The organism is Streptomyces sp. NPDC033966 (assembly GCF_055575955.1).
The window spans coordinates 1-224,763 of record NZ_JBVIRQ010000005.1; the positions used below are offsets into that span (position 1 = coordinate 1).

Annotated in this window: 213 protein-coding genes and 2 tRNA genes (1 of these 215 only partly in view); 93 read left to right on the top strand and 122 right to left on the bottom strand. The window is 72.7% G+C overall.

Going from position 1 to position 224,763, the window contains the following annotated elements; translation table 11 throughout:
* Both ACZ518_RS15115 and trpS read left to right on the top strand, forming a co-directional pair.
* On the top strand, window positions 1-185 hold a 185-nt coding region (locus ACZ518_RS15115), incomplete at its 5' end, for a hypothetical protein (RefSeq protein ID WP_469113492.1).
* 485 nt (window positions 186-670) lie between these two features.
* The gene (gene trpS / locus ACZ518_RS15120) at window positions 671-1,669 is read left to right on the top strand and encodes a tryptophan--tRNA ligase (protein ID WP_469113493.1); all 999 of its coding nucleotides are present in this window, start codon (window positions 671-673) and stop codon (window positions 1,667-1,669) included.
* Between the two features lie 48 nt (window positions 1,670-1,717).
* On the opposite strand, the gene proC is transcribed toward trpS, so the two are convergent.
* The 5 genes from proC to ACZ518_RS15145 all read right to left on the bottom strand — a co-directional run bounded on the left by proC (window position 1,718) and on the right by ACZ518_RS15145 (window position 5,186).
* Window positions 1,718-2,527: a pyrroline-5-carboxylate reductase gene (gene proC / locus ACZ518_RS15125; protein ID WP_125818675.1), complete on the bottom strand. Its 810-nt coding sequence runs from the start codon at window positions 2,525-2,527 to the stop codon at window positions 1,718-1,720.
* A 91-nt stretch (window positions 2,528-2,618) separates the two neighbouring features.
* The gene (locus ACZ518_RS15130; protein ID WP_469113494.1) at window positions 2,619-3,356 is read right to left on the bottom strand and encodes an ABC transporter permease; all 738 of its coding nucleotides are present in this window, start codon (window positions 3,354-3,356) and stop codon (window positions 2,619-2,621) included.
* Window positions 3,353-4,183, bottom strand: coding sequence for an ABC transporter ATP-binding protein (locus ACZ518_RS15135; RefSeq protein ID WP_469113495.1), 831 nt, complete (start codon window positions 4,181-4,183; stop codon window positions 3,353-3,355). The genes ACZ518_RS15130 and ACZ518_RS15135 overlap by 4 nt, the downstream gene beginning before the upstream one ends.
* A 97-nt stretch (window positions 4,184-4,280) precedes the next feature.
* Window positions 4,281-4,808 carry a hypothetical protein gene (locus ACZ518_RS15140; RefSeq protein ID WP_469113496.1) on the bottom strand — a complete coding sequence of 176 codons (528 nt, stop codon included), beginning with the start codon at window positions 4,806-4,808 and terminating at the stop codon, window positions 4,281-4,283.
* A gap of 78 nt (window positions 4,809-4,886) precedes the next feature.
* Window positions 4,887-5,186, bottom strand: a complete 300-nt coding sequence (locus tag ACZ518_RS15145) for a peptidase (RefSeq protein ID WP_469113497.1) — start codon at window positions 5,184-5,186, stop codon at window positions 4,887-4,889.
* 106 nt (window positions 5,187-5,292) lie between these two features.
* On the opposite strand from ACZ518_RS15145, the gene ACZ518_RS15150 reads away from it, so the two are divergent.
* Complete coding sequence (locus tag ACZ518_RS15150; RefSeq protein ID WP_469113498.1) at window positions 5,293-7,386, top strand: serine/threonine-protein kinase; 2,094 nt, start codon at window positions 5,293-5,295, stop codon at window positions 7,384-7,386.
* A 37-nt stretch (window positions 7,387-7,423) separates the two neighbouring features.
* On the opposite strand, the gene ilvD is transcribed toward ACZ518_RS15150, so the two are convergent.
* From ilvD to ACZ518_RS15170, 4 genes are all read right to left on the bottom strand, one after another.
* Window positions 7,424-9,274, bottom strand: a complete 1,851-nt coding sequence (gene ilvD, locus ACZ518_RS15155) for a dihydroxy-acid dehydratase (protein WP_469113499.1) — start codon at window positions 9,272-9,274, stop codon at window positions 7,424-7,426.
* A gap of 201 nt (window positions 9,275-9,475) precedes the next feature.
* Window positions 9,476-10,078: a TetR/AcrR family transcriptional regulator gene (locus tag ACZ518_RS15160; RefSeq protein ID WP_469113500.1), complete on the bottom strand. Its 603-nt coding sequence runs from the start codon at window positions 10,076-10,078 to the stop codon at window positions 9,476-9,478.
* Window positions 10,075-10,899: a sugar phosphate isomerase/epimerase family protein gene (locus ACZ518_RS15165; protein WP_405980140.1), complete on the bottom strand. Its 825-nt coding sequence runs from the start codon at window positions 10,897-10,899 to the stop codon at window positions 10,075-10,077. The genes ACZ518_RS15160 and ACZ518_RS15165 overlap by 4 nt, the downstream gene beginning before the upstream one ends.
* A 1,618-nt stretch (window positions 10,900-12,517) precedes the next feature.
* A complete protein-coding gene (locus ACZ518_RS15170; protein ID WP_469113501.1) occupies window positions 12,518-13,444 on the bottom strand; it encodes a Ppx/GppA family phosphatase in 927 nt (308 codons plus the stop codon).
* A gap of 61 nt (window positions 13,445-13,505) precedes the next feature.
* Between ACZ518_RS15170 and ACZ518_RS15175 the strand changes: the two genes are divergently transcribed.
* Window positions 13,506-14,339 carry a DUF3109 family protein gene (locus ACZ518_RS15175; RefSeq protein WP_469113502.1) on the top strand — a complete coding sequence of 278 codons (834 nt, stop codon included), beginning with the start codon at window positions 13,506-13,508 and terminating at the stop codon, window positions 14,337-14,339.
* A 10-nt stretch (window positions 14,340-14,349) separates the two neighbouring features.
* Here the strand turns inward: ACZ518_RS15175 and ACZ518_RS15180 are convergent, their stop codons facing one another.
* Window positions 14,350-16,197 (bottom strand): RNA polymerase sigma factor, encoded by a 1,848-nt coding sequence (locus tag ACZ518_RS15180; protein WP_469113503.1) that lies wholly within the window; start codon window positions 16,195-16,197, stop codon window positions 14,350-14,352.
* A 406-nt stretch (window positions 16,198-16,603) separates the two neighbouring features.
* On the opposite strand from ACZ518_RS15180, the gene radA reads away from it, so the two are divergent.
* On the top strand, window positions 16,604-18,019 hold the full coding sequence (radA, locus tag ACZ518_RS15185) for a DNA repair protein RadA (protein WP_469113504.1): 1,416 nt from the start codon (window positions 16,604-16,606) through the stop codon (window positions 18,017-18,019).
* Window positions 18,020-18,290: 271 nt separating this feature from the next.
* Window positions 18,291-19,415, top strand: a complete 1,125-nt coding sequence (gene disA, locus ACZ518_RS15190; protein WP_469113505.1) for a DNA integrity scanning diadenylate cyclase DisA — start codon at window positions 18,291-18,293, stop codon at window positions 19,413-19,415.
* 311 nt (window positions 19,416-19,726) lie between these two features.
* On the opposite strand, the gene ACZ518_RS15195 is transcribed toward disA, so the two are convergent.
* Window positions 19,727-20,524: a hypothetical protein gene (locus ACZ518_RS15195; RefSeq protein ID WP_469113506.1), complete on the bottom strand. Its 798-nt coding sequence runs from the start codon at window positions 20,522-20,524 to the stop codon at window positions 19,727-19,729.
* A gap of 160 nt (window positions 20,525-20,684) precedes the next feature.
* On the opposite strand from ACZ518_RS15195, the gene ACZ518_RS15200 reads away from it, so the two are divergent.
* The 7 genes from ACZ518_RS15200 to ACZ518_RS15230 all read left to right on the top strand — a co-directional run bounded on the left by ACZ518_RS15200 (window position 20,685) and on the right by ACZ518_RS15230 (window position 26,943).
* Window positions 20,685-21,305, top strand: a complete 621-nt coding sequence (locus ACZ518_RS15200; RefSeq protein ID WP_469113507.1) for a phosphatase PAP2 family protein — start codon at window positions 20,685-20,687, stop codon at window positions 21,303-21,305.
* A 23-nt stretch (window positions 21,306-21,328) separates the two neighbouring features.
* The gene (locus ACZ518_RS15205; protein ID WP_469113508.1) at window positions 21,329-22,243 is read left to right on the top strand and encodes an HhH-GPD family protein; all 915 of its coding nucleotides are present in this window, start codon (window positions 21,329-21,331) and stop codon (window positions 22,241-22,243) included.
* 225 nt (window positions 22,244-22,468) lie between these two features.
* Complete coding sequence (locus ACZ518_RS15210; RefSeq protein ID WP_007264805.1) at window positions 22,469-23,029, top strand: SigE family RNA polymerase sigma factor; 561 nt, start codon at window positions 22,469-22,471, stop codon at window positions 23,027-23,029.
* A gap of 38 nt (window positions 23,030-23,067) precedes the next feature.
* The gene (locus ACZ518_RS15215) at window positions 23,068-23,721 is read left to right on the top strand and encodes a hypothetical protein (protein WP_469113509.1); all 654 of its coding nucleotides are present in this window, start codon (window positions 23,068-23,070) and stop codon (window positions 23,719-23,721) included.
* A gap of 34 nt (window positions 23,722-23,755) precedes the next feature.
* Entirely contained in the window at window positions 23,756-24,469 is a 714-nt protein-coding gene (gene cseB, locus ACZ518_RS15220) for a two-component system response regulator CseB (RefSeq protein ID WP_469113510.1), read from the top strand.
* 10 nt (window positions 24,470-24,479) lie between these two features.
* Entirely contained in the window at window positions 24,480-25,793 is a 1,314-nt protein-coding gene (cseC, locus tag ACZ518_RS15225) for a two-component system sensor histidine kinase CseC (RefSeq protein WP_469113511.1), read from the top strand.
* Between the two features lie 34 nt (window positions 25,794-25,827).
* Window positions 25,828-26,943: a LamG domain-containing protein gene (locus ACZ518_RS15230; RefSeq protein WP_469113512.1), complete on the top strand. Its 1,116-nt coding sequence runs from the start codon at window positions 25,828-25,830 to the stop codon at window positions 26,941-26,943.
* Window positions 26,944-27,021: 78 nt separating this feature from the next.
* Here the strand turns inward: ACZ518_RS15230 and ACZ518_RS15235 are convergent, their stop codons facing one another.
* Window positions 27,022-27,645, bottom strand: a complete 624-nt coding sequence (locus ACZ518_RS15235; RefSeq protein WP_469113513.1) for a M23 family metallopeptidase — start codon at window positions 27,643-27,645, stop codon at window positions 27,022-27,024.
* A gap of 1,833 nt (window positions 27,646-29,478) precedes the next feature.
* A complete protein-coding gene (locus tag ACZ518_RS15240) occupies window positions 29,479-32,004 on the bottom strand; it encodes an ATP-dependent Clp protease ATP-binding subunit (protein ID WP_469113514.1) in 2,526 nt (841 codons plus the stop codon).
* Window positions 32,005-32,455: 451 nt separating this feature from the next.
* On the opposite strand from ACZ518_RS15240, the gene ACZ518_RS15245 reads away from it, so the two are divergent.
* Complete coding sequence (locus tag ACZ518_RS15245) at window positions 32,456-33,052, top strand: SCO3374 family protein (protein ID WP_469113515.1); 597 nt, start codon at window positions 32,456-32,458, stop codon at window positions 33,050-33,052.
* Here the strand turns inward: ACZ518_RS15245 and ACZ518_RS15250 are convergent.
* The 12 genes from ACZ518_RS15250 to ACZ518_RS15305 form a co-directional block, all read right to left on the bottom strand.
* Entirely contained in the window at window positions 33,031-33,369 is a 339-nt protein-coding gene (locus tag ACZ518_RS15250; RefSeq protein WP_469113516.1) for a histone-like nucleoid-structuring protein Lsr2, read from the bottom strand. The two genes, ACZ518_RS15245 and ACZ518_RS15250, sit on opposite strands and share 22 nt — an antisense overlap.
* A gap of 165 nt (window positions 33,370-33,534) precedes the next feature.
* Window positions 33,535-34,068 carry an amino-acid N-acetyltransferase gene (locus ACZ518_RS15255; protein WP_469113517.1) on the bottom strand — a complete coding sequence of 178 codons (534 nt, stop codon included), beginning with the start codon at window positions 34,066-34,068 and terminating at the stop codon, window positions 33,535-33,537.
* Between the two features lie 9 nt (window positions 34,069-34,077).
* On the bottom strand, window positions 34,078-34,533 hold the full coding sequence (locus ACZ518_RS15260) for a BlaI/MecI/CopY family transcriptional regulator (protein ID WP_469113997.1): 456 nt from the start codon (window positions 34,531-34,533) through the stop codon (window positions 34,078-34,080).
* Between the two features lie 116 nt (window positions 34,534-34,649).
* A complete protein-coding gene (locus ACZ518_RS15265) occupies window positions 34,650-34,817 on the bottom strand; it encodes a hypothetical protein (protein WP_469113518.1) in 168 nt (55 codons plus the stop codon).
* 14 nt (window positions 34,818-34,831) lie between these two features.
* Window positions 34,832-35,434, bottom strand: coding sequence for a hypothetical protein (locus ACZ518_RS15270; RefSeq protein ID WP_469113519.1), 603 nt, complete (start codon window positions 35,432-35,434; stop codon window positions 34,832-34,834).
* Between the two features lie 89 nt (window positions 35,435-35,523).
* Window positions 35,524-35,715, bottom strand: coding sequence for a DUF397 domain-containing protein (locus ACZ518_RS15275; RefSeq protein WP_469113520.1), 192 nt, complete (start codon window positions 35,713-35,715; stop codon window positions 35,524-35,526).
* Between the two features lie 136 nt (window positions 35,716-35,851).
* Window positions 35,852-36,604 carry a GntR family transcriptional regulator gene (locus ACZ518_RS15280; protein WP_469113521.1) on the bottom strand — a complete coding sequence of 251 codons (753 nt, stop codon included), beginning with the start codon at window positions 36,602-36,604 and terminating at the stop codon, window positions 35,852-35,854.
* Between the two features lie 157 nt (window positions 36,605-36,761).
* Complete coding sequence (locus ACZ518_RS15285; protein WP_469113522.1) at window positions 36,762-37,571, bottom strand: type III pantothenate kinase; 810 nt, start codon at window positions 37,569-37,571, stop codon at window positions 36,762-36,764.
* 3 nt (window positions 37,572-37,574) lie between these two features.
* A complete protein-coding gene (nadC, locus tag ACZ518_RS15290) occupies window positions 37,575-38,543 on the bottom strand; it encodes a carboxylating nicotinate-nucleotide diphosphorylase (protein ID WP_469113998.1) in 969 nt (322 codons plus the stop codon).
* Between the two features lie 2 nt (window positions 38,544-38,545).
* Window positions 38,546-40,285 carry an L-aspartate oxidase gene (locus tag ACZ518_RS15295; protein WP_469113523.1) on the bottom strand — a complete coding sequence of 580 codons (1,740 nt, stop codon included), beginning with the start codon at window positions 40,283-40,285 and terminating at the stop codon, window positions 38,546-38,548.
* Window positions 40,282-41,289 (bottom strand): pantoate--beta-alanine ligase, encoded by a 1,008-nt coding sequence (gene panC, locus ACZ518_RS15300; RefSeq protein ID WP_469113524.1) that lies wholly within the window; start codon window positions 41,287-41,289, stop codon window positions 40,282-40,284. Before panC ends, ACZ518_RS15295 begins: the two co-directional genes overlap by 4 nt.
* A complete protein-coding gene (locus tag ACZ518_RS15305) occupies window positions 41,286-42,200 on the bottom strand; it encodes a Rossmann-like and DUF2520 domain-containing protein (RefSeq protein ID WP_469113525.1) in 915 nt (304 codons plus the stop codon). The genes panC and ACZ518_RS15305 overlap by 4 nt, the downstream gene beginning before the upstream one ends.
* A 168-nt stretch (window positions 42,201-42,368) precedes the next feature.
* Between ACZ518_RS15305 and ACZ518_RS15310 the strand changes: the two genes are divergently transcribed.
* The 3 genes from ACZ518_RS15310 (at window position 42,369) to ACZ518_RS15320 (ending at window position 45,123) form a co-directional block, all read left to right on the top strand.
* Window positions 42,369-43,490 carry a threonine aldolase family protein gene (locus ACZ518_RS15310; RefSeq protein WP_469113526.1) on the top strand — a complete coding sequence of 374 codons (1,122 nt, stop codon included), beginning with the start codon at window positions 42,369-42,371 and terminating at the stop codon, window positions 43,488-43,490.
* 851 nt (window positions 43,491-44,341) lie between these two features.
* A complete protein-coding gene (locus ACZ518_RS15315) occupies window positions 44,342-44,743 on the top strand; it encodes a hypothetical protein (protein WP_469113527.1) in 402 nt (133 codons plus the stop codon).
* 128 nt (window positions 44,744-44,871) lie between these two features.
* The gene (locus ACZ518_RS15320) at window positions 44,872-45,123 is read left to right on the top strand and encodes a hypothetical protein (protein WP_469113528.1); all 252 of its coding nucleotides are present in this window, start codon (window positions 44,872-44,874) and stop codon (window positions 45,121-45,123) included.
* Between the two features lie 572 nt (window positions 45,124-45,695).
* On the opposite strand, the gene ACZ518_RS15325 is transcribed toward ACZ518_RS15320, so the two are convergent.
* Entirely contained in the window at window positions 45,696-45,905 is a 210-nt protein-coding gene (locus tag ACZ518_RS15325; protein WP_469113529.1) for a hypothetical protein, read from the bottom strand.
* Window positions 45,906-46,122: 217 nt separating this feature from the next.
* Here ACZ518_RS15325 and ACZ518_RS15330 point away from each other — a divergent pair, with 217 nt between their 5' ends.
* Both ACZ518_RS15330 and ACZ518_RS15335 read left to right on the top strand, forming a co-directional pair.
* Window positions 46,123-47,247, top strand: coding sequence for a DUF5937 family protein (locus ACZ518_RS15330; RefSeq protein ID WP_469113530.1), 1,125 nt, complete (start codon window positions 46,123-46,125; stop codon window positions 47,245-47,247).
* A 173-nt stretch (window positions 47,248-47,420) separates the two neighbouring features.
* Complete coding sequence (locus tag ACZ518_RS15335) at window positions 47,421-48,971, top strand: M28 family metallopeptidase (protein WP_469113531.1); 1,551 nt, start codon at window positions 47,421-47,423, stop codon at window positions 48,969-48,971.
* Between the two features lie 136 nt (window positions 48,972-49,107).
* On the opposite strand, the gene ACZ518_RS15340 is transcribed toward ACZ518_RS15335, so the two are convergent.
* Entirely contained in the window at window positions 49,108-50,094 is a 987-nt protein-coding gene (locus ACZ518_RS15340) for an SAM-dependent methyltransferase (protein WP_469113532.1), read from the bottom strand.
* A gap of 107 nt (window positions 50,095-50,201) precedes the next feature.
* Here ACZ518_RS15340 and ACZ518_RS15345 point away from each other — a divergent pair, with 107 nt between their 5' ends.
* Both ACZ518_RS15345 and ACZ518_RS15350 read left to right on the top strand, forming a co-directional pair.
* Window positions 50,202-51,404 carry a sensor histidine kinase gene (locus tag ACZ518_RS15345; RefSeq protein WP_469113533.1) on the top strand — a complete coding sequence of 401 codons (1,203 nt, stop codon included), beginning with the start codon at window positions 50,202-50,204 and terminating at the stop codon, window positions 51,402-51,404.
* A 42-nt stretch (window positions 51,405-51,446) separates the two neighbouring features.
* On the top strand, window positions 51,447-52,124 hold the full coding sequence (locus tag ACZ518_RS15350) for a response regulator (protein WP_469113534.1): 678 nt from the start codon (window positions 51,447-51,449) through the stop codon (window positions 52,122-52,124).
* Window positions 52,125-52,340: 216 nt separating this feature from the next.
* Here ACZ518_RS15350 and ACZ518_RS15355 read toward each other — a convergent pair whose 3' ends face one another.
* From ACZ518_RS15355 to ACZ518_RS15435, 17 genes are all read right to left on the bottom strand, one after another.
* Entirely contained in the window at window positions 52,341-52,955 is a 615-nt protein-coding gene (locus ACZ518_RS15355; protein WP_469113535.1) for a hypothetical protein, read from the bottom strand.
* A 148-nt stretch (window positions 52,956-53,103) separates the two neighbouring features.
* Window positions 53,104-54,516: a DUF6177 family protein gene (locus tag ACZ518_RS15360; RefSeq protein ID WP_469113536.1), complete on the bottom strand. Its 1,413-nt coding sequence runs from the start codon at window positions 54,514-54,516 to the stop codon at window positions 53,104-53,106.
* A 4-nt stretch (window positions 54,517-54,520) separates the two neighbouring features.
* Window positions 54,521-58,531, bottom strand: a complete 4,011-nt coding sequence (gene eccCa, locus ACZ518_RS15365; protein ID WP_469113537.1) for a type VII secretion protein EccCa — start codon at window positions 58,529-58,531, stop codon at window positions 54,521-54,523.
* Window positions 58,528-59,664, bottom strand: coding sequence for a hypothetical protein (locus ACZ518_RS15370; RefSeq protein ID WP_469113538.1), 1,137 nt, complete (start codon window positions 59,662-59,664; stop codon window positions 58,528-58,530). Before ACZ518_RS15370 ends, eccCa begins: the two co-directional genes overlap by 4 nt.
* Window positions 59,665-59,689: 25 nt before the next feature.
* Complete coding sequence (gene eccD, locus ACZ518_RS15375; protein ID WP_469113999.1) at window positions 59,690-61,030, bottom strand: type VII secretion integral membrane protein EccD; 1,341 nt, start codon at window positions 61,028-61,030, stop codon at window positions 59,690-59,692.
* Between the two features lie 22 nt (window positions 61,031-61,052).
* A complete protein-coding gene (locus tag ACZ518_RS15380) occupies window positions 61,053-61,235 on the bottom strand; it encodes a hypothetical protein (protein ID WP_267036736.1) in 183 nt (60 codons plus the stop codon).
* A gap of 105 nt (window positions 61,236-61,340) precedes the next feature.
* Entirely contained in the window at window positions 61,341-61,571 is a 231-nt protein-coding gene (locus ACZ518_RS15385; protein ID WP_469113539.1) for a hypothetical protein, read from the bottom strand.
* Complete coding sequence (locus ACZ518_RS15390) at window positions 61,571-62,308, bottom strand: hypothetical protein (protein ID WP_469113540.1); 738 nt, start codon at window positions 62,306-62,308, stop codon at window positions 61,571-61,573. The genes ACZ518_RS15385 and ACZ518_RS15390 overlap by 1 nt, the downstream gene beginning before the upstream one ends.
* Window positions 62,309-62,310: 2 nt before the next feature.
* Window positions 62,311-63,297: a hypothetical protein gene (locus ACZ518_RS15395; RefSeq protein ID WP_469113541.1), complete on the bottom strand. Its 987-nt coding sequence runs from the start codon at window positions 63,295-63,297 to the stop codon at window positions 62,311-62,313.
* 4 nt (window positions 63,298-63,301) lie between these two features.
* Window positions 63,302-63,922: a pentapeptide repeat-containing protein gene (locus tag ACZ518_RS15400; protein ID WP_469113542.1), complete on the bottom strand. Its 621-nt coding sequence runs from the start codon at window positions 63,920-63,922 to the stop codon at window positions 63,302-63,304.
* Between the two features lie 19 nt (window positions 63,923-63,941).
* Window positions 63,942-66,158 (bottom strand): hypothetical protein, encoded by a 2,217-nt coding sequence (locus tag ACZ518_RS15405; RefSeq protein WP_469113543.1) that lies wholly within the window; start codon window positions 66,156-66,158, stop codon window positions 63,942-63,944.
* Window positions 66,155-66,535 carry a DUF6507 family protein gene (locus ACZ518_RS15410; RefSeq protein ID WP_469113544.1) on the bottom strand — a complete coding sequence of 127 codons (381 nt, stop codon included), beginning with the start codon at window positions 66,533-66,535 and terminating at the stop codon, window positions 66,155-66,157. Before ACZ518_RS15410 ends, ACZ518_RS15405 begins: the two co-directional genes overlap by 4 nt.
* A gap of 48 nt (window positions 66,536-66,583) precedes the next feature.
* Window positions 66,584-66,892 (bottom strand): pore-forming ESAT-6 family protein, encoded by a 309-nt coding sequence (locus ACZ518_RS15415; protein ID WP_469113545.1) that lies wholly within the window; start codon window positions 66,890-66,892, stop codon window positions 66,584-66,586.
* A gap of 20 nt (window positions 66,893-66,912) precedes the next feature.
* Window positions 66,913-67,245, bottom strand: a complete 333-nt coding sequence (locus tag ACZ518_RS15420; RefSeq protein WP_469113546.1) for a hypothetical protein — start codon at window positions 67,243-67,245, stop codon at window positions 66,913-66,915.
* 80 nt (window positions 67,246-67,325) lie between these two features.
* Window positions 67,326-68,135 carry a hypothetical protein gene (locus ACZ518_RS15425; protein ID WP_469113547.1) on the bottom strand — a complete coding sequence of 270 codons (810 nt, stop codon included), beginning with the start codon at window positions 68,133-68,135 and terminating at the stop codon, window positions 67,326-67,328.
* Between the two features lies 1 nt (window position 68,136).
* Window positions 68,137-69,525: a PH domain-containing protein gene (locus ACZ518_RS15430; protein ID WP_469113548.1), complete on the bottom strand. Its 1,389-nt coding sequence runs from the start codon at window positions 69,523-69,525 to the stop codon at window positions 68,137-68,139.
* On the bottom strand, window positions 69,522-70,013 hold the full coding sequence (locus ACZ518_RS15435) for a PH domain-containing protein (protein WP_469113549.1): 492 nt from the start codon (window positions 70,011-70,013) through the stop codon (window positions 69,522-69,524). Before ACZ518_RS15435 ends, ACZ518_RS15430 begins: the two co-directional genes overlap by 4 nt.
* 31 nt (window positions 70,014-70,044) lie before the next feature.
* Between ACZ518_RS15435 and ACZ518_RS15440 the strand changes: the two genes are divergently transcribed.
* The 4 genes from ACZ518_RS15440 to ACZ518_RS15455 all read left to right on the top strand — a co-directional run bounded on the left by ACZ518_RS15440 (window position 70,045) and on the right by ACZ518_RS15455 (window position 72,833).
* On the top strand, window positions 70,045-71,187 hold the full coding sequence (locus ACZ518_RS15440) for an NADH-quinone oxidoreductase subunit D (RefSeq protein WP_469113550.1): 1,143 nt from the start codon (window positions 70,045-70,047) through the stop codon (window positions 71,185-71,187).
* 90 nt (window positions 71,188-71,277) lie between these two features.
* Window positions 71,278-72,153, top strand: coding sequence for an arylamine N-acetyltransferase family protein (locus ACZ518_RS15445; RefSeq protein WP_469113551.1), 876 nt, complete (start codon window positions 71,278-71,280; stop codon window positions 72,151-72,153).
* Between the two features lie 37 nt (window positions 72,154-72,190).
* Window positions 72,191-72,406 carry a hypothetical protein gene (locus ACZ518_RS15450; protein WP_469113552.1) on the top strand — a complete coding sequence of 72 codons (216 nt, stop codon included), beginning with the start codon at window positions 72,191-72,193 and terminating at the stop codon, window positions 72,404-72,406.
* A 94-nt stretch (window positions 72,407-72,500) separates the two neighbouring features.
* On the top strand, window positions 72,501-72,833 hold the full coding sequence (locus ACZ518_RS15455; protein WP_469113553.1) for a hypothetical protein: 333 nt from the start codon (window positions 72,501-72,503) through the stop codon (window positions 72,831-72,833).
* 171 nt (window positions 72,834-73,004) lie between these two features.
* Here ACZ518_RS15455 and ACZ518_RS15460 read toward each other — a convergent pair whose 3' ends face one another.
* The 5 genes from ACZ518_RS15460 to ACZ518_RS15480 form a co-directional block, all read right to left on the bottom strand.
* Window positions 73,005-73,319 carry a CPCC family cysteine-rich protein gene (locus ACZ518_RS15460; RefSeq protein ID WP_469113554.1) on the bottom strand — a complete coding sequence of 105 codons (315 nt, stop codon included), beginning with the start codon at window positions 73,317-73,319 and terminating at the stop codon, window positions 73,005-73,007.
* Window positions 73,320-73,329: 10 nt separating this feature from the next.
* Complete coding sequence (locus ACZ518_RS15465; RefSeq protein WP_469113555.1) at window positions 73,330-74,331, bottom strand: hypothetical protein; 1,002 nt, start codon at window positions 74,329-74,331, stop codon at window positions 73,330-73,332.
* A 95-nt stretch (window positions 74,332-74,426) separates the two neighbouring features.
* Window positions 74,427-75,410, bottom strand: a complete 984-nt coding sequence (locus ACZ518_RS15470) for an ABC transporter substrate-binding protein (RefSeq protein ID WP_469113556.1) — start codon at window positions 75,408-75,410, stop codon at window positions 74,427-74,429.
* Window positions 75,411-75,455: 45 nt separating this feature from the next.
* Window positions 75,456-76,121 (bottom strand): ABC transporter permease, encoded by a 666-nt coding sequence (locus ACZ518_RS15475; protein WP_469113557.1) that lies wholly within the window; start codon window positions 76,119-76,121, stop codon window positions 75,456-75,458.
* A gap of 4 nt (window positions 76,122-76,125) precedes the next feature.
* Window positions 76,126-76,821, bottom strand: a complete 696-nt coding sequence (locus tag ACZ518_RS15480) for an ABC transporter permease (protein WP_469114000.1) — start codon at window positions 76,819-76,821, stop codon at window positions 76,126-76,128.
* A 160-nt stretch (window positions 76,822-76,981) separates the two neighbouring features.
* On the opposite strand from ACZ518_RS15480, the gene ACZ518_RS15485 reads away from it, so the two are divergent.
* Window positions 76,982-77,947 carry an ABC transporter ATP-binding protein gene (locus tag ACZ518_RS15485; RefSeq protein ID WP_469113558.1) on the top strand — a complete coding sequence of 322 codons (966 nt, stop codon included), beginning with the start codon at window positions 76,982-76,984 and terminating at the stop codon, window positions 77,945-77,947.
* Between the two features lie 75 nt (window positions 77,948-78,022).
* On the opposite strand, the gene ACZ518_RS15490 is transcribed toward ACZ518_RS15485, so the two are convergent.
* Entirely contained in the window at window positions 78,023-79,132 is a 1,110-nt protein-coding gene (locus tag ACZ518_RS15490; protein ID WP_469113559.1) for an alpha/beta hydrolase, read from the bottom strand.
* Between the two features lie 152 nt (window positions 79,133-79,284).
* On the opposite strand from ACZ518_RS15490, the gene ACZ518_RS15495 reads away from it, so the two are divergent.
* From ACZ518_RS15495 to ACZ518_RS15520, 6 genes are all read left to right on the top strand, one after another.
* Window positions 79,285-81,138, top strand: a complete 1,854-nt coding sequence (locus tag ACZ518_RS15495; protein ID WP_469113560.1) for a phosphatidylglycerol lysyltransferase domain-containing protein — start codon at window positions 79,285-79,287, stop codon at window positions 81,136-81,138.
* A gap of 203 nt (window positions 81,139-81,341) precedes the next feature.
* Window positions 81,342-82,214 (top strand): dihydropteroate synthase, encoded by an 873-nt coding sequence (gene folP, locus ACZ518_RS15500; protein ID WP_469113561.1) that lies wholly within the window; start codon window positions 81,342-81,344, stop codon window positions 82,212-82,214.
* 43 nt (window positions 82,215-82,257) lie between these two features.
* A complete protein-coding gene (locus ACZ518_RS15505) occupies window positions 82,258-82,701 on the top strand; it encodes a nuclear transport factor 2 family protein (protein WP_469113562.1) in 444 nt (147 codons plus the stop codon).
* Window positions 82,702-82,832: 131 nt separating this feature from the next.
* Window positions 82,833-83,192, top strand: coding sequence for a dihydroneopterin aldolase (folB, locus tag ACZ518_RS15510; RefSeq protein WP_030010912.1), 360 nt, complete (start codon window positions 82,833-82,835; stop codon window positions 83,190-83,192).
* On the top strand, window positions 83,189-83,797 hold the full coding sequence (gene folK, locus ACZ518_RS15515; protein ID WP_469113563.1) for a 2-amino-4-hydroxy-6-hydroxymethyldihydropteridine diphosphokinase: 609 nt from the start codon (window positions 83,189-83,191) through the stop codon (window positions 83,795-83,797). Before folB ends, folK begins: the two co-directional genes overlap by 4 nt.
* Before the next feature lie 45 nt (window positions 83,798-83,842).
* Entirely contained in the window at window positions 83,843-84,328 is a 486-nt protein-coding gene (locus tag ACZ518_RS15520; protein WP_469113564.1) for a DUF3180 domain-containing protein, read from the top strand.
* A 14-nt stretch (window positions 84,329-84,342) separates the two neighbouring features.
* On the opposite strand, the gene ACZ518_RS15525 is transcribed toward ACZ518_RS15520, so the two are convergent.
* The 7 genes from ACZ518_RS15525 to dacB all read right to left on the bottom strand — a co-directional run bounded on the left by ACZ518_RS15525 (window position 84,343) and on the right by dacB (window position 92,130).
* The gene (locus ACZ518_RS15525; protein ID WP_469113565.1) at window positions 84,343-84,729 is read right to left on the bottom strand and encodes a hypothetical protein; all 387 of its coding nucleotides are present in this window, start codon (window positions 84,727-84,729) and stop codon (window positions 84,343-84,345) included.
* Between the two features lie 4 nt (window positions 84,730-84,733).
* Complete coding sequence (folE, locus tag ACZ518_RS15530; RefSeq protein WP_468163453.1) at window positions 84,734-85,342, bottom strand: GTP cyclohydrolase I FolE; 609 nt, start codon at window positions 85,340-85,342, stop codon at window positions 84,734-84,736.
* A 95-nt stretch (window positions 85,343-85,437) separates the two neighbouring features.
* The gene (ftsH, locus tag ACZ518_RS15535; protein ID WP_469113566.1) at window positions 85,438-87,471 is read right to left on the bottom strand and encodes an ATP-dependent zinc metalloprotease FtsH; all 2,034 of its coding nucleotides are present in this window, start codon (window positions 87,469-87,471) and stop codon (window positions 85,438-85,440) included.
* Between the two features lie 207 nt (window positions 87,472-87,678).
* Window positions 87,679-88,239, bottom strand: a complete 561-nt coding sequence (gene hpt, locus ACZ518_RS15540; RefSeq protein ID WP_007264874.1) for a hypoxanthine phosphoribosyltransferase — start codon at window positions 88,237-88,239, stop codon at window positions 87,679-87,681.
* 64 nt (window positions 88,240-88,303) lie between these two features.
* Complete coding sequence (tilS, locus tag ACZ518_RS15545) at window positions 88,304-89,332, bottom strand: tRNA lysidine(34) synthetase TilS (protein WP_362461939.1); 1,029 nt, start codon at window positions 89,330-89,332, stop codon at window positions 88,304-88,306.
* Window positions 89,333-89,528: 196 nt separating this feature from the next.
* Window positions 89,529-90,674 (bottom strand): zinc-dependent metalloprotease, encoded by a 1,146-nt coding sequence (locus ACZ518_RS15550; protein WP_469113567.1) that lies wholly within the window; start codon window positions 90,672-90,674, stop codon window positions 89,529-89,531.
* A 46-nt stretch (window positions 90,675-90,720) separates the two neighbouring features.
* Window positions 90,721-92,130: a D-alanyl-D-alanine carboxypeptidase/D-alanyl-D-alanine endopeptidase gene (gene dacB / locus ACZ518_RS15555; protein ID WP_469113568.1), complete on the bottom strand. Its 1,410-nt coding sequence runs from the start codon at window positions 92,128-92,130 to the stop codon at window positions 90,721-90,723.
* Window positions 92,131-92,312: 182 nt separating this feature from the next.
* On the opposite strand from dacB, the gene ACZ518_RS15560 reads away from it, so the two are divergent.
* Window positions 92,313-92,807: an inorganic diphosphatase gene (locus ACZ518_RS15560; RefSeq protein ID WP_361600844.1), complete on the top strand. Its 495-nt coding sequence runs from the start codon at window positions 92,313-92,315 to the stop codon at window positions 92,805-92,807.
* 169 nt (window positions 92,808-92,976) lie between these two features.
* The gene (locus ACZ518_RS15565) at window positions 92,977-94,611 is read left to right on the top strand and encodes a threonine/serine exporter family protein (RefSeq protein WP_469113569.1); all 1,635 of its coding nucleotides are present in this window, start codon (window positions 92,977-92,979) and stop codon (window positions 94,609-94,611) included.
* 116 nt (window positions 94,612-94,727) lie between these two features.
* On the opposite strand, the gene ACZ518_RS15570 is transcribed toward ACZ518_RS15565, so the two are convergent.
* The 5 genes from ACZ518_RS15570 to ACZ518_RS15590 form a co-directional block, all read right to left on the bottom strand.
* A complete protein-coding gene (locus tag ACZ518_RS15570; protein ID WP_469113570.1) occupies window positions 94,728-95,444 on the bottom strand; it encodes a DedA family protein in 717 nt (238 codons plus the stop codon).
* A 153-nt stretch (window positions 95,445-95,597) separates the two neighbouring features.
* Window positions 95,598-96,356: a MerR family transcriptional regulator gene (locus ACZ518_RS15575; RefSeq protein ID WP_469113571.1), complete on the bottom strand. Its 759-nt coding sequence runs from the start codon at window positions 96,354-96,356 to the stop codon at window positions 95,598-95,600.
* An 87-nt stretch (window positions 96,357-96,443) separates the two neighbouring features.
* Window positions 96,444-96,962, bottom strand: coding sequence for a DinB family protein (locus tag ACZ518_RS15580; protein ID WP_469113572.1), 519 nt, complete (start codon window positions 96,960-96,962; stop codon window positions 96,444-96,446).
* Between the two features lie 118 nt (window positions 96,963-97,080).
* A complete protein-coding gene (locus ACZ518_RS15585; RefSeq protein WP_469113573.1) occupies window positions 97,081-98,538 on the bottom strand; it encodes an aldehyde dehydrogenase family protein in 1,458 nt (485 codons plus the stop codon).
* A 92-nt stretch (window positions 98,539-98,630) separates the two neighbouring features.
* On the bottom strand, window positions 98,631-99,509 hold the full coding sequence (locus ACZ518_RS15590) for a helix-turn-helix domain-containing protein (RefSeq protein WP_469113574.1): 879 nt from the start codon (window positions 99,507-99,509) through the stop codon (window positions 98,631-98,633).
* Window positions 99,510-99,870: 361 nt separating this feature from the next.
* Between ACZ518_RS15590 and ACZ518_RS15595 the strand changes: the two genes are divergently transcribed.
* Window positions 99,871-100,356, top strand: coding sequence for an ATP-binding protein (locus tag ACZ518_RS15595; RefSeq protein WP_469113575.1), 486 nt, complete (start codon window positions 99,871-99,873; stop codon window positions 100,354-100,356).
* A gap of 114 nt (window positions 100,357-100,470) precedes the next feature.
* On the opposite strand, the gene ACZ518_RS15600 is transcribed toward ACZ518_RS15595, so the two are convergent.
* The 3 genes from ACZ518_RS15600 to ACZ518_RS15610 form a co-directional block, all read right to left on the bottom strand.
* Window positions 100,471-100,716, bottom strand: coding sequence for a DUF397 domain-containing protein (locus tag ACZ518_RS15600; protein ID WP_125818357.1), 246 nt, complete (start codon window positions 100,714-100,716; stop codon window positions 100,471-100,473).
* A gap of 170 nt (window positions 100,717-100,886) precedes the next feature.
* A complete protein-coding gene (locus ACZ518_RS15605; protein ID WP_469113576.1) occupies window positions 100,887-102,932 on the bottom strand; it encodes an FUSC family protein in 2,046 nt (681 codons plus the stop codon).
* A gap of 131 nt (window positions 102,933-103,063) precedes the next feature.
* Window positions 103,064-104,239, bottom strand: a complete 1,176-nt coding sequence (locus tag ACZ518_RS15610) for a DUF2786 domain-containing protein (RefSeq protein ID WP_469113577.1) — start codon at window positions 104,237-104,239, stop codon at window positions 103,064-103,066.
* A 464-nt stretch (window positions 104,240-104,703) separates the two neighbouring features.
* Between ACZ518_RS15610 and ACZ518_RS15615 the strand changes: the two genes are divergently transcribed.
* Window positions 104,704-106,410 carry a bifunctional 3'-5' exonuclease/DNA polymerase gene (locus ACZ518_RS15615; protein WP_469113578.1) on the top strand — a complete coding sequence of 569 codons (1,707 nt, stop codon included), beginning with the start codon at window positions 104,704-104,706 and terminating at the stop codon, window positions 106,408-106,410.
* 49 nt (window positions 106,411-106,459) lie between these two features.
* On the opposite strand, the gene ACZ518_RS15620 is transcribed toward ACZ518_RS15615, so the two are convergent.
* The 4 genes from ACZ518_RS15620 to ACZ518_RS15635 all read right to left on the bottom strand — a co-directional run bounded on the left by ACZ518_RS15620 (window position 106,460) and on the right by ACZ518_RS15635 (window position 109,967).
* On the bottom strand, window positions 106,460-107,704 hold the full coding sequence (locus tag ACZ518_RS15620) for a hypothetical protein (RefSeq protein WP_469113579.1): 1,245 nt from the start codon (window positions 107,702-107,704) through the stop codon (window positions 106,460-106,462).
* A gap of 87 nt (window positions 107,705-107,791) precedes the next feature.
* Window positions 107,792-108,313 (bottom strand): SigE family RNA polymerase sigma factor, encoded by a 522-nt coding sequence (locus ACZ518_RS15625; RefSeq protein ID WP_469113580.1) that lies wholly within the window; start codon window positions 108,311-108,313, stop codon window positions 107,792-107,794.
* A 56-nt stretch (window positions 108,314-108,369) separates the two neighbouring features.
* A complete protein-coding gene (locus ACZ518_RS15630) occupies window positions 108,370-108,894 on the bottom strand; it encodes a GNAT family N-acetyltransferase (protein ID WP_469113581.1) in 525 nt (174 codons plus the stop codon).
* 128 nt (window positions 108,895-109,022) lie between these two features.
* Entirely contained in the window at window positions 109,023-109,967 is a 945-nt protein-coding gene (locus ACZ518_RS15635) for a ScbA/BarX family gamma-butyrolactone biosynthesis protein (protein WP_469113582.1), read from the bottom strand.
* A gap of 117 nt (window positions 109,968-110,084) precedes the next feature.
* Here ACZ518_RS15635 and ACZ518_RS15640 point away from each other — a divergent pair, with 117 nt between their 5' ends.
* Together ACZ518_RS15640 and ACZ518_RS15645 are read left to right on the top strand one after the other, a co-directional pair.
* Window positions 110,085-110,693: a ScbR family autoregulator-binding transcription factor gene (locus ACZ518_RS15640; RefSeq protein WP_469113583.1), complete on the top strand. Its 609-nt coding sequence runs from the start codon at window positions 110,085-110,087 to the stop codon at window positions 110,691-110,693.
* A complete protein-coding gene (locus ACZ518_RS15645; protein ID WP_469113584.1) occupies window positions 110,690-111,649 on the top strand; it encodes an NAD-dependent epimerase/dehydratase family protein in 960 nt (319 codons plus the stop codon). Before ACZ518_RS15640 ends, ACZ518_RS15645 begins: the two co-directional genes overlap by 4 nt.
* A gap of 32 nt (window positions 111,650-111,681) precedes the next feature.
* Here ACZ518_RS15645 and ACZ518_RS15650 read toward each other — a convergent pair whose 3' ends face one another.
* Entirely contained in the window at window positions 111,682-112,272 is a 591-nt protein-coding gene (locus ACZ518_RS15650) for a TetR family transcriptional regulator (protein WP_469113585.1), read from the bottom strand.
* A gap of 286 nt (window positions 112,273-112,558) precedes the next feature.
* Here ACZ518_RS15650 and ACZ518_RS15655 point away from each other — a divergent pair, with 286 nt between their 5' ends.
* The 16 genes from ACZ518_RS15655 (at window position 112,559) to ACZ518_RS15730 (ending at window position 131,318) form a co-directional block, all read left to right on the top strand.
* On the top strand, window positions 112,559-113,572 hold the full coding sequence (locus ACZ518_RS15655; RefSeq protein ID WP_469113586.1) for an IS701 family transposase: 1,014 nt from the start codon (window positions 112,559-112,561) through the stop codon (window positions 113,570-113,572).
* Between the two features lie 36 nt (window positions 113,573-113,608).
* Window positions 113,609-114,352 (top strand): class I SAM-dependent methyltransferase, encoded by a 744-nt coding sequence (locus ACZ518_RS15660; protein WP_469113587.1) that lies wholly within the window; start codon window positions 113,609-113,611, stop codon window positions 114,350-114,352.
* 9 nt (window positions 114,353-114,361) lie between these two features.
* Complete coding sequence (locus ACZ518_RS15665) at window positions 114,362-115,090, top strand: ABC transporter ATP-binding protein (protein WP_469113588.1); 729 nt, start codon at window positions 114,362-114,364, stop codon at window positions 115,088-115,090.
* Window positions 115,090-116,871, top strand: coding sequence for a hypothetical protein (locus ACZ518_RS15670; protein WP_469113589.1), 1,782 nt, complete (start codon window positions 115,090-115,092; stop codon window positions 116,869-116,871). The genes ACZ518_RS15665 and ACZ518_RS15670 overlap by 1 nt, the downstream gene beginning before the upstream one ends.
* The gene (gene lxmK / locus ACZ518_RS15675; RefSeq protein ID WP_469113590.1) at window positions 116,868-117,983 is read left to right on the top strand and encodes a class V lanthionine synthetase subunit LxmK; all 1,116 of its coding nucleotides are present in this window, start codon (window positions 116,868-116,870) and stop codon (window positions 117,981-117,983) included. The genes ACZ518_RS15670 and lxmK overlap by 4 nt, the downstream gene beginning before the upstream one ends.
* Before the next feature lies 1 nt (window position 117,984).
* Window positions 117,985-118,887 (top strand): T3SS effector HopA1 family protein, encoded by a 903-nt coding sequence (locus ACZ518_RS15680; protein WP_469113591.1) that lies wholly within the window; start codon window positions 117,985-117,987, stop codon window positions 118,885-118,887.
* Between the two features lie 178 nt (window positions 118,888-119,065).
* Window positions 119,066-119,215 carry an LxmA leader domain family RiPP gene (locus tag ACZ518_RS15685; RefSeq protein ID WP_266839938.1) on the top strand — a complete coding sequence of 50 codons (150 nt, stop codon included), beginning with the start codon at window positions 119,066-119,068 and terminating at the stop codon, window positions 119,213-119,215.
* Between the two features lie 83 nt (window positions 119,216-119,298).
* Window positions 119,299-120,588, top strand: a complete 1,290-nt coding sequence (locus tag ACZ518_RS15690) for a M16 family metallopeptidase (RefSeq protein WP_469113592.1) — start codon at window positions 119,299-119,301, stop codon at window positions 120,586-120,588.
* Entirely contained in the window at window positions 120,585-121,907 is a 1,323-nt protein-coding gene (locus tag ACZ518_RS15695; RefSeq protein ID WP_469113593.1) for a M16 family metallopeptidase, read from the top strand. Before ACZ518_RS15690 ends, ACZ518_RS15695 begins: the two co-directional genes overlap by 4 nt.
* Window positions 121,904-122,509 (top strand): flavoprotein, encoded by a 606-nt coding sequence (locus ACZ518_RS15700; protein WP_469113594.1) that lies wholly within the window; start codon window positions 121,904-121,906, stop codon window positions 122,507-122,509. Before ACZ518_RS15695 ends, ACZ518_RS15700 begins: the two co-directional genes overlap by 4 nt.
* Window positions 122,499-123,443: a hypothetical protein gene (locus ACZ518_RS15705; protein WP_469113595.1), complete on the top strand. Its 945-nt coding sequence runs from the start codon at window positions 122,499-122,501 to the stop codon at window positions 123,441-123,443. The genes ACZ518_RS15700 and ACZ518_RS15705 overlap by 11 nt, the downstream gene beginning before the upstream one ends.
* Before the next feature lie 181 nt (window positions 123,444-123,624).
* A complete protein-coding gene (locus ACZ518_RS15710; protein ID WP_469113596.1) occupies window positions 123,625-125,352 on the top strand; it encodes a hypothetical protein in 1,728 nt (575 codons plus the stop codon).
* Between the two features lie 150 nt (window positions 125,353-125,502).
* Window positions 125,503-126,795, top strand: a complete 1,293-nt coding sequence (serS, locus tag ACZ518_RS15715) for a serine--tRNA ligase (protein ID WP_469113597.1) — start codon at window positions 125,503-125,505, stop codon at window positions 126,793-126,795.
* A gap of 489 nt (window positions 126,796-127,284) precedes the next feature.
* Window positions 127,285-128,928, top strand: a complete 1,644-nt coding sequence (locus tag ACZ518_RS15720; protein WP_469113598.1) for an MFS transporter — start codon at window positions 127,285-127,287, stop codon at window positions 128,926-128,928.
* A gap of 2 nt (window positions 128,929-128,930) precedes the next feature.
* Entirely contained in the window at window positions 128,931-130,703 is a 1,773-nt protein-coding gene (locus tag ACZ518_RS15725; RefSeq protein WP_469113599.1) for a DEAD/DEAH box helicase, read from the top strand.
* Window positions 130,704-130,706: 3 nt separating this feature from the next.
* Window positions 130,707-131,318, top strand: coding sequence for a hypothetical protein (locus tag ACZ518_RS15730; RefSeq protein ID WP_469113600.1), 612 nt, complete (start codon window positions 130,707-130,709; stop codon window positions 131,316-131,318).
* A gap of 18 nt (window positions 131,319-131,336) precedes the next feature.
* Here the strand turns inward: ACZ518_RS15730 and ACZ518_RS15735 are convergent.
* The 11 genes from ACZ518_RS15735 to bldG form a co-directional block, all read right to left on the bottom strand.
* Window positions 131,337-131,410: transfer RNA gene (locus tag ACZ518_RS15735), tRNA-Thr, on the bottom strand.
* Window positions 131,411-131,515: 105 nt separating this feature from the next.
* Window positions 131,516-133,048 carry an alpha/beta hydrolase gene (locus ACZ518_RS15740; protein ID WP_469113601.1) on the bottom strand — a complete coding sequence of 511 codons (1,533 nt, stop codon included), beginning with the start codon at window positions 133,046-133,048 and terminating at the stop codon, window positions 131,516-131,518.
* A gap of 211 nt (window positions 133,049-133,259) precedes the next feature.
* Window positions 133,260-134,471, bottom strand: coding sequence for a DNA polymerase III subunit delta' (locus ACZ518_RS15745; protein ID WP_469113602.1), 1,212 nt, complete (start codon window positions 134,469-134,471; stop codon window positions 133,260-133,262).
* A gap of 105 nt (window positions 134,472-134,576) precedes the next feature.
* A complete protein-coding gene (gene tmk / locus ACZ518_RS15750; protein WP_469113603.1) occupies window positions 134,577-137,738 on the bottom strand; it encodes a dTMP kinase in 3,162 nt (1,053 codons plus the stop codon).
* Between the two features lie 272 nt (window positions 137,739-138,010).
* Window positions 138,011-140,842, bottom strand: coding sequence for a type I DNA topoisomerase (gene topA / locus ACZ518_RS15755; RefSeq protein ID WP_469113604.1), 2,832 nt, complete (start codon window positions 140,840-140,842; stop codon window positions 138,011-138,013).
* Between the two features lie 276 nt (window positions 140,843-141,118).
* Entirely contained in the window at window positions 141,119-141,316 is a 198-nt protein-coding gene (locus ACZ518_RS15760) for a hypothetical protein (protein ID WP_469113605.1), read from the bottom strand.
* Window positions 141,317-141,442: 126 nt separating this feature from the next.
* Window positions 141,443-142,957 carry a DUF7059 domain-containing protein gene (locus tag ACZ518_RS15765; RefSeq protein WP_469113606.1) on the bottom strand — a complete coding sequence of 505 codons (1,515 nt, stop codon included), beginning with the start codon at window positions 142,955-142,957 and terminating at the stop codon, window positions 141,443-141,445.
* A 184-nt stretch (window positions 142,958-143,141) separates the two neighbouring features.
* On the bottom strand, window positions 143,142-143,705 hold the full coding sequence (locus ACZ518_RS15770; RefSeq protein WP_469113607.1) for a small secreted protein: 564 nt from the start codon (window positions 143,703-143,705) through the stop codon (window positions 143,142-143,144).
* Window positions 143,706-143,877: 172 nt separating this feature from the next.
* Window positions 143,878-146,280: a sodium-translocating pyrophosphatase gene (locus ACZ518_RS15775; RefSeq protein WP_469113608.1), complete on the bottom strand. Its 2,403-nt coding sequence runs from the start codon at window positions 146,278-146,280 to the stop codon at window positions 143,878-143,880.
* A 277-nt stretch (window positions 146,281-146,557) separates the two neighbouring features.
* Window positions 146,558-146,998 carry an ATP-binding protein gene (locus ACZ518_RS15780; protein ID WP_469113609.1) on the bottom strand — a complete coding sequence of 147 codons (441 nt, stop codon included), beginning with the start codon at window positions 146,996-146,998 and terminating at the stop codon, window positions 146,558-146,560.
* A gap of 103 nt (window positions 146,999-147,101) precedes the next feature.
* Window positions 147,102-147,443: an anti-sigma factor antagonist BldG gene (gene bldG, locus ACZ518_RS15785; protein WP_007264942.1), complete on the bottom strand. Its 342-nt coding sequence runs from the start codon at window positions 147,441-147,443 to the stop codon at window positions 147,102-147,104.
* Between the two features lie 82 nt (window positions 147,444-147,525).
* Here bldG and ACZ518_RS15790 point away from each other — a divergent pair, with 82 nt between their 5' ends.
* Window positions 147,526-149,973 carry a DEAD/DEAH box helicase gene (locus ACZ518_RS15790; RefSeq protein ID WP_469113610.1) on the top strand — a complete coding sequence of 816 codons (2,448 nt, stop codon included), beginning with the start codon at window positions 147,526-147,528 and terminating at the stop codon, window positions 149,971-149,973.
* Here the strand turns inward: ACZ518_RS15790 and ACZ518_RS15795 are convergent.
* From ACZ518_RS15795 to ssd, 7 genes are all read right to left on the bottom strand, one after another.
* Window positions 149,945-150,427, bottom strand: coding sequence for an Rv3654c family TadE-like protein (locus ACZ518_RS15795; protein ID WP_469113611.1), 483 nt, complete (start codon window positions 150,425-150,427; stop codon window positions 149,945-149,947). The two genes, ACZ518_RS15790 and ACZ518_RS15795, sit on opposite strands and share 29 nt — an antisense overlap.
* Window positions 150,424-150,801, bottom strand: a complete 378-nt coding sequence (locus ACZ518_RS15800; protein ID WP_469113612.1) for a TadE family type IV pilus minor pilin — start codon at window positions 150,799-150,801, stop codon at window positions 150,424-150,426. Before ACZ518_RS15800 ends, ACZ518_RS15795 begins: the two co-directional genes overlap by 4 nt.
* The gene (locus ACZ518_RS15805; RefSeq protein WP_469113613.1) at window positions 150,788-150,985 is read right to left on the bottom strand and encodes a DUF4244 domain-containing protein; all 198 of its coding nucleotides are present in this window, start codon (window positions 150,983-150,985) and stop codon (window positions 150,788-150,790) included. Before ACZ518_RS15805 ends, ACZ518_RS15800 begins: the two co-directional genes overlap by 14 nt.
* Before the next feature lie 71 nt (window positions 150,986-151,056).
* Window positions 151,057-151,833 carry a type II secretion system F family protein gene (locus ACZ518_RS15810; RefSeq protein WP_469113614.1) on the bottom strand — a complete coding sequence of 259 codons (777 nt, stop codon included), beginning with the start codon at window positions 151,831-151,833 and terminating at the stop codon, window positions 151,057-151,059.
* Entirely contained in the window at window positions 151,833-152,717 is an 885-nt protein-coding gene (locus ACZ518_RS15815) for a type II secretion system F family protein (RefSeq protein ID WP_469113615.1), read from the bottom strand. Before ACZ518_RS15815 ends, ACZ518_RS15810 begins: the two co-directional genes overlap by 1 nt.
* On the bottom strand, window positions 152,714-153,862 hold the full coding sequence (locus ACZ518_RS15820; protein ID WP_469113616.1) for a TadA family conjugal transfer-associated ATPase: 1,149 nt from the start codon (window positions 153,860-153,862) through the stop codon (window positions 152,714-152,716). Before ACZ518_RS15820 ends, ACZ518_RS15815 begins: the two co-directional genes overlap by 4 nt.
* Entirely contained in the window at window positions 153,859-154,983 is a 1,125-nt protein-coding gene (ssd, locus tag ACZ518_RS15825) for a septum site-determining protein Ssd (RefSeq protein WP_469114001.1), read from the bottom strand. Before ssd ends, ACZ518_RS15820 begins: the two co-directional genes overlap by 4 nt.
* A gap of 488 nt (window positions 154,984-155,471) precedes the next feature.
* Here ssd and ACZ518_RS15830 point away from each other — a divergent pair, with 488 nt between their 5' ends.
* Window positions 155,472-156,341 (top strand): HAD family hydrolase, encoded by an 870-nt coding sequence (locus tag ACZ518_RS15830; RefSeq protein ID WP_469113617.1) that lies wholly within the window; start codon window positions 155,472-155,474, stop codon window positions 156,339-156,341.
* A gap of 387 nt (window positions 156,342-156,728) precedes the next feature.
* On the opposite strand, the gene ACZ518_RS15835 is transcribed toward ACZ518_RS15830, so the two are convergent.
* Window positions 156,729-157,565 (bottom strand): Fic family protein, encoded by an 837-nt coding sequence (locus ACZ518_RS15835; RefSeq protein WP_469113618.1) that lies wholly within the window; start codon window positions 157,563-157,565, stop codon window positions 156,729-156,731.
* 109 nt (window positions 157,566-157,674) lie between these two features.
* On the opposite strand from ACZ518_RS15835, the gene ACZ518_RS15840 reads away from it, so the two are divergent.
* The gene (locus ACZ518_RS15840) at window positions 157,675-158,688 is read left to right on the top strand and encodes an ATP-binding protein (protein ID WP_469113619.1); all 1,014 of its coding nucleotides are present in this window, start codon (window positions 157,675-157,677) and stop codon (window positions 158,686-158,688) included.
* Here ACZ518_RS15840 and ACZ518_RS15845 read toward each other — a convergent pair.
* On the bottom strand, window positions 158,645-159,958 hold the full coding sequence (locus ACZ518_RS15845; RefSeq protein ID WP_469113620.1) for a polysaccharide deacetylase family protein: 1,314 nt from the start codon (window positions 159,956-159,958) through the stop codon (window positions 158,645-158,647). The genes ACZ518_RS15840 and ACZ518_RS15845 overlap by 44 nt on opposite strands.
* A 235-nt stretch (window positions 159,959-160,193) precedes the next feature.
* On the opposite strand from ACZ518_RS15845, the gene ACZ518_RS15850 reads away from it, so the two are divergent.
* From ACZ518_RS15850 to ACZ518_RS15875, 6 genes are all read left to right on the top strand, one after another.
* The gene (locus ACZ518_RS15850; RefSeq protein ID WP_469113621.1) at window positions 160,194-162,830 is read left to right on the top strand and encodes a SulP family inorganic anion transporter; all 2,637 of its coding nucleotides are present in this window, start codon (window positions 160,194-160,196) and stop codon (window positions 162,828-162,830) included.
* Window positions 162,831-163,131: 301 nt separating this feature from the next.
* Entirely contained in the window at window positions 163,132-165,087 is a 1,956-nt protein-coding gene (acs, locus tag ACZ518_RS15855; RefSeq protein ID WP_469113622.1) for an acetate--CoA ligase, read from the top strand.
* A gap of 236 nt (window positions 165,088-165,323) precedes the next feature.
* Window positions 165,324-166,769 (top strand): Na+/H+ antiporter NhaA, encoded by a 1,446-nt coding sequence (gene nhaA / locus ACZ518_RS15860; protein WP_469113623.1) that lies wholly within the window; start codon window positions 165,324-165,326, stop codon window positions 166,767-166,769.
* A 54-nt stretch (window positions 166,770-166,823) separates the two neighbouring features.
* Window positions 166,824-167,282 carry a phage holin family protein gene (locus tag ACZ518_RS15865; RefSeq protein ID WP_469113624.1) on the top strand — a complete coding sequence of 153 codons (459 nt, stop codon included), beginning with the start codon at window positions 166,824-166,826 and terminating at the stop codon, window positions 167,280-167,282.
* A complete protein-coding gene (locus ACZ518_RS15870; protein ID WP_469113625.1) occupies window positions 167,279-168,238 on the top strand; it encodes an alpha/beta fold hydrolase in 960 nt (319 codons plus the stop codon). The genes ACZ518_RS15865 and ACZ518_RS15870 overlap by 4 nt, the downstream gene beginning before the upstream one ends.
* Before the next feature lie 175 nt (window positions 168,239-168,413).
* A complete protein-coding gene (locus ACZ518_RS15875) occupies window positions 168,414-168,587 on the top strand; it encodes a hypothetical protein (RefSeq protein ID WP_007264956.1) in 174 nt (57 codons plus the stop codon).
* Between the two features lie 61 nt (window positions 168,588-168,648).
* Here ACZ518_RS15875 and ACZ518_RS15880 read toward each other — a convergent pair whose 3' ends face one another.
* The 3 genes from ACZ518_RS15880 to nth all read right to left on the bottom strand — a co-directional run bounded on the left by ACZ518_RS15880 (window position 168,649) and on the right by nth (window position 171,553).
* On the bottom strand, window positions 168,649-169,851 hold the full coding sequence (locus ACZ518_RS15880; RefSeq protein ID WP_469113626.1) for a MarP family serine protease: 1,203 nt from the start codon (window positions 169,849-169,851) through the stop codon (window positions 168,649-168,651).
* 13 nt (window positions 169,852-169,864) lie between these two features.
* Complete coding sequence (locus ACZ518_RS15885) at window positions 169,865-170,581, bottom strand: NUDIX hydrolase (RefSeq protein WP_469113627.1); 717 nt, start codon at window positions 170,579-170,581, stop codon at window positions 169,865-169,867.
* A gap of 144 nt (window positions 170,582-170,725) precedes the next feature.
* Window positions 170,726-171,553 carry an endonuclease III gene (gene nth / locus ACZ518_RS15890; RefSeq protein WP_469114002.1) on the bottom strand — a complete coding sequence of 276 codons (828 nt, stop codon included), beginning with the start codon at window positions 171,551-171,553 and terminating at the stop codon, window positions 170,726-170,728.
* A gap of 286 nt (window positions 171,554-171,839) precedes the next feature.
* Between nth and ACZ518_RS15895 the strand changes: the two genes are divergently transcribed.
* Both ACZ518_RS15895 and ACZ518_RS15900 read left to right on the top strand, forming a co-directional pair.
* The gene (locus ACZ518_RS15895; protein WP_007264960.1) at window positions 171,840-172,514 is read left to right on the top strand and encodes a Crp/Fnr family transcriptional regulator; all 675 of its coding nucleotides are present in this window, start codon (window positions 171,840-171,842) and stop codon (window positions 172,512-172,514) included.
* A gap of 164 nt (window positions 172,515-172,678) precedes the next feature.
* Window positions 172,679-173,500, top strand: coding sequence for a nucleotidyltransferase domain-containing protein (locus ACZ518_RS15900; RefSeq protein ID WP_469113628.1), 822 nt, complete (start codon window positions 172,679-172,681; stop codon window positions 173,498-173,500).
* On the opposite strand, the gene ACZ518_RS15905 is transcribed toward ACZ518_RS15900, so the two are convergent.
* The 5 genes from ACZ518_RS15905 to ACZ518_RS15925 form a co-directional block, all read right to left on the bottom strand.
* Window positions 173,497-173,802: a hypothetical protein gene (locus ACZ518_RS15905; RefSeq protein ID WP_469113629.1), complete on the bottom strand. Its 306-nt coding sequence runs from the start codon at window positions 173,800-173,802 to the stop codon at window positions 173,497-173,499. The two genes, ACZ518_RS15900 and ACZ518_RS15905, sit on opposite strands and share 4 nt — an antisense overlap.
* Window positions 173,799-174,644 (bottom strand): MBL fold metallo-hydrolase, encoded by an 846-nt coding sequence (locus ACZ518_RS15910; RefSeq protein ID WP_469113630.1) that lies wholly within the window; start codon window positions 174,642-174,644, stop codon window positions 173,799-173,801. Before ACZ518_RS15910 ends, ACZ518_RS15905 begins: the two co-directional genes overlap by 4 nt.
* The gene (locus tag ACZ518_RS15915) at window positions 174,641-175,549 is read right to left on the bottom strand and encodes an NUDIX hydrolase (RefSeq protein WP_469113631.1); all 909 of its coding nucleotides are present in this window, start codon (window positions 175,547-175,549) and stop codon (window positions 174,641-174,643) included. The genes ACZ518_RS15910 and ACZ518_RS15915 overlap by 4 nt, the downstream gene beginning before the upstream one ends.
* 493 nt (window positions 175,550-176,042) lie before the next feature.
* Complete coding sequence (locus tag ACZ518_RS15920) at window positions 176,043-176,513, bottom strand: RidA family protein (RefSeq protein ID WP_007264965.1); 471 nt, start codon at window positions 176,511-176,513, stop codon at window positions 176,043-176,045.
* Window positions 176,510-176,671, bottom strand: coding sequence for a DUF4177 domain-containing protein (locus ACZ518_RS15925; protein ID WP_007264966.1), 162 nt, complete (start codon window positions 176,669-176,671; stop codon window positions 176,510-176,512). The genes ACZ518_RS15920 and ACZ518_RS15925 overlap by 4 nt, the downstream gene beginning before the upstream one ends.
* Before the next feature lie 46 nt (window positions 176,672-176,717).
* On the opposite strand from ACZ518_RS15925, the gene bagA reads away from it, so the two are divergent.
* Window positions 176,718-177,704, top strand: a complete 987-nt coding sequence (bagA, locus tag ACZ518_RS15930; RefSeq protein ID WP_469113632.1) for an ATPase BagA — start codon at window positions 176,718-176,720, stop codon at window positions 177,702-177,704.
* A gap of 17 nt (window positions 177,705-177,721) precedes the next feature.
* The gene (gene bagB / locus ACZ518_RS15935; RefSeq protein WP_469113633.1) at window positions 177,722-179,071 is read left to right on the top strand and encodes an ATPase BagB; all 1,350 of its coding nucleotides are present in this window, start codon (window positions 177,722-177,724) and stop codon (window positions 179,069-179,071) included.
* A 38-nt stretch (window positions 179,072-179,109) separates the two neighbouring features.
* On the opposite strand, the gene ACZ518_RS15940 is transcribed toward bagB, so the two are convergent.
* Window positions 179,110-179,460 carry a WhiB family transcriptional regulator gene (locus ACZ518_RS15940; protein ID WP_030228569.1) on the bottom strand — a complete coding sequence of 117 codons (351 nt, stop codon included), beginning with the start codon at window positions 179,458-179,460 and terminating at the stop codon, window positions 179,110-179,112.
* 397 nt (window positions 179,461-179,857) lie between these two features.
* Here ACZ518_RS15940 and ACZ518_RS15945 point away from each other — a divergent pair, with 397 nt between their 5' ends.
* Entirely contained in the window at window positions 179,858-182,212 is a 2,355-nt protein-coding gene (locus ACZ518_RS15945; RefSeq protein ID WP_469113634.1) for a transglycosylase domain-containing protein, read from the top strand.
* Between the two features lie 78 nt (window positions 182,213-182,290).
* Here the strand turns inward: ACZ518_RS15945 and ACZ518_RS15950 are convergent, their stop codons facing one another.
* Window positions 182,291-182,752, bottom strand: a complete 462-nt coding sequence (locus ACZ518_RS15950; protein WP_125603877.1) for a GatB/YqeY domain-containing protein — start codon at window positions 182,750-182,752, stop codon at window positions 182,291-182,293.
* Between the two features lie 67 nt (window positions 182,753-182,819).
* On the opposite strand from ACZ518_RS15950, the gene ACZ518_RS15955 reads away from it, so the two are divergent.
* From ACZ518_RS15955 to ACZ518_RS15965, 3 genes are all read left to right on the top strand, one after another.
* Window positions 182,820-183,758 carry a metallophosphoesterase gene (locus ACZ518_RS15955; protein WP_469113635.1) on the top strand — a complete coding sequence of 313 codons (939 nt, stop codon included), beginning with the start codon at window positions 182,820-182,822 and terminating at the stop codon, window positions 183,756-183,758.
* Between the two features lie 101 nt (window positions 183,759-183,859).
* Window positions 183,860-183,933: transfer RNA gene (locus tag ACZ518_RS15960), tRNA-Pro, on the top strand.
* A 203-nt stretch (window positions 183,934-184,136) separates the two neighbouring features.
* On the top strand, window positions 184,137-184,580 hold the full coding sequence (locus tag ACZ518_RS15965) for a luciferase domain-containing protein (RefSeq protein WP_469113636.1): 444 nt from the start codon (window positions 184,137-184,139) through the stop codon (window positions 184,578-184,580).
* Between the two features lie 79 nt (window positions 184,581-184,659).
* On the opposite strand, the gene ACZ518_RS15970 is transcribed toward ACZ518_RS15965, so the two are convergent.
* Together ACZ518_RS15970 and ACZ518_RS15975 are read right to left on the bottom strand one after the other, a co-directional pair.
* Window positions 184,660-184,890: a hypothetical protein gene (locus ACZ518_RS15970; protein ID WP_469113637.1), complete on the bottom strand. Its 231-nt coding sequence runs from the start codon at window positions 184,888-184,890 to the stop codon at window positions 184,660-184,662.
* 7 nt (window positions 184,891-184,897) lie between these two features.
* Entirely contained in the window at window positions 184,898-185,254 is a 357-nt protein-coding gene (locus tag ACZ518_RS15975) for a hypothetical protein (RefSeq protein ID WP_469113638.1), read from the bottom strand.
* Between the two features lie 358 nt (window positions 185,255-185,612).
* Between ACZ518_RS15975 and ACZ518_RS15980 the strand changes: the two genes are divergently transcribed.
* Both ACZ518_RS15980 and ACZ518_RS15985 read left to right on the top strand, forming a co-directional pair.
* Window positions 185,613-186,137, top strand: coding sequence for a potassium channel family protein (locus tag ACZ518_RS15980; protein WP_469113639.1), 525 nt, complete (start codon window positions 185,613-185,615; stop codon window positions 186,135-186,137).
* A complete protein-coding gene (locus ACZ518_RS15985) occupies window positions 186,134-187,447 on the top strand; it encodes a chloride channel protein (RefSeq protein ID WP_469113640.1) in 1,314 nt (437 codons plus the stop codon). The genes ACZ518_RS15980 and ACZ518_RS15985 overlap by 4 nt, the downstream gene beginning before the upstream one ends.
* On the opposite strand, the gene ACZ518_RS15990 is transcribed toward ACZ518_RS15985, so the two are convergent.
* Both ACZ518_RS15990 and ACZ518_RS15995 read right to left on the bottom strand, forming a co-directional pair.
* Complete coding sequence (locus tag ACZ518_RS15990; RefSeq protein ID WP_469113641.1) at window positions 187,439-187,642, bottom strand: hypothetical protein; 204 nt, start codon at window positions 187,640-187,642, stop codon at window positions 187,439-187,441. The genes ACZ518_RS15985 and ACZ518_RS15990 overlap by 9 nt on opposite strands.
* Before the next feature lie 161 nt (window positions 187,643-187,803).
* Window positions 187,804-187,926, bottom strand: coding sequence for a hypothetical protein (locus tag ACZ518_RS15995; protein WP_469113642.1), 123 nt, complete (start codon window positions 187,924-187,926; stop codon window positions 187,804-187,806).
* A gap of 122 nt (window positions 187,927-188,048) precedes the next feature.
* Between ACZ518_RS15995 and ACZ518_RS16000 the strand changes: the two genes are divergently transcribed.
* Window positions 188,049-188,699, top strand: a complete 651-nt coding sequence (locus ACZ518_RS16000) for a TetR/AcrR family transcriptional regulator (protein WP_469113643.1) — start codon at window positions 188,049-188,051, stop codon at window positions 188,697-188,699.
* Here ACZ518_RS16000 and ACZ518_RS16005 read toward each other — a convergent pair.
* The 4 genes from ACZ518_RS16005 to ACZ518_RS16020 form a co-directional block, all read right to left on the bottom strand.
* Window positions 188,696-189,736, bottom strand: a complete 1,041-nt coding sequence (locus tag ACZ518_RS16005) for a hypothetical protein (RefSeq protein ID WP_469113644.1) — start codon at window positions 189,734-189,736, stop codon at window positions 188,696-188,698. The genes ACZ518_RS16000 and ACZ518_RS16005 overlap by 4 nt on opposite strands.
* 126 nt (window positions 189,737-189,862) lie before the next feature.
* Complete coding sequence (locus ACZ518_RS16010) at window positions 189,863-190,456, bottom strand: HD domain-containing protein (protein WP_469113645.1); 594 nt, start codon at window positions 190,454-190,456, stop codon at window positions 189,863-189,865.
* Between the two features lie 10 nt (window positions 190,457-190,466).
* The gene (gene codA, locus ACZ518_RS16015) at window positions 190,467-191,768 is read right to left on the bottom strand and encodes a cytosine deaminase (RefSeq protein ID WP_469113646.1); all 1,302 of its coding nucleotides are present in this window, start codon (window positions 191,766-191,768) and stop codon (window positions 190,467-190,469) included.
* Between the two features lie 96 nt (window positions 191,769-191,864).
* Window positions 191,865-192,032: a hypothetical protein gene (locus tag ACZ518_RS16020; RefSeq protein WP_164720908.1), complete on the bottom strand. Its 168-nt coding sequence runs from the start codon at window positions 192,030-192,032 to the stop codon at window positions 191,865-191,867.
* A gap of 109 nt (window positions 192,033-192,141) precedes the next feature.
* On the opposite strand from ACZ518_RS16020, the gene ACZ518_RS16025 reads away from it, so the two are divergent.
* Both ACZ518_RS16025 and ACZ518_RS16030 read left to right on the top strand, forming a co-directional pair.
* The gene (locus ACZ518_RS16025; RefSeq protein WP_469113647.1) at window positions 192,142-193,977 is read left to right on the top strand and encodes a S9 family peptidase; all 1,836 of its coding nucleotides are present in this window, start codon (window positions 192,142-192,144) and stop codon (window positions 193,975-193,977) included.
* A 43-nt stretch (window positions 193,978-194,020) separates the two neighbouring features.
* On the top strand, window positions 194,021-194,875 hold the full coding sequence (locus ACZ518_RS16030; protein WP_469113648.1) for an SURF1 family protein: 855 nt from the start codon (window positions 194,021-194,023) through the stop codon (window positions 194,873-194,875).
* On the opposite strand, the gene ACZ518_RS16035 is transcribed toward ACZ518_RS16030, so the two are convergent.
* The 7 genes from ACZ518_RS16035 to ACZ518_RS16065 form a co-directional block, all read right to left on the bottom strand.
* On the bottom strand, window positions 194,853-196,013 hold the full coding sequence (locus ACZ518_RS16035) for a hypothetical protein (protein WP_469113649.1): 1,161 nt from the start codon (window positions 196,011-196,013) through the stop codon (window positions 194,853-194,855). The two genes, ACZ518_RS16030 and ACZ518_RS16035, sit on opposite strands and share 23 nt — an antisense overlap.
* Window positions 196,010-196,567, bottom strand: coding sequence for a SigE family RNA polymerase sigma factor (locus ACZ518_RS16040; protein ID WP_469114003.1), 558 nt, complete (start codon window positions 196,565-196,567; stop codon window positions 196,010-196,012). Before ACZ518_RS16040 ends, ACZ518_RS16035 begins: the two co-directional genes overlap by 4 nt.
* A 484-nt stretch (window positions 196,568-197,051) precedes the next feature.
* Window positions 197,052-198,128, bottom strand: coding sequence for an aspartate-semialdehyde dehydrogenase (locus ACZ518_RS16045; protein WP_469113650.1), 1,077 nt, complete (start codon window positions 198,126-198,128; stop codon window positions 197,052-197,054).
* Entirely contained in the window at window positions 198,125-199,405 is a 1,281-nt protein-coding gene (locus tag ACZ518_RS16050; protein WP_007264986.1) for an aspartate kinase, read from the bottom strand. The genes ACZ518_RS16045 and ACZ518_RS16050 overlap by 4 nt, the downstream gene beginning before the upstream one ends.
* 175 nt (window positions 199,406-199,580) lie before the next feature.
* A complete protein-coding gene (locus tag ACZ518_RS16055) occupies window positions 199,581-200,228 on the bottom strand; it encodes a DUF5063 domain-containing protein (RefSeq protein WP_469113651.1) in 648 nt (215 codons plus the stop codon).
* Window positions 200,221-200,820: a recombination mediator RecR gene (recR, locus tag ACZ518_RS16060; RefSeq protein WP_469113652.1), complete on the bottom strand. Its 600-nt coding sequence runs from the start codon at window positions 200,818-200,820 to the stop codon at window positions 200,221-200,223. The genes ACZ518_RS16055 and recR overlap by 8 nt, the downstream gene beginning before the upstream one ends.
* A 55-nt stretch (window positions 200,821-200,875) precedes the next feature.
* Window positions 200,876-201,220, bottom strand: coding sequence for a YbaB/EbfC family nucleoid-associated protein (locus ACZ518_RS16065; protein WP_469113653.1), 345 nt, complete (start codon window positions 201,218-201,220; stop codon window positions 200,876-200,878).
* Window positions 201,221-201,494: 274 nt separating this feature from the next.
* Between ACZ518_RS16065 and ACZ518_RS16070 the strand changes: the two genes are divergently transcribed.
* Complete coding sequence (locus ACZ518_RS16070) at window positions 201,495-202,220, top strand: SLATT domain-containing protein (RefSeq protein ID WP_469113654.1); 726 nt, start codon at window positions 201,495-201,497, stop codon at window positions 202,218-202,220.
* Window positions 202,221-202,349: 129 nt separating this feature from the next.
* Here ACZ518_RS16070 and ACZ518_RS16075 read toward each other — a convergent pair whose 3' ends face one another.
* The 3 genes from ACZ518_RS16075 to ACZ518_RS16085 all read right to left on the bottom strand — a co-directional run bounded on the left by ACZ518_RS16075 (window position 202,350) and on the right by ACZ518_RS16085 (window position 205,233).
* Window positions 202,350-203,000: a hypothetical protein gene (locus ACZ518_RS16075; protein WP_469113655.1), complete on the bottom strand. Its 651-nt coding sequence runs from the start codon at window positions 202,998-203,000 to the stop codon at window positions 202,350-202,352.
* 100 nt (window positions 203,001-203,100) lie between these two features.
* Complete coding sequence (locus ACZ518_RS16080) at window positions 203,101-203,772, bottom strand: GntR family transcriptional regulator (RefSeq protein ID WP_469113656.1); 672 nt, start codon at window positions 203,770-203,772, stop codon at window positions 203,101-203,103.
* Between the two features lie 108 nt (window positions 203,773-203,880).
* Window positions 203,881-205,233 (bottom strand): aminotransferase class III-fold pyridoxal phosphate-dependent enzyme, encoded by a 1,353-nt coding sequence (locus ACZ518_RS16085; protein ID WP_469113657.1) that lies wholly within the window; start codon window positions 205,231-205,233, stop codon window positions 203,881-203,883.
* A 169-nt stretch (window positions 205,234-205,402) separates the two neighbouring features.
* Between ACZ518_RS16085 and ACZ518_RS16090 the strand changes: the two genes are divergently transcribed.
* The 5 genes from ACZ518_RS16090 (at window position 205,403) to ACZ518_RS16110 (ending at window position 209,435) form a co-directional block, all read left to right on the top strand.
* A complete protein-coding gene (locus ACZ518_RS16090; RefSeq protein WP_469113658.1) occupies window positions 205,403-206,032 on the top strand; it encodes a DJ-1/PfpI family protein in 630 nt (209 codons plus the stop codon).
* Entirely contained in the window at window positions 206,025-206,492 is a 468-nt protein-coding gene (locus tag ACZ518_RS16095; protein ID WP_469113659.1) for a MarR family winged helix-turn-helix transcriptional regulator, read from the top strand. Before ACZ518_RS16090 ends, ACZ518_RS16095 begins: the two co-directional genes overlap by 8 nt.
* A 145-nt stretch (window positions 206,493-206,637) precedes the next feature.
* Complete coding sequence (locus tag ACZ518_RS16100) at window positions 206,638-208,251, top strand: serine/threonine-protein kinase (protein WP_469113660.1); 1,614 nt, start codon at window positions 206,638-206,640, stop codon at window positions 208,249-208,251.
* 90 nt (window positions 208,252-208,341) lie between these two features.
* Window positions 208,342-208,761, top strand: a complete 420-nt coding sequence (locus ACZ518_RS16105; protein WP_469113661.1) for a nuclear transport factor 2 family protein — start codon at window positions 208,342-208,344, stop codon at window positions 208,759-208,761.
* A 5-nt stretch (window positions 208,762-208,766) separates the two neighbouring features.
* Window positions 208,767-209,435, top strand: coding sequence for a LysE family translocator (locus ACZ518_RS16110; RefSeq protein WP_469113662.1), 669 nt, complete (start codon window positions 208,767-208,769; stop codon window positions 209,433-209,435).
* Window positions 209,436-209,464: 29 nt separating this feature from the next.
* Here ACZ518_RS16110 and ACZ518_RS16115 read toward each other — a convergent pair whose 3' ends face one another.
* On the bottom strand, window positions 209,465-209,944 hold the full coding sequence (locus ACZ518_RS16115; protein ID WP_469113663.1) for an HIT family protein: 480 nt from the start codon (window positions 209,942-209,944) through the stop codon (window positions 209,465-209,467).
* A gap of 285 nt (window positions 209,945-210,229) precedes the next feature.
* On the opposite strand from ACZ518_RS16115, the gene ACZ518_RS16120 reads away from it, so the two are divergent.
* The 7 genes from ACZ518_RS16120 (at window position 210,230) to ACZ518_RS16150 (ending at window position 217,633) form a co-directional block, all read left to right on the top strand.
* Complete coding sequence (locus tag ACZ518_RS16120; RefSeq protein ID WP_469113664.1) at window positions 210,230-211,159, top strand: alpha/beta hydrolase; 930 nt, start codon at window positions 210,230-210,232, stop codon at window positions 211,157-211,159.
* Window positions 211,152-212,339, top strand: coding sequence for an acyltransferase family protein (locus ACZ518_RS16125; RefSeq protein ID WP_469113665.1), 1,188 nt, complete (start codon window positions 211,152-211,154; stop codon window positions 212,337-212,339). The genes ACZ518_RS16120 and ACZ518_RS16125 overlap by 8 nt, the downstream gene beginning before the upstream one ends.
* 10 nt (window positions 212,340-212,349) lie before the next feature.
* Complete coding sequence (locus tag ACZ518_RS16130) at window positions 212,350-213,666, top strand: sensor histidine kinase (RefSeq protein ID WP_469113666.1); 1,317 nt, start codon at window positions 212,350-212,352, stop codon at window positions 213,664-213,666.
* On the top strand, window positions 213,663-214,334 hold the full coding sequence (locus tag ACZ518_RS16135; protein ID WP_469113667.1) for a response regulator: 672 nt from the start codon (window positions 213,663-213,665) through the stop codon (window positions 214,332-214,334). The genes ACZ518_RS16130 and ACZ518_RS16135 overlap by 4 nt, the downstream gene beginning before the upstream one ends.
* An 87-nt stretch (window positions 214,335-214,421) precedes the next feature.
* Entirely contained in the window at window positions 214,422-215,750 is a 1,329-nt protein-coding gene (locus ACZ518_RS16140) for a sensor histidine kinase (protein WP_469113668.1), read from the top strand.
* Window positions 215,747-216,406, top strand: coding sequence for a response regulator (locus ACZ518_RS16145; RefSeq protein WP_469113669.1), 660 nt, complete (start codon window positions 215,747-215,749; stop codon window positions 216,404-216,406). The genes ACZ518_RS16140 and ACZ518_RS16145 overlap by 4 nt, the downstream gene beginning before the upstream one ends.
* A gap of 9 nt (window positions 216,407-216,415) precedes the next feature.
* Window positions 216,416-217,633, top strand: a complete 1,218-nt coding sequence (locus ACZ518_RS16150) for a cytochrome P450 (protein ID WP_469113670.1) — start codon at window positions 216,416-216,418, stop codon at window positions 217,631-217,633.
* Window positions 217,634-217,748: 115 nt separating this feature from the next.
* On the opposite strand, the gene ACZ518_RS16155 is transcribed toward ACZ518_RS16150, so the two are convergent.
* Complete coding sequence (locus ACZ518_RS16155; protein WP_469114004.1) at window positions 217,749-218,567, bottom strand: diacylglycerol kinase; 819 nt, start codon at window positions 218,565-218,567, stop codon at window positions 217,749-217,751.
* 184 nt (window positions 218,568-218,751) lie between these two features.
* Here ACZ518_RS16155 and ACZ518_RS16160 point away from each other — a divergent pair, with 184 nt between their 5' ends.
* The 3 genes from ACZ518_RS16160 (at window position 218,752) to ACZ518_RS16170 (ending at window position 221,391) form a co-directional block, all read left to right on the top strand.
* The gene (locus tag ACZ518_RS16160; RefSeq protein ID WP_469113671.1) at window positions 218,752-220,035 is read left to right on the top strand and encodes an adenylosuccinate synthase; all 1,284 of its coding nucleotides are present in this window, start codon (window positions 218,752-218,754) and stop codon (window positions 220,033-220,035) included.
* Between the two features lie 151 nt (window positions 220,036-220,186).
* Window positions 220,187-220,813, top strand: a complete 627-nt coding sequence (locus ACZ518_RS16165) for a DUF6879 family protein (protein WP_469113672.1) — start codon at window positions 220,187-220,189, stop codon at window positions 220,811-220,813.
* A gap of 83 nt (window positions 220,814-220,896) precedes the next feature.
* A complete protein-coding gene (locus ACZ518_RS16170) occupies window positions 220,897-221,391 on the top strand; it encodes a carboxymuconolactone decarboxylase family protein (RefSeq protein ID WP_469113673.1) in 495 nt (164 codons plus the stop codon).
* A 21-nt stretch (window positions 221,392-221,412) separates the two neighbouring features.
* Here ACZ518_RS16170 and ACZ518_RS16175 read toward each other — a convergent pair whose 3' ends face one another.
* A complete protein-coding gene (locus ACZ518_RS16175) occupies window positions 221,413-223,044 on the bottom strand; it encodes an ADP-ribosyltransferase domain-containing protein (RefSeq protein ID WP_469113674.1) in 1,632 nt (543 codons plus the stop codon).
* Window positions 223,045-223,213: 169 nt separating this feature from the next.
* On the opposite strand from ACZ518_RS16175, the gene ACZ518_RS16180 reads away from it, so the two are divergent.
* Window positions 223,214-223,891, top strand: coding sequence for a macro domain-containing protein (locus ACZ518_RS16180; protein WP_469113675.1), 678 nt, complete (start codon window positions 223,214-223,216; stop codon window positions 223,889-223,891).
* Window positions 223,892-223,918: 27 nt separating this feature from the next.
* On the opposite strand, the gene ACZ518_RS16185 is transcribed toward ACZ518_RS16180, so the two are convergent.
* Window positions 223,919-224,763 carry the 3' portion of an alpha/beta hydrolase gene (locus tag ACZ518_RS16185; RefSeq protein ID WP_469113676.1) on the bottom strand. 31 nt of this gene lie beyond the right edge of the window, so only the last 845 of its 876 coding nucleotides appear in the window; the start codon falls outside the window, past its right edge — the gene reads right to left on this strand; it ends in the stop codon at window positions 223,919-223,921.

Below are 224,763 nucleotides of genomic sequence, written 5' to 3' on the forward strand. Positions count from 1 at the left end.
CCTCCGGGCTTTCGTTCTTCGTTCTTGCGATTCAGACTCTATCAGAGTCTTTCTCGCTTGCTTTCCAGGTCCTGCGCTTTCGCGCTTTCCCTTTCCGGCGGTTCCGACTCTATCAGATCCTTTCGGGCCTGACCCCCAGTCAGCGGGGTTTGCCTTTCGGGCTGTTGGGCCCTTCCGGCGAGTGAGACAGTAGCGGATTCCCTGCCCCCGAAGCCAATCGGCGGCTGCGTCCTGGAACGCGGATTCCTCATTCGCAAATACGCATGAAAACGAGACGACGAAGTGCGTCGTTCGTTCGAATGTCGTAGTGCGGGATGGCTGTCCGGGGACCGACCGGGGTCGGCGCTCACGTCGGACAACTCGAAGAACCTTACGGACCGGGCACAGGTGTGTCAACCCCAGGCTGACCGGCAGCGACTGGCCGGAAATCCTCACCTGCTCCTCACGTCCCGGGGTCTACGCTGATCCCCATGACCACGCACGTGCTCAAGCTCAGCCTTCGCTGGTGGGCCGCCTGACGGCGGCCGACCCCCCACGCGAGCACGCACGCGTTCACGGCCGCCGCTACGGCGGCCGTTTCTGTTTCTCCCTCAGGGAGTGGCTCGGTCGCCCGACGCGGTGACCACGGCACCACACCACCACTCACGCACTCAGAGGGAGAGCAGCAGACATGACGAGGATCTTCAGCGGGATCACCCCGTCCGGGCACCTGACGCTGGGCAACTACCTGGGGGCCCTGCGGCAGTGGGTCGCGGCCGAGCACGCGCCCTCCGACGCGCTGTTCTGCGTAGTGGACCTGCACGCGCTCACCACGGAGCACGATCCCGCGCGGGTGCGGCGCCTCACCCGGCAGGCCGCGACGCTGTTCCTCGCCGCCGGCCTGGATCCGCAGCGGTGCACCCTCTTCGTGCAGAGCCACGTCGGCGAGCACACCCGGCTGTCCTACCTCCTGGAATGCACCGCTGCCGACGGGGAGCTGCGGCGGATGATCCAGTACCGGGAGAAGGCGGCGAAGGCGGAGGCCGCCGGCAACGGCGTACGGCTGTCGCTGCTGACGTATCCCGTGCTGATGGCCGCCGACATCCTGGCTTACGCGGCGGAGGAGGTGCCGGTCGGCGAGGACCAGCGGCAGCACGTGGAGCTGACCCGGGACCTGGCGGTGCGGTTCAACCAGCGGTACGGGCGGACGTTCACCGTGCCCAAGGTGACGCTGCCAGCCGTGGGCGCGCGGGTCATGGACCTCCAGGACCCGACGTCGAAGATGGGGAAGTCCAGTGAGAGCGGTGCCGGGATCGTCTACCTCCTCGACGAGCCGGCGGTGATCACCAAGAAGGTGATGCGGGCCGTGACCGACAGCGGGGACGGCGGGGTGGTCTACGACCGGGCCGCGCGGCCCGGGGTGGCGAACCTGCTGGACATCCTGGCCGCCTGTACGGGCGGGGACCCGGAGAAGCTGGCCGAGGGCTACGAGCAGTACGGGCCGCTGAAGCGGGACGTCGCCGAGGCCGTGGTGGAGCTGCTGCGTCCGCTGCGGGAGCGGCACGCCGGGCTGGCGGCCGATCCGGGCGAGGTGGAGCGGGTCCTGCGCGAGGGGGCCGGGCGGGCGCGGGACATCGCGCGGCCGGTGGTGGACCGGGCGTACGAGGCCATCGGGCTGCTGGCTCCGTGAAGGAGGGGGAGGGGCGGCCCGGGTACGGGGTCGCCCCTCCTCGCCGCGTCAGCTGTTGCCGGTGGCGAGTTCGCGGCTGCGGTCGCGGGCCGCTTCGAGGGCGGCGATCAGGGCCGCGCGTACCCCGTGCTTCTCCAGCTCGACGATGGCGTTGATCGTCGTACCGGCCGGGGAGGTGACGGCCTCGCGGAGCTTGACGGGGTGCTCGCCGCTGTCGCGGAGCATGACGGCGGCGCCGATGGCGGCCTGGACGATGAGGTCGTGGGCCTGGGCGCGGGGCAGGCCGAGGAGGATGCCGGCGTCGGTCATGGCCTCGACGAGGAAGTAGAAGTAGGCGGGGCCGGAGCCGGAGAGGGCGGTGGCCGCGTCCTGCTGGGACTCGGGGACGCGGAGCGTCTTGCCGACGCCGCCGAAGATCTCCTCGGCGTGCTGGAGGTGGGCGGCGGTGGCGTGGCTGCCGGCGGAGATGACGGACATGGCCTCGTCGACGAGGGCGGGGGTGTTCGTCATGACGCGGACGACGGGGGTGCCGGGGGCGAGCCGCTCCTCGAAGAAGGCGGTGGGGATGCCGGCGGCGCCGCTGATGACCAGGCGGTCGGCGGGGACGTGCGGGGCGAGCTCTTCGAGGAGCTTGCCCATGTCCTGCGGCTTGACGGTGAGGATGAGGGTGTCGGCGCGCTTGGCTGCTTCGGCGTTGCTCACGGCCTCGACGCCGTAGCGGGTGCGGAGCTCCTCGGCGCGCTCGGGGCGGCGGGCGGTGACGAGCAGTTTGGCGGCCGGCCAGCCGCCGCGGATCATGCCGCTGAGCAGGGCCTCGCCGATCTTGCCGGTACCGAGGACTGCGACTGTCTGGGTCATGCCCGATTCACCTCGCCGAACGAACCATCAGGACGTACGCCCTCATCCTTGCACCCGTGCGCGCCGTGGCGAGGGGATGTCCGCTCCGTGGTCAGGGCGTGCGGCGGCGGAGGGTGGCGGCGCCGAGGGCGAGGACGAGCAGCGCGCAGGCCGCGACGACGACGGCGTCGCGTACGAAGTCGGCCGTCATGTCGGTGTGGGTGAGGACCTGGGTCATGCCGTCGACGGCGTAGGACATGGGCAGGACGTCGGAGATGCCGTCGAGCACGGGCTGCATGGTGTCGCGGGGCGCGAACAGGCCGCACAGGAGCAGCTGCGGGAAGATCACGGCCGGCATGAACTGGACGGCCTGGAACTCGGAGGCGGCGAAGGCGGAGACGAACAGGCCGAGGGCGGTGCCGAGGAGGGCGTCGAGGAGGGCGACGAGCAGGAGCAGCCAGGGGGAGCCGATGACGTCGAGGCCGAGGAGCCAGAGGGCGAGGCCGGTGGCGAGGAGGGACTGGACCACGGCGACGGCGCCGAAGGCGAGGGCGTAGCCGGCGATGAGGTCGGCCTTGCCGAGGGGCATGGCGAGGAGGCGTTCGAGGGTGCCGGAGGTGCGTTCGCGGAGGGTGGCGATCGAGGTCACGAGGAACATCGTGATGAGGGGGAAGATCCCGAGGAGGGACGCGCCGATGCTGTCGAAGGTGCGGGGGCTGCCGTCGAAGACGTAGCGCAGCAGGGTGAGCATCAGTACGGGGACCAGCAGCATCAGCGCGATGGAGCGCGGGTCGTGGCGGAGCTGGCGCAGGACGCGGGCGGCGGTGGCGAGGGTGCGGGCGCCGTTCATCGGTGGTTCTCCCTTGCGAGTGCGTCGGCCTGGGCCTCGGCCTGTGCGCCGGCCTGTGCGTTGGCTTCGTCGACGAGGCGGAGGAAGCCTTCCTCGACGGTGGTGGAGCCGGTGCGGGTGCGGAGGGCTTCGGGGGTGTCCTGGGCGAGGATGCGGCCGTCGCGCATGAGGAGCAGGTCGTGGCAGCGCTCGGCCTCGTCCATGACGTGGGAGGAGACGAGGATCGTGACGCCCCGGGCGGCGGTGATCTCGTGGAAGAGGTTCCACAGGTCGCGGCGCAGGACGGGGTCGAGGCCGACGGTGGGTTCGTCGAGGACGAGGAGCTCGGGCGTGCCGAGGAGGGCGACGGCGAGGGAGACGCGGCTGCGCTGGCCGCCGGAGAGGTTGCCGGCGAGGGCGGTGGCGCGGGTGGTGAGGTCGACGTCGGTGATGGCCCGGTCGACGGCGGCGCGGCGGCGTCCGGCGGCGGTGCGGCCGGGGTCGAGGACGGCGGCGAAGTAGTCGAGGTTCTGCCGGACGGTGAGGTCGTCGTAGACGGAGGGCGCCTGGGTGACGTAGCCGATGCGGGAGCGGAGCCCGGGGTGGCCGGCGGGGCGGCCGAGGACGTCGAGGGTGCCGGTGACGTGGGCCTGGGTGCCGACGACCGCGCGCATGAGGGTGGACTTGCCGCAGCCGGAGGGGCCGAGGAGGCCGGTGATGCGGCCGCGGGGGACGTCGAAGCCGATGCCGTCGAGGACGGTGCGGGGGTGGCGGCCGGTGCCGCGGCGGACGGTGAGGCCGTGGGCGTGGACGGCGGGAGGGGGCTCCTCCGGCTGGTTATTCATCATGTGATGAATAATGCTCCCGGCTGTGCCGGGCGTCAATGAGCCGGGCGTTCGATCGCCGTGGGTACCGCCGGTACCGGAGCACCCGCGGTTCCGGGGGCTACTTCTTGCGCTTGGAGCGGCGCGCGGCCGGGTTGCCCGTACGGGCGCCGCGGCGGCGGTTGAATTCGGCCACGGCACGCTCGTACTCGGCGCGGCGGAGCTTCTCGCCGGGTGCCTCGGACAGGCTGCGCAGGAAGTACGCGACGAGGGAGCCGATGAAACCGATCGTCTTCAGGCCCTTGAGGGCGGCCTCGTCGGAGGACGGGCGCGGTCGGCGGCCGAAGGACTCCCAGGTCTTGGCGAACGCGATGGCACTGGCGATCGCGAAGAGCACGACGACGGAGATGCTGAGGAAGGGGCCGACGTCGCCGATCTCCAGGCCCTCGTAGGCGAAGCGCAGGAGGTACGCGCCGATGACGGCGGCGGCGAGCGAGCCGACGGCCACGCCGGCGCGGCGCAGGGCGTAGCCGTTGTCGTGGTCCACCCAGGAGGTGCCGAAGAACCGGATCGGCTCGGGCTGCGGGCCGGGGGCCTGCGCGGCCGACGCCGCGGGGGTGCTCTGGTCTCGCTGCTGGTCGTCGCTCACAGTGCCGATTATCCCCCGGCGGGCGGGACCCGCCGGGGGTGTCTCACCTGGCAGAACGGTGACCTTGCCCCGGTCGGGTCAGCCGCACTGCGGGGCGACGTAGCCGTCACTGCCCGTCTTCACGTAGGCGTCGGAAACGAAGCGGCCGTTACCGATGCAGTCCCACAGGTCCGTGGTGCCGTACGGGCCGGAGACGGTCGTGCCGGAGCACTGGCAGCGGATCGTCACGTACCCGCCGATCGGGACGGAGTCGATGATCGAGTAGTTGGTGCCCGGCCCGCTGCGGACGTTCACCTGGTAGCCGGGGGCGGTCGGGAAGGTGGGGCCCGCGTCGCCGGAAAGGCTCTGGACCTGGCTGGATTCGTTCTCAACGGACATGTGAAATCTCCCCCCATGGGTGCTGCACTGCGCAACGCGCGCAGGGTAGCAAGCCCTTGGATGTTCCCACGGGCCATCGACTAGGCTCCGGCGGGGGTGGTGAGCGGTGCAGTCGCGGCGCGCGGACTACGCCGGGTTTCCGGAATACGCCGGCCAGTACCGGCTCGAATCCGTGCTCGGCTCCGGCGGCATGGGCGTCGTCCACCTGGCCACCTCCAGTTCCGGGCTGAAGCTCGCCGTCAAGGTCGTACACGCCCAGCACGCGGCGGATCCGGAGTTCCGGGCGCGGTTCCGGCAGGAGGTCACGGCCGCCCGGAGGGTGAGCGGCGCGTTCACCGCACCCGTCGTCGACGCCGACCCGGACGCCGAGCGGCCCTGGATGGCCACCCTCTTCATCGACGCCCCGACACTGTCCGAGCGGGTACGCGAACGCGTCCTGGACCCCGTCGAGCTGACCCGGCTCGCCGCCGGGCTGGCGGAGGCCCTGCGGGACATCCACCGGGCCGGGGTGGTGCACCGGGACCTCAAACCGAGCAACGTGCTGATGGCCCCGGACGGGGTGCGCGTCATCGACTTCGGCATCTCGCGCCCGGCCGACAGCGACCTGCGCACGGAGACGGGCAAGCTCATCGGGACCCCGCCCTTCATGGCGCCCGAGCAGTTCCAGCGGCCGAGGGACGTGGGGACTGCCGCCGACGTGTTCGCGCTGGGCGCGGTGCTGGTGCACGCGGCGACCGGGCGCGGCCCCTTCGACTCCGACAGCCACTACCTCGTCGCGTACCAGGTCGTCCACGGCGAGCCCGACCTGACGGGGCTCCCGGCCAGGCTCGTGCCGATCGTGCAGCGCTGCCTGGCGAAGGATCCGGCGGAGCGGCCGACCGCCGAGGCGCTGATCGCGGAGATGCGCGCCGTCGCGTACCCGACCGCCGAGGACACCCAGGCGTTCATACCCCACCCGCGCAGACCCGTGGCGGAGGAGCAGGTCACCCACCAGCGGGAGCGGATCGCGGCGGACCTGCCGCCTGCCGGGCGCCGGCGTCGCCTCCGGCCGGGGCTGCTGGCCGCCGGGCTCGGGGTCCTGCTCGCAGCGGGGGCGGTCGGCGGCTACCTGTGGCCCACGGACACTCCGGAGCACCCCGTCGCGCCCACGTCGGCGAAGGGCTTCACACCGTGGTCGGCTTCACCGGGCTCGCCACCGATGTCGTGCTCGGCGGCCTCCGGCGCCCTGTACTGCTCGGGACGGGGCCTGGCGGCCGCGCGGATCGACCCGGCCGACGGGTCGACGACCTGGTCCGTGCGTACGAACGCGCCCACCCGGGGCGTCACGACCAGCACGCCCCCGCTGCACTCGGCCGGATCGGTCCTCGTGGTGGCACCCGGCAGCGAACTCCTCCAGGCCCTGGACGCGGGCACGGGCGCGGAACGCTGGCAGCGGAAGCTGCCGGGCGGCACGCGCGCGGTGGCCGCGGGCCCGTACGTGGTCACCGTGGCGGCGGACGGCACGGTCACCGCCGTCGACGGGGCGAGCGGCGCCCAGAAGTGGAGCCGGCACATCACCGGCACCGGGTCGGTGTGGTGGGGCGGAGCGGGAACGGGCGGAGCACCCGTGCTCTACACGACCGCGGCGGACCCCGGCGGCGGCTCGACGCAGCTGACGGAGGTGGATCCGGCCACCGGTGCCGCGCGCTGGCACGTCCGGACCGCCGGGAACCTGCGGCCCATCGGTGTGGCGCGCGGAGCGGTGCACCTGCTGGACAACGCCTCCGGGGACAAGGCGGCGGGGATCGTCCGGGTGGACACGGCCACCCGCGCCGTGCGCCGGGTCCAGCTGTCGGCCCCGCTGTACGAGGCCGAGGCCACGGTGGGTGCGGACGGTACGGCGTACGCGTTCGGCACCCGCGGCGGTCTCGTCGCGATCGGCGCGGAGAGGGAGCAGTGGCGGCTGGAGACGGGCGCGGCGTTCGCGTCCCGGCCGGTCTCCGCCGACGGACAGGTCTACCTGACGACGGGGGACGGCCGGCTGCTGGCCGTCGACGCGGCCGCCGGGCGGCTCGTCGGGCAGACCAAGCCGCGCATGGCCTCGCAGGGCACCTTCAGCGCCACCCTCCCCGCCCCCGTCGTCGCCGACGGCCGCGTCTACGCCTCCGCCCCCGACGGCACGGTCTTCGCCCTGGAAACGCGGAACCCCGCCGGGTGGTGAGCCACACCGGCGGGGTCCGGAAGACGGATCAGCGTCCTCAGCCCAGCTTCGACACGTCGCGGACCGCGCCCTTGTCGGCGCTGGTGGCCATCGCCGCGTAGGCGCGCAGGGCCGCCGAGACCGTGCGCTCGCGGGTCTTCGGGGCGTACACGCCGCCGAGCTCCGCGTGGCGGGCCGCCAGCTCCTCGTCCGGGACCAGCAGCTCGATCGACCGGTTCGGGATGTCGATGCGGATCCGGTCGCCGTCCCGGACGACCGCGATGTCGCCGCCCGAGGCCGCCTCCGGGGAGGCGTGGCCGATGGACAGGCCCGAGGTGCCGCCGGAGAAGCGGCCGTCCGTGACCAGGGCGCAGACCTTGCCGAGGCCCCGGCCCTTGAGGAAGGACGTCGGGTAGAGCATCTCCTGCATGCCCGGGCCGCCGCGCGGGCCCTCGTAGCGGATGACGACGACGTCGCCCGGCTGGACCTCCTTGCGGAGGATCTTGTCGACGGCCTCGTCCTGCGACTCGCAGACGACGGCCGGGCCCTCGAAGGTCCAGATCGACTCGTCGACGCCGGCGGTCTTCACCACGCAGCCGTCGACGGCGAGGTTGCCCTTCAGGACGGCGAGGCCGCCGTCCTTGGAGTACGCGTGCTGCACGGAGCGGATGCAGCCGCCCTCGGCGTCGAGGTCGAGGCTCTCCCAGCGTTCGGACTGGGAGAAGGCGGTCGCGGAGCGCTTGCAGCCGGGGGCCGCGTGCCACAGCTCCATGGCCTCCTCGGACGCCGTGCCGGAACGGGCGTCCCACTTCGCGATCCAGTCCTCCATGCCCTTGGAGTGGACGGTGTTGACGTCCTTGTTCAGGAGCCCGCCGCGGTACAGCTCGCCGAGGATGGCGGGGATGCCGCCGGCGCGGTGCACGTCCTCCATGTAGTACGTGCCGCCGGGGGCGACGTTCGGGGCGACCTTGGCCAGGCAGGGCACGCGGCGCGAGACGGCGTCGATGTCCTTGAGGTCGTAGTCCAGGCCCGCCTCCTGCGCGGCGGCCAGCAGGTGCAGGATCGTGTTGGTCGAGCCGCCCATGGCGATGTCCAGGGCCATGGCGTTCTCGAAGGCCTCGCGGGAGGCGATGTTGCGCGGGAGGACGGAGTCGTCGCCGTCCTCGTAGTAGCGCTTGGTGATCTCCACGACCGTGCGGCCGGCGTCCTCGTACAGGGCGCGGCGGGCGGTGTGCGTGGCGAGGACCGAGCCGTTGCCGGGGAGGGCCAGACCGATGGCCTCGGCGAGGCAGTTCATCGAGTTGGCGGTGAACATGCCCGAACACGAACCGCAGGTCGGGCAGGCGTTCTCCTCGATGCGCAGGACGTCCTCGTCCGAGACGTTCTCGTTGGAGGCGTCGACCATGGCGTCGATCAGGTCCAGCTTGCGGACGGTGCCGTCCACCAGGGTCGCCTGGCCGGCCTCCATCGGACCGCCGGAGACGAAGACCACCGGGATGTTGAGGCGCAGTGCCGCCATCAGCATGCCGGGGGTGATCTTGTCGCAGTTGGAGATGCAGATCAGGGCGTCGGCGCAGTGCGCCTCGACCATGTACTCCACGCTGTCCGCGATCAGGTCGCGCGACGGGAGCGAGTACAGCATGCCGGCGTGGCCCATGGCGATGCCGTCGTCGACCGCGATGGTGTTGAACTCGCGGGGGATCGCACCGGCGGCGCGGATGGCGTCCGCGACGATGCGGCCGACCGGCGCCAGGTGCGTGTGGCCGGGGACGAACTCGGTGAAGGAGTTGGCGACCGCGATGATCGGCTTCCCGATGTCCTCGCTCGCTACGCCCGACGCGCGCATCAGCGCACGAGCGCCTGCCATGTTGCGGCCGTGGGTGACGGTGCGGGACCTCAGCTCGGGCATGCGGTTTCACTCCCCATGAGTGCGGCTGTACGGTCAGCCGCGACTGCGGATATGGCTCGGTTACGAGGCTACGCCCACCGCCCGCGATCCGGACACCTGGTCCGGATGCCGGGACGGAGGGGTCATTCCTCGGTCATCCCCCGGGTCACCCCGGGGTCACCCCCCGGGTCACCCTCCGGTCCCCCCTCGGGCCCCCCCGGGTCACCCCTCGGTGAGGTAGCGCTGCAGCGTCGGAGCCACCAGGGCGACGATGTCCTCCTGATCCGCCGACGCGAGCGGCTCGACCTGCACCACGTACCGCAGGATCGCGATCCCGACCATGTGCGAGGCGGCCAGCTCCGCCCGGAACGTCGGATCCGGAACGTCCAGATCGGCGGCGATCCGCTCCAGCAGGCGGCGCAGCACCTTCGCGGCCGCCTCGTGCGTGAGCGCCGACCGGATCACGGCGAGCAGCGGCACCCGGGTGACCGGGTTCTCCCACACCCCGAGGAAGTACCGGACCAGCCGCTCCCCGATGCCGTCGGGGCCCTCCCCGAGAATGGCCGGAACGACCAGGGCGGGCTCCAGGCTCACCTCGACGGCGGCGGCGAACAGGTCGTCCTTGCTGCCGAAGTAGTGGTGCACCAGCGCCGGGTCCACCCCGGCGACCTTCGCGACACCGCGCACGGACGTCTTGTCGTACCCGCGCTCCGCGAACACCTCGCGGGCCGCCAGCCGGATCCGTTCCTGCGTGCCGGGACCGTCGTCGGCCTCGTCCTGGCGCGGCCGGCCGGGCCCCCGCCGCCGCTTCGCGGGCTCGCTCACCGGCGCCCGGCCGGCTTCGCGAGGTGCGCCCGCGTGAAGGCCAGCGCCTCGGCGAGATCGGCCTCACGCTCGGCGGAGGACATGGCGCGCCGCGTGTTGACCTCGATCACCACGTGCCCGTCGAAGGAACTCCGGGCCAGCCCCTCCAGCAGTTCGGCGCAGGGCTGCGTACCGCGCCCGGGGACGAGGTGCTCGTCCTTCGCCGATCCGTTGCCGTCGGCGAGGTGGACGTGCGCCAGCCGGTCGCCCATCCGGTCGATCATCGCGGTGGCATCGGTCCGGGCGGTGGCGGTGTGGGACAGGTCGACGGTGAAGTGCCGGTAGTCGTCCTTCGTCACGTCCCACTCGGGCGCGTACGCGAGCATCTCGCGGTCCCGGTAGCGCCACGGGTACATGTTCTCGACGGCGAAGCGCACATCCGTCTCGTCCGCCATCCGCCAGATCCCGGAGACGAAGTCCCGCGCGTACTGCCGCTGCCAGCGGAACGGCGGGTGCACCACGACGGTCGACGCCCCCAGCCGCTCGGCCGCGGCCTGCGCCCGCTGGAGCTTGGTCCACGGATCGGTGGACCACACCCGCTGTGTGATGAGCAGACAGGGCGCGTGCACGGCCAGGATCGGCACCTGGTGGTGGTCCGACAGGCGGCGCAGCGCCTCGACGTCCTGACTCACCGGGTCCGTCCAGACCATGACCTCCACCCCGTCGTAGCCGAGACGGGCGGCGATCTCGAAGGCGGTCGCCGTGGACTCCGGGTAGACGGAGGCGGTGGACAGGGCGACCTTCGGGGTCCGGCTGTTCGGGATACGGAGCGGATCTGCCACGGTGACAGATTACGGGGCCCCTCCCCGGCGGAACGCAAGCGGCGGCACTTTCGTCATACTTTTCGAATGGAAACCGGGCCCCTGCCCCCCCACCACCGAAGCCTGACCCGTACCACCGCCGCAGCCCGCCAGGGCCAAGCTCCACGGCGAACGGTTCCGGCGCGGGCGGGCTATCTCCCCCTCGACCCCCCGGGCCCAGGCGGTAGTTGCCCACCCGCCCCCGGGTGCGGGTGGGTGGGGTGGGGGCGGTGTTCTGGCGGGGCGGTCTCAGGGCCGGTTTGGGGGTTTCCCGTCAGTCCCATCGTCCTTCCGGTTCGGGCCGGTCCCTCAAGAGCGCTCCCTTCGGTCGCGTCGCTACGCGATGTCGCTTCGCTCCACTCTTGACCGACCGACCCGCCCCGGAAAGCCGAAAGACTGCCGGGAAACCCCCAAAAGAACGGTCACGGGGCAGGAGGAGAGGGACGGGCCTGTCAGCGATGAGGCGAGGGGCCGGGCGTCGGCCGGCCGGGCATCCGGGCCCTCAGAAGTCGCGATTCCGAGCCGGGGACGCGACTAGGCGCACGAGAGGCTGATCAGAGCGGCCTGCGGAGCACCCGGGCGCCCCAGATCGCTACGCGCTCCTGTCGTCTCGGCGTCCGGCGACCGTCCTGGGCTGATACCCGCACCAGAGGTTGATCAGAGCAGCCCGGGGAGCCTTTGGGCGCAGCAAATCGCTACGCGCTTCTCCCGTCTCGGCGTCGGACGGCCGTCTGGGGCCGAGATGGGCGGGAAAGGGGTCATCGGGTGCTTCGAGGGGCGAATGCTGCCTCTCGGAGGGCCTTTGACGGCTTGTCGGAGTCTGAGAGTGTCCTTTTCAACCGCAGACTCCGAGAGGGGACCTTCCACCCTCGCCACGGTCTCCCATATAGGTATAAAAGGGGCTAATTGACCTCCTGTGGCCTATGGCCAGCCCAGGACGGCTGCCGGCCGCCGAGACCAGAGAAGCGCGTAGCGATCTGGCGCGCCCATCCGCTCCCGCGCTGCTCTGGTCGCCCTCTGGTGCGGGTATCAGCCCAAGGCGGTCGCCGGACGCTGAGACGACAGGAGCGCGTAGCGATCTGGTGCGGCCTGGGTGCTCCGCAGGCCGCTCTGATCAACCTCTCGTGCGGGTAGCCGCGCCCCCGGCCCGGAATCTCGACTCTTGAGGGCCCGGATGCCCGGCCGGCCAAGGCCCGGCCCCTCGCCTCGTCACTGAGGGAGCCGCTCCTCTCCTCCTGCCCCGTGACCGTTCTTTTGGGGGCTTCCCGGCAGTCTTTCGGCTTTCCGGGGCGGGACGGTCGGTCAAGGGTCGCCGAAGGCGATCACGAAGTGACGCGACCGAAGGGAGCGCCCTTGAGGGACCGGCCCGAACCGGAAGGACGATGGGACTGACGGGAAACCCCCAAGCCAGCTGCGAGACCGCCCAAGGAGGTACGGCCCCCACCCCAGCGGCCCGCAGACGGGGAGGCGGGTGGGCAGCCACCGCCCCGCCCCACGGGGTCGAGGGGGAGATGGCGGGCCCGAACCGCGAGGCCCGGACCGCAGGCCGCGTACAGACCCACCCGCCCGGGCCGCAGGCCTCGTACCGCTCGGCCCGGGCCTACGGCAGGTGGTCCAGGCGGCGGAGGATGACGCCTTCGCGGAGGGCCCACGGGCAGATCTCCAGCTCGTCCACCCCGAAGAGGTCCATCGCCGCCTCCGCCACCAGCGCGCCCGCCAGGAGCTGGGCCGCGCGGCCCTCCGAGACGCCCGGGAGGCCGGCGCGTTCCGTCGTGGTCATCGCCGTCAGGCGCGGCACCCACTCCTCCAGGGACTTCCGCGTCAGCTCACGCTGCACGTACAGGCCGTCGGCCTCGCGGGCCGCGCCCGCGATGCGGGCCAGCTGCTTGAAGGTCTTCGACGTCGCCACCACGTGGTCCGGTGCCCCGAAGCGGCTGAACTCGCCGACCGTCCGCGCGATCTGCGCCCGGACGTGCCGCCGCAGCGCCCGCACGTCCGCCGGGTCCGCCGGGTCACCGGGGAGCCAGGCCGAGGTGAGGCGGCCCGCGCCCAACGGCAGGGACACGGCCGCGTCGGGGTCCTCGTCGATGCCGAACGCGATCTCCAGCGAGCCCCCGCCGATGTCGAGTACCAGCAGCTTCCCGGCCGACCAGCCGAACCACCGCCGGACCGCCAGGAAGGTCAGCCGGGCCTCGTCCTCGCCGCTGAGCACCGGCAGCTCGATGCCGGTCTCCTCCTTGACCCGGGCGAGGACCTCGTCGGCGTTCGGGGCTTCGCGCACCGCGCTGGTCGCGAACGGCAGCACGTCCTCGCAGCCCTTGTCCTCGGCCGCCTGCACCGCGTCGGCGATCACCGCGACGAGGCGCTCCACGCCCTCCGGGCTGACCGCGCCGCGCTCGTCGAGCAGCTCGGCGAGCCGCAGCTGCACCTTGTGCGAGTGCGCGGGCTGCGGGCGCGCGCCGGGGTGCGCGTCCACCACCAGCAGATGGATCGTGTTCGAACCCACGTCAAGGACACCGAGTCTCATACGGGAAACGCTACTGGGCCGAACGCGGAGCGGTGGAGGAAGGGGCGCTTAGGCTGGGCTTGTGCCAAATTCGAAGAAGGCCAGCAAGAGCAACAAGACCAACAGCGGCAAGGCCAGTAGCGGCAAGGCCAAGGGCGCCAAGGCCGCGGTGTCGGACGAGAAGGGCCTCGACTTCCCCCGGGCCTGGGTGGAGTTCCCCGATCCCGCCGACGACGAGCAGGTCTTCCGCTGCGACCTGACCTGGCTCACCTCCCGCTGGACGTGCATCTTCGGCAGCGGCTGCCAGGGCATCCAGGCGGGCCGCGCGTCCGACGGGTGCTGCACCCTCGGCGCGCACTTCTCCGACGAGGACGACGAGAAGCGGGTCGCCGAGCACGTCGCCCGTCTCACCCCCGAGCTGTGGCAGTTCCACGACGTCGGCAGCGAGTCGGGCTGGACCCAGCTGGACGACGACGGGGACAAGCAGACCCGCCGCTGGGACGGCGCCTGCATCTTCCTGAACCGGCCCGGCTTCCCCGCCGGCGCGGGCTGTTCCCTGCACATCCTGGCCCTGCGCAGCGGCCAGGAGCCGCTGGAGACCAAGCCGGACGTGTGCTGGCAGCTGCCCATCCGGCGGACGTACGACTGGATCGACCGGCCGGACGACACCCGCGTCCTCCAGGTGACGATCGGCGAGTACGACCGGCGCGGCTGGGGCCCGGGCGGCCACGACCTGCACTGGTGGTGCACGTCGGCGACGTCCGCGCACGGTGGCGGCGACCCGGTGTACGTGTCGTACCGGGCGGAGCTGACGGAGCTGATGGGCAAGGAGGCCTACGAGGAGCTGGTGAAGCTGTGCGAGGCGCGGCTGGCCTCGCTGCTGCCGATGGCCCCGCACCCCGCCGACCCGGCGTAGCCGGGGGCCCTCAGCTCGCCGGACCGCCCGCCCCCGGGCCGGGGGAAACCGTTCCTCCTGAGGTCGGCGCCGGGGTCGCCGGGTCCGTCGGCGTGGGCGTCGGTGTGGGATCCGGGGCCGGAGGCGTCGGGGTGGGCGTCGGGGTGGGCGTCGGGTCCGGGGCCGGGGGCGTCGGGGTGGGGTCCGGGGCGGGCGGGGTCGGCTCGGTGGTGGGGGCCGGGCGGCCGCGGCCCTGGAGGGAGATCACCGCACCGCCGGGGTCGACGCCGACCCGGGCCGTCCAGGCGCCGACGGGCTGGGCCGCGGTGTCGATGGTGATCCGGAGGGTGACCGATTCTCCGGGCGCGAGGGTGCCCGCCGTCTGGCTCGCGCGCAGCCAGGGCGCGTCCGACCAGAGACGCCAGTCGACGGGGCGGCCGCCGGAGGCGGTGAGGGTGAGCAGGGTGACGGCGCCGCGGGTGGCGGCGGCGACGGTGAGACGGCCGGGCGCGCCGGGGCCGTCGGCCTCGGGGGTGGCCGGGGCGCCGGCGCTGATGACCTCGACGGAGACGTCGGGGGCTTCGCTGCCGCGCGCGAAGCCGGGCTCGCCGGTGGTGTGGGCGGTGTTCCCGGTGTTCTCGTACCCGGTGAGGGGGCGGCCGGCGGCGTACGGCGGCGGGATCTGCGATTCGCTGGCCGAGATGCGGGTGCCGTCGCCCCCGACGGGTTCGCCGGTGGCGGGTGCGCCCCGGTACGCGGCCCACAGCGCGAGTACGGGCGCTGCGACGACGGTGGCCACGACGGTGGTGGTCACGGCCCGGGCCCGGAACCGGTCGCGGCGGGCGGCGCGGTCCTTGGGGTCCATGGGGAAGCCGGTGCGGTCGAAGCGCGGGCCGGGTCGGCCGCCGCGGCGCCGGCCGGAGCGCAGCATGGCGGCGTGGACGGCGGTGCGGGGGGCCGGGACGAGCGGGAGGGTGGCGTTGATGCCGCCGGAGCCGGGCCAGGGCGCGCCGGCGCCGACGCGTTCGGCGACGCGGCGGCAGCGCGGGCAGTCGTCGACGTGGCGGACGAGCTCGGCGCGCAGGGCGGCGGACAGCAGCACCTGGCCGGGGCCGTGGCCGGGGCCGTGGCCACCGTCGTCGCCGCCGGTGATGCGGGAGACGGCCGGGCAGTTGGCGGTCTCGACGACGGCGAGGGCGGCGCGGGTGCGTTCGACCTCGCAGGCGGCGCCGGACAGCAGGTCCTGGGCACTGGTGGGGGCGGTACCGAGGACGGCGGCGAGTTCGGTGACGCCGAGGCGGTGGCGGACGGCCAGTTCGAGGGCCTCGCGCTGCTCGGGGGTGGTGCCGGCGGCTTCGGGCCAGGCGAGCCGGGCGAGCTCGGTGCGGCGGTAGGCGCTCACGTCGAGCGGGCGGTGCGCCCGGGGCGCATGCTCGGGGTCGGCGTGCTCCGGTGTGCGCCGGGCGGAATGCGCCCCCTGGTGTACGCGCCTCCGCTCGGCCAGCCGGCGCAGGCAGGCCCAGCGGGCGAGTGCGTACAGCCAGGCCCGGCGGTCGCTCTCGTCGGGACATCGGCCGGGATGCCGCTCGGCCACGGCGAGGACGTCGCCGAGCACGTCGGAGGCGGCGTCGTGATCGCACAGGACCGACAGGCAGTACGTGAAGAGCCCGTCCAGGTAGGGCTCGTGCCGGAACGGCGGCGGCTCGGGGAGCTCCAGCCGGAGGGTGTCACCGGCACCGCCCGCACCGGCCGTACCGCCCGCACCGCCTGTACCGCGCGCACCGCCCGTACCGCCCGTACCGCCCGCACCGCCCGCACCGCCCGCACCGCCCGCACCGCCCGCACCGCCCGCAGCACGCGTACCGCTCGCACCAGTCATACCTGGCGCCACTACCGCATCGGACGCACCACCGGCAACAGGCGCACCCTCCGCACCACCAGTTTCGCCACCCGCGTCACTCGCCGGACCCGTCCAGTCCGCTCGGGGCGTGCACCTTTGCGCGGGGTGTGCGCCGGTGCGAGATACGGGGTCTCCCTGGTCGCTGCTGTTCACTCGGCGAACCGTAGGCGGCACGCCGGTAGCGCTCCGGAAGCCTTCCGGGGTTTTAGCCCTTAAGGGTGAACAGATTGCCACTCTGCTGACAGCGGCCCTGACGCCGACCCCGCCGCCGGCCCCCGCCGCCGACCCGCACCGACCCCCGCCGGCCCGCGCCGCCCGCCCTGCCGAGGTGCCCGTCCGCCGGACCGGTCGGGCGTTGTCGGTGGCGACGGCTACCGTGGGCGGCATGGCTGCCCGTACATCTCGCTCATCCGCCAAGGACCGGCCGTCCTACCGCTGCTCCGAGTGCGGCTGGACCACCGCGAAATGGCTCGGCCGGTGCCCCGAGTGCCAGGCGTGGGGGACCGTCGAGGAGATGGGCACGCCCGCCGTGCGGACCACCGCGGCCGGACGCGTCTCGGCCGCCGCGCTGCCGATCGCCCAGGTGGACGGCAAGACCGCGACGGCCCGCAGCACCGGCGTGGACGAGCTGGACCGCGTGCTCGGCGGCGGCCTCGTCCCCGGCGCGGTGGTGCTGCTGGCCGGCGAGCCGGGCGTCGGCAAGTCGACGCTGCTGCTGGACGTCGCCGCGAAGGCGGCCACCGGCGACCACCGCACCCTCTACGTCACCGGCGAGGAGTCGGCGAGCCAGGTGCGGCTGCGGGCCGACCGGATCAACGCCCTGAACGACCACCTCTACCTCGCCGCCGAGACCGACCTGTCCGCCGTACTGGGCCACCTCGACGCGGTGAACCCCTCGCTGCTGGTCCTGGACTCCGTACAGACCATCGCCTCCCCCGAGATCGACGGCGCACCCGGCGGCATGGCCCAGGTCCGCGAGGTCGCGGGCGCGCTGATCCGCGCCTCGAAGCAGCGGGGCATGGCCACCCTGCTCGTCGGCCACGTCACCAAGGACGGTGCCATCGCCGGCCCCCGCCTGCTGGAGCACCTGGTGGACGTGGTGCTCAGCTTCGAGGGCGACCGGCACGCGCGGCTCCGCCTGGTGCGCGGCGTGAAGAACCGCTACGGGGCCACGGACGAGGTCGGCTGCTTCGAGCTGCACGACGAGGGCATCACCGGGCTCGCCGACCCCAGCGGGCTGTTCCTGACCCGGCGCGCCGAGGCGGTGCCGGGCACCTGCCTGACCGTGACCCTGGAGGGCAAGCGCCCGCTGGTCGCCGAGGTGCAGGCGCTCACCGTCGACTCGCAGATCCCCTCCCCGCGCCGCACCACCTCGGGCCTGGAGACCTCGCGCGTCTCGATGATGCTGGCGGTGCTGGAGCAGCGCGGGCGGATCACCGCGCTGGGCAAGCGGGACATCTACAGCGCGACCGTGGGCGGGGTGAAGCTGACGGAGCCGGCCGCCGACCTGGCGATCGCGCTGGCGTTGGCCTCGGCGGCCAGTGACGTGCCGCTGCCGAAGAACCTGGTCGCGATCGGGGAGGTCGGCCTGGCCGGCGAGGTGCGGCGGGTGACCGGTGTGCAGCGGCGCCTGGCCGAGGCGCACCGGCTCGGCTTCACGCACGCGCTGGTCCCGGCGGATCCGGGGAAGGTCCCGGCGGGCATGAAGGTGACCGAGGTGGCGGACATGGGGGACGCGCTACGGGTCCTGCCGCGCGGGCGCTCGCGCACGCCGGCCAGGGAGCGGGCGGCGGCGGAGTAGGCCCGCCCGGCGCGACGGGCCGGGCCCGCGGGCGGAATCCTCCACTCCGCCGACGGGTCCAAACGGCAGGTCAGCGGGCTGGTGTGCGCCGGACGCGGACGCACCCGCCGCGCGGCGGGGGTCCCCCCGACGGGCGGGGCGCAGGGCCCGTACGGGCCCTCGTGGCGGCGGTACGGGCCAAGCCCCGGCGGGCGCACGGCGTGCGCCGGTAGACTTTGTGCTGGTCCGCCCGGCCGTACGCGGCGGCGCAACCCGCGACCGGAGGAGTGCAGTGGCAGCCAAGGACGGGGCAGCAGCACCCGGGAAGTCCGGCGCGAGCTCCAAGCACGAGGCGTTGATGCGTGCCTCGCTGAGCGCGGTCGCGCCTGGTCAGCCCCTGCGCGACGGGCTGGAGCGGATCGTCCGCGGCAACACGGGCGGCTTGATCGTCCTGGGCATGGACAAGAACGTCGAGGCGATGTGCACCGGCGGCTTCGTGCTGGACGTGGAGTTCACCGCGACCCGGCTGCGCGAGCTGTGCAAGCTCGACGGGGCGCTCATCCTGGACAAGGACATCACCAAGATCCTTCGGGCCGGCGTACAGCTGGTGCCCGACGCGTCGATCCCCACGGAGGAGACGGGCACCCGTCACCGCACGGCGGACCGCGTCTCCAAGCAGTGCGGCTTCCCGGTGGTGTCGGTGTCGCAGTCGATGCGGCTGATCGCGCTCTACGTCGACGGGGAACGGCGCGTCCTTGAGGAGTCCGGGGCGATCCTGTCGCGGGCGAACCAGGCGCTGGCCACGCTGGAGCGGTACAAGCTCCGCCTGGACGAGGTCGCGGGCACGCTGTCGGCGCTGGAGATCGAGGACCTGGTCACGGTCCGCGACGTGACCGCCGTCGCGCAGCGGCTGGAAATGGTCCGCCGGATCGCGACGGAAATCGCCGAGTACGTGGTCGAACTGGGCACGGACGGGCGACTGCTCTCGCTCCAGCTGGACGAGCTGACGGTCGGCATCGAGCAGGAACGGGAGCTGGTGATCCGGGACTACGTTCCGGAACCGACGGCGAAGCGTTCCCGCACGGTGGAGGAGGCGCTGCCGGCACTGGACGCGCTGACGCATCCGGAACTGCTGGAGCTGGCGATCGTGGCGAAGGCCCTCGGGTACACAGGCTCGCCGGAAACCCTGGACTCGGCGGTGTCGCCGCGCGGGTACCGGCTGCTGGCGAAGGTGCCGAGGCTGCCGGGGGCGATCATCGAGCGGCTGGTGGAGCACTTCGGCGGGCTGCAGAAGCTGCTGGCGGCGTCGGTGGACGACCTCCAGACGGTGGACGGCGTGGGCGAGGCCCGTGCCCGTAGCGTCCGCGAGGGGCTGTCCCGCCTGGCGGAGTCCTCGATCCTCGAACGCTACGTGTAGCCGGGGCGGGTGCCCTGCCGCTGCGCGGGGCCGGTTCCCCTACCCGCCCTTCGCCCGTTCCCCGGGGCTGCGCCCCGGACCCCTTCCTGGGGGCTCCGCCCCCAGACCCTCCCCCAGCTACCGCTGGGAGGTGCCCCCAGGCCTCAAACGCCGGCGGGGCTGATTTCAGCCCCGCCGGCGTTTGAGGCCTGGGGGTCCCCCCGGACGGAGTCTGGGGGAGGTTGAAGGGCGGGGAGGGGCAAGCCCCGCGCAGCGGCACACCACCCGCACCCGACCCACGGAGTCCGGCGCAGCGGCGCGAAGCCGGGGAGCTAATCCTGCTTCAGGACGAAGGACGTGCGGGCCACCGGGAGGCCCGGGGACTTGACCTCGACGACGTAGGTGTCGGGGGCCGGAGCGCCCTGCGGGGGGTTCTGGCACTGGTCCGCCGCGCTCGGCTTGCGGTCCCATTCCACCGACTGCTTCGTCTCGCCCTGCGCCGGCAGCCGGTAGAACGCGTTGCCCGCGCCCGTCGGGCAGTCGGCGGAGGACCAGACGGCCTTGGCGCCCGTCGTCTGGAAGATGGTCACGACCGCCTGCTTCGGGCCGAGTCCGAACTTGCAGGTGCTGCCGGAGGTGTTGCGGACGAGCAGTTCGAGGCGGGGCTTCTCGTTCGTCTCGTACTCGTTCTTCACGCTCTTGACCTCCCACTGCAGCGCGCTCGCCGGGCACGTCGGCAGCGGGGAGTCCGCCGGGACCTGCGCCGGGGAGGAGCCGGCGGAGCCGGAGGAGGACGAGGAGCCCGCACCCGCGCCGGAGTTGGCTCCGGTGCCGCCCGCGTCGCCGTTCTTGGCCGGGCCCGTCGCGCCGCCGCCGGTGCCCGACTCCGCGCGTCCGCCCGGTGCCTGACTGATCGCCGGGCCGGAACCGGAGGGGCCGGGGGTGATGGTGCGCACGGGTCCGGAGCCGTCGCCGCCGCCCTTGCCGTTCGTACTCGTCCTGCCGCCACCGGAACTGACGAACCATACGGCGAGCAGCGCGACGAGCGCGGCGACGGACGCCAGCACGGCCCTCCGCCGCCAGTAAATGGAGGAGGGGAGCGGCCCGACCGGATTGCGCAGAGATCCCACGCACCGAACCTTACGAGAACTCGTGCCGCGTTCCGCGCCCCACATGCCGCACATCCGGCAGGTTTTGCCGATGATCATCCTGCGGGAGCAGTCGGGAACGGCCATATCCGGCCAGGGGTCTGACGCGGCCGCGACAGGGCGCCGAGTACGGTCAGTGACCATGGACAGCTCCGACCTCTACCGCGACATCACCGACTTCGCCCACACCACGCCCCATTGGGTGCAGAAGGTGGTCGAGGTCTGGACCGAGTACGGCCTCCTCGTGTTCGGCCTGCTCTACATATCCGTCTGGTGGCGTGCGCGCGGGAAGCAGGGCGGGGACCCCCGGGCCCTCGCGCTCGCCGTGCTCGCACCGCTGGTCACCGCGCTCGTGTACGTCGCGTCGGAGCTGGTGAAGTCCACCATCGACGAGGAGCGGCCCTGCCGCGCGGTGGCCGGGGCGGCCGCCTCCCTGGTCCCGTGCCCGCCCTACGGCGACTGGTCCTTCCCCAGCAACCACTCCGCCATCGCCGGCGCCGCCGCCGTCGCGCTGGCGCTGGCCGTTCCCCGCCTCGCGTGGCTGACGCTGCCGATGGGGCTGCTGATGGCCTTCTCCCGCGTCTTCGTGGGGGTGCACTACCCCCACGACGTCGGCATGGGCCTGCTGCTGGGCGCCTCGCTGGCCGTCCTGGCCGTGGCGGCGCTGACCGGTCCGATGATCAGGCTCACCACCGCCGTACAGGGGAGCGGCAACCGCGTCGCCGTCTGGTTCACCGGTCCGGGCCCCGCGCGCCGGACCTGAAACGTGCCAGGATGCCGTCTGCCATGACTGCATCCCCATCACACACCTCGCCTTCCGCATCACACACCTCCGCGCTGCACACCCCCGTCATCGCGTGGTTCGACGAGCACGCCCGCGACCTCCCCTGGCGCCGCCCCGAGGCCGGCCCCTGGGGGGTGATGGTCAGCGAGTTCATGCTCCAGCAGACCCCCGTCAGCCGGGTGCTGCCGGTGTACGAGCAGTGGCTCGCCCGGTGGCCCCGGCCCGCGGACCTGGCCGCCGAGGCGCCGGGCGAGGCCGTACGGGCCTGGGGGCGGCTCGGCTACCCCCGGCGGGCGCTGCGGCTGCACGGCGCGGCCGCGGCGATAACGGAACGGCACGGTGGCGACGTGCCCCGGGACCACGCGCAGCTGCTCGCGCTGCCCGGGATCGGCGAGTACACGGCCGCCGCGGTGGCCTCCTTCGCTTACGGGCAGCGGCACGCGGTGCTGGACACCAACGTGCGCCGGGTCTTCGCGCGCGCCGCGACCGGGGTCGAGTACCCGCCGAACGCCACCACCGCCGCCGAGCGCCGTCTGGCGCGGGAGCTGCTGCCCGAGGACGAGCCGACGGCGGCCCGCTGGGCGGCGGCCTCCATGGAGCTCGGCGCGCTGGTGTGCACCGCCAAGAACCCGGACTGCGCCCGCTGCCCGGTGGCGGGGCTGTGCGCGTGGCGGCTGGCGGGGAAGCCCGCGCACGACGGGCCGCCGCGGCGCGGTCAGACGTACGCCGGCACGGACCGCCAGGTGCGCGGCAAGCTGCTGGCGGTGCTGCGGGAGGCGGTGGGCCCGGTTCCGCAGGCGGTTCTGGACACGGTGTGGGGCGAGCCGGTGCAGCGGGCCCGGGCGCTGGACGGGCTGGTGTCGGACGGGCTGGTGGAGCCCCTCGCGCACGGGATGTACCGGCTGCCGCAGAGCTGAGTTCCCGAGGGGGCCGCCCTTCGGCTCCGCGCCCCTCGGGATTCACTCGAAGTTGACTCGAAGATTCCGTTTCGGGCCGGAAAACCGCAGCTCACGGGCACTGTTACACAACCTACGGCTGTCCGTGCGCCCACCGCAGGCTGACCCGCACAGTGCCGTGACAACCCCTCCGTAACTTCGGATCCGTAAGACAGCGGAGACGGGGACGCAGTGGAGGCGGTCACAATGGCGCACGGAGAGGTACTCGAGTTCGAGGAGTACGTACGCACCCGGCAGGACGCCCTGCTGCGCAGCGCACGGCGCCTGGTCCCGGACCCCACGGACGCCCAGGACCTGCTCCAGACCGCCCTCGTACGCACCTACGGCCGCTGGGACGGCATCGCCGACAAGTCCCTCGCCGACGCCTACCTGCGCCGCGTCATGATCAACACGCGGACCGAGTGGTGGCGGGCCCGCAAGCTCGACGAGGTCCCCACCGAGCAGCTCCCCGACGCCTCCGTCGAGGACGGCTCGGACCAGCGCGCCGACCGCGCCCTGCTGATGGACATCCTCAAGGTGCTCGCGCCCAAGCAGCGCAGTGTCGTGGTGCTGCGACACTGGGAGCAGATGAGCACCGAGGAGACGGCCGCGGCGCTCGGTATGTCGGCGGGAACCGTGAAGAGCACACTGCACCGCGCCCTGGCCAGGCTCCGTCAGGAGCTGGAGAGCCGGGACCTGGACATGCGTGCCCTGGAACGCGGTGACCACACCACGCGCTACGAGGGGCGGGAGCGGTGCGCGGCCTGAACGGCCAAAGCCTGAGCGGAAGAAGCTCGCTGGTACTCATGTCGGCGGGGACCACGGTCCTCGTCGGCACAGTGCTGTTCGCGGCCGGGTGCTCCGCGGGGGGCACCGGACTGCGCGACGGCGGGCCCGCGCGCAGCGATCCGGTGGCGCGCAGCAACCAGCCCACCGGCGGCCCCTCCAAGCCGTCGGCCCCGGGGCACTCCGCCGCCGCGTCCACGGGCAGCCCGGTCAAGCGCATCGACGCCGTGGCCCTGCTGAAGGCCGACCCCAAGGTCAGCGCGGAGATCAAGCGGGACCTCAAGCCCTGCACGGGCAAGGAGTACCCGATCGACGTGAGCTACGGGAAGATCACCGGCAGCACCGTCGTCGACATCGTCGTCAACGTCCTGTCCTGCGCCGACGCCCTGGGGCGCGGTTCGTACGTGTACCGCTCGGACGGCTCCAAGTACGAGAATGTGTTCGCGGACGAGCAGAAGCCCGTCTACGCCGAGATCGACCGGGGCGACCTGGTCGTCAGCAAGCCCGTGTACGGGCAGGACGCGGCACCCTCCGAACCGTCCGGCGAAGACGTGATCACGTACCGCTGGAACGGCGAGCGGTTCGCCGAGCAGGACCGGGTGCACTCGGAGTACAGCAACGTCTACAACCCCGGGATGCAGCCGGCCCCGGCCGTCTCGCCGAAGAACGAATGACCGCACCGACGATGGAACCGGAGTGAGGCTGGGCATGGCCGAGACCCACGTGCTGTTCGTGGAGGACGACGACGTCATCCGCGAGGCCACGACCCTGGCGCTGGAACGCGACGGGTTCGTGGTCACCGCCATGCCCGACGGCCTGTCCGGCCTGGAGTCCTTCCGGGCGAACCGGCCCGACATCGCCCTGCTCGACGTGATGGTGCCCGGCATGGACGGCGTCAGCCTGTGCCGCCGCATCCGCGACGAGTCCACCGTCCCCGTCATCATGCTGTCGGCGCGCGCCGACAGCATCGACGTGGTCCTCGGCCTGGAGGCGGGCGCGGACGACTACGTCACCAAGCCCTTCGACGGCTCCGTCCTCGTCGCCCGCATCCGCGCCGTGCTGCGCCGCTTCGGCCACGCCGGCGGCTCGCAGAACGGCGCGAACGGCTCCTCCGACGCGGACGGCTCCGACGAGCGCGGAGTGCTGTCCTTCGGCGACCTGGAGGTCGACACCGAGGGCATGGAGGTCCGCAGGGCCGGCGCCCCCGTCGCCCTGACCCCCACGGAAATGCGCCTGCTGCTGGAGTTCTCCTCCGCGCCCGGCACCGTCCTGTCCCGCGACCGGCTCCTCGAACGGGTCTGGGACTACGACTGGGGCGGCGACACCCGCGTCGTGGACGTGCACGTACAGCGGCTGCGCACCAAGATCGGACAGGACCGGATCGAGACGGTCCGCGGCTTCGGATACAAGCTCAAGGCATGAGTAGAACCGCATGAGGCGCATCACCCTCCGTACGGGGATCCGCTGGAAGATCACGCTCGCCATCGCCGCCGTCGGCGCCCTCACCGCGCTCGCCCTGAGCCTGGTGGTGCACAGCGCTGCCCGCGTGTCGATGCTGGAGAGCGCCCGCGACCAGGAACTGGAGCGGGTCCAGTACATCGCCCGCACCCCCGACGCCGGCCGCAAGCCGATCTGGGGCGCCAAGGTCAACGACCCCGAGCTCCCCGCCGAGCTGCGCGAGAAGGCCCGCTCCGGGCGGCGCGGCACCTACATCCACGAGTCCCCGAAACGGGTCCCCGAGGTGTGGGCGGCCGTACCGCTCGGCAACGGGCAGGTGCTGTCCATGCACCACCCGTTCCGCGAGAGCGCCAACATGGTGCGCGACCTGGACCGGGCCCTGGTCGTCGGCTCCCTGGCCGTGGTGATCGGCGGATCCGCGCTGGGCGTGCTCATCGGCGGGCAGATCTCCCGCCGCCTCCGCGAGGCCGCGGCCGCCGCGCAGCGGGTGGCGCACGGGGACCCCGAGGTACGCGTACGGGATGCCGTGGGCGGTGTCGTACGGGACGAGACCGACGACCTGGCGCGGGCCGTGGACGCCATGGCCGACGCCCTCCAGCAGCGGCTGGAGGCCGAGCGGCGGGTGACGGCGGACATCGCGCACGAGCTGCGGACCCCGGTGACGGGCCTGCTCACGGCGGCGGAACTGCTTCCTCCGGGCCGGCCGACCGAGCTGGTGCGCGACCGCGCGCAGGCCATGCGGGCGCTCGTCGAGGACGTGCTGGAGGTGGCCCGGCTGGACGGCGCGTCCGAGCGGGCCGAGCTCCAGGAGGTGGCACTGGGCGAGTTCGTGTCCCGGCGGGTGGCCTCACTGATGCCGGCCGCCTCGGTACGGGTCGTCGCGGACGAGATCGTCAGCACGGACCCGCGCCGGCTGGAGCGGATCCTGGGGAACCTGCTGGCCAACGCCATGCGGTACGGGCGGGACCCGATCCAGGTCGACGTGGAGGGCCGGGTCGTACGCGTCCGGGACCACGGGCCGGGCTTCCCCGAGGCACTGCTCCGCGAGGGCCCGAGCCGCTTCCGGACCGGCTCCACGGACCGGGCGGGCGTCGGCCACGGGCTCGGCCTGACCATCGCGGAGGGGCAGGCCCGGGTACTGGGGGCCCGGCTGACGTTCCGCAACGTCGCGGCGCGGGGCGGCGCGGAGAACGAGGGCGCCGCCGCGGGCGCGGTCGCGGTGCTGTGGCTGCCGGAGCACGCCCCGACGGCGACGGGAAGCTTCCCGATCATCCAGCTCCCGGGCTGACAGCCTCTCCCGGCAATGTTCTAGCATCCGTGCCATGACTGACGGTACGGATCGCCCGAACAGCCCCCAGCCCGGCCCCGCCTCGGGGAGCGGCGGCTACGGATTCCCGCCGCAGACGCCGAATCCCTACCAGCCGGGACCCGCGCAGGGACAGCCGGCCGGCGGGGGCTTCGGCCCGCCCCCGGCCCAGCCCGAGGAACCGTTTCCCTCCCCCGCCGCCTCCGCCCCCGCTTCCGCCTCCGCCTCCACGCCGGACTGGCAGGCCATGGCCGACGCGACCGAGGCCCAGCAGCGCAAGCGGAAGCGGCTGACCATCGGGATCGGGGCGCTCGCGGTCGTCCTGGTGGCGGGCGGCGCGGGGTACTTCCTGCTGAACGGGTCCGACGACGACCCGAAGAACCCGCCGGCGATCGCCTCCTCGGGCTCGCCGAGCCCGTCCGGCGGCTCCTCCCCGTCCCCGGACGGCAAGACCCCCGAGGACGACTCCCCCACCGTGCCGGGCGAGCCGAACCTGCTGCGCGACCGCAGCGGGAAGATGGGCATAGCCCTGGGACCGGGCGCCTCACTGGGCGAACTGGCCAAGCGGACCGAGGTCCGCTTCAAGGGCACCGCGGACTCCTACGCGCAGGGCGCCGAGGCGGCCGTGGACGTCACGAAGAGCTTCACCGTCTCCACCCGCGCCTACAACGTGGCCGAGTCCGGCTCGCGCATGGCGGTGAGCCAGGGCGACGGAGACTCGTACTCCTTCGAGCTGGGCTTCGAGGTCGTGAACGGCAAGAAGGCCTGGGTGTTCCGGGTGCAGACCGGCGACAAGGGCCAGGCGGCCACGGCACAGCAGGTCGTCGTGGACAACGTGAACACCACGCGGCAGTGGACGCTGCTGACGGGGACCTACGACGCGGAGAAGAAGACCATCGCCCTGTGGGTGGACGACAAGCAGGCCGGGCAGGCGCAGGTATCCGGCATCTGGGCCGGCCCCGGCCCCCTCCAGCTGGGCCGGGCCCGCCACCACGGGATCTGGAGCGCCGCGTGGGACGGGCCGCTGGACCACATCCGGATCTTCGGCCAGGCGCTGGGTCAAGAACAGATCACGGGCCTGAAGAACAACAAGCTCGTGAAGGCCAAGCCCACCCACTCCTGGCTCATCTGACCGGGAGCGGGTGGATCAGGTTGATCAGCCTGGTCAGGTTGATCAGCCTGGTCAGGTTGATCAGCTTGGTCAGGTTGGTCAGACGGTGACGCCGGCGTTGCGCAGGAAGGCCACCGGGTTGACGGCCGAGCCGTAGTTCGGGGTGGTGCGGATCTCGAAGTGCAGGTGGGGGCCGCTGCTGTTGCCGGTGTTGCCGGACAGCGCGATCTGCTGGGCGGCGGAGACCTTCTGGCCGATCTTGACCTGGATCCTCGAAAGGTGCGCGTACTGGGAGTACGTGTTGTTCGCGTGCTTGATCACGACGGCGTTGCCGTACGCGGGACCGTCGCCGCCGCCGTTCGGGCCGGCCTTCACGACGGTGCCGGCGCCGGCGGCCTTGACCGGGGTGCCGGTCGGGACGGCGAAGTCCTGGCCGGAGTGCTTGTGCGCCCACATGCTGCCGCCCTTGCCGAAGGTCGCGGACAGCGTGTAGCTGTCGACGGGCTTCGACCACGCGGCGGGCTTCGCGGCCGCGGCCGCGGCCTTGGCCTGCGCCTCGGCCTGGGCCTGGACGGCGGCGACCTCGGCGGCGGCGGACAGGGTGCTCGGGGCCTCGTCGGCGAAGGCGGCGGTCGTCCCGGCCCCGAGAGCCAGCAGCGCACCGAGACCGGTGGCGGCGAGGGCGATACGGGTGCGGCGGGTGCTGACGCGCTTCGCGGACATGTGGAGACCTCCGGGGCCGGGGACAAGGGCGTGTTCGGGCAAGAAAGATCCCGGCGCTGCGGACCGAACCGCTACTGCCGGGCTTGCCCCACCTTGGTAACCCGTGCCCCCGGGCTTCCCCAAACGTCCCTTTTACTACCCCGGCTCGTAGCCGCGCGATGGATCTCCACACTCTTGACGGCACCCGTACTGCGCCTACGCAGGGACAAACCAGGACATCAAAACCTACGAGAGTTCCTAGTAGGTCCGTTTTGCCCTGTGCGGCTTGTCACCGCCCCCGGGACGTTTGCCCCACCCCAAACAGGACCAAGGCCTGCAACCGGGGGCGGCGCGCGGGCGTCGGGGGGCGGGGGACGTGGGGCGAGGGCTCGCTATCTCCCCCTCGAGGGGGTGGGGGCCGGGCGGTGGCTGCCCACCCGCCTCCGCCTCTGGGTGCGGGCCGGGGGGCGGGGGGCGGGATCCCCTTGGGCGGTCTCAGGGAGGCTTGGGGGCTTCCCGTCAGTCCCATCGTCGTTCCGGTTCGGGCCGGTCCCTCAAGGGCGCTCCCTTCGGTCGCGTCGCTACGCGATCGCCTTCGGCGACCCTTGACCGACCGTCCCGCCCCGGAAAGCCGAAAGACTGCCGGGAAGCCCCCAAAAGAACGGTCACGGGGCAGGAGGAGAGGAGCGGCTCCCTCAGTGACGAGGCGAGGGGCCGGGCCTTGGCCGGCCGGGCATCCGGGCCCTCAAGAGTCGAGATTCCGGGCCGGGGGCGCGGCTACCCGCACGAGAGGTTGATCAGAGCGGCCTGCGGAGCACCCAGGCGCGCCAGATCGCTACGCGCTCCTGTCGGCTCAGCGTCCGGCGACCGCCTTGGGCTGATACCCGCACCAGAGGGCGACCAGAGCAGCGCGGGGAGCGGATGGGCGCGCCAGATCGCTACGCGCTTCTCTGGTCTCGGCGGCCGGCAGCCGTCTTGGGCTGGCCATAGGCCACAGGAGGTCAATTAGCCCCTTTTATACCTATATGGGAGGCCGTGGCGAGGGCGGAAGGTCCCCTCTCGGAGTCTGCGGTCGAAAAGGACACTCTCAGACTCCGACAAGCCGCCAAAGGCCCTGCGAGAGGCACCATTCGCCCCTCGAAAGCGCTCCCCCGCCCCTTTTCCACCTATCCCAGCCCCAGACGGCCGTCCGACGCCGAACCGGGAGAAGCGCGTAGCGATCTCGCGCGCCCAACCGCTCCCTGGGCTGCCCTGATCAACCTCTGGTGCGGGTATCAGCCCCGGACGGTCGTCGGACGCCGAGACGACAGGAGCGCGTAGCGATCTGGCGCGCCTGGAGGCGCCGCAGGCTGCTCTGATCAGCCTCTCGTGCGCCTAGTCGCGCCCCCGGCCCCGAATCCGGCATCCACGGGCCCGGATGCCCGGCCGGGCAAGGCGCAGCCCCGTCGCCTCATCGCTGACACGGCTGCCCCTCCTCTCCTGCCCCGTGACCGTTCTTTTGGGGGCTTCCCGTCAGTCTTTCGGCTTTCCGGGGCGGGTCGGTCGGTCAAGGGTCGCCGAAGGCGATCACGAAGTGACGCGACCGAAGGGAGCGCCCTTGAGGGACCGGCACGACACGGAAGGACGATGGGACTGACGGGAAACCCCCAAACCAGCTGCGAGACCGCCCCGCCAGGACACCGCTCCCCACCCACCGCCCCGCAGACAGGGAGGCGGGTGGGCAGCCACCGCCCGGCCCCCACTCCTCGCGGGGGAGATAGCGGGCCCGCGCCGCAAGCGACGTACCCCCCAAGCCCAAAGGGGCGGCCCCGGGACCTTGTGGGTCCCGGGGCCGCCCCTCAGTGCTGCTTGCGCTTACGCGCCCTTCGACAGGTCCGGGCCGGAGCCCGTGGCCTCGATCGGGGGGAGGTCGGGCAGGGCCGACTTCTCCTCGCCGCGGAAGGTGAACTTGGCGGCCTCGCCCTCACCCTCCACGCCGACGACCACGATGTGACCGGGGCGCAGCTCGCCGAAGAGGATCTTCTCCGACAGCAGGTCCTCGATCTCGCGCTGGATGGTCCGGCGCAGCGGGCGGGCACCCATGATCGGGTCGTAGCCGCGCTTGGCCAGGAGCTGCTTCGCGTCACCGCTGAGCTCGATGCCCATGTCGCGGTCCTTGAGGCGCTCGTCCACCTTGGCGATCATCAGGTCGACGATCTGGATGATGTCTTCCTGGCTGAGCTGGTGGAAGACGACCGTGTCGTCGACGCGGTTCAGGAACTCGGGCCGGAAGTGCTGCTTGAGCTCTTCGTTGACCTTCGCCTTCATCCGGTCGTAACCGGTCTTGACGTCGCCCTGGGCGGCGAAGCCCAGGTTGAAGCCCTTGGAGATGTCCCGCGTACCCAGGTTGGTCGTCATGATGATGACCGTGTTCTTGAAGTCCACGACCCGGCCCTGGGAGTCGGTCAGGCGACCGTCCTCCAGGATCTGGAGAAGGGAATTGAAGATATCCGGGTGCGCCTTCTCGACCTCGTCGAAGAGGACGACGGAGAACGGCTTCCGGCGGACCTTCTCGGTCAGCTGGCCGCCCTCTTCGTAGCCCACGTAGCCGGGGGGCGAACCGAAGAGGCGGGAAACCGTGTGCTTCTCGCTGAACTCCGACATGTCGAGGGAGATCAGCGCGTCCTCGTCGCCGAAGAGGAATTCGGCGAGCGTCTTGGAGAGCTCGGTCTTACCGACACCGGACGGACCGGCGAAGATGAACGAGCCACCGGGTCGCTTCGGGTCCTTCAGGCCGGCCCGCGTACGGCGGATCGCCTGCGAAAGGGCCTTGATGGCGTCCTTCTGACCGATGACGCGCTTGTGGAGCTCGTCCTCCATGCGCAGCAGGCGCGAGGACTCCTCCTCGGTCAGCTTGAAGACGGGAATGCCGGTCGCGGTCGCGAGGACCTCGGCGATGAGCTCGCCGTCGACCTCGGCGACGACGTCCATGTCGCCGGCCTTCCATTCCTTCTCGCGCTTGGACTTCGCGGCGAGCAGCTGCTTCTCCGAATCACGGAGCGAAGCCGCCTTCTCGAAGTCCTGGGAGTCGATGGCCGACTCCTTGTCGCGGCGGACGGCCGCGATCTTCTCGTCGAACTCGCGGAGGTCCGGCGGCGCGGTCATCCGGCGGATGCGCATCCGGGAGCCGGCCTCGTCGATCAGGTCGATCGCCTTGTCCGGGAGGAAGCGGTCCGAGATGTACCGGTCGGCCAGGGTCGCGGCCTGGACGAGGGCCTCGTCCGTGATCGAGACGCGGTGGTGGGCCTCGTACCGGTCACGGAGACCCTTGAGGATCTCGATGGTGTGCGGCAGCGACGGCTCCGCGACCTGGATCGGCTGGAAGCGGCGCTCGAGGGCCGCGTCCTTCTCCAGGTGCTTGCGGTACTCGTCCAGCGTCGTGGCACCGATGGTCTGGAGCTCACCACGGGCCAGCATGGGCTTCAGGATGCTGGCGGCGTCGATCGCGCCCTCGGCGGCACCCGCACCCACGAGGGTGTGGAGCTCGTCGATGAACAGGATGATGTCGCCGCGGGTGCGGATCTCCTTGAGGACCTTCTTCAGGCGCTCCTCGAAGTCACCGCGGTAGCGGGAACCGGCGACCAGGGCACCCAGGTCGAGCGTGTAGAGGTGCTTGTCCTTGAGGGTCTCGGGGACCTCGCCCTTGACGATCGCCTGCGCCAGGCCCTCGACGACGGCGGTCTTGCCGACGCCGGGCTCGCCGATGAGGACCGGGTTGTTCTTGGTCCGGCGGGACAGGACCTGCATGACCCGCTCGATCTCCTTCTCGCGCCCGATGACCGGGTCGAGCTTGGATTCGCGGGCAGCCTGGGTGAGGTTGCGGCCGAACTGGTCGAGGACCAGCGAGGTCGAGGGGGTGCCCTCGGCCGGGCCGCCTGCGGTGGCCGACTCCTTGCCGCCCCCGGTGTAGCCGGAGAGCAGCTGGATGACCTGCTGCCGGACCCTGTTCAGATCGGCGCCCAGCTTCACGAGGACCTGGGCGGCGACGCCCTCGCCCTCGCGGATCAGGCCGAGCAGGATGTGCTCGGTGCCGATGTAGTTGTGGCCGAGCTGGAGGGCCTCGCGGAGCGACAGCTCCAGGACCTTCTTCGCCCGCGGGGTGAAGGGGATGTGGCCGGACGGGGCCTGCTGGCCCTGACCGATGATCTCCTCAACCTGCTGGCGGACAGCCTCGAGCGAAATCCCGAGGCTCTCCAGGGCCTTAGCGGCGACACCCTCACCCTCGTGGATCAAGCCCAGGAGGATGTGCTCGGTGCCGATGTAGTTGTGGTTGAGCATCCGGGCTTCTTCCTGAGCCAGGACGACAACCCGCCGCGCGCGGTCGGTGAACCTCTCGAACATCGTTTATCGCTCCTCAGAGCGGTCGGGCAGTTCGGGGTCGGTCCCCGCCCTGTCCTTCCGCATGCTAGTCCCGCGGGACGGGACAGCTCATTCCAACTGCCGACATCCGTCCACGGCTCACCCCCACGTCGGTGAGGAAAACCGGCTGCAAGAGCCGACTACTGCTCCAACTCGATGGTGCGAGACGATGTTCCCGCAGGCCAGGCAGATACCCGTCACAGGTGTACGCCGATGGCGAACGGAACACGCTCAAATCAGCGTGTCGCCCCGATCCACTAGGAATGTCTTACCCGTAAGGACTGACACTCCATGCCGGTACGCATGGTTCCCTCCGCTACGGGCGAACACGCTTGTGTCCCGAATGTGGGACTCCGCTCGACGGAGGTTTACGCTCCGCATTGGTACGGGCGCGTCGCGTAACCCGGCGGTCTCCGCCGGAGTTGCTCCGGTCATGTCCCTCAGCGCCGTGAGCGTCCCCTCGCCCCGCGTCCCGTCCGAGGAGGACACCCGTACCTGGTACGAGCGTGTGCTCGGCTGGAGCTGCGCCGGGGGGCCGCCCCCGCAGCTGGTCACGGGGATCCGGTTCGACGTGCTGGAGCTCCCCTCGGACGCCGGGGCCGCGCTGTTGCGCCGGCCCGGCTTCGCCGCCGGCGGTCCGGTGGCGGTGATGGGGCGCCGGATGCGCTTCCTGATCGCCCCGGGCGGCGCCGAGGAGCTGGAGGGGCTGCTCGACTGGCTGGAGTGGGGCGGGGTGGCGCTGGACCTGACCGCCGTGGGAGCGGGGGGCAGGATCACCGCCCCCGTGCCGCCTGGACGGGTACCGGGAGAAAGCCCTCGGGGGGCCGCCGTGTGGCTGCGGCCCCCCGAGCTGGGGTGCGAGGCATCGCTGCCCGCCCTGCCCGGTCCGGGGCAGGGCGGCGGTGCCGGACCCGGACTCTGTGCGGAGCCGGCCGGGCCCGATCTCGTACGCCTGGTGGCCGCGGCGGCGACGGAATGCCACCGCGCCCGCCTGGGGCGGCGTACGCCTCAGCCCTTGGCGTTCTCGTAGGCCTCGCGGATCTCGGCGGGCACCCGGCCGCGGTCGTTGACGCTGAGGCCCTGGGCCTTGGCCCACGCGCGGATCTCGGCGGTGTCCGGGCTGCCCGGGGAGGCGGCGGCGCGGCCCTTGGCGCGGCCGGTGGAAGCACGCCCGCCGGTGCGGCGGCCCGCCTTCACGAAGTCCTCCAGCGCACCGCGGAGCTTTTCAGCGTTGGCGGTGGTGAGGTCGATCTCGTAGGTCTTGCCATCCAGAGCGAACGTCACGGTCTCGTCCGCCGTGCCACCGTCGAGGTCGTCGACAAGAAGGACCTGAACCTTCTGTGCCACCGGATTTCCTTTCATCGAAAATGCAGTACGCGGAAAGGAAACCGCTTTTGCCTGGAAAACACAAACCCCCGTCGAGAGGTTCAGGGCCGCAACAAGGCGGGAAACGTGCGCGATTCGGACATAGGCCTCAGGCGGACGGGGGCCCGTAATAGCCGCCGCGCTCGATCAGAGGTGCAGCAGCATCCGGCTGTTGCCCAAGGTGTTCGGCTTCACTCGTTCGAGACCGAGGAACTCGGCGACTCCCTCGTCATAGGAACGCAGGAGCTCCATGTAGACATCGGTCTCCACCGGTGTCTCGCCGATCTCGACGAAGCCGTGCTTCGCGAAGAAGTCCACTTCGAAGGTCAGGCAGAATACCCGGCTCACCCCGACCCGGCGGGCCGTCTCCAACAACTTGGCGAGCACCAGGTGGCCGACACCGGCGCCCTTCAAGTCGCGGTCGACGGCGAGCGTGCGCACTTCGGCGAGGTCTTCCCACATGACGTGGAGGGCCCCGCAGCCCACCACCTGCCCGTCGGAGTCGCGTTCCGCGACCCAGAACTCCTGGATGTCCTCGTAAAGGACGACGGGGGCTTTGTCGAGGAGGATCCTCTGCTGCACGTACTGGTCGAGCAGGCGGCGCAGCGCCGGAACATCGCCGGTGCGCGCGCGGCGGATCGTCACTGTTTTGGCTTCGGCTGTGGTGGAAAGCTCTCCCATACCCGGACGCTATCGCCCCGGGTCGTCCCCGTGTGCGCCGGAGTCCCCTTGCGGCGCGGCTCCCGGGGGGCCCTCGCCGGCCGGGCCGCTGCCAGGTCCGTGTTCGGGTTCGGAGCCCGGTTCGGGGACCGGTTCGGGTTCGTCGTGCTGGACGATGCGTACGGCGTCGCGGAGGGCCTCGCGCTGTTCCGGGGACATCATGCCGAAGAAGGCGACGAGGGCGGCCGCCGGGCTGTCACTGGTCGACCAGGCCTCGTTCATCAGTGCGGCCGAGTAGGCGGCGCGGGTGGAGACCGCCGTATATCGATAGGCGCGGCCTTCGGCTTCCCGGCGGACCCAGCCCTTCTGATGGAGATTGTCCATAACGGTCATGACCGTGGTGTACGCGATGGACCGTTCCTGCTGGAGGTCTTCCAGGACTTCCCGAACGGTGACCGGGCGGTTCCACTGCCACACCCGCGTCATCACTGCGTCTTCGAGTTCTCCCAAGGGGCGAGGCACATCAGCACAATAGTGCCGATTGCGGCGAATTGCCCGACTATTCGCCGCAACGCGCGGTGGAAAACCCGGCGGGGGTTACTTCAGTTCTGCGACTGCTGGCCTGCCTCGGCGCGGGCCATCGCGGCGTCGACGACCGCGTCTTCCTTGGCCTTGTTGGCCCCGCCCTGGGTCTTCACGATCGTCACGACGAGTGCGATGAAGAACGCGGCCATCACGAAGGGGGGCACGAGCGCGGAGACGTAGTCCATGCCCCCCAGCGTAGCTACACCGCCGCGCGTCCGGCCGCCGGGGGCGGGGTGGGCTTGCGGCGCGGCGGGAAGACCTCGCCCGGGGTGGGAACCGGCCGGGCCGGCGGCTCCTTCGCCGGGACGGGCCTCGGCGGCGGGGGCGTCTGCTCCTTGCCGCCGGCCAGGGCCAGCAGCCGGGTGCGCGGCGCCGGGGCGGCCGCGGGCGCGGTCCCGGTGGCGAGCCTGCGGCGTACGGAGCGCTCGGCGACGGCCTGGGCCCGTTCCAGGACGGCGCCCGCGACCGGGTTGGCCCGCAGGGCGCGCAGGGCGGCCAGGTCGTCGGGCCGGGGCTCGTAGCCGGCGGCCAGGGCGTCCTGGAGGAGCTCCAGGTAGCCGGACAGGCTCCCGGGGAGGGCGCCTCTGTAGCGGGCGAGGTCGTCGAGCAGGAAGGCTCTGAGCCGGCCCGCCTCCAGGACGGCGTCGTCCACCGACGCCGCGAGGTGCAGGCAGTCCTGGACCTCGGAAGCGGTCAGGGGGGCCGTGGAGGACTGGAGGGCGTGGGCCAGGGAACGCCTGAGCACGTGCAGCTCGGCGGCGCTGAACGCCATGCCGCCGCGGGATCCGTAGGGCGTGGGCATGGGGCGAAGATACGCGCTAATCGGACAAAATCCCCTGAGGGTGCGGGCTTGCGGCGCGGCGGGAATCCACGCCGCCCCCTCCGGGCGCTTCAGCCGGTCTCTTTGACGGCCTTCACGAATTCCGCCCAGGCCGCGTGGGTGGTCGCCATCACCAGGTGCGCCGGGTCGGCCCGGTCGGCGACGCGCACCAGGGTGCCGGGCGCTGCGGCGACGTACACGCAGGCGTCGCCGTCGCCGCAGTAGGACGATTTGCGCCAGTCGGGTCGAGCGGTCGCGGTCATGGTGTCTCCTCCGCAAGTGGACGAGGTCGCGGTGCTTCTCGAGCGTGACGCTATCTCCACGAGAAGCACACTCCGGCCAGTTCCGTAAAAAACCCGGTCGTCGGAAAGTACGGCCGGTCACAATACGCGCCCTCGGTCACTCCACCGGGAAGGCGTACGCGATCTCGTAGCGCGAGTCGGGGATGACCAGGTCGGCGGTCTCCACCGGGCGGCCCTCCGAGTCGAGGTACGTGCGCTCGACCTCGGTGATCATGGCGCCGAGGCTGATCCCGAGGAGGTTGGCCTGGTTCTGGTTGGCCCGGGCCGGGCGCGGCACCTCCACCACGGAGGTGACGGTGATGCCGATGGAGCGCATGCGCGCCACCACCCCGGCGCCGCGCAGCTCGCCCACTTCCGGGAGCACGATCGGCGTGCCGGAGGTGATGGCCAGCGGCTCCCAGGACTCGGAGAGCTCGGCGGGGCTGCCGTCGGCCATGAACTCGTAGCGGGTCATCACGCAGGGGGAGCCGGGCTCGATGGCCAGCCGGGCGGCGATCCGCCCGGGCGCCGGGACCTGCGGGAGGGTCTTGGAGTCCCAGGACGCGGCGATGCCGTGCGCGGCGGCCTCGGAGCGGAAGGTGTTGCCGGAGCCGGGGACGCGGCGGCGGGTGCGGAGCATCCGCATGCGCCGGCGCGGGGTGCGCACGTAGGTGCCGGATCCGGCCCGGCCTTCGAGGAAGCCCTCGATGATCAGCTGCTCCATGGCCCGCTGGGTGACGCCCTGCCCGACGGAGTACTCCTCCGCGAACCGGGCGCGCGAGGGGAGTCTGTCGCCGATCGCCCATTCACCCGCCTCGATGCGGGTACGGAGTGATGCGACCACCTGCAAGTACGGTGATTTTCGGGGCATTTGGGCCGTCCTGTGCCGTCTCGGCTGTGCCGCTTCGCGAGGGTGTGCGTCCGACGCCGACAAGCTAACCGATCAGGTTCAAGCTGAGGATTCCGCATGACGGTCCGCTACCGCACGGTGGGGCCCCGCCGTACGCGGGACCCCACCGGCGGCCGTGTCACTCGAAGTTGGGCGCGTTGCGCTCGTACACGAGCCGCAGCCCGATCAGCGTCAGCCACGGCTCGTGCTCGTCGATCACCGTGGTCTCCCCGAGGATGACCGGGGCCAGCCCGCCCGTGGCGATGACGCGGACGTCGTCCGGGTCGCCCTCCGGGCCCACCAGGTCCCGGGCGATGCGGTGCACGATCCCGTCGACCTGGCCCGCGAACCCGTAGACCACGCCCGACTGCATCGCCTCGACCGTCGACTTGCCGATCACGTTGCGCGGCCGGGCCAGCTCGATCTTGCGCAGCAGGGCGCCGCGCATCCCCAGCGCCTCCATCGAGATCTCGATGCCCGGGGAGATCACCCCGCCCACGTACTCGCCCCGCGTGGAGACCGCGTCGAAGGTGGTCGCCGTACCGAGGTCGACGACGATCGCCGGGCCCCCGTACAGCTCGACGGCGGCTGCCGCGTTGACGATGCGGTCCGCGCCGACCTCCTTCGGGTTGTCCATCAGGATCGGCACGCCCGTCTTCACGCCCGGCTCCACCACGATCGCCGGAACGTCGCCGTAGTACCGGCGGGTGACCTCGCGCAGCTCGTGCAGCACCGACGGCACCGTCGAGCAGATCGCGATGCCGTGGATCCCGTCGCCCAGCTCGCTGCCGAGCATCGGGTGCATCCCCATCAGGCCCTGCATCAGGACCGCCAGCTCGTCCGCCGTGCGGCGCGGGTCGGTCGACACCCGCCAGTGCTCGACGATCTCCTCGCCGTCGAACAGGCCCAGGACCGTGTGGGTGTTGCCCACGTCGATGGTGAGGAGCATCGGTTACTCCGCCTCGCGCAGGTCGAGGCCGATGTCCAGGATCGGCGAGGAGTGCGTCAGCGCGCCGACTGCCAGGTAGTCCACGCCGGTCTCCGCGTAGGCGCGGGCCGTCTCCAGCGACAGCCGGCCCGAGGACTCCAGGACCGCGCGGCCCGCGACGAGGGTCACGGCCTCCTCCGTCTCCGGGACGGTGAAGTTGTCCAGCAGGATCAGGTCGGCGCCCGCGTCCACGGCCTCGCGGACCTGGTGCATCGTGTCGACCTCGACCTCCACCGGCACGTCCGGGAAGGCCTCGCGGACGGCCTTGAAGGCCTGCGCGACGCCGCCCGCCGCGATCACGTGGTTGTCCTTGACCAGCGCCGCGTCCGACAGCGACATGCGGTGGTTGACGCCGCCGCCGCAGCGGACCGCGTACTTCTCCAGCGAACGCAGGCCCGGGGTGGTCTTGCGGGTGTCGCGGACCCGGGCCTGGGTGCCCTCCAGGACCTCCGCCCAGCGGCGGGTGGCCGTCGCGATGCCGGACAGGCGGCACAGGATGTTCAGGGCGCTGCGCTCGGCCGTCAGCAGGTCGCGGGTGCGGGAACGCACCGACAGCAGCAGCTGCCCGGCCTCGACCTTGTCGCCGTCCTCGGCGTGCCGCTCGACCTCGAAGGCCTCCGTGCAGACCACGGAGAACACGGCCTCGGCGATCCGCAGACCCGCCACGACGCCGGCCTCACGGGCCACGAAGTCGGCGATGGCCTCGGCCTCTTCGGAGACGGTCGCGACGGTGGTGACGTCGACCCCGCCGTCCAGGTCCTCGGACAGCGCCATGTGCGCGACGTCCTCGACCTCGATCGGGTCGAGGCCCGCGTCTACCAGCAGCTGGGCGAGCGCCGGGTCGAGCCCGGTCTCCTCGCCGTCGCCACAGCCGCAGTCGTCGCCGCAGCCGCCTTCGTTCTGCTCGATCAGGGGGAGTTCGGGGGTGCTCACGGTCACTTCTCCAGGCTGAGGGGGTGGTGTACGGACGGGAAGTCCGCGGAGTCGGTGGGGGTGACGACCAGCGCCCGCCGCTCGGTGCGCGACAGCCGCACCACGAGGTGGCGGCGCCACGCGGCGTCGTCCCGGTCGGGGTGGTCCTCGCGCCAGTGGCAGCCGCGGGTCTCGGCGCGCCGCTGGGCGGCGGCCACCAGGACGCGGGCCACGCACAGCAGGTTGGTCGCCTCCCAGGTCTCGACGCCCGGCACGGCGGTCTTGCCCCGGCTCTCCAGCTCGCCCAGGGCCGTCGTGTACAGGGTCTCCAGCGCCTCGGCGGCCGCCGCGAGGGATCCGGCGGAGCGGAGCACGCCCGCGCCGTCCGTCATGATGCGCTGGACCTCGTAACGGGCCTCGGCCGGCTGGAGCGGACCGGTGGCGGGCACCGGTATGCCCGGGCCGCTGCCCACGGGCGGGTTCGCGGCGATGTCGTCGGCGATCCGCTCGGCGAAGACCAGCCCCTCCAGCAGGGAGTTGGAGGCCAGCCGGTTCGCGCCGTGCACGCCGGTGCAGGCCACCTCGCCGCACGCGTACAGACCCGGCACGGTGGTGCGGCCGTGCAGGTCGGTGCGTACGCCGCCCGAGGCGTAGTGCGCGGCCGGGGCGACCGGGATCGGCTCGGTCACCGGGTCGATGCCGTGGGCCCGGCAGGCCGCCAGGATCGTGGGGAAGCGGTTCTCCCACATCTCGGCGCCGAAGTGCCGCGCGTCCAGGTACATGTGCTGCGCGCCCTGCTCCTGCATGCGGCGCATGATGCCCTTGGCGACGATGTCCCGCGGCGCCAGCTCGGCGAGCTCGTGCTGCCCCACCATGAAGCGGACCCCGTCCGCGTCGACCAGGTACGCGCCCTCTCCGCGCACCGCCTCCGACACCAGCGGCTGCTGGCCCTCGGCGTCCGGGCCGAGGAAGAGGACCGTCGGGTGGAACTGGACGAACTCCAGGTCCGAGACCTCGGCGCCGGCGCGCAGCGCCAGGGCCACCCCGTCGCCCGTGGAGACGGCCGGGTTGGTCGTCGCGGAGAACACCTGGCCCATGCCGCCGGTCGCCAGGATCACGGCGGGCGCGTGGACGGCGCCGACGCCGTCGTGCTGGCCCTCGCCCATCACGTGCAGGGTCACGCCTGCCGTGCGGCCCTCCGCGTCCTGGAGCAGGTCCAGGACGAGCGCGTTCTCCACGGTGCGGATGCCCGCCGCGTGCACGGCCTCGACCAGGGCCCGGGAGATCTCCGCGCCGGTCGCGTCACCGCCCGCGTGCGCGATGCGGCGGCGGTGGTGGCCGCCCTCACGGGTCAGCTCTATCTCGCCGGTCTCGGCGGAGGTGTCGAAGACGGCGCCCGCGGCGATGAGCCGGCGCACCGCGTCGGGACCCTCGGTGACCAGCAGCCGCACCGCCGCCTCGTCGCACAGGCCCGCGCCCGCGACCAGCGTGTCGTCCAGGTGCTGCTCGGGGGTGTCGCCCTCGCCGAGGGCGGCCGCGATGCCGCCCTGCGCCCAGCGGGTGGAGCCGTCGTCGAGCCGCGCCTTGGTGACCACGACCGTACGGCGGCCCGCAGCGGCGCAGCGCAGCGCGGCCGTCAGGCCCGCGACGCCGGAACCGACGACCACGACGTCCGCGTCGACGGCCCAGCCGGGGGCGGGGGCGTGCAGCCGTATGCCCGTACCGGCGGCGCCGGGGGTGCCTGGGTTGCCTGTGGTGCTCACGCGTGTGCTCCGAACTCCAATGGGATGTTGTCGATCAGCCGGGTCGCGCCGACCTTCGCCGCGACGGCCAGCACGGCCCGTCCGGTGAAGTCGGGGCCGACGTCGGTGAAGTCCTCCGGGTCCACCAGGGCCAGGTAGTCCAGGACCAGCGGCGGCTCGTGCCGGCCCGCCTCCTCCAGCACGTGCCGCGCGGCGGCCCGTACGGCGTCCGGCAGGCCGGTGCCGCCGCCGGCCGCCGCCGACACGGCGTGCGCGTCGGCTGAGGCCCGGATCTCGCCGAGCCGGGCCAGGGCGGTGGCGCGCTCGTCGCTCGCCGGGGCCGCCTCCGCGCGGGCGCACAGCGCGGCCTGCGCGGCGAGCCGGTCACGGCCCGCGAACAGGGCGCGGGACAGGGCCAGGGCGGTACGGCGCTCGACCGCGCCGAGGTAGCGGTTGCGGGAGGACAGCGCGAGCCCGTCGTCCTCCCGGACCGTGGGTACGCCGACCACCTCGACGGGGAAGTTCAGGTCGGTCACCATGCGCCGGATCAGGGCCAGTTGCTGGGCGTCCTTCTGGCCGAAGAGGGCCAGGTCGGGGCGGGTGAGGTGGAGCAGCTTGGCGACGACGGTCAGCATGCCGTCGAAGTGGCCGGGGCGGGTGGCGCCTTCGAGCCGCTCGCCCATCGGCCCGGCGGTGATCCGCACCTGCGGGTCGCCGCCCGGGTAGACCTCGTCCACGGCGGGCGCGAACACGGCGTCGGCGCCCGCCGCTTCGGAGATCAGCAGGTCGGCGTCGAGGGTGCGGGGGTAGCGGTCGAGGTCCTCGTTCGCCCCGAACTGGAGGGGGTTGACGAACACGGTGACCACCACCTGGCCGTCCGGTCCCACCTCCTCGCGGGCGGTGCGGATGAGCGTGGCGTGGCCCTCGTGCAGGGCGCCCATCGTCATCACGACGGCCCGGCGGCCGGTGCGCGCAAGCTTGTGGAGCTCTTCGGCGGTGTTCAGCAGCTGGAGCGGGCCGGTCATCGCTCGGAATCCTTCGGGTCGGCGGGGTCCGCGAGCACGCCGAGGAGGTCCTCGGCCAGTTCGGGCTTGAGCAGGCCGTGCGCGAGGGCGCGGTCCGCGGTCGTACGGGCCATCGCCAGGTACCCGGCGACGGTGGCGGGAGCGTGCTTGCGCAGCTCCGAGACGTGCGCGGCGACGGTGCCCGCGTCACCGCGGGCGACGGGCCCGGTGAGGGCGGCGTCGCCGGAGCGCAGGGCGTTGTCCAGGGCGGCGCCGAGCAGCGGGCCGAGCATCCGGTCGGGGTGCTCGACGCCCGCGGTGCGCAGCAGCTCCATGGCCTGGGCGACCAGGGTGACCAGGTGGTTCGCGCCCAGCGCGAGGGCCGCGTGGTAGAGCGGACGGCTCTCCTCCGCGATCCATTCGGGCTCCCCGCCCATCTCGATGACCAGGGCCTCCGCCGCCAGCCGCAGCTCCTCGGGCGCGGTCACGCCGAAGGAGCACCCGGCCAGGCGCTGGACGTCCACCTCCGTACCGGTGAAGGTCATCGCCGGGTGCAGCGCCAGCGGGAGCGCGCCCGCGCGCCGCGCGGGGTCCAGCACGGCGGTCCCGTAACGCCCCGAGGTGTGCACGAGGAGCTGCCCGGGACGCACGGCGCCCGTCTCCGCGAGCCCCTCGACCAGGCCCGGCAGGGCGTCGTCGGGGACGGTCAGCAGCACCAGCTCGGCCCGCTCCAGCACCTGCGCCGGGGACAGCAGCGGCACGTCCGGCAGCATCCGCTCGGCCCGGCGCCGGGACGCGTCCGAGACCCCGGACACGGCGACGGGGTGGTGCCCGGCCTGCTGGAGCGCACGGGCCAGAGCGGGTCCGACGCGGCCCGCGCCGACGACTCCGATGGTGAGCCGGGCGGGACGCGGTTCCTGGGATGAGTTCACGCGGTGATGGCCTTCCGTTCCAGTCCGCGGGGGGTACCGGACGATACGTCGCCATGCTAGGCCCTTTCGGCGGCCCGGCGCCGGTCAGGCCCGCCGGGAGCGGGAGGGGGCCCCGGGAGGCCGGAATTCGGCGGCGGCGCCGCGGGTGCGTCGGCGATGATCAGGGGCATGAGCGATGACGCGGACCAGACGAAACGGCTCGTGGCGGCCTGGAAGGGGGCCCGCCGGGCCCTCACCCACCGCGGCCGGGAGGAGACGGTCCGGGAGCTGCTGGCCGGGCTCGCCGACGCCCCGTACGACCTGGACGCCCCGGCGGACATCTACGGCGACGGGGTCGTCGCCGACCTGGAACAGCGGGTCGCGGCGCTGCTCGGCACCGAGGACGCGGCGTTCTTCCCCTCGGGGACGATGGCCCAGCAGATCGCGCTGCGCTGCTGGGCGGGACGCACCGGCAACCCGGTCGTGGCCCTGCACCCCATGAGCCACCCGGAACGGTGGGAGGGCGGAGCCCTGACGGCGCTGGCCGGGCTGCGGACCACCCACCCCGTGACGGAGCCGCGCCAGCCGACCCCGCAGGAGGTCCGGGAGCACCCCGAGCCCTTCGGCACGCTGATGCTGGAGCTGCCGCTGCGCGACGCCGGCTTCCTGCTCCCCGCGTGGGAGGAGCTGGAGGGGCTGGTGGACGCCGCCCGGGAGCGGGACGCGGTCGTCCACATCGACGGGGCCCGGCTGTGGGAGTCCACCGTCCACTTCGGCAGGCCGCTGCCGGAGATCGCGGAGCTCGCGGACTCGGTGTACGTCTCCTTCTACAAGTCGCTGCGCGGGCTGAGCGGAGCCTGCCTGGCCGGACCCCGGGACTTCGTGGAGGAGACCCGGGTGTGGCGCCACCGGTACGGGGGCCAGGTCTTCCGCCAGTTCCCCCAGGCCCTGGCGGCCCTGGCCGGGCTGGAACGGGAGCTGCCGCGGCTGCCGGCGTACGTGGAGCAGGCCCGGGTCGTCGCCGCGGCCCTGCGGGAGGCCTTCGCGGAGGCGGACCTCCCGTGGTCCCGGATCCACCCGGAGGTACCGCACACGCACCAGTTCCAGGTGTGGCTCCCGTACGAGGCGGACCGCCTCACGGAGGCGGGCGCCCGCCTGGCGGAGGAAACGGGCACGGTGCTCTTCCGGCGGTGGACGGCGGAGGGCCCGCCCGGCCTGTCGGTGACGGAGCTGGAGGTCACGGAGCCGGGCCTGACGTGGACCCCGGAGGAGGTCCGGGAGGCGGCGGCGGGGTTCCTGGCGCGGGTGTAGGGGGTACGCCGCGCCGCCGGGCGGCGGGGGCTCGCGGTGCGGGCCGGCTATCTCCCCCTCGAGGTGGTGGGGGCGGGCCGGTGGCTGCCCACCCGCCTCCCCGGGTGCGGGTGGGTGGGTGGGTGGGGAGCGGTGTCCTGGCGGGGCGGTCTCGCAGCTGGTTTGGGGGTTTCCCGTCAGTCCCATCGTCCTTCCGGTTCGGGCCGGTCCCTCAAGGGCGCTCCCTTCGGTCGCGTCGCTTCGCGATGGCCTTCGGCCACCCTTGACCGACCGACCCGCCCCGGAAAGCCGAAAGACTGCCGGGAAACCCCCAAAAGAACGGTCACGGGGGAGGAGAGGAGGGGCGGGTCAGTCAGCGACGAGGCGACGTGACCGGCCTTGGCCGGCCGGGCATCCGGGCCCCTGGATGCCGGATTCCGGGCCAGGGGCGCGACCACCCGCACGAGACGCCGACCAGAGCGGCCCGGGAGGCCCCCCAGCGCACCAGATCGCTACGCGCTTCTCATTTATCGGCGTCCGGCGACCGTCCTGGGCTGATACCCGCACCAAATGACGACCAGAGCAGCGCGGGAAGCGCATGGGCGCGCCAGATCGCTACGCGCTTCTCCCGTCTCGGCGTCCGACGACCGCCTTGGGCCGATAGCCGCACCAGAGGTTGATCAGGGCAGCGCGGGAAGCGGATGGGCGCGACAGATCACTACGCGCTTCTCTGATCTCGGCGACCGGCGGCTGCCGACGGGCGCTCAGACTTGAACGCGTTCAAAGCATGTGTCAGGCTGCGGACCACGTCTTTCTACCGTTGGGGGTGGAGTGTGTCGCGTTCCTGCCGGTCCGTGCTTGTCCTCCTGGCCATGGCTCTCACGCTCACGGCCTGCGGAAGGATCTGGAACCGGCCGCCACCCGACGGTGAATCCGTCACGCTGACGCCGGCCGAACTCGCGGCCACGTGGTTCGACCCCTACGGCGGCAGCATGACGTTGAAGCCGGACGGAACCTTCGTCGCCAACCAGGTGTGCGGCGACTGGATGGGCGCATCGGACTGGAACTGGGAGGGTCCCCGTTCGGGATCTGGTACCTGGAGAAGCGAGACAGGGCGAGCCGTCCGGCGGAGTTTCGACGCCAAAGGCCCCAAGGGCGACGATGTGGGCGATGTCCTCAGCGTGTGGCGGCATGACAACACGGCGATGCTCTGGACCCGCGTGGGCGATGAAGACAACGACGATCCCCACTGCATTCTGACCAGACGCTTTTAGTCGCATCGCCTGAAGTCAGCTCCGGCACACTCACCCTCCGCAACAGCACCCTCAGCTTCAACGTCTCCGCTGCCAACAACGGCGGCGGGCTGTTCTCCCTCGGCACCACGACCCTCTCGAACACCACCGTGACCGAGAACACCGCCGACGACGACGGCGGGGGCCTCCACCTCTTCAGGGCGACGTCGACCATCGCGGACACCCTCGTGCGCGGCAACACCACGGCCAGCGACAACGGTCACGGCGGCGGCATCGCCATAGAGCTGGCGTACATCCGAGGCGCGTCGGGCCGCGAGTTCACCACCGCCGTCGCCAACGTCGAACCCGTCCATGACCAGCCCCAGACGGCCGACGGCCGCCGAGACATGCGGAGCGCGTAGCGATCTGGCGCGCCCACGCGCTTCCCAAGCTGCTCTGGTCGTCCTCTGGTGCGGGTATCAGCCCAAGACGGTCGTCGGACGCTGAGAAATGAGGAGCGCGTAGCGATTTGCTGCGCCTGGGGGTTCCGGAGGTCGCTCTGATCAACCTCTCGTGCGCACAGTCGCGCCCCCGGCCCGGGACCAGGGATCACGGGCCCGGATGCCCGGCCGGCCAAGGCCCGGCCCCGTCGCCTCATCGCTGACGAGGCCGCCCCTCTCCTCCTGCCCCGTGACCGTTCTTTTGGGGGCTTCCCGGCAGTCCTTTGTCTTTCCGGGGCGGGACGGTCGGTCAAGAGTGGAGCGAAGCGACATCGCGTAGCGACGCGACCGCAGGGAGCGCTCTTGAGGGACCGGCACGACACGGAAGGACGATGGGACTGACGGGAAACCCCCAAACCGGCTCTGATCCCGCCCAGGCACGACACCGCCCACCGGCCCCCGGAGCCGCAGACGGGGGCCGGTGGGCAACCACCGACCCGCCCCCGACCGTCGAGGGGGAGATAGGGGGCCCGCACCGCGAGGCGGCGTACGCCTCAGCACGGGCGGGCGCGGTGGAGGCGGCGGGTCAGGGCGTGGAGCCAGGGGTGGGTGGCCGGGCGGCCGTCCAGGACGGCGGCGAACTGGGCTTCGGTGCGCAGGGCGCGCAGCGTGGCGAGGTCGTCGCGGCCCGGGGGCGGGGGCATGGGGGTGCCCTGCTGGGCCGCGCGGTAGGTGTCTACGAGGTACTGCTCGATGGCTGTCATGCATCCACCCTCACCCCGTTGGGCGCGGCACGCTCGCCGATTGACGTTCCCCGTCAATCGACGCCCCTCACCTGCGGTGATGCCCTGCCGGACCCCTCACAACCCCTCGTATGGGCGCGCCCGGCCGCCCGTGCCCCGTCGGCCGTGCCGGGGGCCGTGACCGGCCCCGCCCCCGCCCCCGCCGGACGGAGTCCGTCGGGCGGGCCAGAATGGGGCGATGAGCGTCACCATCGACATCGCCGGGCTCCCTGCGGAGCAGATCGGTTTCGCGCCGTCACCTCTCGCCGAGCTCTGCATGACCCTGCACGCGCTCGCGCAGCCGGCCCATCACCCGGGGCTGCAGTCCTGGACGAGGGCCACCACAGCTTCGCTCGACCCCTGCCTCGCCGACCGGCTCCTCGAGGCCGAATTCATGTGGCGGAGTTCGTTCTCGGACATCTTCATGGCTTTCGCCGGCATCCCCGGCGGTACCGGCCTGCCGGGGACGACGCTGGCCGAGGAGCTGGACGTGCTCGACCGGATGGACGACGAGCGGTTCGTGATGGCGGCGCTGGAGCACTGCTGGCTGGCGCTCTACAACGAGGGCGGCGGGCCGCACCCGTTGAAGGACGCGGCGGCGCGGGCGAAGGCGCTGGAGACGGCGGCGGCGCGCGGGCCGCGGCAGTTGGAGTTCTCGATCCGGCTGCTGGACGACCCGGCCGGGGTGCGGGTGTGGATGCGGCGGCTGCTGGAGGACTGCGACGAGGCCTTCTTCGCGGAGACCTGGCGGCGCATAGAGCCCCGGCAGACGGCGGACGCCCGGCACAAGACGGAGGTGCTGCGCCGCAAGGGGCTGCCGGCTGTGCTGCGGGAGGTGTCCTCGGCGCTGAGCGTGGACGAGGGGCTGACGGTGATCACCGCCGACAAGATGGTCAACGGCCAGGCCACGGCCACCGATCCGCGGATCGGGCCGGGGCTGCTCTTCGTGCCGACGAACTTCGGCTGGCCGCACCTGCTGGTGCTGCACGCCCCGGGCTGGCGGCCGGTGGTGCACTACCCGCTGGACTCGCCCGAACTGGCCTCCGAGCCCGGCTCGGTGGAGCTGCTCCAGCGTCGGATGGAGGCGTTGGCGCACCCCATGCGGATGATGCTGTGCCGCAGTCTGGCGCGTGCCCCGTACACGACCAGTGAGCTGGCGCGCGTGTACGGGATATCCGCGCCGGAGGTGTCCCGGCACCTGGCCGTGCTGAAGAAGGCGGGCCTGATGCACACCCGGCGCCAGGGGCGTTATGTGCAGCACCAGTTGGATCTGTCCGTGGTCGCACGGATAGGTTCCGATTTCATCGAGGGAATCCTGCGCTGAGCAGATCTGCCCGACGACCGGACGGTGGCCGGATTTCGCCCTTCCCCAGAGGTACCGATATCCGGATTTCACAAACCGGAAGCAGTGAAAACTCTGGCGAGGGCCGCCTCTTGGTGTCTAACGTGCGTCCACCACGCCTCCCCACAGACGCTTCCTGCTGTGAAAGGACCTTCATGCCCTCTCGCCGTATAGCCACAGCCACCGCCGTCCTCGCGGCCGCGGCCCTCGTCTCTCCGCTGCTCCTCGCAGGTCCGGCCGGTGCGACGAGCCCGCAGAGCGACGCCGCCCGGGGTGACGCGCTGGCCAGGAAGCTGGTCAAGGACTCGACGGGCAAGGGCGCCAACAACCACCTGAAGGTCTTCCAGTCGATCGCCGACTACAACAACGGCAACCGTGTGGCCGGCTCCAAGGGTCACGCCCAGTCGGCGCAGTACGTCGAGGCCGTCCTGAAGGGCGCCGGGTACCAGGTCTCGCGCCACGAGTTCGACTTCGTGTACGTCGAGACGATCTCCGAGACGCTGAAGGTCAACGGCGCGGCCGGCCGCGCCGTGCCCCTGAAGCTGATGACGTACACGGCCAGCGGCCCGGAGGGCGGCATCACCGCGCCCGTCGCCGTCGCGCCCGTCGATGCCGACGGCACCAACGGCTGCGAGGCCACGGACTTCGCGCCCGGCGCATTCACCGGCAAGATCGCGCTGGTCAAGCGCGGCGGCTGCACCTTCGCCACGAAGCAGGCGAACGCGGCGGCGGCCGGCGCGGTCGGCGCGGTGATCTACAACAACACCGCGGGCGCCCTCAACGGCACCCTCGGCGACGCGAACGCCGGCAAGGTCCCCACCGGCGGCATCTCCCAGGAGGACGGCGAGAAGCTCGCCGCCGAGGCGGCCGCGGGGCCTGTCTCGCTCACCCTGGACATCCGCGAGCTGCGCGAGAACCGCAAGACGTTCAACGTGGTCGCGGAGACCAAGGGCGGCGACGCGGACAACACCGTCTTCCTCGGCGCGCACCTGGACTCGGTCGCGGCCGGTCCGGGCATCAACGACAACGGCTCCGGCTCGGCGGGCATCCTCCAGGTCGCGCAGCGCCTCGCGAGCAGCCAGTCGAAGGTCAAGAACAAGGTCAAGTTCGCCTGGTGGTCGGCGGAGGAGTTCGGCCTGCTCGGCTCGGAGGCGTACGTGGCCTCGCTGACGCCCGAGCAGAAGAAGCAGATCAAGCTCTACCTCAACTTCGACATGATCGCCTCGCCGAACGCCGCGTACTTCGTCTACGACGGCGACGACTCGGACAAGGTCGGCTCGGGCCCCGGCCCGGAGGGTTCGGCGCAGCTGGAGAAGGGGATCACCGACTTCCTCGACGCGCAGAACATCCCGCACGAGGGCAGTGACTTCACCGGCCGCTCGGACTACGGCCCGTTCATCGAGGCCGGCATTCCCTCGGGCGGTACGGACACGGGCGCCGAGGGCATCAAGACCGCCGCGCAGGCCGCGAAGTTCGGCGGTCAGGCGGGTGTCGCCTACGACGTGAACTACCACGGCAAGGGCGACACCATCGACAACATCGACCAGAAGGCGCTCGACATCAACGTCGACGTCATCGCGAACGCGGTCGGCCACTACGCCTTCGACCTGGCCCCGCTGTCGCAGCCGGTCACCTCGAAGCCGTCCACCGGCTCCGGCAACGGCGGCGGTCTGCGCCCGGGCCACGACCACGACGTCACGGAGTAGAAGGACCGGCAGGACCAGCAGAACTGGCAGGACTGGCAGGACTGGCAGGACTGGCAGGACTGGCAGAACAGACGAGGGGCCGGCATCCCGCACGGGACGCCGGCCCCTCGGCCGTGATCCGAAAGGCCCGGCCCGGCTACCCGGGCCAGGGCCCGATGCCGACCGGCTGGACCAGCCAGCCGAAGTCGCCCAGGCCCCCGCGCGCGGTGAGTTCCGCCGCCTCGCCGGCCGCCGACAGGGCTCGGACGTAGCCGACCGGGTCGGTGGAGGCCAGGGCCAGCGGCGGGCGGCCGCCGGAGACGCCGAGGGCGGTCAGGGCCGCGCGCTGGGTGAGCAGGCCGGCGCCCGGTCCCGCGCAGGCGTCGAGCGCGACGTGCGCGGTGACGTCGCAGCCGCCGTCCGGGACGGGGGCGGTCTCGCGGCCCTCGCGGAAGCCGGTGAGGGTGCCGTACGGGGGGCGGGCGTCGCGGGTGTGCGCGTAGTCCACGGCCACCGCGAGGCCCCGGTCCAGGGTGGCGACGGCCGCCGCCCAGGCCTCGTCGCGGGCCCGGCCGATCTCCGCCCGGCCGCCGTCCGGGGCGGCCGCGCCGGGCCACCACCGGTCCAGCCAGTCCCGGTCGGCGTCCTCCAGGGGCCCGCCGGGGGTCTCCGTACCGTCGGGGGCGACCAGTACGTACCGGCCGGCCTCGGCGATCTCCAGCGGTACGTTGTCCAGCCATTCGTTCGCGAACAGCAGTCCCGTCGTCCCCTCGGGCGGCTCGGCCACCCACCGGATGCGGGGGTCCAGCCCCGCGGGCTCCGCCGCGCGCTCCACCGCGTACGGGCGCACCCGCGCCGCCGTCTCCGCCGGCAGGGCGGCGAGGACGCCTGCGAGCAGTTCGCCCCGCCCGGCCCCCATGTCGACCAGGTCGAGCCGCCCGGGCCGGCCCAGGGCCCCGTCCACCCACTCCAGCAGCCGGGCCACGGCCCCCGCGTACAGGGCGGAGGCGTGCACGGAGGTCCGGAAGTGCCCCGCGGGACCCGGCCCGCCCGGGCGCACGTAGAAACCGCCGGGCCCGTACAGCGCGGCCTCCATCGCGGCCCGCCACCGGACCGGCCCCCTGAACTCACCCTCAGCGCTCATCACCCACAGGTTAAAGCGACCCTCCACCTTGGGGAGTACTCCCCTGTCGCAGGGATCGCACCTGTGGTTGACTCCAGCACCTATTTCCTTTCCCTACTCTGGGTTACGTGCAGCGCCTCTACGACTTCATCCGCAGACACCCGACGGGCGTCGACAGCTTCTGGGCTGTCCTCTTCTTCGGGATCTCGATGATGAACGTGGCCGGGGCCGAGGGGCAGAGCACGGCCCTGCGGCTCGCCACCGTGCCCGTCGTCGGCGCGCTGACCGCCGCCCTGGCCCTGCGCCGCAAGTGGACCGCGCCGATGTTCTGGCTGACGGCCGGCGCCGGCGTCGGCCAGCTGGCCATCGGGCAGGAGATGCAGTTCTGCGACGTCGCGATGCTGGTCATCCTGTTCACGGTGGCCGCCGCCGACGTACCGCGCTGGGTCTCGCGCGCCGCGCTGGCCTCCGGGCTGCTGGCCTCGCCGCTGTACTTCCTGCGCTTCGGCGTCGACAAGGGCGCGAGCACGGCACAGGAGATCCTCTTCGCGCTCTTCATGATGGTCCCCTTCGCCCTCGCCTGGGTGATGGGCGATTCGCTGCGCACCCGCCGCGCCTATTACGCCCAGCTCGTGGAGCGCAACCAGCGGCTGGAGAAGGAGCGCGAGGCGCAGGCGAAGGTGGCGGTGGCCGCCGAGCGCGCCCGGATCGCCCGGGAGCTGCACGACGTCGTCGCGCACAACGTCTCGGTGATGGTGGTCCAGGCCGACGGGGCCGCGTACGTCATGGACGTGGCGCCCGACCAGGCCAAGGAGGCCCTCCAGACCATCTCCGGCACCGGCCGCCAGGCGCTGGCCGAGATGCGCCGGCTGCTGGGCGTGCTGCGCACGGGAGAGCCGCAGGAGTCCGAGGACTACGTGCCGCAGCCCGACGTGGAGCAGATCGAGGTGCTGGTCGAGCAGGTGCGGGCGGCGGGGCTGACGGTCGACTTCGAGGTGGAGGGCGCACCGCGCAGGCTGCCCAGCGGGGTGGAGCTGACGGCGTACCGGATCGTGCAGGAGGCGCTGACGAACACGCGCAAGCACGGGGGCCCCGATGCCAGGGCGAGCGTGCGGCTGGTCTACTTCGACGACGGGCTCGGCCTGCTGGTCGAGGACGACGGGCGGGGCGCGGCGCACGAACTGTACGAGGACGGTGGCGCGGACGGCGCCGGACACGGTCTGATCGGCATGCGGGAGCGCATCGGTATGGTCGGGGGAACCCTGGACGCGGGCCCGCGCCCCGGCGGGGGTTTCCGGATCAGTGCCCTGCTCCCGCTCAAGAAGTCTTAGCCCGCCACGGGACCGCTCAAGAAGAGGTAGAGGTAGTCACGGATGTCCATCCGAGTGATGCTGGTCGACGACCAGGTGTTGCTGCGCACCGGCTTCCGCATGGTGCTGGCCGCCCAGCCGGACATGGAGGTCGTCGCCGAGGCGGGCAACGGCCTGGAGGCGTTGGAGGTGCTGCGGGCCACGGCGGTCGACGTCGTCCTGATGGACGTGCGCATGCCCAAGCTCGACGGGGTGGAGGCGACGCGGCGCATCTGTGAGCCGGAGGTGCACCCGAAGGTGATCATCCTGACCACCTTCGACCTGGACGAGTACGCGTTCTCGGGCCTGAAGGCGGGCGCGAGCGGCTTCATGCTGAAGGACGTCCCGCCGGCGGAGCTGCTGGCCGCGATCCGGTCGGTGCACAGCGGTGACGCGGTGGTGGCCCCCTCGACGACGCGGCGGCTGCTGGACCGGTTCGCGCCGATGCTGCCGACGACGGCGGCGGAGCCGGAGAACAGGGAGATCGAGCGGCTGACGGACCGCGAGCGCGAGGTCATGCTGCTGGTGGCGCAGGGGCTGTCGAACGGGGAGATCGCGGCCCGGCTGGTGCTGTCGGAGGCGACGGTCAAGACGCACGTGGGCCGCATCCTGACGAAGCTGGGCCTGCGCGACCGGGTGCAGGTGGTGGTGCTGGCGTACGAGACGGGGCTGGTGCGCGCCGGGGGCGGCGGGGCGGTCTGACCCGCCGCCGCCGCGGTCGGGCGTCCTAGGCCCTGTCCGGGCGATCTTCGCGGGCCCACGCCGCCCGGCACGGCACCTCGCCGCGTTGTCGGTCCGCGCACGTACGTCCAGTACGAGCCGCGGCCCTCCGCCTTGCGATGCACCGCGCCTGGGGGCCCCTCCCAGCGGTAGCTGGGGGAGACGTGTGCTGATCCACGAAGATCGCCCGGACAGGGCCTAGTAGCGCTGGACGTACTCGCAGGTGTTCGGGACCACGTTGTCCAGGCTGGCCGCGTCGGCCAGCAGGACGTCGAAGTCGTTGGAGTTCTCACCGCAGTCGATCTTGTCGAAGCCGCCGTTGCGGCTGATGATCGTGTCGTTGCCGGCCCGGCCCTCGAAGGTGTTGGAGCTCTGCGCGGAGCCCCAGCCGTCGGAGTCCAGGAGCCGGTCGGGGCCGGAGCCGCCGATGAGCCGGTCCTGGCCGTCGCCGCCGGTGATGTCGCTCGGGATGGACGTGTTGTTGGTGGCGACGTCGTCCCGGTCGCCGAGCGAGGCCTGGATCCGGGTCACGGTGCCAGTGGACCCGCAACGGACGATGTGCGGGTTGTTGTTGAAGCGGGTGCAGCCGGGGCCGGGGACCAGGGTGCTGGTCGAATCCTCGACCTGGAAGGTGCCACCGGCATCGCTGAAGGTGACGGTGTTCGTCTCGCCGGGCTGCGCGGTGTAGAGGATCGAGCCTCCGCTGCGCGTCACCAAGGCGGGGCTGGCGGAGGCCGGGCCTGCGACGGCCACCGTGAGGGCCAGGGCGGTCAGGGCCGGGGCGGCGGCGCGTACCGTGCGGGAGAGGTTCATGGTGCTGTCCTTCGGTTGCGTGAGGCGGACCGGATCGAGGGTCCGTCGCGACCTGCACTACCCAGAGCAACCGTCAGATTCATATTGTCAGCCCGGAGTTACCCCGGCTGCCGTACACAAGCCCACGTCCGGCCCGCCGCCACCCTGACTACGGCAGCGGCGGCACCGCCGTGCGCAGGTGGGTCAGCAGCGTCGACAGCGACTCCCACGCCGCCGGGTCGCTCCCGTCGCCCAGCGGGTAGTGCAGCCCGGGCCTGCGCTGCGGGCCCACCTGGACGGGCTTGACCTCCAGCGGGGGCCGCCGGGCCTGGGTCAGCGTCGCCTCCGCCACGCCGGCCCCGCCCAGGGTGAAGGACACCGGCACCGCCGGCGCGGACACCCGGGGGGTCAGGCTCAGGTCCCGCCGCCCGGGCCCGACGGAGGCCAGCATGCTGACCAGGCCGTGTCCGGCGACGAGTTCCTCCGCCAGCCCCGCGAGCGCGTCGAGCGGCACCTCCTCCGCGGGGCCGTACCCGAGGGACAGCGTGATGTCCTCCTCGACCCCGGCGGCCGTGCGGGTCACGCGTACGGTGGCCAGCGCGGGCCGCTCCGGCGACCCGACGGCGGTGACGAGGGTCGGCTCGGGCGCCCGCCCCCGGGCCAGGTCGGTGAGCTGGCGCGGGGACCACGGCAGGTTCACCGGCTCGGCGGTGCCCCAGCCCGCGGGCGGCTCCCCGGTCAGGGTGCGCCAGGCGGCCTCCAGCGAGCGGCCGACCAGCAGCCCTTCCTCGGCGGGGTGTTCCGTACGGAACTGAAGGGTCAGCCGGCGTTCCCCCGAGGCCTCGGCCCGCCGGAACGCGGCGGCGAGCCGCGGGCGGCCCGCCTCGTCGCGGGCGGGGGCGAAGGTGCCGTCCTGCCAGGACAGCACCGCGCCGGACAGGCCGTCGTAGTACCCGGACGCGGGGTCCTGGACCACCCACCGGTTCGGCGCCCCGGCCAGCGCGGTGCGCAGCGGCAGGCTGAGCCGGCAGTGGTCGGGGGTGACGATGTGCAGGGCCGCGCCGAAGCCGGCGGTGGTGCGCAGGACGTCCGACAGCCAGGCCGTCAGACCGATCACGGGCCGGTCCGCGAGGACCACGGCGGTGGATTCGGTGACCACGTCCACGGTCGGGAGCGCTCCGACGGGCGCGGGTGCCGCCGAGGCCTCGGAGGTCACCGGCACCACCCCGACGTGGCCCGCGCCCTCGGGCCAGACCGTGCCGCCGAGGACCTCGGCGAGGCGTCCGGCGACGGCCCCGGCGAGGGGGGCCGCCTCGAGTACGGCGGTGGAGGCGCGGGTCTCCGTCCACCAGACGGGGGTGGCGGCGGGCGTCCCGAGGAGCCGTTCCACCTCGCCGGGGACCTGTACGAGTACGGGTGCCTCGACCGAGACCAGCGGCCGGCCGCCGGAGCCCAGCAGCTGGATGACGGCGCCGTCCCCGACGGCCTGGGCGTCGAGGTCCGCGCCGCCCGCCGTGAGGGCCACCATCAGCGCGGTGGTGTCGGGCATCTTGGCGGTGAGGGCGATGACGTCCTTGGTCACGGTGTCAGGGCGCTTCCTGGGTCGGGGAGTCGGCGAGGGCGGTCTGCACGATCTGGTGCGGGCGGCCGCGCCGGACCAGCGTGCCGCGGCCGGGCGGCTGGGCGCTCGCGTACAGCTGCGGGAACAACTGGCCTTCGGAACGTTCGCCGTTCATCACGAGGGCCGTGGTGCCGGACTCGCGCAGCGTGGTCATCAGCGGCTCGTACAGGGCCCGGGAGGAGCCGGCGACGCGCCGCGCGATCACGAAGTGCAGGCCGATGTCCTGGGCGGAGGGCAGGTAGGGGACGAAAGCCTGGAGGGGCTGCTGCCCGGCGGTGGTGAGGATGTCGTAGTCGTCGACGAGGACCACGATGCGCGGTCCTGCGAAGCCGGGGCCCTCGCCCGGTTCGGCGTCCGGGTCGATGCCGTCCTCGGGGAGCCGCTTGTCGAGTTCCTTGGCGATGCCGACCGAGAGCGCGGTGGCGATCTTCGCGTTGTGCGCGTAGCCGCCCCGGTAGGGCTCGGGGACCACGCCGCGCAGGCCGCGCCGGGGGTCGTAGACGGCGAAGACCAGTTCCTCCTCGCCGTAGCGGGCGATGAGCTGGCGGGCGACGAGGGCGAGCAGGTTGGTCTTGCCGCACTCGTTGTCGCCGAGGATCAGCAGGTGCTGGTCCTGGCCGAAGAGGTCGAGGAGCACCGGCGCGAGGACGTCCTGGTCCACGCCGACGGGGATCCGGTACGGCTCCTCGTCGGCGGTGGGCAGCCGGTCGGACGGCAGCCGTGCGGGCAGGACCCGTACGGGGGAGGCGAGTTCGCCGTGCCAGGTGGCGCGGACGGTTCCGGCGGCCTCCTCCAGGGCGGCGGCCAGGTCGGTGTTCCCGGCCCGGGAGTCGATGCGCGGCAGGGCGGTCTGCGCGAACAGCTTGCCGTCGGTGAGGACGCGGCCCGGGGTCTCCGGGGAGATCGTCTCGGACAGCTTGCGGTCGATGGCCGAGTCGGAGGGGTCGCCGAGGCGCAGTTCGACGCGGCCGCCGAAGAGGGACTGGTTGGCGATCCGTACGTCGTTCCAGCGGAGCATGCCGGCGACGACGTGGATGCCGTAGCCGCCGCCCCGCTTGAGGAGGTCGGTGACGGCGTCGTCGAGCTCGGAGAACTCCTCGCGCAGTGCCCCGTACCCGTCGACGAGCAGCACGATGTCGGTGGACGCGAGCTCGGTGAGCCGGCCCTGGGAGCGCAGCCGGCGCAGCTGGTCGACGGAGTCGATGGAGTGCTCGCGGAAGAGCTCCTCGCGGGTGGCGAGCATGGCCCGCACCTCGGCGACCGTACGCGCGGCCCGTTCCCGGTCGGCACGTCCGGCGATCCCGCCGACGTGCGGGAGCCCGGCGAGCGCGGCGAGGCCGCCCCCGGCGAGGTCGAGGCCGTAGACGGCGACCTCCTGCGGGGTGTGGGTCAGGGCCAGTGAGAGGGCCAGGGTGCGCAGCAGGGTGGTCTTGCCGGACTGGGGGCCGCCGGTGACGGCGGTGTGCCCGCCGGCGACGGTCAGGTCCAGCTCCCAGGGGCCGCGCCACTGGCGGGCGGGGTCGTCGAGGACGCCGAGCGGCACCTTGAGCGGGCTGCGCCGGGCGGTGCCGAGCTGGAGTCCGCGTTCGGTGACGGACAGCGGCCCGGCGGCGGCGTCCAGGGGGGTCGCTTCGGGCAGCGGCGGCAGCCAGATGCGGCGGACGGGCGGGGCGGCGTCGGCGAGCTGGTCGACGATGACGGAGAGCACGCTGGGCCCGGTCTCGCGGGCGGTGGCGGTGGGCTTCTCCTCGGCGTCCTCGGCGGGGCCGGTGCTGTCCTGGAGGGTGTTGAAGGTGGGGTAGGGCAGGGCGAGCGGACCGCGCTCGGTGTCGTCGAGGGCGGCGGCCGCGCCCCGGTAGCGGCCGGAGACGTAACCGGCCTTGAAGCGGGTGTAGGTGGAGGTGTCCACCTTGAGGTAGCCGAAGCCGGGAAGCGGCGGCAGCTGGAAGGCGTCGGTGGTGTCGAGGACGGTCCGTGACTCGTCGGCGGAGAAGGTGCGCAGGCCCAGCCGGTACGACAGGTAGGTGTCCAGGCCCTTGAGCTTGCCGCCCTCGATGCGCTGGCTGGAGAGCAGCAGGTGCACGCCGATGGAGCGGCCGATGCGGCCGATGGACAGGAACAGGTCGATGAAGTCGGGCTTGGCGGTGAGGAGCTCGCCGAACTCGTCGATGACCACGAACAGGTGCGGCAGCGGCTCCAGTTCGGGCTTCTCGGCGCGCAGCACCGCGTAGTGGCCGATGTCGGCGACGTTCCCGGCGTCCTTGAGGACCTGCTGGCGGCGCTTGACCTCGCCGGCGAGGCTGGTGTGGACGCGTTCGACGAGCCCGGCCTGGTTCTCCAGGTTGGTGATGACGCCGGCGACGTGCGGGAGCTTCTCGAAGGGGGCGAAGGTCGCGCCGCCCTTGTAGTCGACGAGGACCATCGCGAGGTCCTCGGGCGAGTGGGTGGCGACGAGGGCGAGGACGAGCGTACGCAGCAGCTCGCTCTTGCCGGAGCCGGTCGCGCCGACGCACAGGCCGTGCGGGCCCATGCCGAGCTGCGAGGACTCCTTGAGGTCGAGCAGCACCGGGCCGTGCCGGTCGTCGATGCCGATCGGGACGCGCAGGAAGTCCCGCTCCCCGCGCGGCGCCCACATCCGCTTCACGTCGAGGGCGGCGGGGTCGCCGATCCCGAGCAGGCCCATGAAGTCGACCGGCCCGGAGACGGGGGTGCCCTCGGCGACGGACTCGGCGGACAGCCGCAGCGGGGCCAGCATGCGGGCCAGGCCCTCGGCGGTGGCCGGGCCGAGGGCGTCGCTGATGCCCTCGGCGTCGGGGGCCTGCGGGGTGCGCAGGTCCCGGACGGTGACGTGGCTGCCGTCCACGGTGATCCGTATGGTCACCTCGTCGGGCTCGTGGACCTGCTCGGCGAGCAGGTGCAGCACGGTGGTGTTCATGTCGGCGAGGCCCACGGCCGTGTCGGGGCGGGGCAGTTCGACGGCGTTCTCGCCGTACTCGTCGCTGACGACGAGGAGCCGGCCGGCCAGGCGCAGGGCGCGCTTGTCGGACAGGCCGCGGCGCACCTCGGCCGCGTACGAGGCCCTGCGGCGCAGGTCGGGCGCGAGGACCCCGGAGGCGAGCTGGGCCAGGCTGGGCGCGATCCGGCGGGCGGCGACGGGGCCGTCCTGTTCCTGCTGGTCGAGGACGTGGGGCAGCCACTTGGCCCACTCCCAGTCCTCCAGGCGGTCCCCGGGCACGCCGAGGGCGACGGCCACGTCGTCGGGGGCGTGCAGGACGGCGGTGTGCGCGAGCAGGGCGCGGGCGACGCGCAGCACGCCCTCGCGGTCGCCGACGATGCTGACGTTGCCGGCCCGGTCGAGGGGGACGGTCAGCGGGAAGTCGCTGGCCCGGCCGAAGCGGGCCATGAGGGCGCCCGCTTCGTTGAGCATGAACCGGTCGGGCGGGGTGAGGACGCCTCCGGCGCCCGCCGCGAGGGAGAGCTCCTGCACGGCGACGGCGCCGGTGCCCAGGCGCGGGCGCAGGAAGTCGGGGTCGGTGCGGCGCCGCTCCCACAGCCGCGCGGGGTCGCGTACGAGGTCGTACAGGGCCTCCGGCGGCGGGTTGAGGCGGCGGGCCTCGTCGCGCAGCGCCTTCTCGCGGGCGCCGAACTCCTCGCGCTGCTCCTCCAGGTACTCCAGGTAGCGCTCGCGCTGGGCGCGGCGGGTGCGCTGCGCCTTGCCGCGCTGGGACCAGAACAGGGCGACGGCGCCGATCAGGGCGAAGACGAGCACGATCGCGCCGACGGCGGCGAACTGGCTGTTGCGGATGACGGTCATCATCACGACCGAGCCCATCACGCCCGCCATCGGCAGCAGCGCGGTGGCCGGGCTGCCGATCTTGCCTTCGGGCAGGTTGGGCGGGGCCTCGACGGCGTGGGGCTGCGCGGGGGCGGGGGGCAGGGTGCCCCGGGCCGGGCGGTGGATCAGCTGCTGGGTCACCGGGCGGCACCGGACGCCGGGAGGGCCACGGCCCGCTGGAGCACCTCGGCGGCGAGCCGCACGGCCGCCTCCCGGGTCTGCGTGCCGAGGAGTTCGGACTTGACGGCCCCGCCGGAGGCGAGGTGGCGGTCGTAGGGCAGTACGACGACCCCGGCGCCGGTCGCGCGCAGCTTCTCGACGGCCTTGCCGAGGTCGACGGCGGGGTGCGGGGACTGGACCGTGAGCACGACGACGGTCCGCGGCAGCACGGGCACCGGCAGGGAGCCGAGCCAGTCGAGGACGGCGTGGGTGGAGACGAGCCCCTCGGTGGTGGCGGGCGCGGTGAGCACGCGGGCGTGCGCGGTGTCGAGGGCCGTACGGGCCACCTCGCCGGGGAGGGTCTCGCAGTCGACGACGGTGACGCCGAAGTAGCGGCGCAGCGCGACCATCACGGTCCGGTAGGTGGCGACGTCGACCTGTGCGCCGATGCGGCCCTGGCTGCCGGGCAGCAGCCAGCCGCCGTCGGCGAGCGGGACGAGGTAGCCGGTGATGTCGGTGAGCTGCATGGAGGGGCGGACGATCTGCGCGAGGTCCGCGCAGGTCCAGCGCAGGGACGGGACGCCGAGCCGGACCGGGAGGGTGCCGAGGGCGGCGTCGGCCTCCAGGGTGAGCACCGGGTCGTGGCGGAAGTGGTTGTAGGTGCGGCTGAGGAGGGCGGTGACGGTGGTCTTGCCGGAGCCGCCGCGGATGCTGGTGACGACGATCTGGCGGCCGGTGGTGACGGGCTGCTGGACCTGCGTGGCGAGTTCGGTCTCGGCGGCGACCGTCCTGGCGACGGAGGAGCCGAGCGCTCCGCGCAGGGTGCGCAGGGTGCGGCGCATCAGCGGGTCGCCGTGGCGGGGGCGGCCGGCGGAGGCGTCGGCGCCGGGGACCGGGACGGTCTCGGGCGCCCGGGCCTGCGGCGCCTGCGGGGTGTACTGCTGCCGGGCGTACGCCTGCTGCGGCGCGGGGGCCGCCTGCTGCGGGACGGGGGCGTGCGGCTGGACCGGCAGGGGGGCCTGGGCGGTTTGCGGGGCCTGGGGAGCCTGGGGGGCGCCGGTCAGATCGCCGAGGACCCCGGCCTGCCAGTCGTCACGCCGCTGGTTCATGCTCATGTCTGACATGTCTGAGTAGCAACCCTTACGCGAAGGTGCCGAGCAGCCGCCCGTACACGCCGAACACCCCGATGAGCAGCGGGAACAGCACGATGACGCCGATCGACTCGGCGGTGTCCCCGACCCGCCGCAGCCGGACCCGGACATGCTCGGGCGGCTGGACGGCGAGGACGCCGAGCGCCGCCAGTGCCAGCACCAGCAGCACCGCCAGCGGCCCGGCCGCACCGGCCCGGCCGGCCCACACCAGCAGCGCCGCCACGGTGACGGCGGCCCCGGCCAGCAGCAGCGCGATCACTTCCGCCACGAGCGGGAACGCCCGCGCGCGCAGCCACAGCACGACGGCGACGGCCGAGGCGAGGGACACCGTCCAGACATCCGGTTCCCGCAGCGCGACCACACCGGCCGCGCCCGCCGAGACGGCGGTGGCGAGGGTGGCCAGCGCCATGCCCCGGTGGGTGGCACCGAGGGCGGTGGCGACCTTGTACCGGCTGACCGAGGCCCCTCGGGCCCGCCGGTCGTCCAGGCCGGTCAGTCCGGCCGCCGCCAGCGCGAGACGCGGCAGCAGCCCGAGCAGGACCACCGAGAACACGGCCAGCACGGCCCCGGTACGGGCGCCCGCCTGGCCCTGCGCCAGCGCGGTCGCCTCCCACACCACCGTCAGGCCCACCACGGCGGCGGCGCCCACGAGCCCGCCCCGCCCGAGCGGCGTGAACCACCCCAGCAGCGCGAGCCCGACGGCCAGCGCACCCGCGACGGCGGCGAGCCGGCCCATGGCGCCCCAGTGCTGCGCGTCGCCCAGGGTCCACGCCCCGAGCACCCCGACCGCGGCGGCACAGGCCAGCAGCGCCGCCGCCAGCCCGGACCGCTTCAGCCGCCCGGCCAGCGCCCCGACGACCCCGGCGACGGCGGCCGCACCGAGCAGCACGCCCGCCACCGCGCCCGGAGCGAACTCCCGCCGGGCGAACCAGCCGGCGACCAGCGCCCACAGGACCATCCCCGCCCCGGCGGTAACCCGCCGCGCGAAGGGCCGCCAGCGCCAGGCGCGTACGTCCAGGTCCTCGGCGGCCTCGTCGGTGACGTCGTGCACCACGGGCGCGGACGGCACGTCCTGCACCCGTACGAGCCGCAGCACGGCCCCGTCGGCGACGCCCGCGTCCTCCAGCGAGAGCCCGTGCTCGATCACGGACCCGTCGGCCGTGACCAGATGACGCAGCATCGGCTGCGCGGCCACCCGGTCGTCCAGCATCCGTATGACGTCGGGCAAAAGCCGCCCGACGGGCTCCCCGGAGGGCAGTACGAGATCCATCCGCCGCCGCTCACCGACCAGGGTGACCCGGCTCAACGCCGTACCGCTCACTGCCCCCATGCTCACCACGCGCTCGAACCTATCACCGAGTACTGACCTGTCCGGGCGTCCCCGTCTTGCCGATGAGGCGGTGGGAGATGAACGACCAGCCGACGCAGCCGGCGCACAGCACCGCCGCGATCACCAACCCGGCGACGGCCTTCCCGATCCGCTCGTCGGCCACCCGCCGCCCGCGCTGCGCGCCGAACAGCACGGCGTCGCGCATCCTGCGCCGCCGCACCGCGACGGACTCCAGCAACTGGCTGTCGTAGTCCTCAGCCGCCACCCCGGCCTCCCTTCTCCCTGTCGCCCCGCACGCTAGTACGCCCCCTCACGACGCCGAAACCGGTGGGGTTGGTTCCGCCATGCTCCTGCCACGTCCCAAGCCGCACCCGGCACTCAAGGCCCCGGCCCGGTCCTCCTGGAGCTCCCGCACCCACAGCGCGGCACGCCACAGGTATTCCCGCAGCAGCCGGGCGCACTCGGGCCCGTGCCCGAAGTCGTGCTCCTTGGCCCGCCAGTCGATGGCGGTGACCCGCGCGACCAGTTCCTGTGCGCGCATCACCCGGCCGTGGCGGCGGACACGATCCGCCCGAGCCGCCGGGCGGCCTCCAGGCGGTCGATCGCGACCAGTCCCGCCCGCTCGGCCGGCAGGTCCGTCGGCTGCCACCGCAGGTCCCACCCGAACACCTCGTCCGTGGGTACGTCCACGTCCCTGACCTCCCGCCGCCGCTGGACCGTCTCCCGGCCGTCCTCCGCGCCGTAGTACGTGATGCGGCCCTCGCCCTCCAGCGCGTCGAGCACGGCGTCGTCGAGCACGGCGACGGGCCGGCTGCCGAGGTAGCCCGCGAGCTTGCCCGGCCGGCACATCACGCCGACGAGGTCGATGAACACCCCTGAGCAGTCACGGCTGAAGGACCCGCCGCGCTCGTAGAACAGCACCAGCGGCTCGTACGGGTCCGGCAGCCCGGCCACCGCGTCCGGCGTCCGCTCCCCGAGCCCCGCCAGCCGCACGGCCCCGGCACAGGTCTTGCGGAGCTCCTCCCAGAAGACCGTGCGCTGGAGCTCCTCCAGCTCGGCCGCCTGCGCGGGCGGCAGCTCGAACCCGGGGTCCACGTAAGCCGTGACGTCGTAGAACGGCCACGCCTCCTCGGCCCCGCAGGCCTTCGCCCACACGGCGGCGCGGCGCAGGTACTCCCACATCAGCACCTGCCGGGACCCGCAGTGCTCGAACGCGAGGTCCCACCGCATGTCCCAGTCCACGGCCCGCAGCCGCCCGAGCATCCGCGACGCCGTCACCCTCATCCCCTCCCCGAAAGCTCTTGGAGCGCGTCCAGCGACGACTCCCCGGATACGGCCGCTCCGACCGCCCAACCGTCCCCGGTCCGGCCGAGGCAGCCGTCCAGCGCCTCCAGCGCCGAGGCTCCGGCCCCTCGGGCCGCCCGGAACCGCAACAGCCAGGGCACGCCCGCCTCGAACGCCGCGTCCCCCGCCGCGCTGCGGGGCTCGTACCCGGCCGCGCCGTCGGCGGAGGCCCACAGGAACCCGAGGAGCCGCTCCCCGCGCCGCACTTCGGCGTACCGGACGGGCTCCTCGGTGCTGCTCTCGTAGTCCCCGTCCCCGTACCCGCCGGGGAGGAGCTTCACGAGCCGCAGCCAGCGCGCGGGCACCTCGAAGTTGCCCCAGGAGTCGTAGTACTCCGGGTACTCCGGCTCCCCCGCGAACCCGTCCGCCGTGGGGGCGGCGTGCCGGGTCGGGTCGCCGGGATCGACCTCCGAGCCGGTCAGCTCGGAGATCCGCGCGAGCGCGGCGGCGAGCCGGGGCGCGTTCTCGGCGGCCACCTCGGGCTGCGGCCGCTCCCGCAGGTCCTGGGCGAGCCAGGGATCGGCGTAGACGCCCATCCCGAGCATCACCGCCCCCTCGCCCCATACGTGGACCCGTACGACGAACAGCTTCTCGGCCCGCCGCCGGACCCCGGCCTCCACCCACTCACCGGGCAGCGCGCAGCTCAGCGTCAGGTGCCGGCCGGGCAGCAGCCGTACGGCAGCGGCCGCCTCGGCCAGGGCGGCGACGGGCACGCCGCGGCGCTCGAACAGCGGACGGGCCATGGCCGACAGGTCGCAGAGCACGACCGATCCCGTTCCGCCGTCGGCGACCAGCGCGAGGGAAGCCAGGACGTCCCTGACCTCCCCCACCAGCGCGAGGGCCCTCGAAACCCCGCTCCTGGGGGCATCGAGCACGGGGGAGGGCTCCCAGAACCACTCCCCCACCGGCTCGGTCGTGATCACGGGATCAGCCCGCTTGCTTGGGCCTCCGCCCCCGAGGCTCCAGGACACGTACGTCGCCGCCTCGTTCCCGGATCCACTCCTCCAGCTCGGCACCCGCGATGGTCCGGGAGCCGTCCGCGTCGACGAACTCCACCGGCCCGAAGATCGTGCCAGTCAGTCCGGTGAGCACGGTACCGGCGTCCAGCCGGACCTTGAAGGAATTCTCCTGCAGGACCGCGTTGCTGAGATCGGCCCCGCGGAAATCGACCTTCAGCAGGGACGCACCCAGGAACTGGGTTCCCCGGCACCGCGAGTACGAGGCGTCTACCTCGTAGAGCGACGCTTTGACGAGGTTCGCGCCATCGAGGACGGCATTGCGGAGGACCGCGTCATCGAGATTGGCCCGGACGAAGGAGGCGTTCGTGACATCGGCTCCCGTGAGATCGGCCCGCTCCAGATCGGAGCGGTAGAACTCCGCTCCGACAAGCCGCGTGTTCACGAGTTTGGCGTCGGTGAACCACGACTCGGAGAAGTCGGCCTCGGACAGGTCGGCACCACTCAGGTCGAGTCCGATGACGTCGATTCCGCCCGCGTCCCCGACGAGCCATTCCGTCAGCCGGCCTGCGGCCACCTCGTCGGCAGGCATTACGCCCGGGTTCCACCCCTTACGGGTACCAGATGACATCATTCTCCCAGCCATTCCTCTCGATGATCCCCCGGATGTCGTCAATGGCGACCTGGTCGGCATTGCGCATGTCGAGAATCACGATGCGTTCCCGGGTCACGATCTGCTCGGACAGCTTTTCTTCCCACCTGGCGCCGTGCCGTGAGGGATTGTAGGCGCCCTGGAACGGGCCGGTCTTGTTCTTGATGTTGTTGAACGGCGGATAGTCCGAGTGGACGCCCTTGATGTCGTAGTAGCGACCAGTGGTCTCCGAGTAGAACTCCCCGTGGTCGGCCGCGTGCGGGCGGGCGATGTCGTCCGGGAGACGCCCGGACTCCGCGAGGTCAAGGCCCACACGCGCCTCGTCCATCGAGCTGTCGTTGACCCCGCCGTTCTTGTCTGGATCCCGCTTGAGCTCGTCGAAGCTCTCCGGGTGGCGCGCCTCAACCTCGTCGAGGTGGGTCCAGTGAGCCGCCTTCTCCTCGGCAGTGAAGGCCGGTGCGGGCCCGGCAGGCCGCTCTGAAGGCGTACCCGCCCCCGGCTCGCCCGCCTTCGGGGCCTCCGGTTCGCCCGGGGTGCCGCCATGGTTGCCCTGGTGCGGGACCGTCGGGCCGTCGCCGTGGCCGCCGCCTGTGGACGGGGTGTCCGTGTGTGTTGCTCCGCCGCCGGTGGGGGTGGTGTCGGTGTTGCCGTGGCCGCCCGTGCCGCCGGGTTCGGTGTGGCTGTTGTGCGGCATGTTGTCCGCGGTGCCGCCCGGCGTGTGGGTCGCGCCGCCGCCCGGGGTGTGGGTGGCCGTGCCGCCCGGGGTGTGGGAGGTGACGTCCGCCGTGCGGGCCGGGCCGCCGACCGTGACTTCCTGGCGCTTGGGGACCTCGGCCAGGGGGTGGTCCGATCCCTTGGGGACGGAGGTGAGGTCCTGCTTCGGCAGGCCCTTGTGGTCCAGGAGCTGGTTGGTGACCTTGTCGAAGTACTGCGGACGGCCCAGGGCGTCGTCGGTGAGCTGGACGGTGTCGTCCGGGTGCGGGAACTTGACCCCGGGGGCGTCGGCCTTGGGGAGGTCCTTCCACACCACGTCGTCGATCTTGGGGAAGGCGCCGTCGACCTTGCCGAGGTTGGCGAACAGGTCGCCGATCTTCAGCTTGGCGAGGGAGCCGGCCTTGCCGATGTAGGTGATCGGGTCGATGAGGCGGCCGGTCTTGCCGGCCACCGAGAGGACCTTCGCGACGGCGCCGGTCTTCGCGGCGGTGCCGGCGCCGCCGGTGAAGACGGTGGTGAGGACGTTGAAGGTGACGGCGCCGGCGGCGCGGGCGGGGTTCTTGCCCCACTCGTCCCAGGCGACCAGGGCCTTGCCGGTCTCCTTCATCGCCGTGCGCGAGTCCTTCAGCCAGCCCGGGAGCTGCTTGTCGTCCGCCATCCAGAACGCCGTGCCGACACCCGGGATGGTGGTGATCGCCAGGCCGGTGGCGAGCTTGGCGAGGCCGGTCCAGGCCTGGCCGGCCGCGTCCCAGCCGTCCACGCCCACCAGCGTGCCGAGGCCCCGGATCGTGCCCCAGATCCCGTCGACGATGATGCCGTCCCACACGAACGACTTCACCCAGTAGCCGACCTCCCACGCCCGGTGGGTCTCCTCCAGCTGCGAACCCCACGGCAGGTCCTGGACCTTGTTGAGGTCATCGGCCTTGTAGCCGTACATGTTCGCGCCGTTGGAACCGTCGTTCACGGTCAAAGGGGGTGCGCAGTACAGGGCGCGGATCTTGTTTGCGCAGGTCCGCTCGGCGGCCCAGAACGCCTCGGCCGCCGCGTTGACGTCGTGGATCAGATCGTTGTTCTCATCGATCTTGTCCCCGTCGTCCTTCCAGTGCTCATCCCCGCTGATCTTGCTGGTGAAGGTCGTCGCCTTCGCCTGGAGCTCCTTCAGCCGGGCGACGATGGGGCGGGCCTCGGTGACGTACTCGCCCAGCGCCTTCGCCGCCGATTCGAGCTGGTCGGCGAAGAAGTCACTGTCCGTCTTCACCGGCTTGGTCGTCGCGAACAGCTGGGCCGCCTCGGGAGCCGCGTAGAACGCGGACAGGCCCTGGAACTCGGAGTCCACGTTCGACCCCGCGTCGCGGAACGTGCCCGCGGCCGTGGTGATCGCCGCGTGGTCCTGCTCCAGTGCGTCCAGGTCACCCGTGAACTGCGGGATCGTGCACGGATTGATCGGTACGTGGTCGGTCACTTCTGACCCGCCCCCGGAAGGTCGACCTTCGGCTCCTTCAGCGCCTCGTTCTGCGCGTTCTGGGCCTGCTCGATGTTGCCGTTCACGTACTCCGTCGTCGCCTTGATGGCGCCGTTGAGCGAGGCCTCCGTGCGGGCGCCGATGAACGCGAGGCGGTACTCGTGGGCCTTCATGAGCTCACCCAGCGCGCCGGCGATCGGGCCCATGCCGCCGCCCTCGCCGCCGGTGCCGCCGCCCGGCGTGATGGTGCCCGCGTGCTTCGCGGCCTCCGGCAGCTCCGTCTGGAGCGACTTGCCCGCCTTCTGGAAGCCCTCGGCGGCGGTGATCGTCTTGTTGACGACCCCCTGCACGCCGGACGGCTTGATGTCCCAGTCCATGCCCTACCCCCGTGTCCTCGCGTCCCTCGTCCGCCGTGCGTCCCGGCGTCAGCCGATGTTGTCGACCGCCGCCTTGGCCTTCTGCAGCGTGGCCTGCGCGGTCGCGTCGTTCTGCTCCAGCGTGGTGCGGACGAGGCGGATGATGTCGCGCACCTCGTTCGCCGCCTTGTTCCAGCGGATTTCCTTGCCGTGGTACTCGTCGGAGACGCCGTCGGCCTGGAACTCGGCCATCGCGGCCTTCACCGCGTTGTCACGGTCGCCGAGCACCCGCTCCAGCTGGCCGATGATCCCGCCGAGGCCGCCCTGGACCTCCACGGAGGCGGCGATGTCGTACGAAGTGCGGTCCTGGTTCGCCATGTCTGTCAGTCCCCCGGGTGTCAGCGCGCGCCGAAGCGAGCGGCGTCGAAGTTCGCGGAGCCCATGTTCTGGTGGGCGTTGTCGCCCTGCTCCTGGTCACCGGTCGTGAACGAGGTGTCCATCCCGGCCTGACCGCCGAGGATGGCGCGCAGCGAGGCGTTCAGCTCGGCGGTGATCGCGTCGGAGCGCCGCTTGAAGGAGTCGAAGGCCTGCCGGCCGACGCCGTTGAACTTGCCCTCCAGCGGGTCCGCGGCGGCGACCAGCAGCTTGATCAGCGTGCCGAGGTCGTCGCTGGAGCCGCCCGTGGCCTTGCCCAGTTCGGACAGCGTGGTGCTGCCCATGTCGAACTTCATTCACCCACCCCTGACGTGTTGTTCCGTCACTTGCGTGCGTACCTGTCTACCGAAGGGACGTTGCGAACACAAACACGGTTTCATCCGGCCTGAACGTCTGTCCGAAAATCGCCCCCCGTAGGTTGCCGCTCTCCCAGGACCTCCCGTACGTACTCGTCCCCGGCCTCCCACAGCCAGGCTGCCAGGGCCCTGCCGGCCGGGCCCTGGCAGCGGGAGACGGGGCCGGCGGCGTGCCGGAGGGCGCGGCCGGAGGGGGCGTTGTCGAACAGCAGCCGGAGCAGTTCCACGGCGAGTTCCTCGTCGACCAGGGTCACGGCGCCCGCCAGGCCGACCAGTTGGGTCTCGACGTCGAAGGAGAAGCGCTCGCCGGCCCGCATCCGGGCGAGCCCCCGCTCGACCGCCGCGCGGATCCCGGGCAGGCAGTCCCGTACGGAATCCGTGTCCAGGCAGTCGCCGAGCCGGTTGTCGAAGCCCTCCCGGTCGGCGAGGCCGACCAGGGCGCGCAGGGTCGCGGCGCGCAGCTCCGAGGTGCCCTTCTCCTCGGCCAGCCCCCGGCTGTCGACGGCGGCTTCGCAGAAGAGCCCGTAGCTGCGGTCCTGGGAGAACCAGCGGTCGATGGACCAGCCGTACCAGAAGGCGGCGCTGGGGTCGGTGGTGGCGGCCCGGAGGACGGCCTCGAAGCCTGCGGGCTCGGCCCAGTGGACCAGGGCGACCAGGGCCATGAGGCGTTCGCCGTCGCTCGCGGCAGGGTCGTCGAGGAGGGCGGTGAGGCCGGGTACGCGGTCGCGGTGGGCGGGATGGTCCTCGCCCTCCCAGATCACGTCGTACGGGTCGTCGGTGGGAGCGCCGTCGAAATCGGTACCGAGCAGCCGCTCGTAGGCCGTCGTCATCTCAGGTCATCCATCGGTCGGGGCGGGCCGCGGCGCGGGAGGTGCGGGAGCGGACCGCCTGGTCGTGCAGCAGGTCGCCGGCCTCGGCGGCGGCACGCAGCCGGGCGGTGACGGTGGTGTTCGCGCCGGTGTCCACATGGACGTCGGCCACCCCGCGTGCACGCTCCCAGGGGCCCTGTGAGAGGCGCACGCTCTGTACCTTCGCATGCGGAACGATCTCCGTACGCCGGCACAGGCGGCCCCTCCTGGCCGCGAAGACCTCGCCGGATACGGCCAGGCCGTATCCCTTCCACCACACCGGCACCACCCACCGCGAGCCGGTGCGCGGGGAGGGGCTGAATTCCAGGCCCGCCGGGTCCGCGCCGGGCAGTACGCGGGCGATCAGGGCGTGGGCGGCGTCCCGGGTGGCCACCGGGACCAGTACCCCGTTCTTGGAGCCGGCCACGGCCAGCTCCACCCGGACCCAGCCGCGCCGCCGCCACAGCAGGGGCTCCACGATCCGTACGGCCTGCACGCGGCCCGGCGGGACCGTCTCGTGGGCCCGGTCCAGCAGCCCGTGGTCCAGGCGCAGCCCGTCGGGGGACTCGGCGACGGTCCAGTCGTACCCGGCGAGGAACCGGCCCGCGGTGCCGCCCCACGCCGCTCCGAGCAGCGGCACCAGGATGACCACGGCCGCCCAGAGGCTGTCGCTGACCCGCCACACGACCAGCGGGGCGACGAGCCCGCCGGCCAGCGCCATCCACACGTCGAGGCCGAGCAGCAGGGAGACCACCAGGTCCCGTACGGATACGCGCAGCAGCTCCCGCGCGGGGGCCTGGCCGACGGCGACGGCCTCGGCGGGCGCGAAACCGGCCGCGCGGGCCAGCAGCTCGGCGCGCAGGGCGACGGCGTCGCGTTCGTCGAGGAAGGCCAGCTCGTCCTTCGCCTCGGTGCCGACGACGTCGAGCCGGAGTTTGGCGACCCCGGCGATCCGGGCCAGCATCGGGCGGGTGACGTCCACGGCCTGGATGCGGTCGAGGCGGATGTGGGCGGTGCGGCGGAAGAGCAGGCCGGTGCGGATGCGGAGCTCGGTGTCGGTGACGGCGTAGTGGGTGAACCACCAGCTGAGGAAGCCGTACGTGCCGAAGAAGAGGACCAGCCCGGCCACCATGAGCAGCCGCACGGCGGGGGTAAGGCCGCCCACCCACTCCTGGGCGCGCTCGCCCTGCTGGATCACGACACCGGCGGTGGCCCCGATGGGCACCCATGCGCGGCGCAGCGGGGTCAGCACGTGCAGCCGGCGCTCGCCGGTCCCCTGCGGGTCGGCGGGCGGCTGCGGGTCCGTGGGCGGCCGCGGGTCGGCGGGCGGCCGCGGCGGGGGGCCGGGTTCCCCCGCGGAGCGGGGCGTCACAGGCCCGCCGACCTTGCTTCGCCCAGGGCGGTCAGGCGGTCGCGGAGGCGTTCCGCCTCCGCCGGGGCCAGGCCCGGGATCTTGGCGTCCGTCGCGGCGGCCGCCGTGTGGAGCTGGACCGAGGCCAGGCCGAAGCGGCGCTCCAGCGGGCCCGAGGTCACCTCCACCAGCTGCATCCGCCCGTACGGGACCACCGTCTCCTCCCGCCACAGCACCCCCCGGCTGATCAGCAGGTCGTCCGCCCGTTCCGCGTACCGCCAGGACCGCCAGTTCCGCCCGATCAGCACCCACCCCCAGACCAGCACGGCCGGCCAGAACGCCGCGAAGACGGCCCACCACGGCCCGACGGCCAGCCCCAGCGACACGCCGGTCGCCACCGTGAGCGGCACCGTCCAGATCACCAGCAGCAGCCGCCGGACCCCGCGCAGCCCGCCCGGCAGGCCCACCCACTCCGGGCGGCCCGTCTCACCCTTCGTCCCCGTATCCATGCGCCCACCCTAGGACTGAGACAATGCGCCCATGACGGAGACCACGGTCGGCATCGGCGGTGCGGCGGAGAGCACCGACATGGTGCTCAACATCGGACCCCAGCACCCTTCCACCCACGGCGTGCTGCGCCTGCGGCTCGTCCTGGACGGCGAGCGCATCGCCAGCGCCGAGCCGGTGGTCGGCTACATGCACCGGGGCGCCGAGAAGCTCTTCGAGGCGCGCGACTACCGCCAGATCGTGATGCTCGCGAACCGCCACGACTGGCTGTCCGCGTTCTCCAACGAGCTCGGCGTGGTCATGGCCGTCGAGCGGATGCTCGGCATGGAGGTCCCCGAGCGCGCGGTGTGGATGCGTACGCTCCTCGCCGAGCTGAACCGGGTCCTGAACCACCTGATGTTCCTCGGGTCGTACCCCCTCGAACTGGGCGGTATCACCCCGATCTTCCACGCGTTCCGCGAGCGCGAGGAGCTGCAGGCCGTGATGGAGGAGATCTCCGGCGGCCGCATGCACTACATGTTCAACCGTGTCGGCGGCCTCAAGGAGGACCTCCCCGCCGGCTGGCTCGGCCGGACCCGCGCCGCCATCGCCGACGTCCGCACCCGCATGGACGTCTACGACAAGCTGGTCCGCGGCAACGAGATCTTCCGGGCCCGCACCCGCGGCGTCGGCGTCCTGTCCGCCGAGGCGGTGCACGCCTACGGGGTGTCCGGCCCGATCGCACGCGCCTCCGGCGTCGACTTCGACCTGCGCCGCGACGAGCCGTACCTGGCGTACGGCGAGCTGGCCGACGTGCTGAAGGTCGTCACCCGCACCGAGGGCGACTGCCTGGCCCGCTTCGAGGTGCTGCTCGACCAGACGCACAACGCCCTCGACCTGGCCGTGGCCTGCCTGGACCGGATGGCGGAGCTGCCGCCGGGGCCGGTCAACCAGCGGCTCCCGAAGGTCCTGAAGGCACCGGAGGGCAGTACGTACGCCTGGACGGAGAACCCGCTCGGCATCAACGGCTACTACCTGGTCTCGAAGGGCGAGAAGACCCCGTACCGGCTGAAGCTGCGCAGCGCCTCCTTCAACAACATCCAGGCGCTGGCGGTGCTGCTGCCCGGGCAGCTGGTCGCGGACATGGTGTCGATCCTCGGGTCGCTCTTCTTCGTGGTCGGCGACATCGACAAGTAGGGCGTCCGTCCGCCGGGACCGCGACCGCGACCTGACAGTCGGGCGGAATTCCGCCCGTGCCGTGTCGGTGCCGGCTCCTAGGGTGCCCCCATGACCACTGGCACGTACACGGACTACCTGCGCCGGCTCGGCCTGACCGAGCCCGGCGTCCCCTCCGCCGAGGGGCTGTTCGCGCTCCAGCGCGCCCATTTGGAGCGCATCGCCTACGACAACATCGACATCCAGCTCGGCCGGCCGCCCGGCATCGACCCCGGGCTGTCGGCGCGCCGGTTCGCCGACGGGCGCGGCGGCTACTGCTTCCACCTCAACGGCGCCTTCGCGGCGCTCCTGGAGGTCCTGGGCTACGACGTGACCCGCCACCTCGGCGGGGTCGAGGCCGACGCCGGGTCGCGCGTGGTCAACGGCCGGCACCTGACGCTGACCGTGCGCGTCGACGGGGCGGCGTACTGGGTGGACGCCGGGCTCGGGGACGGCCCGTACGAGCCGCTGCCGCTGCGCGAGGGCTCGTACGAGCAGGGCGGCTTCCGCTACGCGCTGCGGCGGCTGGACCCGCTGGAGGGCGAGGGCCCCGGCTGGAGCTACCTCACCCCCGACGGCCACATGCCCCGGGTGAACTTCCGCGACGCCCCCGCGACGACGGCCGACTTCGAGGAGGCGCACACCTGGCTGTCGACCTCCCCCGACTCCTCCTTCGTACGGACCTCCGCGCTGTTCCGGCGGGACGCGGACGGCGTGGACATCCTGCGCGGCCGGGTCCTGACCCGTCTGTCGGGGGGCGGGAAGGTGACGGCCGAGCGGGAACTGGCCGGGGAGCGGGAGTTCTTCGAGGTGCTGGAGGGCGTCTTCCTGCAGCGGCTCGACGACCTGACGGAGGCGGACCGGGAGGCCCTGTGGGCCCGGGTGGACGAGGCCCACGGGGCCTGGCTCGCCTCCAGGGCCGCAAAGGAACCTTCGAAGGCCTCCTGACGGCTTCGCTGTCGGTGCGGCAGGGCAGACTGGGGGCATGTCCCACTCCCCCCGACGGGCCTGCCCCTCCTGCGGCCGCGACTGCGCGGTGACGGCCGGCCGGATCGCCCGCCACGACCCTCCGTCCGGGCGCGGCCGGGCCGACTTGGTGTCCTGCCCCGGCTCCCGGGCCCGGGTGGTGCTGGGCGCCTCCGCCCCGACCTTGGACGGCTTCGTCCTCGGGCCGCATGCGGGCCAGCTGCCGCTGTTCTGAGCCGGCGCGGCCTTCGGCTTCCTGGGTACGGGGGCCGGTGAGACTGAGTACGCGTACGGATCCGCGGGCCGGCCCGCCGGGACAGGATGGCCGCATGACCTGGAACCCGCAGCCCCCGACCGTCGCCGCGCCCCCGTCCGCCGGGGCGCGGCGGATCCCCGTGCGCGCGCTGATCGCCGCCGCGCTGTTCGTGCCCGCGCTGGTGGCGGCGAAGATCCTGGTCCTGGCCACCGACAAGGGCTCCCGCTGCCTGATGTACGGCGGCTGCGCCCCCTTCCCCGGGGTCTTCTTCCTGGTGCTGTGCGGTGCGGCGGCGGTGGCGATGGTGCTGGCCCTGGCCGCGCCGGCGCGGCTGCGCGGCCGGGCGCTGGGCGCCCAACTGGTGCTGGAGCTGCTCGCGGTGGGGCTCGTACTCGTCTTCCCCTGAGCCCGCAGAACCGGCGGACCCGCTGTGCCAGGACCCGGCGGAGGTCTTCCCGTGCACCTTGTGCACAGGCTGTGGAAGACCTGTCCGACGGGAGCCACTCGAAGCCGGCCGCCCCGGTACGCCTGTACACGGGCTCCGCCGACACGGACGTCCCGATCGCCCGGACAGGGCCTAGGGGGTGTCCTTCGGCTCCTCCGCGAGGACGGCGCGGGCCGCCGTCCGCCACGCACCGGGCCCGCCCCGCGTCACCGAGGAGCCGTCGGTCTGCCCGGCTGCCCATTCCCGGTACTCGCGCCGGGCGTCGGTGAGGCTCTGGGCGCCGTTGGGGCCGCCCAGGACACGGTCGGCGTCCTCGTCGTCCTGGCCGTCGTCCTCCCAGCCGCACTCGCCGCAGATCTCGAAGCAGGCGCTCGACTCCAGGGTGGGCTGGAAGCAGCAGGGGCAGTCGAAGACCTCGCCGGGCTCTCCCTGGCGGCGCTCGCGCACTGCGCCGCGCCTACGAGATCGCCGTGCGGAGCCGGACGACGTCGATGGGCTCGGTCTCGTCGTGCGCCGTCAGGTCGATGACCTGGCCCACCGCCTCCTGTTCGGGGGTGGCCGCCTTGAACTCCGGCTCGGCGTCGCCGCCCGCCGTCTCCGCCTTGTGGACGGCGAGGGCCTCGGCTCCGACCACGTCGGCCAGGTCCTCGTTCTGCACGGACTCGATCACGGCGCGGGCCTGGGCGGCGTTCTTGGTGCCGAAGAAGTCGAAGCCGCCCTCGACGCGCGAGGCGGTGCGGCGCTGGGCCGCGTACGGGGACACCGGCGCCGCCGGCCGGCGGGCCGGGACCCCCGACGCCTGGGCGGGGGCGGGGGCGGGGGCGGCCGGGCGGGTGTGCGTGGCCGCGGCGGCGGGAGCGGCCGCGGCCCGCTCCTCCGCCTTGCGGGCCAGGGCCGACATCGCGGCGTGGGCCCGGGCGTAGCCGACCGGGGTGGGTGCTCCGGCGCCGGTGCGCTCCTCGGAGACGGCGGGGAGCTCCTTGGGGCCGCCCGCCGGGGCGGAGGCGGCCTCGATGGCCAGCAGCCGGCGCTTCTCCAGGGCGCTGGCGCGCTCGGTCTCGGCGGTCGCGTACCGGCGCAGCAGCGCGGCGTGCTCCCCGCGCAGGCCCGCCAGTTCGACCCGCTTGGCGCGCAGCTTGGCGTCGAGGCGGGCGCGCAGCAGGCGGGCTTCCTCGATGTCGGATTCGAGCTCGGCTATCCGCTCGTCCGTCTTCCACTCGTCCTTGACCCGCTCACGGGCCAGCTCCGCCACCCGGCGGCCGGCCGCCCGGTCCCAGGAGCGCATGAGGACGGCACCGCCCACGCCCGCGGCCGCCGTGAGGGCCACGAGCAGGCGCAGCGCGAGGGGTTCCGCGAGCAGCCAGGCCGCACCGGCGCTGGCCACGGACACCCCGGCGACGGCCGTCGGCGTGAGAAGTCGGTGCAGGGGCTCGGGATTGCGGTGGCGTCCACGGGGCATGGCCTGAAATTTACAGGGCGTGGACGGTGCGTGGGATACCCGCCCGGCAATCTGTTCCCGGGCAGTTACCCCACTATTGGCCGTCAAACACGTAACTACTGCTTCTTCAGGAGGCCCTTCGAGTCCAGATAGGCCTTCGCGACGTCGGCCGGCTTCGCGCGCTCCGCGTCCACCTTGCGGTTCAACTCGACGAGGTCGGCGGTCGTCAGCGCCTTGGTGAGCGCGTCGAGGGCGGCGGCGACCTCCGGGGCCCCGGCGTCCTTGGCGTTGACGACGGGCAGCACGTTGTCGGCGTTCTGGAGCTTCTTGTCGTCCTCCAGCAGGACCAGGCCGTAGCCGTCGAGGGTGGCGTCGGTGGTGGTGGTCAGCACCAGCTGGTCCACCCCGTCCTTGACGGCCTGCTTGGCCTGCGGGGTGCCGACTCCCTTGGGGTCAATGCCGGAAACGGAGATTCCGTACGTCTTCTCCAGTCCGGGTGCGCAGAAGGGGCGGACGGCACATTCGTCACCCGCCGCGACCTTCACCTTCAGCCCCGACTTTCCAAGATCGGAAAGGGACTTGAGGTTGTTCTTCTGCGCGAATTCCCGGCTCACCGCGAAGGCGTTCTGGTCGACGGCCGAGCCCGCCGGGAGGGCCTTCAGCCCGAGCGGCGCCGCGAGCTTCTCCAGCGCCGCGACGGTCGCCGCCGCGTCGCTGGAGGCGACCGGCTTCTCCTTGGGCGCGTTCGGACCGTTCACCTTGGCGTTCAGGAACTCCGCGAGCGTGGCCGCGTACTCCGGGACGACGTCGATCTCGCCCTTCTCCAGCGACGGCTCGTACAGCTCCCGGTTGTTGACGGTGGTGATCGAGGTGTCGTAGCCGGCGCCGCGCAGGACCTGCGCGTACAGCTCCGCCAGCACGTTGGACTCGGTGAAGCCCGCCGCGCCGACCACCAGCCTGCCCTTCCCGCCCCCGGCGGGGGCCGAGGCGGAACCGCCGTCCTTGGCCTTCTCCAGGCTCTCGCCGCCGCACGCGGCGAGCGAAACGGTCAGGGCCGCCGCGCCCAGGGTCGCGCCGAGGACGCGCGTGGACTTGCTCATCATGCTCCTTAGGGATCGGTAAGAAGGAGGACGGCCGGCCGCGCCTCAGCGCGACGGGGCCCCCGGCAGCAGCCGGTCCGCAGCCACCAGCGCGCCCTCCACCACCAGGGCCAGCAGCGCCACCAGCACGGCGCCCGCCACCACCTGCGGGGTGTTGTACGTGTTGAAGCCGGCGGTGATGATCCGGCCCAGGCCGCCCTGGCCGACCATCGCCGCGATCGTGGCGGTGGCGACGACCTGCACCGCGGCCGAGCGCAGCCCGGTCATCACCAGGGGGCGCGCCAGCGGCAGTTCCACGCGCAGGAACAGCTGGCGCCCGGACATGCCCATGCCCCGGGCCGCCTCGACCACCGAGCGGTCCACCTCGCGCATGCCGACGTACGCGTTGGTCAGCAGCGGCGGTACGGCGAACAGCACCAGCGCGGCGATGGTCGGCACGTAGCCCGCGCTGCGCAGCGGCGAGACCATGAACAGGGCCAGCACCGCGAACACCGGGACGGCCCGCCCGGCGTTGGAGACGTTCACCGCCAGGGTGCCGCCCTTGCCGAGGTGGCCGAGCCACAGCCCGGCCGGCAGGGCCACCGCGCAGGCGATGGCCAGGGCGATCCCGCTGACGTAGACGTGCTCGCCGAGCCGGTGCCACACCCCCGCCTCGCCGGACCAGTTGGCCCCGTCGGCCAGCCAGTCCCAGGCCCGTGCCATCACGCCCATGCCCTCACGCCCCCTTCGCCTTCGCGGAACGGCGGCCGGGCCGCGTCCACGGGGTCAGCAGCCGCTGCACTCCGAGCAGCAGCAGGTCGGCGACGAGCGCGAGCAGCACGCACAGCACCGAGGCGGTGAGCACCTGTGCCTTGAAGGAGCTGTTCACGGCGGGCGCGATCAGGTTGCCCAGCCCGCCCTTGCCGACGATGGAGCCGACGGTGGTCAGCGCCACCGTCGACACCGTGGCGATCCGCACCCCGGCGAGCAGCGCGGGCAGCGCCAGCGGGAGTTCGACCTGCCACAGCAGCCGGGCCGGGCCGTAGCCCATGCCGCGCGCGGCCTCGCGTACGTCCTCGGGGACGGCCTCCAGGCCGGCCAGCAGGTTGCGGACCAGGATGGTCAGCGAATACAGCACCAGACCGGTCACCACGAGCGCCGCCGACAGCCCGAAGAAGGGCAGCAGCAGGGAGAACATGGCGAGCGAGGGGATCGTGTAGAGCAGGGTGGTCAGACCCAGCACGGGGGCCGCCCAACGGCGGCCGCGGCGGGCCAGCAGGGCGAGGGGCACGGCCACGGCGACGCCGACGAACACCGACACGGCGGTGATCCAGACGTGTTCGACGGTGGCGTCGGCGAGTTCGCCGGAGCGGGACGTGACGTACTCCCAGCAGATCCAGTCGTTCGCCACCAGGCAGCCCTGCCCGGCCATGCCGCTCACCCCTTCCCCCCTCGCACGCGTGTGCCGCGGAGCGGCCTCCGAGCGACCATAACCCCCGGTGCCCGTGTTGGCCGGAATCATTCGCACAGCCGCAACACTCCCCTGACAAACCCTTCGTCCGTCCGGGGGCGTGTTGGTGGAGGATGGCGGGGTGATCCGATTCGAGCGAGTGACCAAGCGCTACCCCGACGGGACGACGGCCGTCGAGGAGCTGTCCTTCGAGGTCGCGGAGGGCGAGCTGGTCACGCTGGTGGGCCCGTCCGGCTGCGGCAAGACGACAACGATGAAGATGGTCAACCGGCTGATCGAGCCGACCTCCGGCCGGATCCTGCTGAACGGCGAGGACATCGCGGCCGCCGACCCGGTCGAGCTGCGCCGCCGCATCGGGTACGTCATCCAGCAGGTCGGGCTGTTCCCGCACAGGACGGTCCTGGAGAACACGGCGACCGTGCCCCAGCTGATCGGCACTCCGACGGCCAAGGCCCGCGCCCGCGCCGCCGAACTGCTCGAACTCGTGGGGCTGGATCCGGCCGTCTACGGTGGCCGCTACCCCCAGCAGCTGTCGGGCGGGCAGCGCCAGCGCGTCGGCGTGGCCCGCGCGCTCGCCGCCGACCCGCCGGTGCTGCTGATGGACGAGCCGTTCGGCGCGGTGGACCCGGTGGTGCGCGAGCGGCTCCAGAACGAGTTCCTGACCCTCCAGAGGACCGTCCGCAAGACGATCCTGCTGGTCACCCACGACCTGGACGAGGCCGTCCGGCTCGGCGACCGGATCGCCGTCTACGGGCACGGCACCATCGAGCAGTTCGCCCGCCCGGCCGCCGTGCTCGCCGCGCCCGCCACCGAGTACGTCGCCTCGTTCGTCGGCGCCGACCGCGGCCTCAAGCGGCTCGCGGTCACCGCCGTCGCGACGGCCGACCTGACGGCCCCCGACGGCGGCCCGGACCCCGCCGTGACCGTGCCCCTGGGGGCGTCGCTGCGCGAGGCCCTCGCCGCCCTGCTCCAGGAGGACTCCGGCCGGATCGGGGTCACGGACCCGGGCTCCGGCGCGCTGGCCGGCGTACTCACCCCCGGCGGCGTGCACCGGGCGCTGCGCCGGGCCGGCCTCCAGGACGCCTGACGGACCCCGGACACGCGTGAAGGGCCCGGCCGGAGCCGGGCCCTTCACGTACGTACCGTCCTGCGAGCACGGGGCTCAGGCCTGCATGCGGCCGCTCAGCCACACCAGCATCGGCGGGATCTCGCGGCGCCAGGTGTTGAAGTTGTGGCCGCCGCTGTCGAGGATGATCGAGGAAACCCGGTCCGGGCCCTTGACCAGCTTGAGGAACTTCCTGGTGTCGTTCAGGTTGTCCTCGCCCTTCTCACTGGTCGTGACCAGGAAGGACGTACCGGTCGGCTTCTTGTCCCGGAGGCTCTCCAGCACGTCCGCGCGGGCCTTCAGCTTGGCGTCACCGTGGAACAGGTCACCCGTCGTCGCGTCGTCCGCCGCCTTGTAGTACGCGGACAGGCCCACCGCCGCGCCGAAGGTCTGCGGGTGGTGCGCGGCGATCTTCAGGGCGCAGTAGCCGCCCGTGGAGTTGCCGATGAAGCCCATGTTCTGCGGCCTCTTGCCCACCCGGAAGGTGGACTGGATGGCCTGCGGCAGGTCCTGCGCGAAGAAGGTCTCGGTCTGCGGGCCACCGGGTATGTCCACGCACTCGGTGTCGCGCGGAGGCGCGATGGTCGGCCGCAGCATGACCAGGATCATCGGCTTCATCTTGCCCGCCTTGGCCTGCTTGAAGGCCGTCATCGGGTAGTTCAGCCCTTTGATCAGGTTCTCGGCGGTGCCCGGGTAGCCCGTCAGGACGATCGAAGCCGGAAAGTTCTGGTCCTTGTGCTGCGGCTGGAAGTACTCCGGCGGCAGCCACACGTAGCCGGGGCTCGTTATCTTCGACTTCTGGCCGGTTATGGCCACCTTCAGGATCTGACCGCCGACCTGCGGCTTGCCGCCGCCGGGCACGTCCAGCTTCTGCTTGTCGAGGACCTTGATGTCCTTGCTGCTCATCGAGTGGTCGACGACCTTGCCGATCGCCGTCTCCTGGCCGAACAGGTCCGCCCACGACCCGTAGAAGAGGAACGACTTGTTCGCCGCGAGACCGACTGCCGAGAACAGCGCCAGCTGGGTCGCGAGCAGCAGGCCGATCCGGCCCAGGACCGCGCGCACACCGCGCCCCGAGAGCTTCGGCCAGGCCCAGACCGTGACCGCGAACAAGGCCACGCCCGCGATGATGGCCAGGACCAGAACCGTATTACTGGTGAGACCCATGAGCAGTCAGTCGACTTTCTGATGGCAGGACAGGATTTTTCCGACGGAAGAGTGAACCCGCTCCCCGCCGATGTCGTCCTAGTGGACGCACCACACTCCGGAGGCTGTCACGGCCTTCGGCCACATGATCTCTCGCGGAGCAACGGGAAGCGATGTCTAGCAGGATAGATGGCGATAAGTCGGGACAGGTTCCGAGTACGGTCCGGCGAATCTTCCGCGGACCACGACCGGAGTCGGTGCCCGGTCTCGTAGGTACGGCCGTCATGATCGTCGGCCTTCTGGACATCGCGGCGGGCGTCTTCCCGCGATTCCGTCACAGCCGGTTCCACGCGGTCACCGAGGTGCTGCCCGGCTCCCTGGGCCCCTTCGCCGCGGCCCTCTCCATCAGCGCGGGCGTGCTCATCCTGCTGCTCGCGCACGGTCTCAAGCGCCACAAGCGCCGCGCCTGGCGGGCCGCGGTCATCCTGCTGCCCGCCGGCGCCGTCGCGCAGTTCGCGTACCGCCACTCCGTCATCGGCGTGGTCATCTCGGCCGTCCTGCTCGCGCTGCTGGTGCGCCACCAGAGTGAATTCAAGGCCCTGCCGGACCCGCGCAGCCGCTGGAAGGCCCTGGCCAACTTCGTCCTGATGAGCGCCGGCTCCATCGGCCTCGGCCTGGTCATCGTCAACGTGCACCCGGGCAAGGTCGTCGGCCGCCCCAGCCTGTACGAGCAGATCACCCACGTCGTCTACGGCCTCTTCGGCTTCGAGGGCCCCGTCGACTACGCCGGCCGGGTCTCCTGGACCGTCGGCTACTCCCTCGGCGCCCTCGGCATGCTGACCGCCGTCACCACGATCTACCTGGCCTTCCGCCCCGAGCACCCGGCCGCCCGGCTCACCCCCGCCGACGAGGAGAAGCTGCGCGAGCTGCTCACCCGGCACGGCGGCCGCGACTCCCTCGGCCACTTCGCGCTCCGCCGCGACAAGGCCGTCGTCTTCTCCCCCAGCGGCAAGGCCGCCGTCACCTACCGCGTGGTCTCCGGCGTGATGCTCGCCTCCGGCGACCCGGTCGGCGACGTCGAGGCCTGGCCCGGCGCCATCGAGCGGTTCATGGAGGAGGCCAAGGCCCACTCCTGGACCCCCGCCGTCGTCGGCTGCAGCGAGACCGGCGGCGAGGTCTGGACCCGCGAGACCGGCCTGGACGCCCTGGAGCTCGGCGACGAGGCCATCGTCGACGTCAAAGACTTCTCCCTCTCCGGCCGCCCGATGCGCAACGTCCGCCAGATGGTCAAGCGCATCGAGCGCAACGGCTACACCACCAAGGTCCGCCGGGTCAGCGAGCTCACCGAGGAAGAGCTGACCGCCGTACGCGGCGCCGCCGAGGCCTGGCGCGGCACCGACACCGAGCGCGGCTTCTCCATGGCCCTGGGCCGCGTCGGCGACCCGGGCGACGGCGACTGCATCATCGCCACCGCGCACCGCGTCGAGGAGGGCGACACCAGCCCCTTCGGCGACCTCAAGGCCATCCAGCACTTCGTGCCGTGGGGCAAGGACGGCATGTCGCTGGAGATGATGCGCCGCGACCGCGGTGCCGACCCCGGCATGAACGAGCTGCTGATCGTCGCCTCCCTCCAGCGGGCCCCCGAGCTGAACATCGAGAAGGTCTCCCTGAACTTCGCGATGTTCCGCGCGGCCCTGGCCCGCGGCGAGAAGATCGGCGCCGGACCGGTCCTGCGGGCCTGGCGCGGCCTGCTCGTCTTCCTCTCGCGCTGGTTCCAGATCGAGTCGCTGTACAAGTTCAACGAGAAGTTCCGCCCCCGCTGGGAGCCGCGCTTCATGGTCTACCGGCACCACCGCGACCTGCCGCGCATCGGCTTCGCCGTGATGCAGGCGGAGGGCTTCGTGACGCTGGCCCTCCCCCGCCTCTTCGCCAGCCGCCGCCGCCCCAAGCCGGTCCGCACCTGCACCCACACGGTCCACGAGGCGAAGGTCCCCGCCCAGCAGGACCGCGAGGTCCAGGCCGCCTAGCCCGCCCTTCCACCGTTCCTCCCCCAGCTACCGCTGGGAGGTACCCCCAGGGCTCCGCCCGGACCCGCGCCTCAAACGCCGGCGGGGCTGGATCTTCCAGCCCCGCCGGCGTTCGGCCTTTCCAGCTCCGTCGGCGTTTGAGGCGCGGGGGTCTGGGGGCGGAGCCCCCAGGGGGGGCCGTCCGGCCATCTACCCTGGAGCCCATGAACAGCAACCTCGGGCCGGCCCCCAGGGGCGTCGTCACAGGGCTGCCCGACTGGGACCGCTGCGCGGTCATGGGCGTCGTCAACGTCACCCCGGACTCCTTCTCCGACGGCGGCCGGTGGTTCGACACCACCGCGGCGGTCAAGCGCGGGCTCGAACTCGTCGCCCAGGGCGCCGACCTCGTCGACGTCGGCGGTGAGTCCACCCGTCCCGGAGCCACCCGCGTCGACGCCGAGGAAGAGCTCCGCCGGGTCGTGCCCGTCGTCCGGGGCCTGGCCTCCGAGGGCGTCGTCGTCTCCGTCGACACCATGCGCGCCGCCGTCGCCGCACAGGCCGTCGCCGCCGGCGCCCGCCTCGTCAACGACGTCAGCGGCGGCCTCGCCGACCCCGGGATGATCCCGGCCGTCGCCGCCGCCGAGGTCCCCTTCGTCGTCATGCACTGGCGCGGCTTCAGCGACAACATGAACAGCCTCGCCGTCTACGACGACGTCCTCGCGGAGGTCACCGCCGAGCTCCGCACCCGCATCGACGCCGTCGTCTCCGGCGGCATCGCCCCCGAGCGGATCGTCGTCGACCCCGGCCTCGGCTTCGCCAAGAACGCCGAGCACGACCTGGCCCTCGTCGCCCGCCTCCCCGAGCTGCGCGCCCTCGGCTTCCCGCTCCTCGTCGCCGCCTCCCGCAAGCGGTTCCTCGGCCGGGTCCTGGCCGGCACCGCCGACACCGCCCCGCCGCCGGCCCGCGAGCGGGACGCCGCCACCGCCGCCGTGTCGGCCATCGCCGCGCACCAGGGCGCCTGGGCCGTACGGGTGCACGAGGTACGGGCGACCGCGGACGCGGTTCGGGTGGCCCGCGCCGTGGAAGGGGCTCTTTGATCCGCCCGACGCACACCCGCCGGACGTACAGGGAAGGGGCACGGTGAGCCGTACCGACATCGAAGCCGTCGAAGAGGCCAACACGGCCTTCTACGCGGCCATGGAGCAGGGGGACTTCGACACGCTGTCGGCGCTCTGGCTCGAGGACGAGATCTCCTGCGTCCACCCCGGGTGGCCGGTGCTCTCGGGACGGGGCGAGGTGCTGCGCTCGTACGCGCTGATCATGTCCCACACCGAGTACATCCAGTTCTTCCTGACCGACACCAAGGTGGCCCTCATAGGTGACACCGCCCTGGTCACCTGCACGGAGAACATCCTCAGCGGGGGTCCGGCCCAGGAGGCCGGCGAGCTGGGCCCGCTGGTCGGTCAGCTGGTCGTCGCCACGAATGTGTTCCGACGCACACCGGAGGGCTGGCGCCTCTGGTCCCACCACGGTTCTCCGGTGCTCACGGACTCCGATGACGAGGAGGAAGAGGGCTCCGGCTGACCCCAAGGGCGGGGCCCGGGGTTTATCGCAGGTAAATTCGAAGGTGGACGACGCCGACCGCACTCGGCGTAGGCCCATGGCCCCGGGGAGTCCCGGGACCGGAAGCACCTACGAAAGCAGGAGTGATTCGCGTGGATCGTGTCGCACTGCGCGGCCTCAAGGCTCGCGGGCACCACGGCGTCTTCCCCCGGGAACGCGAAGAGGGCCAGACCTTCATCGTCGACCTCGTGCTGCACCTGGACACCCGCCCGGCCGCGGCCGGGGACGACCTGGCCAAGACCGTGCACTACGGGGTCGTGGCCGAGGAGGTCGTGGACGTGGTCCAGGGCGAGCCCGTGGACCTGATCGAGACCCTCGCCGAGCGGATCGCCCAGCAGTGCCTCAAGCACGAGGCGGTGGCACAGGTGGAGGTCGTCGTCCACAAGCCGGACGCGCCGATCACCGTGCCCTTCGACGACGTGACCATCACGATCACCCGGAGCCGCGCATGAACAACGGACTGAACGCCCAGAGCGACCCCACCGTCCAGCCGGTACCCGCCTCCGTCGTCGAGGCGGTCGACGCGGCGGACACCACCCTGTCCAACCCGAAATGGGCCGTCGTCGCGCTCGGCGCGAACCTCGGCAACCGCCTGGACACCCTCCAGGGCGCCATCGACGCCCTCGGCGACACCCCGGGGCTGCGGGTCAAGGCCGTCTCCCCGGTCTACGAGACGGAGCCGTGGGGCGTCGAACCCGGCTCGCAGCCCTCGTACCTGAACGCCGTCGTCGCGCTGAAGACCACCCTGCCGCCCTCCTCCCTGCTGGAGCGGGCCCACGCGATCGAGGAGGCCTTCGACCGCGTCCGCGAGGAGCGCTGGGGGCCGCGCACGATCGACGTCGACATCGTGACGTACGCCGACGTGGTCTCCGACGACCCCGTCCTCACCCTCCCGCACCCCCGGGCGCACCTGCGGTCCTTCGTCCTGGCCCCCTGGCACGACATCGCCCCCGAGGCCCAGCTGCCCGGCCGCGGCCCCGTCGCGGAGCTGCTGGCCGCGATCGGCCTCACCGGTGTCACGGCACGCCCCGACCTGGAACTCCGCCTGCCGGAATAGCCGTTAGCGTGTTCAGGTAGCAGCCACTGAACAGGGGACGGGCAAGTGAAACAACTGAGGCCGGCGGTCCTGGCGGGAATCTTCGCGATCGCCGGGGTGCTGTCCTGGGCGGGCGCCCGCCTGTGGAACGCGTACGGCACCCTGCCGGGCGTCCCGCTGGCCGCGCCGATCGTGCTGGCGGTGATCGCCGCCGTCCTGCTGGCGACGGCCCTGTCGATGCGCGCCCGCCTCAAGGCCCAGCGGGAGCGCCGCCCGGGGGCGAAGGGCGTGGAGCCGCTGATGGCGGCCCGGGCGGTGGTCTTCGGCCAGGCGAGCGCCCTGGTCGCGGCCCTGGTGGCGGGCATGTACGGCGGCGTGGGCGTCTTCCTGCTCACCGACGCCATGGACGTCCCGGCCCGCCGCGACCAGACCTGGTACGCGGGCGGCTCGGTCGTCGCCGGGGCCCTGGTGGTGGCCGCCGCGCTGTTCCTGGAGCACGTCCTGAAGCTTCCCGAGGACGACGACCCGGGCAAGGCCCGCGCCACGGCCTGAGACCCCTCAGGGGCTCAGTCGTAGCGGTCTCCCAGCCACTCCCAGAGCGGGCGCGGGCCGGGCCCCCAGTCCTCCCAGTCGCAGAACTGGAGGTCCGCCAGGACGCCCTCGAAGGCGAACAGGGTCGCCTCGCCGTCGTAGCCGCCGTCCGGGCCGATCAGGGAGGCCCCCGCCACGGGTCCGAGGCGCCGGCCCGTCGGCGCGGCCGCCGCGGCGTCCGCGTCCACCCGCAGGTACACGCAGGGGCAGGAGCAGCCGCTGTCGCGCATCTCGGCGTACGGGATCTGCGCCCGCAGGGCGCGGTGGACGTCGGACGCCCCGCCGAGCAGCAGCTCCAGGGTGCGCCTGATCTCCTCGCTCAGCGGCTCCCAGACGGCCTCTCCGGCCGCCGGCTCCGGCACGGGCTCAGCGCGCCATGATCAGGCTCATGGCCTCGTTGCGGGTCGCGGGGTCGCGGAGCTGGCCGCGGACCGCCGAGGTGATGGTCTTGGCGCCGGGCTTGCGGACGCCGCGCATGGTCATGCACATGTGCTCGCACTCGATGACCACGATGCAGCCGCGCGGGTCGAGGATCTCCATCAGGGAGTCCGCGATCTGCGTGGTCAGCCGCTCCTGGACCTGGGGGCGGCGGGCGTACACGTCCACCAGGCGGGCCAGCTTGGAGAGACCGGTGATCTTGCCGTCCGTGGACGGTATGTACCCGACGTGGGCCACCCCGTGGAACGGGACCAGATGGTGCTCGCACGAGCTCATGACCTCGATGTCCTTCACCAGGACCATCTCGTCGTGGCCGAGGTCGAACGTCGTGGTCAGGACCTCTTCGGGCTTCTGGTAGAGGCCGGCGAATATCTCCTTGTACGCGCGCGCGACGCGCGCCGGGGTCTCCAGGAGGCCTTCGCGTTCCGGGTCCTCGCCGACCGCGATCAGGAGCTCGCGGACGGCCGCCTCGGCGCGCTTCTCGTCGAACTCGCCGATCGTGCCCTCGCCACCGGTCAGGGTCACTGGGTCGGTCATCTCATCCTCGTTCCTGTGCGCACGCGCGGCTTCGTACAAATGTGCCGCGCCCCCCAGGCTAGAACCTGGGGGGCGCGGCTTCCATTCCGGGTGGGTCAGGCCTCGGGGCGGTCCTCCGGGGCCACCTCGATGCCCTTCTCCGTGGAGACCGGTGCCGCGGCTGCCGCCGAGGTGCCGTTCGCGGAGTTCGTCAGCTGGAGCTCCTTGGGAGAGAGCACCGGCGGACGGGTGGAGGGGGTGCGCCGGGAGGAACCGGTCCACGCCGGACGGGCCGGACGCTTCACGATCGTGGAGAAGATCTCGGCGATCTCCTCCTTGCCCAGCGTCTCCTTCTCCAGGAGCGCGAGGACGAGGTTGTCCAGGACGTCCCGGTTCTCGACCAGGATCTCCCAGGCCTCGTTGTGCGCGGTCTCGATGAGCTTCTTGACCTCTTCGTCGACCAGCGCCGCGACCTCTTCCGAGTAGTCCCGCGGGTGCGACATCTCGCGGCCCAGGAACGGCTCGGTGTTGTCCCCGCCGAACTTGATCGCGCCGAGGCGCTCGGTCATGCCGTACTGGGTGACCATCGCGCGGGCCGTCGCCGTGGCCTTCTCGATGTCGTTCGCGGCGCCGGTGGTCGGGTCGTGGAAGACCAGTTCCTCCGCCGCGCGCCCGCCCAGCATGTAGGCGAGCTGGTCGAGCATCTCGTTGCGCGTGGTCGAGTACTTGTCCTCGTCGGGCAGGACCATGGTGTAGCCCAGGGCCCGGCCGCGGGACAGGATCGTGATCTTGTGGACCGGGTCGGAGTTCGGGGAGGCCGCCGCGACCAGGGCGTGTCCGCCCTCGTGGTACGCGGTGATCTTCTTTTCCTTGTCCGACATGATCCGGGTCCGCTTCTGCGGGCCCGCCACGACGCGGTCGATCGCCTCGTCCAGCATGTGGTTGTCGATCAGCTTCAGGTCCGAGCGGGCGGTCAGCAGGGCCGCCTCGTTCAGCACGTTGGAGAGATCGGCACCCGTGAAGCCGGGGGTGCGGCGGGCGACGGCCGAGAGGTCGACGTCCGGTGCGACCGGCTTGCCCTTCTGGTGGACCTTGAGGATCTCCAGACGGCCCTGCATGTCGGGACGGTCGACCGCGATCTGCCGGTCGAAGCGGCCCGGGCGCAGCAGTGCCGGGTCGAGGATGTCGGGGCGGTTCGTGGCGGCGATCAGGATGACGCCGCCCTTCACGTCGAAGCCGTCCATCTCGACCAGGAGCTGGTTGAGGGTCTGCTCGCGCTCGTCGTGACCGCCGCCGAGACCCGCACCGCGGTGCCGGCCGACGGCGTCGATCTCGTCGACGAAGACGATCGCCGGCGCGTTGGCCTTGGCCTGCTCGAACAGGTCGCGGACACGCGAGGCACCGACACCGACGAACATCTCGACGAAGTCGGAACCGGAGATCGAGTAGAAGGGAACGCCGGCCTCGCCCGCGACGGCACGCGCGAGCAGGGTCTTGCCGGTGCCGGGCGGGCCGTAGAGCAGCACGCCCTTGGGGATCTTGGCTCCGACGGCCTGGAACTTCGCCGGCTCCTGGAGGAACTCCTTGATCTCGTGGAGTTCCTCGACGGCCTCGTCCGAGCCCGCGACGTCGGCGAACGTCGTCTTCGGGGTGTCCTTGGTGATGAGCTTCGCCTTGGACTTGCCGAAGTTCATGACCCGGGAGCCGCCGCCCTGCATCTGGTTCATCAGGAACAGGAAGACGACGACGATGAGGACGAAGGGCAGGAGCGAGAGCAGCACGCTCAGGAACGGGCTGGTCTTGTCCGGCGTGACGGAGTAGCCGTCCGGGATCTGACCGGCTTCGTACTTGTTCTGGAGGTTCTGGGCGAGCTGGACGCCCTGGTCCCCGATGTAGTTGGCCTGGAACTTGGTGCCGCTGTTGTTGCCGAGCTTCTGGCCCTTCTTCAGCTCGATCTTGATCATCTGGCTGTCACCGGTGGTCAGCTTGGCGCTGTCCACCTGGCCACTGTTGATCGCCTTGATGACCTCGCTGGTCTCCACCGACTTGTAGCCGCCGCCGGAGCCGACGACGTTCATCAACACGACCACGGCGAGGACGGCCAGCACGATCCACATGACCGGCCCACGGAAGTATCGCTTCACGTCCATCCATACGGGGTGCCGGGCACCCCGTCCCTCCTGCCCGTAGGTAAATGCTGCTGTGAGTAAAGACTGTTCTTCGGAATGTACCTCTGTATTGTCACCCGCGACCTCGAGGGACGGCTGACAGACCCGCCTTCCCAAGCTCCAACGTCGGGAACCGCCCCCGGGTTCCCCCGGGGGCGCCGCCGGTGACGGCGTCTTCGACGGCCTGGGTCAGCCGCCGTAGACGTGCGGGGCGAGCGTGCCGACGAACGGCAGGTTGCGGTACTTCTCCGCGTAGTCGAGGCCGTAGCCGACGACGAACTCGTTCGGGATGTCGAAGCCGACCCACTCGACGTCGATGGCGACCTTCGCGGCCTCGGGCTTGCGCAGCAGCGTGACGACCTTGAGGGAGGCCGGCTGGCGGGAGCCGAGGTTCGACAGCAGCCAGGACAGGGTCAGGCCCGAGTCGATGATGTCCTCGACGATCAGGACGTGCTTGTCCTTGATGTCGGTGTCGAGGTCCTTGAGGATCCGCACCACGCCCGAGGACTGGGTCCCGGCGCCGTACGAGGACACCGCCATCCAGTCCATGGTGAGCGGGGTGGACAAGGCGCGCGCCAGGTCCGCCATCACCATCACGGCGCCCTTGAGCACACCGACGATGAGCAGGTCCTTGCCCGCGTACTCCGCGTCGATCTTCGCGGCCAGCTCGGCCAGCTTCGCGTCGATCTCTTCCTTGGTGATGAGCACCGACTGGAGGTCGTTGCCCATGTCCTTCTCGTCCACCCGCATCACTTTCGTTGTCGGCCGGGGCTCCGGGGTGCCCCCGGAGGACTCAGCCGTGTTTCAGCACCAATCAGCCCTGCCGGATGACAAGTCTGCCACCCTGCCGCTGGGCCTCGACGCGGCCGGGCAGGTTGATGGCGCCCTGGCCCCGCCATCCGGTGATGAGGCGGTCGACTTCCTCGATGTGGCGGGCGAAGAGCGAGCCGGCGGGGGAGCCCGCCGCGACGACGGCCCGGCGCAGCACCCGGCGGCGGACGGCCGGGGGCAGCGCGTACAGCTTGGCGCACTCCAGGCGGCCGTCCTCGTCGCGCACGCCCGCCTCGGCGTCGGCGGCCCAGGCGTCGAGGGCGTCGGCGTCGTCCCGGGAGAGCTGGGCGGTGCGGGCGAGCGCTTCCACGACTCCCTTGCCGAGCGCCTTCTCCAGGGCGGGCAGTCCCTCGTGGCGCAGCCGGGAGCGGGTGTAGGCGGGGTCGATGTTGTGCGGGTCGTCCCAGACGGGCAGGGACTGGACCATGCAGGCCTTGCGGGCCGTCTGCCGGTCGACCTGGAGGAAGGGGCGCCGGTAGCGGTTGGTGCGGCCGGGGCCGCCGGAGACTTCGGCCATGCCGGAGAGCGAGCGGATGCCGGAGCCGCGGGCGAGGCCCAGCAGGACGGTTTCAGCCTGGTCGTCACGGGTGTGGCCGAGCAGCACGGCGCAGGCTCCGAGCCGGTCCGCGGCCTCGTCCAGGGCCGCGTAGCGGGCGTCGCGGGCGGCGGCCTCGGGTCCGCCCTCGCGGCCGACGCGCACGGCGACGGACTCCACCGGGTCGAGGCGGAGCGCGGTCATGCGGGTCACGACCTCCGCGGCGCGCAGGTCGGAGCCGACCTGGAGGCCGTGGTCGACGGTGATGCCGCCCGCCCGGATGCCGAGCTTGGGTGCCTCGAAGGCGAGGGCGGAGGCGAGCGCCATGGAGTCCGCGCCGCCGGAGCAGGCGACGAGGACGAGGGGCTGGGTGCCCGCCGCGCGGGGGCGGGGGATGTCGGTGAGGTCGGTGAGGACGTCGTGGAGTACGCGGCGGACCGCCAGGCGTATCGCCGCGACCGCAGGATGGGGACCCATGTCCGGTGCCCTTCGTGGAGTTCGGATGCTCGGAGGCTTCGGGTGTTGCGCGGGGGAGATGCGGAATGTCACTCAGAGTGCGTCGATGGTGACAGAACCGAGCCGTTCCCCGAGCATCGCACGCCCTTCCACGGCTCACGGTCCCTCGGAAGGGTGATGCTGCTTCCCCCAGTGAGACATGTTTACGCCTCCTGCTTCACCTTTCTTCGCTCTGCGTGCTCCCCTTGCGGTGGACCCGGGCCACCCAGTCCGCGGGGCGGGCGATCTCCGTCTTGGTCGGCAGGGTGTTGGGTGAGGTCCACACCCGGTTGAAGCCGTCCATGCCGACCTGGCCGACGACGGCCCGCACGAAGCGCTCGCCGTCGCGGTACTGGCGCAGCTTGGCGTCGAGGCCCAGGAGCTTGCGCAGGGCGGCGTCGAGGCGGCCCGCGCCGCTGGCCCGGCGCTGCTGGAACTTCTCGCGGATCTCGGCGACGGAGGGGACGACGTCAGGTCCGACGCCGTCCATGACGAAGTCCGCGTGGCCCTCCAGCAGGGACATGACGGCGGTGAGCCGGGCGAGCACCTCGCGCTGTTCGGGGGTCTGGACGAGTTCGACCAGTGAGGGGCCCTCGTCCCCGCGTTCGCCCTCGGCGCGGGCTCCGGCGAAGGACTGGACGGCCTCGCGCAGCCGCTCCAGGACGGCTCCGGGCTCCAGCTCGGTGGCGCCGAGGAAGGTCTGGATCTCGCCCTCCAGGTGGGCGCGCAGCCAGGGGACGGCGGTGAACTGGGTGCGGTGCGTCTCCTCGTGCAGGCAGACCCAGAGCCGGAAGTCGTGCGGGTCCACCTCCAGCTCGCGTTCGACGTGCACGATGTTCGGCGCGACGAGCAGCAGCCGGCCGCCGGGGGCGCCGCCGCCGGGCAGGTCGGGGCCGGCGGGCGCGAAGGTCTCGTACTGGCCGAGCACGCGGGAGGCCAGGAAGCTGAGCAGCATGCCCAGCTCGACGCCGGTGACCTTGCCGCCGACCGCGCCGATGACGGCGCCGCCGGGGGTGGCGGAGCGGCGGTCCTGCATCTTGCCGAGCAGCGGGCCGAGCAGTTCGCGGAAGCCCGCGACGTTGGCCCTGACCCAGCCGGCCCGGTCGACGACGAGGACGGGGGTGTCGGGGAGGGGGGAGCCCTCGGGGATCATCCGGGTGAACGCGCGCACGTGCTCCTCGGAGGTCCTGGCGTGCCGGCGGAGTTCCGCCACCACTGCCCGGGCCTCGTCGCGGCTGACCTCCGGACCCGGCCTCACCAGCCGGGTCGCGGTCGCCACCGCGAGGTTCCAGTCGACCATCTCCGCACCACCGATGCTCGTCATGCGTCAACCGTACGTGGACCGGCGCCGCGGCGGATCCCCCTGTGGGTCAGGGGGTGGCGGCGACGGCGGCGGCCAGCTTGTCGAGGCCCTTCTCGGCGGCGGCCTTGTCGGGGGTGTTCCCGGCCAGGAAGGCGAAGGCCAGGAGCCGCCCGGACGGGTCGACGACGGTGCCGGCGAGGGAGTTCACCCCGTTCAGGGTGCCCGTCTTGGCGCGCACCAGGCCGGCCGCCGGGGAGGTCGCGGTGTTGCGGGCGCGCAGGGTTCCGGTGAAGCCGGCGACGGGCAGTCCGGTGAGGACCGGCCGCAGCTCGGGGTGGCGGGGGTCGGCGGCCTTGGCGAGGAGGGCCGTCAGGAGCCGGGTGCTGAGCCTGTCGGCCCGGTTGAGGCCGCTGCCGTCGGCGAAGCGGGAGCCGGTGAGGTCGAGGCCGAGGGAGGCCAGCTTCTCGGTGACGGCCTTCTCGGCGCCCTCGAAGCTGGCGGGCCGGCCCGCGGCGAGGGCGGTCTGGCGGGCGAGGGCCTCGGCGATGTCGTTGTCGCTGTGGGTCAGCATCCGCTCGACGAGCCCGACGAGGGGGGTGGAGTAGGTGGTGGCCAGCGGCTGGGCCCCGGCGGGGGCCTTCGCCTCGGCGGGCTCGCCGTTGACCTTGATGCCGCGGTCGCGCAGCAGGGCGGCGAAGGCGCGGGCGGTGTCCTTGGAGGGGTCGTCGGTGCGGGCGACGGGACCGGAGGTGGAGTCGTCGGGGCGGCCCTCGTCGGCGGTGAGGGCGGTGACGGGGGCGATGTTCTCGTCGCGGCCGATCGGGTGGAGGACGGCTCCGGTGTAGAGGGAGTCGTCGTAGCCGAGGGTCACGGTGTCGGTGCCGGTGGCCTTGAGGGCCTGGGCGGTGTCGGCGGCGAGGGCCACCAGGCTGCCGCCGGAGCCGGCCGGGCTCTTCTTCTTGGCGGTGAGGGACGGGTCGCCGCCGCCGACCAGGACGATCTCCCCGGGGCCGGCTCCGGGGGCCACGGTGGTCCGGATCCGGTGTTCGGGCCCGAGCGCGGCCAGGGCGGCGCTCGCGGTGGCGATCTTGATGGTGGAGGCCGGGGTCATGGCCTCGCCCGCCCCGGCCTCGTAGAGCACCCGGCCCGTCGCGATGTCGATCACCGAGGCGCCGCGCGCGGTGCCGAGCGCGGGGTCGGCGAGCAGCGGCGCGAGGGCCCCGGCGAGCGCGGCGCCGCCGCCGTCGGCGCGCGGTGCGAGTCCGGCCAGCACCCCGGGAGCGCTGGGCGCGGCCTGCGGGAGGCCCCCGGCGGCGTGATCTGCACCACCCGTCCGGCTCCAGGAGGCGGCCCTGTCCCGCTCGGCCTTACGCTGGCCGGAGTCCCAAGGACCGGCGGTGGCCACCGCCGCAGCCGAAAGGGCGAGGCCGGCGACGGCCGACCCCGCGATGAGCTGCCACGTCTTGACCAATGGCACCTCGGACCAGCCCCTTTCGCGATCACACATATGCGTGAGGGACACTTAACCACTGCGTCTTGCCGCGAGCATGGCACCCCACCCGCAGGGCTGGGCCGGACGCGCACGCATTTGAATCAAATGCCGTCTCGAAGCAGTCAAGCTTCGGCACTGGGCCGGAGCTGATCATGGAGGAGCAGGACGTGGAGTTCGACGTCACCATCGAGATCCCCAAGGGTTCGCGGAACAAGTACGAGGTGGACCACGAGACCGGCCGGATCCGTCTGGACCGTCGCCTCTTCACCTCGACCAGCTACCCGACGGACTACGGCTTCGTCGAGAACACCCTCGGCGAGGACGGCGACCCGCTGGACGCGCTGGTCATCCTGGACGAGCCGACGTTCCCGGGCTGCCTGATCAAGTGCCGCGCGATCGGCATGTTCCGCATGACGGACGAGGCGGGCGGCGACGACAAGCTGCTGTGCGTGCCGGCCTCCGACCCGCGTGTCGAGCACCTGCGCGACATCCACCACATCTCCGAGTTCGACCGCCTGGAGATCCAGCACTTCTTCGAGGTCTACAAGGACCTGGAGCCGGGCAAGTCCGTCGAGGGCGCGAACTGGGTCGGCCGCACCGAGGCCGAGGCCGAGATCGAGGCCTCGTACAAGCGCCTGGAGGCGCAGGGCGGCCACCACTGAGCTCCGCCGCTCGGTAACGCCTGACCGCAGCGGGCGGCACCCCCACGGGGGCGCCGCCCGCTGCGGCGTTCCCGCCGCCGGGTGTGCCGCCGCCGGCAGGGGCTCGCTTCGCCATGGACGAAACGATTCCGCATACTGATACCGCCGGTGATCAAGGGTGGGAGGACGCGTGGCGGAGGCCGACGGGACGGCGGACAAGAAGCCCGCGTCCGACGAGGCGCACAGCGCCTTCACCCCGCCACCCGGGATGGAGCCCGAGGTTCCGGTCGAGGACCAGCCCACTTCCGAGTTCGCCCTCCCGGAGGGCACCGCCCCGCCCCCCGCCGAAGCGGAGGGCTCCGCCTTCGCCTCCCCTGCCGCCTACAGCGCCAGCCAGTCCCCGCCCGCCCACACCCCCCTCCCGGCCCCCGGCTTCCCCGCCTCCTCCCCCTGGCAGGACCGGATGCGCACGATGCTGCGCATGCCGGTGGACGTCCGGCCGGTCCCCGAGGCGGTCCAGCGGCAGAGCGAGTCCGGCCCCGCCGTGGGCCGCGTGCTCGACCTGACCCTGCGCATCGGCGAGCTGCTGCTCGCGGGCGGCGAGGGCGCCGAGGACGTGGAGGCCGCGATGTTCGCGGTGGCCCGCTCCTACGGGCTCGACCGCTGCGAGCCCACCGTCACCTTCACCCTGCTGTCGATCACCCACCAGCCCTCCCTGGTGGGCGACCCCGTCTCCGCGAACCGCACCGTGCGCCGCCGCGGCACCGACTACACCCGCCTCGCCGCCGTCTTCCGGCTGGTCGACGACATCAGCGCGCCCGAGGTGGAGGTCTCCCTGGAGGAGGCCTACCGCCGGCTCGCCGTGATCCGGCGCAACCGCCACCCGTACCCCACCTGGGTGCTCACCGCCGCCGCCGGGCTGCTCGCGGGGGCCGCCTCCACCCTGGTCGGCGGCGGGGTGACCGTCTTCTTCTGCGCCGCCCTCGGGGCCGTCCTCGGCGACCGCCTCGCCTGGTACTTCGCCGACCGCGGGCTGCCCGAGTTCTACCAGTTCGTCGTCGCCGCGATGCCGCCGGCCGCCATCGGCGTGGCCCTGAAGATCGCCGAGTTCGACGTCCGCGCCTCCGCCGTGATCACCGGCGGCCTGTTCGCCCTGCTGCCCGGGCGGGCCCTGGTCGCGGCCGTGCAGGACGGACTGACCGGCTTCTACATCACCGCCTCCGCCCGCCTGCTGGAGGTCATGTACCTCTTCATCGGGATCATCGTCGGCGTACTGGTGGTGATCTACGTGGGTCTCCAGTTCGGCGCCTCGCCGAACCCGGACGAGGTGCTCCAGATCCCGCACCGCCCCGTGCTCCAGACCCTCGCCTCGATGGTGCTGGTGTTCACGTTCGCGATCCTGCTCCAGCAGGAGCGCTCCACGGTGTGGATCGTCACCCTCAACGGCGGGGTCGCCTGGGTGACCTTCGGCGCCCTGCGCGCCGCCGAACTGCCGCCGGTGCCGTCCACGGCCATCGCGGCCGGCCTGGTCGGCCTGTTCGGCCAGCTCTTCTCGCGCTACCGGTTCGCCTCCGCCCTGCCGTACGTGACCGCCGCGATCGGGCCGCTGCTGCCGGGTTCGGCCACGTACTACGGGCTGCTCTCGATCGCCGAGAACCGGCTCGACACGGGGCTCGCCTCGCTCACCAACGCCGCCGCCATCGCACTCGCGATCGCGATCGGAGTGAACCTCGGCTCCGAGACCTCACGGCTCTTCATGCGGATCCCGGGCGCGCGCAGCGCGGCCAAGCGCCGGGCGGCGGCGAAGCGGACCCGCGGCTTCTGACACCGGGCCGCGCCCACGGGCCCGGGTCCGCCTGCGCCCGGGTCCGCCCGCGCCCGGGTACGCGTACGCCCCGGGGACGGGCCGTCTCCGGGGCGTACGGGGCTCTGTCGGGGGCGTCAGCGCTTGGCGTGGCGGCCGCGCTGGCCGGGGGCCGGCGGCTGCTCCTGCTGGGGGTAGCCGGGCTGCACCGGGCCGACGGCCTCGTCGGCCTTCTTGGTCTTGCGGGCCTTCAGCACCTCGAAGATCACCGGGATCACCGAGATCAGCACGATGCCGATGAAGATCGGCTCGACGTTCTTCTTGATGACCTCGAACTGGCCCAGCTGGTAGCCGAGGACGGTGACGCCCGCGCCCCACAGGACGCCGCCGATGACGTTGAAGGTCAGGAAGGTCCGGTACTTCATCGCGCTGGCGCCGGCCACCATGGGCGCGAACGTGCGGATGATCGGCACGAATCGGGCCAGCACGATCGCCTTGGGGCCGTGCTTCTCCATGAAGTCGTGCGCGGCGTCCAGGTTCTCCCGCTTGAAGACCTTGCTGTTCGGCCGGTTGAAGAGCTTCGGGCCGAAGAACTTGCCGAGCAGGTAGCCGACCTGGTCACCGAGGATCGCGGCGGCCGCGATCATCGTGCAGACCGCCCACAGCGGCTGGCTGATGTCGCCGCTGGCGACGAAGAGGCCCGCCGTGAAGAGCAGGGAGTCGCCGGGCAGGAACGCGAAGAAGCCCGATTCCGCGAAGACGATGACCAGGATGCCGATCAGGCCGAAGTGCCCGATCAGATACTCCGGGGACAGCCACGCGGGGCCGAGGGCAAGCGTGTAGAGGGGTTCCACGTTTCCGGGCTCTCCTGGATCAGGGGGACGTCTGCGGTGGGGGACGCGACATGGCAGGCGGTCTCAATTATGAACGCACACCGCCCCCACCGGGTTCCAGGGACCGGAGGGGGCGGGACGGCCGGAGGTTCCGCTACGCCTTGCTATGGCCGGCTACGCCTTGCGCACGGCGTTCGCCGTGATGGCGTCCCGCAGGTGCTCGGCGACGCCGGGACCCATCGAGTCGTAGTACTCCTTGAAGCGCTCGTCCGCGACGTACATGTCGCCGAGGCAGGTGTGCATCTCGTACGGGCAGTCGTAGTACCAGCGCCCGATGTGCAGGCGGTGCTCCTCGGCCATGTCCATGGCCGCCTCGCCCTCCGCCGGCTCGCCCGCCGCCACCAGCGCCCCGTACCGGGCGCCCCAGTCGGCGGACTCTTCCTGGACGCGCTTCCAGTCGTCCTTCGTGTAGGTGGCGGCCCTGCGCTGCGACTCCGCGTAGGCCTCCGTGCCGCCCCAGCGCTGCTCCGCCTCCTCCGCGTACTGCTCGGGGTCCTTGTCCCCGAAGACCTCGAACCGCTCCTCGGGCGTGAGGTTGATGCCCATCTTCTTCGCCTCCATGGCGTGCTCAACGGCCTTGGCCATCTGCTGGAGCCGGGCGATCCGGTCGGACAGGAGGGCGTGCTGCCGGCGCAGGTGCTCCCTCGGGTCCGAACGCGGATCGTCCAGCAGGACCGCGACCTCGTCGAGTGGGAAGCCGAGCTCCCGGTAGAACAGGATCTGCTGCAGCCGGTCCAGGTCGGCGTCGTCGTAACGCCGGTGTCCCGCGCCGCTGCGGCCGCTCGGGGAGAGCAGCCCGATCTCGTCGTAGTGGTGCAGGGTGCGCACCGTGACTCCGGCGAAACCGGCGACCTGGCCCACGGAGTAGCCCATCGCTTTCCGCTCCTTACGGTTGGGTACGCCCTCCACTGTGGTTCCTCACGTCGCGTGAGGTGCAAGCCCGATGTTCCGGGCGGGGTATCAGCCCATCGCCTTCGTGCCGTCCAGGGTCTCGCGGATGATGTCCGCGTGGCCCGCGTGCCGGGCGAACTCCTCGATCAGGTGCAGGAGCATCCAGCGCATGGAGACCTTGCCGTTCTCCGGGAACCAGGGCGCCGGCGGCAGCGGGAAGGTCTCGTCCAGGCTGGGAAGCGCGGCGACGAAGGCCACCAGCTCCGCGGTCACCCCGTCCCAGAAGGCCTGGACGGACGGGACCGTCTCCTCGCCGACGAGCCGGAAGCCCTCGGCGTAGTCCTGGCGGGCGCTCGCGATCTCGTTGTCCCGCTGCTGCGCCATCCGCAGCCAGCCCAGCTCCACCTCGGCCACGTGCTTGAGCAGCCCGGACAGGGACAGCTCGCTGGCGCTCGGGCGGCTCGCCGCCTGCTCCTCGGTCAGCCCCGCCACCGCTTCGCGCATCGCGGTGCGCTGCGACTCGATGAAGGCGAGCAGGGTGCCGCGCTCGTCGCCCAGGACCTCACCGGAAATCTCGGCCATGACCATCCACCTCTTCATCCCCTGTGCGGGGCCCTCCCCCGCTGACAAGAACCACGCTACGGAGGATTGCGGTCAGGTGCTGTCCGCAACTCCGCGCGCGGGCGGGAAAAAGTCGGGTGGGACGTCAGAACGGGAAAGTCGTCCGGCCGTGCTGGACCGAGATCCACTTCTGGGTGGTGAAGGCCTCCACGGTGGCCTCGCCGCCCAGGCGCCCCAGCCCGGAGGCCTTCTCGCCGCCGAAGGCCGCGAGGGGCTCGTCGCCGATGGTGGAGTCGTTGACGTGCATCATGCCGGTCTCGATGCGCCGGGCGAAGCGGACGCCGCGCTCCACGTCGCGGGTGTGCACCGCGCCGCTGAGCCCGTACGGGGTCGCGTTGGCCAGCCGTACGGCCTCCTCCTCCCCGTCGAAGACGACCAGCAGGGCGACCGGCCCGAAGATCTCCTGGCCCAGGAGCGGGGAGTCCTCGGGGAGGTCGGCGAGGACGGTCGGCTCGACCAGGTTGCCGCGCGTAGATCCCCGTACGAGCGCCCGCGCCCCGGACTCCACGGCCCGGTCCACGAGCGCGGTCAGCGCGTCGGCCTGGAAGGAGTTGATGAGCGGGCCGATGTGGGTGTCGGCCTCCCGGGGGTCCCCGGTCTTCAGGGCGCGCACGCGGGCGGTGAACTTCTCGGTGAACTCCTCGGCCACGCCCGCGTCGACGAGGATCCGGTTGGCGGCCATGCAGACCTGGCCCTGGAAGACGAAGCGGCTGAAGACGGCCGCGTCCACCGCGTAGTCGACGTCGGCGTCGTCGAGGACGACCAGGGCGCTGTTGCCGCTCAGTTCGAGGACGGTCCGCTTGAAGTGGCGGGCGGCGACCGAGCCGACGTGGCGGCCGGTGCGGTCGGAGCCGGCGAAGGAGATGACCTTGGGGACGGGATGGGTCAGGATCGCGTCGCCTATCTCCGCGATGTCCGTGACCAGCACGTTCAGCAGTCCGGCCGGCAGGCCCGCGTCCTCGAAGATCTTGGCGATGATCCCGCCGCCGGCCACCGGGGCGTTCTGGTTGGGCTTGATCACGACCGCGTTGCCCAGCGCCAGCGCCGGGGCGACCGACTTCAGGGTCACCAGGAAGGGGAAGTTGAAGGGGCTGATCACGGCCACCACGCCGACCGGGAGGCGCTGGACCCGGTTCTCCTTGCCGGCGACGAGCGAGGGCAGGATGCGGCCCTCGGGGCGGACGGCCAGCTGGACCGCCTCGCGCAGGAACTCCATCGCGAGGTGGACCTCGTACTCGGCCTTGGGACGGGTCCCGCCGAGCTCGTCGATCATCGCCTCGACGATCTCCTTGTGGCGCTCCTCCGTGATCCGCAGGGCGCGCTCCAGGACGGTGCGTCTCGCGTGGGGGCCGGTGGCCGCCCAGTCGCGCTGGGCCCGCTCGGCGGCACGGTAGGCCCGGTCGACCTGCTCGACGGTGGCCACGGTGATGGCCGCGAGCTTCTCCCCGTTGTACGGGTTGACGTCGATGATGTCCCACGAACCGGTGCCGGGCAGCCATTCGCCGTCGATGTACTGGTGAGCCAGGTCGGTGAATATGGACATGCCATCCCTTACTGCGAGCGCGCACCCTTGCGCTGCACCGGAGACCGATCGGTCATCTTCATGCACTGATCAGACGTCATAGTACGTGCGGATCAAGACAGTTGGAGGAGTCCGCGCAGGAGATCGCGGGTCTGGCCGGGGTCGGGGCAGTCGGCCTGGAGCCGCTCCATCGCCCGCGCGTACTGGGCCACTTCTTCTTCTTTGTCCAGGTAGAGCGCGCTGGTCAGCTGTTCCAGATAGACGATGTCCTGCAGGTCGGACTCGGGGAAGCGCAGCAGGGTGAAGGCTCCGCTCTCGCCCGCGTGGCCGCCGAAGGAGAAGGGCATCACCTGGAGCCGCACGTTGGGCCGCTGACTGATCTCGATGAGGTGTTCGAGCTGGCCGCGCATCACGTCCCGGTCGCCGTACGGGCGGCGCAGCGCGGCCTCGTCGAGGACGGCGTGGAAGACGGGCGCGTTCTCGGAGACCAGGACCTTCTGGCGCTCCAGGCGCAGCGCGACGCGGCGGTCGATCTCGGCGGGGCCCGCGCCGGGCATGCCGCGGCGCACGACGGCCTGGGCGTACGCCTCGGTCTGGAGCAGGCCGTGGACGAACTGGACCTCGTAGATGCGGATGAGGGAGGCGGCTCCCTCCAGCCCGATGTACGTCTGGAACCACCCGGGCAGCACGTCGCCGTAGCTGTGCCACCAGCCCGCCGCGTTGGCTTCGCGGACCAGGCCGAGCAGGGACTCCCGCTCGGTGCCGTCGGTGACCCCGTAGAGCGTGAGGAGGTCCTCCACGTCCCTGGCCTTGAAGCTCACCCTTCCCAACTCCAAGCGGCTGATCTTCGATTCGGATGCGCGGATCGAGTAGCCGGCCGCCTCACGGGTGATGCCGCGGGATTCTCGGAGTCGCCTGAGCTGTGAGCCCAGGAGGATGCGGCGCACCACAGAACCGCTGGCTTCTGCGGTCACTAGTCCTGCCCTCCCCATCGCAATGGTGTGCGCGTGGTGTGCGCGTGCCTCGGCGGGGCCCCCGTACCCCGGTGCCGCAGTCTGCCACCAAAACGCATCGGCCCGTACTCGTTCTGTAACGGAATCCGGCGTCCCGGAAAAGAAGTCCGTAAGTATGCGTAGGAAGAAATGAGCAAGAACCATCACGGGAGTGGACGGGTCGGGCGCGTGCACGTGCATCTGCCCTTGCATCCGGCTTCGGCATTCGGAACGATGGTGCCGCGCACCTGCGTGCTCTTCGCGCCGGCGCGGGACCCACCCCGCAGTTCTCTTTGGACGGAGCCGCCCGCTTCGTCCGCGAATCCCGGGAGTGCCTCGCATGGGGACGAATGGATCGACCATGCTCGAGCCGTTACGGCAGGGGCTGCCCCCGGTCGACCCCACGGCTGTCTCCGGATCCGCCTCCTGCGCCCTGCCCGCCCGCTTCGACGCGGTGCGCGGCGCCCGCTCCTTCACCCGGTCGACCCTTTCCCAGTGGGGCCTGGACAACCGCTTCGACGACGTCTCGCTCGTCGTGTCCGAACTCGTCACCAACGCCCTGCGCCACGCCCTGCCGGACGAGGCACGGCCGTCCGGCGAGCCGGAGGCGGCGGTGCGGCTGCACCTGATGCGGTGGAGCACGCGACTGGTGTGCGCGGTGCGGGACCCCAGCGAGGACCGGCCGGGCGGATCCTTCGCGCCGGAACGCACGGACGAGAACTGCGACCTGGAGTCGGGGCGCGGACTGTTCCTGGTGGACGCCTACAGCGACAGCTGGGGCTGGCACCCGCTCGCGGGGCGGCTCAGCGGCAAGGTGGTCTGGGCGCTGTTCATGCTCGTGGACTGACCTGCCCCCGCCGCACGCGCACCCGCCCCACGTTCTCGGACGACCGGCCGGGCCCGATCATTGCGATCGGTCCCGGCCGGTGCACGTGCATGGCGTGATCTTTGCGCCGTTCCCTCAGCCGACCAGGTGGTCGAACTCGCCGTCCTTGACGCCCGCCAGCAGCGCCTCTATCTCGGCCGGCGTGTAGACGAGGGCCGGTCCGTCGGGGAAGCGCGAGTTGCGCATGGCGACGTCGCCCCCGGGCAGTCTGGCGAACTCCACGCAGGATCCCTGCGAGTTGCTGTGTCTGCTCTTCTGCCAGGTCAGCTGGTACAGGGAAGTGAGTTCTGCAGCTGCCATCCCGTTGTACGCGTGGTCCACAGGAAGCCCCCGATAGTGCAGATGTCAACTGCACCGGATCATAGCTGTGTTCACCACCGCGTGCATGGGCAGATGCACGTGCACGCGCGGTGCTCCACCCGTCACTGTTGATCACCATTGATGGCGGTTCAGGACCCTGGCGCTCCACTTCCGCCGTACAGGGGCCCTGGTCAGGGCCGCAGCGCCTCCGACACCTCGTCCAGCGACTCCAGCAGCCGGCCCGCCGCCCCGCGCAGGACGCCCGGCTCGGGGGCCTCCCGGTCCGCCAACAGCTCCCGGACCGCGTCCCACCGCGGGACCTTGCGCTCCCGGACCGCCTTCGCGCCCGCCCCGGTCGCCTCCCGCACCGCCCGCGCCAGCTCCGCGGCCCCCGGCACCGGGTCGTGGGCGCGGTCGGGGAGGTGGGCCTCCAGCAGCATCACGGTGCGGCCCAGCGCCGCCAGCGCGTCACCCGCGCCCTCGGCGGCCGCCCGGGACAGCCCCCGGTGGCGCACCGGCTCCCCCTCCGCCCGCGCGAGCGCCTCCTGCCAGGCGATCCGGGCGTCCCGGGCCGCCAGCAGCGCCTCCCGCACGTCCGCGCGCCGGGCCCCGGCCGGGTCGGCGTACTGCCCGAGCACGGCGGCCGCGTACCGCCCGTCGGCGGCGAGCCAGTCGGCGAGGCGGGTGCGCAGCCGCGGGGTCTCCCAGGCGGGGTAGAGCGCGTAGGCGAGCATCGCGAGGACCCCGCCGACCAGGGTGAGGGCGATCCGGTCGGGCACCGTCTGGTCCCAGCGGGCGCCGCCCATGCCGAGCAGGAAGACGACGTACGCGGAGACGAAGACCTGCGAGACGGCGTACCCGGTGCGCATCAGCACGTACATCAGGCCCGCGCTGACGACGGCCAGCAGCCCCGACAGGTACATCCCCGGCTGCGCCAGCCGCACCACCGCCGTGGCCGCGCCCACCCCCACCAGGGTGCCGCCGAAGCGGGCCACGGCTCGGGACCAGGTCTGCGTGAAGTCCGGCCGCATCACCATCACCGAGGCCATCGGCGCCCAGTAGGCGTGCCCGAACGGCAGCGCGTGCCCGACGAGGTACCCCGCGCACGCCGCCGCCGTCACCCGCACGGCGTGCCGCAGCACGGGCGAGCCGGGCCGCAGCTCGGCCCGTACGGCCTTCAGCACCAGCGGCACCAGGGCGGGCACGGTGGGCCGCAGCATGGCCTCGGCGGGGTCCGCGGTGCGCCCGGAGCCCGGCTCGGCCGTCTCCAGTACGTCGTCCAGCAGGGCGGCGAGCCTGCGCGCGGCCCGCAGCGGCGCGCCGCTGAACACCTCCGGCAGGTCGGGCGCCTTCAGCACGGCCAGCGCCGGCGCGGGCAGGCGTACGGGGTCCCCGTGGCGGATGGCGTGCGCGGCGGCGTCCAGCACCGCCCCGGCGGCCTCCAGCAGCTCCCGCACCCGCTCGCGGGCCGGCCCCTCGGCGGGGGCCCCGACGGCCGGGTCGGCGAGCGAGGCCAGCACGGGCCGGACCCGCTCCGCGAGCCCCCGCGCCCCGTGCAGCTCGGCGGGCCGCCGCCGGGCCTGCCGGACGGTGACGGCGGCCGCGTCGCGGGCCTTCATCAGGGGCCCGGGGTCGAAGGCGCTGACGGGGTCGTGCCGCAGCCGGCGGGCGTACTCGGCCTCGGCGGCGAGGGCGTCGGCCAGGGCGTCGCGCCGGTCGCCCCAGCGGCGGACCGGGAACAGCACGATGAGCAGCGCCTGCACCACCCCGCCGGCGGCGATCATCGCGGCGTGCCCGGCCGCCTGCGGGACGGAGGTCGGCAGGGTGACGGTGACCAGCATGATGGCGACGTTGCCGGAGGCGATGATCCCGGCGGTGGGCCCGGCCGCCCACATCAGTCCCGCCGCGAAGGCCCAGACGGCGAGCATCGGCAGGAACAGCCCGACGTCGGCGGACCCGACCAGGTACCCGGTGAAGGTGGAGACGGCCAGGGTCAGCCCGGAGGCGAGGGCGAGGGCGGGGCGTGGGCGCCAGCTCTGCTGGAAGGTGGCGATGGCGGCCATGAAGGCCCCGAACGCGGAACTGGCCGCCGCGCCCGGCCCGAGGAGGGCCAGCCCGGCGCCGATGACGACGGCGAGCCCGACGGCCGCCCGGAGGGCGACGAGGGGCTCCAGGCGGGCCCGTTCGACCGTCATGCCCGCGCGCGCGGTGTCCTTCAGCGCGCGGAGCCAGCTCATGGCGTCGAGCGTATCCGTTCGTCACTCTTTTCAGCTTTTATTCAGCGGTTGCCGGACATGTCCCGTTCGCTGGGCAGGTCGGCCCGCATCCTCAAGCCGGAGGCCCGGGCCCTGCGCACCGAGGACACGGTTCAGGGCAGGGAGGGGCGCCGCCCGCCGACGTGGGCGGCGTCGGCGGCGGCCGTGCCGTCCTCCCAGCCCGCGTGGTCGGTGGCGCCTCGCAGCCGGGTGGTCGTGGTCCGGGGGAACATCTCCTCGGCCCGCGCGCCGACCGCCACGTCCCGGGCCACCAGGGCGGGCAGGTAGTCGGGTGCCTCGGTCGCCGTGTGCTCGGCGGTCTCGGCGAGCCGCCGCCCGAGCCGGCTGGCGTAGGCGAGCAGGAAGGACTGCCGGAAGGTCTTGGTCCGCTTGCGTCCGCCGGCCCGCTGGGCGGCCTCGGCCCGGGTCATCGCCGCCGTGCCCTGCACGAGCAGCGAGGTGTACAGCAGCTCGACGGCCTCCAGGTCGCTCTCGAAGCCGACCACCGTCGAGAACTCGAACCCGCTGTTCCACACCGCCCGGCAGCGGTTGGCGGTGGCCACCGCGTCCAGCAGCACCGCCTTGGCCTCCTCGTACGGGGGCTCGACCCCGATCCGGCAGGCGCCGGGCACCTGCGCCGGACCGCCGCCGCGCACCGCGAGCAGCGCCTCGTCCACCGTGTGCCGGGCCATCAGCTCCTGCGCCTTCGCGCTGAGCGCCTCCGCCTCCTCGGGGTAGGTCGTCGCCTCCGCCTTCGCCAGCAGCGCCCGGATCCGGCCGAGCATGCGCGGCTCGATGTGCGCGTGCGCCAGGGCGTCCCCGGCCGGGTCCCCCGGGACCGGTCCGACAGGCTCGACGGACGGCAGCCGGACCAGCAGCCGGTACAGCTCCAGGACGGCGGTGGCCAGGGTGAACCGGTCCTCGCGCTCGCGGCGCGCGAGCCGCTCCGCGTACTCCTCGTCCGCCTCCCACCACACCTCCGCCGCGCCCCACCGCTCGGGGAGCCGCGCGTACCGGCGGGCCTCGGCGGCGATCACGTCACCGGCGATGGCGAGGTGCACGGCGTCCAGGTCCCGCCGCACCAGCCGCAGCACGTCGGCGGGCTGCCAGCCCCGCTCCCAGGCCTGCCGTACGTACGCCTCCCCGCGCGCGAGCAGCTCCCGCCCGACCCCGCCCCACGCCGCGGGGTCGGCGGCGAGGCCGGACGCCCCGATGTCGAGCCCGGCGTCGTCCTGGGCGTAGAGGGCGGCCGCGAAGGCCCGGTCGACGGTATCGGCGTACTGACTCACCCCTTCAGCTTTGCACGGCCCTTTTTTGACGCGTCAGTCGCACGGTGCGGGGCCGGGGCGCCTTACCGGCTTCGCGCCGCTGCGCCGGCCTCCGGCCGTCGGCCCCGGGGCGGGGCCGGTGCGCCTGGCTGAGGCCGGTGCGCAGCCTGCGGGGCCGTTGCCGCTGCGCGGGCTTGGCCCCTCCCCGCCCTTCAACCTCCTCCCCCAGACTCCGTCCGGGGGGACCCCCAGGCCTCAAACGCCGGCGGGGCTGAGGTCGCCGACCCGGGGCGGCACATCCAGCTTTGCCTGGGGCACCTCCCAGCGGTAGCTGGGGGAGGGTCCGGGGGCGGAGCCCCCAGGGGGTGCGGGGGCGGAGCCCCGAGGGGTGCGGGCGCAGCCCGCCCGGCCGGCGCTGCATCCGGCCCCGTACACGCCCGGCCAGGGCACGGGCATTGTCAGACCCCAGTGGGACACTCGCACCCGTGAGCGACCACCCCACCACCCCCTGGGCCCTCGCCGAAACCGCCGGCGGCCAGTGGCACGCCACCCCCCTGCACCCGGCCGGCGCCCGGCCCACCACCACCGCCACCCCCGCCGAGGCGATCCGCTGCGCTCCCCCCGGCACCCGCTGGATCTGGCGGTCCACCGCCGCCGTCTACCCCCGCATCCTCGCCGCCGGCACCCGCGTCGAGCGGTGCTACGACATCGAGGACGCCGAGCTGCTGCTCCTCGCCCACGAGGGCCGGTACGGCGAGCCCCGTTCGGCGGCGGCGGCCTGGGCTCGGCTCAACGACGCGCCCGTCCCCCCGGACCCCCCGCAGCGCGCCGCCGAGCCCGCGCGGGCCGCCGCGCAGGACTCCCTCTTCGACGTCGACCCCGGGGCCACGGCGCCGCTCCCCCTCGACGCCCTGCTCGCCGTCCACGCCGACCAGGCCCGCCGGACCGCCGCCACCGCGCACCCCGACCGGTTGCGCCTGCTCACCGCCTCCGAGTCGGCCGCGTTCCTCATCGCCGCCGAGATGCACCGGGCGGGCCTGCCCTGGCGGGCCGACGTGCACCGCGCCCTGCTGACCGAGCTGCTCGGCGAGCGCTACGCCGGCGGCGGCGAGCCCCGCCGCCTCGCCGAGCTCACCGACGAGATCTCCGCCGCCTTCGGCCGCCGCGTGCGCCCCGACCTGCCCGCCGACGTCATCAAGGCCTTCGCGCAGGCGGGTGTCCGGCTCGGGTCCACCCGCCGCTGGGCGATCCAGGAGATCGACCACCCCGCCGTCGCACCGCTCCTCGCATACAAGAAGCTGTACCGGATCTACACCGCCCACGGCTGGTCCTGGCTCGCGGACTGGGTCCGCGACGGCCGCTTCCGCCCCGAGTTCATCCCGGGCGGCACCCTCACCGGCCGCTGGGTCACCAACGGCGGCGGGGCGCTGCAGATCCCCAAGGTGATCCGCAGGGCGGTCGTCGCCGACCCGGGATGGCGGCTCGTGGTGGCCGACGCCGACCAGATGGAGCCCCGCGTCCTCGCCGCGATCTCCCGCGACCCGGCCTTCATGGAGGTGGCCGGGCGTCCCGAGGACCTCTACACGGCGGTCTCCCGCCAGGGCTTCTCCGGCGACCGGGACAAGGCCAAGCTCGCCGTGCTCGGCGCGGTCTACGGACAGACCTCCGGGGACGGCCTGAAGAACCTGGCCGCGCTGCGCCGCCGCTTCCCCCGCGCCGTCGCGTACGTGGACGACGCTGCCCGCGCGGGCGAGGAGGGGCGGCTCGTGCGGACCTGGCTGGGCCGCACCTGCCCGCCGCCCGTCGGCGCCGCCGAGGCCGACGAGGCGGGCCTCCCCCAGGAGCAGGAGCGCCCCGACGTCGAGGACACGGGCTGGACGCCGGGCTACGCCTCGACGAACACCCGCGCCCGCGGCCGGTTCACCCGCAACTTCGTGGTGCAGGGCAGCGCCGCCGACTGGGCCCTGCTGATGCTGGCGGCGCTGCGGCAGGCCACCGCCGGGATGCGCGCGGAGCTGGTGTTCTTCCAGCACGACGAGGTGATCGTGCACTGTCCGGCCGAGGAGGCGGAGGCCGTCGCCGAGGCGATCCGCGCCGCCGGGGACCGGGCGGGCCGGATCGCCTTCGGGGACACCCCGGTCCGCTTCCCGTTCACCACGGCGGTGGTGGAGTGCTACGCCGACGCCAAGTGAGTCCCGCCCCCCGTCGGCGCCCCCGTCGACGCTCGCGCCGGCGCCCCCGTCAGCGCCCGTAGGCGTCCCTCCAGTGCCGGTTCAGCGCGACCTCCTTCACCTGCTCCACGGTGAGGACGGGCGCGGTACGGCTCGCCGGACCCGTCTGCTTGGGGGCGTTGTACGCGGAGACCGTCACCCGCACCCCGTTGGGGCGCAGGGTGTCCACCGTCCAGCTGACCACGCCGGGGGCGTTCTCGCCGGCGGGGCCCTGCGTGACCTTCGCGTGGACGCCGTCGGGCTGCGCGGTGGCGTCGGCGGGGAAGGCGGTGCCGTCCTTGAGGCGCTGGACGCGGAGTTCGATCAGGGAGCGGCCCTTGCCGTCGTCGAGGACCACGTAGCCGTAGCCGCCGTCGCCGCCCTTGTCCGCGACCGGGATCCCGTACCCGCGCAGGAGGCCTTCCAGGAACCTCTCGGCATCCTCTTCGGGGCCCTTGCGGGAGCTGCTCTCCGAGGGTGCGGGCGGCAGGTCCTCCAGGGCCGGGCGCCACTTGTCCGACAGCACCAGGGCCTTCATCCGGTCCATGGCCAGCGGCGGTTCGGGACGGGTGACGCGGCTCTGCTTGCTCTGGACGGCGTTGTGCTCCTGGGCGTCGAGGAGGTAGCCCTGCGGGGTGGCGAGGGTGGCCCGCCATTCCTTCACCGACTTGCGGGCGTCGTCGTAGTCGTGGGACTGGATCAGCAGCAGCCGGGAGCCGTCGGGGAGCACCTCCTCCTCGCAGGAGTCGAAGGCCACGTCCTTGCGGGCGGGGCAGGTGGTCATCTCCTTGGCCATCGCGCCGGCCGGGTCGGTCCGGGTGAGCAGGATGCCCACGCGGCCCTGGCCCTTGCCGTCGTCGAAGAGTCCCGTCGCCATGGGGCCCTGGTCGTCGGTGCCGCGGCTCTCGGCGGGGGTGAACTGCCCGGCCGGCATCAGCGACTTCAGGATCTCGGTCATCTGCTGTGCGGTGACCGCGCCGGTGCCCGCCCGTTCCTGCGGTCCGCCCGCCGGTGGCCCGGCCGGCCGGCGGCTGGGCAGGGGGGGCGCCGAGGCGACCTGGCCCCTGCCGTCACCCCCGATCAGGCCGCCGGTCCAGGCTCCGGCCGTCCCGACCAGGGCCAGGGCCAGCACGGAGCCCCCGGCGACGGCGGCCCGGCGGCGGGCCACCAGCCGGCGTCCGCGCCGTTCGCCCGCCTCCACCAGGGCCTGCGGGTCCGGCGTGAAGGCGGCGCCCGCGCTCCTGAGGGCTTCGCCGAGCTCGTCTTCAAGGGGCATGGGGGGCATGGGGGGCATGCGGAACCAGACCTTCCACTTGGTTGGCGGGGAGGGGGACAGGGTGGAGGGGAGGACGGCGCCGGGGCCTCACCGGCCCGCGAACTCGGCGAGACTGCCGCCCAGCTGCTCCCTGAGCCGGGACAGCGCCCGGGAGGTGCGGGTCCGTACGGCCGCCGAGGTGGCCTTCATCGCCTCAGCGGTCTCCTCGACGCTGCGGTCCTCCCAGTACCGCAGCACCAGTACGGCCCGGTCCTTGGGCGCCAGCCGCCCCAGCGCCTCCAGCAGCGTCAGCCGCAGCGCCGGATCGGCACCGCCGGCCGCCGGCTGCGCGCCGTCGGCCCCGGGGTACTCCCCGAAGGGGCGCTCCCCCGCCGAGCGGCGGCGCTGGTGCGTCAGGAAGACCCGGACCAGCACCGTCTGCGCGTACGCGGCCGGATTCTCGATGCGCGAGATCCGGCCCCAGAGCAGGTACATCCGCCCCAGGGTCTCCTGTACCAGGTCCTCGGCGAGGTGGGTGTCCCCGCTGGCCAGCAGACAGGCCGACCGGTACAGATGACCCGACCGGCCCGCCGCGAACTCGCGGAACCCGTCTCTGCGACCCTGCCGCATGCACTCCCCCTCGCGTCCGTCTCACCCCATCGACGCGACGGCCCCCGGGAAATGTTTCAGCCGAGGTCGTGGAAGTACACGTGGAACTCCTCGCGCACGAAACCCTCGGACTCGTACAGCCCCTGCGCGACGTGGTTGTCGTACGCGGTCTCCAGCTGGACCCCCGCCACCCCGGCCTCCCGCGCCCGGCGCAGCACCTCGCCCAGCAGCGCCCGGCCCGCGCCGGTACGGCGGCCGGCCGGGGCCACGTACAGGTCGTTGAGGATCCACGCCGTGCGCAGGGTGAGGGAGGAGAACGCCTGGTAGACCTGCGCGAACCCGACCGTGCCGGGGATCCCGGGCGCGTCGGCGAGCAGCACCAGCGACTCCCCCTTGGCGATGCGCTCCGCGAGGAACGCCCGGGGGGCGTCCGCGTCCTGGACGGTGACCTCGTAGAAGTCGAGGTAGCCGCGGAAGAGTTCCGCGGCCGTGTCCAGGTCCGCCTCCCCCGCCACGCGGAGCACGACGCCGGAGCCCTCGTCCGTGACCGTGCCGTCCGTCCCGCCCGTGCCGCCGCCCTGGGTTCCCGCCTGACCGAACATGCGTTTCTCCTTGATCTACTCGCGCGATGCGGTCCATTGTGCGGGTGCGCGGGGTGGCGATCCTCGTGATCGCCTCGCCGAACAGGGGCGGGGCGGGACGGGACGGACCGGGAGACCGGGCGGCCTGATCAGGTGGTGGTCGGTGCGACGGTGACCTCGGCCGTGAAGGCGGCCTCCCCCTCCTGGACGGCGTCGACCCGCAGGGTCCCCGGGGCCGATCCGGGGGACGTACCGGGCTGGGCCTCGATCCGGCAGGGCGAGTCGAACTCGACGTAGCGGTGGAAGGTGACGTCCATCGACGTCGGCAGCACCGGTCCCGCCGAAGGGCGCACGGCGTGGGCGGCCTGGCGGGCGGCCTCCAGCAGGACCATGCCGGGGACGTGGTCGACGGGGTGGTCGAAGAGGACGGGGTGGGCGGTGTCCACCCGCAGGGGCCAGCGGCCCGGGCCTTCCTCGCGGCCGAGCACGACGTCGCGCACGTTGTCGCGGCCCACCAGGGACGGGGCGAGGGGCGCGACCGGAGCGGGCACGGCGGCGAACACCCGCCTGACGTCGGCGCGTTCCGCGCGGACGCGCCGGTAGACCGCGGGCGCGATGCAGCCGAAGCGGGTGTCGGCCACGGCGATCTGCATGCCTTCGCGGAAGACGGCGATGTCGAGGGAGACGGCGGCGGGGATGCCCCGGCGGAGGGTGAACTCCGTGCACCTGACCCGCAGTTCCAGCTCGGCCGGCGTCCAGCCGACGTGGAGGGCGTGCGGGTTGAGCGCGTAGCTGAACCGCGACCAGCTCAGCTGGTGGCCGAGCGGGGTCCCGTACGCGGTGTGCAGCAGCAGCGGAAAGGTCTGGCGCACGGTCTCGCAGAGCATCAGCGGATCGTGCAGCCCCGCGGTGGCGGTGTAGAAGCTGTGGCTGCGCGGCCACTGGGCGGTGATGGTGAAGTCGTGGGAGCCGGTGCGCTGCCAGCCGGTGAGGAAGACCTCGGAATGGGCGGCGCGGTGGACGTATTCCCTGGGCACGGTGGTGGTCAGGGCCGGCGCGCCGGCGGATATCGGCCCATGGGCGGTGACGAGCATGTTCCCCCTTGCGTGCACTTTCGTGCGTGTGCGGCCCCCGCGCTGACGGTCGACGGCGGCCACTCCGTAAAATAGAGAATGTTCGTTTTGTTTGTCGAGTGGCTGGTGGTGTGATCCATGGCGGGGTTGAAGCAGGACCGTGCGTTGAGGACGCGGGAGGCGATCCTGCGCGCCGCAGCCGAGACGTTCGACGAACTCGGCTTCCACGGCGCGAGCATCAGCATGATCATGGGGCGGGCCGGGGTCACCCAGGGCGGCATGTACTTCCACTTCGCGTCGAAGGTGGAGCTCGCCCGGGCCGTCATGCTCGCCCAGGGGGACTACGTGCAGCTCCCGCCGGGTGAGGACGGGCTGCAGCGGCTGATCGACATCACCTTCCACGTGGGCCGGGAGCTCCAGCAGAACGTCCTGTTCCGGGCCGGTGTGCGTCTCGCCGTCGAGCAGGGCGAGTTCGGGCTCCAGGACGACACGGCGTACCAGCAGTGGGTGGAGCAGTTCCACGGCCTGCTCGTCGTGGCGCGGGAGCGGGGCGAGCTGCTGCCCGGCGTGGACGAGCGGGAGTTCGCGCAGGTCCTGGTCGGCGCGTACAGCGGTACGCAGCTGTTCTCGCAGATCGCGACGGGGCGCGTGGACCTCCTGGAGCGGGTCGCCGCGCTGTGGAAGTACTTCCTGCCGTGCGTCGCCACGCCCCAGACGCTGGCGCAGCTGCGCGCCACCCCCCGGTGAGCCCGCTGCGGGTGGTACTCACCGGCGCGACGGGGTTCATCGGGGCCGCGGTGCTCCGGGAGATCGGCCGCCGGCCGGACGTGTCCGTCCGGGCCGTCGGGCGGCGGCCGCCGCGTACGGGCGCGGCCGGCGCGGCCGGGTGGGTCCGGGCGGACCTCTCGCGGCCGGGATCGGTGGCCGGTGTGTGCGAGGGCGCGGACGTGCTGCTGCACCTGGCCGGCGTGGTCGGCCCGGACGAGGCCCTGTGCGAGGCGGTCAACGTACGCGGCACCGCCGCCCTGATGGCCGAGGCCGGCCGGGCCGGGACCGGCCGGGTGGTCCACCTGTCCACGGCCGCGGTGTACGGGCCCGGGCCGCACCGGGGCGCCGCCGTCGGCGAGCTGGAGCCGGCTCCCGTGTCGGCCACCAGCCGGACCCGGCTGGCCGGGGAGGCGTACGCCCTGGCCGCGGGCGCCACCGTGCTGCGGCCGGGGCTGGTGCTGGGCGCCGGGGACCGGTGGGTGGTGCCGGCCCTCGCCGAACTCGTGGACCGGGTGCCGGGGCGGTGGGACGGTGGCCGGGGCCTGCTCTCCGCGGTCGACGTCACCGACCTGGCCCGGCTCGTCACCGCCCTCGCCCTCCTCCCCGGGGACGGCGCGACGGGCGGGCGGGTGTTCCACGCCGGACATCCCGTTCCGGTACGCACCGGCGACGTGCTGGCGGAGCTCGCGGAGCTGGGGGTGCTGCCGCGCGTGGCCGCCGACCTGGCGTGGGAGGACTGCCTGAGCCTGCTGCGGGCCGCGCCGGGAGCCGTGAGCGAGCGGCAGTTCTCCCTGCTGGCGCGGGACCACTGGTACCGCAGCGACGAGGTCTGGAGCCTGGCCGGCTGCCCGCCGGGCCCGGGCCCGGTCGCCCGCCTGGCGGCGGCGGCCTCCTGGTACCGGGAAGCCGTGGGCCGGTCCGGGGCGGCGGCTTAGGGCCTGTCCGGTGGATCAGGGCCGGACCGGTCCTAGGACGCGTCCGGGCCTATGCCCTCCAGGACGAGGAGCCAGACGCCCTCCAGCTGCTCCATCGCGTCGCCCGGGCCGTCCGGGTACGCGCCGCGCAGCGTGGCCTCGGCCCCCCAGATCAGGTGCGCGACGAGCGCCGTGACGCTCGCCGGGTCGGCGGGGGCGTGCAGTTCGCCCTGCTCGTGGGCCTCTTGGGCCAGCCCCGCCACGACGGGGTGCCACAGGGAGGTCCAGTCCTCGATGTCGGGCAGCTCCCGGGCCAGGTGGGCGGTCGCGCGCACGGTGACGTCGTCCCGCAGCAGCCGGGCGAGCTCCAGCATCAGGCTCCCGAGGTCGTCGAGGGCCTTCCCGCGGCGGCGGCCGGCGGCCTCGTCGAGCGCCGACCGGACCGCCGAGCACCCCTCCTCGGCGACGGCTTCGGCGAGTTCGGCCTTGCTGTCGAAGTGGAAGGTGACGGCGCCCATGGAAATGCCCGCGGTCTGGCTGATGGCCTTCAGCGACGTGCCGCCGTATCCGGCGCGGTAGAACTCCGAGGCGGCCGCCCGCACCGCGGTGTTGCGCGTCCGGACCGCTCTCTCCTGCTTCACCATGCTCTCTCCGATGTCGCCACACCCGGATGAGTCGCGCGTGGATGTCGTGCGTGGATGTCGTGCGCCGGGCGGGCACCGCCTGCGGCGCCCGCGGTGGCCAGCCTGCGAAACGACATGCCCCTCCGGCAAGGCCTAGTTGCCAAAAACGCGCCGGTTTCCGGGCACATTTCGAACCGCGAGACGCCTGACGCGGCGTCAGCGGGCGCCGGTCGGGGCGACTTGCCGAAGTAGTGCACCAGCGTGGATCGGCCCTGGAAAAAAACAGAACGTTCGCTATTGTTTTTGCATGATCTCAGTGTTCGCCGAGGCCACCTTCGGCAGCCTCCGCCGGACCGACCAGCGCCGATGGGCCGAGGTGTACCTGCGCGGGCTGCTCGGCACGTCCGGCAAGAAGACGGTGCGGCGGCTCGCCGCCGCGGTATCGGACCGGGAGACGGCCTTCCAGTCGCTGCACCAGTTCGTCAACGCCAGTCCGTGGGACTGGGAACCGGTCCGCCGGGAGCTGACGCGGTGGGCGGAGGAGCACACCGCTCCCCGCGCCTGGGTGCTCGACGACGTGGTCCTGCGCAAGCGCGGCGACCACTCGTGCGGGGTGCACCGCCGCTTCAGCCCGGTCGACGGACGCTCCGTCAACGGCCAGGTCGGCACCGGCCTGTTCCTGACCGGGGACCACGGGGCGATACCGGTCGACTGGACGCTGTACCTGCCCGAGTGCTGGACCGGGGACCCCGCCCGCAGGCGCCGCGTCCGCATCCCGGACGGCCTCGGCCACCGCTCCGCCGAGGAGCAGGCGCTCGGCCTCGTGGACGCGCTGGCCGCGCACACCAGGCTGCCCGCCGTACCGGTCGTGGCCGACGCCTCCTCCCGCCCCGGCGCGGAGGCGTTCGTCCGCGGGCTCGCCCACCGCGGCCACGACTTCGTGGTGGCGGTCCCCGGGCACCTGCCCCTCGCACGCACCGCGACGGCGCTGCCGGGGCCGCTGCGCGCGGACCAGGGGCAGGCCGCGTACCGCGCCTTCACGACCCGCGCCCGCGCCGGGCGGTCGGCGGAGCGGACCTGGATCACCAACATGCCGCACGGCCGGACCGAGGAACTGCTCGCGCTGACCCGGACCCTGAGACTCGCGCGGGAGGCCGTGCGCCACATGGAGAGCGATCTCGGGCTCGGCGACTTCGAGGGCCGGTCGTTCCCGGGCTGGCACCACCACATGACGCTCGTCTCGGCCGCCTACGCGTACAGCCGGCGGCCCCGGGCGGAGCTCCCCCACCACCACCTCGCCGCCCTGCCGGCGGCGGCGTAGACCGACCACCACACACCCCTTCCGAAAGAGAAACCCATGGATTCCGCCACCACTTACGACGCCCTGGCCGATGTCTACGACCTGATGTACCCGCCCGCCTCTCCGGACATATCGGACGCCGTCAGCTTCATAGCCGACCTGGCCCCGGAGGCCGGCCGCGTCCTCGAACTCGGCGTGGGCAACGGCCGGATCGCGATCCCGCTCGCGGAGCGCGGGCTGACGGTGCACGGCATCGACGGTTCCGAGCAGATGCTGGAGAAGCTCGCGGCACGGGACCCCGAGGGGAAGGTCACCACCACGGCCGCGGACTTCACCACCGGCGGCACCGGCGAACAGTTCGACGTGGTGTTCATCGCCCTCAACACCTTCTTCGCCCCGACGACGGCCGAGGCCCAGGTCCAGTGCATGCAGCGGATGCGCGAGCAGCTGGCGCCCGGCGGCCGCGTGGTCATCGAGGCGTTCGAACCGCGCGCCTTCCACCAGCAGGAGGGCGAGAAGACCAGCACCCGGTACCTCTCCCCCACCTCGGTGATGGTCGACAGCACCCACGTCATGCGCGACCGGCAGCTGATCCTCGTCATCCACACCGTCATCGACGGCGGGGTGCCGCGCCCGACCCAGGAAGTCATCCGCTACGCCTGGCCCACCGAGATCGACCTCATGGCGCGCCTCGCCGGCCTGCGGCTGGTGGAGCGCCACGGCGGGTGGCGGGGAGAGGCCTTCGACGTGAACAGCCACCGGCACGTCTCCGTGTACGAGGCCTTCGAAGACCCGAAGTAGGCAGCGCACATGAAGGCGACCCGGAAGGCGACCCGGAAGGCAGCCCGCGAGGCGGCTCCGAAGACGACCGCGCACGGCGGCCTGCTGCGGCTGACCGACGTCAGCCGCAGCTACGGGGACCGCAGCGTACTGCGCGCGGTCACCATGGCGCTGGCGCCGGCGGAGTGCACCGTACTGGTGGGGGACAACGGATCGGGGAAGTCGACCCTCCTGCGGCTGGCGTGCGGCCGCGAGCAGCCCACGTCGGGCGAAGTCCTCTTCGACGGCGAGCCCCTGCACGAGGACTCGCCCCGCACCCGCGCCCGGGTGGCGACCGTGATGGAAGCCGGCTCGGCCTATCCGGACCTGACGGTGCGCGAGCACCTGATGCTGGTCGCCGTCGGGCACGGACTCGGCCGCCGCGCCGGCGAGGCCGTCGATCGGGTACTGGCCGGCCACCGGCTGGCCGACCACGCCGGGTCACGGCCGTCGGCGCTCTCGTCGGGCCAGACGCAGTCCCTGCTCCTGGCATCGGCCTTCGTACGGCCGCACGACCTGCTGGTGCTGGACGAGCCCGAACAGCGGCTGGACGCCCGGGCACGCGTGGAACTGGCGGAGCGGCTCTCGGCCCACAAGAGGCGGGGGGCGGCGATCCTGCTCGCCACCCATGACGCCGAGCTGGCCGCGGCCGTGGCCGACCACGTGCTCACCCTGGAGGACGGGCGGGCCACCGTGGCCCCGGTCAGGGGGCACCGGTGATGTCCGACCGCACCCGCACCCGCGCCCGGACCGGTGCCGGCGCCAACACCGGCACCGGCACCGGCTCCGGCACCGGCACCGGCACCGGCACCGACCTGCGCCGGCGCACGGACGAGACGCTGGCGTTCCTTCGCGAGGCCCGCGCCTCGACGCGCCGGAGCAAGCGCAGGAGCAACGCCTTCGTGCTGTACTGCGTCGCCCTGGGGACGGCCTTCTGGGGGATCCCGCTCCTCATCGCCGCCGCCGGGGCCGGGCGGCGGGGGGAGTGGCACGGCAGCACCTCGGACCACCTGCTGGCGGGCCTGCCCGTCGCCGTGCCGGCCCTGCTGGCGCTGGTGCTGGTCCAGGCCGCCCGCGGCGCCGTCTGGCGGGGCCCGGTGCTCGTGGACCTGCCGACCGTCTCGTGGCTGCTGCCCCTGCCCGTCCTGCGCGGGCCGCTCCTGCTGCCCCGCTTCCACGCGGCCGCCCTCCGCGCGGCCGCGATGGGCCTGGCCGGCGGCGGGGTGCTGGGCTACCTGCTCTCGATAGCGGGCTCCGCCGCCTGGCTGCCGCTGACCGCGGCGGGCGCGTGGGCCGGCGCCGCGACGGCACTGACGGCGGTGGCCGCCGGGCTCCTCGTCGAACGCCACGACCGCGCGGTCGCCCGTAACGCCGTCCGGTTCCAGGGGATCACCTGGACGCTGGCGGCGGGCTCGGCCGCGCTCTGCGCGTACGCGGTACTGCGCGGCCCGGGCGGCACCCCCGGCACGCTGGCGCTGTGGTCCGGCCCCTGGGGGTGGGCCGCCCAGCCGCTCGTCACCGCGGCCGGACACCACACCCCGGGCTGGATCGTCGGGACGGCCCTGTCCGCGGCGTTCACGCTCGCCGCGCTGCTGTTCGCCCGGCGCGAGACCCCGGACGTCCCCGAGGAGGCCCTCCGCGGCCGCGCCACCGTCGCGTCCCGGGTCTCCGCGTCGGTGTACTCCCTCGACCTGCGCCAGGCCCGTTCCGCCGCCCGCGGCACGCGGGGGCAGCGGGCCAGGCCCCTGCTGCGGCTGCCCGTACCCCGCAGCGCGTGGCTGATCGTGCCCTGGCGCGACGCCACCGGACTGCTGCGGGCCCCGGGACGCCTGCTGTGGGCGGCCCTGTGGGGCACCGCGGCACTCGCCCTCGCCGCCGCCGCCCACCACGCCCGGTCGGACGGGCAGGCCGCCCTGTGCGCGGCCGCCCTCGTCGCCGAGTACCTGGCGGCGGCGCAGCTGACGGAACCGGCCCGCGTCGACAGCGACGACGCCCGCCGCTCCGCCAGCCTCCCCTACGAGTTCAGGGCCCTCGCGCTGCGCCACGCATGGGTCCCGTGCGCCCTGCTGCTCGGCTGGCTCGGCGCGGGCAACGCCACGGCCTGGCTCACCGGCCGGTGGACGCCGGGCGGTGCGGTGCTCCTGGCGGCGGTGCCCGCCATGGTGGCCGCCGCACTCGTCAGCTCGTACCGCGGGACGGTCCCCACCCGCCTGCTGGTCGGCGCGGAGACCCCCATGGGCAACACCGCCGCGCTCCAGACGGGGCTCTGGTACGCGCGCGGCCCGCTGGCCGCGCTCGTGCTGTCCGCCCCGGTGCTGGTCACCGCCGAACGCGCCCACGGGTTCGGCGCGGGCCACATCGGCTGGCTGCTCCTGGTGGGCGCGGCGGGCATGTGGTGGGCGCGGCACACGGCCCACCGGCTGCACGGCGCACTGCCCGGGCGGCCCCCACGACACGCGGGCAGAAGACTGCGCGCCTACCTCATCACAAGGCTGAAATGACCGACGATCTCGCCACATCACCCGCCGTGCAGGGCCTCCTGGAACGGCTCGGGCTCGGGCTGCTGGATCCGCCGCAGGGCGACTCACCCAGCGGCCGCAACCGGAACGCGGCCGGCCGGACCAGCACCGGACACGCCGTCTTCGTCAAGCAGCTGGACGCGCGGCAGCCGGACGCGGCGCGCCGCTTCCGCCGGCAACTCGCCTACGAGGAAGCGGCCGCGGCCGGCCGCGGGCCACTGGCCTCGCCGGAGTGCCTGGGCTGGGACGCCGAGGAGCTGCTGGTCGTCTTCGAGTGGCTCGAAGGCGCCCGTTCCGGCTCCGATCTGGCGACCGCCGAGGAGTTCGACGACGAACTCGCCCGCCGCGCCGGGGAGATGATCGGCGCGCTGCACTGCCTCCCGCCGGACGCCCTGCCCGCACGGGGTACCGGGACGGCGGAGCCGGACCCGATCCTGCTCCCCCCGCTGGAGTTCTTCGAAGCGCTCCCGCTGGCGTACCACACCCAGGCGAGCGGGGCCTCGCTGGAGGCCTGGGGGATGCTGCAGCGCGACACCGAACTCGCTCTCGCGCTGCGCAGGCTGCGTGCCGAGGAGGCGGCCGCGCCGGCCGCCTTCGTCCACGGCGACCTGCGTCTCGACCAGTTCCTGCTGCACGGCGGACGGCTCCGCCTCTGCGACTGGGAGGAGTTCCGCAGGGCGGATCCCGCCCGGGACGTCGGCGCCTTCGTCGGCGAATGGCTGCACCGCGCCGTGCTGGACATCCCGGAGCGGGACGCGGAGCTGAGCGGCCCGAGTCCGCGGCTCTCCCATCAGGACGTCGTCGAACGGGGCGTGGCCGAGCTGAACAGGCTGCGGACGCGCAACGTCGCCTTCTGGGAGGGCTACCGGGCGGCCACCGCGGCCGCCCCGGCCGCGGTGGCCGCCGCGGTGACCGACCCCGGCCTGCCCGTCAGGGCCACGGCCTTCGCCGGCTGGCACCTCATCGACCGGATGTTCGCCTCCGCCGAGCAGCGTCCGCGGCTCACCGCCATCGACCGGGCGGCGGCGGGCATCGGCCGCTCCGCCGTGCTGCATCCCGAGAAGTTCACCACCGTCCTCGGCCTGGAGGCTTGAGATGGACGCCTTCCCCTACCTCGCGGAACTCCTGTCGGACGTGCGCGTGCACCCCGGGACCCGCAGCGCCCGCGTGGGCGAGCGCGACATCACGGCGGACACGCCCGGCCGGCTCCGGCAGAAGCTGATCACCGCTCTCTACGAGACCTTCCACGTGGGCCACGCCTTCGCCGAGGAGCGGCCCCGGACCTACCGGGACCCGCTGTTCGAGGAACGGCTGGGCGGGGCCACCCCGCACGACACGACGATGGCCGCCGCCCGGCTCGACGGCGACGGCCTGGTGCTGGTCGACGGCGTACGCGTACGCGTGCCCGGGCCGGACGTCGTGGGGACGAGGGTGCGGATGCCGGCCCGGCGCCCCGGCCTCTCCCCGGGCTTCTTCCTCGTCGACGGCTCCCGGGGGCATTCGTCCCGGCGCCCGCTGCTGCGGGTGTACGTACACCTGCGCTCCCCGGAGGAGGCCGTACGGACCTGGGGGGAGGTGCTGCGCGCGCTGGAGCGCGACGGGGTGCCCTACCGGGCCAAGGTGACGTCGTCCCGCCGCCTGTTCCCGCGCCGGGACGGCCTGGTGGTCTACCTGGGCGAGGACGCCTGGCACGGCGCCTCGGTGGTGGCGGACGCGGTACCGCGTCCCGACGCGCCCCACCTCACCGCGGCCACCTCTTCCTTCGCCAGGAACCTGGCTCCCGGCATCGCCATCGCCTGGGAGCCCGAGGACACGCGGCCGGGGATGCGGGGGATGAGTTTCGGGCAGCATCGCGCCGCCGCCGTCGCGGACGCGCTGCTGGAGCACGCCGAAGGGGCCGGCCGGACGCTGGACGACTGCCTGCGCGAGCAGCTGACCGCCGCGAATATCGACCACGAGGCGCTCTACCGGAATGCGGATTCACCCCGACTTCCCTAAGTCGCGCCATTCTCGCGCGGAATCCCGCTCAACTTTCCTAAGTAGCATCCGAACCCCGTGACGCGGCCCACAGGTTGATCACCGGAGCTCCGGAAGATGATCTACTGAGAAACGTCAGAACGGCGGGGCCCCGAGCGGGAAACCGCCCATCGAATTCTTTTATCAAGGGGGAATCCACATGGACTCCATGGAACTCATCGCCGGTTACGCCGCCTACACCACGCCGGAGGAGCTCGCCGCTTCCGAGGCCACCGACGCGCCGGCCATCACCACCACGGTGACCTCGTCGGAGATCTGCATCACGATCACCGTCGGCTGGGGCTGCTGACCTTCAGCGCCGATCCGCCAGTGGCCCGGGCCCGTCCGTCGGACGTCGCCCGGGCCTCGGCCACAACAGGGAGTCGCCACGTCATGCCGGAGGATTTCGAGTCCCCCTCCCGCTTCACGCTGCCCAACGGCCTGCGCGTCGTGCTGTGCCGACGGGGCACGGCCCCGCTGGCGGCGGTCTGCGTGCACTACGACGTGGGGTTCCGGTCCGAGCCGGAAGGGCGCAGCGGTTTCGCCCACCTCTTCGAACACCTGATGTTCCAGGGCAGCGAGAACGTCGGACGTTCCGAGCACTTCACGATCGTGCAGGGATCGGGCGGAACGGCCAACGGATCCACCCGCCAGGACTACACCGAGTACTACCAGATCGCTCCCGCGTCGGCCCTCGAAAGACTGCTGTTCCTCGAGGCGGACCGAATGCGGACGCTGCGGCTCACCCAGAATTCCCTTGACACCCAGCTGGCGGTGGTCAAGGAGGAAATAAAGCTGAACGTCCACGACCGCCCTTATGGCGGATTCCCCTGGACGAACCTCCCTTCGGTGCTCTACCGGAAATTCTCCAACGCGCACAACGGCTACGGCGATTTCATCGATCTCGACCGCGCCACGCTGGAGGAATGCGCCGCCTTCTTCGACGGCTACTACACGCCGTCGAACGCCGTGCTCACGGTCGTCGGCGACATCGATCCGGCACGGACCCTGGAGTGGGTCACCAGGCACTTCGGCGACATCACGGCACGGCCGGCGGCGGCCCCTCAGGACCTGTCGGAACCCTGGCCGTCCGAACCCGCGACCGGCGACCACACCGACCGGCGCGCCCCCCTGCCCGCCACGGCCGTCGGCTACCGCCTGCCCGACCCGGCCGCCGAACGCGAGCGCTACCTCGGCCACATCGCCCTGGCCGCGATCCTCGGCGGCCCCTCCGGACGCCTGCGGCAGCGGGCCCTCGCCCGGGGCGTCAGCCTCACGACCGCCACCGCCCAGTGCGGTTTCTTCGGCCCCTTCGACGCCCGGGACCCCGACACCTTCGTCGTGACGGCCCGGCACCCCTCGACAGAGCACCGCGAGGTCACCGGCGCGATCGCGGCGGCGCTGGAGGACCTCGCCGGACCGGGGCCCGCCGACGCCGAAGTGGCCGCCGCGATCAGCGGGACCGCCGCCGGGTGGCACCGCAAGCACGACAACCTCCTCGCCTTCGCGAGGGCCGTCGGGGCCTCGGCCCTGCTCCACGACGAGCCGTCGCTGCCGATGGACCTCCCCGGACACCTGGAGGCCCTCGGGCCCGGCCCGGTACGCGACGCGGCCGCGAGCCTGGCCGGCAGCAGGCCCGCCGCACTCCTGGTCCACACGCGCGACGCCGGAGGAACACGGTGACGAGGCCCCTGCCCCCGCTCCATCCCGAGAAGCCCCTCGCCCTTCCCCGCGTGGTCGAACGGCACCTGGCCACCGGCCTGCGGATCTTCGCGGTGCCCAGGAAGGGCGCTCCGCTGGTCGAAGTCCGCGTCCTCGTCCCGCTGTCGGCCGGCGACCCCCTGCGGTCGGTGGCGGCCGAGCTGCTCACGACGACGGCCTTCACCGGGTCCGTACGGCTGGACGGCCGCGACGTCCCCTGGGACTCCGCATTCACCACCGGCCGGCCACAGGCGCAGCGCATGGCGGAGTGGCTGACGGTCGTCGGACACGTGCCCGCCGCCGGGCTCGGCCGGATGCTCGCCATGGTCGCCTCCTGGCTGACCGCGCCCGACGTCCCCGAGGACCGCCTCGCCCAGGAACGCGAGCGGCTGTCCCAGGCCCTGGCGATCCTCGACGCCCAGCCCCAGCGCATCGCCCTGCGCGAGCTCAACCGGGCCCGGTACGGCGACCTGCCGGTGTTCGGCGCGTGGCCGCCGGCCGCCACCGTGGCGGCCCTCACCGCGGACGACGTGCGCGAGACGCACCGCACGTGCCTCTCGCTCCGCGAGGCCCGCGTGATCGTCGTCGGGGACATCGACGCCGACGCCACGGCCGACACGGTGGCGGCGGCCTTCTCCGGCATGCCCTCCGGCGCCGCGGCACCGCCCGTACCCGGGCCGGCGCCGGCCCGCCGCATGCGGCTGGTCCCGCGCCCCGGGGCCGCCCAGTCCCACGTGGCGCTGTCCTGCCGCTCCGTGCCCTTCGGCCACCCCCAGTACCCGGCGCTCGCCGTGGCCAACGCGGTGTTCGCCGGGTACTTCTCCTCCCGGCTGGTGGCGAACATCCGCGAGCGGCGGGGCCTGGCGTACCACGCCCTGTCGCGCTTCGACCGCACCCTCGGCTCCCCTTCCACGGTGACCGACGTGGTCTGCGGGACGCCGTCGACCGGGCTGGTGGTGTCCGAGATCCTCGCCGAGCTGACGAACCTGCTGGAGAGCCCGCCGACGCCACGGGAGATCGACGGGGCCCGCACCTACCTCAGGGGCTCCCTGCTGACCGCCACCGCCTCCCAGTCGGACCTGGCCAACCTCCTCGCCTCGCTGTGCTGCTGGGACGTGGGCACCGACTGGATCCAGGAGTATCCACGGCAACTCCTGGAGGTCACCGCGGACGAGGTCGCCGCGGCCTGCCGGGACTTCTTCGGCCCCGGCCCGGAGGCGGGCGTCGTCCTCGGCGACCCGGAGGCAGCGGGGCCGTCCCTGGCCCGGTTCGGATTCGAGGCAGCAGGAGATCAGACGTGACCGAGGAAATCCCCACCGGCGGCGTGCCCGTCCCGGAGTTCACCGCCGAACGGCTGCTCGTCGTCGCGACGGGTGCCGTCCACGCGGCCCATCTCCCCACCTGGGCGGGCTGGCTCCGGCTGGCCTACCCGCGCCTGGAGACCCGTATCGTCGTCACCCGCAGCGCCGAACGCTTCGTCAGCCGGGCCGCGCTGGCCGCCCTCGGCGGTGGCGAAGTACTGCTCGACGTCTGGCCGGAGGAGGCCACGAACACCGCCCGGCACGTCGAACTCGCCCAGTGGGCGGACTCGGCGATCGTCTATCCGGCCACCATGAACTTCATCGCCCGCTTCGCCACCGGCATGGCGGACACCCCGGCCATGCTCGCCCTGCAGTGCACCCGCGCCCCGATAGCGGTGGCCCCGGCACTCCCTCCGGGCGGGCAGGAGAACGTCACCCTGCGACACCACCTGGAGTCCCTCGGAGCCCGCCCGAACGTGGTGGTCGTCCCCACCACCCCCGGCCGCAGCATCACCACCGGACGCGACGACGCCGCCGTGCCGCCGCCGCTGCCCGTGGTGATCGGCGCACTGGCGCGGAAGCGGGCGGACCATGCTGGTTGAGGAATACGGCACCCGGCAGCTGCGCACCCGGATCTTCACCACCCCGGACGCCCGCTACCTCTGGCACCGGACACACCTGCCGGTGCCGGGCACGGCGCGGACCCGGACCACCCACCGCCTCCACTCCTCGGCGAACGTGGCGGCGGCCACGTTCGACTGGGACACGGACACCGAGACGGAAACGGCCGCCTACACCGCTCCCGGCGCCAAGTCCCTGGCCCGCACCGTCTGGCCGCCCGCCCCCGCGCCCTTCCCCCTGGGCCCGGTCGTGGAAGCCGTCGCCCACGCCCTCCGCGACCTCAACGAACGCCCCGTCCCCCCGGGCGCCACAGGACCGCCGCCCGCCCTCGACCGCCTCGCCCGGTGGCTCCGTACCGGCACCGGTCCGGAAGGCGCGGTCCGGCTCCACCGCCTCTGTACGGACCGCCTGGGACCCACCCGGCTGAACACCCTCGTCGAGTGGTGCCACGGCGCTTCCCCGGGCGGCACGGAAGACGTACTGCTCCACGGCGAACCGTCCCTGGGCCTCACGGTCCCCGCCCCGGACGGCCGCCACACGGTCCTGCTCACCGGCGAGACCCTGTCCCGCGGAAGACCCGAACACGACGCGGGCTGGCTCCTGGGCGAACTCGCGGAAATGGCGGACGTGGCCGCCCGCAACCTCCCGGACGCATCGGCGGCAACGCCCTTCCGCCTCATGTCCGAAGCCTTCCTCACCGCCCGCGGCCCCGCCCTGGACGACACCCTCCTGTGCCGCAGCGCCACCCTGCGCCGCACGGCACACCTCGTGGACTTCGCCGGCAACGTCGGCTGGAGCGAGGGCATCACGGCCTACACCGACATCCTGGCCGCCCTGACCGACAACCCCCACTCCGTACTCGCCCCCCTCACCCCGCCGGCCCCGGACGGACCGGAACAGGGGCCCAATACCTGAGACGAACTGTTCCAACGCCCTGCAGGTCGATGCATACTCGTCGCCCTGGCCGTCGGCACTGCCCGCCGCGCGGCCTGCTGGAGCGCTGCTTGGGGGGGATGTGGTCTCTGGGGACAGTCGGCTGGTGAGGGTCGCCGTGCTCGGCAGCCGGACTTCGGACCAGCCCGTGATCTTGCCGCCGGTGCACGACGACGCTCTGCGGCTCAAGAGGCTCCACGGCTCCAACGCCTTCTGGTGCGGGACTCTCATCGGTGGGTGCGGTGGCATCCTCACCGCACGGATATGCCACGGCAGGGTCAGCCACTTCGCGCACCGGCCAGGGGAGGTGTGCAGGCGGCGCCGGACCGACGAGGACAGCGCCGATCCCTTGTACCTCCACCGGGAGGTACGCCGCTGGCTGGACAAGTGCGGGCTGGATCACCGGCTGGAACTGCGCAGGCAGACCAATGAGGACTGGACGTACCTGGACGCCTTCCTGCCGGCGCCGGGGCTCAGTCTGCGCTTCTACTGCCCGTACGACAACGGGATCCTGCCGCGTTCGGAAGTGGAATTCGCGCTGAGCGGGAGCTACGACGACGTACTGCTGGGAGAGCACACCCGCGTGTCCCGGCAACTCTTCGGCAAGCGGGGGTACCTGCTGCGGCTGAGGATGGTGAGTGCCCGGCGCGAGGGCCTCTGGCACCGGCGCGTCCAGATCGGCACCGAGCTTCCCGGGCGCGGTGTCGAGTGGCGGCCTCTCGACGAGTGCTGGATCACAGCGTCCGGCCTGATGACACCGCTGGCGGCTCGGTCAGGTCCGCGAGGACGGACCGTCGAACGGTACCGGCAGCCGGCTCCGGTCCGCGCCGGCCAGCAGGCGGTGACGGCAGGGGAACCGCAACGCCGCGGCGGGACCGCAGGTCCCATCACGCCATGGCAGGAAGCCGTGTTCACACTCCGGGACTTCCTGCTGCTCTGCGCCGCACACGGTGAAACCACGACGTGGGCCGACCTGGGGGCAATTGCCGGTCTCGACCTCGGCACCTTCGACAACTCCCGCTGCAAGATCCTGCTCAGCAGCGTGGACGCCGCGACACCCCTGGCGGAGCCGCCCCTCACGATCCTTGTCCGTGGAGACAACGGCCGGCCTCTCCCCTACCTCGACGAAGTCGTGACATCGCTTGGCCGAATCGTTCCTTCTGGACGCACCCGCCTCGAATGGTGCGAGAAGCAGACCCAGCGGCTGTTCGCGGTGCACAGGTCGACGGGGTCGAGCCCCGGAAACGCCCGACTCGAATCGGCGCGACGCGACACGAAGCGCATCAGCGCATTGCTGGACAAGGCCCAGGAACGACTGGACTTCGCCGGCAACCGGGAACGGCAGGCACTCGTGAAGGCGATGAAGGACGCCCGCTCCTGGCAGGACCGGTGGCGCCTGGCCGGGCGGCGCGGAGTCGCCTACCGCACCTGGTGGACCGGGCGGGAAGGAAGTCCGGGCAAGCACGCCGTCGCCCTCGAGCAGGCCGTCCAACGGAGTGGCGCGGTCCTGGAGGCGGTGCGGCGGCGGCTGACCGAGGCGGCGCACCGGGGCCACACCGTCACGGTCGCCGACCTGTTCGGGCCGAAAGGGTGCGCGGCCCCGAGCCCTCCGCCCGCGGGCCTGGTACGCGTTCTCGTCCGTGCGGAGGGCTCGGTAACCGACGACGTGCCCATCCTCAGCAGCCTGCTCACGGCGGACGCCGGCGAGCCCCCGCCCGAGGCCCGGGACATCCTCGCGGGCCTCGGCTTCGTCCGACCCGTGTCGGACGACGTGCTCGGAATCGTCTGGCGGCAGGAGCGGCAACGCGCCTGGGCAGCGCACGCCACACCTCCCCAGGAGATGTCACCGCGCCGCATCCCCCGTGCGGCCCATGCCAACCGAGGATCCTGACCAGGCTCTTTCCCCGCGCTGGAGCACACACGCAGGGCGGTCCACAGGTCCGGGGGACCGCGGCAATATTGCGGATCGGCCAGGGGCCGGGGGTTGCTACCGTCGATCCGGTATCCCCATCCCGCTCGCTGGAGAAGAAGGATCTTCCTCATGCATGATGCCCGCGCCCTGATCGACATGGGTGCCGAAGCGGTTCGTCGGCTCGCTCGTCGCGGCTACTCCCTGGACCTGTCCCGGCTGGAAGACCTCCAGTCCCGGCGCAACCAGGGCATCCGCTCCGCCGACGAGCTGCGGGCGGAGTCCAAGCGGGTCGCGAGCGAGGTCCAGCAGACGGCCCGGCAGGGCGGGGACATCGCCGAGCTCAAGGAGCGCGCCCGCGAGCTGAAGGACCGGATCCGCGCGGCCGAGGCGGAGCAGGAGCAGGTCCAGGACGAGCTGCGCGAGCTGCTGCTGACCATCCCGAACCTGCCCGACGACGCGGCCCCCGACGGCGACTCCGAGGAGTTCGCGGTCGAGATCCGCCGCGTCGGGACCCCGCCGGCCTTCTCCTTCGAGCCGAAGGACCACGTCGACCTCGGCGAGGCCACCGGCATCCTCGACTTCGCCCGCGCCACGAAGCTCTCGGGCCCGCGCTTCGCGGTCTCCCGCGGCGCCGGCGCCGCCCTGGAGCGGGCCCTGGCCACCCTCTTCCTCGACATCCACACCCGTCGCCACGGATACGTCGAGCACTCCGTCCCGTACCTGGTCACCCGCAAGACGATGACCGGCACCGGCCAGCTGCCGAAGTTCGAGGAGGACCTGTTCAAGACGGGCGTCGCCGACCGCGAGCTCTTCCTCATCCCCACGGCCGAGGTCCCGCTGACCAACCTCTACGCCGACGAGATCATCCCGCCGGCCGAGCTGCCGCTGGCCCTGACCGCGCACACCCCCTGCTTCCGCTCCGAGGCCGGCTCCTACGGGCGCGACACCCGCGGCCTGATCCGCCAGCACCAGTTCGCCAAGGTCGAGATCGTCAAGATCGTCGACCCGGAGACCGCGGACACCGAGCTGGAGACGATGGTCGGCCACGCCGAGGCGTGCCTCAAGGAGCTCGGCCTCGCCTACCGCGTCGTCAAGCTGGCCGCCGGTGACACCGGCTTCTCCGCGCAGCTCACGTACGACATCGAGGTCTGGATCCCGAGCCAGAACACCTACCGGGAGATCTCCTCGGTCTCGAACTTCGGCACCTTCCAGGCCCGCCGCGCGGGCATCCGCACCCGCGGCGAGGACGGCAAGCCCAAGCCCGTCGCCACCCTCAACGGCTCCGGCCTGCCCATCGGCCGCACCCTGGCCGCGCTCCTGGAACAGTGCCAGCAGCAGGACGGCTCCCTCGTCCTGCCCGAGGCCCTCGTCCCGTACCTCGGCTTCCGCCGCATCGAGGCGGACGGGACCCCGGAGGCGTAGCCGCCGTACGCCCTCTCGGATCGGAACCCCAGGTCACCCTGTGACCTGGGTTTCTCTTTTCAGGCGGCGATACGCCGGGAGAATGTCCGGGACATTGACCCTGCAGGGCCGAATCTCCGACTCTCCGACTCTCTGACTTTCCAATTCCATCCCCGGGCGAATGGGGATTCGCCGGCCCGAGTTCTTTCCGTTCCCCCCATTCGGGAATTGGGGAGGAAAGGGCGCTCCGCCGGGCACGGGCCGACGGCACGGCCCGCGGGCCCCCACAGCGGGATCCGAGCTTGACAGAGCGCCTGGCAGCATGCCCTCGGCGAGTGCGCCGAATCGGCGGTCCGTTGATGCGCTCAAGAATTGACACAGAGCTTGGATCATGCCCTCGACGGCGCACGGAAATCGGCAACTGCCCGCGAGTTATTGAGTGTTGACATCCGTCTTTGCATTGCCTACGGTCCCGGTCGTCAGGTTTTTCCGATCGCCCCGAAGGTGTTAATGACCTCCTCTGCCCTGCCGAAATTCAGGCAGCAGCTGATTCTTGCCGTCCTCATGGTGTGCTCACTGCTGATCTGGCTGGACAACACCGTCCTGAGCACCACCCTGGAGACCCTCGCGGACCCGGTGGAAGGACTGCGCGCCGGCCCGGCCGAGCTGCAATGGGCCACCGGCTCGTACACGCTCGCCTTCGCCACCCTGATGTTCACCGCAGGCGCCCTGGGCGACCGCTTCGGCCACCGGACCGTGCTCGCGACGGGCCTGGTGGTGTTCGCCGGGGCCTCGGTGTGGGCGGCGTACGCGGGCGACGCGGGTCAGCTGATCGCCGCCCGGGCCGCGATGGGCGTCGGCAGCGCACTGATCATGCCCGCGAACCTGGCCATCCTCATGTGGACCTTCACCGGCCCCGCGCGAACCACCGCGATCGCCGTCTCCTCGACGTCCGCCGGCGTCGGGATGGCCGTGGGCCCGGTGCTGGCCGGGGTACTCCTCGACCACTTCTGGTGGGGCTCGGTCTTCCTCGTCAACGTCCCGGTCGTGGTGCTGGCGCTGGCCGGCATCGCCCTGCTGGTCCCGAACTTCCGCAGCCCCGTGGTGCGGCCGCTGGACCCGGCCGGGATGCTGCTGTCGATCAGCGGCCTCGCGGCGCTCGCCTACGGCCTGATCCGCGCGGGGCAGGTGGCGGCCTGGAGCCGTACGGACGTCTGGGGGCCGATCGCCGTCGGACTGGTCCTGCTGGCCGGGTTCGTACGCGTCGAACTGCGCGCCAAGGTCCCCGGTTTCGATCCCCGGCTGCTCGCCCAGCGCGCCTTCGGCGGCGGCAACGCGGCCCTCGGACTGCTTCTCTTCGCCGTCTCCGCCATCACCTTCTACAACGCGTTCTACCTGCAGGGCGCCCGCGGCCACTCGCCGATCGAGGCGGGCCTGGCCGGCCTCCCGACCGCGCTCGGCGCGATCCTGGGGGCACCCCTCGGCGCGCGCCTGGTGCGTCGCTGGCCGCTGCGGACCGTCACCGTCCCGGCCCTCACCGTGGCGGCTCTGACCATGGGCGCCTACGGGCTCTTCGGCCTGGAGACCCCCCTCGTCCGGATCGAACTCCTGCTGCTGGTCCAGGGCCTTTCCATCGGCATGGTGCTCGGCCCGGTGACCGCGGCACTGATCAGCACGCTGCCGCTCGAACGGGCCGGCGCCGGGTCGGCCGTCACCAACACCGTGCGACAGACCGGCAGCGTGATCGGCATCGCCGTCGGCGGCACGATCATGCAGATCGCGTACCGGCGCGCGATCGAGCCCTCCCTGGACGGTGTGCCCGGACCGGTGCGGGAACAGGCGCGGACATCCGCCGAACAGGCCCGGCACCTCGCCGACGCGACCCACCGGCCCGCACTCGCCCGCGCCGCCGACGAGGCGTTCGTCCACGCCATGAACGTCGGCGCGGTATGGATCATGCTCATCGCGCTCCTGGGAGCAGTCGTCCTGCTGATCGCCCTGCGCCCGGCCCGCAAGCCCGCGGCCGCGGCCGCGGCACCCGGACGGGAAGCCGACCCGTCCGCGGCCGGGACGGAACCCGCGGCCGGGACGGAACCCGCGGCCGGGGCCGACGCCCGCCGCCCGCGTGCGGACGCCAACGAGCGCGGCCGCTGACCATGGGAACCAGTCAGGCCACGTACCTGCCGGACCGCCACATGTTCGCCCTGTGGACCTGGTCCGGACACGCCGTGGGGGCGGCCCCGCAGGTCGGTGACACCAACACCCTTCCTCTGGCCGTCCCGGCCCAGGACCTCGGCAGGCTGGAGGTGTCCGACGTCGACTGCGCGCTGATCGAGCCGGACCGGCTCGTCGGAGCGCCCCTCGATTCGCCCGGCCGGTCGGTGGACGTCTGGCGGTCGTGGATCGCCGGCGGCGAACCGGCCCTGCCGATCGCGGCGCACGCCGTTCCCGATGCCACGGGTGTCGCCGTGACGACGGCGGAGCACGCCGGCGCCGTCTTCCGGCACACCACCGCCGTGGCGGCCGAACTGCGCACCGCGCTCACCGCCACGCTGCGGCCGTACCAGGTGCGCGGTGTGAGCTGGCTGCGCGAGACCATCGCCGCACACGGCGGCGCGGTGCTCGCCGACGAGATGGGACTCGGCAAGACCCTCCAGACCATCGGCTGTCTCGCCGGGCGCGCCGAAGAGGGGCCCCAACTGGTGGTGTGCCCCACCTCGCTGGTCGGCAACTGGGCGCACGAGATCGAGCGGTTCGCACCCGGCCTGCGGACCACGGTCTGGCGGGGCGGTCCCCTGGATGCGGTGGACAGCGGGACGGTGGTGCTCACCGGCTACCCGACGCTCCGCACGCACAGCCCGGCCGTGGCGGAGCACCACTGGCACACCGCGGTCTTCGACGAAGCGCAGGCGCTCAAGAATCCCCGTACGCAGGTGTCGAAGGCCGCGCGCGCCATCGCGGCCGAGGCTCGGATCGCCCTGACCGGAACGCCCGTCGAGAACCACCTGGACGAGCTCTGGGCCCTGCTCAACCTGGTCGCACCCCATCTGTTCGGGCACCGGACGCAGTTCCGCCGGCGCTTCGTGCGGCCCATCGAGGACGGCGGCTCCCGCGCCGCCTCCGCCCGACTGCGCGGGGCCATCGAGCCGGTCGTGCTGATGCGGAAGAAGTCCCAGGTCGCGACCTCGCTCCCGCCCAAGATCCGTGCCGACCTGATCTGCGACCTCACCGAGGAACAGGAGCGGCTGTACGACCGGCTGCTGGAGCAGGCCATCGACGACGGCTTCGGCAGCGGCGCCCGGCGCCGGACCAAGGTGCTGGCGGTCCTGACCGCGCTCAAGCAGGTCTGCAACCATCCGGGCCTGGTCTCGGACGACCTCGGTGAGCTGTCAGGAAGGTCGGGGAAGCTCGACCTCTGCACCGACATCGTGGCCAACAACCTGGAGAACGGCTCTCCGACCATCGTCTTCACCCAGTACCGGCAGACGGGCGAGCTGCTGATCCGGCACTTCGGCGAACGGTTCGGCGTGAGCACGCCGTTCTTCCACGGCGGCCTGAACCACGGACAACGCGCCGACATCGTCCGCCGGTTCCAGGCCGACGACGGCCCGGAGGTGCTCGTACTCAGCCTGAAGGCCGGCGGCACAGGGCTCACCCTCACCCGCGCGGCCGACGTCATCCACTTCGACCGATGGTGGAATCCGGCCGTGGAGGCGCAGGCCTCCGACCGGGTCCACCGGATCGGCCAGACCCGCACCGTCACCGTCACCACCCTGACCACGGGGACCACCGTCGAGGAGCACATCGCGGCCATGCACTCCCGGAAATCCGCACTGTCGGAGATCGCCGACACGTCCGGCGTCGCCGAGCTGACCCGCCTGGACGACGACCGCCTCATCGAGGTCCTGCGCCGGAAGCGAGCCGTCTGAACCATGGCCGCCAACGACTTCGGCTACACGAAGTGGGGCAAGGACTGGGTCCGGTTCGCCGAGTCGCTGCGCCAGACCCGCCCGGATCCACAACTGCCGAGCGCACGCCGGATGGCGCGCGACGGAAAGGTGCAGATCACGATCGACGGCCGGACCGTGCGTGCCGTCGTGCACCGCGGCCGCGGCACCACGGTGACGACGATCGAGGTGGCGTCGATGTCACCGGGGGCGACGGCCGAGATCTCCCGCCGGCTGAGCGGTGTCCATCCCGTCCTCACCGACGATCTGTACGGCGCGATCGCCGACGCGGGCCACCCGCCCGCGCCGAAACTCGCCGCCGTCGGCTGCTCCTGCCCGGCCGGCAGCCCACGGTGCGTCCATGAGCTGGCCGTCTACTACGACATGGCACGACGCATCGACGACGACCCGCGCATCGCCCTCGACGTCCAGGGCTTCTTCCGCGCTCCGGCGGACAGCACCGGAGTTTCCACTTCAGGGACACAGCAGCGGTGGATCGCACTCAACGCACTCGACCCCGCCGCCTACTTCACGGAGCCGACTGCCCGGGCGACACGCGGCCAAGAAAAAGCAAAACCCCCAGGTCACGGCGAGTGAGTCCTGGGGGTTCTACAGAGCCGCCTTCGGGATTCGAACCCGAGACCTACGCATTACGAGTGCGTTGCTCTGGCCAACTGAGCTAAGGCGGCACCACTGGGAAGACAAGAATTTCCCTGGAGGGAGGCTCTCATCAGCAGCGGCGCCAAGTCTACAGGGTTAAACCGGGTGCCCCGAACCGGGCCGGGCGGGCGGGGTCAGCAGCGTTTGCCGTCCGCCGGGGGCTGGCCCTGGAGGAGGTAGCGGTTGATCGCCGTGTCGACGCATTCGCTGCCACGGCCGTACGCCGTGTGGCCGTCGCCGTCGTACGTGAGGAGCGTGCCCGACTCCAGCTGGCCGGCCAGGGCCCGGGCCCACTTGTACGGGGTCGCCGGGTCGCGGGTGGTGCCGACCACCACGATCGGGGCCGCGCCCGCCGCCTTCAGGGGCTTCGCCGCGCCCGTGGCCGGCACCGGCCAGTACGCGCAGTTCAGGGAGGCCCAGGCCAGGCCCGCGCCGAAGACCGGGGAGGCCTTCTCGAAGGAGGGCAGCGCGGCGTCCACCGCCTCGGGGCCGCTGAAGGCCGGCGGCTGGTCCAGGCAGTTCACGGCCGCGTTGGCGTACATCAGGTTCGCGTACGAGCCGTCCGCCTCTCGCTCGTAGTAGCTGTCGGCGAGGGCCAGCAGGCCGGCGCCGTCGCCGTTCATCGCGGCGGTGAGGGCCTCGCGCAGCTGCGGCCAGGCGCTCTCGTCGTACAGGGCCGCGATCACGCCCGTGGTCGCGAGGGCCTCGCCCAGCGGGCGGGCCGGATCGCCCGAGGGGACCGGCTGGGCGTCGGCCTTGCGGAAGAACTCCTTCAGGCGCTGCGCCACCGCGTCCGGGCCGCCCTGGCCCAACGGGCAGTCGGTCTGCTTCGCGCAGTCCTTCGCGAAGGAGCGGAAGGCGGTCTCGAAGCCGGCCGTCTGGTCGCGGTTCAGGTCGAGGGACGAGCGGGACGGGTCCATCGCCCCGTCCAGGACCAGCCGGCCCACGCGGGCCGGGAAGAGGTCCGCGTACGTGGCGCCGAGGAACGTGCCGTACGAGGCTCCGACGTAGTTCAGCTTCTCGTCGCCGAGGACCGCGCGGAGCATGTCCATGTCCCGGGCGGCGTCCACGGTCGAGAGGTGCGGCAGCACCCGCTTCGAGCGCGTCTCGCAGCCCGCAGCGAACTCCTTGAACGCGGCCACCAGCTTCGCGCGCTCCGCCGGATCGTCCGGGGTCTGGTCCACCTGGGTGAAGCGGTCCATCGCCGGCCCGGTCAGGCACTCCACCGGGCTGCTGCGGGCCACGCCGCGCGGGTCGAAGGAGACCATGTCGTACTGGGAGCGCACGGCGGCCGGATAGCCGATGCCCGCGTACCCCTGGAGGTAGCCGATGCCGGAACCGCCGGGGCCGCCCGGGTTGACCAGCAGGGAGCCCAGGCGCTTGCCCGGGCCGGTGGCCGGCCGGCGGGCCACGGCGAGCTCGACGTCCTGCCCGGAGCCGGGGTCCGCGTAGTCCAGCGGCGCCTTCATGGTGGAGCACTGGAAGCCGGGGACACCGCAGTCGCGCCAGTTCAGCTTCTGGTCGTAGTACGGGCGCAGGGCGTCCGGGACCGCGGTGGGCTCGGCCGAGGCCGCCACCTCCGGCCCCCCGGTGGTGCACCCGGAGACCAGCAGCCCGGCGGCTGCGATCACGGTTCCGGCGGTACGCAGCAGGCGCCTGGTGTCCATGCCGCGAGCCTACGTGCTGCCGGCGGCCCCTGTCGGGCGCGCGGGATCCGGCGGCCGCCCACCGACCGGGCCCCTTCCGGGTCCCTTCCGGGGCCTTTCCGGGTCCCTTCCAGGCCTCGGCCGGGCGCCCGGCGCGTACCGGGCCGCCGCGGTGCCCCGCCCGGGTCCGCTCGTACGGGTGAACCGGGGCGCGTGCCGGGCGCGCGGACGGTCAGCCCGCGCGGAGCGCCATCGTCATGGCCTCCACCGCGAGCAGCGGCGCCACGTTCCGGTCGAGGGCCTGCCGGCAGGCGATGACCGCCTCGATGCGCCGCAGCGTGCGCTCGGGGCCCGAGGCACGGGCGATCCGGTCCAGGTCCGGCCGTATGTCCTCGTTGGCGATGGCGACCGCCGAGCCGAGCTGGAGGGCCAGCACGTCCCGGTAGAAGCCGGTGAGGTCGGTCAGGGCGAGGTCGAGGCTGTCGCGCTGGGTCCTGGTGCGGCGGCGCTTCTGGCGGTCCTCCAGCTCCTTCATCACCCCGGCGGTGCCGCGCGGCAGCCGGCCGCCCGCGCCCGCTCCGGCGCCGAGCGCGGCCCTCAGCTCCTCGGTCTCCTTGGTGTCGACCTCCTCCGCGACCTGCTTGGCGTCCTCGGCGGCGGCGTCGACCAGCTCCTGCGCGGCCTTGAGGCAGCCGCCCACGTCGTCCACCCGCAGCGGGAGCCTGAGGACGGCGGCGCGGCGGGCCCTGGCGTCCCCGTCGGTGGCGAGCCTGCGGGCCCGGTCGATGTGTCCCTGCGTCGCGCGGGCGGCGGCCGCCGCGGCGGCCGGCTCCACGCCGTCCCGGCGGACCAGGACGTCGGCCACCGCCGCCACGGACGGGGTGGTCAGGCTCAGGTGCCGGCAGCGGGAGCGGATCGTGGGCAGCACGTCCTCCAGGGAGGGCGCGCACAGCAGCCACACCGTCCGCGGAGCGGGCTCCTCCACGGCCTTGAGGAGGACGTTGCCCGCGCCCTCGGTGAGCCGGTCGGCGTCTTCCAGGACGATGACCTGCCAGCGCCCCACGGCGGGCGAGAGCTGGGCCCGGCGGACCAGGTCGCGGGTCTCCTTCACACCGATGGACAGCAGGTCGGTGCGCACGATCTCCACGTCGGCGTGGGTGCCTGCCATGGTGGTGTGGCAGCCGTCGCAGAATCCGCAGCCCGGTTCAGCGCCGAGGGCGCGGTCCGGGCTGACGCACTGGAGGGCCGCCGCGAAGGCGCGGGCGGCGGTGGCCCTGCCGGAGCCGGGCGGGCCGGTGAACAGCCAGGCGTGCGTCATCTTGGACGCGGGAGGCGGCGGGGCCCCCTGCGCGGTGGCCGTGACGAGGGCGTCGGCGTCGCGGGCGGCGGCGGCCAGCTGCGCCTGCACGCGATCCTGACCCACCAGGTCTTCCCACACGGGCATGCCGCCCACCGCCTTTCACTCTCCGTCGATACTGCCTGCTCACATTGTGGCGCCCGCCACTGACATTCCCGGCCCGCGGTCACTTTCCGTGAACCGCGCGCCCGGTCAGCGGCGGCGGCGCGGCCTGCCCCGCCCGTCGGCGTCGTCCTGGCCGTCCTCGTCGTCCGGGCGCGGGCCCAGCAGCTCGTCCGCCAGGGTCGGCAGGTCGTCCATCGGGGTCGCCTCGGCCCAGTCGGACGGGGCCCGGCGCGGCCGGCCGTCGTCGCCGACGACGGGGAGCTCGCGGGTCACGTCGTTCCCCGGGTCCCGGAAGATGCCCGGCGGCACCCGGTCGGCCGGGGCCTCCTGCGAGTGGGGTGCCGTCGGCCGCTCCGCCGGACGGGTCCGCGCGGACGGGGCCGGCCGGGCCTCGTCCCGCGCGGGGCCCTCGGGGCGCACGGGCGGCAGTACGGCCGTCTCGTCCACGGGGCGCGGGGCGCGCGGGTCGATCTTGGGCACCGGAACCGTCTGGGTCACGTCGTCGGGCTGCACGAACCGCCGGACCACCGGGGTCTCGACCGTGACGGCGTCGTCCGGCAGCGGCTCCTTGCGCATCACGACCTTCGGCGCGGGCTCCTCAGCCGCAGCGGGCGCGGCTTCGGCGGCCGCCGAAGCCCTGGCGGCGGACGCGGCGGCCGCGGCGGCGGCCGAGGCCTCCGCGAGCCGGCGTGCCTCCTCCGCCCGCAGCAGGGCCTCCTCGGCGCGCCGCTGCTTCTCCAGCCGCCGTTCCTCGGCCTCGGCGCGCAGCCGGGCCTCCTCCGCCTCCTGGAGCCGGATCCGCTCCCGCTCGGCGGCGCGGGCCTTCTCCTCGGCCTCGGCACGCAGCCGCTCGGCCTCGGCCCGGGCCCGGGCCTCCTCCTCGGCCCTCAGCCGCTCCTCCTCCGCGCGGCGGGCCGCCTCGGCCTCGGCACGCAGCCGGGCCTCCTCGGCCTCCCGGGCCAGGCGGGCCTCCTCCTCGGCCTTCAGGCGGGCTTCCTCCGCCTTGCGCGCGGCCTCCTCCTCGGCCTTGCGGCGGGCCTCCTCCTCCGCGAGCCGGCGGGCCTCGATCTGCGCGGCCACCTCGGCCTCGGAGAGCGGGAGCATCCGGTCCAGGCGGTGGAGCAGGACGGTGGTCACCGAGCCGGGGTCCTGCCCGGCGTCGACCACGAGGTAGCGGCCGGGGTCGGCGGCGGCGAGCGTCAGGAAGCCGGCCCGCACCCGCTGGTGGAACTCGGTCGGCTCGGACTCCAGCCGGTCCGGCGCCTCCGTGAACCGCTCCCGCGCGGTCTCCGGCGACACGTCGAGCAGCACGGTCAGGTTCGGCACGAGACCGCCGGTGGCCCAGCGGGAGATACGGGCGATCTCGGTCGGGGACAGGTCGCGCCCGGCGCCCTGGTAGGCCACCGAGGAGTCGATGTAGCGGTCGGTGATGACCACCGCACCCCGCTCCAGGGCGGGCCGGACCAGCGAGTCCACGTGCTCCGCGCGGTCGGCGGCGTACAGCAGGGCCTCGGCGCGGTTCGACAGCCCGGCGGAGGAGATGTCCAGCAGGATCGAGCGGAGCCGCTTGCCGACCGGGGTCGCACCCGGCTCGCGGGTCACGACGACCTCGTGGCCCTTGCCCCGTATCCAGTCGGCCAGCGCCTGCACCTGGGTGGACTTGCCGGCCCCGTCGCCGCCCTCGAGGGCGATGAAGAACCCGGTCGTGGGCGGGGCCTGTACGGGCTCTCCGCCGCGCAGCGCCTCGCGCAGGTCGCGGCGCAGCGGCACGCCGCCCCGGTCGTCGGCCTTGGCCAGGACCACCACCGCGACGGGCAGCAGCAGCGCTCCGGCCAGCATCAGCGCGTACGCGGCGCCGCCCAGCGGGAGGACGACCTGACCGCCGCCGATGCGGTGCGGGCCGATCGCCGCGGCCACCAGCGGGGCGGCGACCGCCCCGAGGGCGACCGCCACCCGGACCACGGCCTGCAGGTGCTCGGTGACCCGGGCCCGGCGGAACTCCTCGGTCTCCTGGTCGAGCAGGGTGTGGCCGGTGTTGGCCGCCACACCCGCGGCGGTGCCCGCGAGCAGCGCCAGGAACAGCACGGTCGCCGTGTCGGAGACCAGCCCGGCCAGCAGCAGAGCCAGCCCGGCCACGGCGACGGCCATGGCCAGCAGCCGGCGCCGGGACAGCGCGGGCAGCACCTTGCCGGCCTGCGTGGCGCGGATCCCCAGCGCGGTACCGCCGACGAGGGCGAGCACCAGCAGGGCGTACGCGGACGGGCCGCCGCCCAGGTCGAAGGCGTGCAGCACGGAGACGGACGCGGCGAAGGCGATCGCCCCCGCGACGGTGGCGCAGGCCACCACGAGCAGCCGGATCGCGCCGGTCCGGCCCTTCTCGGGCCGGTCGCCCGCCCTCGGGGCCCGCAGGCCCTCCAGCGGCGAACGCGGCCTCGGGGTCTTGACGGCGGGCAGCGTCAGCGGCACCAGCAGCGAGACGGACGCGGCGAACAGGCCGGCCGCCACGTACGAGCCGAGCGCCGCCTGGTTCGCGGCGAACCAGTCCACGCCCAGGGCCAGCGCCCGCCCGGTCAGCGTCGCGGCGAGCAGCGCGGCGGCCGCCACGGGCATCGCCGCGAACGCGGTGCGCAGCGAGAGCCGCCGCAGGGCGTCGAGGTGGTCGGGCAGGGGCCGTACGGTGGCCCCCTCCGGGGGCGGAGCCGGCAGCAGCGCGGGCGCGGCGCTCTCCTTGGCCAGCGTCCACACCCGCTCGGCGGCACCGGAGACGAACACGGTGGCCAGCAGCGCGGTCGTGGCGTGCGCGGGGATCCAGTCGAGCCACAGCGGGGCGACGACGAACAGGCCGATCCGCAGCCCGTCGGCACCGACCATCGTCCAGCGGCGGTCGAGCTTGCCTCCGGGGGCCGTGAGCTGGGCCAGCGGGCCGAGGAGGACCGCGCCGAACAGGACGGTGGCGAGGACGCGCACCGCGAAGACGGCGGCGACGGCGAAGGCCGCGCCCCGGTAGCCCCCGCCGAACAGGCCCTCCGATCCGGCGGTGACGGCCGCCTGGAGGGTCAGCAGCACCAGCACCAGCAGGGCGAGGGCGTCACCGATGCCGCTCACCAGCTGCGCGCTCCACAGCCGGCGCAGCCCGGGTGTGCGCAGCAGGGCGCGCACCGCTCGCTCGCGGGAGTCCGCGGCTAGGGCTTCGTCGTAGGTGGGCTTCTCGGAGTCGGTCACGACCGTCGGCTGCTCGGCTCGCGTCATCCGCCCAGCCTATCCGCTGCGCTTGGCCGTTGCGGGGGCCTGTGGACGACGCCGGGTGTGACCCGGCACCCACCTTCCGGGGGCTCCGCCCCGTGGTCCGCCGGCCGGGCGGGGCGGGGCCGCCGCGCGGGGCCGTTCCCCCACCCGCCTCTTCCACCGTTCCTCCCCCGGCTACCGCCGGGAGGTACCCCCAGTGGCTCCGCCCCGGACCCCGTTGCGCTCACACGCCGCGCGGGGGTCTGGGGGGCGGGCCCCCAGGGGGGAGCCGTCGGCTACTCGTCCGCCGGGCCGGACGCGGCGGCCTTCTTCGCCGCCGCCGTCGTCTTCTTCGCAGCCGTCGTCTTCTTGGCGGCCGCCGCCGTCGTCTTCTTCGCCGCGGCGGTCTTCGCCGCAGCCGCCTTCTTCGCCGGGGCCTTCTTGGCCGGGGCCTTCTTCGCGGGAGCCTTCTTCGCGGTCTTCTTCGCCGGCGCCTTGGCGCGCTTCTCCGCGAGCAGCTCGTAGCCCCGCTCCGGCGTGATCGTCTCGACGTCGTCGTCCCGCCGCAGCGTCGCGTTCGTCTCGCCGTCCGTCACGTACGGGCCGAAGCGGCCGTCCTTGACCACGACCGGCTTCTCGCTCACCGGGTCCGTGCCCAGCTCCTTCAGCGGCGGCTTGGCCGCGGCCCGGCCCCGCTGCTTCGGCTGCGCGTAGATCGCCAGGGCCTCGTCCAGGGTGATCGAGAACAGCTGGTCCTCGGTCTCCAGGGAGCGCGAGTCCGTGCCCTTCTTCAGGTACGGGCCGTAGCGGCCGTTCTGGGCGGTGATCTCCACGCCCTCCGCGTCCGTGCCGACGACGCGCGGCAGCGACATCAGCTTCAGGGCGTCGTCGAGGGTGACGGTGTCCAGGGACATCGACTTGAACAGCGAGGCCGTCCGCGGCTTGACCGCGTTCTTGCCCGTCTTCGGCGTGCCCTCGGGCAGGATCTCCGTCACGTACGGCCCGTAGCGGCCGTCCTTGGCGACGATCTGGTTGCCGCTCACCGGGTCGGCGCCCAGCTGGAACTCGCCGCTCGGCTTGGCGAAGAGCTCCTGTGCGTACTCGACCGTCAGCTCGTCCGGAGCCAGGTCGTCCGGCACGTCGGCGCGCTGGTGGCCCTCCGCGTCCTTCTCGCCCTTCTCCACGTACGGCCCGTAGCGGCCGACGCGCAGCACGATGCCGTCGCCGACCGGGAAGGAGGAGATCTCCCGGGCGTCGATCGCGCCGAGGTCCGTGACCAGCTCCTTCAGGCCGCCGAGGTGGTCGCCGTCGGCCGGTACGACCTCCGAGGCGTCCTCGGAGCCGAAGTAGAACCGCTTCAGCCACGGCACGGACTGGGCCTCGCCCCGCGCGATGCGGTCGAGGTCGTCCTCCATCTTGGCGGTGAAGTCGTAGTCGACGAGCCGGCCGAAGTGCGTCTCCAGCAGGTTCACCACGGCGAACGACAGGAAGGACGGCACGAGGGCCGTGCCCTTCTTGAAGACGTAGCCGCGGTCGAGGATCGTGCCGATGATCGACGCGTACGTCGACGGGCGGCCGATCTCCCGCTCCTCCAGCTCCTTGACCAGCGAGGCCTCTGTGTAGCGGGCCGGCGGCTTGGTGGAGTGGCCGTCGGCGGTGATCTCCTCGGCCGTCAGCGCGTCGCCCTCGGTGACCTGCGGCAGCCGCCGCTCGCGGTCGTCGAGCTCGGCGTTCGGGTCGTCCGCGCCCTCGACGTACGCCTTCATGAAGCCGTGGAAGGTGATGGTCTTGCCGGAGGCGCTGAACTCGGCGTCCCGCCCGTCCGACGCCCGGCCGCCGATCTTCACGGTCACCGAGTTGCCGGTCGCGTCCTTCATCTGGGAGGCGACGGTCCGCTTCCAGATGAGCTCGTACAGGCGGAACTGGTCGCCGGTCAGACCGGTCTCGGCGGGGGTGCGGAAACGATCACCCGAAGGCCGGATCGCCTCGTGCGCCTCCTGCGCGTTCTTGACCTTGCCCGCGTAGACGCGCGGCTTCTCCGGCAGGTAGTCGGCCCCGTAGAGCTGGGTGACCTGCGCACGCGCCGCCGTCACCGCGGTGTCGGAGAGCGTGGTGGAGTCCGTACGCATGTAGGTGATGAAGCCGTTCTCGTACAGCTTCTGCGCCACCTGCATCGTCGCCTTCGCACCGAAGCCCAGCTTGCGCGAGGCCTCCTGCTGGAGCGTCGTCGTGCGGAAGGGGGCGTACGGGGAGCGGCGGTACGGCTTGGACTCGACCGAGCGGACGGCGAACGAGGTCTCGGCCAGCGCGGCGGCCAGCGCCCGGGCGTTCGCCTCGTCGAGGTGCAGCACCTCGCTCTTGAGCTGCCCGTTCGGGCCGAAGTCGCGGCCCTGCGCGACGCGCTTGCCGTCCACCGTGTTCAGGCGGGCGACCAGGGTCGACGGGTCGGAGGCGTCGCCGGCGCGGCCGGTGCCGAAGGTGCCGGTCAGGTCCCAGTACTCGGCGGAGCGGAAGGCGATGCGCTCACGCTCGCGCTCGACGACGAGGCGGGTGGCGACGGACTGGACGCGGCCGGCCGACAGCCGCGGCATGACCTTCTTCCACAGGACCGGCGAGACCTCGTAGCCGTAGAGGCGGTCGAGGATGCGGCGGGTCTCCTGGGCGTCGACCATGCGCTGGTTCAGCTCGCGCGGGTTGGCGACGGCGTCGCGGATCGCGTCCTTGGTGATCTCGTGGAAGACCATCCGGTGGACGGGGACCTTGGGCTTGAGGACTTCCTGGAGGTGCCACGCGATGGCTTCGCCCTCGCGGTCCTCATCGGTGGCGAGGAAGAGTTCGTCGGACTCGGCGAGCAGGTCCTTGAGCTTCCTGACCTGCGCCTTCTTGTCCGCATTGACCACGTAGATCGGCGCGAAGTCATGCTCGACGTCCACGCCGAGACGGCGGACCTCGCCGGTGTACTTGTCGGGGACCTCGGCCGCGCCGTTGGGGAGGTCGCGGATGTGCCCGACGCTCGCCTCGACGACGTATCCCGGGCCGAGGTAGCCCTTGATCGTCTTCGCCTTGGCAGGGGACTCGACGATGACGAGTCGGCGGCCGCCCTTTGCGGTCTCGCTAGTCGGGGACAACTTGGCTCTTCTCTCCGGTCGGCACGGTCGGCACTCGGTCGCGGTACGGCGACGCTGCGGAGTGTGACGGTACAACCCGCCCCCGTGTCAAACGGCACAAGCCCGCAACGGCCACTCGAACGGTAACCCGACAAGTGCCATTCCTGCCGCCCGGATGCCGCGCCGGGCCCCTCCCGGTCACCGGCCAGGGTGGCCCGGGGGCCGTCTGGCCCCGCATCCGAACCGGTCGCGACGTCGGGTTTCACACCCCGCCGGAGGCCGTCGCCGGGAGCTGCCTCAGAAGCGCTGGAGGCACCAGACGCCGAGGGCCAGGGAGCCCGCGCCGGCCAGTACGGCCAGCGGTACGGCCACGACGGGGCGCACGCCTTCAGCCACCGGCGCGCGATGTCGGGCGCGCGCCCCCGTCCAGACCAGCAGAGCGGCTCCGAACAGCAGGAACACGGCTGCCGCGAAGATCGCCGGACCGCGTTCCATGCCGTTCCCCTTACCCCTCGGGCCGCTCGGGGATCCCCCCGGATCCCCCGCTGCCCGGGAGCCTGCCACCCGAGGGGGTACAGCAGGCGAACCCCGGGTTACATCACGGCGCCGGCCACCGCCGGGCTACTCGGCGGGACCCTGCACGGGCTCCAGGAACCCCTGCTCGACCAGCATCCGGATCGCCTCCGGGGTCCGGTCCCGCAGGACGACCGGATCCTCCTCCACGAGCTGCGCGATCGCGTCCAGGATCCGGCCCGCGCTGAGTGAGCCGTCGCACACACCGGCGAAGCCGGCGCCGACCGTGTCCACCTTGGTGGCGCGGCGCATCCCCCGGTTCTGCCGGAGCACCACGTGCTCGGGGTCCTCCGCGCCCGGCGCGCCGACCTGCTCCTGCACGACCTCCGCGGTCAGCCGGAAGTACCCCGCCAGCAGGGCCGCGTCGTCGTGGTCGCGCAGGTAGTCCTGGCGGGCGAAGTGCGCGAGGACCGCTGCGCCGAGCGGCTGCTCCACCGAGTGCGGCCACTCCTCGACCACGATCGAGGGCTCGGCCGCGTCCGTGCGGCGCAGGGTGATCCAGCCGAAGCCGACGGCCTTGGTCTTGCGCGCGTCGAACTCGTCGAGCCAGTCCTCGTACCTGGCCGCGTACTCGGCCGGATCCGTGCGGTGGTCGCCCGCGTCACGCAGCCACAGCTCCGCGTACTGCGTCACGTCCTGCACGTCACGCTGCACGATCCAGGCGTCGCAGCCGCGCGGCACCCAGGAGCGGACCCGGTCGCGCCAGTCCTCCCCGTCCACGTGCTGCCAGTTGCCGAGGAACTGCGCGTACCCGCCCGGATTGAGGTGGGACCCCGCCTGCTGGACCAGGGTCCGGCACAGGTCGTCGCCGCCCATGCCGCCGTCCCGGTACGTGAGCCGCGCGCCGGGCGAGATCACGAAGGGCGGGTTCGACACGATCAGGTCGTACGTGGCGTCCCCCACGGGCTCGAACAGCGAGCCCGCGAGCAGTTCGGCCTCCGGCGCCCCGGAGAGGGCCAGCGTCAGACGGGTGAATTCCAGGGCGCGCGGGTTGACGTCGGTCGCCGTGACCCGGGTGGCGTGCTGGGCGGCGTGCAGTGCCTGGATCCCGGATCCGGTGCCGAGGTCGAGGGCCGAGGCGACGGGGACCGGGACGGTGATTCCGGCCAGGGTGGTGGAGGCGCCGCCGACGCCGAGCACCACGCCCTCCTCACGGCTGCCGATCCCCCCGGCGCCGCCGACGGCGCAGCCGAGGTCCGAGACGATGAACCAGTCCTCGCCGTCGGGGCCGCCGAACGGGCGTACGTCGACGGTGGCGTGCACCTCGTCGCCCTCCCAGCGCAGCCAGCCGTCGGCGATGGCCGCCTCGACGGGCAGCGCGGCGGCGGCGTGCACGTACGGCTCCGGCTGCTGGAGCAGGAACAGCCGGATCAGGCTCGCGAGCGCGTCGTCGCCCGCGCCGCGGGTGGCGCGCAGGGCGGGGACCGTCTCGCTGCGGGCCAGCGCGGCGTAGGCGGGGGCGCCGAGCAGGTCGAGCAGTCCGTCGGCGGTGAACCCCGCGGCGAGGAACGCCTCGCGGAGCTCGGCGGCGTGGTCGGGCTTGGGAAGGCTGGTGGTACTCACCCGACCATTGTGGCCGCTGGGGCCGACATTCCGTACGAGCCCCGGCGCGGCAGGGCTCGCGCCGGAGCCCCGGTACGCCTGGTCCCGGCATGCCGCGGGCGGCCGGATCCGGTCGGGATCCCGGCCGCCCGTAACGCCCGTGGCGCCCGTAACGCCGTGCCGCGCGGCGCGTGCGGCGCGGAGGTCAGCTCTTCTCGGGCGTCGCGACCTGGCAGCCCTTCTGGCTGTAGATCACCTTGAGGCCGGTCGAGTTGAGCTTCTCCTTGGCGGCCGTCTCGTTGGCCGCGACCTCGGTGAGCCCGCCGGCGACCCCCTGGAGGCCCTCCGCGAACTTGCTCTGGTCCTTCGGGTCGAGCCCGTCGATCTTCGTCTTGAGATCGGTGTAGCTCTTGGAGATCTCGCCGTAGCTCTTGACCACGGAATCCGCCGCGGCCTTGCCGTCCTTGACGGGCGGCTCACCGGCCGAGGTCAGGGCGCCGCCCATGGACTTGTAGGCGTCGGAGAGGCTCTGGAAGGCCGCCGAGTCGGTCTTCTGGACCTCGTCGGGCTTGCTGCTCGTGGAGGCGACCCGCTTCAGCTCGTCGTTGGTCGTCTTGATCTTGGTGAGCTCGGGCTCCCACTTGTCGCAGACCTTCTTGGCCCAGGCCTCGGCCTTCTTGTCGCCGTCGTCCTCCCCGCCGCCGCAGCCGGACAGGACGAGCATCAGTACCGCACCGCCGGACACCGCGGCCGCAAGCTTCTTGTTCACCGGATTGGTCCCTTCGAAGGCTCTCGGCCGGAAGATACACGCCCACCATCAGGGCACGCACAAAGGCGGACAGACGGCGCGTCAGTCCGCGCCGCCCGTCCGCCGTTCGGGCGCATCTTCGAGCCGGTCCGCCCGCGGGGCCGCGGGAGCCGGGCTCAGGGGCCCCGGAGCGTCAGGAGACCACCGCCGGATCGGCCGGCTGGGTCACCCGCTCGGCGCCGGTGCCGCCGCCGTCCTCGCCGACGGCGATGCCGCGGCGCTTGGAGACGTACACGGCGCCGACGATCACCGTGAGCGCGACCACCGCGACGACGGCCCGCACGGCCGCGCTGGTGTCCGGGCCGTAGCTGAACTGCACGACCGCGGGGGCGATCAGCAGGGCCACCAGGTTCATGACCTTCAGCAGCGGGTTGATGGCCGGGCCCGCGGTGTCCTTGAACGGGTCGCCGACGGTGTCGCCGATGACGACCGCGGCGTGGGCCTCGCTGCCCTTGCCGCCGTGGTGGCCGTCCTCGACGAGCTTCTTCGCGTTGTCCCACGCGCCGCCGGAGTTGGCGAGGAAGACCGCCATCAGGGTGCCGGTGCCGATGGCGCCCGCCAGGAAGGAGCCGAGCGCGCCGACGCCGAGGGTGAAGCCGACGGCGATCGGGGTGAGCACGGCGAGCAGACCGGGCGTGGCGAGCTCGCGCAGCGCGTCCTTGGTGCAGATGTCGACGACGCGGCCGTACTCGGGCTTCTCCGAGTAGTCCATGATCCCCGGGTGCTCGCGGAACTGGCGGCGCACCTCGTAGACCACGGCGCCCGCGGAGCGGGAGACGGCGTTGATGGCCAGGCCCGAGAACAGGAACACCACGGCCGCACCGAGGATCAGGCCGACCAGGTTGTTGGGCTGGGCGATGTCGAGGCTGAGGTTCATCTCCCCGGCCTTGGCACCGACCTCCTTGACCGCGCCCGTGATGGCGTCGTTGTACGAGCCGAAGAGCGCGGCCGCGGCGAGGACCGCGGTGGCGATGGCGATGCCCTTGGTGATGGCCTTGGTGGTGTTGCCGACCGCGTCCAGGTCGGTGAGGACCTGGGCACCGGCGCCCTCGACGTCGCCGGACATCTCCGCGATGCCCTGGGCGTTGTCGGAGACGGGGCCGAAGGTGTCCATCGCGACGATGACCCCGACGGTGGTCAGCAGGCCGGTGCCGGCCAGGGCCACCGCGAAGAGCGCCAGCATGATCGACGTGCCGCCGAGCAGGAAGGCCCCGTAGACGCCGAGGCCGATGAGGAGCGCCGTGTAGACCGCGGACTCCAGGCCGACGGAGATGCCGGCGAGGATCACGGTGGCGGGGCCGGTCAGCGAGGACTTGCCGATGTCCCGGACGGGACGGCGGTTGGTCTCCGTGAAGTAGCCGGTCAGCTGCTGGATCAGGGCCGCGAGCACGATGCCGATGGCGACGGCGACCACGGCGAGGACGCGCGGGTCCCCGGTGTGGTTGGAGATGGCGGCGTCCTCGACGCCGACGAGCTCCTTGTAGGTGGCCGGCAGGTAGCTGTAGACGGCGATCGCGACGAGCACGAGGGAGATCACGGCGGAGATGAAGAAACCGCGGTTGATCGCCGTCATCCCGCTGCGGTCGGCTCGGCGCGGGGCGACCGCGAAGATTCCGATCATGGCGGTGATCACGCCGATGGCGGGCACGATCAGCGGGAAGGCGAGGCCCAGGTCACCGAAGGCGGCCTTGCCGAGGATGAGCGCGGCCACGAGGGTGACGGCGTAGGACTCGAAGAGGTCGGCCGCCATCCCCGCGCAGTCGCCGACGTTGTCGCCCACATTGTCGGCGATGGTCGCGGCATTGCGCGGATCGTCCTCCGGAATGCCCTGCTCGACCTTGCCGACCAGGTCGGCGCCGACGTCGGCGGCCTTGGTGAAGATGCCGCCGCCCACGCGCATGAACATCGCGATCAGGGCGGCGCCCAGGCCGAAGCCCTCCAGGACCTTGGGGGCGTCGGCGGCGTAGACCAGAACGACGCAGGAGGCGCCGAGCAGGCCCAGGCCGACCGTGAACATGCCGACCACGCCACCGGTGCGGAAGGCGATCTTCATGGCCTTGTGGGCCACGTCGGTCAGGTCCTTGGCGGGTTCGCCCTTGGCGGGGGTGGCCTCGCGGGCGGCCGCGGCGACGCGGACGTTGGCGCGGACCGCGAGGCGCATGCCGATGTAGCCGGTGGCGGCCGAGAAGATCGCGCCGACGAGGAAGAAGGCGGAACGTCCCGCCCGCTGCGTCCAGTCGTCGGCGGGGAGCAGGAAGAGCAGGAAGAAGACCACGACGGCGAAGACGCCGAGGGTGCGCAACTGGCGGCCCAGATAGGCGTTGGCGCCTTCCTGGACGGCTGCCGCGATCTTCTTCATGCTGTCGGTGCCCTCGTCGGCGGCGAGGACCTGGCGGACCAGGATCTGCGCGACGACGAGCGCGGCCAGCGCGACGCCCGCGATGACGAACACGATGACGCGGTTGTCATCGGTGAGTACTGCGGCTGCCAGATCATGGGCGCGATCCGGTGCGATAGGGGTGAAGAGCCCCGTCATTCGTCCTCCTTGACGTGATGAGCTCAAGATGTGGACGGATTGTAGGGAGCGCGACCTGATCAAAACAGTGCGCGTGAAACGGAATTGGCGCGCTCTTGCTCCTCAGCAATAGATCACGTCACTCCATTACCCCCGAAAGAAGTAATGGGGCAAACCCATTGACGGTTGATCAGCGATCTAGAAGATTTCCCGGGAAAACGAAAAAGGCCCTGCTCAGCAGGGCCTTGGCAAAGATCCGAGGAATTAACGAAGATCGGAAAATAGGGCTGGGAGGGTGCTACGGAAGATCGGTCGCCGCCGCGACGGGCCAGCTCATCCGGATCGTTCCGCCCGATTCCCCACTGGTCACCGACACGTCGTCGACCAGCCCGCTGATCACCGCGAGCCCCATCTCGTCCTCCCCGTCCGCGTCCGGGTCGAGGACGGCGGCGATGCCCGGCACCGCCTCCGCGGAACCGCCGGCCGGCCCGGGCACCTCGTCGCCGACCTCGATGGAGAACGACTTCTCCTCCTCGGTCAGCACGACGCGCACGGGCGCGGTCAGGCCGTTGCTGCGGTGCAGTCCGACGGCACGCGAACAGGCCTCGCCCACGGCGAGGCGGACCTCGTCGAGGACGGCCTCCTCCACCCCCGCCCGGCGCGCCACGGCGGCCGCGACGAGGCGGGCCGTCCGAACGTGTTCGGGCTGGGCGCTGAAGCGCAGTTCAACGGTGGCCATGTGCGTCCCCCTCGGACTACGGGCGTGCCTTGACAGGGGCCCGGACCATCCATGGCCCGGTACCCCCGCTCCTCGACGGCTCCTCGGTATCAGGAGCCGTTCGTCAGTCGGTGGCCTGGACGGCGTCCTCCACCGAGGTGTGGATCGGGAACACCTTGGTCAGACCGGTGATCCGGAAGATCTTCAGAATGCGCTCCTGGTTGCAGACCAGACGCAGCGAGCCCTCGTGCGCGCGGACGCGCTTGAGGCCTCCCACGAGCACACCGAGGCCGGTGGAGTCGAGGAAGTCCACTCGCTCCATGTCGACGACCAGGTGGTAGCTGCCGTCGTTCACCAACTCCACCAACTGCTCGCGCAGCTTGGGCGCGGTATACACATCAATCTCGCCACCGACCTCTACGACCGTGCGGTCGCCGACAGTGCGAGTCGACAGGGACAGGTCCACGGATCCTCCAGCACCTTGCTATCGAGCGGCGCCCCCCAGGGGCCTCCCCACCCGAAGGTAGGGGAGGGGATCGGCTGCCGCGATGGCATTCAATCACTTACCGGCAGGCGCGCACGACGCCTTGGGACCATTGTCCCGCACGCCAGTGACACACTCGGTTCCAATGGCCAACACTCACCGCCCCGGTCCGCCCACGGCACCAGCCGATCCACGACCCGCTCCCGGCACGGTCCTGGACCGCCTGTCACGGGGGCCTTCCCGGGCTGCGCGCATCACCCATACGGAGCACTTGCCCCCTCGGGAGGGCCGTCATGCGGTCTGGCCCCATCGCATCCGAACGGATGTCGTAGCCGCGATCCGGGACGCGGGGATCGACCATCCGTGGGAACACCAGGCCGCGGCCGCCGAGCACGCCCTGGACGGCGAGTCCGTGGTCGTCGCCACAGGAACCGCCTCCGGGAAGTCCCTGGCCTACCTGGCCCCCGTGCTGTCCGCCCTCGCGGACGGCGCCGAGGCGCCGAACGGGCGGGGTGCGACCGCCCTCTACCTGGCTCCGACCAAGGCTCTGGCCGCCGACCAGCGCCGGGCCGTCCGGGAACTCGCCGCCCCCCTGAAGAACGCCGTGCGCCCGGCCGTGTACGACGGGGACACCCCGGTCGAGGAACGCGAGTGGGTGCGCCAGTACGCCAACTACGTGCTGACCAACCCCGACATGCTGCACCGGGGCATCCTGCCCTCCCACCCCCGCTGGTCCTCCTTCCTGAAGGCGCTGCGCTACGTCGTCATCGACGAGTGCCACAGCTACCGCGGGGTGTTCGGCTCCCACGTCGCCCAGGTCCTGCGGCGGCTGCGCCGGCTGTGCGCGCGCTACGGCTCCGAACCGGTCTTCCTGCTGGCCTCCGCCACCGCCAGCGACCCGGCGGCCGCCGCGTCCCGGCTGACCGGCGTGCCGGTCACCGAGATCACCGACGACGCCTCCCCGCGCGGCGAGGTCGTCTTCGCCCTGTGGGAGCCGCCGCTGACCGAGCTCAAGGGCGAGAAGGGCGCCCCGGTGCGCCGGACCGCCACCGCCGAGACCGCCGAACTGCTGACCGACCTCGTCGTGCAGGGGGTGCGGACCGTGGCCTTCGTCCGCTCCCGGCGCGGAGCCGAGCTGATCTCCGTGATCGCCCAGGAGCGGCTCGCCGCGGTGGACCGGTCCCTGCCCCGGCGGGTCGCCGCCTACCGGGGCGGCTACCTGCCCGAGGAGCGGCGGGCCCTGGAGCGGGCCCTGCACTCCGGGGAACTGCTGGGGCTGGCCGCGACCACCGCCCTGGAGCTGGGCGTGGACGTGTCCGGCCTGGACGCCGTGCTGATCACCGGCTACCCGGGCACCCGGGCCTCGCTGTGGCAGCAGGCCGGGCGCGCCGGACGCTCGGGGCAGGGCGCCCTGGCCATCCTGATCGCCCGGGACGACCCCCTGGACACCTACCTGGTCCACCACCCCGAGGCCCTGTTCCGCCAGCCGGTGGAAGCCACCGTGCTGGACCCGGACAACCCGTACGTCCTGGCCCCGCACCTGTGCGCGGCCGCCGCCGAGCTGCCGCTGACCGAAGCCGACCTGGACCTCTTCGGCCCCGCCGCGCGCGGGCTCATGCCCCAGCTGGAGGCGGCGAAGCTGCTGCGGCGCCGGGCCACGGCCTGGCACTGGACCCGCCGGGAGCGGGCCTCGGACCTGACCGACATCCGCGGCGGCGGGGGCCGCCCGGTGCAGATCGTGGAGGCCTCCACCGGCCGGCTGCTGGGCACCGTCGACGAATCCGCCTCGCACACCGCCGTCCACGACGGCGCCGTCCACCTCCACCAGGGCCGCACCTACCTGGTGAAACACCTGGACCTGGAGGATTCCGCCGCCCTGGTCGAGGAGGCGAACCCGCCCTTCTCCACCACGGCCCGCGACACCACCTCCATCTCCATCCTGGAGACCGAGACCGAGATCCCCTGGGGCGCGGCCCGGCTCTGCTTCGGCTCCGTCGAGGTCACCAACCAGGTCGTCTCCTACCTGCGCCGCAAGCTGATCACCGGCGAGGTGCTCGGCGAGACCAAGCTCGACCTGCCGCCGCGGACCCTGCGCACCCGGGCCGTGTGGTGGACGGTGACCGAGGACCAGCTGGACGAGGCCCGGATCGGCCCGGAGATCCTCGGCGGCGCCCTGCACGCCGCCGAGCACGCCTCCATCGGCCTGCTCCCGCTGTTCGCCACCTGCGACCGCTGGGACATCGGCGGGGTCTCCGTCCCGCTGCATCCGGACACCCTGCTGCCCACGGTCTTCGTGTACGACGGCCACCCGGGCGGCGCCGGCTTCGCGGAGCGGGGCTTCCGGACGGCCCGGGCCTGGCTGACCGCCACCCGGGACGCCATTGCCGCCTGTGAGTGCGAGGCGGGCTGCCCCTCCTGCATCCAGTCCCCCAAATGCGGCAACGGCAACGACCCCCTCCACAAGCGCGGCGCCGTACGCCTCCTCACCCGCCTCCTCTCCACGGCCCCCTGACCGCCGCCCCGCCGGGCTCCCCGCCGGGCTCCCCGGCGGGCTCCCCGGCGGGCTCCCCGGCAGGCCCCGACGGGGAGACCACCGGCGGCCCCGCCCGGGCGGCGGCCTCGGGGGTGAAGGGACCGGCCCGGACACCGGCCCGGACCTCGGCCACCTCACCGCCGACCCCGCAGGCTGCCAGCACCGCCCCCTGGGCCCCGGCCACCCTCCGGGCCGCCGCACAGGCCCGCTCGGGGCCGTGCGCCCAGCTCGCGGCCGCCGCCAGGGCCGCCAGATCGGCAGCCGCGCCGGCCCGGTGGCGGGCCACCACCGCCTGCCCGAGCAGCAGCACACCCCCGAACACCGCCACCAGCACCGCCGCCACCACGGTGGCCCACACCGTCGCGACCCCCCGGTCCCGCCCGTCAGACCACCCCCGGCCCCGGCCCCGGCCCCGGCCCCGTTCCCGGCTCATGGCGGCGGCCCCACGCTGTCCTCCGCCAGGGCCACCGCACGCGCCCCGAGCCGTACCGGCAGCCCGCCCGGCCCCGGCGCCGGAGCGGCCACCCGGACCCGCCACAGGTCGCCGGAACGCTCCACCTCCACCTCCGCCCCCGCCGGAGCGGCCTCCCGGGCCGCCGCCACCGCCGCCGCCACGGGCTCGGACCGGGCCGCCGCCCGGGCACCCGCCCGGGCGGCGTCCACACACCGGATCTGCGCGGCCGCCGCCATCAGCGCCCACACCAGCAGCGCCGCGAACAGCACCAGGGCCGGAATGACCACAGCGGCCTCGGCCGTCACATAACCGCGATCACCGATTCCCGGCCGCTTTCGCTCAGAAGGGCGCATCGAGCGCCTTCCCGATGGTCGACTGGAGTGCCGCCGACACCACATCGCTCGTCACGACCTTGTAGAGGACCGCCGCGAACGCACACGCCGCGATCGTGCCCATGGCGTATTCCGAAGTCGACATTCCCTCATCACCCCCACGCCCCTTCAGTACCGCCCGCAACCGAATCCGGATGATCCTCATGACAACCTCCTGTGGGATTACGCTCTTGATCTGATTTCAGTTTTTGATTCCATTGGGCCGGCCGATGCGCATCACCGCTGCGACAGCAGTCCCGAGGCCATTCCGATCACCACCGGCGCCACCCCGACCGCGAGGAACGCGGGGAGGAAGCACAGCCCCACCGGAGCGGTGACGAGCACCGCCGCCCGCTGCGCCCGGGCGCCCGCCCGCCGGGAGCGGTCCGCCCTCAGGGCCGCCGCCAGGCGGGAGACCGGCTCCGCGGCCGGCGCCCCGGTCCGCGCGGCACGCTCCAGGCACTCCGCCAGCCCCCGCGCCCCGGGCATCTCCGCCAACCTCCCCCACGCGGCGCCCGGTTCGCCGCCGAGTCGCAGCTCCGCACCCGCGAGCGCCAGCCGCTCCCCCACCGGCCCGCCCAGCGACTCCCCCACCACCTCGGCCGCCTCCACCGGGCCCGCCCCCGCCGCGAGACAGGCCGCCAGCAGGTCCGCCGCGAACGGCAACTGCCGCTCCGCCTCCCGCGTGTCCGGCCCGCCGGCCGGCCGGGCCCGCGCGAGCAGCCGCCGCACCGCGAACGCCGCCCCGCACCCGACGAGGACCCCCGGCACCCCGCCGACCAGCACCCAGCCCGCCAGCAGCGCCCCGGACGGACCCGCCCAGGACAGCGCACCCGCCCGGACCCGCGGACCCCACAGCGGCCCCCGCCGCACCGGCCCGGCCCGGAAGAGCACCGCGGTCCGGCGCCGGACCACCCGCCGTCCCAGCCGCGCCACCACCGCCGAGGCCGGCCACCACACCAGTGCCGCCGCGCACAACGCCGTCCCCAGCCTGTGGACCACGGAGCCGTCCATCACCGCTCCCCCGTCCGCACGATCCGCCGGCACCACAGCAGCCCCAGCACCTCCAGCAGCCCGCCGGCCAGCAGGCAGCCCCACCCGACCGGGGAGTGCAGCAGCACCCGCAGCGGATCCGCTCCCAGCGCGGTGCCCATCAGCAGACCCACCAGCGGCAGCAGCGCGAGCACCACCGTCGTGGACCTGGCCCCCGCGAGCTGGGCCCGCAGTGACTCCTCCCGGTCCCGCTCGGCCCGCAGCGCCCCTTCCAGCCGGTCGAGTCCGGCCGCCAGGCCCGCTCCCCCGTCCACCGAGACCCGCCAGCAGGCCGCCATCCCGGCCAGTCCCCCCGCACCGGGCTCCCGCGCCGCCTGATGCAGGGCCGCGGCCACGTCCCCGCCGAACGCGGCGGCGGCCAGCACCCCCGCCTCCGCCGCCCCGGGACCGCCGGGACCGGCCGCCGTACGCCGTATCGCCACGGTCAGCGCCCTGCCCGGCTGGGCACCGGCCCGCAGCTCCCCGACGACGGCCCCGCACAGCTCCACGACCCCCGCGGCACGGGCGGCGCGCGCCCGCTCCCGCTCCCTGGCCCGCAGCCAGCGCCGCAGCAGCGGTACCGAGGCCGCGCCGAGCAGCAGCGGGATCACCGACCCGCCCGCGGCGGCGACCAGCAGCCCGGCCGCCAGCCCGGCGCACTCCCGCCACCGCGCGGCCCGTACCCGCAGCGCGGCCGCCAGCCGCCGTCCGGGAGCCGGCGCGCCCGGAACCAGCGGCCCGCCCCCGGCCAGGACCAGCCGGGCCCGCCGGGGCTGCCGCTCACCCCCGGCCAGCCCCCAGGCCGCCGCCCCGGCGCACAGCACCCCGGCGAACACGGGCACCGACCCGAGCGCCCCGGCGTTCACCGCGCACCTCCCAGCAGCGGGGCGAGCCGCGCCCAGCCCGCCTCCCGTACGAAGCCGCGGGCGCCCCAGCGCAGCGCGGGGACGGTGACCACCAGCCCGGCCGGATCCCGCTCCAGCACGTGCACCTCGGCCACCCGCCGCCGCCCGGACCGGTCCCGGACCAGGTGGACCACCAGGGTCAGCGCGGCCGCCAACTGGCTGTGCAGGGCGGCCCGGTCCAGCCCGGCGGCCGTCCCGAGGGCCTCCAGCCGGGCGGGCACGTGCCCCGCGGCGTTGGCGTGCACCGTGCCGCAGCCCCCTTCGTGCCCGGTGTTCAGGGCGGCGAGCAGGTCGGCCACCTCCGCACCCCGCACCTCGCCGACCACCAGCCGGTCGGGCCGCATCCGCAGGGCCTGGCGGACCAGGTCGGCGAGGGTGACCAGCCCGGCCCCCTCCTGGTTCGCGGGCCGGGTCTCCAGCCGCACCACATGGGGGTGGTCGGGGCGCAGCTCGGCGGAGTCCTCGGCGAGCACGATCCGCTCACCCGGCCCGACCAGTCCCAGCAGGGCGCTGAGCAGGGTGGTCTTCCCCGTCCCGGTCCCGCCGGAGACGAGGAACGACAGCCGGGCCTCGACCACCGCCCGCAGCAGCCGCTGTCCGCCCGGCGGCAGTGTCCCGGCGGCGACCAGCTCGTCCAGCGTGAACGCCTTCGGCCGCACCACGCGCAGCGACAGGCACGCCGATCCGACCGCCACGGGAGGCAGCACGGCGTGCAGCCGGGTGCCGTCGGGCAGCCGGGCGTCCACCCAGGGCCGGGCGTCGTCCAGCCGCCTCCCCGCGACGGCGGCCAGCCGCTGGGCCAGCCTGCGCACGGCCTCGGCGTCGGCGAAGGCCACCGGGGTCAGCTCCAGCCCGCCGCCCCGGTCCACCCACACCCGGTCGGGGGCGGCCACCAGCACGTCGGTGACGGCGGGGTCGGCGAGCAGCGGCTCCAGCGGCCCCGCGCCCACCAGCTCGGAGCGCAACTCGGCCGCCACGCCCAGCACTTCCGCGTCCCCGAGGAGCCGCCCCTGTGCCCGCAGGGCCGCCGCGACCCGGGCGGGCGTGGGCTCGGCCCCGCTCTCGGCGAGGTGCTGGCGCACCGCGTCCAGCAGCACCGCGCTCATGCCGACACCCCCTGGGCGGAGCCGAGCGCCCGCCGCCAGAAGCCGTCGCAGAAGCGGGCCAGCGTGCCCCGCGCGCCCGGCGGTTCCCCCTCGGCCACCCTCCCCGGAAGCCCCACCTCGACCGGCACCTCCCCGGCCAGCGGCGCCCCCAGCAGCCCCGCCACGGCTTCGGCGTCGAGCCCGTCGGGACAGCGGCCCCGCACGACCACGCGGACGTCCCGGGCCACCATGCGCACCCCGGCGGCGACCCGCCCCGCCGCGGCCACCGACCGCAGCTCGCCCGGCACCACCAGCAGCACGAGGTCCAGCTGGGCCAGCACCTCCGCCACGGCCTCGTCCACCCGCCGGGGCAGGTCGACCACCACGACGCCGCCCCGCCTGCGGGCGGCTGCCACGACCGACCTCATCGCGGCGGGCGGCACCACCACCCGCTCCCCGCGGTCCCAGCTCAGCACCCGCAGCGCGTGCAGCTCGGGCAGGGACTCCTCCAGCGCCCCGGCCCCGACGCGGCCGCGCGAGGCGGCGAAGTCCGGCCACCGCAGCCCCTCGGCGCTCTCGCCGCCGAGCAGTACGTCCATGCCCCCGCCGAGCGGGTCGGCGTCGATGAGGATGGTGCGCTCGCCGCCCTTGGCCGCCCGGACGGCGAGCGCGCAGGCGAGGGTGGACGCCCCGGCCCCACCGCTGCCGCCGATCACCCCGACGGCCAGCGCGGGCCTGCCCGCGCCCTCCACCACGTCGGCGATGCGGTCGACGAGCATGCCCTCGGCGTCGGGCAGGCGCAGGACCTCCTGGGCGCCGATCTCCACCGCCCGCTGCCATACGAAGGGGTCGTCGAGGTCCCGGCCGACGAGGAACACCCCCTCCCGGCGCGGCGCCCCGCGCACCCGGCGGGCGGCGTCGTCCCCGACCAGCACCAGGGGCGCGGAATCCCACCCCGTACCCCCCGGCCCGGCTCCGCCCCGCTCCGGCACCGCGTGGTGCACGTACGGCTCGGCGCCCGCGGCGGCGCACAGCCGCAGCAGGTCGTCGAGGAGCAGCGGGTCCTCGGTGATGATCAGCGGCCGTCCGCCACCGGGCGGGGTGCCCTCGGCGCGGCGGGGCCCTCCCCCACCGGCCACCACGGGTGCCTGCGCTTCACACGACTTCGATCCAGCCACGATCTCCGCCCCCTTCTCACTGCAAATCCACTCGCCGCGGACTTCGCGGCTGGAATCACGGTGGAGGGATCCGGAAAAAGAAGTGGATCTTGCTCGAAAACTGTGGACAAGAAGGCGCCTGTGAATAACTCCGCCACACCATCAGGTGAGTTCCACAGCGCTGCGGAACCACTACGCAGCGTTACGAGTCTAGAGGGGTGAAGGCCTGTGCCAGGCGGGCCCGTCGATGAGGGAGGGCCGAGATGATGGTCGCCGAAGACCGGATGAGGGGACGCGAACCGCGTCCGGACATGCGACGACCCCCGCCGGGGGGGAGAGCGGGGGTCGTCCCCACGGTCCGACTCGGGGGGGGAGGAGCCAGACCGGGTTAGCACGGTCGCGAACGATCCGTGACTTCCATGGTGTACCCGAGAGCCTTCTCAGGCAAACCCACGCGCCACACCTTACGCCGAATGGTGGGCGCATATGCTCGGGTCGTGGAAAATCAGCCCTTGCCGCACTCGCTGCCTCGGACCGCCGCCTTCTTCGACCTGGACAAGACGGTCATTGCGAAGTCGAGCGCTCTGACGTTCAGCAAGTCCTTCTACCGGGGCGGCCTGATCAACCGCCGCGCCGTGCTGCGGACCGCCTACACCCAGTTCATCTTCCTGGCCGGCGGCGCCGACCACGACCAGATGGAGCGGATGCGGGAGTACCTGTCCGCTCTCTGCAAGGGGTGGAACGTCCAGCAGGTCCGGGAGATCGTCGCCGAAGCGCTGCACGACCTGATCGACCCGATCATCTACGACGAGGCCGCTTCCCTCATCGAGGCCCACCACACGGCCGGCCGTGACGTGGTGATCGTGTCGAGCTCCGGCGCCGAAGTCGTCGAGCCGATCGGCGAGATGCTCGGCGCGGACCGGATCGTCGCCACCCGCATGGTGGTCGGCGACGACGGCTGCTTCACCGGGGAGATCGATTACTACGCCTACGGCCCCACGAAGGCGGAGGCGGTGCGCGAGCTCGCCGAGTCCGAGGGGTACGACCTCGCGCGGTGCTACGCCTACAGCGACTCGATCACCGACGTACCGATGCTGGAGTCCGTGGGGCACCCGCACGCCGTCAACCCCGACCGCGCGCTGCGGCGCGAGGCCGTCGCGCGGGAGTGGCCGGTCCTGGTGTTCAACCGGCCGGTGCGGCTGAAGCAGCGCCTGCCCGGACTGTCGATGCCGGCGCGGCCCGCCCTCGTCGCGGCGGCGGCGGTCGGCGCGGCGGCGGCCACCGCCGGGCTCGTCTGGTACGCAAGCCGCCGGCGCGCGGGGATCTCCCCCTCCTCGGCCTGACCGGACCGTCCCTACCTGGGGCGATACAGGGTGTCCGGTTCGCCCTGGGTCGCCCCGGAAAGTAAAGGAATCCGGCCAGGGGTTTCGCTCGGCACCGAAGCGGAGTACAAAGGAGTCACGGCCCGCGAGACCAAAGAACATCCGAGAGGATCATCTTTAAAACGCAGTAAGGCCCACGGACCGAAGCATGAACGCCGAGCACCCACGCGACGTCGACCCGTCGATTACGGGCCAGCCGCACCAGGCCACGGGCAAAGTTCCCGGCCTGATGGGCAACCATCGAGGACGCTTGGTAACTGGGCGTGAATGCCAGCGGCGACACCAGAGCAGTACGGTGTCGCCGCAACCCTGTGCCCGGCCGGAACGGTACGCCTGGCCGGAAGGGCCTCAGGCCGCGCCGCGCTGGAGCGCCTCGCACACCGCGGTCGACTCGCGGACGCCGAGCTCGACCGCCCGGCCGCAGTGGCCGATCCACTCCGCCATCCCCTCCGCGGTCCCGGAGAGGTACCCCTCGAAGGCCTTCAGGTAGGCCTCCTTACCCTGCTCCGCGTGGCCGACCTCCGCCGGGCAGATCGCCTTCGGGTCCAGCCCGCTGTTGATCAGCACGATCCGCTCGGCCGTGCGCGCCACCAGCCCGTTGTACGAGGCGAAGGGCCGCAGGGCCAGCAGCTCCCCGTGCACCACCGCGGCCGTGACCAGCGCCGGAGCGGAGCCGCCCGCGATGACCAGGCGGGACAGGCCGTCCAGCCGGCCCGCGACCTCCTCGGCGCTCGGGAGCGGCAGGTCCACCAAGGGCTCGTCCACCGGCTCGCCGGCCAGCCGCGGCCGGCCGACCACGTCACCGGCCCCGTCGGCCGCCGGCCCCGTCGCCCCGCACGCCACCAGGTGCAGGCGCGCCAGCACCCGCATCGGCGACTGCCGCCAGATGCTCAGCAGCTGACCGGCCTCCGCCGTCAGGCGCAGCGCGGCACCCACCGTGCGCGCCTCGTCCTCCGCCCCGAAGTCGGTCCGTCGGCGCACCTCCTCCAGCGCCCAGTCGGCACCGGACAGCGCCGCGCTGCCCCGGGCGCCGCGCAGGGCGGCCTCCGAGGTGATCTCGCCGCTGCGACGGCGCATCACCCGGTGCCCGTAGACGCGGTCCACGGCCTTGCGTACGGAATCCACGGACTCCGCGACCCCCGGCAGGGATCCGAGGGCCGCCAGCGGGTCAGAAGCGCTACTCATAAGTAGGGAGCCTACGCACTGCGAACCCATAGCACCGACCCCTCGTTGGAGTGGTCTTCTTCACTCACCTTGACCACACCCCGCAACCGACCCACTACGCTTGGTGAACATGAAGATCGCTTTCGTGGGAAAGGGCGGCAGCGGGAAGACCACGCTGTCCTCCCTCTTCATCCGCCACCTCGCAGCCAATGAAGCACCCGTCGTCGCGGTGGACGCCGACATCAACCAGCACCTCGGGGCCGCCCTCGGGCTCACCGACGAAGAGGCCGCCGCGCTGCCCGCCCTGGGCGCGCACCTGCCCCTGATCAAGGAGTACCTGCGCGGCTCCAACCCGCGCATCGCCTCGGCCGACAGCATGATCAAGACCACGCCGCCGGGCGCCGGCTCGCGCCTGCTGCGCATCACCGAGGACAACCCGGTCTACGAGGCCTGCGCGCGCACGCTGCCGCTCGACGACGGGGACTCCGTACGGCTGATGGCGACGGGCCCCTTCACCGAGTCCGATCTGGGCGTGGCCTGCTACCACTCGAAGGTCGGCGCGGTCGAGCTCTGCCTCAACCACCTGGTCGACGGCCCGGACGAGTACGTGGTCGTCGACATGACGGCCGGCTCCGACTCCTTCGCGTCCGGCATGTTCACCCGCTTCGACGTGACCTTCCTCGTCGCCGAGCCGACCCGCAAGGGAGTCTCGGTCTACCGCCAGTACAAGGAGTACGCCCGGGACTTCGGGGTGGTGCTCAAGGTGGTCGGCAACAAGGTGCAGGGCCCGGAGGACATCGAGTTCCTCCAGGACGAGGTGGGCGAGGACCTGCTCGTCACCTTCGGGCACTCCGACTGGGTCCGCGCGATGGAGCGGGGCCGTCCGGCCTCGTTCGAACTGCTGGAGGCGAGCAACCGGCTCGCGCTCCAGGCGCTCCAGGACGCGGCGGAGGACTCCTACGCCGCCCGCGACTGGGGCAGGTACACCGAGCAGATGGTCCACTTCCACCTGCGCAACGCCGAGAGCTGGGGGAACGCCAAGACCGGCGTCGACCTGGCGGACCAGATCGACCCCGCCTTCGTCCTCCACGAGGCCCTGGTCAGCCCTCGTTCTGCTCCGCTGCCCGCTCCTCAGCCGGCTTGACCTTGTCCGTACCCGACGGGGCGGCCGGGGCCGCCGGCGGCCCCGCGGTGAGGAACTTCGTCCAGCCCTCCTTCGGCGCCTCGCCGACGTCGAGGGTGCGCATCCACTCCAGCGTCTTCGGGTTCTGGGCGTCCAGCCAGTCCGCCAGCTCGCGGAAGGGCACGCACCGGACCTCCGGCTTGGTGCACATGCCCTTGATGGACTCCTCGACGGCCTGCATGTAGGCGCCGCCGTTCCACGACTCGAAGTGGTTGCCGATGATCAGCGGTGCGCGGTTGCCCTGGTAGGCCCGGTCGAAGGCCTGCCGCAGGCCGTCGCGCATCTGGTCGCCCCAGTACCGGTGCTGCGAGGGGTCGCCCTGCGTGGTCGTGCCGGACTGGTTGACCATGTAGTTGTAGTCCATGCTCAGCGTGTCGAAGGCGCGCCCAGGCATGGGCACCAGCTGGAGCGGCAGGTCCCAGAGCCCGTCCGTCTTCTTGGGCCAGATCTGCTTGCTGATGCCGCTGGAGTCGTAGCGGAACCCCATGTCCTTGGCCGCCAGCATGAAGTTCTTCTGGCCTTCGAGGCAGGGGGTGCGGGCCCCGATCAGCTCCTTGTCGTAGTCGAAGGGCAGCGGGGCCATGTTTTTCAGGCCCGCGTTCGTCTTCCAGTTCTTGACGAACGACTTGGCCTGGTTGATCTCGCTCTTCCACTCCGCCACCGACCAGGTGCCGACGCCGCCGTCGGGGCCGCAGAAGTGGCCGTTGAAGTGGGTGCCGATCTCGTTGCCCTCCAGCCAGGCCGCGCGGACCTGGGTGACGGTGTCCTTGATGCCCTGGAGGTCGCCGAAGCCGATGTCGGACAGGCCCGGGGAGTGCTGCGGCGCGGTGTAGAGGGAGCGCTTCTCCTCCGGCAGCAGGTACACACCGCTGAGGAAGTACGTCATCCGGGCGTTGTACTGCTTGCCCACCTCGCGGAAGTGCGAGAAGAGCTTCTGGCTGTCCTCGCCCGCGCCGTCCCACGAGAACACCACGAACTGCGGGGGCTTCTCACCGGGCTTCAGCTTCTGCGGCGCCTGCACGTTCGGCTGCGAGCCGGTGTAGGCCGTCGAGCCGTCGCCGATGAGGCGGTTGAGGCTGCCGGGAGCGTCCGGGGCGGCGGGGCCCTTCTTCGCACTCTGGCCGCCGGGGGCCCCGGGCTTGCCCGGCCCGGAACCGCTGCACCCGGCGGCGCACAGGACCAGGGCCGTGGCGACCAGGCCGCCGGCGATCTTCTTCGTGGCGGCGATCATCCGCACACCTCTTCCTCGCAGTTCCATCGCGGGACCTTTCGCGAGGCAACGTCCCATGCGGTCCGCTTTTAGGAAGGTGTGACAAGCCAGACAAAATACTTATTCACCCTTGAGTGCTAATTTCTAGGCCATTTGCCCCCATTACCTACCACGACTCTTTACCCTCCATTACCTTTCATTTACCGAGTGTTGAGACTCCCGCCGCTTCATCCCTCCTCAGAGGAGACGGGAACCCATGACAGCCACGACCCCAGCCACGACCCCGGCCCCGGCCCCGACCCCCGCCTCGTCCCCTGCCCCGGCCCCGGCCGGCCCGCAGAAGCGAAGTCCGCTCAAGGACCTCCCCGCGGACCTGTCCGCGTCCGCCGCCGTCTTCCTGATCGCCCTGCCGCTCTCCCTCGGCATCGCGCTCGCCACCGGCGCCCCGCTCCAGGCGGGGCTGGTGGCGGCGGCCGTGGGCGGGATCGTGGCCGGCCGGTTCGGCGGAGCCCCCCTCCAGGTGAGCGGGCCGGCAGCCGGACTCACCGTGGTGACCGCCGAGTTGATCCAGCGCTACGGCTGGCGCACCACCTGCGCCATCACCGTGCTCGCCGGCGTCTGCCAGCTCGGGCTCGCGCTCCTGCGCACCGCCCGGTCGGCGCTCATGGTGAGCCCGGCGATCGTGCACGGGATGCTCGCCGGCATCGGCGTGACCATCGCCCTGGCCCAGCTGCACATCGTGCTCGGCGGCAGTCCGCAGAGCTCCGCCATGGCCAATGTCATCGGGCTGCCCGCCCAGTTGGCCGATCCCCATCCGGCGGCGCTCGGGGTGAGCGCGCTGACGCTCTGCGTACTGCTGGGCTGGAGCAGGCTGCCCGGGCGGGTGGGCCGCGCCCTGCGCAAGGTGCCCGCCGCGCTCGCGGCCGTCGCCACCGCCACCGCCTTCGCGGCACTGGCCGGGCTCACCCTCCCCCGGGTGGACCTGCCGTCCTGGCGCAGCCACGCACTGCCCGAGGTGCCCGAGGGGCCGGTACTCGGCCTGATCGCCGCCGTCCTGACCATCACACTGGTCGGCAGCGTGGAGTCCCTGCTGTCCTCGGTCGCCACCGACAAGCTGATCGCCTCCGAGCGCGGTACGGACAACCGCCCGCCCCGCGCCGACCTCGACCGAGAACTCCGCGGACAGGGCGCGGCGAACATCGTCTCCGGGGTGCTGGGCGGACTGCCCGTCACGGGTGTGGCCGTGCGCAGCGTGGCCAACGTGAAATCGGGTGCCGTCAGCCGAAAATCAGCCATGTTCCACGGGCTGTGGGTGGTGCTCGCCGCAGGGTTCCTCGTCCCCGTCCTCGACCTCATCCCGCTCGCGGCGCTGGCCGCCCTGGTCATGGCCGTCGGCGTGCAGATGGTCAGCATCACGCACCTGCGCACGGTCACCCGGCACCGCGAGGCGGTGGTCTACGCGACGACCATCGCCGCAGTGGTGCTGGGCGGGGTCCTGGAGGGCGTGGCCGTCGGGATCGCGGTCGCCGTGGCACTGGCCCTGCGCCGGCTGGCCCGGACCCGGATCACGCTGGCCGAGCTGGACGGCGGGCACCAGGTCTGCGCCCGCGGCCAGTTGACCTTCCTGGCCGTCCCGCGGCTGAGCCGGGTGCTGAGCCAGGTCCCCCACGGCGGGCACGTGGTGGTCGAGCTGGACGGCTCGTTCATGGACCACGCCGCCTACGAGGCCCTGCAGGACTGGCAGAACTCGCATCTCGCGCACGGCGGATCGCTGGAACTCACCGGCCGGGGCGGACGGGCCCTCGCGGGCCCCGGTCCGGACGCGGCCACGGCCGCCGAAGCGGGTCCGGAAGCGGACAGGGGCGGGCAAGCCGCCACGGACACGGACGCCGACGCGGGTGCGCACGCGCGCACCGAAAGGGCCCCCGGCGCGGACCCGCACCCGCCCTCCGGCGCGGTGCCCGGCCCGGCCCCCAGTCCCGTCTCCTCCCCCGCCGGGCACGGCCGGACCGGCTCCAAGTCCGGTGCGGGCAGCGGCCACCACCGCAGCGACTCCGGGCGCGGGGCGCACCACTGCTGCCGGCCCTGGACGCCCTGGCAGAACCACTGCGACCACCGCGCGGTACACGCCCCCGCCCTGGCGGCGGGCCCCGGCGGCACGGTCGCGCGTACGGTCCCCAGCGCGTCCGGAGCCCCGGCCGCCGAGACGGCGCCCCGCCGGCGCGGAGCCGGTCAACTGGCCAGCGGGATCAGCGCCTTCCAGCGGGACACCGCCCCGCGCGTCCGGGACGAGCTGGCCAGGCTGGCCCGTGAGGGGCAGCGGCCTTCGCAGCTCTTCCTGACCTGCGCGGACTCCCGTCTGGTCACCAGCATGATCACGGCGAGCGGTCCGGGTGACCTCTTCACCGTCCGCAACGTGGGCAACCTCGTCCCGCTGCCCGGCGCCGAGGCCACCGACGACTCGGTCGCCGCGGCCATCGAGTACGCCGTGGACGTGCTCAAGGTCGCCAGCATCACGGTGTGCGGACATTCGGGCTGCGGGGCCATGCAGGCCCTGCTGAACTCCCACGCGGAAGCCCCGATGACCCCGCTGACGCGCTGGCTGCGGCACGGCCTGCCCAGCCTGGAGCGGATGGGCAGCCGGCACCACGCCTGGGCCCGGATCTCCGGGCGGCTCCCGGCGGACGCCGTGGAACAGCTCTGCCTGACCAACGTGGTGCAGCAGCTGGAGCACCTGCGGGCCCACGAATCGGTGGCCCGCCGGCTCGCCGAGGGCACGCTGGAGCTGCACGGGATGTACTTCCACGTGGGTGAGGCGCAGGCCTATCTGCTGTCCGAGGGAGAGGACTTCTTCGACTGTCGGGTTTTCGACAGCGTCGGCCAGAGTGTTTGATCCACGGCCGGCTCGAACCGATAGCCTCCCGTATCCGTGCAAGCTGTTGGCCCCTTCCCGCACCCTGCAGCGGGAAGGGGCCATTCGTACGCCGTGGATCGGATCGCGGACCTGTCCGTGGACCTGTCCGTGGACCGGCTGTGGACCTGGCCGTGGACCTGCGCCGCGACCCTCACGGTCGTGATATAGGTCTAAACCAATTTTCGGCTACCCCTTGTCACCTGGGCATCCGACTGATGAGCTATGCCCGGAGACACAGCTATGCCCGGGGACAACGGAAACTCTGGGAAAGGGAGATGTCGTGACTGCTGACAGCCTGGCCAACCTGCTCAAGGAGGAGCGGCGGTTCGCACCGCCTGCCGATCTGGCCGCCGCCGCCAACGTGACCGAAGCGGCGTACGCACAGGCCGACGCGGACCGGCTGGGCTTCTGGGCCGAGCAGGCGCGCCGGCTGGACTGGGACACCGAACCCACCCAGACGCTCGACTGGAGCAACCCGCCCTTCGCCAAGTGGTTCGCCGACGGCAAGCTCAACGTCGCGTACAACTGCGTGGACCGGCACGTGGAGGCCGGCAACGGCGACCGCGTCGCCATCCACTTCGAGGGCGAGCCCGGCGACAGCCGCTCGATCACCTACGCCCAGCTCAAGGACGAGGTCTCCCAGGCCGCCAACGCCCTCACCGAGCTGGGCGTCCAGGCGGGCGACCGGGTCGCGGTCTACCTGCCGATGATCCCCGAGGCGGTCGTCGCGATGCTCGCGTGCGCCCGAGTCGGCGCCGCGCACTCGGTGGTCTTCGGCGGCTTCTCCGCCGACGCCGTCGCCTCCCGCATCCAGGACGCCGACGCCAAGCTGGTGATCACCGCCGACGGCGGCTACCGCCGCGGCAAGCCCAGCGCCCTCAAGCCCGCCATCGACGAGGCCGTCACCAAGTGCCCGCAGGTCGAGCACGTCCTCGTCGTGCGCCGCACCGGCCAGGACACCGCCTTCACCGAGGGCCGCGACGTCTGGTGGCACGACCTGGTCGGCCGGCAGTCCACGGAGCACACCCCGCAGGCCTTCGACGCCGAGCACCCGCTGTTCATCCTGTACACCTCGGGCACCACGGGTAAGCCGAAGGGCATCCTGCACACCTCGGGCGGCTACCTCACGCAGGCCTCGTACACCCACCACGCCGTCTTCGACCTCAAGCCGGAGACCGACGTCTACTGGTGCACCGCCGACATCGGCTGGGTGACCGGGCACTCGTACATCGTCTACGGACCGCTCGCCAACGGCGCCACCCAGGTGATGTACGAGGGCACGCCCGACACCCCGCACCAGGGCCGGTTCTGGGAGGTCGTGCAGAAGTACGGCGTCACCATCCTCTACACCGCGCCCACGGCGATCCGTACGTTCATGAAGTGGGGCGACGACATCCCCGCGAAGTTCGACCTGTCGAGCCTGCGCGTGCTGGGCTCGGTCGGCGAGCCGATCAACCCCGAGGCCTGGATCTGGTACCGCAAGCACATCGGCGGCGACCGCTGCCCGATCGTGGACACCTGGTGGCAGACCGAGACCGGCGCCATGATGATCTCCCCGCTGCCGGGCGTCACCGCGACCAAGCCCGGCTCGGCGCAGCGCGCCCTGCCCGGCATCTCGGCCACCGTCGTGGACGACGAGGCCAACGAGGTCCCGAACGGCGGGGGCGGCTACCTGGTCCTCACCGAGCCGTGGCCGTCGATGCTGCGCACCATCTGGGGTGACGACCAGCGGTTCATCGACACCTACTGGTCGCGCTTCGAGGGCAAGTACTTCGCGGGCGACGGCGCCAAGAAGGACGACGACGGCGACATCTGGCTGCTCGGCCGGGTCGACGACGTCATGCTCGTCTCGGGCCACAACATCTCCACGACCGAGGTCGAGTCGGCCCTCGTCTCGCACCCCTCGGTCGCCGAGGCGGCGGTGGTCGGCGCGGCCGACGAGACGACGGGCCAGGCCATCGTGGCCTTCGTGATCCTGCGCGGCACCGCCTCGGAGACCGAGGGCCTGGTCGCCGAGCTGCGCAACCACGTCGGCGCCACCCTCGGCCCGATCGCGAAGCCGAAGCGGATCCTGCCGGTGGCGGAGCTCCCGAAGACCCGTTCGGGCAAGATCATGCGCCGTCTGCTGCGCGACGTGGCGGAGAACCGCGCGGTCGGCGACGTCACCACACTGGCCGATTCCTCGGTGATGGACCTGATCCAGACGAAGCTGCCCAGCTCCTCCGACGAGGACTGACCGGCAGCGGGCCACCCGAGGCCCGAGCCCCGAGGGCGTCCGGCGCACAGCGCGCCGGACGCCCTCCGCGCGTTTAAGGTGAAGATCACCCGATACGACCGAACGGGCCCTGTCGAAGACGGACCCTGTAAAGTATGAGAAGCGTCAAGATTTTGACGCTTCAAGTCTCAGGGTGCGCCGGGAAGTCTGGTCGGCAACTGCATGTGTCATGCCGTCGACCGACCGGAGGTTCCTCCGTGGCAACGCCCACCCCCCGCCACAAACTGCTCGGCCGCCTCTCCCTGCCCGAGCGCCGCTTCGTCGCGGACGCCCTGCGCACGGAGACCGTCGGCGGCGTCCTGCTGCTGGTGGCCGCGATCGCCGCCCTCATGTGGGCGAACATCCCCGCCGTCTCCGCGAGCTTCGACAGCGTCCGGTCCTTCCACCTGGGCCCCGCCTCCCTCGGCCTGGACCTCTCCCTCCAGCACTGGGCGGCCGACGGGCTGCTCGCGGTCTTCTTCTTCGTCGCCGGCATCGAGCTCAAGCGCGAACTCGTCGCGGGCGACCTGCGCGACCCCAAGGCGGCCGCCCTCCCGGTGATCGCCGCGATATGCGGCATGGCCGCACCCGCGCTCGTCTACCTGCTGGTCAACACCCTGGGGAGCGGCTCCAACGCCGGCTGGGCCGTCCCCACCGCCACCGACATCGCCTTCGCCCTCGCCGTCCTCGCGGTGATCGGCACCTCGCTGCCCTCCGCGCTGCGCGCCTTCCTGCTGACCCTGGCCGTGGTCGACGACCTGTTCGCCATCCTGATCATCGCGGTGTTCTTCACCAGCGACCTGAACTTCGCGGCGCTCGGCGGCGCCGTCGCGGGTCTGGTCCTCTTCTGGTTCCTGCTGCGCGCCGGCGTCCGCGGCTGGTACGTCTACGTCCCGCTCGCCCTGGTCATCTGGGGCCTGATGTACAACAGCGGGGTCCACGCCACCATCGCCGGCGTGGCCATGGGCCTGATGCTCCGCTGCACCCGCAAGGAGGGCGAGCAGCACTCCCCCGGCGAGCACATCGAGCACCGGGTGCGTCCCCTGTCCGCGGGACTGGCGGTGCCGCTCTTCGCGCTCCTCTCCGCCGGGGTCTCCCTTTCGGACGAATCCATCGCACAGGTCTTCACCCGCCCCGAGACCCTCGGAGTGGTGCTCGGCCTCGTCGCCGGAAAGACCGTCGGCATCTTCGGCGGCACCTGGCTGGCCGCCCGCTTCACCCGGGCCGAGCTGAACGAGGACCTCGCCTGGCCCGACGTACTCGCCGTGGCCTCGCTCGCCGGCATCGGCTTCACCGTCTCCCTGCTGATCGGCGAACTCGCCTTCGCCGGGGACGAGGTCCTCACCGACGAGGTCAAGGCCGCCGTACTGATCGGCTCCCTCATCGCGGCGGTCATCGCGGGCGTCATGCTCAAGCTGCGCAACCGCAAGTACCGGGCCCTGACGGAGGCCGAGGAGCGCGACGAGGACCGCGACGGGATCCCCGACATCTACGAGCAGGACAACCCGGACTACCACCTGCGGATGGCGCGGATCCACGAGGAGAAGGCCGCCGAACACCGCCGCAGGGCCGAGGCCGTGGCCCCCGCGCGGGTCCAGGACACGGACCCGGCCGCCGGCGAAGCGGCGGGCGGGTCCAGCGCCCGCGCCGACCGTCCGGCATGATCTGAGGGACGACGGAGGACAGCCGCCGGCAGACGACGACAGAGGGAGACAGAGATGAGCGCAGTGGACCAAGAGGCTCCGGGAGCCGAGCGCACACTCGGCCAGCTGGTCGCCGCGGCCACCGCCGAGATGTCCGCCCTGGTGCACGACGAGATCGCCCTCGCCAAGGTCGAGATCCGGCAGGACGTCAAGCGCGCGGGCATCGGCAGCGGCGCCGCGATCGCCGCCGGCGTGCTCGTGCTCTTCTCCCTCCCCGTACTGAGTTTCGCCGCGGCCTACGGCATCCACAATCTCGGCCTCGGGCTGGCCTGGTCCTTCCTCATCGTCGGCGGCGCGTTCTGGCTGCTCGCGGGCCTGATCGGGCTCCTGGCGGTGGCGAAGTTCAAGAAGATCAAGCCGCCGGTGAAGACCATGGACTCCGTCAAGCAGACCGCCGCGCTGGTGGGAACCGTCAAGCCGCACCCGCGGCCGGTGAGTGACCAGGCTGTGGGTGTGGCACGCTCGTCCTCATGACAGCGCCCTCGGCCGACTCCGGCACTCCGCCCACCGCCGCCACGGCGGTACGGCTCGACCTGCCCGGCGGGCGGGCGGTGACGCACCGGGACGTCGCCGCCAACGGCGCCCGCTTCCACGTCGCGGAGGTCGGTGACGGGCCGCTGGTGCTGCTGCTGCACGGGTTCCCGCAGTTCTGGTGGACCTGGCGGCACCAGCTGACCGCCCTCGCGGACGCCGGATACCGGGCGGTGGCCATGGACCTGCGCGGGGTCGGCGGCAGCGACCGCACCCCGCGCGGCTACGACCCGGCGAACCTGGCCCTCGACATCACCGGGGTCGTACGGTCCCTCGGCGAGCCGGACGCCGCCCTCGTCGGACACGACCTGGGCGGCTACCTCGCCTGGACGGCGGCCGTGATGCGGCCCAAGCTGGTGCGCCGACTGGTCGTCTCCTCCATGCCGCACCCGCGCCGCTGGCGCTCGGCGATGATGGCCGACTTCGGCCAGACCCGGGCGAGTTCCCACATCTGGGGGTTCCAGCGGCCGTTCATTCCCGAGCGGCAGCTCGTCGCCGACGACGGCGCCCTCGTCGCGGAGCTGATCCGGGACTGGTCCGGGCCGCTGCTCCCCGAGGACGCCGATCTGGACGTGTACCGGCGGGCGATGTGCATCCCGTCCACCGCGCACTGCTCGATCGAGCCCTACCGCTGGATGATGCGGTCGATGGCCCGGCCGGACGGACTCCAGTTCTACCGGCGGATGAAGCGGCCCGTACGGGTGCCCACGCTGCACCTGCACGGCTCGCTGGACCCGGTGATGCGCACGCGCAGCGCGGCCGGCTCCGGGGAGTACGTCGAAGCCCCGTACCGCTGGCGGCTCTTCGACGGTCTGGGGCACTTCCCGCACGAGGAGGACCCGGACGGCTTCACCACCGAACTGCTGAGCTGGCTCAAGGACCCCGAGCCCGACCGCTGACGGACCGTCGACGGAGTACGGGGCCGCGACGCCTGACGGAGCGTCCGCACCATGCCTGACGGGCCGTCGGTCCACCCGTACGACGGTCTTACGGACATTCAATTGCCCGGCGCATAGGCCAATTGGCCGCCCCGGACGGGGTTACGGACCTTGGACCCCGGGCACAGCTCGTTGTATGGGCTGGACGCACGACCACGGTGACACCGCACGCGAACGCCGCTCGGCCAGGGTGCCGGGCACGCACGACAGGACCGGCCGGGACGGCCACGACCCCCGGCTCGGAATTCCGCGCATCCTCCGCCGCCGCGCCCGCTGGGTCTCGGCGCGGCTGCGCCATCCACGCATGTAGGAGCGGCCGGTGACGTGCCCGGGAGCGTCGCCCCGCCGGCCCGTACGCCCTCGCGTACGGGTCAGAGGGCGCAGCCCTGGGTTTCCACCCGGCGCTCGGCGGTCTTCCCGACGCGGATGTCCTCGCGGATCTCGTCGGCCGTGAGGGCGTAGCCGGTGTTCGGGTCGTCGAGCGACTTCGCGAAGACGACTCCGTACACCCTTCCGTCGGGCGTCAGCAGCGGGCCGCCGGAGTTGCCCTGGCGGACGGTCGCGTACAGCGAGTACACGTCGCGGCGGACGGTGCCCCGGTGGTAGATGTCCGGGCCGTTGGCGTTGATCCGGCCGCGGACACGGGCCGCGCGGACGTCGTAGGCGCCGTTCTCCGGGAAGCCGGCGACGATCGCGTCGCTGCTGCTCGTCGCGTCCTTGTCGGTGAACTCCAGCGCCGGGGCCTTCAGCTTGGGTACGTCCAGGACCGCGATGTCGCGCTCCCAGTCGTAGAGCACGACCTTGCCGTCGTAGAGCTTGCCCTCGCCGCCGATCTGCACGGTCGGCTCCACGACCCCGCCGACGACGTGGGCGTTGGTCATCACCTTGCCCGGCGCGAAGACGAAGCCGGTGCCCTCCAGGACCTTGCTGCAGCTGGGCGCGGTGCCGACGACCTTCACGATCGAGAGCTTGGCCTGCTGGGCGACCCCGCTGCGGGCGAGGGCCGGGTCGGGGGCCTTCACCTCGGTGATCGGCTCGTTCGAGAACGGACTGAAGACCTGCGGGAAGCCGTTGCGGGCGAGCGTGGAGCTGAAGTCCGAGAACCAGGTGTTCGCCTGGGCGGGCAGCACCCGCGACACGCCGAGGAGAACCTTGGAGTTGCGCACCTCCTTGCCCAGGGTGGGCAGCGAGGTCCCGGCGAGCGCCGAGCCGATCAGCCAGGCCACGAGCAGCATGGCGACGACGTTGACCAGGGCTCCGCCGGTCGCGTCGAGCGCGCGGGCCGGCGACCAGGTGATGTGGCGTCTGAGCCGGTTGCCCAGATGGGTGGTCAGCGCCTGGCCGATCGAGGCGCAGATGATGATGACCACGACGGCGATCACCACCACGGTGGTGGACACCTGGGTGCCGTTGTCGGTCACCCGGTCCCAGATCAGGGGCAACAGGGACACGGCGATGAGGCCACCGCCCAGGAAGCCGATCACCGACAGGATGCCGACGACGAACCCCTGGCGGTAGCCGACGATCGCGAACCACACGGCGGCGACCAGCAACAGGATGTCCAGCACGTTCACGTGGGCCACCGTCTCATGCGTGCCAGTCGAGCGGGACGTGACGTGAGCGGTCCCACGGTCGCTCCCAGCCCGAGAAGTGCAGGATCCGGTCGATGACGCCGGCGGTGAAACCCCAGACCAAGGCCGATTCCACGGTGAATCCGGGCCCTTCGTGCCCGCGCGGGTGGACCACGGTGACCCGGTGGGCGGGGTCCGTGAGATCCGCCACGGGCACCGTGAAGACCCGGGCCGTCTCCGCCGGGTCCACCGCGCCGACCGGCGAGGGCTCGCGCCACCAGCCGAGCACCGGGGTCACCACGAACTCGCTGACCGGGATGTAGAGGCGCGGCAGCACCCCGAAGAGCTGGACGCCGGCCGGGTCCAGTCCGGTCTCCTCCTCCGCCTCGCGCAGGGCGGCGCGCAGCGGGCCGGTGGTGTGCGGGTCGCCGTCCTGCGGGTCGAGGGCACCGCCGGGGAAGGAGGGCTGCCCGGCGTGGGAGCGGAGGCTGCCGGCGCGCTCCTGGAGCAGCAGCTCCGGGCCGCGCGGGCCCTCGCCGAAGAGGATCAGCACGGCGGACTGGCGGCCCCGGCCGTCCTCCGGCGGCAGGAAGCGGCTGAGCTGGCGCGGCTGGACGCTCCGGGCGGCCGCCACGACGGGGTCGAGCCAGGAGGGCAGGCCGGCCGTCGTGAGGGCCAGGCCGTCTCCCTCGCGGGCGGCTACCGTGGTCTCGTCCTGCGTACCGCGCGTCATGGGCACCCCTGTCCGAATTCCTCTGTCAACACCGTCTCCCACACCGCTGAACGCGGTCCGGTTCCCGATTCGTTCCGGCGGGGGCGTGAGGGCCGGGCGCCGCGCGCCCCCGCACCCCTGTCACCGGCCCGCTGCCGCCCGCTCTCAGGGCTCCGTACGGGCCCCCAGCGGCGGCGCCGGGAGGCCCGGGTAGTCCGGGGGCGGGGTCAGGCGCTGGCCCGGCTGGCCGCCCTTCTCGTACTTCAGGAGCTTCCTCGCCTTCTCCGGATCCGTCTCGCCCTCCCCGTAGGCGGGGCAGAGCGGGGCGATGGGGCAGGCGCCGCAGGCGGGCTTGCGGGCGTGGCAGATGCGGCGGCCGTGGAAGACGACGCGGTGGGACAGCATCGTCCACTCGCTCTTGGGGAAGATCGCGCAGATCTCCGCCTCGACCTTCTCCGGGTCCACCTGTTCGGTCCACTTGAAGCGGCGCACCAGCCGGCCGAAGTGGGTGTCGACGGTGATCCCGGGGACTCCGAAGGCATTGCCGAGCACCACGTTGGCCGTCTTGCGGCCGACTCCGGGCAGGGTGACGAGGTCCTCGATCCGGCCCGGCACCTCGCCGCCGAAGTTGTCGCGCAGCGCCTGCGAGAGGCCCAGCAGGGACTTCGCCTTCGCCCGGAAGAACCCGGTCGGCCGGATGATCTCCTCCAGCTCCTCGGGCACGGCCTCGGCCATGTCCTCGGGGGTCGGGTAGGCGGCGAAGAGGGCCGGGGTCGTCTGGTTCACGCGCAGGTCGGTCGTCTGCGCGGAGAGCACCGTCGCGACCAGGAGCTCGAAGGGATTGCGGAAGTCCAGCTCCGGATGGGCGTACGGGTACACCTCCGCGAGCTCGCGGTTGATGCGGCGGGCCCGGCGGATCATCGCGAGCCGGGATTCCGGCTTCGCCGCCACCGGTTTCTTGGCCGAACCTTTGCCCAACGGGACAGGTCGCACCTTTTCGGACGCCTCCACAGGGGCTTGTTCGCCCACGGCTGAATTCTGGGTCGCCGTCACTCCCGAGGACCCCTTGGCCTGTGCTCTCACCGGCTTATTGGACACCCGGCCAGCCTAAGGCCGGCCGCTGACACCCGCCCGGACCTCAGGTAACACCACCCCGATCGGCCTCTCGCCGCACAGCACGCCCATCCGTCCGGCATCCTTGTGATTGATCGCACTGTTTGAGCCGTCCGGCAAAATGGGGAGCGGTCCCCACTGGCTGGTCGACATAGGAGAGAGACTCGTGGACGACGTTCTGCGGCGCGCCCCGCTCTTCGCGGCGCTCGATGACGAGCAGGCCGCGGAGCTCCGCGCCTCCATGGCCGAGGTGACCCTCGCGCGCGGCGACGCCCTGTTCCACGAGGGCGATCCCGGTGACCGGCTGTACGTCGTGACCGAGGGCAAGGTGAAGCTCCACCGCACCTCCCCCGACGGCCGCGAGAACATGCTGGCCGTCCTCGGTCCCGGCGAGCTGATCGGCGAGCTCTCGCTGTTCGACCCGGGCCCCCGCACCGCCACCGCCACCGCGCTGACCGAGGTCAAGCTCCTCGGCCTCGGCCACGGTGACCTCCAGCCGTGGCTGAACGCCCGGCCCGAGGTCGCGACCGCGCTGCTGCGCGCCGTCGCCCGGCGCCTGCGCAAGACCAACGACCAGATGTCCGACCTGGTCTTCTCCGACGTTCCCGGCCGTGTCGCCCGGGCGCTCCTCGACCTGTCGCGCCGCTTCGGCGTGCAGTCGGAGGAGGGCATCCACGTCGTCCACGACCTCACCCAGGAGGAGCTGGCGCAGCTCGTCGGCGCCTCCCGCGAGACCGTGAACAAGGCCCTGGCCGACTTCGCGGGCCGCGGCTGGCTGCGCCTGGAGGCGCGTGCCGTGATCCTGCTGGACGTGGAGCGGCTCGCCAAGCGCTCGCGCTGACCAGCTGAGGCAGACAGGCAGACCTTCGCGGAGGGGCCCCGTCCGGGTGCGGACGGGGCCCCTCCGCGCGTTGCGGCGGCGGCACGGCTCGGCTCCGGCCGGCCGGAGCCGAGCCGGGGTCAAAATACCGGCCGGTCAGCGCCCGGGCCGTGCAGAGTAGGGCCATGGAGCACAGAGGGCTGGACGCGGACGGGTACTTCGAGCGGGAGGGGTCCCTCGGACGGGTCCAGCCCGAGTTCGCGGGCCTGGTCGCGGCCGCGCGGGCCCGGGTCGCGGAGGCGTACGGGCGCCGGCTCCACAGCGCCTACCTCTACGGCTCCGTGCCGCGCGGGACGGCCCGGCCGGGGCGCAGCGACCTCGACCTGCTGATCGCCCTGCACCGGGAGCCGGTCGACGAGGACCGGGACACGGCCGAGGTGCTGGGGCGGGGACTCGACCAGGACTTCCCGCAGATCGACGGGGTCGGCATCCTGCTGTACGGCAAGGAGCGGCTGCTGAGCGAGCAGGAACGTTACGACCTGGGCTGGTTCCTCGCCTGCCTGTGCACTCCGCTGCTCGGCGACGACCTGGCCGAGCACCTCCCCCGGTACCGGCCCGACGGCCTGCTCGCCCGGGAGGCCAACGGGGACCTGGCCGCCCTGCTCCCGCGGTGGCGGGCCCGGTTCGAGGCCGCCTCGGAGCCCGCCGAGTTCCGCAGGATGAACCGGTTCTTCTCACGGCACCTGGTGCGGACCGCGTTCACCCTGGTCATGCCCCGGTGGCGCGGCTGGACCAGCGACCTCGCCGAGTCGGCGGAGGTCTTCGGCGGGTACTACCCGGAACGGGCCGCCCAGCTGCGGCGCGCGGCCGCGGTGGCACTGGACCCGGTCGACGACCCGGCCGTGGCGCGGGCCTACCTCGACGACCTCGGGCCGTGGCTCGCGGACGAGTACACGGCCCGGCACGGGACGAAGACGGCCCGGCCTGATCCGAAAGACACGGCCTAAGCCCTGGGCGCGGCCGGCGCTTCGAGGGCCTCGACGGCCCGCTTGGCCTCCGCCAGGCCCGCGCCCGTGATCTGCCGGTACACCTTGATGGCCGAGATGGTGCGGCCGTCACGCACCAGGGCGCGCACCTCGTCCATCCCGGCCGGCTCGGGCTCCTCGATGCCGAAGTGGTCCAGGACCAGGCCCAGCCGGCGCTCCAGCCGGTCGGCCTTGTCCTCCAGGGCCCGCACCTTGAGGTTCAGGGTCGAGGTGATCCATCCGGCCGTCGCGAGCAGCGCGAGCGTCAGGAACAGCGTGTTCATTCAGGTCCCCCCGGGATCAATCCGTGATCACGAAGGTACTCCAGCTGCGCCTGCACCGACCATGTGGCGGCCGGCCACAGGGAGCGGTCCACGTCCGCGTAGACCCGGGCGACGACGGCCTCGGCCGTGGTGAGCCCGCTCTCCACGGCCGTCTCGACCTGGGCGAGCCGGTGGGCGCGGTGCGCGAGGTAGAACTCGACGGCCCCCTGCGCGTCGTCCAGTACCGGCCCGTGGCCCGGGAGCACCGTGTGCACCCCGTCGTCGACGGTCAGGGAGCGCAGCCGGCGCAGGGAGTCCAGGTAGTCGCCGAGCCGGCCGTCGGGGTGCGCGACGACGGTGGTGCCGCGGCCGAGGATCGTGTCGCCGGTCAGCACGGCCCGGTCGGCCGGCAGGTGGAAGCAGAGCGAGTCGGCGGTGTGCCCGGGGGTGGCCACCACGCGCAGTTCCAGGCCCCCGGTGCGGATGACGTTCCCGGCGGCCAGGCCCTCGTCCCCGAGGCGCTGCGCGGGGTCGAGGGCGCGGACCTTCGTACCCGTGAGCTCGGCGAAACGGCCGGCCCCCTCGGCGTGGTCGGGGTGGCCGTGGGTGAGGAGCGTCAGCGCGACCCGCTTGCCGGCCTGCTCGGCGGCTGCGATGACGGCCCGCAGGTGCCCCTCGTCCAGGGGGCCGGGGTCGATGACGACGGCCAGCTCGGAATCGGGCTCGGAGACCAGCCAGGTGTTGGTGCCGTCCAGGGTCATCGCCGAGGCGTTCGGGGCCAGGACGTTGACCGCGCGGGCCGTGGCCGGCCCGGAGGAAACGGTCCCCCGGGGCTGGCCGGGGAGGGCTGCGGCATCGGTCATGCGGGGTCTCCCGGGCTCACTCGCTTGGTGAACTCGTCGTGGCCCGGCCAGCTGAGCACGAGTACGCCGTCCTCCAGCGCGGCGCGGGCCAGGACCGGGGTCAGGTCCTGGCCGCCGGCCGCGGCGAGCGCGTCCGCGGCGCTCCCGTACGGCTCCAGGGAGCGCAGGGTGGAGATGGTCGGCGGCATCATCAGCAGCTCGCCCCTGTCGTACCCGTCGGCGGCGTCGGCGGGGCGGATCCAGACGGTCCGGTCGGCCTCGGTGGAGGCGTTGCGGGTGCGCTGGCCCTCCGGGAGGGCGGCGACGAAGAACCACGTGTCGTAGCGGCGCGGCTCGAACTCCGGGGTGATCCAGCGGGCCCACGCCCCGAGCAGGTCGGAGCGCAGCAGCAGCTTGCGCCGGTCGAGGAACTCGGCGAAGGACAGCTCACGCGCCACGAGGGCCTCGCGGTCGGCCTCCCAGTCGTCGCCGGTGGTGTCGCCGACGACCGTGTCGGGGGTCTCCCCCGCGAGCAGCACCCCGGCCTCTTCGAAGGTCTCGCGCACGGCCCCGCAGACGATCGCCTGGGCGGTGGCGGCGTCCGTACCGAGGCGTCCCGCCCAGAGGTCCAGGCCGGGTCCGGCCCAGCCGATGCGGTGGTCCTCGTCACGGGGGTCGACGCCGCCGCCGGGGTAGGCGTACGCGCCGCCGGCGAAGGCCATGGAGGAGCGGCGGCGCAGCATGTGCACGGCGGGGCCGGCGGGGGTGTCACGCAGCAGCATCACGGTGGCGGCGCGTCTGGGCTCCACCGGCGTGAGGACCCCGTCCGCGAGCGCGCGGATGCGGTCGGGCCACTCCGGGGGGTACCACTGCCCTCCGGCGGGCGGCTGGCTGGGCGAGGGCTGACCGTGCTGACCATTGGGCATGGCGGGATGCTACGGCCATCCGGCCCGATGTTCGAGGCCCCTGCCCTGGCCGGGCGGATCTTGGCCTGGTGGTCGCCTGCGGGTGGGTGGGCCGCTGGGCGGGGCGAGGTCCCCAGCCCGCCCTTCCACCGTTCCTCCCCCAGCCACCGCTGGGAGGTACCCCCAGGGGCTGCGCCCCGGACCCCCGCGCCTCAATCGCCGGCGGGGCCGGCACACCCGGCCCCGGCCGGCCGCCGGCGTTTGAGGCGCGGGCGCGGTAGCGCCGTGTCTCTAGCCGCGCCGGCGCTGAGGCGAGAAGGGGTGAAGGGCGGGGAGGGGCAGTCCCGCGCAGCGGCCAACCACCCGCACCCGACCCACCGGCCCCAGCCCGGCAAGTGGCCCCGCTCCGCATCCGCCGGACGGAGTCCGGCGCAGCGGCGCGAAGCCCGGGAAGCGCGCCGGCGCCGAGCCGCGCGAGCGGCGCGAGCGGCGCGTCAGAAAAGGCTGCGGCGCGTCAGGAAGGAAGCAGCTCGACCTGGATCTCGATCTCGACCGGCGCGTCCAGCGGCAGAACCGCCACACCGACCGCGGAGCGCGCGTGCACGCCCTTGTCGCCGAGCACCTCACCCAGCAGCTCGCTCGCACCGTTCAGCACGCCCGGCTGCGCCGTGAAATCGGGGGCCGAGGCGACGAAGCCGACGACCTTCACCACTCGGGCGATCCGGTCCAGGTCACCGACCACGGACTTGACGGCGGCCAGCGCGTTCAGCGCGCACGTCGCCGCGAGTTCCTTCGCCTGCTCCGCGGAGACCTCGGCACCGACCTTGCCGGTGACGGGGAGCTTGCCCTGCACCATCGGCAGCTGGCCCGCGGTGTACACGTACGCGCCCGACCGGACCGCCGGCTGGTACGTGGCCAGCGGCGGGACGACCTCGGGCAGGGTCAGGCCGAGCTCGGCGATCCGGGCCTCGACGACGCCGCTCATGCCTTCTCCCGCTTGAGGTAGGCCACGAGCTGCTCGGGGTTGTTGGGGCCGGGCACGACCTGGACGAGCTCCCAGCCGTCCTCGCCCCAGGTGTCCAGGATCTGCTTGGTGGCGTGAACCAGCAGGGGGACCGTCGCGTATTCGAACTTCTTGGTCATGGGGGCGAGCGTAATGCCTGAGCGGGAGTGGTTAGGCTCGGACGCTGTGAGCAGGCTCCAGGTGGTCAGCGGCAAGGGCGGCACCGGCAAGACCACGGTCGCCGCGGCACTCGCGCTGGCCCTCGCGCGCGAGGGCAGGCGGACTCTTCTCGTGGAGGTCGAGGGCAGGCAGGGCATCGCACAGCTTTTCGGCACGGAAGCGCTCCCCTACGAGGAGCGCAAGATCGCCGTAGCGCCCGGCACGGGCGGGGGTGAGGTGTACGCGCTCGCCATCGACGCCGAACGGGCACTGCTGGACTACCTCCAGATGTTCTACAAGCTCGGCTCGGCCGGCCGCGCCCTGAAGAAGCTCGGCGCGATCGACTTCGCGACGACGATCGCGCCCGGTCTGCGGGACGTCCTGCTGACGGGCAAGGCGTGCGAGGCGGTGCGGCGCAAGGACAAGGCCGGTCGGTTCGTCTACGACCACGTGATCATGGACGCACCGCCGACCGGGCGGATCACCCGCTTCCTGAACGTCAACGACGAGGTGGCGGGGCTGGCCCGGTTCGGGCCGATCCACAACCAGGCGCAGGCCGTCATGAAGGTGCTCAAGTCCCCGGACACCGCCGTGCACCTGGTGACGCTGCTGGAGGAGATGCCCGTCCAGGAGACCGCGGACGGGATCGACGAGCTGGTGGAGGCGGGGCTGCCCGTCGGCCGGGTGATCGTCAACATGGTGCGTCCGCACCACCTCGACGAGGACACCCTGCGCGCGGCCGCCGAGGGCCGCCGCGCCGAGATCGCCAAGGCCCTGTCCCGGGCCGGGCTGGGCGGGGCGCGGCGGGGCGGGCTGGCCGAACGGCTGGTGGAGCCGCTCCTCACGCAGGCCGCCGAGCACGCGAGCCGGGTGGAGCTGGAGCGGGAGCAGCGCGGGGTGTTGGCGGGGCTCGACGTGCCGACGTACGAACTCCCCCTGCTCGGCTCGGGGATGGAGCTGGCCGGCCTGTACGAGCTGGCGGCGGAGCTGCACAAGCAGGTGGGCGCCGAATGAGCGGGGGCGGGGAGAGCATGGGGCTGGACACGCCGCAGCAGCTGGCGGTCGACGCGCTGTTGGACGATCAGGGGACCCGGATCATCGTGTGCTGCGGCGCGGGCGGGGTCGGCAAGACCACCACCGCGGCGGCACTGGGCGTACGGGCGGCCGAGCGCGGGCGGAAGGTGGTCGTGCTGACCATCGACCCGGCGCGCAGGCTGGCCCAGTCGATGGGGATCGACTCGCTGGACAACACCCCGCGCCGGGTGCCCGGCATAGAGGGCGGCAGCGGCAGCGGCGGCGGCACCGGGCCGGGTGGCGGCGAACTGCACGCCATGATGCTGGACATGAAGCGGACGTTCGACGAGATCGTCGAGTCGCACGCGGATGCCGAGCGGGCGCGGGCGATCCTGGCGAACCCCTTCTACCAGTCCCTGTCGGCCGGCTTCGCGGGCACGCAGGAGTACATGGCGATGGAGAAGCTGGGGCAGCTGCGGGCCCGGGACGACTGGGACCTGATCGTCGTGGACACGCCGCCGAGCCGGTCCGCGCTGGACTTCCTCGATGCGCCGAAGCGGCTGGGGTCGTTCCTGGACGGGAAGTTCATCCGGGTGCTGATGGCTCCGGCGAAGGTCGGCGGCCGGGCCGGGATGAAGTTCCTCAACGTCGGCATGTCGATGATGACCGGCACGCTGAGCAAGCTGATGGGTGCCTCGCTGCTGAAGGACGTGCAGACGTTCGTGGCGGCGATGGACACGATGTTCGGAGGCTTCCGGACGCGCGCGGACGCGACGTTCCGGCTGCTCCAGGCTCCCGGTACGGCCTTCCTCGTGGTCGCGGCTCCCGAGCCGGACGCGCTGCGCGAGGCGGCGTACTTCGTGGAGCGGCTGGCCGCGGAGAAGATGCCGCTGGCCGGTCTGGTGCTGAACCGGGTGCACGGAAGTGACGCGGGACAGCTGTCGGCGGAGCGGGCGCTGGCCGCCGCAGAGAATCTTGAAGAAGGCGGCATTGTCGATCAGGAGTCCGGGAAAGCTGGACTTCGTGACGCCGCCGACGACGGCTCCCCCGGTGTGGGCGGCGAGGACGGGACGACCGCTGACGCGGACGGCACGACCGACGCGCACGACGAGACCGACGCGAACGGCACGGCCGACGCGACCGACCTGAACGACGTGGACCAGATCACTGCAGGACTGCTGCGCCTGCATGCCGAGCGGATGCAGGTGATCGCGCGTGAGCAGCGCACACGCGATCGCTTCACCTCTCTTCACCCGGAGGTGGCGGTGGCCGAAGTGGCCGCCCTGCCCGGCGATGTGCACGACCTCGCCGGGCTGCGGGCCATCGGAGAGCGACTCTCGGCCGGGGTTCCGGCCGGAGGAGCGTAGGCGTACGTACGAGTGGTGCCGGCGCGGCGCCCGGGTGGTTACCCGGCTGCCGCGTAGGTCTCGTACGACACGTCGATCTCCGCGTCGACATCCACGGTGAGGATGCCCGTACTGCGCTCGTACTCCGTGCGGGCGGTTTCGAGCAGCCGTCGCCACGAGGTGACGGTGGGACGCCGGCGCAACAAGGCGCGTCGTTCCCGCTCGGTCATGCCGCCCCACACTCCGAACTCGACACGGTTGTCGAGTGCGTCGGCCAGGCACTCGGTCCGCACCGGACACCCGGTGCACACCGCCTTGGCCCTGTTCTGTGCCGCTCCTTGAACGAACAGTTCATCCGGATCGGTAGTGCGGCAGGCTGCCTGCGCACTCCAGTCGGTTACCCAGCCCATCCCGGTGCCGTCCTCTCCCGAATCGAGGCTCCCCCACGGCGGTAGCGGCATATTCACCGCTGCCAGTTGAGGACGTTACGGAAGGTGGCCACAGTGCAACACCCCCGACGGGCCCAATCTTGAATGGTCCGAACGGACTATGGGTAAGCGGCAGATCACCCGACGGAGTGATCCGGCGACATGCCCGGCCATTCCGGCGATTCGGGTGAAATCGGGGAGGCGCCGGTGAGCGGCCGTCAGAGCGAAGGGCCGGATTCGGACATGAGTCCACCCCATTCGGGAAGGGTGAAAATCAAGCCGGGGGGTTGATGTCGCACCGCACTGCTGTGACAGTTGGGGACAGCTTAGGCCAAGGCATTCGCGCGTGTCCGGCGAATGAGAACGTAGGCTGCCCTCTATGGGAAAGAAGCGCTCGGGCGCAGGGCTGACGGGGCCGCAGCAGGCCGCCAAGTTCCTCGGGGTGTCGGTTCTCTCCGGAGTCGTACTTGCCGGCATCGCGATCCCGGGCGCCGGCGCTCTGGGCCTCGCCGCCAAGGGCACGGTCGAGGGTTTCGATGAGATCCCGGCCAATCTGAAGACGCCTCCGCTGAGCCAGCGCACCACGATCCTGGATGCCGAGGGTGGCTTGATCGCCACTGTCTATTCACGGGACCGGCAGGTCGTGCCGCTCACGGCCATGTCGCCGTACATGCAGAAGGCGATCGTCGCCATCGAGGACTCGCGTTTCTACGAGCACGGCGCGGTCGACCTCAAGGGCATCCTCCGCGCGGTGAACCGCAACGCGCAGGAGGGCGGCGCGGCACAGGGCGCCTCCACGCTCACGCAGCAGTACGTGAAGAACGTCTTCGTCGAGGAAGCCGGCGACGACGAGACGAAGGTGCGCGAGGCCCAGGAGAAGAGCCTCGGCCGCAAGATCCGCGAGCTGAAGTACTCGATCCAGGTCGAGGAGGAGCTCGGGAAGAAGAAGATCCTCGAGAACTACCTCAACATCACCTACTTCGGGCAGGGTGCGTACGGCATCGAGTCCGCCTCCCAGCGCTACTTCAGCAAGCCCGCCAAGGACCTGACGCTGGAGGAGTCGGCACTGCTCGCCGGCCTCGTGCAGTCGCCGAGCCGGTACGACCCGGTCAACGACAGCCAGGAGGCGATGAAGCGCCGCAACGTCGTCCTCCAGCGCATGGCAGACGTCAAGGACATCTCGCAGGCCGAGGCGGACGAGGCGAAGGCGAAGCCGGTCACCCTGAAGGTGACCCGGCCCAAGAACGGCTGCATCACCGCGGTCAAGGGCGCGGGCTTCTTCTGCGACTTCGTGCGCGCCACCTTCCTCTCGGACCCGGTCTTCGGCAAGACCCGCGAGGAGCGGGCCAAGGTCTGGAACCAGGGCGGCCTGACCATCCGCACGACGCTGGACCCGCAGTCGCAGGAGGCCGCCAACGCCTCGATCAAGGACCACGTCAACGAGGACGACTCGATCGCCACGGCCGTGACCATGGTCCAGCCGGGCACCGGGAAGGTCCTGGCGATGGGCCAGTCGAAGCCGTACGGCTTCGGGAAGAACGAGACGCAGATCAACTACTCCGTCGACAAGCGGATGGGCGGCTCCAACTTCGGCTTCCAGGTGGGCTCCACGTTCAAGCCGTTCATCGCGGCCGCCGCCATAGAGCAGGGCATGGAGCCGACGAAGGTCTACTCGGCCCCGAACAAGATGGAGTACCCGAGCCCGGTGTCGCGCTGCTCGGGCCCGGCCTGGCAGAACCTGCCGCTCGGCAACGGCAAGCTGCAGACCGCCGAGAACGAGACGCGGGACGAGGTCGGCCCGTACGCGCTGAAGACGGCGATGGAGAAGTCCATCAACACCTACTTCGTGCAGATGATCTCGGACATCGGCATCTGCCCGGTGACCGAGATGACGCAGAAGCTCGGCGTGGTCCCGGCCAGCGGCGTCAAGCTCCCCGAGGAGCCGTCCATCGCGCTCGGCTCCGCCGAGATGTCCCCGCTGACGATGGCCAACGCGTACGCCGCCTTCGCCAACCGGGGCGTCTACTGCACCCCGATCGCCCTGGAGTCGATCACCGACGCGCACGGCAAGGCGCTCGCGGTGCCGAAGTCCAAGTGCGACCGGGCGATGTCCCAGGACACGGCCGACACCATCAACCACCTGCTGCGCGGGGTCGTCGACTCCGGTACGGGTGAGCGGGCCGGTCTGACCGACCGCGACAACGCGGGCAAGACCGGTACCACCGACAACCGCTACAACGCCTGGTTCGTGGGCTACACCCCGAACTTGTCCGGCGCGGTGTGGGTCGGCTCCGGCGGCTCGAAGAAGATCTCGATGGAGGACATCACCATCGGCGGGCAGTACTACCCGAAGGTCTTCGGCGGCGGCCTGCCCGGCCCGATCTGGAAGGACGCCGTCTCGGGCGCGCTCGCCGGCCGCGAGGCCCCGAACTTCGTCGGAGCCAGCATCCCGGAGCCCTCGGTCGGGGGCGGCGGCACCGGGAACGGGAACGGGAACGGGAACGGCGGCACGGGCGGCAACAACGGCGGCCGGGGCAACACGACCCCTCCGCCCACCACCCCACGCAAGCCGAGCAAGCCCGGCAAGCCCGGCGGCGACAACAAGCCCGGCGGCGGGGCCGCGGCCGGCGGGGGCGGCGCCAGCCCGGTCCCCGAGGTGCCGGTCAACCCGGTCCCCGAGGTCCCGGTGGTACCGGGCGCGGCGGGCGGTGGCAGCGGCGGCGCGACCCCGTAGCGACGGCAAGGACGAAGAAGGGGAGGGCCCCGGCCGGATCACCGGCCGGGGCCCTCCCCTTTCTCTGCGTTCCTGTCCTTACGAAAGCTGCTTCTTGACGGCCGCGGCGACCCGGCCGCCCTCCGCCAGACCCGCCACCTTCGGGTTCACGATCTTCATGACGGCGCCCATGGCCCGCGGCCCCTCGGCACCCGCCGCCTTGGCCTCCTCGACGGCCTGCGCCACGATCGCGGTCAGCTCGTCGTCGCTGAGCTGCTTGGGCAGGTAGGCGTCCAGGAACTCGCCCTCGGCGGTCTCCCGCGCGGCCTGCTCGTCGCGGCCGCCCTGGGCGAAGGCCTCCGCGGCCTCGCGGCGCTTCTTCGCCTCCTTGGCGATCACCTTGAGGACTTCCTCGTCGGAGAGCACGCGCGCTTCCTTGCCCGCGACCTCCTCCTTGGTGATGGCGGAGAGGGTCAGGCGCAGGGTGGACGAACCGAGTTCGTCGCGCGCCTTGATGGCGGTGGTGAGGTCTTCCTGGAGCTTGGCCTTGAGCGTGGTCATGCCCTGAGTCTGCCAGGTGCGGGGCCTGCGGCGCCCATCGGTTTTCCTCGTCTGCGACGATGGGGGCATGCACGCGCGTTACGGAGTCCCCCTGAAGGTGACCGCCTCGATCGCGGCGGTGGGGGCCGCCGGTGTGGCCTATGCCGCAGGTTTCGAAGCCCGCTCCTTCCGACTGCGCCGGATCACCGTTCCGGTACTGCCCGCCGGGATGCGCCCGCTGCGCGTACTGCAGGTCTCGGACATCCACATGGTCGGCGGCCAGCGCAAGAAGCGCGCCTGGCTGCAGTCCCTGGCGGGACTGCGGCCCGACTTCGTCGTGAACACCGGCGACAACCTCTCCGACACGGACGGCGTGCCCGAGCTGCTCGACGCGCTGGGTCCGCTGATGGACTTCCCCGGGGTGTACGTCTTCGGGTCCAACGACTACTACGGGCCGCGGCTGCGCAACCCCGGTCGCTACCTGATCGAGAAGGTGCAGGGCCGGCACGGGCTGAACGGCAACAAGCCGGTCGTCGGCGCCGTCCACAACCCGTGGGAGGACATGCGGGACGCCTTCGACGCGGCGGGCTGGCTGAACCTCACGAACACCCGGTCCCGGCTGAAGGTGAACGGGGTGGAGCTGGCCTTCACCGGGCTGGACGACCCCCACATCAAGCGGGACCGCTACGAGCACGTCGCGGGCGGCCCGGAGGCGGACGCGGACTTCTCGCTGGCCGTGGTGCACGCCCCCTACCTGCGGGTACTGGAATCCTTCACGGCCGACCGCTACCCGCTGATCCTCGCCGGGCACACCCACGGCGGACAGCTGTGCATCCCCTTCTACGGGGCGCTGGTCACCAACTGCGACCTCGACACGAAGCGGGTGAAGGGCCTGTCCACGTACGAGGCCCAGGGCCGCCGCTCCTACCTGCACGTCTCGGCCGGCTGCGGCACCAACCGCTTCACCCCGGTCCGCTTCGCCTGCCCCCCGGAGGCGACCCTCCTGACCCTGGCCCCGAAGGCCTGACCACCCGCGCCGGCCCCTCGTGAAAACCGGATTTCGTCTCAGGCCGAGGGTCCGCTAAAGTAATCGATGTCGCCAGGACAGCAAAGCTTCAGGGCGACGATCGGGGTGTAGCGCAGCTTGGCAGCGCGCTTCGTTCGGGACGAAGAGGTCGTGGGTTCAAATCCCGCCACCCCGACAGAGTAAGACCAGGTCAAGGGCCTGATCCGAGAAATCGGATCAGGCCCTTTCTGCGTTTCTGCGGGCGGGGCCGTGCGGGTCCTCGACCGGCTCGCCACCAAGGCAAAAGCGGAGGCGTGGACCCTGGATGCCGCAGCTTCGCAGCTCTTTCGAGCGCTCACGCCGCGGCCGGCTCTCCGTCGGCCGGAAAGGAACACCATCATGCTTTCCCTGCCCCCGCGCCCCGGCGCGGCCCCACGCGTCTTCGGTCCGGCCCCGCACGGCCAGGGCTCCCAGATCTCCCCGATCATGATGCAGGAGGAGCTGTGGGGGCGGATGCGTGCGCTGCCCTTCGTCTACATGGCCCCCACGCTCGTCTCGGTCTCGCACGCCCGCTCGCTCTTCCTGCCCGAGGGCATCGGCACGGGCCCGGCCGAAGCCTTCCAGGGGGGCCGGGAGTTCGCCCACATCCACCCCCACCACGACGGCTCGCTCCACGTCACCCTCCCGAAGGAGATCGAGGCCGAGGTCATCGACGCCGGCTGGGGCGTACACCACCCCGTCCAGGACGTGACGCTCGTCTACGGGCCCAGGAACTCGGCGGAGCTGGAGATCGTCTGGCGGATCGTCCAGGAGTCGTACTGGTACGCGATCGGCGCGAACTGACGCCGGCCGCCTCCTCCAGGCCGGGGGCCTGATCCGAGGAATCGGATCAGGCCCCTGCCGCGCGCTCACCGCCCCGCGGTCACCCCGAGGGCAGCCGGTCCCTCGCGGCCCATGCCCGATACGCCCAGCGCGCCAGGGCGCCGACGGCGAGGGACGCGAGGATGGCACCCCAGTCGATCACGTGCGGGAGCCCGGGAAGGAACGCGAAGACGGCGAGGGCCGCGACCGTCCCGACGGTGAAGGCGACGACCCCGGCGCGCCGGCGCCGGCTCTCCCGGGCGGGATCTCCGGGAGCTGGCCGGGTGGTCATGCGCGGCTCACTTCGTGATGTGGTGGCACTGGCTGACGCGGCGCACACCGTTGATGTTGAGATGGGCGCATGCCTTGCCGTAGCGCGGGAGCGTCTGCGGCGCGTTGTTCCGCATGGGGTGGATCTCGCATTCGGCACGGGTCTTGCCGCGCGAGGTCTTGTAGACCTTGCTGTTGATGTCGGCGTAGGTGAAGTCGATGCGCCAGTTGCAGAAGCCCGCGTCGAGGGCTCCGACGAAGCCGCAGTCGACGCCGGCGTTCTGGTAGGTGATCTTCTTGCCGTCGCCCCTGAGGACATGGGTGAACATGCAGCCGGTGGGGACCTTCATGGTGACGCCCCCGACGGCGTAGTCGAAGGTGGCCACCGGCGTGGAGCCGATGGCGCCGGCGTGCGCCTGCGCCGGGGTTGAGAACGCGAGAGCGGCGGCTGCGGCGATGGCGGTCGTGACGTGGACTGCGGGATGACGGGCCGTGTCTGGTGCCCTTCGGTGGGGGTGTCCTTGCAGAGAACGAACTCCTCCCGGCGGCTCCGGGGCTCGCCAGGGCGGGGACAACCACTGCGAAGAGTGACCAAAACGGCTGGTGGGCCGACTACTCCGTTCGGGAGGGAGAGGCCACGGCGCCGCCTGCGGGGCCGTGGGCACGGGTGGGTGTGCGTGGGGTGCGGGGTGGGGGTGGGGGTGTTGGAATGCGGGGAGGGACAGGCTGCGGTGAGGAGCGGTCATGGGTGGCGGCTCCGGGCGCGTGGTGGTGCTGGGGCATCTGCTGCGGGCCGTCGGGTCGGGGGTGCTGCTGACCTGCCTGTACTACGCCGCTCCGCTCGACTACGGCTTCGGGGCCGCGGCCGTCGCGGCGCTGGCCGGGGGGCTGCTGCTCTTCGGGTGCCTGATCGTCTGGCAGGTCAAGGCCATTGCCCGTTCGACCCATCCGAGGCTGCGGGCTCTGGAGGCCATGGGCACCGCCGTGCCGCTGTTCCTGGTGCTGTTCTCGGCGACGTACTTCCTGCTCTCGCGTGACCGGCCGGGGTCTTTCTCCGAGCCGCTGAGCCGGACCGACGCCCTGTACTTCGCGGTGACGGTGTTCGCGACCGTGGGCTTCGGCGACATCGCGCCCGCCGGCGGGACCGGGCGGGCGCTGGCGACCGTGCAGATGGTGGCCGATCTGATCGTGGTGGGTCTCGTCGCCAAAGTGCTCTTCGGAGCGGTGGAGACCGGGCTGTCCCGACGGCCCGAAAGGAGCGATCCATGACGGCGACGCAATCGGCCCGGCCGGCCGAACCGGTCGTGCTGCGGGGGCTGCTGAAGACGCCTCCGTACCGCAGGATCCTGCTGCTCTGCGCCCTGGTCGGGATCCCGGTGTCCCTGGTCTGTTTCTGGTTCCTCGCGGGGCTGCACGAGTTGCAGCGGCTGCTGTGGGAGAGCCTGCCGCACGCGCTGGGGTGGGACGTGGCGCCGTGGTGGTGGCCGCTTCCGCTGCTGCTGGCCGGCGGCATCGGCGTGGGTCTGGTGGTGGCCCGGATGCCCGGGGCCGGCGGGCACATCCCCGCCGCCGGGCTGGCCGTGGGCGGGGCGTCGCCCGGGGTGCTGCCGGGCGTGGTGCTCGCGGCGGCGGCGAGCCTGCCGTTCGGCGCGGTGCTGGGCCCGGAGGCGCCGCTGATCGCCCTGGGCAGCGGCTTCGCCCTGCTGCTGAGGGACCTCGCGCGCGGGCCCGCCACCCCGCAGGCCACGGCGCTGCTGGGGGTGGCGGGGGCGGCCGCGGCCATCGCCGCCATCTTCGGGAGCCCGCTGATCGCGGCCGTGCTGCTGATCGAGGTGGTGGGCGTGGGCGGGCCGCAGCTGGTCGCCGTCATGCTGCCCGCCCTGCTGTCCAGCGGGGTGGGGGCCCTGGTGTTCACCGGGTTCGGGCGCTGGACCGGCCTGCAGACCGGCGGGCTGACCGTCAAACTCCCCGGGCCCGTGCCCCGGCTGGACACGGCCGACGTGGGCTGGGCGCTGCTGCTCGCCGTGGTGCTGGCGGCCGTACTGCGCGAGGCGGTGGGGGTGGGCCAGGTGGTGGCTGCGTTCGTGGCGAAGGCACCGGTCTCCCGTACGGCGCTGTGCGCGCTCGGCGCTGGCGTCTGCGCGGCCGCGTACGCGCTGGGCACGGGCCGTTCCCCGGTGGACGTGGCCTCGTCCGGGCAGGCCACGATGGCCGCACTGGCCGGTGATCCGCGGGCCTGGGGCGTGGGTGCGCTGGTGGCCGTGCTGCTGTGCAAGACCGTGGGCTACGCGCTCTGCCTCGGCAGCATGCGCGGCGGCCCGATCTTCCCCGCCCTGTTCCTCGGGGCGGCGGCCGGGGTGCTGGCGGCGCCGCTGCCGGGGCTGGGGGTGGTGCCCGCGGTGGCGGCCGGGCTGGCGGCGGCGGGGGCGAGCGTGCTGCGGCTGCCGGTCAGCAGCGCGGTGATGGCGATCCTGCTGGTCGGCAGCCCGGGTATGACACCGGTGGTGATCCTGGCCGCCGTCGCGGCCCTGATCACCACCGAGCTGCTGCCCGGGCCCCGGCGGCAGTTGTCAGGCTGAGGGCCGGTCCCCGCCGGAGAACTCCGCCAGGGCGGGCGCCAGGACGGCCGGGTCCACGTCGTGGCTCTGGCCGTCCGGGGTGCGGTGGAGGTCCGTCGGCAGCAGGTCGGCGCGGGCGCGGGCGCCGGACCGGAGCCAGGGGTCGCTCGCGCGGTCGCTCGCGCGGTCGCTCGCGCCGCCGCCGATGGCCGGCACGGGGCAGCGTGCCGGCCATGACCCGGGCGTCGTACGGGAGGGTGTGGGCCAGTGCCGCGGAGTGGCACCGGAGGCCGCTCGCGCGCCCGTCCACGTAGTCGGCGGGGAACGGGGGCGGCTGTCGTCGACGACGAACGGGGGCTCGTACAGCGCCAGTTCCTTCATCGGACACCGTGGGCGGCGGCCTCCAGGGCCGGCTCGGCGCCCGTTGGCATGCCCATCACCCGGACAGGACCGTCGAGTTCGGCGATGCCGGCGGCCATGCCCTCGATCTCGCGCTCCACCGCACAGGGGTGGCCTTCTGCGCGGCCTGCCCCCGTGAAGCCATGTGGACGGCGTCCACATCTCCCTCGTAGGCTATACCTGGAAGTTCACGCCGTCCACATGCAGCAAGGAACCGAGTCCTATGTCTTCGGAAACCGAACCGCCACCGCCGCCCAAGCGCAGTACCTACCGCCACGGGAACCTGCGCAGCGCGCTGCTCGAAGCCGCCCTGGAGCTGGCGCGGGAGGGCGGACCGGAGGCCGTCTCGCTGCGCGAGGTCACCCGGCGCGCCGGTGTGTCGCCCAACGCCGCCTACCGGCACTTCGCCGACCGGGGGGCGCTGGTGCACGGGGTCTCGCAGGCCGCGATGGCCCGGGTGGCCCTGGCGATGGAGGCGGAGATCGGCGGGCTGCCTGCCGCCCAGGACCCCGCCGGAGCCGCCCGGGCCCGCTTCCGGGCGGTGGGGACGGGCTACATCCGCTTCGCCGTGACCGAGCCGGGCTGGTTCCGGACCGCCTTCCACGTCCCGGCCGACATGACGTACGCGGCCGACGCCACGGCCGCCGGGGCGGGCGGGCTCACACCCTTCGAGCTGCTCGGCGCCTCGCTGGACGGGCTCGTGGAGACCGGCGTCCTGCCCGAGGCCCGCCGCCCGGGCGCGGAATTCCTCGCCTGGTCGGCGGTGCACGGCCTGGCCTCCCTGATCATCGACGGCCCCCTGCGGGGCATCACCCCGGAGCAGGCCCACGACGCAGGCCAGGACGTGATCGCCATGATCGAGCGGGGGCTCTAGAGGGGTGGTTGCGGCGGGAGGCCTTCGAGGAGTTCGAGCCAGAGGCCCATCCCCGGCGCCTCCGGCTTGTACGGGCCTCCCCCGGGCCGGATCGCACGGTAGCGGCTCACCAGCAGCTCGGCGGCGGCCTCCGTCGCGGCGGGCAGCCGGAAGGAGATGGCCTCGTCCCACCGGTAGTCCGACCTGTCATCGTGGAGCAAGGCGAGGGGAAGGCCGCGGCAGGCCATCCAGCAGATGAGAGCGGGGGCGTACTTGAGAAGGTGGCCGTGCCCCTGCGGCCGGCGCCGACTGGGCATGGCCGCCAGAGCGCCCTCGGCCTTCTGCCAGGCTTCGACGGCACGCGTGACGCCGAGCGGCGTCATGTCCCCGTGGATGAGCTGTCCGTAGAGCGGGGAGCCGATCCCGCCCCAGAACACCTCCCGCCCCTCTGCCGTGGCCACCAGGTTCACGACCTCGGGCAAGGGGCCGTCCGAGAGGCAGGCGAGGGCCTGGGTCACGTCGGTCATCGTGAAGTGCTCGCCCCGGGGGCCGGTGGTGACGCCCCGGCGCGGGTCGAAACTTCCCTTCTCCCAGTCCGCACTCATCAGGCGGAGGAGGTGGGGGCAGCGGATGAGACCATCCTGCGCCGTCGACGCGTTCTGATAGCGGTCGGCCTCGTCGTACAAGACCCGGGCCCGTCGACGCTCCTTCCCGCAGAGGATCTCGACGCGCAGGATTGCCTGCTCAAGGCCGGCGTTCGGAACACGCCCGTCAGCCTCCGCGATGATCATCAGCCGCTGCATGCCGTCGATGACTTCCGGCCCGATGATCTGGATGTGCGCAGGGAAACCGCCCGGCTCGGGAACCAGCTCCACGGCGTCGGCCCCCAGCACGATCTGACCGACGACCCCGAAATCCGCCGGGCGGTGCTCCAGAAGCCACATCAGGCGGAGGTTCTCGTCGGTGTCCCCCAGGTACCTGCGCTTGGCCCGCAACCGCTGCGCGCTGTCCGTACCGGCCGCGAGCGGCACCAGGTCGACCGCCCTGACGTCCACCACCCAGCCACGGCTGAGCTGGGCAAAGTTCAGGGGTCGGAAACCCAGCGCCGCATCGGCCAACGGGTACTCCGAAGAAGAGAAGCAGGTGGCGTTCACTCCCCCCTCAACGCAGACGTGGCGTGCGCGTCACGCGTCCAGGGGGTTCGCGGCGATGCGCTTCGCCGCGCCGCCCGCGACGTAGGCCGCCGCCGCGCAGGCGGGCTTGCGGGTCGCCTGGTCCTCGACCAGGGCGAGGAAGGACGGGCCGAAGCCGAGGCGGGGGTGGTGCTCCAGCAGGCCGGCCAGGAAGGCGGGGTCGAAGTCGGGTACGCGCAGGCCGGACACGTCGGCGCTGGTGCCCACCTGGAGGAGGTGGCTCTCGACGTCCTCGGCGGCGGTGACGTCGTCCCGCATGTGCAGCACGATGATCTCCTCCGCGCGGGCCCGGCGGGCCGGGGGCCAGCCCAGGCCGGCCGTGAAGAGCCGGGCCACGTGGCCGCCGGCCTCCTCGAAGGGCAGGGTGTGGCTGTCGAACGGCGCGGTCAGGCCCAGGTCGTGGAGGAGGGCGCTGACGTAGAAGAGCTCCGCGTCGTACGAGAGCCCGTGCACGCGCGCGTACTCGGCGCCGAAGGCGTAGGAGCGGACGGAGTGGTTGAGGAGGGCGGCGTCGGCGTACTCCGAGGCGATCTCGAAGGCCGAACGGGCCGTGTCCGAATCGAGGTTGTGAAGGGTCCACGTCATGCACCGCACCTTAGAGGGGTGCGGTGAAGTCCACTTCCGAGGGGCCCGCCTCCCCCGGCCACCACAGCCGGGCCGGTGCGGGAGGGGTTTCGGCGAGGACGGTGCCGCGCGAGACGACGTACCGCGGCCGGACCTGGCGGCGGATCGCCTCCTCGGGGCTCGGCGCCGGGAGGAGGACGAAGGAGGCGGGGGCGCCCGCCGTGATCCCGTACTCGGAGGAGGACAGGCCGAGGACGCGCGCCGCGCGCTCCGTCACCATGGAGAACGCGAGCGGGATGTCGTCCGCGCCGGTGAGCTGGGCGGCGTACAGGCCGACGAGGGCGGTCTGGAGCGGATTGGCGGTGCCGAGCGCGTTCCAGGGGTCCATCACGTCGTCGTGGCCGAAGGCCACGTTGACCCCGGCGGCCAGCATCTCCTTCACCTGGGTGAGGCCGCGCCGCTTGGGGTAGGCGTCGAAGCGGCCCTGGAGGTTGAGGTTCGCGAAGGGGTTGGCGACCAGGCTGATGCCGGAACGGGCGAGCAACCGCTGGAGTTTGAAGCTGTAGGCGCCGTTGTAGGAGCCCATGGCGGTGGTGTGGGAGGCGGTGGCGCGCTCGCGCAGGCCCGAGCGCAGGGCGAGCGTGGCCAGCACCTCCACGAAGCGGGACTGTTCGTCATCGATCTCGTCGCAGTGGGCGTCGACCCGGAGCCCGTGTTCCTCGGCCACCGCGAACGCGGTCCGCAGCGAAGCGACGCCGTCCTCACGGGTGTCCTCGAAGTGCGGGATCGCGCCGACGACGTCCGCCCCGCGTGCGACGGCCTCGCGCAGCAGCGCCTCGCCGTCGGGGAAGGAGACGATGCCCTCCTGCGGGAAGGCGACGATCTGCAGGGTCATGATGTCCCGCACCCGGTCGCGGACCTCCAGCAGCGCATCCAACGCGGTGAGGGACGGGTCGGTGACGTCGCAGTGCGTACGGACGTGCAGCACGCCGTTGGCCGCCTGCCAGCGCAGCACCTCGGTGGCCCGCGCGATCACGTCCTCGCGGGTCAGGGTCCGCTTGCGCTCGCTCCAGCAGGCGATGCCCTCCCAGAGGGTGCCGGAGGCGTTCGGGCGGGGCTGGCCCGCGGTGAGGGCGGTGTCCAGGTGGATGTGCGGCTCGGCGAAGGGGGCGGTGAGCAGCCCGCCGTGGGCCTCGATGAGCACGCCGGTCGCGGGCGGCTCCTTCTGGTCGTCGTACGGGATCACCCGCGCGATCCGGCCGTCCTCGGCGACCTCCACGTCGGCCAGGCCGTCTTCGTGCAGCAGCCGGGCGCCCCGGACGATCATCCGCATGCGGTCCAGCGTACGTACGCCATCCGATGTTTCACGTGAAACACACGCGGCCCGACGCTCCCGCTGGAACGCCGGGCCGGTGACCGGTGCCGAGGCTCAGCCGCGCTTGGCCTGTGCCTTCTGCTGCATGCCTCGCGTCTTCGCGGAGAGCGACTGGGCCTCTCTGCCCGCGGCCTTGGCACGTGCCTCGGCCGCCGTGTTCTTCGCCATCGCGCGTTCGGAATCCTGGTGGCTGTGGTGGCCGGTACGAGCCTTCTTGGCCATGATCAACACCCTCTCGCAAGCGTTCGGCGTACGCACACCACCATGCGCCCATTCGGCGCAGTCGGCATCCCGGCCGCCCACCGCGGCCGGACCCGTAAGAATGGAGCGCATGACCAGCAGCGACAGCGACCTGACCCCCGGCACAGCACCCGATTCCGAGATGCCCGACTGGGAGAAGCGCTTCCGGGCACCGCGCGTGGGCCTGCCCGACTGGGCCGAGGACGCCCCGGACCGCTCGCTCTTCGTCTCGAACGCCACCGGGACCTACGAGCTCTACGCCTGGGACCGGGCCACCGGCACGCAGCGGCAGGCCACCGACCGCCCCAACGGCACCACCGACGGCGCCCTCTCCCCCGACGGGGAGTGGATCTGGTGGTTCTCCGACACCGACGGCGACGAGTTCGGCACCTGGGTCCGCCAGCCCTTCGCGGGCGGCCCCGACGAGCCCGCCACGCCCGGGCTGGAGCCCTCCTACCCCGCCGGGCTCGCCATCGGCCGCGACGGCACGGCCGTCGTGGGCCGGTCCACCGACGAGGACGGCTCCACGATCCACGTCGTACGCCCCGGCGCCGCCCCGGAGGTCGTCTACCGGCACCGCGAGTCGGCCGGCGTCGGCGACCTGTCGTACGACGGGACCCTCCTCGCGATCGAGCACACCGAGCACGGCGACGCCATGCACTCGGCGCTGCGCGTGGTCACCCTCGACGGCGCCACCGTCGCCGAGCTGGACGACTCCCGGGGCGGCACCGAGGAACTGGGCCTGGAGGTGCTCGGCTTCGCACCCGTCGCCGGGGACACCCGGCTGCTCGTCGGGCACCAGCGGCGCGGCCGCTGGGAGCCGATGGTGTGGGACGTGGCCACGGGCTCCGAGGAGGACCTGGCCGTCGACCTGCCCGGTGACGTGAGCGCCGAGTGGTACCCGGACGGGAGCGCGCTGCTCATCGCGCACAGCTTCGAGGCGCGCAGCGAGCTGTGGCGCTACGACCTGGCCGCGCGGGAACTCGTACGGGTGGACACTCCGGCGGGGACGGTGTCGGGTGCGACGGCCCGCCCGGACGGGACGGTGGAGTACCAGTGGTCCTCGGCCGCCGAGCCGGCCTCCGTACGGTCCACCGCGGGCGGGATCGTCCTGGACCCGCCGGGCATGCGGCCTCCGGGCTCGGTACCGGTGGAGGACGTCTGGGTGGAGGGGCCCGGCGGGCGGATCCACGCGCTCGCGCAGCGGCCCGTGGGCCACGGTGACGGCCCCTTCCCGACGGTCTTCGAGATCCACGGCGGGCCCACCTGGCACGACTCCGACGCCTTCGCGGCGACCCCGGCGGCCTGGCTGGACCACGGTTTCGCGGTGGTCCGCGTCAACTACCGGGGCTCGACGGGCTACGGCCGCGAGTGGACCGACGCCCTCAAGCACCGGGTCGGCCTGATCGAGCTGGAGGACATCACGGCGGTCCGGGAGTGGGCCGTGGCCTCCGGCCTCGCGGACCCGGCGCGGCTGGTGCTGTCGGGCGGTTCCTGGGGCGGCTACCTGACGCTCCTCGGCATCGGCATGCGGCCCGACGACTGGGCGGTCGGACTGGCCGCCGTACCGGTGGCGGACTACGTGACGGCGTACCACGACGAGATGGAGGCGCTGAAGTCCCTGGACCGCACCCTCTTCGGCGGCACCCCGGAGGAGGTCCCGGAGCGCTTCGAGGCGTCCTCGCCGCTGACGTACGTGGACGCGGTGAAGGCGCCCGTGCACATCGCGGCGGGCGTGAACGACCCGCGCTGCCCGATCCGGCAGATCGACAACTACGTCGACCGGCTCGCGGCACGCGGCGCCGTCCACGAGGTGTACCGCTACGACGCGGGGCACGGTTCGCTGGTCGTGGAGGAGCGCATCAAGCAGGTCCGGATGGACCTCGAATTCGCGCTGAAGCACCTGCCGCAGGGCCTGCCGCGCTGACCCGGCACCGGGCTTCCGGTGCACCCCCCGTACCGTTGGTGGGGTGCACCGGTTTCTCCTGACCCCGCGCTGGTGGGGGATCAACGTCTTCGTCGCGCTCGCCATCCCCTTCTGCCTGTTCATGGGGAGCTGGCAGCTCGGCCGGTTCGAGGACCGCGTCGGCAGCCACAAGGAGGCTCGGGCCGAGCGTCCCGCCGACCAGGCGGCCGAGCCGCTGGACACGCTGCTCCCGGTGGACACGAAGACCTCCGGACGGCTGGCTTCCACGGCCGGCGAGTACGGGCAGCAGCTGCTCGTGCCCGAACGGGACCTCGGCGGGAAGCCCGGCTTCTACGTCCTGACCCTGCTGCGGACCGACTCCGGGAAGACGGTCCCGGTGGTCCGGGGCTGGCTGCCGGGGCCGGCCGACCCGGCGAAGGCACCGGCCCCGCCGGCCGGGCGCATCGAGGTGACGGGGGCCCTGCAGTCCTCGGAGAACTCGGGCACCAAGGGCGTGCACGCGCAGGGCGGGCTGCCGCCGGGCCAGCTCGGGGTGATCGGGGCGGCCACGCTGGTGAACCTGGTGCACGAGCCGCTGTACGACGCCTGGCTGACGGTGCAGACGCCGGAGGACGGGATGACCCCGGTGCCGGCGCAGGCTCCGAACAACACCGGGCTGGACCTGAAGGCCTTCCAGAACCTCGGCTACACGGGCGAGTGGTTCGTCTTCGTCGCCTTCGTGCTCTTCATGTGGTTCCGGCTCTACCGGCGCGAGGTGGAGACCCTGCGCGACGCCGAGGCGGGACTGCTGCCCGCCGAGGCCGCCCCGGCGGCTGCCCCGACCCCCGCCGCGCCCGCGGCCGCCGCCGGGGAAGCGGACCCGGAACCGGCTACGGCTACGGCGCGCCCTGCGGAATGAGACCCGTGCGGTAGACCGTGCCGCCGCAGGCCGTCGGGATGGTGGTCTGGGTGACGGGGGCCCCCGGGCCCGGGGCGTGGGAGACCTCCACCCCGGCCGCCTCCGGGCTCTTGGTGCCGGTCTGCGCGTCCTTGGCCGGGGCCGCGTCGGCGCCCGCCGGCTCCGTACCGCCGGCCGTATCCGCCGCGCCGCCCTGTTGGCCGGCCGGGGGCTGGGCCGCACCGCCCTCCGGCTGGGGCGCCCGCGACGGCGACAGCGTCGCCGCCGGGCAGGACCGGTCGGAGGGCACCCAGGCGAACCGCACCTCATAGGCGGTGTTGGGCTGGAGCAGCACGACGGGCGCCTCGGCGGACGGGTCGGGCAGCAGCGCGCTCGCCGGGTCCCCCGCCGTGTGGCTCGTCACCGTCACTGGCGGCGCGGCCGCCTGGACGGGCGGCGGTCCGAGGGGTGCCACCGAGGCGGCGGTCACGGTGTCCGGACCGGAGACCGTGCACCCCCGGGCCGAGACGTTGGTGACCTTGAAGCTGCCGTAGACCTTGCCGTCGTTCTCGGGGGCGCGGGCACTGCCCGACACGCCCAGCTGGTCGGCCGTGCACCCCGGCGCTCCGGGTGCCGCGCCCATCGGGGGCAGCGGCCCGTGGCCGGCACCGGCCGTGGGGGCGTCCGCCCCGGCGCTGGAGGGGCCCACGAACGTGCCGCCCGACGGGGAGCCGCTCGGCTGCGGGGACGGCTGCGTGCCGCCGCCCGGCTCCTGGCCCTTGCCCGGTGACCCCACCGGCCTGGGCCCGGCCACGGCGCCGGATCCGTTCTGGCGCGGCTCGGAGCTGTCGGCCGCCTTGGCGCCCCGCGACTCCCCGTGTCCGGCCATCGCCGAGTGCCCGGCCACCGCCCCCTCGTCGGAGCTCAGGTGCAGCGCGGCCGGGATCGCGGTGCCGGCCAGCAGCGCCACCGCGGCCGTCGCCAGGAGCGCCTGCCGCTTGCGGGCCCGGCGCGCGGGCACCGCGTGCCGCAGCCGCTCCAGGGCCCCCTCGGAGGGTTCCAGCTCCCGCACGGCTCCGGCCAGCAGGCCGCGCAGCAGCTGCTCGTCGGCCGCGGCCGCCCCGGCGGGGCCGGGCAGGTTCTCGTGGTCGTCCCTCATGACTGCGCAGCCTCCATCGCCACCCTCAGCGCGGCAATGCCCCGCGATCCGTACGCCTTGACCGAGCCGAGCGATATCCCGAGCGTCTCGGCGACCTGGACCTCCGTCATGTCCGCGAAGTAGCGCAGTACGAGCACCTCGCGCTGACGGCGCTGGAGCCCGCGCATCGCCCTGATCAGGTCGTCGCGCTCCAGCTGGTCGTAAGCCCCCTCCTCCGCGCTGGCCATGTCCGGCATCGGCTTCGACAGCAGCTTCAGGCCGAGGATGCGGCGGCGCAGCGCGGAACGCGAGAGGTTCACGACGGTCTGGCGGAGATAGGCCAGGGTCTTGTCCCGGTCCCGCACCCGGTTGCGGGCCGAGTGGACGCGGATGAAGGCCTCCTGGACCACGTCCTCGCAGGAGGCGGTGTCGTCGAGGAGGAGCGCGGCCAGGCCCAGCAGCGAACGGTAGTGGGCCTGGTAGGTCTCGGTGAGGTAGTCGACGGTGGTACCGGCCACGACCGGCCGCTCGGCGTCGGCGGCGTCTGCCCCGGCCGGCGTCGGGTCCCCGGGCACCACGGCCCCGGGTATCAGGGCCCCGGGCGCCGGAAGGGCATGGGGCGAGAGGGCCTCGGACGACAGGGCCTCGGGCGACAGGGCCTCGGGCGGAAGGGTCGCCGGCTGCGGGCTCGTGGCGGTGTCCGTGTCCGCGCTGTCGCGGGGCGAGGGCACGCGGCCGCCCCGGGTCGGCGGTGCGATGTGCGGCACGCTGGCCGGCGGGACGGGCACGATCACAGGGAAGCCGCCGCCGGGCGTGCCTGGACGCCGGCGCGAGGGAACGATCCCGCTGCGCGCCGGTAGGACGGCCGCGTCCAACAGTGCCTCTGCCACGCCCGTTGGACACGCGTCCCCCCGTCAGGGTTGTACGCGCGAGGCAGAGTATTCAGCAATTTCCCCATTGCCTTCATGCGTACCCGCTCTTCCCGATTGCCCCATTCATCCAGGCGGCAGTCGGGCCATCACCTTGATCAAGGGATCGATGCCGATCCTACAAAGCGGATTACGCGAATTCACCCGCGATCAGTTCCGAGATCTGGGCCGCATTCAGTGCGGCACCTTTGCGCAGATTGTCCGCACATACGAAGAATTCCAGGGCCCTCGGATCGTCGAGCGAGCCCCTCAGCCGTCCCACCCAGGCGGGATCGGTACCGGCCGCGTCCGCCGGAGTCGGGAACTCCCCGGCCGCCGGATCGTCGACGAGGACCACCCCGGGCGCCGCCTCCAGGATCTCCCGGGCGTGCGCCGCGGCCACCTCCCGCTCGAAGCGGGCCCGCACCGTCAGGGAATGCCCGGTCACCACCGGAACCTGGACGCAGGTCACGGCGACCGGCAGCGATTCCAGGCCCAGGATCCGCCGGGTCTCCGCCCGTACGGCCAGCTCGTGCGAGGACCAGCCGTCCGCGCGCAGCTCCCCGGACCAGGGCACCACGTTCAGCGCGAGCGGCGCCGCGAAGGGCCCGGTGTCCTCGCCCACGGCACGGCGCACGTCCCCGGGCAGCTCCCCGAGGGGACTCCCGGCGACCTGGGTCAGCTGCCTGCGCAGCGCCTCCGCGCCCGCCCGGCCCGAGCGGCTCGCGGCCTGGTACGAGGAGACGGCCAGCTCCGCCAGCCCGTACTCGGCGTGCAGCGCGCCCACGGCGGCGATCATCGCGGCGGTCACGCAGTCCGGGCCCGCGACGATCCCGCGCGGGCGGCTGCGTACGGCGTGGCCGTTCACCTCGGGCACCACCAGGGGCACCTCGGGGTCTTCCCGGAAGGCGGCGGACTGGTCCACCACGACGGCACCGCGCGCGGTGGCCACGGGGGCCCAGCGCGCCGACACCTCGGCCGGGGTCAGGAAAAGCACGACGTCGCCCGCGCCGAGGCCTTCGAAGGCGTCCTCGGTGAGGGCGAGCACCTCGGTCTCCTCGCCGCGGACGGCCAGCACGCGGCCGGCCGAGCGCGGGGAGGCGATCAGGCGGATGTCGCCCCAGACGTCCGCCCGCTGGGACAGGATCTGGAGCAGGATCGATCCGACCGCTCCGGTCGCCCCGACCACGGCGAGCGCCGGGGCCGGGGCCGACCGGTGCGGGCTCATCGTCCGGTGCCTCCGTAGACGACGGCCTCGTCGCTGTCGGAGTCGAGGCCGAACGCCGTGTGGACGGCGATGACGGCCGCGTTGACGTCGTCCTGGCGGGTCACGACCGAGATGCGGATCTCGGAGGTGGAGATCAGCTCGATGTTGACGCCCGCGTCGGACAGCGCCTGGAAGAAGGAGGCGGTGACGCCCGGATTGGTCTTCATGCCCGCGCCGACCAGGGAGATCTTGCCGATCTGGTCGTCGTAGCGCAGGGAGTCGAAGCCGATCTGCGCCTTCGCCTTCTCCAGGGCGTCGATGGCCTTGTGGCCCTCGGTCTTGGGGAGGGTGAAGGAGATGTCCGTCAGGCCCGTGGAGGCCGCCGACACGTTCTGGACGATCATGTCGATGTTGATCTCGGCGTCCGCGATGGCGCGGAAGATCGCCGCGGCCTCGCCCGGCTTGTCCGGAACGCCGACGACGGTGATCTTGGCTTCGGAGACGTCGTGGGCGACTCCGGAGATGATGGCGTGCTCCACCTGCTCGTCCCCTTGCGACTCGGGCTTCTCGTTGCTGACCCAAGTACCCGGCAGTCCTGAGAAGGACGAACGGACGTGGATCGGAATGTTGTAGCGGCGCGCGTACTCGACGCAGCGGTGCAGCAGCACCTTGGAGCCGGAGGCCGCGAGCTCCAGCATGTCCTCGGAGGAGATCCAGTCGATCTTACGGGCCTTCTTCACGACGCGGGGGTCCGCGGTGAAGACGCCGTCGACATCGGTGTAGATCTCGCAGACCTCGGCGTCCAGCGCCGCGGCCAGCGCGACGGCGGTGGTGTCCGAGCCGCCCCGGCCGAGGGTGGTGATGTCCTTGGAATCCGCGGACACGCCCTGGAAGCCGGCGACGATGGCGATGTTGCCCTCGTCCAGCGCGGTACGGATACGGCCCGGCGTCACATCGATGATGCGCGCTTTGTTGTGGACCGAGTCGGTGATCACGCCTGCCTGGCTGCCGGTGAACGACTGGGCCTCGTGGCCCAGGTTTTTGATCGCCATGGCCAGCAGGGCCATGGAGATCCGCTCTCCGGCGGTCAGCAGCATGTCGAACTCACGCCCGGCAGGCATCGGGGATACCTGCTCGGCGAGATCGATCAGCTCGTCCGTCGTGTCGCCCATCGCGGAAACCACGACGACCACCTGGTGGCCGTTCTTCTTGGCATCCACGATCCGCTTGGCGACGCGCTTGATGCCCTCGGCATCGGCTACGGAGGAGCCTCCGTACTTCTGCACGACAAGGCCCACGTGCGCTCCTCGCTCGGTCCGTCTCATTGCGGGTGCAGTCTAACGAGCGGTCGGGATCCGACCGCCTCGTACCACATCATGAGATGAAAAGTTCAGAGGAACGGTTGCCCCCCGGACACCGCGAACCGGCCGGAACCATCAGGAACCGGCCGGAACCGCCACACCTCCGGGCCGGCTACTGGTGGCCCAGCCGGCCGAGTTCCTCGGCCATGACCACGCCCGCCTGCTCCGCGAGGTCGTCCTCCGCCAGGTCCTCGTCCGTGTCCAGGCCGTCCAGGGCCGCGAGCGGCTGGTTGAGGCGGACGTGGGCGATCAGCGACTGGAGGGCGCGCAGCATGGCCGAGGCCGTCGGACCCCAGTTGGTGAAGTACGAGAACTGCCACCACCACAGGGCCTCGGTGACCCGGCCCGACTGGAGGTGGATGAGCCCGTGCCGCAGGTCGGCGACCACGTCGGCCAGGTCGTCGGAGATCCGGTGCGCGACGGGGACCTTGCGCGGCTCGTAGGGGTCGAAGACCTCGGAGTAGACGTCGACCGGCTCCAGCATCAGGGCGAACCGCTCGCGCAGGTCGTCCACGTCCGGCTCCGGGCCCAGGTCGGGCTCGTAGCGCTCCTCGGGCAGGACGTCCTGGTACGCGCCCAGCCGGCCGCCCGCCAGCAGCAGCTGGGACACCTCCAGGAGGAGGAAGGGGACGGCGCTGTCCGGGTCCTCGCCCTTGGCCACCTCGGTGACCGCGACGATGAAGGACTCGATCTGGTCCGCGATCGAGGCGGCGAAGTCGTCCGGATCCTGTCCCAGGGCGTGCAGCGTTGCGTCAGACATCAAGAAGTCGCCTTCCTTCAAAGGCCCGCCCGAGCGTGACCTCGTCCGCGTACTCCAGGTCTCCCCCGACGGGGAGCCCGCTGGCCAGGCGGGTGACCCTAAGGCCCATGGGCTTGATCATGCGGGCGAGGTAGGTGGCGGTGGCCTCGCCCTCCAGGTTCGGGTCGGTCGCGAGGATCAGCTCGGTGACCGCCCCGTCCGCCAGTCGCGCCAGCAGCTCGCGGATGCGCAGGTCGTCGGGGCCGACGCCCTCGATCGGGCTGATCGCCCCGCCGAGGACGTGGTACTTGCCCCGGAACTCGCGGGTCCGCTCGATCGCGACGACGTCCTTCGGCTCCTCGACCACGCAGATGACCGCGGTGTCGCGGCGCGGGTCACGGCAGATCCCGCACAGCTCCTCCTGCGCCACGTTGCCGCACACCGCGCAGAAGCGGACCTTCTCCTTGACCTCCAGCAACGCGTGCGCGAGGCGCCGGACGTCGGTGGGCTCGGCCTGCAGGATGTGGAAGGCGATCCGCTGCGCGCTCTTGGGCCCGACGCCGGGCAGCCTGCCCAGTTCGTCGATCAGGTCCTGGACCACGCCTTCGTACAACGGACTGCCTTCTTTCGTTTCTGCTCGGGTGGGTGGGTGCGGGAGGGAACGGGGACTAGAACGGAAGGCCGGGGATGCCGCTGCCGCCGCCCAGGGCCTGGGTCAGCGGTCCCAGCTTCTGCTGCTGGAGCGCCTGCGCGTTCTCGTTGGCCGCCTGGACCGCCGCGACCACCAGGTCGGCGAGGGTCTCGGTGTCCTCCGGGTCCACGGCCTTCGGGTCGATGACGAGGGCGCGCAGTTCACCGGAACCGGTGACGGTCGCCTTCACGAGGCCGCCGCCCGACTGGCCCTCGACCTCGGCCACGGCCAGCTCCTCCTGGGCCGCCGCGAGGTCCTGCTGCATCTTCTGGGCCTGCTGGAGCAGCTGCTGCATGTTGGGCTGGCCACCACCGGGAATCACAGGTACTCACTCCGTACGTCGAAACGGCTTCGGATCGCCTTCGGGGAAGGCTCGGTCAATCCGAGCCTACGTGCTCCCCGGGCGCCGCGCCCTACGCCGGGAGGACCAACTCTTTCGGGTGAGAGACGGGGCGTGCGCGTACCTGATGGAACCCTCCTTGCGGGCGGAAAACCCGGGAATCGTTGCCCATCGCGCGTCATTCGAAGGTAGGAAGAGCATGCGCACCATTGCGCACACGCGCACCACACGTCAGCGCAGGCAGAGGGAGTGCCGGGTGAGTCAGCCGGAGATGCAGCCCGAGGGGCCACCCCGGGATCCCGCAGAGGACGGCGACCTTACCGGCCGGCCGTTCCCTCTCGGGGACTGGGGAGAGCCCGCCGAGCGGCTCGACGAGCTCTACCGGCGGGTGGAGGCCGATGCGCTGCGCACGGCCGAGTGGTACCTGTCCGACCGGGCGTGGAAGCGGCGGGGCGCGCGGGCGCTGCGGGCGGGCGCGGCCGTGGGCGCCGTCACGGGCGCGGCGATGCCGCTGCTGGAGCTGACGGGCTCGGCGCCCGGGGCGGCCTCGTACGGCTACCTGTCGCTGCTGCTGGCCGCCGCCTGCATGGCCTGCGACCGGTTCTTCGGGCTGACGTCGGGGTGGATGCGGGACGTGGCGACGGCGCAGGCGGTGCAGCGGCGGCTGCAGACGCTCCAGTTCGACTGGGCCTCGGAGAACGTGCGCGAGGTGCTGGGCCCCACGGAGGGGACCGCCAGCGAGGCCGCCGAGCGGTGCCTGACGGTGCTGCGCCGCTTCTCGGAGGACGTCACGGAACTCGTGCGCTCGGAGACGGCCGACTGGATGGTGGAGTTCCGGGCCGGTCCGGCGCCGCTGCTGATGCAGTCGATGGCCGGGGGGCCCGCCCGCCCGGACCCGGGGATCCCCCCGGCCCGTTTCCCGCTACCGCCGGGCACCCGCCCGAACATGCCGCGCCAGCGGCCGCCGGAGCAGCCGCGCTGAGCCCCCGGGGACGCGCCGCTCACGGGGGCGGCGCGCCACCGGGGTCCCGGCCGGGGGGTACGGTCCGGGCGGGTAGGCCGGGCGGGTACGGTCCGGCCGGGTAGGCCGGGCGGTACGGAGCCGTGCCGGTCAGCTGAAGATGATCATCGAGCCCTGGCCGAGGCTGCGGGTCGCCGCCGCGTGCAGGCCCAGCCACACGTGGCGCTCCCGGGCGAAGGGGCTCTCGTCGTACGGAATGGGCCCCGCGGGCTCCTCCAGCGCCGTCGGCCCCCCGGGCGGCGCGGGCGCGGCGGGCGGGTTCGCCGGGTCTATCCCGATCGTGGGGGCCACGAAGGCGAGCTCCCGCAGCAGCCCCTGCGCCGACCCCAGCGGGCCGCCGCCGGCCAGCAGCTCCTCGTTCGCCAGCGGAGCCGCGAAGTCCACCGGGACGTAGGCCCCCGCGTGGTCGTAGTGCCACACGAGGTGCGACTGCTGCGCCGTGGCCTCGAACATCTCCAGCAGCTGCTCGTAGTCCCCGCCCAGCTCGTCGACCGGCGTCACCGGCAGCCCGCAGATCTGCAGCAGGTACGCCCGCCGCAGGAAGTGCAGGGCGTCGTAGTCGAAGCCGGCCACCGGGGCCACGTCCCCGCTCAGGCCGGGCATGTACGCGAACACGGGCACCGACGGCAGGCCCGCCTCGCCCAGCGCCTTGTCGTACGAGGCGATCTCTTCCGCGAAGGGGTTGTCGGGGCTGTGGCACAGCACGTCGACAAGGGGGACCAGCCACAGGTCACAGGCCACGCGGGCTCCGATCAGTCGTTGCCGCCGATCGGGCCAGAGTAATGCTCCGGACACGCTCCGCGAAGGGGTGCGCAGAACCGGGGCGGGCGGACCGGCGGCGTCAGAGGCCCGCGGCCCAGTCCAGCCCGTGCTGGTTGTACGCGCGCACGAGGCGGCGTACCTCGTCGGCGTCGGCCAGCGTCACCGCGTCCACCAGCTCGTTGTGCCCGTCCCACAGCGCGGCCCGCAGCTCCGGGGCCTCCTGGAGGTGCGGCACCGAGAAGACCCAGCACTGCACGCGGATGCGGTGCAGGAAGTCCGAGATGTAGGTGTTGCCGACCAGCTCGCTGAGCTCCCGCCAGAAACGCAGGTCGTAGCCGATCAGCACTTCGAGCGAACCGCTGTGCGCGGCCCGCCGCGCCTCCTCCGCGCGGCGGCGCACGGACACCAGCAGTTCGGCCGTACCGGGCGGGGTGCCGCGTTCGGCGAGGCGCCGGAAGATGCCGTCGAGTATCAGCGTCCGGGCCTCGATCATTCCCCGGAAGTCGTCGACGGTGAAGATCCGCACCCGGAAGCCCCGGTGCTGCACCGACTCCAGCAGCCCCTGCGCCGAGAGGTCGACCAGCGCCTCGCGCACCGGGGTCGCGGAGACCTCGTACTGCTCGGCGATCTGTTTGACCGTGAACTCGGTCCCGGGCGGGAGACGCCCCGCGAGCACCTCGTCACGCAGCGCGTCCGCGATCTGCTGCCGAAGGGTGTTGCGGGTGACACCTCCGCTCCGGCTGCCTGGCATAGGGGTCCGTCTCCTCCATAGATCTGCGGACACCTTAGGCCAGGCAGCGCGGCTGAAACCGAGCGGTCTACGGCCGGAATGCGGATATAACGCCCGCTATCCGGACCGTCAGGCGCCGGCCGTGTGCCGGTCGGCCACCGTCAGCGCCCCGTCGAGCAGGGCCAGACCCTCCTTGGCCTCGGCCTCCGTGACCGTGCACGGGGGGACGACGTGCGTCCGGTTCATGTTGACGAACGGCCACAGTCCGGACGCCTTGCAGGCCGCCGCGAATTCGGCCATGGGAGCGTTGTCGGCACCCGCGGCGTTGTACGGGACGAGCGGCTCGCGCGTCTCCTTGTCGCGTACGAGCTCCAGCGCCCAGAAGACACCGAGACCGCGGACCTCCCCGACGGAGGGGTGCCGCTCGGCGAGGTCGGCCAGACCGGGGGCGATGACCTCGGCCCCGATGCGGGCGGCGTTCTCGACGATGCCCTCCTCCTCCATCGTGTTGATCGTCGCGACGGCGGCGGCGCAGGCCAGGGGGTGGCCGGAGTACGTCAGTCCGCCCGGGTAGGGCCGGCGGGCGAAGGTCTCGGCGATCGCGGCTGAGATGGCGACGCCGCCGAGCGGCACGTAACCGCTGTTGACGCCCTTGGCAAAGGTGATCAGGTCGGGGGTGACGTCCCAGTGCTCGGCGGCGAACCACTTGCCGGTGCGCCCGAAGCCCGACATGACCTCGTCGAGGATGAAGACGATGCCGTGGCGGTCGCACAGCTCGCGCACGCCGGCCAGGTAGCCGGGCGGCGGGGTCATGATCCCGGCGGTGCCGGGCACCGACTCCAGGATGATCGCGGCGATGGACTGCGGGCCCTCGAAGGCGATCGTGTCGGCGAGGTGGGCGAGGGCGCGTTCGCACTCCTCGGCCTCGGTGGCCGCGTGGAAGGGCGAGCGGTAGAGGAACGGGCCCCAGAAGTGGACCACGCCGGCGGAGGCGGTGTCCGAGGGCCAGCGGCGCGGGTCGCCGGTCAGGTTGATCGCGGCGGCGGTGGCCCCGTGGTACGAGCGGTAGGCGGAGAGCACCTTCTGGCGGCCGGTGTGCAGCCGGGCCATGCGTACGGCGTTCTCCACGGCCTCGGCGCCGCCGTTGGTGAAGAAGATCTTGTCGAGGTCGCCGGGGGTGCGCTCGGCGATGAGGCGTGCGGCCTCGGAGCGGACGTCGACGGCGAATCCGGGCGCGAGGGTGCAGAGCTTCGCGGCCTGCTCCTGCACGGCAGCGACCACCTTGGGGTGCTGGTGGCCGATGTTCGTGTTGACCAGCTGGGAGGAGAAGTCCAGGAAGCGGTTCCCGTCGTAGTCCCAGAAGTACGAGCCCTCGGCGCCGGCGACGGCCAGCGGGTCGATCAGGGCCTGGGCGGACCACGAGTGGAAGACGTGAGCGCGGTCGGCGGCCTTGACGGCCGCGCCGGTGACATGAGGGGTCATGCGGTCACGCTAGAAGTGCGCAGGTGGGAAGGGATATCGGCGGACTGTATGGGGGTGGGGGGCCGCTCTCGGCAGTCTGTCTGCCGACACCATCATTGACAGCACACTCCCAAGATGACAGCCTTCTGTCATAGCTTTCGTCCTGTCCTGCCGACTGGAGGCCAGCACCATGACCGAGACCCCCGCCAAGCCCGTCCACCTCGCGGTCTACGACACCTGGGCGGACTGGGAGACCGGACACACCACCGCGCACCTCAGCCAGCGCGGACACGAGATCCGTACGGTCGGCTTCGCCGCCGGCACCCCGGTGACCACGATGGGCGGGGTCCGGATCCTGCCCGACCTGTCCCTCGCCGACCTGCGCCCCGAGGACTCCTCGCTGCTGATCCTGACCGGCGCCGAGCTCTGGGACTCCGGCGACGAGCTCGCCCCGTTCGCGGCCAAGGCCCGCGAGTTCCTGGCGGCCGGGGTGCCGGTCGCGGCGATCTGCGGAGCCACGGCGGGCCTGGCGCGGGAGGGCCTGCTGGACGACCGCCCGCACACCAGCGCGGTCTCGTTCTACCTCGCGGAGCAGCCGGGGTACGCGGGCGCCGGGCAGTACGTGGAGGCCGAAGCCGTGACGGCGGGCGACCTGATCACGGCGGGCCCGACCGAACCGGTGGCCTTCGCCCGGGAGGTCTTCGCCCGGCTCGGCGTCTACGAGCCGGACGTCCTCGACGCGTGGTACCGCCTCTTCCACGACTCCGACGCGAGCGCGTTCCCGGTCCTGATGGCGGCGGAGGCGGCGGGCGATGTCTGAACCGCTGTCCGAACGGCAGCGCCAGGACCTGCTCAGCCGTACCGCGCTGGGCGTCTTCCACCTCAACGGCCAGTTCCTCTCCGTCTCCGAGGAACTGGCCCGCCCGGCCGGTCTGACGGCCGCGTGGTGGCAGGTCCTGGGCGCGGTGCTGACGGAGCCGCTGCCCGTGGCGGGCATCGCCAGGACCATGGGAATCACCCGCCAGAGCGTGCAACGGGTGGCGGACCTGCTGGCCGCCCGAGGACTCGCCGAGTACACGGCGAACCCCGCGCACCGGCGCGCGAAGCTGCTCCGCCCGACGGAGGCGGGCCGCGCCGCGATCGCCCGCATCGACCCGGGCCACGCGGAACTCGCCACCCGCCTGGCGGAGGCCCTGGGCGAAGCGGGCTTCGCGGAGACGGTCGCGGTCCTGGACCGCCTCTCGGCGGCCTTGGAGGCGATCACGGGCGGGGAGGCCTGAGACGGAGTGGACGGGGGCGGGGCGGCCGGGGGCGGGGCGGCCCGGGGCGGGGCGGCCGGGGCAACCCCCTCCCCCTCCCCCCGCGGAGCGCACCGCACTACGCTCGCCCCGTCCGGCCAGCCCAGGGGGAAGGGACCACCCGGCGATGGAGCAGCTCCACCCCACCGACCCGCACCACATCGGCCCGTACCGCCTCCTGTCACGCCTCGGGGCCGGCGGCATGGGCCAGGTCTACCTCGCCCGCTCCGACCGCGGCCGCGCCGTCGCCGTCAAGCTCGTCCACCCCGGCCTGGCCCTCCGCGAGGAGTTCCGCTCCAGGTTCCGCCAGGAGGTCTCCGCCGCCCGGCGCGTCGGCGGCGCCTGGACCGCGCCCGTCCTCGACGCCGACACCGAGGCGGCGACCCCGTGGTTCGCCACCGGCTACATCGCCGGGCCGAGCCTGCGCCAGGTCGTGGCCCGCGACTTCGGCCCGCTGCCCGCCCGCACGGTGCGGATCCTCGCGGCCGGACTCGCGTACGCCCTCCAGGACGTCCACCGCGCCGGCCTGATCCACCGCGACCTGAAGCCCTCCAACGTACTGCTCACCATCGACGGCCCCCGCGTCATCGACTTCGGCATCGCCCGCCCCCTGGACGAACCCGACGCCGGCCTGACCCGGACCGGGCAACTGGTCGGCTCCCCCGGCTTCATGGCGCCCGAACAGGTCCGCGGCGGACCGGTCACCCCGGCCTGCGACGTCTTCTGCCTCGGCGCCGTCCTGGCCTACGCGGCCACTGGGCGGCTGCCGTTCGGCGACGCGGAACACCCCGGCGGGACCGCCGCCCTGCTGCTGCGCATCGTCGAAGCCGAACCGGACCTGGGCGGCGTACCGGAAGGGCTGCGCGAGCTCGTCGCGGACTGCCTGAGCAAGGATCCCGCCGCCCGGCCGGACCCGGGGGCGGTCCTGGCCCGGGTGGGGGCGGGCGACACGGTGGCCGACGGCCGGGCGCTGGAACCCTGGCTCCCGGCACCGCTCGTGGCCCAGCTGGGCCGGCAGGCCGCGCAGCTCCTCGACCGCGAGGACGCCGGCCCGGCGAGCACCCCCCGGCCGTCGTCCCCGCCCTCCCCGGTGCCGCCCGTACCGCCCGTACCGCGCGCCGCGCCCGCCACCCTCGCGGCGCCCGTCACCGCCGGCCCCCCGGTGCCCGTGTACCCGTACGAGCCGCCGCCCGCGGTACCTCCGGCCCGCCCGGCCACCGTGTCGACGGCGTTGCTCGTCGCGGTGGCGGTCGTCGTCGCGGCAGCGGCGGGCGGCACGGTGTACGCGGTGATGAGCGGGGACTCCGAGCCCCGGCCCCCGGTCACGGCTCCCGGCACCGCCACCGGCCCCACACCCGGCTCCGGATCCGGATCCGCTTCGGCCCCCGCCGCCGGGAGCCCGGGAAGCGGAACCCGGGCGGGCCGGCTCCCCCAGTCCTACGCCGGCACCTGGCGGGCCTCCTCCGGCTCCGCCGACTGGCGCCTGACCCTCACCCCCGGAGCCGTCGGCGACTCCGTCATGACCCTGCGCGTCGAGCACCCGGGCTACTCCTGCTCCTGGCGGGCCTCCCTGCGCAGCGCCCCCGACCCGGTGGAACTCGACGCCTCCACCGTCGCCTCCGGAACCCCTCCCACCTGCACGCCCGGCGGCTGGAGCCGGCTGCGGCTGCTGCCCGACGGGAGCCTGCTCCGCGAGCTGAGCGGGGGAGCCAGTCCCCCTCTCACGTATTACAGGGAGTAGTCACCGGTCGTTTGTGGCGTTTGTGTCGAAGTCAATAAGCCTGCAAGCAGAGCTTGTTGCGTACGACGGGCCCATCGCACACTGCGGCCCATGGAGCCCTTGAAGGTAGTGGCACGACTGTGGGAGCGGATCGAGGCACGCGACTGGGACGGCGTGGCCGGGCTCGTCGCCGAGGACGCCGTCATCGAATGGCCGGTCAGCGGCGAGCGGATCGTCGGCAGAGCCAACTTCATCGCCGTGCTCCGTGACGAGGAGGACTACACCGGCGACGCGGACGGAACCGGCGAGCGGTCCGTCGGCTCCGTCGAGGTCCTGCGCATCCTCGCGGACGGGGACCTCGTCGTCACCGAGGTGGAGATACCCGAGGACCACGTCCTCTACCGGGCCGTATCACTGTGGACGGTGCGCGACGGACGGGTCGTCGGCGCCCGGGAGTACTGGACCAGCCCTGGACAGGACCCTGCGCCCCGCTGGAGAGCCGTTTACGTCGAACCGCTGGTGGCAGACTGAGCCGTGTGCTCACGCAACTCGCCGCGGCGACCGGCGTCCTGGCCCTGCTGACCCTCGTACCCGGCCCCGACATGGCCATCGTCACCCGGCGGGCCGTCTCCCGGGGACGGGCCGACGGGCTGCGTACCGTCGGCGGGATCGCCGTCGGACTGCTGCTGTGGGGTGCCCTGACGGCGGCCGGGCTCGCGGCGCTGCTCGCCGCCTCGGCCGAGGTGTACCTGGTGGTCAAGCTCGCTGGAGCGGCGTACCTCTGCTTCCTCGGCGCGCAGTCCCTGCGCCGCCCGGGCGCCGGGGCCGTTCTGGACGGCGCCGCGGGTGACACGGGCAACGCGGGTGCCGCGGGTGCCGCGGGGGGACATCCCGCGCCCGCCCGCGGCGGCGGCAGTGCCTGGCGCACCGGCCTGGTCGCCAACGCCCTCAACCCGAAGATCGCCGTGTTCTACACCGGCCTGCTACCCACCCTCGCGCCGCCGGGCCTGAGCCCGGCGGCGGGGATGGCACTCCTCGTGCTGGTCCACGTACTGCTGACGCTGGCCTGGCTGAGCACGTACGTCTACGTCCTGTCGCGCGCCCGGCGCTTCTTCACGCGGCCGCGCGTCCGCCGGACGATGGACCGGGTGACGGGCATCGTCCTGATCGGCTTCGGGGTGCGCGTGGCCACGTCCGCGACGTAGCTCCCGGGTAGGGGGCCGGAGCCGCCCGGCTACGCGAGGAGGCGGTCGAGCTCCTCCGTGACGGCGGCCCGTATCCCGTCGTGGCGGGGCGCGAGCGCGTGGCGTTCGCCGCGCCAGCACTCCTCGTCCTCGTAGAGCCACACCGGCATCCGGACGAGGTCCTCGGGCTCCCAGTCGTAGCGGGGCCAGATGTGGGCGTGCAGGTACGGGTCGGTGTTGCCGAGGATCTCGATGTTCACGCGGCGGAAAGCCAGGTCGAGCCGCGCGCAGGCCCGCTCGACGGCCTCGGCGAGCCGCTCCAGGTCGGTGAGGTAGGCGATCCGGCGGGCCGGGGGCAGGTCGGAGAGCCGGGTCACGGCGGGGTCGTCGGTCAGCAACACCGAGTACCCGGGCAGGAACTGCCGGTCCCCGATGGCCGCGAATCCGGAGTCGAGGCGGCGCAGGACGGTGGGGTTCAGCCCCCGGTGCGCGCTGCCGATGCGGTCGTGTCGCCAGTCGATCTCGTTCATCCCGGGACCCTAACGGAGCGCGCCGGAGGGCGGTTTGCCGGTGCCGGACCGCTCCGCGCGGACGCGCTGCCGTGCGGCGGGGCCCGGGCCGGTGCTCGTGGAGCGGTGCTCGTGGAGCGGTGGAGAACCGCTGCCGGCTGGCTCTCAGGTAGCGGTGGTCATACCTGAGAGCTACCTCTGAAGCCCGCTCCGCAGCGTGACGCCGACGAGGGGTGCCGATTCCTAACTTCGTTACCAGAGCGGGCGCCTGCCCGCCGGACCGAAGGACAGGAAGAGGAATCCGACATGAGCACTGGCAGCCGCCTCCGCCGCACTCTGCTGGCCGGCCTCGTCGCCGCGGCCGTCGTGCTCCCCGTGTCCGCCGCCGCGTCTCCGCGGATCCCGGCGCCGGCCCCGGAGGCCGTCGCCGAGTCCGCCACCCCGGAGAGCCGGTACGCCGCCGCCCTCGCCGGCATCGCGGGGGCGGCGCGGACGGCCGAGGATTCGGGCCACGCCGGCCGGGCCGCGAAACTGCGGGCGATGGCCGGGGCCGGAGCCCAGTTCCTCACCTTCGACGGCCGCGGCCAGGGCCGCGCCGTAGAGGTGTTCGGCGACCTGGGCGGCGCGGACCGGATCGCGGTCCTGGTGCCGGGCTCGGACACGAACCTGGACACCTACCAGCGCTTCCGGGAGGGGGCGCTCTCCCTTCAGCAGCGGCTCCAGGCAGCGCACCCGCGCTCCGCGGTGGTCGCCTGGCTCGGCTACGACACGCCCGGCACGGTCAGTACCACCGTCCTGACCGCCGACCGCGCCGACCGGGCCGCGGCCGAACTCGGCCCGTTCCTTTCCGGGTTGCGGAAGCTGACGTCGGCCGAGGCGCGGATCTCCCTGCTCTGCCACTCGTACGGCTCGGTGGTCTGCGGCCGGACCAGGACCGGCCCGGAGGTGACCGACATGGCCCTGTACGGCAGCCCTGGTACGGGAGCGGCCACCGCGGGGGACCTGCCGACCGCCGCCCGGGTATGGGCCGGCCGGGGCTCCGGCGACTGGATCGGCAATGTTCCCCATGTCCGGCTCGGCGGCGTCGGGTTCGGTACCGATCCCGTCGATCCCGCCTTCGGCGCCCGTGCCTTCGCGGCCGGCTCCGCCGGGCACAGCGACTACCTCAAGCCCGGCACCGAGTCCCTCGGCAGCCTGGCCCGCATCGTCCTCGGAGCGGAGGCCCCGCATGCGTAGGCTGCGCGCCCGCTGGTCGGCCCTCGCCGACCGTGTCGACGGAGCGACCCCGGAGGACCGGGACCGCTCCGTGGACGCCCTGCGGGCCCTCGCGATCCTCGGAGTCGTTCTCGGGCACTGGCTGGTGACCTCGCTGACCAGTACCGACGGCGGTCTGCGCGGGGTGAGCCCGCTGGCCCACATGCCCTGGCTGGCCCCGGTGTCCTGGGTGTTCCAGACCCTGGCCGTGTTCTTCCTGGTCGGCGGGCATGTGGCGGCCCAGGGGTACGCGTCGGCGCGGGCGCGCGGGGTCTCGTACGGGAGCTGGGTCCGGCTGCGGCTGGGGCGGCTGTTCCGCCCGGTGGCGGCGGTGCTCGCACTGTGGGCGGTCGTGGCGGGCGGACTGCTGCTGGGCGGCGCCGAACTGGACACCGTCCATACCCTGCTCCGGCTGGTGTGGTCGCCACTGTGGTTCCTGCTGGTGTTCGCCGCGCTGACCACCGCGACCCCGCTGGTGGTCCGGCTGAGCCCGCTGTGGCCCGCGCTCGTGGTGGCGGCGGTCGACGTGTGGCGGTTCGGCCTCGGCGGGCCCGAGTGGATCGGCTGGGTCAATGTCGCCGCGGGCTGGCTCGTCCCCTACACCCTGGGCGCTGCCTGGGCGCGGGGTGCGTTCGCCCGGCGCCGTCCGGCCCTGCTCCTGCTGGGCGGCGGCGCGGCCGGCGCGGCCGCGCTGGTCCTGTGGGGCGGGTACCCGGCGTCGATGGTGGGGGTGCCGGGGGCCGCGGTGTCCAACCTGAACCCGCCGACGCTGGCCGCCGTCGCCTTCGGGCTGGCCCAGTGCGGGCTGGCGCTGCTGGCGCGCGGGCCGCTGGCCCGGGTCATGCGCAGGCCGCGCACCTGGGCGAAGGTGGCCCTGATGAATCTGTCCGCGATGACGGTCTTCCTCTGGCACCAGACCGCGATGATGTCCGTCACCGCTCTGGGGCTGCTGGCCTCCTCCGACCTGCCCGGGCTGCACACCGTGCCCGGTACGGCGGGCTGGATAGCCGCCCGGATGCTGTGGCTGCCGGTGTTCGCGGCCGCCCTGGCCGTCTGCTGGGCCGCCTTCCACACCTACGAGCGGGCTCCCCGGCCCCGGAAGGCCGCCGGGGCCCTCCGCGACCGGCGTCCGGGATCCGTGAGGGAGATCTCCCATGCCTAGGGTGGCCGACGTGAACCAGCAGACAGAACCCGGGGCCGGGGGCCCCTCCCAGGACGGCCCCGCCCCGCGCGGTGTGGCCCGGCAGCTGTTCTCCCTCGGGCGGGATCCGCTGCCCCGGATGAAGCGGCCGCGCTGGCTGGCCCGGCTGCCGCACGCCCTGGTCGTGTATGTCGCCGTCCTCTTCGGCTTCCTGACGTCCGTGCAGCTCCAGGACCACTACCACGTGCACGATCCGAGCGTCGTGGTGCTGTCGCTCTTCACCGGCTTCTCCATCGTGGCCGCGATGTTCCGGCCGGTCGCCGCCTGGTGGCTCGGCCTGGTGACCGCCGGCTTCATCGCCGCCTCGATCCAGGGCCATGTCGGGCAGGGCCAGACCTGGCCCTGGACACCGATCGGACCCTTCGCCTTCGCTCCGCTGGTCCTGCTGGTGGCCCTGCGCGTGCCGCCTCGGGTGACGGCCGCGGTCGTCGCCGTCTCCGTCGCCTGCACCGGAGTCGGGGAAATGCTCTTCAAGCCGGAGCACAGCCAGAGCAGCGCCGTCGGCGCGCTCCTCGTCTTCGGCTTCGCGGGCCTCCTCGGGTACGCCCTGCGGGCGACGCGGCTGGCCCGCGGCCAGCTCGTCGTGCAGGAGACCCTGACGGAGGAGGAGCGGGCGCGGCGGACGCTGCTGGAGGAGCGCAGCCGGATCGCGCGTGAGCTGCACGACGTCGTCGCCCACCACATGTCGGTGATCTCCATCCAGGCCCAGGTGGCCCCGCACCTGGTGGAGAACCCTTCCCCGGAGCTGAAGGAGAACCTCGCCGGCATCCGGCAGAACGCCCTGGAGGCCCTCACCGAACTGCGGCGCGTCCTGGGGGTGCTGCGCTCCGAGCACGCCGACGATCCGGCCAACCCGCACCACCCGCAGCCCACCCTCGCCGAGCTGGACGCCCTCGTGGACAACGTCCGCGCGGCCGGGCTGGACGTCACCACCGAGACCGCGGGCATACGGCGGCCGCTGACCCCGGGCGTGGAGCTCACCGCCTACCGGATCGTGCAGGAGGCGCTGAGCAACTGCCTGCGCCACGCCCCCGGTTCCCGCGTGGAGGTCGGCATCGCCTACGGGCCGCGCGAACTGCACCTGTGCGTGGCGAACTCGGCGCCGACCCGGCCGGCCCCTCCCTCGCCCGGTGCGGGGCACGGGCTGCTCGGCATGCGGGAGCGGGCAGGCATGCTGGGGGGAGAACTGGCAGCAGGCCCGCGCCCTGACGGCGGGTACGAGGTGAGCGCCGTGCTCCCCATGGACCCGCCCGGCGGTTCCCCCTCCGAGAAGAAGAAGGACGTATGAGCACTCCGATCAGGGTGATGATCGCCGACGACCAGATGATGGTCCGGCAGGGCTTCACCGTCCTGCTGAACGCCGAGCCCGACATCGAGGTGGTCGGCCAGGCCGTGGACGGCGCCGACGCGGTGGCGAAGGCCGGGGAACTCGCGCCGGACGTGGTCCTGATGGACATCCGCATGCCGGGGATGGGCGGCATCGAGGCCACCTCCGTCATCACGGGCACACCCGACTCGGCGGTGAAGGTGCTGGTGCTGACCACCTTCGACCTGGACGAGTACGTGTACGAGGCGCTGCGCGCGGGTGCTTCCGGCTTCCTCCTGAAGGACGCCTCGGCGGACCAGCTGGCCGAGGCCGTGCGGGTGGTCGCGGCCGGTGAGGCCCTGCTGTCGCCGAACATCACGAAGCGCCTGATCACCGAGTTCTCGCGGCTGGGCGCTCCGCGTGCGCCGTCCAGGGCGCGGATCGAGGAGCTGACGGAGCGGGAGACCGAGGTGCTGTCGCTGATCGCCCAGGGCCTGTCGAACGGGGAGATCGCGGCGCACCTGGTGGTGGCCGAGCAGACGGTGAAGACCCATGTGGGCCGGATCCTGGTGAAGCTGGGCCTGCGGGACCGGACCCAGGCCGCGGTGTTCGCCTATGAGACGGGCCTGGTCCGTCCGGCGGGCTACTGAGGGCCCCGTGTAGTACCTGAGGGGGACCCCGGGAAATCCCCTTCGGCGGCGACGCGGTCGAGGGGGGCACCGGCCTACGGTTTGGACATGACCGAGACGACCACCGGGGCGACCCCCCGGCCTCCCGAACTGCGGATGGCTTCGGGCCTGATCCAGAGCCTGCGCGACGATCTGATCACCGGTGCCTTCGCCTACAGGCCGCTCCCGCTGATGCGGACGGACGGCCCGCTGGTGCGCCGGCTCCCGGAGGGGATACGCCCGAAGGCGGCCTATCTGCCGCATGCCGTGGTGGTCGTGACGGCGTTCTTCGTGACCGTGCTCGCGAGCGCCGACAACCAGTACGGCGCGCCGCCGGTGCAGTTCGTGGTGCTGGGTCTGCTCGCGGCGGGTCCGGTGCTGATGACCCTGGTGCGTCCCGCGGGGGCGTTCTGGGGGGTGCTGGCGCTGACCACCGCCCTGTCGGTGTTCTCCGACCGGAACCTGTCCTGGCCGTGGTCGCCGAGCACCTTCTTGGCGACCATCGCCGTCATGACGTTCGTGGCCATGCGGCTGCGGCCCCGGGCCGCCGCCTGGATGTGGGTCATCACCCTGCTGTACGGGACGGTCCTGCCGATCCTGTTCAGCGGTGCGGACGGCGGCGCCGTCGCGCCGATGGCCTTCTTCTCGGCGGTTGCCCTGCTGGTGGTGACGGTCCGTAACACCCGCAGGGAGGCCCGGCAGGAGGTGATCGCCGAGCGGGAGGTGACGGCCGTCGAGCGGGACCGGCGGACGCTGCTGGAGGAGCGGACGACCATCGCGCGGGAGCTGCACGACGTGGTCGCGCACCACATGTCGGTGGTGGCGATCCAGGCGGAGGCGGCCCCGTACCGGGTGAAGAATCCGCCGCCGGAGCTGGAGGCGGCCTTCGCGACCATCCGGGAGAACGCGGTGGCCGCCCTGACGGAGCTGCGGCGGGTGCTGGGTGTGGTGCGGTCCGCGGACTACGAGGCCCCGGAGGCCCCGCAGCCGACACTGGCCTCCCTGGACGGGCTGCTGGCCAATGTCCGGGAGGCCGGTCTGAGCGTGGACAAGACCGTCACCGGTGCGGTGCGCGAGCTGCCGCAGGGCGTGGAGCTGTCGGCGTACCGGATCATCCAGGAGGCCCTGAGCAACAGTCTGCGGCACGCCCCGGGGGCGCCGGCCGGCGTGGAGATCTCGTACGTGCTGGGCGGTCTGGGGATACGGGTGGTCAACGGTCCGGCGGCCGGGGACGTCCCGCCCTCGCCGGGAGCGGGGCACGGGATCACCGGGATGCGGGAGCGGGTGGCGATGCTGGAGGGGGAGATGACGGCCGGGGAGACCGGTTCGGGCGGGTACGAGGTGGCCGTGTTCATACCGGTGCGCAGCCGCCAGCAGCCCGAGGAAGTGCCGGCATGACGATCCGGGTGCTGATCGTCGACGACCAGATGATGGTCCGCGAGGGGTTCTCCGTCCTGCTGAACGCGATGGAGGGCATCGAGGTCGTCGGGGAGGCCGTGGACGGCAGGCAGGCCATCGCGCAGGTGGCGGCCCTGAGGCCGGACGTGGTGCTGATGGACATCCGGATGCCGGAGATGAACGGCCTGGAGGCGACGCGGCAGATCGTGGCGGCGGACACGGACGCGAAGGTGCTGGTCCTGACGACCTTCGACCTCGACGAGTACGTGTACCAGGCGCTGCGCGCGGGGGCGTCCGGGTTCCTGCTGAAGGACGCCTCCGCACGGCAGCTGGCGGAGGGGGTGCGGGTGGTGGCGGCCGGGGAGGCGCTGCTCGCCCCGTCGGTGACGAAGCGGCTGATCTCGGAGTTCTCGAAGCTTTCGGAGGTGCAGAGGGCGGCGGACCCTTCGGGGGTGGCGGAGTTGACGGAGCGGGAGACTGAGGTGCTGGTGCTGATCGCGCAGGGTCTGTCCAACGGGGAGATAGCGGACCGGTTGCTGGTCGCGGAGTCGACGATCAAGACGCACGTGAGCCGGATCCTGGTGAAGCTGGGCCTGCGGGACCGGACCCAGGCCGCGGTGTACGCCTACGAGACACGGCTGGTGACGCCTGCTTAGGGTGCTGGAATGCGCTTTGATCCTTGGGATGCCGCGTTCGTCGCCGATCCGTACCCCGCTTACCGGGAGTTGAGGGAGCAGGGGAGGGCGGTGTGGTGCGAGGCGACGGGGCAGTGGCTGGTGCCGCACTACGCCGATGTGAGCGCGCTGCTGCGGGACCGGCGGCTGGGGCGGACCTACCTGCACCGGTTCAGCCACGAGGAGTTCGGGCGCGAGGCTCCGCCGTCGGAGCACGAGCCGTTCCACGTGCTCAACGGGAACGGCCTGCTGGACCTGGAGGATCCGGCGCACGCCCGGGTGCGGCGGCTGGTGTCGAAGGCGTTCACCCCACGCATGGTGGAGCGGCTCGCGCCGTCGGTCGAGCGGCTGGCGCGGGAGCTGGCGGCCGGGCTGCGGGCCGCCGGCGGCGGGGACCTGCTCACCGCCGTCGCCGAACCGCTGCCGGTGGCGGTGATCGCGGAGCTGCTGGGGGTTCCGGAGGGCGACCGGGGGCTGCTGAGGCCCTGGTCGGCGGACATCTGCGGGATGTTCGAGCTGCGGCCGGACGCGGAGACCGCGCGGCGGGCGGTGACGGCGAGCGTGGAGTTCAGCGCGTACCTGCGGGAGCTGATCGCCGTGCGCCGCAAGGAGCCCGGCACGGATTTGATCTCCGCGCTGATCGCCGCCCACGATGAGGAGGGGCGGCTCAGCGAGCAGGAGATGATCTCGACCTGCGTCCTCCTGCTGAACGCCGGGCACGAGGCGACCGTGAACACCACGGTGAACGGCTGGTGGGCCCTGTTCCGCAATCCCGGTCAGCTCGCCGCCCTGCGCGCGCAGCACCGCCCGGCGGGCGCGGAAAAGTTGTCCACAGCTGTGGATGAACTGATGCGCTACGACACGCCCCTCCAAATGTTCGAGCGCTGGGTGCTCGACGACGTCGAGGTCGGGGACACGGTCATCCCCCGCGGGGCCGAGGTGGCGCTGCTCTTCGGGTCCGCGAACCGGGACCCCGCGCGCTTCGAGGACCCGGACGTGCTCGACCTCGGACGGGCCGACAATCCGCACCTGACCTTCGGGGCCGGGATCCACTACTGCCTGGGCGCGCCCCTGGCCCGGCTGGAGCTGGCGGCTTCGTTCGGGGCGCTGCTCGACGCGGGAGACCCGCCGATGCGGCTCGTGCGGGAGCCGCGGTGGCAGGAGGGCTATGTGATCCGGGGGCTTCGGGAGCTTCTGGTGGAGTTCTAGGCCGCCACCGGTGGTGCGCACGAAAAGCCCGCTGTCGTCCCGGTCTGCGGCTTACGGTGCGGGGCGGGGTGGGCGGGCGGGCGCACCGGCCCCGCCCACCCCCGCACCGGGCACCTCACCTCGGCAGTGTCAGCGCCCAGGCCGCACGCCGCACCGTCCAGGTGCGCCTCCGCACCGGCCCGGCCAGGGCGTGGTCCGCGCGGTAGCGGAAGTCCTCACCGGACGCCCCGACCACCCCGGACACCGTGACCGCCTCCGCGCACCCCCTCAGCGGCGGTGCCCCCGACAGCCGCACCACCACCTCCACCGGCCCCGCTCCGCCCCCGGCCGTCCGTACGGCCACGTCCTCCACCGGGCGGTCCCCGTCGGCCAGCACCACCCCGTCGACCTCCACCCGCAGCCGGTGCACCGGCCACACGGGCGCTGCCGGGCCCGGCAGCAGGGTCCGCAGCAGCGAGCGGTAGCCCCCGCCGCGCCGCACGGCCGACACCGGCGGGCTGATCCGCAAGCCGCCCAGCACCACGCCGCCGCCGTCGTCCACCAGCAGGTCCCGCGGCCGCGGCACGCCGTCCAGCGCCGTCCTCGCCGCCAGCACCGCCGAGAGAGGCACCCCGAGCGACCGGGCCAGTGCCAGCGACCCCGGCGGCCCCACCGGGATCAGCGAGACCACCCGCTCGCCGGGCTCCCGCTCCCGGTGCAGCAGCCCCACGGCCCGCACCAGCGCCCGGTCGTCGCCCACGATCACCGGCCGCCGATGACCGCGGCGGGCGAGGGCCCGCGCAAATTCCTCCTGCGAATCCGGGAGGCAGATTTTCGCCGCCGCTCCCGCTGACAACACATCCTTCGCGATTCGCACGGACTCGCCGTCAAGACGGCGGGCGACCGGGTCGACGAGCACGAGCAGGCCGCCTACCGGCGCGCCCGCATGGCTCATGGCGGGCTCTGGAGCCGACACCTCGGTCCTTCCTCGGGTAGCATCTTTGTGCAAGAGGCCCTTGCGCTATTGCGCCAGGGCCTTCGTCTATTCCGGGGCACCGGTCCGACGGCTCAGCCTGCGGTGTACATCGTCGTACGCCCCCTGACCTTGGACATGCCCCATCCGGAAGAGGTGTACGCCTGTGCCCGCTCTTGTGCTGCTCGGAGCTCAGTGGGGTGACGAGGGCAAGGGAAAGGCCACCGACCTGCTCGGTGGATCCGTTGACTATGTGGTGCGCTACCAGGGTGGCAACAACGCCGGCCACACGGTCGTCGTAGGCGACCAGAAGTACGCGCTGCACCTTCTCCCCTCCGGCATCCTCTCCCCCGGATGCACCCCGGTCATCGGCAACGGTGTCGTCGTCGACCCGGCCGTCCTGCTCTCCGAGCTGCGCGGTCTGAACGAGCGCGGCATCGACACCTCCAAGCTGCTCATCAGCGGCAACGCGCACCTGATCACGCCGTACAACGTCACCCTCGACAAGGTCGGCGAGCGTTTCCTCGGCAAGCGCAAGATCGGCACCACCGGCCGCGGCATCGGCCCGACCTACGCCGACAAGATCAACCGCGTCGGCATCCGCGTCCAGGACCTCTACGACGAGTCGATCCTCACCCAGAAGGTCGAAGCGGCCCTGGAGGGCAAGAACCAGCTCCTCGCGAAGCTGTACAACCGCCGCGCGATCGAGGCCTCCGCGATCGTCGAGGAGATGCTCCAGTACGCGGACCAGATCAAGGGCTACGTCGCCGACACCACCCTGATCCTGAACAACGCGCTGGACGAGGACAAGGTCGTGCTCTTCGAGGGCGGCCAGGGCACCCTGCTCGACGTCGACCACGGCACGTACCCCTTCGTCACCTCCTCGAACCCGACCGCCGGCGGCGCCTGCACCGGCACCGGCGTGGGCCCGACGAAGATCAGCCGCGTCATCGGCATCCTCAAGGCCTACACGACCCGCGTCGGCGCGGGCCCGTTCCCGACCGAGCTGTTCGACGAGGACGGCGAGGCGCTGCGCCGCATCGGCGGCGAGCGCGGCGTGACCACCGGCCGCGACCGCCGCTGCGGCTGGTTCGACGCCCCGATCGCCCGCTACGCCACCCGCGTGAACGGCCTGACGGACTTCTTCCTCACCAAGCTGGACGTCCTGACCGGCTGGGAGGAGATCCCCGTCTGCGTCGCGTACGAGATCGACGGCAAGCGCGTCGAGGAGCTGCCCTACTCGCAGACCGACTTCCACCACGCGAAGCCGATCTACGAAACCCTCCCGGGCTGGTCCGAGGACATCACCAAGGCCAAGACCTTCTCCGACCTGCCGAAGAACGCGCAGAACTACGTGAAGGCGCTGGAGGATATGTCGGGCGCCCCGATCTCCGCGATCGGCGTCGGCCCCGGCCGCACCGAGACGATCGAGATCAACTCGTTCCTCTAGGCATCGGCCGCACGTGTACGCCCGAAGGGGCGGGGAGCTCACCGCTCCCCGCCCCTTCGGCGTTTTCGGCAGACCCGCGCGAACACGTACCGCGCCCGGTGGATCACGTTCGGTACAGTCGGGGCACCGTCACCCAGGCTGGGGATTCCAGATGCACGATCTCCGCGCGCCGGCGCTCCCGGCAACCCGAGGCGAGCCGCTCGACGCCGACACCTACGCCGAAGAGCTGCGGGTGCGCCGCGCGTCGGTCCGCAACGGCGAGTCCTGGCGGCTGGAGCGGCTCCAGCACTTCGAGGAGACCGCCAACCCGACCCGGGAGGCGCTGCGCCGGGGCGACTGGCGGGAGGTGCTCCGGCTGATCGAGGCGGAACGCACCACCGCGCGCCGGGCCGCCGACGACGACAGCCGCAACGGTTCCCCCTTCCGCAGGCTGCGGGTGGTGGAGGAGCCGCTGTCCCCCTACGTGCAGTGGCAGCTGCACTGGCTCCACATGCGCGCCGAGGCCGGGCACCAGACGCGGGTGCTGTCGGCCGAGGAGTTCTCCTTCGCCGAGGCCCAGGGCGGCCCGCTGCCCGAGATCGTGATCCTCGGCGGCCGCGTCCTGTACGAGGTCCTCCACACCCCCGCCGGCGTCCACACGGGCAGCCGCCGGTACGAGGACCCGGCGATCGTCAGGCCCTGGGAGGTGTACGTGAAGCGGGCCTACGCGATGGCCGAGGACCTGCGGACCTACTTCACCCACTCCGTCGCGCACCTGCCGCCGCCCCCGGCTGCCTGAAAAAAACTTTCCCGGGCCTGTCACATCCGCGCTCTCCCCCGGGTCAGTGCTGTGAAGACACCGACCGAAGGAGAGCAGCACCCATGACGAACGCCCCCGCCTCGATCTCCCGGATGCCCAACCCGGGCGAGTTCGTGCCCGAGCTGAACGACGTCAGCGCCGCCCTCTTCCGCGCCACCGGCAACCGCTCGGTGCCGCGCACCACGATCAGCCTGGTGCACCTGCGCGCCGGACAGATCGTCCACAACACCTACCTGACCGTCCTGAACACCGCCTTCCTCCGCAAGGCCGGCGAGTCCGAGGAGCGCATCACCGCCGTCTCCTCCTGGCAGGACGCGCCGTACTTCAGCGCGGCCGAGCGCGCCGCGCTCGCCCTGGTGGAGGCCACCCTCCAGCCCGCCCCGCGCGGCCAGGAGCGCGTCCCGGACGAGCTGTACGCCGAGGTGGCCGAGCACTACGACGAGAAGGCGCTGGCCACCCTCACCATCGCGATCGGCCAGATCAACTTCTTCATCGCGCTGGCCGTGATCGGCAAGCCGCAGCCGGTCACCTCCCTCGCCGACCAGCAGTGGGACTGAGGAACGGCGGTCCGCGCCGGGTCAGGACACCAGGGTCTGCTCCTCCAGCTCGGTCAGCCGCACCGTGCACAGCCCGCCGCGCTCGGACCTCACGTCCGTGACCTTCAGCTGCGTTCCCGGGGAGAGGATGAACTCCTCCTCCTCGGTGAACGCGGAGAAGTCCCGGATGCCGACCGCCCGGGCGGGCACCACCTCGAAGAGCGTCCGCTTGCCGCGGCTGCCGAGGAAGCCCCGCGCGACACCGAGCTTCGGCGTGCAGGAGGACACGCCCCACCAGGTGACGGTGCGGCCCAGCGGGTACTGCGCCCGCAGGTCCAGCGCCACGCCCCGGTACAGCGGCTCGGTGCGCGCGGGCAGCCCCGACACGGCCGAGAACAGCAGCCGCAGGTAGGGCAGGTACGGGACGAGCCTGGAGCGGTCCGGGGAGCGCAGGACGGCGTTGATCTCCCGGTAGAACGCGGACTCGCAGGTGTAGAGGTAGAGGGCGGAGACCGCGTCGGCGGACAGCGCTCCGGCCGCTCCGTCCGCCCGCGTCTTTCCGAACTCGTACGACCGGTCGACGTGCCGGCCGAGTCCGGACAGCAGCTCGGCGACGGGTGCGACGGCGTCCCGGAAGTCCATGAGCGGGGTGTCGAACACGCCGGTGATCGCGGGGAGGACGAGGCCCTCGTCCTTGACGCTGGAGAGGCGCTCCAGATACAGCTGGTGCAGTTCCATCGTGGAGGCGATGAAGGCGCCCATGCGCGCCGCGACGTCCTCGCCGCCCGCCCCGCCGGCCTCGTCCGCGCGCTCGTTCCACCCCTTCTCCGGGAGCCAGTCGACGGGGGCCGCGCCCAGTGACGCGAGCGCGTCGTTGACCGTCGCGAAGTGGTCGCCGTCGCAGAAGACGTCGCCCTGCGCCGCGGGATTGGCGTGGTCGATGTGCCGGACCTCGACGCCGGGGTACTTCTTCTGGAGTTCGAGGACGACCTTCTTCAGGCTGCGTGCGTGGGCGCCCCACCAGGCGAAGACGACCCCGCGGTCCTCCTCGTCGGCGGCCTCCTTGGCCTTGAGGATCTCCTCGACGATCCGCTCGGCGACCGGCCTCCAGAAGGCGGTGTGCGGATCGGCGCCGCCCCGCGCCCCGTCGCTGCTCGCGGTGAGCGCGGCGTTCAGCAGGAGCACGCCCTGGGTGAGCATCGCCTGGAACCATTCCGGCGGCTGCACGGTGTCCCGCTCCTTCAGGAGCGCGCGTATGTCGGCGATCGGGGTCTTCTTGGGAATTCCGTGCTTCCACATCGCCGCGGCCTTGATGATGCAGCGAATACTGACGACCCGGCCGAACTGGCTGTCCTTCCAGTCGTGGAAGGTGTTGTCGAACATCGCTATGCCGGTGGCGCTTTCCGGCCTCGGATACGGGTTCTGCCCGAAGACGACGACCTTCCACTTGTGCGGCGGATTCGGCTTGAGCGCCTGGAAGGTCAGCTCGCGGACCGGGACGACTTCCGGGCTGCGGCCCGCGCCGATGAACGCGGCGGCGTTCGGCTGGGCCTCGATGACGGGCCTCAGCAGCGGGAACCACGGTTCGCCACCGCCCTTGAACAATTCGGCGAGGGCCAGCGGGTCATTCGGGTCGGGCTGTGCGGGACCGGCCGGGGAATTGGTTACGGGCATGGCGGCAACTCCGAAATGTCGAACCTGACTTCGAATCTTTCCGGAGGCTAGCAGCGGGCACTGACAACGCTGACCTGTCGTCACCGGCCGTTGCTTCCAAGGCGATTGTCAGTGGCCGCCGCTAGCGTGGTGAGTGGTCAGAAAGACCGTTTCCCGATTGGAGTGGATGATGACCGAGGACCTCGTGCAGCCTGCGCTCAGGGTCGTACTGACCGACGTCAACGCCGATGTGGTGGAGTCGTGGCGGGCCGCCTTCGCCGACACCCCCGGGATCGAGATCCGCCGGGGCTCGATCCTCGACGAGGACGTCGACGCGTGGGTCAGCCCGACCAACTCCCGCGGCCGGATGGACGGCGGGGTCGACGCGGCCGTCAAGCGCTTCCTGGGAGCGGGCATCCAGCTGCGCGTGCAGCGGGCCATACGCGACCGGTTCGCCGGCAGCCTGCCGGTGGGCAGCGCGGTGTGCGTGCCGTCCGGGGCCCTCACTCCGCGCTTCCTGATCTCGACGCCGACGATGGAGACGTCCTCGCAGAACGTCAGCGAGACCCTGAACGTGGCCCTGGCCTGCGCGGCCGCCTTCCAGGCCGTCCACCGGCAGAACGAGGAGAAGCCCGGCAGCATCCGCTCGGTGGCGCTGGTCGGCATGGGCGCCCGGACCGGCCGCGTGCCGGCGCGGGTCTGCGCGAACCTGATGTGGACGGGCTACACCCTCTTCAACGACCACCGCTTCGACGACTACGACGACCTGCGCGCCACGATCACCGCGCAGCTGGACGACATAGAGAGCGCCCCCGCCGGGAAGCGGGTGCGCATCACCCCGCCGAAGCGGGCCACGCCCCGGCGCTGACCGGCCGGGGAGCCGTAAGGGCGCCGGCTACCAGGCGAGCTGGGAGATCTCCTCCGCGACCACCGCGCAGGCGTCGGCGGCCGGGTCGATCAGGGGGAAGTGGCCGACGCCCTCGACCAGGGTCAGGCCGACCATCTCGCCCGCCTTCGCCGCCGCGGCCACGTACGACTCCGCCACCGCCGGCGGGACCACGATGTCCTCGCGGCCGTGCACCACGGTGGTGGCGATGCCCGTCGGGAGCAGCGCCGCCGGGTCGGCGAAGGGCAACCGGGCGTCCCAGTGCTCCGGCCCGCCCAGCAGCTGCGCCGACGCGCCGCCGCAGACGCCGAGTTGCTCCGCGACCGCGAAGTCCGCGATCGGGGCCAGCGCCACCACACCGCGCAGCGGCGGCGGGGCGGGCAGCCGCCAGGGGGAGCCGTGCGGCAGCACGTGGCGCGCCGCCGCCCACAGCGCGAGCTGTCCGCCCGCCGAGTGGCCGGTCACCACGGTCCGGCGGAAGTCGGCGGCGGGCAGGGCGGCCGCGGCCAGGCCGGGCAGGGCGTCCATGGCGGCGGCCACGTCGTCGAAGGTCTCGGGCCAGCGCCCGGCCACCGGCCCGCCGGCGTCCTGGTGGGGCAGGGAACTGCCGCGCCGGTACTCGACGTTGGCGACGGCGAAACCGCGCCGGGCGAGGAGGTCCGCGAAGGGGGTGATGTGCTGCCGGTCGTAGGGGGCCCGCCAGGCCCCGCCGTGCAGGACCACGACCAGCGGGGCGGAGCCCGTGACGTCCCCGCGCGGGGCGTAGAAGTCGACGACCTGGTCGGGGTGGTCCCCGTAGGCGGCGCTCGCGTCGGGCCCGACCGGGGGGTGCGCGAAGGCCGAGGCGGCCTCGG

Excerpts from the sequence above, each read along its gene's own strand:
- trpS (WP_469113493.1), top strand. The coding sequence starts at position 671 with ATGACGAGGATCTTCAGCGGGATCACCCCGTCCGGGCACCTGACGCTG.
- proC (WP_125818675.1), bottom strand. The coding sequence starts at position 2,527 with ATGACCCAGACAGTCGCAGTCCTCGGTACCGGCAAGATCGGCGAGGCC.
- ACZ518_RS15130 (WP_469113494.1), bottom strand. The coding sequence starts at position 3,356 with ATGAACGGCGCCCGCACCCTCGCCACCGCCGCCCGCGTCCTGCGCCAG.
- ACZ518_RS15135 (WP_469113495.1), bottom strand. The coding sequence starts at position 4,183 with ATGATGAATAACCAGCCGGAGGAGCCCCCTCCCGCCGTCCACGCCCAC.
- ACZ518_RS15145 (WP_469113497.1), bottom strand. The coding sequence starts at position 5,186 with ATGTCCGTTGAGAACGAATCCAGCCAGGTCCAGAGCCTTTCCGGCGAC.
- ilvD (WP_469113499.1), bottom strand. The coding sequence starts at position 9,274 with ATGCCCGAGCTGAGGTCCCGCACCGTCACCCACGGCCGCAACATGGCA.
- ACZ518_RS15170 (WP_469113501.1), bottom strand. The coding sequence starts at position 13,444 with ATGAGACTCGGTGTCCTTGACGTGGGTTCGAACACGATCCATCTGCTG.
- ACZ518_RS15180 (WP_469113503.1), bottom strand. The coding sequence starts at position 16,197 with ATGACTGGTGCGAGCGGTACGCGTGCTGCGGGCGGTGCGGGCGGTGCG.
- radA (WP_469113504.1), top strand. The coding sequence starts at position 16,604 with ATGGCTGCCCGTACATCTCGCTCATCCGCCAAGGACCGGCCGTCCTAC.
- ACZ518_RS15200 (WP_469113507.1), top strand. The coding sequence starts at position 20,685 with ATGGACAGCTCCGACCTCTACCGCGACATCACCGACTTCGCCCACACC.
- ACZ518_RS15205 (WP_469113508.1), top strand. The coding sequence starts at position 21,329 with ATGACTGCATCCCCATCACACACCTCGCCTTCCGCATCACACACCTCC.
- ACZ518_RS15210 (WP_007264805.1), top strand. The coding sequence starts at position 22,469 with ATGGCGCACGGAGAGGTACTCGAGTTCGAGGAGTACGTACGCACCCGG.
- ACZ518_RS15215 (WP_469113509.1), top strand. The coding sequence starts at position 23,068 with ATGTCGGCGGGGACCACGGTCCTCGTCGGCACAGTGCTGTTCGCGGCC.
- cseB (WP_469113510.1), top strand. The coding sequence starts at position 23,756 with ATGGCCGAGACCCACGTGCTGTTCGTGGAGGACGACGACGTCATCCGC.
- cseC (WP_469113511.1), top strand. The coding sequence starts at position 24,480 with ATGAGGCGCATCACCCTCCGTACGGGGATCCGCTGGAAGATCACGCTC.
- ACZ518_RS15230 (WP_469113512.1), top strand. The coding sequence starts at position 25,828 with ATGACTGACGGTACGGATCGCCCGAACAGCCCCCAGCCCGGCCCCGCC.
- ACZ518_RS15235 (WP_469113513.1), bottom strand. The coding sequence starts at position 27,645 with ATGTCCGCGAAGCGCGTCAGCACCCGCCGCACCCGTATCGCCCTCGCC.
- ACZ518_RS15240 (WP_469113514.1), bottom strand. The coding sequence starts at position 32,004 with ATGTTCGAGAGGTTCACCGACCGCGCGCGGCGGGTTGTCGTCCTGGCT.
- ACZ518_RS15245 (WP_469113515.1), top strand. The coding sequence starts at position 32,456 with ATGTCCCTCAGCGCCGTGAGCGTCCCCTCGCCCCGCGTCCCGTCCGAG.
- ACZ518_RS15255 (WP_469113517.1), bottom strand. The coding sequence starts at position 34,068 with ATGGGAGAGCTTTCCACCACAGCCGAAGCCAAAACAGTGACGATCCGC.
- ACZ518_RS15260 (WP_469113997.1), bottom strand. The coding sequence starts at position 34,533 with ATGACGCGGGTGTGGCAGTGGAACCGCCCGGTCACCGTTCGGGAAGTC.
- ACZ518_RS15265 (WP_469113518.1), bottom strand. The coding sequence starts at position 34,817 with ATGGACTACGTCTCCGCGCTCGTGCCCCCCTTCGTGATGGCCGCGTTC.
- ACZ518_RS15270 (WP_469113519.1), bottom strand. The coding sequence starts at position 35,434 with ATGCCCACGCCCTACGGATCCCGCGGCGGCATGGCGTTCAGCGCCGCC.
- ACZ518_RS15275 (WP_469113520.1), bottom strand. The coding sequence starts at position 35,715 with ATGACCGCGACCGCTCGACCCGACTGGCGCAAATCGTCCTACTGCGGC.
- ACZ518_RS15280 (WP_469113521.1), bottom strand. The coding sequence starts at position 36,604 with ATGCCCCGAAAATCACCGTACTTGCAGGTGGTCGCATCACTCCGTACC.
- ACZ518_RS15285 (WP_469113522.1), bottom strand. The coding sequence starts at position 37,571 with ATGCTCCTCACCATCGACGTGGGCAACACCCACACGGTCCTGGGCCTG.
- panC (WP_469113524.1), bottom strand. The coding sequence starts at position 41,289 with ATGACCGGCCCGCTCCAGCTGCTGAACACCGCCGAAGAGCTCCACAAG.
- ACZ518_RS15310 (WP_469113526.1), top strand. The coding sequence starts at position 42,369 with ATGAGCGATGACGCGGACCAGACGAAACGGCTCGTGGCGGCCTGGAAG.
- ACZ518_RS15315 (WP_469113527.1), top strand. The coding sequence starts at position 44,342 with ATGGCTCTCACGCTCACGGCCTGCGGAAGGATCTGGAACCGGCCGCCA.
- ACZ518_RS15325 (WP_469113529.1), bottom strand. The coding sequence starts at position 45,905 with ATGACAGCCATCGAGCAGTACCTCGTAGACACCTACCGCGCGGCCCAG.
- ACZ518_RS15330 (WP_469113530.1), top strand. The coding sequence starts at position 46,123 with ATGAGCGTCACCATCGACATCGCCGGGCTCCCTGCGGAGCAGATCGGT.
- ACZ518_RS15335 (WP_469113531.1), top strand. The coding sequence starts at position 47,421 with ATGCCCTCTCGCCGTATAGCCACAGCCACCGCCGTCCTCGCGGCCGCG.
- ACZ518_RS15340 (WP_469113532.1), bottom strand. The coding sequence starts at position 50,094 with ATGAGCGCTGAGGGTGAGTTCAGGGGGCCGGTCCGGTGGCGGGCCGCG.
- ACZ518_RS15350 (WP_469113534.1), top strand. The coding sequence starts at position 51,447 with ATGTCCATCCGAGTGATGCTGGTCGACGACCAGGTGTTGCTGCGCACC.
- ACZ518_RS15355 (WP_469113535.1), bottom strand. The coding sequence starts at position 52,955 with ATGAACCTCTCCCGCACGGTACGCGCCGCCGCCCCGGCCCTGACCGCC.
- ACZ518_RS15370 (WP_469113538.1), bottom strand. The coding sequence starts at position 59,664 with ATGAGCATGAACCAGCGGCGTGACGACTGGCAGGCCGGGGTCCTCGGC.
- eccD (WP_469113999.1), bottom strand. The coding sequence starts at position 61,030 with ATGGGGGCAGTGAGCGGTACGGCGTTGAGCCGGGTCACCCTGGTCGGT.
- ACZ518_RS15380 (WP_267036736.1), bottom strand. The coding sequence starts at position 61,235 with ATGCGCGACGCCGTGCTGTTCGGCGCGCAGCGCGGGCGGCGGGTGGCC.
- ACZ518_RS15385 (WP_469113539.1), bottom strand. The coding sequence starts at position 61,571 with ATGCGCGCACAGGAACTGGTCGCGCGGGTCACCGCCATCGACTGGCGG.
- ACZ518_RS15400 (WP_469113542.1), bottom strand. The coding sequence starts at position 63,922 with ATGCCTGCCGACGAGGTGGCCGCAGGCCGGCTGACGGAATGGCTCGTC.
- ACZ518_RS15410 (WP_469113544.1), bottom strand. The coding sequence starts at position 66,535 with ATGGACTGGGACATCAAGCCGTCCGGCGTGCAGGGGGTCGTCAACAAG.
- ACZ518_RS15415 (WP_469113545.1), bottom strand. The coding sequence starts at position 66,892 with ATGGCGAACCAGGACCGCACTTCGTACGACATCGCCGCCTCCGTGGAG.
- ACZ518_RS15420 (WP_469113546.1), bottom strand. The coding sequence starts at position 67,245 with ATGAAGTTCGACATGGGCAGCACCACGCTGTCCGAACTGGGCAAGGCC.
- ACZ518_RS15425 (WP_469113547.1), bottom strand. The coding sequence starts at position 68,135 with ATGACGACGGCCTACGAGCGGCTGCTCGGTACCGATTTCGACGGCGCT.
- ACZ518_RS15435 (WP_469113549.1), bottom strand. The coding sequence starts at position 70,013 with ATGGATACGGGGACGAAGGGTGAGACGGGCCGCCCGGAGTGGGTGGGC.
- ACZ518_RS15440 (WP_469113550.1), top strand. The coding sequence starts at position 70,045 with ATGACGGAGACCACGGTCGGCATCGGCGGTGCGGCGGAGAGCACCGAC.
- ACZ518_RS15445 (WP_469113551.1), top strand. The coding sequence starts at position 71,278 with ATGACCACTGGCACGTACACGGACTACCTGCGCCGGCTCGGCCTGACC.
- ACZ518_RS15450 (WP_469113552.1), top strand. The coding sequence starts at position 72,191 with ATGTCCCACTCCCCCCGACGGGCCTGCCCCTCCTGCGGCCGCGACTGC.
- ACZ518_RS15455 (WP_469113553.1), top strand. The coding sequence starts at position 72,501 with ATGACCTGGAACCCGCAGCCCCCGACCGTCGCCGCGCCCCCGTCCGCC.
- ACZ518_RS15465 (WP_469113555.1), bottom strand. The coding sequence starts at position 74,331 with ATGCCCCGTGGACGCCACCGCAATCCCGAGCCCCTGCACCGACTTCTC.
- ACZ518_RS15470 (WP_469113556.1), bottom strand. The coding sequence starts at position 75,410 with ATGAGCAAGTCCACGCGCGTCCTCGGCGCGACCCTGGGCGCGGCGGCC.
- ACZ518_RS15475 (WP_469113557.1), bottom strand. The coding sequence starts at position 76,121 with ATGGGCGTGATGGCACGGGCCTGGGACTGGCTGGCCGACGGGGCCAAC.
- ACZ518_RS15480 (WP_469114000.1), bottom strand. The coding sequence starts at position 76,821 with ATGGCCGGGCAGGGCTGCCTGGTGGCGAACGACTGGATCTGCTGGGAG.
- ACZ518_RS15490 (WP_469113559.1), bottom strand. The coding sequence starts at position 79,132 with ATGGGTCTCACCAGTAATACGGTTCTGGTCCTGGCCATCATCGCGGGC.
- ACZ518_RS15495 (WP_469113560.1), top strand. The coding sequence starts at position 79,285 with ATGTCTAGCAGGATAGATGGCGATAAGTCGGGACAGGTTCCGAGTACG.
- folP (WP_469113561.1), top strand. The coding sequence starts at position 81,342 with ATGAACAGCAACCTCGGGCCGGCCCCCAGGGGCGTCGTCACAGGGCTG.
- folK (WP_469113563.1), top strand. The coding sequence starts at position 83,189 with ATGAACAACGGACTGAACGCCCAGAGCGACCCCACCGTCCAGCCGGTA.
- folE (WP_468163453.1), bottom strand. The coding sequence starts at position 85,342 with ATGACCGACCCAGTGACCCTGACCGGTGGCGAGGGCACGATCGGCGAG.
- ftsH (WP_469113566.1), bottom strand. The coding sequence starts at position 87,471 with ATGGACGTGAAGCGATACTTCCGTGGGCCGGTCATGTGGATCGTGCTG.
- hpt (WP_007264874.1), bottom strand. The coding sequence starts at position 88,239 with ATGCGGGTGGACGAGAAGGACATGGGCAACGACCTCCAGTCGGTGCTC.
- tilS (WP_362461939.1), bottom strand. The coding sequence starts at position 89,332 with ATGGGTCCCCATCCTGCGGTCGCGGCGATACGCCTGGCGGTCCGCCGC.
- ACZ518_RS15550 (WP_469113567.1), bottom strand. The coding sequence starts at position 90,674 with ATGACGAGCATCGGTGGTGCGGAGATGGTCGACTGGAACCTCGCGGTG.
- ACZ518_RS15575 (WP_469113571.1), bottom strand. The coding sequence starts at position 96,356 with ATGGGCTACTCCGTGGGCCAGGTCGCCGGTTTCGCCGGAGTCACGGTG.
- ACZ518_RS15580 (WP_469113572.1), bottom strand. The coding sequence starts at position 96,962 with ATGGTCATGGCCGAGATTTCCGGTGAGGTCCTGGGCGACGAGCGCGGC.
- ACZ518_RS15585 (WP_469113573.1), bottom strand. The coding sequence starts at position 98,538 with ATGTCCATATTCACCGACCTGGCTCACCAGTACATCGACGGCGAATGG.
- ACZ518_RS15590 (WP_469113574.1), bottom strand. The coding sequence starts at position 99,509 with ATGGGGAGGGCAGGACTAGTGACCGCAGAAGCCAGCGGTTCTGTGGTG.
- ACZ518_RS15595 (WP_469113575.1), top strand. The coding sequence starts at position 99,871 with ATGCTCGAGCCGTTACGGCAGGGGCTGCCCCCGGTCGACCCCACGGCT.
- ACZ518_RS15605 (WP_469113576.1), bottom strand. The coding sequence starts at position 102,932 with ATGAGCTGGCTCCGCGCGCTGAAGGACACCGCGCGCGCGGGCATGACG.
- ACZ518_RS15620 (WP_469113579.1), bottom strand. The coding sequence starts at position 107,704 with ATGCCCCTTGAAGACGAGCTCGGCGAAGCCCTCAGGAGCGCGGGCGCC.
- ACZ518_RS15625 (WP_469113580.1), bottom strand. The coding sequence starts at position 108,313 with ATGCGGCAGGGTCGCAGAGACGGGTTCCGCGAGTTCGCGGCGGGCCGG.
- ACZ518_RS15630 (WP_469113581.1), bottom strand. The coding sequence starts at position 108,894 with ATGTTCGGTCAGGCGGGAACCCAGGGCGGCGGCACGGGCGGGACGGAC.
- ACZ518_RS15635 (WP_469113582.1), bottom strand. The coding sequence starts at position 109,967 with ATGCTCGTCACCGCCCATGGGCCGATATCCGCCGGCGCGCCGGCCCTG.
- ACZ518_RS15640 (WP_469113583.1), top strand. The coding sequence starts at position 110,085 with ATGGCGGGGTTGAAGCAGGACCGTGCGTTGAGGACGCGGGAGGCGATC.
- ACZ518_RS15650 (WP_469113585.1), bottom strand. The coding sequence starts at position 112,272 with ATGGTGAAGCAGGAGAGAGCGGTCCGGACGCGCAACACCGCGGTGCGG.
- ACZ518_RS15655 (WP_469113586.1), top strand. The coding sequence starts at position 112,559 with ATGATCTCAGTGTTCGCCGAGGCCACCTTCGGCAGCCTCCGCCGGACC.
- ACZ518_RS15660 (WP_469113587.1), top strand. The coding sequence starts at position 113,609 with ATGGATTCCGCCACCACTTACGACGCCCTGGCCGATGTCTACGACCTG.
- ACZ518_RS15665 (WP_469113588.1), top strand. The coding sequence starts at position 114,362 with ATGAAGGCGACCCGGAAGGCGACCCGGAAGGCAGCCCGCGAGGCGGCT.
- ACZ518_RS15670 (WP_469113589.1), top strand. The coding sequence starts at position 115,090 with ATGTCCGACCGCACCCGCACCCGCGCCCGGACCGGTGCCGGCGCCAAC.
- lxmK (WP_469113590.1), top strand. The coding sequence starts at position 116,868 with ATGACCGACGATCTCGCCACATCACCCGCCGTGCAGGGCCTCCTGGAA.
- ACZ518_RS15680 (WP_469113591.1), top strand. The coding sequence starts at position 117,985 with ATGGACGCCTTCCCCTACCTCGCGGAACTCCTGTCGGACGTGCGCGTG.
- ACZ518_RS15685 (WP_266839938.1), top strand. The coding sequence starts at position 119,066 with ATGGACTCCATGGAACTCATCGCCGGTTACGCCGCCTACACCACGCCG.
- ACZ518_RS15690 (WP_469113592.1), top strand. The coding sequence starts at position 119,299 with ATGCCGGAGGATTTCGAGTCCCCCTCCCGCTTCACGCTGCCCAACGGC.
- ACZ518_RS15705 (WP_469113595.1), top strand. The coding sequence starts at position 122,499 with ATGCTGGTTGAGGAATACGGCACCCGGCAGCTGCGCACCCGGATCTTC.
- serS (WP_469113597.1), top strand. The coding sequence starts at position 125,503 with ATGCATGATGCCCGCGCCCTGATCGACATGGGTGCCGAAGCGGTTCGT.
- ACZ518_RS15720 (WP_469113598.1), top strand. The coding sequence starts at position 127,285 with ATGACCTCCTCTGCCCTGCCGAAATTCAGGCAGCAGCTGATTCTTGCC.
- ACZ518_RS15725 (WP_469113599.1), top strand. The coding sequence starts at position 128,931 with ATGGGAACCAGTCAGGCCACGTACCTGCCGGACCGCCACATGTTCGCC.
- ACZ518_RS15730 (WP_469113600.1), top strand. The coding sequence starts at position 130,707 with ATGGCCGCCAACGACTTCGGCTACACGAAGTGGGGCAAGGACTGGGTC.
- ACZ518_RS15740 (WP_469113601.1), bottom strand. The coding sequence starts at position 133,048 with ATGGACACCAGGCGCCTGCTGCGTACCGCCGGAACCGTGATCGCAGCC.
- ACZ518_RS15745 (WP_469113602.1), bottom strand. The coding sequence starts at position 134,471 with ATGCCCGTGTGGGAAGACCTGGTGGGTCAGGATCGCGTGCAGGCGCAG.
- tmk (WP_469113603.1), bottom strand. The coding sequence starts at position 137,738 with ATGACGCGAGCCGAGCAGCCGACGGTCGTGACCGACTCCGAGAAGCCC.
- ACZ518_RS15760 (WP_469113605.1), bottom strand. The coding sequence starts at position 141,316 with ATGGAACGCGGTCCGGCGATCTTCGCGGCAGCCGTGTTCCTGCTGTTC.
- ACZ518_RS15775 (WP_469113608.1), bottom strand. The coding sequence starts at position 146,280 with ATGACGGGGCTCTTCACCCCTATCGCACCGGATCGCGCCCATGATCTG.
- ACZ518_RS15780 (WP_469113609.1), bottom strand. The coding sequence starts at position 146,998 with ATGGCCACCGTTGAACTGCGCTTCAGCGCCCAGCCCGAACACGTTCGG.
- ACZ518_RS15790 (WP_469113610.1), top strand. The coding sequence starts at position 147,526 with ATGGCATTCAATCACTTACCGGCAGGCGCGCACGACGCCTTGGGACCA.
- ACZ518_RS15795 (WP_469113611.1), bottom strand. The coding sequence starts at position 150,427 with ATGAGCCGGGAACGGGGCCGGGGCCGGGGCCGGGGCCGGGGGTGGTCT.
- ACZ518_RS15800 (WP_469113612.1), bottom strand. The coding sequence starts at position 150,801 with ATGCGCCCTTCTGAGCGAAAGCGGCCGGGAATCGGTGATCGCGGTTAT.
- ACZ518_RS15805 (WP_469113613.1), bottom strand. The coding sequence starts at position 150,985 with ATGAGGATCATCCGGATTCGGTTGCGGGCGGTACTGAAGGGGCGTGGG.
- ACZ518_RS15810 (WP_469113614.1), bottom strand. The coding sequence starts at position 151,833 with ATGGACGGCTCCGTGGTCCACAGGCTGGGGACGGCGTTGTGCGCGGCG.
- ACZ518_RS15820 (WP_469113616.1), bottom strand. The coding sequence starts at position 153,862 with ATGAGCGCGGTGCTGCTGGACGCGGTGCGCCAGCACCTCGCCGAGAGC.
- ACZ518_RS15830 (WP_469113617.1), top strand. The coding sequence starts at position 155,472 with ATGGTGGGCGCATATGCTCGGGTCGTGGAAAATCAGCCCTTGCCGCAC.
- ACZ518_RS15835 (WP_469113618.1), bottom strand. The coding sequence starts at position 157,565 with ATGAGTAGCGCTTCTGACCCGCTGGCGGCCCTCGGATCCCTGCCGGGG.
- ACZ518_RS15840 (WP_469113619.1), top strand. The coding sequence starts at position 157,675 with ATGAAGATCGCTTTCGTGGGAAAGGGCGGCAGCGGGAAGACCACGCTG.
- ACZ518_RS15845 (WP_469113620.1), bottom strand. The coding sequence starts at position 159,958 with ATGATCGCCGCCACGAAGAAGATCGCCGGCGGCCTGGTCGCCACGGCC.
- ACZ518_RS15850 (WP_469113621.1), top strand. The coding sequence starts at position 160,194 with ATGACAGCCACGACCCCAGCCACGACCCCGGCCCCGGCCCCGACCCCC.
- ACZ518_RS15865 (WP_469113624.1), top strand. The coding sequence starts at position 166,824 with ATGAGCGCAGTGGACCAAGAGGCTCCGGGAGCCGAGCGCACACTCGGC.
- ACZ518_RS15870 (WP_469113625.1), top strand. The coding sequence starts at position 167,279 with ATGACAGCGCCCTCGGCCGACTCCGGCACTCCGCCCACCGCCGCCACG.
- ACZ518_RS15875 (WP_007264956.1), top strand. The coding sequence starts at position 168,414 with ATGGGCTGGACGCACGACCACGGTGACACCGCACGCGAACGCCGCTCG.
- ACZ518_RS15885 (WP_469113627.1), bottom strand. The coding sequence starts at position 170,581 with ATGACGCGCGGTACGCAGGACGAGACCACGGTAGCCGCCCGCGAGGGA.
- ACZ518_RS15900 (WP_469113628.1), top strand. The coding sequence starts at position 172,679 with ATGGAGCACAGAGGGCTGGACGCGGACGGGTACTTCGAGCGGGAGGGG.
- ACZ518_RS15905 (WP_469113629.1), bottom strand. The coding sequence starts at position 173,802 with ATGAACACGCTGTTCCTGACGCTCGCGCTGCTCGCGACGGCCGGATGG.
- ACZ518_RS15910 (WP_469113630.1), bottom strand. The coding sequence starts at position 174,644 with ATGACCGATGCCGCAGCCCTCCCCGGCCAGCCCCGGGGGACCGTTTCC.
- ACZ518_RS15915 (WP_469113631.1), bottom strand. The coding sequence starts at position 175,549 with ATGCCCAATGGTCAGCACGGTCAGCCCTCGCCCAGCCAGCCGCCCGCC.
- ACZ518_RS15920 (WP_007264965.1), bottom strand. The coding sequence starts at position 176,513 with ATGAGCGGCGTCGTCGAGGCCCGGATCGCCGAGCTCGGCCTGACCCTG.
- ACZ518_RS15925 (WP_007264966.1), bottom strand. The coding sequence starts at position 176,671 with ATGACCAAGAAGTTCGAATACGCGACGGTCCCCCTGCTGGTTCACGCC.
- bagB (WP_469113633.1), top strand. The coding sequence starts at position 177,722 with ATGGGGCTGGACACGCCGCAGCAGCTGGCGGTCGACGCGCTGTTGGAC.
- ACZ518_RS15940 (WP_030228569.1), bottom strand. The coding sequence starts at position 179,460 with ATGGGCTGGGTAACCGACTGGAGTGCGCAGGCAGCCTGCCGCACTACC.
- ACZ518_RS15945 (WP_469113634.1), top strand. The coding sequence starts at position 179,858 with ATGGGAAAGAAGCGCTCGGGCGCAGGGCTGACGGGGCCGCAGCAGGCC.
- ACZ518_RS15950 (WP_125603877.1), bottom strand. The coding sequence starts at position 182,752 with ATGACCACGCTCAAGGCCAAGCTCCAGGAAGACCTCACCACCGCCATC.
- ACZ518_RS15955 (WP_469113635.1), top strand. The coding sequence starts at position 182,820 with ATGCACGCGCGTTACGGAGTCCCCCTGAAGGTGACCGCCTCGATCGCG.
- ACZ518_RS15965 (WP_469113636.1), top strand. The coding sequence starts at position 184,137 with ATGCTTTCCCTGCCCCCGCGCCCCGGCGCGGCCCCACGCGTCTTCGGT.
- ACZ518_RS15970 (WP_469113637.1), bottom strand. The coding sequence starts at position 184,890 with ATGACCACCCGGCCAGCTCCCGGAGATCCCGCCCGGGAGAGCCGGCGC.
- ACZ518_RS15980 (WP_469113639.1), top strand. The coding sequence starts at position 185,613 with ATGGGTGGCGGCTCCGGGCGCGTGGTGGTGCTGGGGCATCTGCTGCGG.
- ACZ518_RS15985 (WP_469113640.1), top strand. The coding sequence starts at position 186,134 with ATGACGGCGACGCAATCGGCCCGGCCGGCCGAACCGGTCGTGCTGCGG.
- ACZ518_RS16000 (WP_469113643.1), top strand. The coding sequence starts at position 188,049 with ATGTCTTCGGAAACCGAACCGCCACCGCCGCCCAAGCGCAGTACCTAC.
- ACZ518_RS16010 (WP_469113645.1), bottom strand. The coding sequence starts at position 190,456 with ATGACGTGGACCCTTCACAACCTCGATTCGGACACGGCCCGTTCGGCC.
- codA (WP_469113646.1), bottom strand. The coding sequence starts at position 191,768 with ATGCGGATGATCGTCCGGGGCGCCCGGCTGCTGCACGAAGACGGCCTG.
- ACZ518_RS16020 (WP_164720908.1), bottom strand. The coding sequence starts at position 192,032 with ATGGCCAAGAAGGCTCGTACCGGCCACCACAGCCACCAGGATTCCGAA.
- ACZ518_RS16025 (WP_469113647.1), top strand. The coding sequence starts at position 192,142 with ATGACCAGCAGCGACAGCGACCTGACCCCCGGCACAGCACCCGATTCC.
- ACZ518_RS16035 (WP_469113649.1), bottom strand. The coding sequence starts at position 196,013 with ATGAGGGACGACCACGAGAACCTGCCCGGCCCCGCCGGGGCGGCCGCG.
- ACZ518_RS16045 (WP_469113650.1), bottom strand. The coding sequence starts at position 198,128 with ATGAGCCCGCACCGGTCGGCCCCGGCCCCGGCGCTCGCCGTGGTCGGG.
- ACZ518_RS16055 (WP_469113651.1), bottom strand. The coding sequence starts at position 200,228 with ATGTCTGACGCAACGCTGCACGCCCTGGGACAGGATCCGGACGACTTC.
- ACZ518_RS16080 (WP_469113656.1), bottom strand. The coding sequence starts at position 203,772 with ATGCCAGGCAGCCGGAGCGGAGGTGTCACCCGCAACACCCTTCGGCAG.
- ACZ518_RS16085 (WP_469113657.1), bottom strand. The coding sequence starts at position 205,233 with ATGACCCCTCATGTCACCGGCGCGGCCGTCAAGGCCGCCGACCGCGCT.
- ACZ518_RS16090 (WP_469113658.1), top strand. The coding sequence starts at position 205,403 with ATGACCGAGACCCCCGCCAAGCCCGTCCACCTCGCGGTCTACGACACC.
- ACZ518_RS16095 (WP_469113659.1), top strand. The coding sequence starts at position 206,025 with ATGTCTGAACCGCTGTCCGAACGGCAGCGCCAGGACCTGCTCAGCCGT.
- ACZ518_RS16100 (WP_469113660.1), top strand. The coding sequence starts at position 206,638 with ATGGAGCAGCTCCACCCCACCGACCCGCACCACATCGGCCCGTACCGC.
- ACZ518_RS16105 (WP_469113661.1), top strand. The coding sequence starts at position 208,342 with ATGGAGCCCTTGAAGGTAGTGGCACGACTGTGGGAGCGGATCGAGGCA.
- ACZ518_RS16115 (WP_469113663.1), bottom strand. The coding sequence starts at position 209,944 with ATGAACGAGATCGACTGGCGACACGACCGCATCGGCAGCGCGCACCGG.
- ACZ518_RS16120 (WP_469113664.1), top strand. The coding sequence starts at position 210,230 with ATGAGCACTGGCAGCCGCCTCCGCCGCACTCTGCTGGCCGGCCTCGTC.
- ACZ518_RS16125 (WP_469113665.1), top strand. The coding sequence starts at position 211,152 with ATGCGTAGGCTGCGCGCCCGCTGGTCGGCCCTCGCCGACCGTGTCGAC.
- ACZ518_RS16135 (WP_469113667.1), top strand. The coding sequence starts at position 213,663 with ATGAGCACTCCGATCAGGGTGATGATCGCCGACGACCAGATGATGGTC.
- ACZ518_RS16140 (WP_469113668.1), top strand. The coding sequence starts at position 214,422 with ATGACCGAGACGACCACCGGGGCGACCCCCCGGCCTCCCGAACTGCGG.
- ACZ518_RS16145 (WP_469113669.1), top strand. The coding sequence starts at position 215,747 with ATGACGATCCGGGTGCTGATCGTCGACGACCAGATGATGGTCCGCGAG.
- ACZ518_RS16150 (WP_469113670.1), top strand. The coding sequence starts at position 216,416 with ATGCGCTTTGATCCTTGGGATGCCGCGTTCGTCGCCGATCCGTACCCC.
- ACZ518_RS16155 (WP_469114004.1), bottom strand. The coding sequence starts at position 218,567 with ATGAGCCATGCGGGCGCGCCGGTAGGCGGCCTGCTCGTGCTCGTCGAC.
- ACZ518_RS16165 (WP_469113672.1), top strand. The coding sequence starts at position 220,187 with ATGCACGATCTCCGCGCGCCGGCGCTCCCGGCAACCCGAGGCGAGCCG.
- ACZ518_RS16170 (WP_469113673.1), top strand. The coding sequence starts at position 220,897 with ATGACGAACGCCCCCGCCTCGATCTCCCGGATGCCCAACCCGGGCGAG.
- ACZ518_RS16175 (WP_469113674.1), bottom strand. The coding sequence starts at position 223,044 with ATGCCCGTAACCAATTCCCCGGCCGGTCCCGCACAGCCCGACCCGAAT.
- ACZ518_RS16180 (WP_469113675.1), top strand. The coding sequence starts at position 223,214 with ATGACCGAGGACCTCGTGCAGCCTGCGCTCAGGGTCGTACTGACCGAC.